The organism is Saccharothrix sp. NRRL B-16314 (assembly GCF_000716595.1).
In the GTDB taxonomy this organism is placed as follows: Bacteria; Actinomycetota; Actinomycetes; order Mycobacteriales; family Pseudonocardiaceae; genus Actinosynnema.
Genome location: NZ_JNXC01000008.1, coordinates 57,672 through 288,357, shown reverse-complemented (window position 1 = coordinate 288,357; position 230,686 = coordinate 57,672). Strand labels below are relative to the sequence as shown.

The 230,686-nt window shown below is 71.4% G+C and carries 202 protein-coding genes (2 of these 202 only partly in view); 105 read left to right on the top strand and 97 right to left on the bottom strand.

What is annotated here, in order from left to right; genetic code table 11:
• Positions 1-7: the beginning of an isocitrate/isopropylmalate family dehydrogenase gene (locus OQ02_RS16265; RefSeq protein ID WP_033439218.1), read on the bottom strand. Its footprint begins 1,088 nt before the window's first position; the window shows 7 of its 1,095 coding nt (coding positions 1-7); the start codon lies at positions 5-7; the stop codon falls past the left edge of the window.
• A complete protein-coding gene (locus OQ02_RS16260; RefSeq protein WP_033439217.1) occupies positions 4-540 on the bottom strand; it encodes an EF-hand domain-containing protein in 537 nt (178 codons plus the stop codon). Before OQ02_RS16260 ends, OQ02_RS16265 begins: the two co-directional genes overlap by 4 nt.
• Positions 541-1,235: 695 nt before the next feature.
• On the opposite strand from OQ02_RS16260, the gene OQ02_RS16255 reads away from it, so the two are divergent.
• Positions 1,236-2,072: a hypothetical protein gene (locus OQ02_RS16255; RefSeq protein WP_033439216.1), complete on the top strand. Its 837-nt coding sequence runs from the start codon at positions 1,236-1,238 to the stop codon at positions 2,070-2,072.
• Positions 2,069-2,377: a transcriptional regulator gene (locus OQ02_RS16250; RefSeq protein ID WP_033439215.1), complete on the top strand. Its 309-nt coding sequence runs from the start codon at positions 2,069-2,071 to the stop codon at positions 2,375-2,377. Before OQ02_RS16255 ends, OQ02_RS16250 begins: the two co-directional genes overlap by 4 nt.
• A 149-nt stretch (positions 2,378-2,526) precedes the next feature.
• On the opposite strand, the gene OQ02_RS16245 is transcribed toward OQ02_RS16250, so the two are convergent.
• Positions 2,527-3,108, bottom strand: coding sequence for a dihydrofolate reductase family protein (locus tag OQ02_RS16245; protein ID WP_033439214.1), 582 nt, complete (start codon positions 3,106-3,108; stop codon positions 2,527-2,529).
• 64 nt (positions 3,109-3,172) lie between these two features.
• Positions 3,173-3,994, bottom strand: coding sequence for a helix-turn-helix domain-containing protein (locus OQ02_RS16240; protein ID WP_033439322.1), 822 nt, complete (start codon positions 3,992-3,994; stop codon positions 3,173-3,175).
• Positions 3,995-4,291: 297 nt separating this feature from the next.
• On the opposite strand from OQ02_RS16240, the gene OQ02_RS16235 reads away from it, so the two are divergent.
• On the top strand, positions 4,292-4,867 hold the full coding sequence (locus tag OQ02_RS16235; protein WP_033439213.1) for a DUF4240 domain-containing protein: 576 nt from the start codon (positions 4,292-4,294) through the stop codon (positions 4,865-4,867).
• Between the two features lie 215 nt (positions 4,868-5,082).
• Here OQ02_RS16235 and OQ02_RS16230 read toward each other — a convergent pair whose 3' ends face one another.
• Positions 5,083-6,312, bottom strand: a complete 1,230-nt coding sequence (locus OQ02_RS16230; RefSeq protein WP_197043357.1) for a helix-turn-helix domain-containing protein — start codon at positions 6,310-6,312, stop codon at positions 5,083-5,085.
• An 86-nt stretch (positions 6,313-6,398) separates the two neighbouring features.
• Positions 6,399-7,160: an MTAP family purine nucleoside phosphorylase gene (locus OQ02_RS16225; protein WP_197043356.1), complete on the bottom strand. Its 762-nt coding sequence runs from the start codon at positions 7,158-7,160 to the stop codon at positions 6,399-6,401.
• A 242-nt stretch (positions 7,161-7,402) separates the two neighbouring features.
• On the opposite strand from OQ02_RS16225, the gene OQ02_RS16220 reads away from it, so the two are divergent.
• A complete protein-coding gene (locus tag OQ02_RS16220; protein WP_156077080.1) occupies positions 7,403-8,197 on the top strand; it encodes a hypothetical protein in 795 nt (264 codons plus the stop codon).
• Positions 8,198-8,407: 210 nt separating this feature from the next.
• On the opposite strand, the gene OQ02_RS16215 is transcribed toward OQ02_RS16220, so the two are convergent.
• On the bottom strand, positions 8,408-8,872 hold the full coding sequence (locus tag OQ02_RS16215) for a hypothetical protein (protein ID WP_156077079.1): 465 nt from the start codon (positions 8,870-8,872) through the stop codon (positions 8,408-8,410).
• A 633-nt stretch (positions 8,873-9,505) separates the two neighbouring features.
• On the opposite strand from OQ02_RS16215, the gene OQ02_RS16210 reads away from it, so the two are divergent.
• On the top strand, positions 9,506-10,039 hold the full coding sequence (locus tag OQ02_RS16210; RefSeq protein WP_033439209.1) for a hypothetical protein: 534 nt from the start codon (positions 9,506-9,508) through the stop codon (positions 10,037-10,039).
• A 28-nt stretch (positions 10,040-10,067) separates the two neighbouring features.
• Here the strand turns inward: OQ02_RS16210 and dctP are convergent, their stop codons facing one another.
• Positions 10,068-11,234, bottom strand: coding sequence for a TRAP transporter substrate-binding protein DctP (gene dctP, locus OQ02_RS16205; protein ID WP_156077078.1), 1,167 nt, complete (start codon positions 11,232-11,234; stop codon positions 10,068-10,070).
• Between the two features lie 652 nt (positions 11,235-11,886).
• Between dctP and OQ02_RS16200 the strand changes: the two genes are divergently transcribed.
• Positions 11,887-12,426: a hypothetical protein gene (locus OQ02_RS16200; protein WP_156077077.1), complete on the top strand. Its 540-nt coding sequence runs from the start codon at positions 11,887-11,889 to the stop codon at positions 12,424-12,426.
• Positions 12,427-12,893: 467 nt separating this feature from the next.
• Here the strand turns inward: OQ02_RS16200 and OQ02_RS16195 are convergent, their stop codons facing one another.
• Positions 12,894-13,652 carry an SAM-dependent methyltransferase gene (locus tag OQ02_RS16195; RefSeq protein ID WP_033439206.1) on the bottom strand — a complete coding sequence of 253 codons (759 nt, stop codon included), beginning with the start codon at positions 13,650-13,652 and terminating at the stop codon, positions 12,894-12,896.
• A 627-nt stretch (positions 13,653-14,279) separates the two neighbouring features.
• On the opposite strand from OQ02_RS16195, the gene OQ02_RS16190 reads away from it, so the two are divergent.
• The 4 genes from OQ02_RS16190 (at position 14,280) to OQ02_RS16175 (ending at position 18,645) form a co-directional block, all read left to right on the top strand.
• A complete protein-coding gene (locus OQ02_RS16190; protein WP_051772379.1) occupies positions 14,280-15,863 on the top strand; it encodes an RICIN domain-containing protein in 1,584 nt (527 codons plus the stop codon).
• Positions 15,864-16,114: 251 nt separating this feature from the next.
• Positions 16,115-16,504: a winged helix-turn-helix transcriptional regulator gene (locus tag OQ02_RS16185; protein ID WP_051772378.1), complete on the top strand. Its 390-nt coding sequence runs from the start codon at positions 16,115-16,117 to the stop codon at positions 16,502-16,504.
• Positions 16,505-16,507: 3 nt separating this feature from the next.
• Positions 16,508-17,407, top strand: coding sequence for an alpha/beta hydrolase (locus OQ02_RS16180; protein WP_051772377.1), 900 nt, complete (start codon positions 16,508-16,510; stop codon positions 17,405-17,407).
• A gap of 56 nt (positions 17,408-17,463) precedes the next feature.
• Entirely contained in the window at positions 17,464-18,645 is a 1,182-nt protein-coding gene (locus OQ02_RS16175; RefSeq protein ID WP_051772376.1) for a BMP family lipoprotein, read from the top strand.
• A 53-nt stretch (positions 18,646-18,698) separates the two neighbouring features.
• Here the strand turns inward: OQ02_RS16175 and OQ02_RS16170 are convergent, their stop codons facing one another.
• Positions 18,699-19,097 (bottom strand): DUF1801 domain-containing protein, encoded by a 399-nt coding sequence (locus OQ02_RS16170; protein ID WP_033439204.1) that lies wholly within the window; start codon positions 19,095-19,097, stop codon positions 18,699-18,701.
• Positions 19,098-19,301: 204 nt separating this feature from the next.
• Positions 19,302-20,156, bottom strand: a complete 855-nt coding sequence (locus OQ02_RS16165) for a formate/nitrite transporter family protein (RefSeq protein WP_033439203.1) — start codon at positions 20,154-20,156, stop codon at positions 19,302-19,304.
• Between the two features lie 189 nt (positions 20,157-20,345).
• Between OQ02_RS16165 and cynS the strand changes: the two genes are divergently transcribed.
• The 3 genes from cynS (at position 20,346) to OQ02_RS16150 (ending at position 22,810) form a co-directional block, all read left to right on the top strand.
• Positions 20,346-20,795 carry a cyanase gene (gene cynS / locus OQ02_RS16160; protein WP_033439202.1) on the top strand — a complete coding sequence of 150 codons (450 nt, stop codon included), beginning with the start codon at positions 20,346-20,348 and terminating at the stop codon, positions 20,793-20,795.
• A gap of 175 nt (positions 20,796-20,970) precedes the next feature.
• Complete coding sequence (locus tag OQ02_RS16155; protein WP_156077075.1) at positions 20,971-21,234, top strand: hypothetical protein; 264 nt, start codon at positions 20,971-20,973, stop codon at positions 21,232-21,234.
• 166 nt (positions 21,235-21,400) lie between these two features.
• Positions 21,401-22,810 carry an FAD-dependent oxidoreductase gene (locus OQ02_RS16150; protein ID WP_051772375.1) on the top strand — a complete coding sequence of 470 codons (1,410 nt, stop codon included), beginning with the start codon at positions 21,401-21,403 and terminating at the stop codon, positions 22,808-22,810.
• A gap of 65 nt (positions 22,811-22,875) precedes the next feature.
• Here OQ02_RS16150 and OQ02_RS16145 read toward each other — a convergent pair whose 3' ends face one another.
• The 8 genes from OQ02_RS16145 to OQ02_RS16110 are packed head-to-tail and all read right to left on the bottom strand — an operon-like array spanning position 22,876 to position 30,346.
• The gene (locus tag OQ02_RS16145) at positions 22,876-23,820 is read right to left on the bottom strand and encodes a PDR/VanB family oxidoreductase (protein WP_033439200.1); all 945 of its coding nucleotides are present in this window, start codon (positions 23,818-23,820) and stop codon (positions 22,876-22,878) included.
• 12 nt (positions 23,821-23,832) lie between these two features.
• Positions 23,833-24,060 carry a hypothetical protein gene (locus OQ02_RS16140; protein ID WP_033439199.1) on the bottom strand — a complete coding sequence of 76 codons (228 nt, stop codon included), beginning with the start codon at positions 24,058-24,060 and terminating at the stop codon, positions 23,833-23,835.
• Entirely contained in the window at positions 24,057-25,109 is a 1,053-nt protein-coding gene (locus OQ02_RS16135; RefSeq protein WP_033439198.1) for an aromatic ring-hydroxylating dioxygenase subunit alpha, read from the bottom strand. The genes OQ02_RS16140 and OQ02_RS16135 overlap by 4 nt, the downstream gene beginning before the upstream one ends.
• Complete coding sequence (locus tag OQ02_RS16130) at positions 25,106-26,458, bottom strand: MFS transporter (protein WP_081915683.1); 1,353 nt, start codon at positions 26,456-26,458, stop codon at positions 25,106-25,108. The genes OQ02_RS16135 and OQ02_RS16130 overlap by 4 nt, the downstream gene beginning before the upstream one ends.
• 50 nt (positions 26,459-26,508) lie before the next feature.
• Positions 26,509-26,967, bottom strand: a complete 459-nt coding sequence (locus OQ02_RS16125) for a MaoC family dehydratase (protein ID WP_033439197.1) — start codon at positions 26,965-26,967, stop codon at positions 26,509-26,511.
• A 32-nt stretch (positions 26,968-26,999) separates the two neighbouring features.
• Positions 27,000-28,526, bottom strand: coding sequence for an acyl-CoA synthetase (locus OQ02_RS16120; RefSeq protein WP_033439196.1), 1,527 nt, complete (start codon positions 28,524-28,526; stop codon positions 27,000-27,002).
• A gap of 10 nt (positions 28,527-28,536) precedes the next feature.
• On the bottom strand, positions 28,537-29,421 hold the full coding sequence (locus OQ02_RS16115) for an amidohydrolase family protein (protein WP_033439195.1): 885 nt from the start codon (positions 29,419-29,421) through the stop codon (positions 28,537-28,539).
• 13 nt (positions 29,422-29,434) lie between these two features.
• A complete protein-coding gene (locus OQ02_RS16110) occupies positions 29,435-30,346 on the bottom strand; it encodes an SDR family NAD(P)-dependent oxidoreductase (RefSeq protein ID WP_033439194.1) in 912 nt (303 codons plus the stop codon).
• 137 nt (positions 30,347-30,483) lie between these two features.
• Here OQ02_RS16110 and OQ02_RS16105 point away from each other — a divergent pair, with 137 nt between their 5' ends.
• Complete coding sequence (locus OQ02_RS16105) at positions 30,484-31,338, top strand: PaaX family transcriptional regulator (RefSeq protein WP_231500057.1); 855 nt, start codon at positions 30,484-30,486, stop codon at positions 31,336-31,338.
• A 241-nt stretch (positions 31,339-31,579) separates the two neighbouring features.
• Here OQ02_RS16105 and OQ02_RS16100 read toward each other — a convergent pair whose 3' ends face one another.
• The 3 genes from OQ02_RS16100 to OQ02_RS16090 form a co-directional block, all read right to left on the bottom strand.
• Positions 31,580-31,870: a DUF4342 domain-containing protein gene (locus tag OQ02_RS16100; RefSeq protein ID WP_033439193.1), complete on the bottom strand. Its 291-nt coding sequence runs from the start codon at positions 31,868-31,870 to the stop codon at positions 31,580-31,582.
• A gap of 124 nt (positions 31,871-31,994) precedes the next feature.
• Positions 31,995-32,852, bottom strand: coding sequence for a fibronectin type III domain-containing protein (locus OQ02_RS16095; protein ID WP_156077074.1), 858 nt, complete (start codon positions 32,850-32,852; stop codon positions 31,995-31,997).
• A 168-nt stretch (positions 32,853-33,020) separates the two neighbouring features.
• Complete coding sequence (locus OQ02_RS16090) at positions 33,021-33,944, bottom strand: GbsR/MarR family transcriptional regulator (protein WP_033439191.1); 924 nt, start codon at positions 33,942-33,944, stop codon at positions 33,021-33,023.
• A 181-nt stretch (positions 33,945-34,125) separates the two neighbouring features.
• On the opposite strand from OQ02_RS16090, the gene OQ02_RS16085 reads away from it, so the two are divergent.
• Positions 34,126-34,386, top strand: a complete 261-nt coding sequence (locus OQ02_RS16085) for a hypothetical protein (protein ID WP_231500056.1) — start codon at positions 34,126-34,128, stop codon at positions 34,384-34,386.
• Positions 34,387-34,403: 17 nt separating this feature from the next.
• On the top strand, positions 34,404-35,759 hold the full coding sequence (locus tag OQ02_RS16080) for a serine hydrolase (RefSeq protein ID WP_231500055.1): 1,356 nt from the start codon (positions 34,404-34,406) through the stop codon (positions 35,757-35,759).
• A gap of 88 nt (positions 35,760-35,847) precedes the next feature.
• Here the strand turns inward: OQ02_RS16080 and OQ02_RS16075 are convergent, their stop codons facing one another.
• Positions 35,848-37,011 (bottom strand): low temperature requirement protein A, encoded by a 1,164-nt coding sequence (locus OQ02_RS16075; protein WP_063747076.1) that lies wholly within the window; start codon positions 37,009-37,011, stop codon positions 35,848-35,850.
• A gap of 485 nt (positions 37,012-37,496) precedes the next feature.
• Here OQ02_RS16075 and OQ02_RS16070 point away from each other — a divergent pair, with 485 nt between their 5' ends.
• The 11 genes from OQ02_RS16070 (at position 37,497) to OQ02_RS16020 (ending at position 46,938) form a co-directional block, all read left to right on the top strand.
• Entirely contained in the window at positions 37,497-37,940 is a 444-nt protein-coding gene (locus tag OQ02_RS16070) for a hypothetical protein (RefSeq protein WP_033439188.1), read from the top strand.
• Positions 37,937-39,151, top strand: coding sequence for an ATP-binding protein (locus OQ02_RS16065; protein ID WP_033439187.1), 1,215 nt, complete (start codon positions 37,937-37,939; stop codon positions 39,149-39,151). The genes OQ02_RS16070 and OQ02_RS16065 overlap by 4 nt, the downstream gene beginning before the upstream one ends.
• Positions 39,148-40,461, top strand: a complete 1,314-nt coding sequence (locus tag OQ02_RS16060; protein ID WP_033439186.1) for a tetratricopeptide repeat protein — start codon at positions 39,148-39,150, stop codon at positions 40,459-40,461. The genes OQ02_RS16065 and OQ02_RS16060 overlap by 4 nt, the downstream gene beginning before the upstream one ends.
• 395 nt (positions 40,462-40,856) lie before the next feature.
• Positions 40,857-42,011, top strand: a complete 1,155-nt coding sequence (locus tag OQ02_RS16055; RefSeq protein WP_033439185.1) for a hypothetical protein — start codon at positions 40,857-40,859, stop codon at positions 42,009-42,011.
• Between the two features lie 38 nt (positions 42,012-42,049).
• The gene (locus OQ02_RS16050; RefSeq protein ID WP_051772373.1) at positions 42,050-42,427 is read left to right on the top strand and encodes a hypothetical protein; all 378 of its coding nucleotides are present in this window, start codon (positions 42,050-42,052) and stop codon (positions 42,425-42,427) included.
• Positions 42,424-43,245: an ESX secretion-associated protein EspG gene (locus OQ02_RS16045; RefSeq protein WP_051772372.1), complete on the top strand. Its 822-nt coding sequence runs from the start codon at positions 42,424-42,426 to the stop codon at positions 43,243-43,245. The genes OQ02_RS16050 and OQ02_RS16045 overlap by 4 nt, the downstream gene beginning before the upstream one ends.
• Entirely contained in the window at positions 43,242-43,670 is a 429-nt protein-coding gene (locus OQ02_RS16040) for a YbaB/EbfC family nucleoid-associated protein (RefSeq protein ID WP_033439184.1), read from the top strand. The genes OQ02_RS16045 and OQ02_RS16040 overlap by 4 nt, the downstream gene beginning before the upstream one ends.
• Positions 43,667-43,972 carry a type VII secretion target gene (locus OQ02_RS16035; protein WP_033439183.1) on the top strand — a complete coding sequence of 102 codons (306 nt, stop codon included), beginning with the start codon at positions 43,667-43,669 and terminating at the stop codon, positions 43,970-43,972. The genes OQ02_RS16040 and OQ02_RS16035 overlap by 4 nt, the downstream gene beginning before the upstream one ends.
• Entirely contained in the window at positions 43,969-45,549 is a 1,581-nt protein-coding gene (locus OQ02_RS40980) for a hypothetical protein (RefSeq protein ID WP_051772371.1), read from the top strand. Before OQ02_RS16035 ends, OQ02_RS40980 begins: the two co-directional genes overlap by 4 nt.
• 28 nt (positions 45,550-45,577) lie before the next feature.
• Positions 45,578-45,922, top strand: a complete 345-nt coding sequence (locus tag OQ02_RS16025) for a hypothetical protein (RefSeq protein ID WP_033439182.1) — start codon at positions 45,578-45,580, stop codon at positions 45,920-45,922.
• 14 nt (positions 45,923-45,936) lie between these two features.
• Entirely contained in the window at positions 45,937-46,938 is a 1,002-nt protein-coding gene (locus OQ02_RS16020) for a hypothetical protein (protein ID WP_156077073.1), read from the top strand.
• On the opposite strand, the gene OQ02_RS16015 is transcribed toward OQ02_RS16020, so the two are convergent.
• Positions 46,922-49,219 (bottom strand): NACHT domain-containing protein, encoded by a 2,298-nt coding sequence (locus OQ02_RS16015; protein WP_051772370.1) that lies wholly within the window; start codon positions 49,217-49,219, stop codon positions 46,922-46,924. The genes OQ02_RS16020 and OQ02_RS16015 overlap by 17 nt on opposite strands.
• Before the next feature lie 213 nt (positions 49,220-49,432).
• On the opposite strand from OQ02_RS16015, the gene OQ02_RS44805 reads away from it, so the two are divergent.
• Positions 49,433-50,230: a hypothetical protein gene (locus OQ02_RS44805; RefSeq protein ID WP_033439180.1), complete on the top strand. Its 798-nt coding sequence runs from the start codon at positions 49,433-49,435 to the stop codon at positions 50,228-50,230.
• 206 nt (positions 50,231-50,436) lie between these two features.
• Here the strand turns inward: OQ02_RS44805 and OQ02_RS16005 are convergent, their stop codons facing one another.
• The 9 genes from OQ02_RS16005 to OQ02_RS15975 form a co-directional block, all read right to left on the bottom strand.
• Positions 50,437-54,174 (bottom strand): S8 family serine peptidase, encoded by a 3,738-nt coding sequence (locus OQ02_RS16005; protein WP_197043355.1) that lies wholly within the window; start codon positions 54,172-54,174, stop codon positions 50,437-50,439.
• A gap of 105 nt (positions 54,175-54,279) precedes the next feature.
• On the bottom strand, positions 54,280-54,471 hold the full coding sequence (locus OQ02_RS43790) for a hypothetical protein (protein WP_156077072.1): 192 nt from the start codon (positions 54,469-54,471) through the stop codon (positions 54,280-54,282).
• 227 nt (positions 54,472-54,698) lie between these two features.
• A complete protein-coding gene (locus OQ02_RS16000) occupies positions 54,699-55,436 on the bottom strand; it encodes a DUF6544 family protein (protein ID WP_033439178.1) in 738 nt (245 codons plus the stop codon).
• Between the two features lie 165 nt (positions 55,437-55,601).
• Positions 55,602-56,204, bottom strand: a complete 603-nt coding sequence (locus tag OQ02_RS15995; protein ID WP_033439177.1) for a DoxX family membrane protein — start codon at positions 56,202-56,204, stop codon at positions 55,602-55,604.
• Positions 56,205-56,234: 30 nt separating this feature from the next.
• Positions 56,235-56,552 (bottom strand): hypothetical protein, encoded by a 318-nt coding sequence (locus tag OQ02_RS15990; protein ID WP_156077071.1) that lies wholly within the window; start codon positions 56,550-56,552, stop codon positions 56,235-56,237.
• Positions 56,553-56,616: 64 nt separating this feature from the next.
• Complete coding sequence (locus tag OQ02_RS42415) at positions 56,617-56,760, bottom strand: DUF4342 domain-containing protein (RefSeq protein WP_081915678.1); 144 nt, start codon at positions 56,758-56,760, stop codon at positions 56,617-56,619.
• 19 nt (positions 56,761-56,779) lie between these two features.
• Positions 56,780-57,049, bottom strand: a complete 270-nt coding sequence (locus OQ02_RS15985) for a DUF1876 domain-containing protein (RefSeq protein WP_033439176.1) — start codon at positions 57,047-57,049, stop codon at positions 56,780-56,782.
• Between the two features lie 75 nt (positions 57,050-57,124).
• A complete protein-coding gene (locus OQ02_RS15980; protein WP_033439175.1) occupies positions 57,125-57,349 on the bottom strand; it encodes an SHOCT domain-containing protein in 225 nt (74 codons plus the stop codon).
• A gap of 199 nt (positions 57,350-57,548) precedes the next feature.
• Positions 57,549-58,544: an Acg family FMN-binding oxidoreductase gene (locus tag OQ02_RS15975; RefSeq protein WP_033439308.1), complete on the bottom strand. Its 996-nt coding sequence runs from the start codon at positions 58,542-58,544 to the stop codon at positions 57,549-57,551.
• 194 nt (positions 58,545-58,738) lie between these two features.
• Between OQ02_RS15975 and OQ02_RS15970 the strand changes: the two genes are divergently transcribed.
• Entirely contained in the window at positions 58,739-59,323 is a 585-nt protein-coding gene (locus tag OQ02_RS15970; protein ID WP_033439174.1) for a CBS domain-containing protein, read from the top strand.
• A 273-nt stretch (positions 59,324-59,596) separates the two neighbouring features.
• Here OQ02_RS15970 and OQ02_RS43785 read toward each other — a convergent pair whose 3' ends face one another.
• The gene (locus tag OQ02_RS43785; protein WP_156077070.1) at positions 59,597-60,733 is read right to left on the bottom strand and encodes a hypothetical protein; all 1,137 of its coding nucleotides are present in this window, start codon (positions 60,731-60,733) and stop codon (positions 59,597-59,599) included.
• A gap of 152 nt (positions 60,734-60,885) precedes the next feature.
• Between OQ02_RS43785 and OQ02_RS15965 the strand changes: the two genes are divergently transcribed.
• Positions 60,886-61,419 (top strand): hypothetical protein, encoded by a 534-nt coding sequence (locus OQ02_RS15965; RefSeq protein ID WP_156077069.1) that lies wholly within the window; start codon positions 60,886-60,888, stop codon positions 61,417-61,419.
• A gap of 148 nt (positions 61,420-61,567) precedes the next feature.
• The gene (locus OQ02_RS15960; protein ID WP_033439172.1) at positions 61,568-61,879 is read left to right on the top strand and encodes a hypothetical protein; all 312 of its coding nucleotides are present in this window, start codon (positions 61,568-61,570) and stop codon (positions 61,877-61,879) included.
• A gap of 475 nt (positions 61,880-62,354) precedes the next feature.
• Here the strand turns inward: OQ02_RS15960 and OQ02_RS15955 are convergent, their stop codons facing one another.
• Positions 62,355-62,846 carry a Gmad2 immunoglobulin-like domain-containing protein gene (locus OQ02_RS15955; RefSeq protein ID WP_033439307.1) on the bottom strand — a complete coding sequence of 164 codons (492 nt, stop codon included), beginning with the start codon at positions 62,844-62,846 and terminating at the stop codon, positions 62,355-62,357.
• Between the two features lie 236 nt (positions 62,847-63,082).
• On the opposite strand from OQ02_RS15955, the gene OQ02_RS15950 reads away from it, so the two are divergent.
• The 4 genes from OQ02_RS15950 to OQ02_RS15940 are packed head-to-tail and all read left to right on the top strand — an operon-like array spanning position 63,083 to position 65,592.
• A complete protein-coding gene (locus OQ02_RS15950; RefSeq protein WP_033439171.1) occupies positions 63,083-63,529 on the top strand; it encodes a hypothetical protein in 447 nt (148 codons plus the stop codon).
• Positions 63,526-63,885, top strand: coding sequence for a DUF4389 domain-containing protein (locus OQ02_RS45765; RefSeq protein WP_231500054.1), 360 nt, complete (start codon positions 63,526-63,528; stop codon positions 63,883-63,885). The genes OQ02_RS15950 and OQ02_RS45765 overlap by 4 nt, the downstream gene beginning before the upstream one ends.
• On the top strand, positions 63,882-64,919 hold the full coding sequence (locus OQ02_RS40115; protein ID WP_231500053.1) for a DUF4389 domain-containing protein: 1,038 nt from the start codon (positions 63,882-63,884) through the stop codon (positions 64,917-64,919). The genes OQ02_RS45765 and OQ02_RS40115 overlap by 4 nt, the downstream gene beginning before the upstream one ends.
• Positions 64,912-65,592 (top strand): CBS domain-containing protein, encoded by a 681-nt coding sequence (locus OQ02_RS15940; protein WP_033439170.1) that lies wholly within the window; start codon positions 64,912-64,914, stop codon positions 65,590-65,592. Before OQ02_RS40115 ends, OQ02_RS15940 begins: the two co-directional genes overlap by 8 nt.
• Positions 65,593-66,055: 463 nt before the next feature.
• Here the strand turns inward: OQ02_RS15940 and OQ02_RS15935 are convergent, their stop codons facing one another.
• The 8 genes from OQ02_RS15935 to OQ02_RS15900 all read right to left on the bottom strand — a co-directional run bounded on the left by OQ02_RS15935 (position 66,056) and on the right by OQ02_RS15900 (position 75,441).
• Complete coding sequence (locus OQ02_RS15935) at positions 66,056-67,201, bottom strand: glycosyltransferase (protein WP_033439169.1); 1,146 nt, start codon at positions 67,199-67,201, stop codon at positions 66,056-66,058.
• 30 nt (positions 67,202-67,231) lie between these two features.
• Positions 67,232-68,422 carry a serine hydrolase domain-containing protein gene (locus tag OQ02_RS15930; protein WP_033439168.1) on the bottom strand — a complete coding sequence of 397 codons (1,191 nt, stop codon included), beginning with the start codon at positions 68,420-68,422 and terminating at the stop codon, positions 67,232-67,234.
• 127 nt (positions 68,423-68,549) lie between these two features.
• The gene (locus OQ02_RS15925) at positions 68,550-70,304 is read right to left on the bottom strand and encodes a condensation domain-containing protein (protein WP_033439167.1); all 1,755 of its coding nucleotides are present in this window, start codon (positions 70,302-70,304) and stop codon (positions 68,550-68,552) included.
• Between the two features lie 5 nt (positions 70,305-70,309).
• Positions 70,310-71,245, bottom strand: coding sequence for a thioesterase domain-containing protein (locus tag OQ02_RS15920; protein ID WP_033439166.1), 936 nt, complete (start codon positions 71,243-71,245; stop codon positions 70,310-70,312).
• Positions 71,242-72,711 carry an AMP-binding protein gene (locus OQ02_RS40975; RefSeq protein ID WP_051772367.1) on the bottom strand — a complete coding sequence of 490 codons (1,470 nt, stop codon included), beginning with the start codon at positions 72,709-72,711 and terminating at the stop codon, positions 71,242-71,244. Before OQ02_RS40975 ends, OQ02_RS15920 begins: the two co-directional genes overlap by 4 nt.
• Positions 72,712-72,713: 2 nt before the next feature.
• Complete coding sequence (locus OQ02_RS15910; protein ID WP_033439165.1) at positions 72,714-73,235, bottom strand: phosphopantetheine-binding protein; 522 nt, start codon at positions 73,233-73,235, stop codon at positions 72,714-72,716.
• Positions 73,229-74,005 (bottom strand): hypothetical protein, encoded by a 777-nt coding sequence (locus OQ02_RS15905; protein ID WP_033439164.1) that lies wholly within the window; start codon positions 74,003-74,005, stop codon positions 73,229-73,231. The genes OQ02_RS15910 and OQ02_RS15905 overlap by 7 nt, the downstream gene beginning before the upstream one ends.
• Positions 73,996-75,441 (bottom strand): AMP-binding protein, encoded by a 1,446-nt coding sequence (locus OQ02_RS15900; protein WP_051772366.1) that lies wholly within the window; start codon positions 75,439-75,441, stop codon positions 73,996-73,998. The genes OQ02_RS15905 and OQ02_RS15900 overlap by 10 nt, the downstream gene beginning before the upstream one ends.
• 128 nt (positions 75,442-75,569) lie before the next feature.
• On the opposite strand from OQ02_RS15900, the gene OQ02_RS43780 reads away from it, so the two are divergent.
• From OQ02_RS43780 to OQ02_RS15885, 3 genes are read left to right on the top strand one after another with little or no spacing between them, the layout of a single operon-like run.
• The gene (locus tag OQ02_RS43780; protein ID WP_033439163.1) at positions 75,570-75,830 is read left to right on the top strand and encodes an acyl carrier protein; all 261 of its coding nucleotides are present in this window, start codon (positions 75,570-75,572) and stop codon (positions 75,828-75,830) included.
• Entirely contained in the window at positions 75,827-77,062 is a 1,236-nt protein-coding gene (locus OQ02_RS15890) for a beta-ketoacyl-[acyl-carrier-protein] synthase family protein (protein WP_033439162.1), read from the top strand. The genes OQ02_RS43780 and OQ02_RS15890 overlap by 4 nt, the downstream gene beginning before the upstream one ends.
• The gene (locus tag OQ02_RS15885; RefSeq protein ID WP_051772402.1) at positions 77,055-78,476 is read left to right on the top strand and encodes a condensation domain-containing protein; all 1,422 of its coding nucleotides are present in this window, start codon (positions 77,055-77,057) and stop codon (positions 78,474-78,476) included. Before OQ02_RS15890 ends, OQ02_RS15885 begins: the two co-directional genes overlap by 8 nt.
• Before the next feature lie 76 nt (positions 78,477-78,552).
• On the opposite strand, the gene OQ02_RS15880 is transcribed toward OQ02_RS15885, so the two are convergent.
• The 3 genes from OQ02_RS15880 to OQ02_RS15870 are packed head-to-tail and all read right to left on the bottom strand — an operon-like array spanning position 78,553 to position 80,507.
• Positions 78,553-79,332 carry a 2-hydroxy-acid oxidase gene (locus OQ02_RS15880; RefSeq protein WP_156077068.1) on the bottom strand — a complete coding sequence of 260 codons (780 nt, stop codon included), beginning with the start codon at positions 79,330-79,332 and terminating at the stop codon, positions 78,553-78,555.
• Positions 79,329-79,610 (bottom strand): phosphopantetheine-binding protein, encoded by a 282-nt coding sequence (locus OQ02_RS15875; protein ID WP_033439161.1) that lies wholly within the window; start codon positions 79,608-79,610, stop codon positions 79,329-79,331. The genes OQ02_RS15880 and OQ02_RS15875 overlap by 4 nt, the downstream gene beginning before the upstream one ends.
• Before the next feature lie 27 nt (positions 79,611-79,637).
• Entirely contained in the window at positions 79,638-80,507 is an 870-nt protein-coding gene (locus OQ02_RS15870; protein ID WP_231500052.1) for a 3-oxoacyl-[acyl-carrier-protein] synthase III C-terminal domain-containing protein, read from the bottom strand.
• A gap of 117 nt (positions 80,508-80,624) precedes the next feature.
• Between OQ02_RS15870 and OQ02_RS15865 the strand changes: the two genes are divergently transcribed.
• From OQ02_RS15865 to OQ02_RS15810, 12 genes are all read left to right on the top strand, one after another.
• Complete coding sequence (locus OQ02_RS15865; RefSeq protein ID WP_033439159.1) at positions 80,625-81,767, top strand: glycosyltransferase; 1,143 nt, start codon at positions 80,625-80,627, stop codon at positions 81,765-81,767.
• Positions 81,764-82,723, top strand: a complete 960-nt coding sequence (locus tag OQ02_RS15860) for an alpha/beta fold hydrolase (protein WP_033439158.1) — start codon at positions 81,764-81,766, stop codon at positions 82,721-82,723. The genes OQ02_RS15865 and OQ02_RS15860 overlap by 4 nt, the downstream gene beginning before the upstream one ends.
• A gap of 213 nt (positions 82,724-82,936) precedes the next feature.
• Entirely contained in the window at positions 82,937-84,583 is a 1,647-nt protein-coding gene (locus OQ02_RS15855; protein ID WP_033439157.1) for a class I adenylate-forming enzyme family protein, read from the top strand.
• Positions 84,584-84,586: 3 nt separating this feature from the next.
• Positions 84,587-86,284, top strand: a complete 1,698-nt coding sequence (locus OQ02_RS15850) for a condensation domain-containing protein (RefSeq protein WP_033439156.1) — start codon at positions 84,587-84,589, stop codon at positions 86,282-86,284.
• Positions 86,281-87,630 (top strand): aminotransferase-like domain-containing protein, encoded by a 1,350-nt coding sequence (locus OQ02_RS15845; RefSeq protein ID WP_331281536.1) that lies wholly within the window; start codon positions 86,281-86,283, stop codon positions 87,628-87,630. Before OQ02_RS15850 ends, OQ02_RS15845 begins: the two co-directional genes overlap by 4 nt.
• Before the next feature lie 107 nt (positions 87,631-87,737).
• A complete protein-coding gene (locus tag OQ02_RS15840) occupies positions 87,738-89,162 on the top strand; it encodes a class I adenylate-forming enzyme family protein (protein WP_051772400.1) in 1,425 nt (474 codons plus the stop codon).
• Entirely contained in the window at positions 89,159-89,413 is a 255-nt protein-coding gene (locus tag OQ02_RS15835) for a hypothetical protein (protein ID WP_033439155.1), read from the top strand. The genes OQ02_RS15840 and OQ02_RS15835 overlap by 4 nt, the downstream gene beginning before the upstream one ends.
• Complete coding sequence (hppD, locus tag OQ02_RS15830; protein ID WP_033439154.1) at positions 89,394-90,482, top strand: 4-hydroxyphenylpyruvate dioxygenase; 1,089 nt, start codon at positions 89,394-89,396, stop codon at positions 90,480-90,482. Before OQ02_RS15835 ends, hppD begins: the two co-directional genes overlap by 20 nt.
• A 15-nt stretch (positions 90,483-90,497) precedes the next feature.
• Positions 90,498-91,397 (top strand): phytanoyl-CoA dioxygenase family protein, encoded by a 900-nt coding sequence (locus OQ02_RS15825; protein WP_033439153.1) that lies wholly within the window; start codon positions 90,498-90,500, stop codon positions 91,395-91,397.
• On the top strand, positions 91,385-92,383 hold the full coding sequence (locus OQ02_RS15820) for a thiamine pyrophosphate-dependent dehydrogenase E1 component subunit alpha (RefSeq protein ID WP_231500051.1): 999 nt from the start codon (positions 91,385-91,387) through the stop codon (positions 92,381-92,383). Before OQ02_RS15825 ends, OQ02_RS15820 begins: the two co-directional genes overlap by 13 nt.
• Positions 92,383-93,351 (top strand): alpha-ketoacid dehydrogenase subunit beta, encoded by a 969-nt coding sequence (locus tag OQ02_RS15815; protein ID WP_033439152.1) that lies wholly within the window; start codon positions 92,383-92,385, stop codon positions 93,349-93,351. The genes OQ02_RS15820 and OQ02_RS15815 overlap by 1 nt, the downstream gene beginning before the upstream one ends.
• A 15-nt stretch (positions 93,352-93,366) precedes the next feature.
• Positions 93,367-94,302 carry an alpha/beta hydrolase gene (locus OQ02_RS15810; RefSeq protein WP_051772364.1) on the top strand — a complete coding sequence of 312 codons (936 nt, stop codon included), beginning with the start codon at positions 93,367-93,369 and terminating at the stop codon, positions 94,300-94,302.
• An 87-nt stretch (positions 94,303-94,389) separates the two neighbouring features.
• Here the strand turns inward: OQ02_RS15810 and OQ02_RS15805 are convergent, their stop codons facing one another.
• From OQ02_RS15805 to OQ02_RS15765, 9 genes are all read right to left on the bottom strand, one after another.
• Positions 94,390-95,496: an alpha-hydroxy acid oxidase gene (locus tag OQ02_RS15805; RefSeq protein ID WP_033439151.1), complete on the bottom strand. Its 1,107-nt coding sequence runs from the start codon at positions 95,494-95,496 to the stop codon at positions 94,390-94,392.
• On the bottom strand, positions 95,489-97,276 hold the full coding sequence (locus OQ02_RS15800) for an ABC transporter ATP-binding protein (RefSeq protein WP_033439150.1): 1,788 nt from the start codon (positions 97,274-97,276) through the stop codon (positions 95,489-95,491). Before OQ02_RS15800 ends, OQ02_RS15805 begins: the two co-directional genes overlap by 8 nt.
• Complete coding sequence (locus tag OQ02_RS15795; protein WP_063747073.1) at positions 97,273-99,246, bottom strand: ABC transporter ATP-binding protein; 1,974 nt, start codon at positions 99,244-99,246, stop codon at positions 97,273-97,275. The genes OQ02_RS15800 and OQ02_RS15795 overlap by 4 nt, the downstream gene beginning before the upstream one ends.
• 505 nt (positions 99,247-99,751) lie before the next feature.
• Positions 99,752-100,213 (bottom strand): hypothetical protein, encoded by a 462-nt coding sequence (locus tag OQ02_RS15790; protein WP_197043354.1) that lies wholly within the window; start codon positions 100,211-100,213, stop codon positions 99,752-99,754.
• A complete protein-coding gene (locus OQ02_RS15785; protein ID WP_051772362.1) occupies positions 100,210-102,678 on the bottom strand; it encodes a multicopper oxidase domain-containing protein in 2,469 nt (822 codons plus the stop codon). The genes OQ02_RS15790 and OQ02_RS15785 overlap by 4 nt, the downstream gene beginning before the upstream one ends.
• Positions 102,675-103,364, bottom strand: a complete 690-nt coding sequence (narI, locus tag OQ02_RS15780; RefSeq protein WP_033439149.1) for a respiratory nitrate reductase subunit gamma — start codon at positions 103,362-103,364, stop codon at positions 102,675-102,677. The genes OQ02_RS15785 and narI (OQ02_RS15780) overlap by 4 nt, the downstream gene beginning before the upstream one ends.
• Positions 103,361-103,990 (bottom strand): nitrate reductase molybdenum cofactor assembly chaperone, encoded by a 630-nt coding sequence (gene narJ, locus OQ02_RS15775; protein WP_081915675.1) that lies wholly within the window; start codon positions 103,988-103,990, stop codon positions 103,361-103,363. Before narJ (OQ02_RS15775) ends, narI (OQ02_RS15780) begins: the two co-directional genes overlap by 4 nt.
• The gene (narH, locus tag OQ02_RS15770; protein ID WP_033439148.1) at positions 103,987-105,534 is read right to left on the bottom strand and encodes a nitrate reductase subunit beta; all 1,548 of its coding nucleotides are present in this window, start codon (positions 105,532-105,534) and stop codon (positions 103,987-103,989) included. Before narH (OQ02_RS15770) ends, narJ (OQ02_RS15775) begins: the two co-directional genes overlap by 4 nt.
• Positions 105,534-109,190, bottom strand: a complete 3,657-nt coding sequence (locus OQ02_RS15765; protein ID WP_051772361.1) for a nitrate reductase subunit alpha — start codon at positions 109,188-109,190, stop codon at positions 105,534-105,536. The genes narH (OQ02_RS15770) and OQ02_RS15765 overlap by 1 nt, the downstream gene beginning before the upstream one ends.
• Positions 109,191-109,480: 290 nt before the next feature.
• Here OQ02_RS15765 and OQ02_RS15760 point away from each other — a divergent pair, with 290 nt between their 5' ends.
• From OQ02_RS15760 to OQ02_RS15740, 5 genes are read left to right on the top strand one after another with little or no spacing between them, the layout of a single operon-like run.
• Positions 109,481-113,143 carry a nitrate reductase subunit alpha gene (locus OQ02_RS15760; RefSeq protein ID WP_033439147.1) on the top strand — a complete coding sequence of 1,221 codons (3,663 nt, stop codon included), beginning with the start codon at positions 109,481-109,483 and terminating at the stop codon, positions 113,141-113,143.
• On the top strand, positions 113,143-114,840 hold the full coding sequence (gene narH, locus OQ02_RS15755) for a nitrate reductase subunit beta (protein ID WP_033439146.1): 1,698 nt from the start codon (positions 113,143-113,145) through the stop codon (positions 114,838-114,840). Before OQ02_RS15760 ends, narH (OQ02_RS15755) begins: the two co-directional genes overlap by 1 nt.
• The gene (gene narJ, locus OQ02_RS15750; RefSeq protein WP_033439145.1) at positions 114,837-115,472 is read left to right on the top strand and encodes a nitrate reductase molybdenum cofactor assembly chaperone; all 636 of its coding nucleotides are present in this window, start codon (positions 114,837-114,839) and stop codon (positions 115,470-115,472) included. The genes narH (OQ02_RS15755) and narJ (OQ02_RS15750) overlap by 4 nt, the downstream gene beginning before the upstream one ends.
• Complete coding sequence (narI, locus tag OQ02_RS15745; RefSeq protein WP_051772360.1) at positions 115,469-116,236, top strand: respiratory nitrate reductase subunit gamma; 768 nt, start codon at positions 115,469-115,471, stop codon at positions 116,234-116,236. Before narJ (OQ02_RS15750) ends, narI (OQ02_RS15745) begins: the two co-directional genes overlap by 4 nt.
• Positions 116,233-116,568 (top strand): hypothetical protein, encoded by a 336-nt coding sequence (locus OQ02_RS15740; protein WP_033439144.1) that lies wholly within the window; start codon positions 116,233-116,235, stop codon positions 116,566-116,568. Before narI (OQ02_RS15745) ends, OQ02_RS15740 begins: the two co-directional genes overlap by 4 nt.
• A 40-nt stretch (positions 116,569-116,608) precedes the next feature.
• Here OQ02_RS15740 and OQ02_RS15735 read toward each other — a convergent pair whose 3' ends face one another.
• From OQ02_RS15735 to OQ02_RS15725, 3 genes are all read right to left on the bottom strand, one after another.
• Positions 116,609-117,112 (bottom strand): hemerythrin domain-containing protein, encoded by a 504-nt coding sequence (locus OQ02_RS15735; RefSeq protein ID WP_033439143.1) that lies wholly within the window; start codon positions 117,110-117,112, stop codon positions 116,609-116,611.
• A 3-nt stretch (positions 117,113-117,115) separates the two neighbouring features.
• Entirely contained in the window at positions 117,116-118,327 is a 1,212-nt protein-coding gene (locus OQ02_RS15730) for an MFS transporter (RefSeq protein WP_033439142.1), read from the bottom strand.
• 113 nt (positions 118,328-118,440) lie between these two features.
• On the bottom strand, positions 118,441-119,430 hold the full coding sequence (locus OQ02_RS15725) for an Acg family FMN-binding oxidoreductase (RefSeq protein WP_033439141.1): 990 nt from the start codon (positions 119,428-119,430) through the stop codon (positions 118,441-118,443).
• A 140-nt stretch (positions 119,431-119,570) separates the two neighbouring features.
• Between OQ02_RS15725 and OQ02_RS15720 the strand changes: the two genes are divergently transcribed.
• Positions 119,571-121,265 carry a GAF domain-containing sensor histidine kinase gene (locus OQ02_RS15720; RefSeq protein WP_033439140.1) on the top strand — a complete coding sequence of 565 codons (1,695 nt, stop codon included), beginning with the start codon at positions 119,571-119,573 and terminating at the stop codon, positions 121,263-121,265.
• Here OQ02_RS15720 and OQ02_RS15715 read toward each other — a convergent pair.
• Positions 121,262-121,912, bottom strand: coding sequence for a response regulator transcription factor (locus OQ02_RS15715; RefSeq protein WP_033439292.1), 651 nt, complete (start codon positions 121,910-121,912; stop codon positions 121,262-121,264). The two genes, OQ02_RS15720 and OQ02_RS15715, sit on opposite strands and share 4 nt — an antisense overlap.
• Positions 121,913-122,020: 108 nt before the next feature.
• Positions 122,021-122,728 (bottom strand): hypothetical protein, encoded by a 708-nt coding sequence (locus tag OQ02_RS15710; RefSeq protein WP_033439139.1) that lies wholly within the window; start codon positions 122,726-122,728, stop codon positions 122,021-122,023.
• 186 nt (positions 122,729-122,914) lie between these two features.
• Here OQ02_RS15710 and OQ02_RS15705 point away from each other — a divergent pair, with 186 nt between their 5' ends.
• The 7 genes from OQ02_RS15705 to OQ02_RS15675 all read left to right on the top strand — a co-directional run bounded on the left by OQ02_RS15705 (position 122,915) and on the right by OQ02_RS15675 (position 130,926).
• Positions 122,915-123,790, top strand: coding sequence for a universal stress protein (locus OQ02_RS15705; protein WP_033439138.1), 876 nt, complete (start codon positions 122,915-122,917; stop codon positions 123,788-123,790).
• Positions 123,791-123,915: 125 nt separating this feature from the next.
• Complete coding sequence (locus tag OQ02_RS15700; protein WP_033439137.1) at positions 123,916-124,401, top strand: universal stress protein; 486 nt, start codon at positions 123,916-123,918, stop codon at positions 124,399-124,401.
• Positions 124,398-127,025: a bifunctional acetate--CoA ligase family protein/GNAT family N-acetyltransferase gene (locus OQ02_RS15695; protein ID WP_051772359.1), complete on the top strand. Its 2,628-nt coding sequence runs from the start codon at positions 124,398-124,400 to the stop codon at positions 127,023-127,025. The genes OQ02_RS15700 and OQ02_RS15695 overlap by 4 nt, the downstream gene beginning before the upstream one ends.
• The gene (locus OQ02_RS15690; protein WP_033439136.1) at positions 127,022-127,336 is read left to right on the top strand and encodes a hypothetical protein; all 315 of its coding nucleotides are present in this window, start codon (positions 127,022-127,024) and stop codon (positions 127,334-127,336) included. Before OQ02_RS15695 ends, OQ02_RS15690 begins: the two co-directional genes overlap by 4 nt.
• Complete coding sequence (locus OQ02_RS15685) at positions 127,333-127,806, top strand: universal stress protein (RefSeq protein ID WP_051772358.1); 474 nt, start codon at positions 127,333-127,335, stop codon at positions 127,804-127,806. The genes OQ02_RS15690 and OQ02_RS15685 overlap by 4 nt, the downstream gene beginning before the upstream one ends.
• 14 nt (positions 127,807-127,820) lie before the next feature.
• Positions 127,821-128,426, top strand: a complete 606-nt coding sequence (locus OQ02_RS15680; protein ID WP_231500050.1) for a CBS domain-containing protein — start codon at positions 127,821-127,823, stop codon at positions 128,424-128,426.
• Complete coding sequence (locus OQ02_RS15675) at positions 128,407-130,926, top strand: HAD-IC family P-type ATPase (protein ID WP_033439134.1); 2,520 nt, start codon at positions 128,407-128,409, stop codon at positions 130,924-130,926. The genes OQ02_RS15680 and OQ02_RS15675 overlap by 20 nt, the downstream gene beginning before the upstream one ends.
• Positions 130,927-131,005: 79 nt before the next feature.
• Here OQ02_RS15675 and OQ02_RS15670 read toward each other — a convergent pair whose 3' ends face one another.
• Positions 131,006-131,302 carry an HPF/RaiA family ribosome-associated protein gene (locus tag OQ02_RS15670; RefSeq protein ID WP_033439133.1) on the bottom strand — a complete coding sequence of 99 codons (297 nt, stop codon included), beginning with the start codon at positions 131,300-131,302 and terminating at the stop codon, positions 131,006-131,008.
• Positions 131,303-131,440: 138 nt separating this feature from the next.
• Between OQ02_RS15670 and OQ02_RS15665 the strand changes: the two genes are divergently transcribed.
• From OQ02_RS15665 to OQ02_RS15655, 3 genes are all read left to right on the top strand, one after another.
• Positions 131,441-133,807, top strand: a complete 2,367-nt coding sequence (locus OQ02_RS15665) for a phosphoketolase family protein (RefSeq protein ID WP_033439132.1) — start codon at positions 131,441-131,443, stop codon at positions 133,805-133,807.
• 92 nt (positions 133,808-133,899) lie between these two features.
• Positions 133,900-134,235, top strand: a complete 336-nt coding sequence (locus OQ02_RS15660; protein WP_033439131.1) for an ArsR/SmtB family transcription factor — start codon at positions 133,900-133,902, stop codon at positions 134,233-134,235.
• Positions 134,232-135,839, top strand: a complete 1,608-nt coding sequence (locus OQ02_RS15655; RefSeq protein WP_033439130.1) for a SulP family inorganic anion transporter — start codon at positions 134,232-134,234, stop codon at positions 135,837-135,839. Before OQ02_RS15660 ends, OQ02_RS15655 begins: the two co-directional genes overlap by 4 nt.
• A 10-nt stretch (positions 135,840-135,849) precedes the next feature.
• Here the strand turns inward: OQ02_RS15655 and OQ02_RS15650 are convergent, their stop codons facing one another.
• Both OQ02_RS15650 and OQ02_RS43775 read right to left on the bottom strand, forming a co-directional pair.
• Positions 135,850-137,037 (bottom strand): globin domain-containing protein, encoded by a 1,188-nt coding sequence (locus tag OQ02_RS15650; RefSeq protein WP_033439129.1) that lies wholly within the window; start codon positions 137,035-137,037, stop codon positions 135,850-135,852.
• Between the two features lie 124 nt (positions 137,038-137,161).
• The gene (locus tag OQ02_RS43775; protein WP_156077067.1) at positions 137,162-137,419 is read right to left on the bottom strand and encodes a hypothetical protein; all 258 of its coding nucleotides are present in this window, start codon (positions 137,417-137,419) and stop codon (positions 137,162-137,164) included.
• A 105-nt stretch (positions 137,420-137,524) separates the two neighbouring features.
• On the opposite strand from OQ02_RS43775, the gene OQ02_RS44795 reads away from it, so the two are divergent.
• Complete coding sequence (locus OQ02_RS44795) at positions 137,525-139,003, top strand: pectate lyase family protein (protein WP_442973630.1); 1,479 nt, start codon at positions 137,525-137,527, stop codon at positions 139,001-139,003.
• 136 nt (positions 139,004-139,139) lie between these two features.
• Here the strand turns inward: OQ02_RS44795 and OQ02_RS15640 are convergent, their stop codons facing one another.
• Entirely contained in the window at positions 139,140-139,454 is a 315-nt protein-coding gene (locus tag OQ02_RS15640) for a DUF1330 domain-containing protein (RefSeq protein WP_033439128.1), read from the bottom strand.
• 71 nt (positions 139,455-139,525) lie between these two features.
• On the opposite strand from OQ02_RS15640, the gene OQ02_RS15635 reads away from it, so the two are divergent.
• From OQ02_RS15635 to OQ02_RS15630, 3 genes are all read left to right on the top strand, one after another.
• Positions 139,526-140,272: a TetR/AcrR family transcriptional regulator gene (locus tag OQ02_RS15635; protein WP_231500049.1), complete on the top strand. Its 747-nt coding sequence runs from the start codon at positions 139,526-139,528 to the stop codon at positions 140,270-140,272.
• A gap of 96 nt (positions 140,273-140,368) precedes the next feature.
• Positions 140,369-140,527: a hypothetical protein gene (locus OQ02_RS43770; protein ID WP_156077066.1), complete on the top strand. Its 159-nt coding sequence runs from the start codon at positions 140,369-140,371 to the stop codon at positions 140,525-140,527.
• Positions 140,524-141,153 carry a class I SAM-dependent methyltransferase gene (locus OQ02_RS15630; protein ID WP_033439127.1) on the top strand — a complete coding sequence of 210 codons (630 nt, stop codon included), beginning with the start codon at positions 140,524-140,526 and terminating at the stop codon, positions 141,151-141,153. Before OQ02_RS43770 ends, OQ02_RS15630 begins: the two co-directional genes overlap by 4 nt.
• Positions 141,154-141,226: 73 nt before the next feature.
• On the opposite strand, the gene OQ02_RS15625 is transcribed toward OQ02_RS15630, so the two are convergent.
• From OQ02_RS15625 to rpmB, 6 genes are all read right to left on the bottom strand, one after another.
• The gene (locus tag OQ02_RS15625; RefSeq protein ID WP_033439126.1) at positions 141,227-141,499 is read right to left on the bottom strand and encodes a hypothetical protein; all 273 of its coding nucleotides are present in this window, start codon (positions 141,497-141,499) and stop codon (positions 141,227-141,229) included.
• A 526-nt stretch (positions 141,500-142,025) separates the two neighbouring features.
• Positions 142,026-143,192, bottom strand: coding sequence for a GTP-binding protein (locus OQ02_RS15620; protein WP_051772396.1), 1,167 nt, complete (start codon positions 143,190-143,192; stop codon positions 142,026-142,028).
• 79 nt (positions 143,193-143,271) lie between these two features.
• Positions 143,272-143,505 carry a 30S ribosomal protein S18 gene (rpsR, locus tag OQ02_RS15615; RefSeq protein WP_033439286.1) on the bottom strand — a complete coding sequence of 78 codons (234 nt, stop codon included), beginning with the start codon at positions 143,503-143,505 and terminating at the stop codon, positions 143,272-143,274.
• Positions 143,506-143,510: 5 nt separating this feature from the next.
• Positions 143,511-143,807: a 30S ribosomal protein S14 gene (rpsN, locus tag OQ02_RS15610; RefSeq protein ID WP_033439125.1), complete on the bottom strand. Its 297-nt coding sequence runs from the start codon at positions 143,805-143,807 to the stop codon at positions 143,511-143,513.
• Positions 143,807-143,974 (bottom strand): 50S ribosomal protein L33, encoded by a 168-nt coding sequence (rpmG, locus tag OQ02_RS15605; protein ID WP_033439124.1) that lies wholly within the window; start codon positions 143,972-143,974, stop codon positions 143,807-143,809. Before rpmG ends, rpsN begins: the two co-directional genes overlap by 1 nt.
• A complete protein-coding gene (gene rpmB, locus OQ02_RS15600; protein ID WP_033439123.1) occupies positions 143,974-144,213 on the bottom strand; it encodes a 50S ribosomal protein L28 in 240 nt (79 codons plus the stop codon). The genes rpmG and rpmB overlap by 1 nt, the downstream gene beginning before the upstream one ends.
• A gap of 47 nt (positions 144,214-144,260) precedes the next feature.
• Between rpmB and mrf the strand changes: the two genes are divergently transcribed.
• Genes mrf through rpmF form a run of 3 tightly spaced genes read left to right on the top strand, consistent with a single transcriptional unit; the run spans position 144,261 to position 145,766 of the window.
• The gene (gene mrf / locus OQ02_RS15595; RefSeq protein ID WP_033439122.1) at positions 144,261-145,355 is read left to right on the top strand and encodes a ribosome hibernation factor-recruiting GTPase MRF; all 1,095 of its coding nucleotides are present in this window, start codon (positions 144,261-144,263) and stop codon (positions 145,353-145,355) included.
• Positions 145,352-145,603 (top strand): type B 50S ribosomal protein L31, encoded by a 252-nt coding sequence (locus OQ02_RS15590; protein WP_033439121.1) that lies wholly within the window; start codon positions 145,352-145,354, stop codon positions 145,601-145,603. Before mrf ends, OQ02_RS15590 begins: the two co-directional genes overlap by 4 nt.
• A 1-nt stretch (position 145,604) precedes the next feature.
• Complete coding sequence (gene rpmF / locus OQ02_RS15585; protein WP_033439120.1) at positions 145,605-145,766, top strand: 50S ribosomal protein L32; 162 nt, start codon at positions 145,605-145,607, stop codon at positions 145,764-145,766.
• A 263-nt stretch (positions 145,767-146,029) separates the two neighbouring features.
• Here rpmF and OQ02_RS15580 read toward each other — a convergent pair whose 3' ends face one another.
• The 3 genes from OQ02_RS15580 to OQ02_RS15570 are packed head-to-tail and all read right to left on the bottom strand — an operon-like array spanning position 146,030 to position 149,630.
• Complete coding sequence (locus OQ02_RS15580) at positions 146,030-146,560, bottom strand: Fur family transcriptional regulator (RefSeq protein WP_051772357.1); 531 nt, start codon at positions 146,558-146,560, stop codon at positions 146,030-146,032.
• Between the two features lie 16 nt (positions 146,561-146,576).
• Positions 146,577-147,611 carry an acetylserotonin O-methyltransferase gene (locus OQ02_RS15575; RefSeq protein WP_231500048.1) on the bottom strand — a complete coding sequence of 345 codons (1,035 nt, stop codon included), beginning with the start codon at positions 147,609-147,611 and terminating at the stop codon, positions 146,577-146,579.
• A 42-nt stretch (positions 147,612-147,653) separates the two neighbouring features.
• Positions 147,654-149,630, bottom strand: coding sequence for a heavy metal translocating P-type ATPase (locus tag OQ02_RS15570; RefSeq protein WP_051772356.1), 1,977 nt, complete (start codon positions 149,628-149,630; stop codon positions 147,654-147,656).
• A gap of 66 nt (positions 149,631-149,696) precedes the next feature.
• Here OQ02_RS15570 and OQ02_RS15565 point away from each other — a divergent pair, with 66 nt between their 5' ends.
• On the top strand, positions 149,697-150,059 hold the full coding sequence (locus tag OQ02_RS15565) for an ArsR/SmtB family transcription factor (RefSeq protein WP_033439118.1): 363 nt from the start codon (positions 149,697-149,699) through the stop codon (positions 150,057-150,059).
• Between the two features lie 36 nt (positions 150,060-150,095).
• Here OQ02_RS15565 and OQ02_RS15560 read toward each other — a convergent pair whose 3' ends face one another.
• Positions 150,096-151,436, bottom strand: coding sequence for an MFS transporter (locus OQ02_RS15560; protein ID WP_033439117.1), 1,341 nt, complete (start codon positions 151,434-151,436; stop codon positions 150,096-150,098).
• A 58-nt stretch (positions 151,437-151,494) separates the two neighbouring features.
• Between OQ02_RS15560 and OQ02_RS15555 the strand changes: the two genes are divergently transcribed.
• On the top strand, positions 151,495-151,851 hold the full coding sequence (locus OQ02_RS15555) for an ArsR/SmtB family transcription factor (protein ID WP_033439116.1): 357 nt from the start codon (positions 151,495-151,497) through the stop codon (positions 151,849-151,851).
• A 61-nt stretch (positions 151,852-151,912) separates the two neighbouring features.
• Here the strand turns inward: OQ02_RS15555 and OQ02_RS15550 are convergent, their stop codons facing one another.
• Both OQ02_RS15550 and OQ02_RS15545 read right to left on the bottom strand, forming a co-directional pair.
• Entirely contained in the window at positions 151,913-152,650 is a 738-nt protein-coding gene (locus OQ02_RS15550) for a class F sortase (RefSeq protein WP_081915670.1), read from the bottom strand.
• Positions 152,651-152,653: 3 nt separating this feature from the next.
• On the bottom strand, positions 152,654-153,055 hold the full coding sequence (locus OQ02_RS15545) for an excalibur calcium-binding domain-containing protein (RefSeq protein ID WP_033439115.1): 402 nt from the start codon (positions 153,053-153,055) through the stop codon (positions 152,654-152,656).
• A 607-nt stretch (positions 153,056-153,662) separates the two neighbouring features.
• On the opposite strand from OQ02_RS15545, the gene OQ02_RS15540 reads away from it, so the two are divergent.
• Complete coding sequence (locus tag OQ02_RS15540) at positions 153,663-153,878, top strand: DUF2945 domain-containing protein (protein WP_033439282.1); 216 nt, start codon at positions 153,663-153,665, stop codon at positions 153,876-153,878.
• Positions 153,875-154,183, top strand: a complete 309-nt coding sequence (locus tag OQ02_RS15535; protein ID WP_033439114.1) for a DUF3140 domain-containing protein — start codon at positions 153,875-153,877, stop codon at positions 154,181-154,183. Before OQ02_RS15540 ends, OQ02_RS15535 begins: the two co-directional genes overlap by 4 nt.
• A 174-nt stretch (positions 154,184-154,357) precedes the next feature.
• Here the strand turns inward: OQ02_RS15535 and OQ02_RS15530 are convergent, their stop codons facing one another.
• Positions 154,358-154,816 carry a MarR family winged helix-turn-helix transcriptional regulator gene (locus OQ02_RS15530; RefSeq protein WP_033439113.1) on the bottom strand — a complete coding sequence of 153 codons (459 nt, stop codon included), beginning with the start codon at positions 154,814-154,816 and terminating at the stop codon, positions 154,358-154,360.
• A 77-nt stretch (positions 154,817-154,893) separates the two neighbouring features.
• Between OQ02_RS15530 and OQ02_RS15525 the strand changes: the two genes are divergently transcribed.
• The 3 genes from OQ02_RS15525 to OQ02_RS15515 all read left to right on the top strand — a co-directional run bounded on the left by OQ02_RS15525 (position 154,894) and on the right by OQ02_RS15515 (position 156,786).
• A complete protein-coding gene (locus tag OQ02_RS15525) occupies positions 154,894-155,298 on the top strand; it encodes a RidA family protein (protein ID WP_033439112.1) in 405 nt (134 codons plus the stop codon).
• A 186-nt stretch (positions 155,299-155,484) separates the two neighbouring features.
• The gene (locus OQ02_RS15520; RefSeq protein WP_033439111.1) at positions 155,485-155,961 is read left to right on the top strand and encodes a hypothetical protein; all 477 of its coding nucleotides are present in this window, start codon (positions 155,485-155,487) and stop codon (positions 155,959-155,961) included.
• 69 nt (positions 155,962-156,030) lie between these two features.
• Positions 156,031-156,786, top strand: a complete 756-nt coding sequence (locus OQ02_RS15515) for an aminoglycoside phosphotransferase family protein (RefSeq protein ID WP_197043352.1) — start codon at positions 156,031-156,033, stop codon at positions 156,784-156,786.
• On the opposite strand, the gene OQ02_RS43765 is transcribed toward OQ02_RS15515, so the two are convergent.
• Positions 156,783-156,920, bottom strand: a complete 138-nt coding sequence (locus OQ02_RS43765) for a hypothetical protein (protein ID WP_156077065.1) — start codon at positions 156,918-156,920, stop codon at positions 156,783-156,785. The two genes, OQ02_RS15515 and OQ02_RS43765, sit on opposite strands and share 4 nt — an antisense overlap.
• 596 nt (positions 156,921-157,516) lie before the next feature.
• A complete protein-coding gene (locus tag OQ02_RS15505; RefSeq protein ID WP_033439108.1) occupies positions 157,517-158,218 on the bottom strand; it encodes a hypothetical protein in 702 nt (233 codons plus the stop codon).
• A gap of 175 nt (positions 158,219-158,393) precedes the next feature.
• Here OQ02_RS15505 and OQ02_RS15500 point away from each other — a divergent pair, with 175 nt between their 5' ends.
• Positions 158,394-158,597, top strand: a complete 204-nt coding sequence (locus tag OQ02_RS15500) for a hypothetical protein (RefSeq protein WP_033439107.1) — start codon at positions 158,394-158,396, stop codon at positions 158,595-158,597.
• Between the two features lie 9 nt (positions 158,598-158,606).
• Here the strand turns inward: OQ02_RS15500 and OQ02_RS15495 are convergent, their stop codons facing one another.
• Complete coding sequence (locus OQ02_RS15495; protein WP_051772354.1) at positions 158,607-161,723, bottom strand: AfsR/SARP family transcriptional regulator; 3,117 nt, start codon at positions 161,721-161,723, stop codon at positions 158,607-158,609.
• A gap of 256 nt (positions 161,724-161,979) precedes the next feature.
• Here OQ02_RS15495 and OQ02_RS15490 point away from each other — a divergent pair, with 256 nt between their 5' ends.
• Positions 161,980-162,588, top strand: coding sequence for a helix-turn-helix transcriptional regulator (locus OQ02_RS15490; RefSeq protein WP_033439106.1), 609 nt, complete (start codon positions 161,980-161,982; stop codon positions 162,586-162,588).
• Positions 162,585-163,187 carry a helix-turn-helix transcriptional regulator gene (locus OQ02_RS15485; protein ID WP_051772353.1) on the top strand — a complete coding sequence of 201 codons (603 nt, stop codon included), beginning with the start codon at positions 162,585-162,587 and terminating at the stop codon, positions 163,185-163,187. Before OQ02_RS15490 ends, OQ02_RS15485 begins: the two co-directional genes overlap by 4 nt.
• Positions 163,188-163,478: 291 nt before the next feature.
• Here OQ02_RS15485 and OQ02_RS15480 read toward each other — a convergent pair whose 3' ends face one another.
• Positions 163,479-163,685, bottom strand: coding sequence for an MbtH family protein (locus OQ02_RS15480; protein WP_033439105.1), 207 nt, complete (start codon positions 163,683-163,685; stop codon positions 163,479-163,481).
• A 200-nt stretch (positions 163,686-163,885) separates the two neighbouring features.
• Here OQ02_RS15480 and OQ02_RS40110 point away from each other — a divergent pair, with 200 nt between their 5' ends.
• The 9 genes from OQ02_RS40110 (at position 163,886) to OQ02_RS15430 (ending at position 177,651) form a co-directional block, all read left to right on the top strand.
• Entirely contained in the window at positions 163,886-167,272 is a 3,387-nt protein-coding gene (locus OQ02_RS40110) for an AMP-binding protein (protein ID WP_037329561.1), read from the top strand.
• A gap of 18 nt (positions 167,273-167,290) precedes the next feature.
• The gene (locus OQ02_RS15465) at positions 167,291-168,460 is read left to right on the top strand and encodes an aminotransferase class III-fold pyridoxal phosphate-dependent enzyme (protein ID WP_033439104.1); all 1,170 of its coding nucleotides are present in this window, start codon (positions 167,291-167,293) and stop codon (positions 168,458-168,460) included.
• 31 nt (positions 168,461-168,491) lie between these two features.
• A complete protein-coding gene (locus tag OQ02_RS15460) occupies positions 168,492-169,418 on the top strand; it encodes an ornithine carbamoyltransferase (RefSeq protein WP_033439103.1) in 927 nt (308 codons plus the stop codon).
• The gene (locus OQ02_RS15455) at positions 169,415-170,632 is read left to right on the top strand and encodes an MFS transporter (protein ID WP_197043351.1); all 1,218 of its coding nucleotides are present in this window, start codon (positions 169,415-169,417) and stop codon (positions 170,630-170,632) included. Before OQ02_RS15460 ends, OQ02_RS15455 begins: the two co-directional genes overlap by 4 nt.
• A gap of 189 nt (positions 170,633-170,821) precedes the next feature.
• On the top strand, positions 170,822-172,783 hold the full coding sequence (locus tag OQ02_RS40105; RefSeq protein ID WP_231500047.1) for a lantibiotic dehydratase: 1,962 nt from the start codon (positions 170,822-170,824) through the stop codon (positions 172,781-172,783).
• The gene (locus OQ02_RS15445; protein ID WP_033439101.1) at positions 172,783-174,276 is read left to right on the top strand and encodes an amino acid adenylation domain-containing protein; all 1,494 of its coding nucleotides are present in this window, start codon (positions 172,783-172,785) and stop codon (positions 174,274-174,276) included. Before OQ02_RS40105 ends, OQ02_RS15445 begins: the two co-directional genes overlap by 1 nt.
• Positions 174,277-174,340: 64 nt before the next feature.
• Positions 174,341-175,297: a threonine ammonia-lyase gene (locus OQ02_RS15440; RefSeq protein ID WP_033439100.1), complete on the top strand. Its 957-nt coding sequence runs from the start codon at positions 174,341-174,343 to the stop codon at positions 175,295-175,297.
• Complete coding sequence (locus tag OQ02_RS15435) at positions 175,294-175,563, top strand: acyl carrier protein (RefSeq protein WP_081915669.1); 270 nt, start codon at positions 175,294-175,296, stop codon at positions 175,561-175,563. Before OQ02_RS15440 ends, OQ02_RS15435 begins: the two co-directional genes overlap by 4 nt.
• A 9-nt stretch (positions 175,564-175,572) precedes the next feature.
• Positions 175,573-177,651 (top strand): lantibiotic dehydratase, encoded by a 2,079-nt coding sequence (locus tag OQ02_RS15430; protein ID WP_033439099.1) that lies wholly within the window; start codon positions 175,573-175,575, stop codon positions 177,649-177,651.
• A gap of 107 nt (positions 177,652-177,758) precedes the next feature.
• Here OQ02_RS15430 and sbnA read toward each other — a convergent pair whose 3' ends face one another.
• Together sbnA and OQ02_RS45760 are read right to left on the bottom strand one after the other, a co-directional pair.
• Complete coding sequence (gene sbnA / locus OQ02_RS15425; protein ID WP_033439098.1) at positions 177,759-178,769, bottom strand: 2,3-diaminopropionate biosynthesis protein SbnA; 1,011 nt, start codon at positions 178,767-178,769, stop codon at positions 177,759-177,761.
• On the bottom strand, positions 178,762-178,941 hold the full coding sequence (locus OQ02_RS45760) for a hypothetical protein (RefSeq protein ID WP_033439097.1): 180 nt from the start codon (positions 178,939-178,941) through the stop codon (positions 178,762-178,764). Before OQ02_RS45760 ends, sbnA begins: the two co-directional genes overlap by 8 nt.
• Positions 178,942-179,092: 151 nt before the next feature.
• On the opposite strand from OQ02_RS45760, the gene OQ02_RS15415 reads away from it, so the two are divergent.
• The 5 genes from OQ02_RS15415 to oraE all read left to right on the top strand — a co-directional run bounded on the left by OQ02_RS15415 (position 179,093) and on the right by oraE (position 197,277).
• Positions 179,093-180,082 carry a TauD/TfdA family dioxygenase gene (locus OQ02_RS15415; RefSeq protein ID WP_051772352.1) on the top strand — a complete coding sequence of 330 codons (990 nt, stop codon included), beginning with the start codon at positions 179,093-179,095 and terminating at the stop codon, positions 180,080-180,082.
• A 90-nt stretch (positions 180,083-180,172) separates the two neighbouring features.
• Positions 180,173-186,574, top strand: a complete 6,402-nt coding sequence (locus tag OQ02_RS15410; protein ID WP_033439096.1) for a non-ribosomal peptide synthetase — start codon at positions 180,173-180,175, stop codon at positions 186,572-186,574.
• Positions 186,571-193,731 (top strand): non-ribosomal peptide synthetase, encoded by a 7,161-nt coding sequence (locus tag OQ02_RS15405; RefSeq protein ID WP_033439095.1) that lies wholly within the window; start codon positions 186,571-186,573, stop codon positions 193,729-193,731. Before OQ02_RS15410 ends, OQ02_RS15405 begins: the two co-directional genes overlap by 4 nt.
• 148 nt (positions 193,732-193,879) lie before the next feature.
• Positions 193,880-194,782 (top strand): hypothetical protein, encoded by a 903-nt coding sequence (locus tag OQ02_RS40970; RefSeq protein ID WP_081915667.1) that lies wholly within the window; start codon positions 193,880-193,882, stop codon positions 194,780-194,782.
• On the top strand, positions 194,779-197,277 hold the full coding sequence (oraE, locus tag OQ02_RS15395; RefSeq protein WP_197043350.1) for a D-ornithine 4,5-aminomutase subunit OraE: 2,499 nt from the start codon (positions 194,779-194,781) through the stop codon (positions 197,275-197,277). The genes OQ02_RS40970 and oraE overlap by 4 nt, the downstream gene beginning before the upstream one ends.
• Before the next feature lie 147 nt (positions 197,278-197,424).
• Here oraE and OQ02_RS15390 read toward each other — a convergent pair whose 3' ends face one another.
• Positions 197,425-198,735, bottom strand: coding sequence for a serine hydrolase domain-containing protein (locus tag OQ02_RS15390; protein ID WP_033439094.1), 1,311 nt, complete (start codon positions 198,733-198,735; stop codon positions 197,425-197,427).
• A gap of 268 nt (positions 198,736-199,003) precedes the next feature.
• On the opposite strand from OQ02_RS15390, the gene OQ02_RS40965 reads away from it, so the two are divergent.
• The 3 genes from OQ02_RS40965 (at position 199,004) to OQ02_RS15375 (ending at position 206,998) form a co-directional block, all read left to right on the top strand.
• Entirely contained in the window at positions 199,004-203,296 is a 4,293-nt protein-coding gene (locus OQ02_RS40965) for an alpha-L-arabinofuranosidase C-terminal domain-containing protein (RefSeq protein WP_051772350.1), read from the top strand.
• A 5-nt stretch (positions 203,297-203,301) separates the two neighbouring features.
• Positions 203,302-206,373: an OmpL47-type beta-barrel domain-containing protein gene (locus OQ02_RS15380; protein ID WP_156077064.1), complete on the top strand. Its 3,072-nt coding sequence runs from the start codon at positions 203,302-203,304 to the stop codon at positions 206,371-206,373.
• Positions 206,374-206,521: 148 nt separating this feature from the next.
• Positions 206,522-206,998: a VOC family protein gene (locus tag OQ02_RS15375; RefSeq protein ID WP_051772348.1), complete on the top strand. Its 477-nt coding sequence runs from the start codon at positions 206,522-206,524 to the stop codon at positions 206,996-206,998.
• 46 nt (positions 206,999-207,044) lie between these two features.
• On the opposite strand, the gene OQ02_RS40960 is transcribed toward OQ02_RS15375, so the two are convergent.
• On the bottom strand, positions 207,045-208,103 hold the full coding sequence (locus OQ02_RS40960) for a hypothetical protein (RefSeq protein ID WP_156077063.1): 1,059 nt from the start codon (positions 208,101-208,103) through the stop codon (positions 207,045-207,047).
• Positions 208,104-208,342: 239 nt separating this feature from the next.
• Between OQ02_RS40960 and OQ02_RS15365 the strand changes: the two genes are divergently transcribed.
• On the top strand, positions 208,343-209,356 hold the full coding sequence (locus tag OQ02_RS15365) for a heme-binding protein (protein WP_033439093.1): 1,014 nt from the start codon (positions 208,343-208,345) through the stop codon (positions 209,354-209,356).
• Between the two features lie 48 nt (positions 209,357-209,404).
• Here OQ02_RS15365 and OQ02_RS15360 read toward each other — a convergent pair whose 3' ends face one another.
• From OQ02_RS15360 to OQ02_RS15320, 9 genes are all read right to left on the bottom strand, one after another.
• Positions 209,405-210,682, bottom strand: a complete 1,278-nt coding sequence (locus OQ02_RS15360) for a ferritin-like domain-containing protein (RefSeq protein WP_081915665.1) — start codon at positions 210,680-210,682, stop codon at positions 209,405-209,407.
• Positions 210,679-211,485, bottom strand: a complete 807-nt coding sequence (locus OQ02_RS40955; RefSeq protein ID WP_051772346.1) for an HvfC/BufC N-terminal domain-containing protein — start codon at positions 211,483-211,485, stop codon at positions 210,679-210,681. The genes OQ02_RS15360 and OQ02_RS40955 overlap by 4 nt, the downstream gene beginning before the upstream one ends.
• Positions 211,475-212,311 carry an MNIO family bufferin maturase gene (bufB, locus tag OQ02_RS15350; RefSeq protein ID WP_051772345.1) on the bottom strand — a complete coding sequence of 279 codons (837 nt, stop codon included), beginning with the start codon at positions 212,309-212,311 and terminating at the stop codon, positions 211,475-211,477. The genes OQ02_RS40955 and bufB overlap by 11 nt, the downstream gene beginning before the upstream one ends.
• Positions 212,311-212,937 (bottom strand): hypothetical protein, encoded by a 627-nt coding sequence (locus OQ02_RS40950; protein WP_156077062.1) that lies wholly within the window; start codon positions 212,935-212,937, stop codon positions 212,311-212,313. Before OQ02_RS40950 ends, bufB begins: the two co-directional genes overlap by 1 nt.
• Positions 212,938-213,548: 611 nt before the next feature.
• On the bottom strand, positions 213,549-214,517 hold the full coding sequence (locus tag OQ02_RS15340; RefSeq protein ID WP_051772343.1) for a hypothetical protein: 969 nt from the start codon (positions 214,515-214,517) through the stop codon (positions 213,549-213,551).
• 29 nt (positions 214,518-214,546) lie between these two features.
• Positions 214,547-216,073 (bottom strand): OmpL47-type beta-barrel domain-containing protein, encoded by a 1,527-nt coding sequence (locus tag OQ02_RS15335; protein ID WP_033439091.1) that lies wholly within the window; start codon positions 216,071-216,073, stop codon positions 214,547-214,549.
• A 24-nt stretch (positions 216,074-216,097) separates the two neighbouring features.
• On the bottom strand, positions 216,098-220,063 hold the full coding sequence (locus tag OQ02_RS15330; protein ID WP_033439090.1) for a ThuA domain-containing protein: 3,966 nt from the start codon (positions 220,061-220,063) through the stop codon (positions 216,098-216,100).
• Positions 220,064-220,096: 33 nt separating this feature from the next.
• Positions 220,097-221,152: a multicopper oxidase domain-containing protein gene (locus OQ02_RS15325; RefSeq protein ID WP_081915664.1), complete on the bottom strand. Its 1,056-nt coding sequence runs from the start codon at positions 221,150-221,152 to the stop codon at positions 220,097-220,099.
• Between the two features lie 493 nt (positions 221,153-221,645).
• Positions 221,646-224,147 (bottom strand): SdrD B-like domain-containing protein, encoded by a 2,502-nt coding sequence (locus tag OQ02_RS15320; protein ID WP_081915663.1) that lies wholly within the window; start codon positions 224,145-224,147, stop codon positions 221,646-221,648.
• A 238-nt stretch (positions 224,148-224,385) separates the two neighbouring features.
• Here OQ02_RS15320 and OQ02_RS15315 point away from each other — a divergent pair, with 238 nt between their 5' ends.
• Positions 224,386-225,051 carry a hypothetical protein gene (locus OQ02_RS15315; protein WP_231500046.1) on the top strand — a complete coding sequence of 222 codons (666 nt, stop codon included), beginning with the start codon at positions 224,386-224,388 and terminating at the stop codon, positions 225,049-225,051.
• Positions 225,052-225,058: 7 nt separating this feature from the next.
• Here OQ02_RS15315 and OQ02_RS15310 read toward each other — a convergent pair whose 3' ends face one another.
• Positions 225,059-226,378: a right-handed parallel beta-helix repeat-containing protein gene (locus OQ02_RS15310; RefSeq protein ID WP_033439089.1), complete on the bottom strand. Its 1,320-nt coding sequence runs from the start codon at positions 226,376-226,378 to the stop codon at positions 225,059-225,061.
• A 63-nt stretch (positions 226,379-226,441) separates the two neighbouring features.
• Here OQ02_RS15310 and OQ02_RS15305 point away from each other — a divergent pair, with 63 nt between their 5' ends.
• The 3 genes from OQ02_RS15305 (at position 226,442) to OQ02_RS15295 (ending at position 229,589) form a co-directional block, all read left to right on the top strand.
• A complete protein-coding gene (locus OQ02_RS15305; protein ID WP_033439088.1) occupies positions 226,442-227,572 on the top strand; it encodes a Dyp-type peroxidase in 1,131 nt (376 codons plus the stop codon).
• Positions 227,573-227,837: 265 nt separating this feature from the next.
• Positions 227,838-228,698, top strand: a complete 861-nt coding sequence (locus OQ02_RS15300) for an alpha/beta fold hydrolase (RefSeq protein ID WP_033439087.1) — start codon at positions 227,838-227,840, stop codon at positions 228,696-228,698.
• Positions 228,699-228,707: 9 nt separating this feature from the next.
• Positions 228,708-229,589 (top strand): AraC family transcriptional regulator, encoded by an 882-nt coding sequence (locus tag OQ02_RS15295; protein WP_231500045.1) that lies wholly within the window; start codon positions 228,708-228,710, stop codon positions 229,587-229,589.
• Positions 229,590-229,650: 61 nt separating this feature from the next.
• Here the strand turns inward: OQ02_RS15295 and OQ02_RS15290 are convergent, their stop codons facing one another.
• On the bottom strand, positions 229,651-230,361 hold the full coding sequence (locus OQ02_RS15290) for an alpha/beta hydrolase (RefSeq protein ID WP_051772342.1): 711 nt from the start codon (positions 230,359-230,361) through the stop codon (positions 229,651-229,653).
• Positions 230,362-230,389: 28 nt separating this feature from the next.
• Positions 230,390-230,686, bottom strand: partial view of an RICIN domain-containing protein gene (locus OQ02_RS15285; protein WP_081915662.1) — the 3' portion only. 234 nt of this gene lie beyond the right edge of the window; only the last 297 of its 531 coding nucleotides appear in the window; its start codon lies beyond the right edge, outside the window; it ends in the stop codon at positions 230,390-230,392.

The window sequence follows — 230,686 nt, the reverse complement described above, 5'->3', positions numbered from 1 at the left end:
CCGTCATCCGGCGCTCGGCACCAGGCGGTCGCCCGGGATGCCCGCCGCGTCCGGTTGGTAGAAGTCTTTGATGCTGATCACCCAGTTCGACACGGAGATCCGGTCGTCCCGGTCGGGCTCCAGGGCGGCGAAGAGCGCGTCGATGTTCTGCTGTTCGAACCCGATGGCGGTCATCAGCGCGGTGAACACCTGCCGCTCGATCAGGCCGTCACCGTCCGGGTCACCCAACCGGGCCAGCGACCGCGCGAACTCGTCGATCGTGGATTCGAACCGTTCGGGTGACAACACGCTGTCCTCGTACTCCTCCCGGTCGACACGGCCGTTGCGGTCGTCGTCCAGGTGCTCGGCGAGGGTCTTCCAGTAGCGGTGGAACGCCGCGGTCATCGCCGCCTTCGCCGCCGCGTCGGACTGCGGCGCGGCCTCGACCACCCGGCGGGCCATGACCTCGAAGTCGTGCGCCTCGATCTCACCGGAGCCGTTGGCGTCGAACAACGTGAAGATGAGGTCGACCCGACTCAGCGCTGCCTGGGGGTGCTCCATGTTTCCTTCTCCCGTCGAAAGTGATGACCGGACATCGGATGGAATCGCGCCGTCGTCCTGTGGCCGTGCCCGGTGACGGTGTTCCATGATGTCGGAGGCTGCACCTGACCGGTCGAACGATTCGCGTGTTCACTGGAAAGTGTGAATTACGAGCCGTCACCTGGAATTGTCCGAGCGCGGCTGTCATCGCCCATTCGGTTGTCAACCAGCGCGCCCACCTCCGGCTACACCGGACGGCACGTCCTCGTCGCGATCTGGAAGGCGTCGCACATGGACAGAAGCACTTCCTGTGCAGTGACATCGACCTCGGCTGACCTCCGGAACGGCAGGTCGAGGATCACGCTTACAGCGTCTGCGGGTCAATCCCGGCACGCACCTGCTGCGGAGGTCAGGGCGCGGTTTGCGTTCTACGGCCGTACCTCGACCATCGGACCTGCCGGCGTCTGCGCGGTGGCGGCCAGGACGAGCCCACCGATGTAGGCGGGATTCCCGTCCCAAGCGCTCTGGGTGTCCAGCAGGCGGAGAACCCGGCTGGCAACGGCAGCGCGCCGTGAACAGCCCCGAAGGGCAGGGCGTCGGGTGGCATCACGAGTCGGGCAGGGCTCACGTGCGCGACCTCCGTGCTAGGCGTGGTTGACAGCATCAGGTTTGCAGTGCAAACCTGATTGAATCAGCGACGAGTTGGGGGTTGTGCAGTGGCGACTGATCCGAGGGATCTGCTCGACGAGCTGTCGGCGTTACGGCGGCGCGCCCGTCGTGACCGGCACGGTTACTGGTTCCCGTTCCTGCTGTTCGGGGTGATCGTCGCGGCGGCGATCCCGTTGTACCTGCCTGCGCGGTGCGAGTTGGGCTGTTCGTGGTCGGCGAACGAGCTGCCGTCGGTGTGGCACTGGTTGCACCCGACGGGGCAGGCGACGAGGACGTCCGGTCTCGGCGACCACCCGTCCCTGTGGAAGGACCTCTACTGGATGGCCGCGCTGACGGTCGGGTTCCTGGCGACGGTGTGGTGGTACCGGTGGCGGGCGAGGAAGGTCGGGGTGGAGACCTCGACGCGGCTCTACGTCCAGGTGACCCTGTTGGTGCTGGCCTTTCCGCTGTTGGGCGTGCCGTTGGTCACCCGGCTGGTCTTCACCACGTTGGGTTGGCCGGTCGCGCTGGCGGTCCTGGTGGTCGGGGTCGTGGTGGTGACGTTGCTCGCGAAGCGGAAGCTCCGGACCGCGGTCGTGATCCTGTCGCTGGTCCTGGTCGCCCACCTGGTGATGGTCTTCCCGTTCGGGTCGCTGCTGGTGGTGGCGGTGGGCGTGCTCGGATTGGCGTGGGTGGAGCGCAGTGCGCTGTGCACGTCGTTCGCCGTGCTGTTCGCCGTCTGGGCGCTGTTCGTGAACGGGTGGTCGACGTGGGTCTACGGTGCGGCCCTGTGGCCGGCGGCGCTGATCGACCTCGGTGATCTGCTGTCGTCGTCGCTGATCCTCGTGCTCGGCGGGGTCGGCGGGCTCGTCGCCCGTCGGGTGCAGGGCAAGATCCCGGCATGACCGAGCACCCCACGTCGGGCCTGGACGATGCTGTCCACCAGCGGCACCGGCTGGGCGTCCTGACGATCGCGGCCGAGGTCAAAAGGGCGGAGTTCGGCTACCTCAAGTCCCTTCTGGGCCTCGCCGCGGGCACCCTGTCCCGGCACGTCACCGTGCTCGAAGAGGCCGGTCTGCTGGCGGTCGAGAAGGGCTACTACGGGAAACGCCCGAAGACGTGGGTGAGCATCACCGCCGCGGGCCGCGAGGCGCTTGCCGCGGAGATGGCGGTGCTGCGGGCACTGCTGGAGCGGCACGACCAGGCGTGACCCGGTGTTGTCCCGGTCGCTCGTGGGTCGCATGTGTAGTAGTGCGAACGCGTTGGCCACACGCAGGTAGGGACGAGCAGGTCCGCGTCCGGTGGTCGCGGACGCCGGGATCGCCGACTTGACCACATCGGACTGTCTTGGAGGATCGGTCAACGGCGTACCTGATAGCGCAGGTGAAGAACCCGATTGGCCCGAATCACCACGTCGGGATCCTCCAACAGGTGTTGCGCGTAAACCGATCCGAAGTAGCGCTTGCCGGACCCGAACACGACGGGTACGACGTCCATGCGCACCTCGTCGATCAGGCCTGCGGCAAGCACCTGGCCACCGACGTCGCCGGCGGCGACCTCGACGATGCGGTCACCCGCGAGCTCCTGCGCCTTGGCCACGGCTGCCTCGACGCCGTCGACGAAGTGGAACGGCGCCTCGGGGTGCCAGCCCTCGGGCCTGTCCCGGTGGGTCACGACGACCACGTGGTCGATCCCGCCGGGAGGCTTCCCGTCCCAGCCGTCCGTCAAGTCGAAGACGTGGCGGCCGACGATTGTCACCCCGACCTGGTCCCAGTACGGCCGGGTGTAGTCGTAGGACGCCTGCGACACCTTCAGCTCGCCGCTCTCGTCCAACGGGACGTCACCGCTGATCAACCAGTCGAACAGTGGTCCGGGCTGGTCGTCCTCGTCCGCGACGAAGCCGTCCACCGACACCGAGCTGTACATGACAACCTTGCCCACTGGCGCTCCTCTGCTTTGGGGGCCCCAAAATTAGCGTCTCGTGAGCTGGCGCGCTTGTAGGAAATCAATCGGTCGGCAGCGGCCAGCCGTCCAGTGTGTGGCCGGGGTGTTCGCGCAGGAACCGGCGCCGGATTTCGATGTACCGGGTCGGTGTGAGGCCGGTGAACGCCCGGAATTCGTGGCCGAAGTGGGCTTGGTCGAAGTAGCCTGCGGCTCCGGCGAGGCCGCCCCAGTCGATCGGTTCGGCGGGGTTGATGGAGAGCACGGTGGTGGCGAAGCGGTAGGTGCGGGCCAGACGCTTCGGTGTGACCCCGATGAGCTTCTTGAACCGCTGTGCCAGATGGGTGCTGCTGACACCGGCTGCCGCGCTCAGGCCGCCGATCGCGACCGCCCCGCTGGTCGCCGCGATGACGCTGCCCGTGTGGCGGACCAGCTCCAGACCGGCGGTCTCGCACAGCCGTCGCGTCAACTCCTCTTCGAGCAGGGTCAGCATTTCGTGCGGTCCGTCCGCCGTGGCCAGCCGGTCTCGCAGCTCGGCAACGGCGGGCCGGCCCCAAACCTGCTCCACCGTCACCGGGCGGTCGCACAGCTCGGCGGCGGGCATCGGCAGGAACGGCGCCAGCCCCCACGGCTTGAAGTGGACACCGACGGACCGGGTCCGGGGTGGGTAGCCGAACTCCAACGCGCGGGTGGGCGTGGTGACCACGCAGCCGTCGGCGTACTCGGCCGTCTCGATGTCGGTGCCGGCGCGGATGCGGAACGGGGCGCCGAGGTTGACGATGAGCAACGCCGCCGGCATCGGCGGGAGTGTCAGCCGGGCGTACGGCGGTGCACCGTCCAGGTAGTAGAGGTCGTCCATCAGCCCGTCCAGCGGCGGTCGCGGCACTCTGGACACGTACTCCACGCCCACAGCATCGCCGACGTCCCGCCGGCATCGCGTGCCGGGATGGCCCAGCCACGCCGCCGGCATCGAGCCGGTGCCGATCCCGGACGAGCACCCGGCCGCGGACATGTGCTGGGGATGCGCGTGCTGCGAAGTCGACCTCGTCCAGCGCGGGGTCGAACGAGGCGCCGATCCGGAGAAAGTGGAAGTCAGGCGGGCCAGCCGTTCCGCTCCATCGGCGCAGCTGTTCGTCGTGCCGTGTGGTCGCGGCGCACTCGACCTGCGCCATACGATGCGCGGGTGAAGATCGACGACTGGTGGGCCGTGGTCGAACGAGCCCGCATCGCGGTAGGTGACCGCGCGGGAGATCGCAACCACGCGGACGATCCGCTGCCCGGCGCGCTGACCGACGAGCTCGCGAAGCTCGGCCCTGACGACATCGTCGACTGGGAGATCACCTTCGTCCAGGTCACGGACTCGGCGTACCGGCACCCGTTGTGGCACGCGGCTTACCTGATCGAGGGCGGCTGCGGTGACGACGGGTTCATGGACTTCCGCGACGGACTCATCCTCCAAGGCCGGGACGTGTTCACCCGCGCGGTAGGGGACCCCGACACGCTCGCCGACGTGCCCGTGGTCCGTGCGATGGCCGGTGAGGAAGGTGACGGCTGGCTCGGCTACCAGACGATCGGCACGTGCGTCGAAGAGGCATACCGACGCGTGTGCGGCGAGACGGACTCGTTCCACGAGGCGGTCGACAAGGCACTCGCGGCCGTGACGCGGCCGGATCAACCGGTGGGACCGAGTTGGGACTCGTCCGACGACGACGCGTTCCGCGAGCACCTGCCCCGGCTGTCCGAGATGTTCCTGTCCTGAACCCCAGCATTGTCATTGGACGTGAGCTGCTCGCCGTGGGCCAATCGACCAGCGGCAACGCCTGCGGTCGGAGCCGTTGGTCGCCGAGAAAGTACCGGGTTCTCACACCGCAGCACGAGCGGTTCGGCGATCTTCGTCGCCTCGCTGAGCGGCAGTACTGACGAAACGGTGAGTGACCCTGCTCTGCCGGCGATGTTCTGTGTGGCACGAGGTGTTCAGGTGAGGCCGGCGAGTGCCGCGAGGCGGTCGAGATCTGTGCGGATGAGGCGGTTGCTGCGGCGGATGAGGTGGTGGACGGTGTGGTGGGCCGTGGGGTCGTAGCGGATGTCTTCGGGGCAGGCGTGTTCGGCTTTGATCAGGGCGAATACGGCGTCCGCGTCGTTGCCGCGCTTGGCCAGCGCGTCGGCGGCGGTCAGGTAGTGGCGGGCGCGGAGGTTCGCGGGGTAGGTGTCCGGTAGGTCGGTGTTCTTGGCGAGTCGGGCGGCTTCGTCGAGCCTGCCCAGGCGGAGGGCCGTGTGGATTCCGGCGGTGGCGAGTCCGGTCGGGCCGAACCAGATGTGGCCGTGCTGCCGATCCGTCACGAGGGCGGTCGCGGCCTCGGCGGCGATGGCCGTCAGCTCGTCACTCCTCGCGATGTCGTGGGTGGCGGCTGCGGCTTCGGCAGCCACTAGGTGCAGGGCTCCCCACAGGGTGAGCGCCGTGGGGGTGGTGAGGGCTGCCAGGCGCTCGGCGAAGGCGATGCAATGGTCCCGGCACTCGGCGAAGTAGCCGATGCGCAGCAGTGCCGAGCCTGTGTGCCAGGCGCAGGTGGCCATAAGCAGCGGGTCGTGTGAGGCGATCGCGATGGTGGTGGCACGGTCGGCGACGAGCCAGGCGAGTGGTGGGTCGTCGACGCTGGTGCACAGGTGGCGCGCCAGGTGGTAGGCCTCGACAAGGAGGGTCCCTTCGGCGTCGTCACCGGGCGGAAGGGCCGCCCGCCGTGCACTGCGGATCACGGCGGGCAGGCGGCGGGTGGTGCTGGTGTAGCGGTCGGGCGCGTCGGACCACGCTCGCCACAAGTCATCCAGGTCGGTGCGGATCTGGTGGTGGGTGTCGATGTCCGATGTCGCGGGCCACGGCGGAACGGGGTGCTCCGTGATCGCGTGGCGCAGCGGTGCGAGTGACAGGTCGGTGGGCCGGCCGGCTGATCGAGTGGTGGGCGCGGGGCGGCCGATCAGGTTCTCGGGGTTGTCGAACTGGAGGATCTCGGCGAGGCGGGCGAGCATCTCGATGCTGTCGAGCCGTCGGTGCCCGCGCTCCACTTGCCGCAGCCACTCCTCGCTGCGTCCCACCAGGCCGGCGAGCACCCGGCGGGACATGCCCCGTTGCCGACGCCGCAGCTCGATCCGTTCACCGAGCTCGAGAGCGGTGTGCCGGGCCGACGTCATGCCTTCAACTTTCGGCATGGCACCGAACTCCACAACGCGTCCGTTCGAGTGTCGATCGAGCTCGAGAATGCCGGTCCGGAGGCGTCTGGAGAGTGCGCCGTCGGCTACCCGGCCGGCCGCTCGATCGGGGTGGACGTGGCGCATCGGCAGGCTTTGGGGGTGTCGGGGGGCGTTCGTGCGAGTACCTTGGCCAGTTCCGCGATGATCGCGCCGAAGCGCGTGGCGTGGGCTTCGCGGGCATCGTGCCACCACTCGGTACGCAGCGACTGGTCGGACAGCCCGGCGCCCAGGTTGACGACCCCGGCGTAGGTGGCGAAGCACAGCCCGGCCTCGCGTGCCATCACGCATTCGGTGACGTTGGTGAAGCCGACCACGTCGCCGCCGAGTCGGGCGAACATCCGCACCTCGGCGCGTGTTTCGAAGCGCGGTCCCGCCGTGCAGACGTAGCAACCGTGCGGGCTCACCGCGACGTCGAGGTGCTGGGCGGACTGGAGCAAGCTCTTGCGCAGTTCCGGACAGTACGGCTCGGCCATGTCGGCGTGGCCGAAATCGTGGCCGGTGAAGTAGGTCGACCGGCGGTCGCGGGTGAAGTCGATGAACTGGTCGAGCACCACCCCTGTCCCGACGGGGAGGGACGGGCGCAAGCTGCCGACCATGGCGGTGGTCACCACCCGGTGCACGCCTGCCCGCACGAGGGCTTCGATGTTGGCGCGGTAATCGAGCGCGTGCGGTGCCACGGGTCGACCGGTGGCGTTGCGGTGCAGGATGATCAGTTCGCTTCCGTGCAGCGTGCCGACCGTGGCGGGCACCGGGCCGCCCGCGGTGTCGATCAGGATCTCGGTCGGATTCGTGAGCAGCGCCGCCATGTCGACGTCCTGGCTGGCCAGGACCGCGAGGTCCACCATCATCGCCCTCCGGTGCGCTGCCGTTCGTGCTGCCGTGAGCTCGACGCCGAGGTGGTCCGCGTACCTCCTTGCCGCTGCCGCGACGAAGTATGACCAGCAGCGCGGGAGGGACCGCCAAGTCGCGTGGGGGACCACACCCGTGCCGGAATGGGCCCCCATCTGGACGAGTGGTGGCGGTGCCTGGAGCGCATACGGTGCGGTCCATGGCGCAGAACTACGATGCGGGGTCGCTGCGTGCCGCGCTCACCTTGCGGGCGAGCCTGCTCGGACCGGCGCGGACGCGGATGCTGACCGAAGTCGAACTCGTCCGCGCCGGCCAGGTGCTCCACGGCCGCCCGGAACGCCTGGCGGTGTACGGGGTCCCGGCGCCGCAGATGATCAGGCGAGGCCTGCGGCTGCTCGGGCGGACCGCTGTCGAGTGCAGCGTGGACGACAGTTGCGCTGCCGTCACCACAGCGCTCTGCGCGTACTTGGCCGACGCGCGGGAGCTGTCGCCCGGGTTCGTCGCCGACCTGTTCTGCGGCTCGGGGAACCTGGGCCGGCACGTGGGCACCGGCTTGGGCCTACCGGTCTTCGCCGCCGAACTCGACCCGGACGTCTACGCCGCCACCCGGCACAACTTCGAGGTCATGGGCATCGACGTGAACCTGCGCCACACCGACTACCGGGACCTGCTCGCCGGCCTGCCGCCGCCCCGGGAGGGGGACGTCCACCTCGTCGAGCCGCCGTGGGGATCGGCTTACACCGAGCGAGGACTGGATCTGACGGTCACCAGCCCGCCGGTGCCGGAGATCCTGGCCGCGATCCGCGCTTCGCGCGCCGGGGTGCCGTGCGTTGTCGTCTCGCAGGTGGCGGTCGTCGGACCGGAGGACGCCGTCACGCTGCCGACGCTGGCGCGGTGCTTCGCGGACGCACGCCACCTCACCGTGATTCGTCCACCCTCCCCGTTCCCGGACGAGGCCACGGTGGAGTTCCACGTCTACGCGTTGCCCGGCTGATCGCGCTTGGAGAAGGCGATCCTGCGTCGACCACGAGTCGACCGCCCTGCGGTACTGCGCCCGCAACGGCACCGACCATCGCGGCCCGCGCCGAGCGGAACGCCACCATCGAGGCCTGCATCCGCTGGCGCAGCGCGCGAGCCCGCCCCAAGACCGTCTCAGCCGCCGACTCACCATCCGCGGCTGGGCCGATCACCCGGTCATGGTCGGTCAACTGTCGCGCTCGATGGCGTAGGCAACCCCGATCTGCTGTCGTTGGGCATGCCACTGCGTCGTCTTGGCCTGGCCGCGCACGGTGGAGTAGGTGCCGGTGCCGCCCGTGATCGCCACGGTCGTGTCGTTGAAAGGCTCGGCGAGCGTCTTGTACGTCCGCAGGCTGGAGAAGTGGAGCTCACCGTCCTTCAGCCGGAACGTGGACGTGCAGTGGGCGATGACCTCCGGCGGCACCGCCGCCGAGACCGACAGCACGCCGCAGTGCGAATCGTGGTAGCCCGCCTTGGTGCTGCCGTCGGCTTCGAACAGTTCCCCGCCGACGACGAACCCGGTGCCGACAGCGGGCGCAGCAGGCGCCGATATGAAACCGCGTATGGCCACAACCGTCATGGTCGGCTCGTTGGTCGTTTCGCCGGTGCGAACCTGGTCGGCGCCCGCGAGACCGCCCACGAGACCGCCCACGACCGCAAGGACCAGGTAAGGATTGATCTGCACTGCAGCACCTCCGGTAGCGTGGCGAGAGCACCTCGTCTTTTGGAACGTAGCCCGGGAATAGCGATCCGGATCGGTCAATTCCACGTTCGACTGACAGGTGAGCGACGACCGTGTGACATCACTTCACCTGGCCGTGCGTGCGCTGATCTCGAATGTGAACAATCATGAGAATCAGTCGGCCGCTGGTCGAACCCGACCCGTCCGGCAGCCGGGGGCCGCCGACTGCTCCCTGGACCAGGAGGTCGGGGAGGCCATCCGGGTCTGCGGTCCGCAGGTTCATCAGCACGCCTTCGTCCGCTGGGTGTCGTGTGGCGGCGTGGAGGTCTTCGAGGACGAGCCTGGCGCCGGCGCGGCGATGAACTCTGCGACCTTGCTGCGGCAGGCCAACCGCTGTCCGCCACCCGCCCCGGCGACCGGGGGAGCGCGCCTCGAACACCTGTCGACGAAATGTGCGGCTTCACCGTTCGGAACACCCACGGAAAGTTGCACGACATTTCACCGTTCCGGCGCAACGACGTGGAGTTACAGTGGCGATCCATTCCCTTTCCGGAATCACGGGGTGTCCCAGTGGGTACGAGTGTGGTCAGGAGTTCGTTATCGGTGCTGCGGCGATCGGTCGCGGGTGTCGTGGTCGCGGTGACGGCGGCGGCCGGGTTGGTGGCCGTCGCGCCCGCGGCTCAGGCTGCGGACGTAGAGCTGCTGTCGTGCGTGGGAACCGGCGCCAACACCTTCGATCCGGGTGTGACCCTGCAGTTGAGGCCCGTCACGATCACCTCTACCGCGAACTACGGCCCGTGCGTGTCCAGTGGGTCGCCGGCGATCACCTCCGGCGGGTACGGCGTCGTCGTGACCGGGCTGCTGTCCTGCCTGGCCGGAAGCGTCTCCATCACCGTGACCATCACCTGGAGCACCGGTGAGACCACCACAGTGGCCGCGAACGGCGTGGTGGTGCTGCGCCCGGCCAACGAGACCGTCGTCGTGTACCAGGGCACGGTGACCGCCGGCAGGTTCTCCGGCGCCGAAGTCGTGATGACCGCGGCCGTGGTCAACACCACCCCGTTGCAGTGCCTCACACCGGAAGGCGTCACCAGTTCCAGCGGCGCCGCCGCCATCGTCATCACGCAAGCGGCTTGACGGTCGGCAACAGTGGCGGCCGTGACGATCAGGCCATCGACTCCAGCCGGGTGACGAGCTCGGGGCTGAAGGTGCCCTGGGCCAGGAGTTCGCGCGTCCGCTTGAAGCGTCCGCTCCACCAGTTGCGCTCCTCGGCCGTGAGGGTGACGACCGTCATCCTGTCCTTGAGACGTGCCAGCGCCGCGGCGTCCTCAGTGCGGATCCGGTTCTTCAGGGCGCTGGCGGCGACCTTGCCGGTGTCCAGCACGATCTGCCGGAGGTCGGCGGGGATGGCGTCGAGCTGCTTCTTCGAGATGACGATGGCCCCGACGCTGGGCCCGAACACGAGGTCGGTGACCCTGTCGAGCTTGGCCGCCCACTGGAACTGCTCGGCGGCGAGCGGCGACTGCAACAGCGCGTTGACCGCGCCGCTGTCAAGTGCCGACAGCACTTCGGCGACGTTGAGCGGGACCGGCGTGACACCGCCGATCGCCTGGAAGAAGTGCTTCACGATGGCGTCGTCGCGCCACTGCCACGGCTTCCGGCCCTTGAAGTCGGCAGGGGCACGCACCGGAAAACCGCGGGAGAAGGCGGAGACCATGCCCACGTCGTACCAGCCGATGACGGTGGTGCCCGCGTCGCGGAGCCCGGCCTCGAACTCGGGCCTCATGGCGTCGCGGGCCGCGTCGAGCTTGGCCCAGGTGGTGAACAGGCCCGGCATCTGCAGGGCGAGGATCGGCTGGTGGAACTTGGCGAGACCGACGCTCGACATCACGGCCCCGCCGAGGCTTCCTTCTCGTATCAGCCCTGCCATGGCGGCCTCGTCGCCGTAGTAGCCGTTGTAGAACGTCTGCAACTCGATCCGCCCGCCCGATTTCTCCTTCACGGCCCTTTCCCAGGTCGAGAGGACCTCGCCCCACGGGCTCGTCTTCGGGTACAGCGTCGCGATCTTCAGCACTTCTGCCGCCCACGCGTGGCCAGGCGTTCCCGCCGCGCCGGCGCCTGCGAGTGCGAGCGCCCCGACCCTCTTGAACCATGTCCTGCGTCCGACGGTTCCAGCGTTCATCGCGACACCGTAACGGCGGATTGAACAGCGTGCAGCGCGGCCGGCCGGCAGTGGACCAGCGACGCAGTCGAGCGGAAATCGCCCTATATCGCCGATCGCGACCAAGGTGGACAAGCCTTCGCGCGAGGTGGCCGTGGTGCCCTGGTCCACCCGAGTTCGCCCTCTCCGTGGTGATGCCCACGGGGTGGCCGTCGCCGTCAGGGGGCACGCGGAAGTCGAAAGTTCTGCGTGTGCTGTGATCCTCAGTCATCGGCGGTCGCTCGACCTACCACTCTTCGGGACACCCAGTCACCACAACGGGGTCTTTCCTCGTCCAGGGCACCGGTCCACAGTGGAGGGAGCTCGCGGTCTTCCGCGGAGAGTCGACCTCCCGATCCGCTTCCCGTTCAGGGGAAGTGGCGACTCGTCGGATAAAACGGTCAAGGAGAGATCATGCCGCCCCGCTCACCCAGCCCTGGCAGGGCCGCCACATCGGCCTCGACCTCGCGGTGCTGCGCGGCCGACCCGGGTGCCAGGCACTCGCGTGTGGACTCGGTCGTCAACCGGAGTCCTGATCACACCTCCGCTTGAAGTACCGGGTCCACCTCCCTGACCGGACTGGCCGAAGACGCCGGCAGGACGGGTGGTGCAACATCCATCGCGGCAACTCCGCCGCCTTCATGCGCCACATCGAGACATTCACGGGCGTCATCGACACTTGAGCGGTTAGAGGCGTCGTTCGAGTTGAAATGCCGGTGATCAGAAATGCCCGTGGCCGGCGCGCCAAATACTGACAGGGAATGTTCGAGAGAAAGAGACTGTGATGAAACGAACACTCTTGTCCATTGTTGTCGTGGGTGCCGCTGTCGTGGCACTTGCCACTGCGGCGACGGCTTCCCATCGCCACGTCAGTGCGAACGACGCCGCGCTCCAGCAGGGCGACGTCGGCATCGAAATCATGCGGACCAACTTCGACGTGGACAGGGATACGTGGCAGAATGCTCCGCTGAGCGTCACGCTGGACCGGTCCGGCACGTTCCTGATCGACGCGAACGTGCTCACGAACATCGCCGGCTATTCTGACATCATCAGCACGATCAGAGCGCGGCTGTGGAGCAGTAGGACAGGAGTCCTGCCGGACAGCGAGCGACTTCTCCAGACACTGGTCAACCGGAGTCCAGACCGCATCCGAAGCATCGGCAACGTGACCGCGCCGATCACTCATCTGGTCACAGTGCAGGACGATACGACGATCGTGCTCCAGGTCCGCAGGTACGACGATGCGGGCGAGCCCACTGAAGCAAGGCTCATCACCGGCGGTAGCAACCACACCGTACTCCGCTATGCGCGCGTAGGGCCCTGAACGCGGTCTACTTGGACGAGATCCGGCTCAGGCCGGGCCAAGGGCGCCACCAATCGAGTTCACAAGTCGACAGCGATCCTCGATGCGGACTAGACGGTCGGCGCGTCTCCTTCAGGTCGTGCAGACCGTCGGACCGTAGCCGGCAAGACGAAGGCAAACCGGTTGGGTGATACGAGCCGCCTGGCCGATGAGCGAACGGCGGATTGCAGGCCATGTCTGCAATCCGCCTTACGGTCGAATTCTCGCAGTGCCGGCCAGTGGTGGCGGAGCATGGCTTGGCCGACGAGGTCGAGACGGCATGTTCGTCGAGCAGTCGCTGCGTCCTGCCTGACTTCTCTCCGGCAGCCAAACGCGTGGGGAATAGTAGTCAAGATTTGTGGATCGGCGTGTCGTGCGACTTGCCCTGACTTCTTGTCGGATCATCGACGAGCCGGCCGCCGTGACATCGGCAGCACCGTGAACGCCGATCAGTCGCACGCGCCGGCGGCGGCGACGTCGTGCAGGACGAAGGTGGCGAACCCGAGCTCGCGCCGCGCGCCGCTCAACCAGGCCTCGCGATGCTCACGTGCCACGGCAAGCGCCTGGTCACGATCCTCCGTCGTCGAGGCCTCCCGTACGGCCCAGTCGACGAGTGACCCGGTCCAACTGAACTGGTAGTCGTCCCACTCGGCCAAAGTGCTTACGTGCCCGTACGACGGCTCGAACCCGTGCTCACGGGTGGCTCGCACGAGGCCGGCGAGGTCGGGATAAGCGTCGGCAGAAACCTCGAGCGCCGCCAGCGCAGAGGCCGACGGGGTGCCCTCCCAGATGCTGTCGCCGATCAGCGCTTGGCCGCCGGGGCGCAGATGCCGCCGGATAGCGACCAGCATGTCCTCCAGCCGGCCGAAGGCGTGGCTCGCACCGACGCACAGCACCACGTCGAAGACCCCGTCGGCCCAGGTGGCGGCATCCGTTTTGATCCAGCGCACACGGTCGCTCAGCCCCCGCTCGCCGGCACGCCCGGCGGCAGAGGCCGGGAGCATGTGGTCGACCCCTACGCCCGTGATCCCGGGGTGGGCAAGCAGCAACTCCTGCAACCACTCGCCCTCTCCGCACCCGAGGTCGACGGCGCGGGCGCCGTCGCTTGGGCGCAGCCAGCCGACCAGTTCGCGTAGCCGCTGGGGCGCCACCGGCGCCGCGATCGGATGGCGCAGGTGGGCAATGTCGAAGATCTCGGAGCGCTCCACTGCGGCAACGCTACAAGGCAGGCCCAACCGAGGCTGAGGCATGCCGGAGCGGGGCACATGATCCGCCGCACTCGGGTGGATCGGCGTGGTCATGCGACGTGCTGATCGCCTCCTGACTTCTCATCGGGTCGCTCGACCAGGACGCCGCGTTCGAAGGTCGCGCCAGCGCGGACGAGGGCGACCAGGTGGGGGGCGTTGACCGCTCGCCCGCGTGCTGGTCGGTCTCGGCCTGGCTTGCGCTGCATTCCTGGATCTGGCCGGACACCGGTCCTTCCGGTGCGCCGTTACGACCTCGTAGCGCCCGTCGACTTGGCTCACGTCGACTCCGGAGGGCCATGCGGCATCTCCGAGGGCTACGGGCGACGTGGTCATGAGGTCGGAGATGTGAGCGATAACAAGGCGCGTCCTTAGCGGCAGCGGTGACCGAGGGCGGGCGGGTTCGCATCCGTGGAGTTCGGCCCCGAAGCCGGTCAAGGGTGAATTAATCGCCGGATCGACCACGGCTGTCACGTGTTCACGCATGTGGAACCACTGGGCGCGACGTTGAGTTGTGCAATCTTCGGATGTTAGCGTGCACAGGCCGCCGACCTCGTTCGTGTTCCGTGCAACGTCGCAGGGAGTGCAGCCATGTTGAGAACCAAAGTCGTGCCCGCCGCAATGGCCTTGCTGCTGGCCGGGGCGGCTGTGGCCGTCACCGCGCCGAGCGCCGTCGCGGCGACAGTCGACACCTCCGCCTACTACGTCCTGGTCAACCGGAACAGCGGCAAGGCCCTGGACGTCTACGACCTCGCCACGAGCGACGGCGCGCGGATCAGCCAGTGGTCCCGCAACGACGGCAACTGGCAGCAGTGGCAGTTCGTCGACTCCGGCAACGGCTACTACCGGCTCAAGTCGCGCCACAGCGGCAAGGTGCTGGACTTCCCGTCCACCAACGACCTCGCCGGCCTCACGCAGTGGACCGACCACAACGGCTACAACCAGCAGTTCCGGCTGGCAGACTCGGACAGCGGCTACGTCCGGCTGGTCAACCGGGCCAGCAACAAGGCAGTCGACGTGCTCAACTTCTCCACCGCGGACGGCGCCGAGCTGGTGCAGTGGCCCGACACGGGCGGCACGAACCAGCAGTGGCAGCTGGTGAAGATGGGGAACAGCGGCGGCAACGGTTGCGGCTCGGGCACGTTCCACGCCGAGGCCTACATCAACAACGGCACGTGGACCGCCCGGCGCGGCGGCACGGTCGTGTACACAGGTTCGGACTTCCGTTCTGCGGCGCAGGCGGCGATCGGCAGTCTGACGGCGAACCGGACGTGGAAGGAGCGGGTCGTCCTGTGGCAGGGCGGCACGGTCGGCGCCGGCGAGCGGATCTCGCTGCCGAGCTACACCACTCTGGACTCGTGCGGGACGATCAACGTCTCCGGCTCGGGTTCGGGCGACTACGCGCCGGTGTACTCGCGCGGCACCACGCAGGTCGACGTCCAGCACCTCTACGTCACGGGCACGCCGATCTACGGCATCTTCATGCGCAACGTCACCAACGTGAACATCGGCCACGTGGACATGAAGCTGTCGCGCGGCCTCGGGGTTCGCATCGACAACCGCGGTGACACCAGCCAGCGCAGCCGCAACATCAACATCGACTACGTCTACGTCTCCGGCGCCTCGTCGCACGCGGTGGAGACCTACGGCGTCGACAACATCACCATCGGCACGGTCGTGGCCCGTTCGGTCGGCGAGTCCGGTCTGCTGCTCAACGAGACCACCAACGCCACCGTCGGCACCGTCGACGCGCAGAACGCCGGGGCCGGCACCGGTTACGCGGCCTTCCGCACGGCCAACCGCAACGGGCGCATCAACGACGCCTACCCCGACAACATCCGGGTCGGCCTGGTCAAGGCCAGTGGCGGCGGGCGTGGCGTGTTCTGCGTGTCGGAGAGCGGTGGTCTGGTCATCGACCGCATCGAGCTGTCCAACACCGGCAACAACGCCATCCTGATCGAGAACTGCTACGGCGTCACGATCGCGAGCCAGGGTGGCTGGGTGTCCGGCGGCGGCGAGATCCGCCTGGCCGCGCGCTCGGACTTCCCGAACAACAACCGGATCTACCTGCAGAACCTGACGGTCACCAACCAGACGATCCGGGAGAGCCCCTGCGCGGGCAACTCGGAGTTCCGCAACATCACGATGGTCAACAGCACCTGGGCGGTCTGCTGACGCGCGACCCGACCGTGCCCCGTAGGGCCAACACCTTGCGGGGCACGACCACGGTTCGGGAGCGGATCGTTCAGGCTCGCCGGGCAGTGGGCGGCTGCCGCGTTCAGTCCACGGTTTGAGATGATCACGGCCGAGGGTGCGTCCCGAACAGGGGCGGCGCACCGGTAGGACTTCTCGGCGCATGGGCACCAAAAAGTGCGTACTGGTCCTCAGGGCCGGTATGGCCTTCAATTGCCTGTGTGGAGGGAGCCATGTCCGAACCGGAGCCCCCGTACTTGTGTCCGGTGGACGTGCCACTGCGACACCTGGGCGGGAAGTGGAAGCTGATCGTCTGCTTCTACCTGCTGCAACGACCGTGTCGTCATGGTGAGCTGACCCGCCTCATCCCGCAGGTGTCCCACAAGATGCTCACCCAGCAGCTGCGAGAGCTGGAGGCCTCGGGTCTCGTGCGGCGAACGGTGTTCGACCAGGTGCCGCCGAAGGTCGAGTACTCCGTCGAAGAGGCGGAACGTGCCGCCCTGGAGCCGCTGGTGGCCGCGATGTGCCGATGGGGACTGGGCTATGTGGACGGACACGGCGGGGAGATCCTCACCACCAGCCTCCCGGACGGCTTCCTCCCTTCACCGCTCAAGCAGGAGTAGACGTTGCAGCACTTGACTTTGCGCACCCCCGACGGCATCGACCTGGCCGCTGTTCTGCGCCCTGGGCGCGGTGCCGGACCACGGCGCGCCGTGGCGTTGACCGGACCCTTCACCGGCGTGAAGGAGCAGGTCGTCGCCACCTACGCCGAAGGACTGAGTGAGCGCGGCATCACGACCTTGACGTTCGACCACCGCAACTTCGGCGCCAGCGGGGGGAGCAACCGCCGGCACGAGGACGCGGGCGGCAAGCTCACCGACCTGCAGACCGCTGTCGGGTTCCTCCATGGTCACCCCGACGTCACCGGGGTCGGCCTGGTCGGGATCTGCCTGGGTGCCGGGTACGCGTTGAAGGCAGCGGCCTTCGACGGCAGGGTCGAGGCGTTGGTGACGGTCGCAGGCGCCTACAACAGCCCTCAGGCCATGCAGGCCGGTTTCGGACGTGAGGCGTACCGCGCAAAGCTCGCCGACCTGCTCGCGGGCGGCACCGAGTTCATGCCGGTGGTGTCCCCGGACGGGCCTGCGGCCATGCCCGGACCGGAGCCCTACGAGTACTACGGCACCAGCCGCGGGGCGGCGCCGACCTGGCGCAACGAAATCACCACCGCCTCGATCCACACGTTGCTGACGCTGGACGCCGCCATCGGCGCCGACTTCGTGTCACCCACGCCGGTCCGGATCATCCACGGAACCCGGGACGGGTACTGCTCACCCGAGGGCGCGAAGGGGATCTTCGACCGGTTGGACGAGCCGTCGGACCTGGTGTGGATCGACACGACCAACCACATCGACCTCTACGACCAGCCTCGCTGCGTCGGACCGGCCATCGAGTCGGCTGCGGAGTGGTTCGACAAGCACTTGAACCCGTTCCCAGCAGGTGAACGCTCATCCGAACGGTCGCGGTGAAGAGGTACGGTCCGTCGCTCAAGCCCTGATACGCCGATCGGGGGAAGGTCTGCTCGATGAGCAGGGAGGGGAGGCGAGCCGTGCGCCGTCCAGTCCACCGCACCGCTGTCGCCGTGATCGCGCTGACCAGTCTCATGGTGGTGAGCGCCTGCGCGAAGGACTCCGGCGGCACCACCGCGTCGACCAGCGTCGCCGGCGGCGCGTGCGAGTTCGCGACACCGCCCAGCCCTCCCGCCACCTCGAACACGAGCGCGGCCAACGGTGACAAGGCCGAAGGCGACAAGGTCGACGGGAGTGCGCTGAAGATCGGTCTGGCCTACGACATCGGTGGTCGTGGTGACGCTTCGTTCAACGACCTGGCCGCCGCCGGGTTCGACCGGGCGATCAAGGACATGGGGGTGAAGGAGGAGAACACCCGCGAGCTCTCCGCCGCACCGAACGAGGACGAGTCGGTGAAGCAGTCCCGCCTGCGCCAACTGGCACGCGAGGGCTTCAACCCGGTCGTCGGCGTCGGCTTCGCGTACACGGAGTCGCTGAAGGTCGTGGCTCCGGAGTTCCCGGACGTCCGGTTCGGCCTGGTGGACTCGGCCGTGGAGGGCGCGGCCAACGTCACGCCACTGGTCTTCGCCGAGCAGGAGGGCGCCTTCCTGGCCGGCGTCGTGGCCGCGTACCAGAGCAAGAAGTGCCACGTGGGCTTCATCGGCGGCGTCGACATCCCGCTGATCCAGAAGTTCGAGGCCGGTTACGTCCAGGGCGCGAAGGCCGCCGCGCCGAAGATCGTGGTCGAGAAGAAGTACATCACGCCGGCCACCGACTTCACGGGCTTCCAGGACCCGGCGAAGGGCCTGGAGACCGCGAAGGGGCTCATCGACAAGGGCGCGGACGTCCTCTACCCGGCCGCGGGCGCGTCCGGCATCGGCGTGTTCTCCGCGGTGAAGCAGGCGGGCGTGCTGGCGATCGGGTGCGACGCCGACCAGTACAACCAGCCGGCGCTCGCGGACACGAGGGACGTCATCGTCGCGTCGAGCCTCAAGCGGGTCGACGTGGCGGTGTACGACTTCTTCAAGGCCGCCGCGAGGAACGACCTGGCCTCGTTGCCGAAGGTCTTCGACCTCAAGGTGGACGGCATCGGCTACGCCACGTCCGGTGGCAGGATCGACGCGAAGCTGCAGGGCATCCTCGAAGGGTTCAAGGCCCAGATCATCGCGGGCGGGATCAAGGTCGCGGACAAGCCGTAGCCCGGCGGATCAGGGTGCGGCGCCCTACGGTTCACGGTGGGGCGCCTCGGTCGTCACCCCTGCGCGGCCTTGATCTTGCGCCAGCCGCCGGCGCGGTTGTTCGCGATGATCTGCTCGAGGTACCGGGTGAGCGCGGGCGCGTTGATCGGCTCGCCCTCGTAGTAGGAGATCGTCCGGCCGGTCTTGTTCTGGTGCCCGGCCGTGACGATGCCCTCCGGGTCGGGGACGATGCCGCCGTCGTAGAGGAAGACGTTCACGTGGTCCTTGGCGGCGAGCAGCGCGCAGACGTTGCCGTTCAGCACGAAGTACGGCTGGACCGTCCGTTTGATCGTCTCGACGACCTCGGTGTCCGCCGCGTGCGCGATGTCGCGCACCTGGTGGCAGATCTCCCGCTGCCAGTCCGGCAGCTTGTCGATGTAGTCGTCGACGCGCGGGTCCTTCTCGTAACTCACGGCGTCCTCCTCTGGAGCCACGGACCGACGATGGCGGCCACGGAGAGCAGTTCGTCCAGTCAGTCTCCGCCACTCCGGGCCACCGCTGCCACCGGAACGCCACGCTCCTGACGACGCCGAGCCGCAAGGGGGTCCACCCGGCACGCGGAACGCCGCACTGAGTGCGAGCAGGATCGCTACCGGGTGCACCCCCTCACCACGTCATCACCCGACGGTCGTCTTGACCGGCACCTCCACGTCCGGGGACACGCCGTTCCTGCGGGACAGGCCCGTCCGCGCGTGGGTCGCGTACAGCGTCAGCCCCACGAACAGGAGACCGCCGACCAGGTTCCCGACCACGGTGGGGATCTCGTTCCAGATGAGGTAGTCGCCGAGCGAGAAGTCGCCGCCGAGCATCAGGCCGGACGGGAACAGGAACATGTTGACGATCGAGTGCTCGAACCCCATGTAGAAGAACACGATGATCGGCATCCACATCGCGATCACCTTGCCGGACACGGACGTCGAGATCATCGCGGCGACGACGCCGGTGGAGACCATCCAGTTGCACAGCACACCGCGGATGAACAGGGTCAGCATCCCGGCCGCGCCGTGCTCCGCGTAGCCGACGGTCCTGCTCTCCCCGATCTCACCGAGCCGCTGCCCGACCTCGTTCGGCTCCACCGAGAACCCGAAGGTGACGATCACCCCGATCATGAGCGCGACGAGGAGCGCGCCCGCGAAGTTCCCGACGAACACCAGCGACCAGTTGCGCAGGACCGTGCGCAGCCGGACACCGGGCCGCTTGTCGATCCACGCGAGCGGGACGAGCGTGAAGACGCCGGTGAGGAGGTCGAAGCCCAGCAGGTACAGGACGCAGAACCCGACCGGGAAGAGCAGTGCCCCGACGAGCGCGTTGCCGGTCTGCACGGTGACCGTGACCGCGAACGCGGCGGAGAGCGCGAGGATCGCACCGGCCATGAACGCCCGGATGACGGTGTCACGCGTCGACATGAACGCCTTGGCCTCGCCGGCGTCGATCATCTTCCGGACGAGGTCCGCCGGCCTGACGTAGGTCATGGGAACGTCGCTCCTTCGGTTGGGCTGGTGATGGAGTCTGAGCACGGGAGGTGTCCTCCCTGTAACGGCTGTGAGAGCACCGAATCACGTCGGCCTCACTCCTGGGACGGATGACTTCGGCGTGATCGGTTACACCGCCGCAACGAACCTGCGGAAGTCTGTGCGCACGCCGCGACCGAGGAGATCGTCATGACCCCGATCATGAGCAAGTCCGACGCGGCCGACCTGGTGGCCGCCGCCAGGGTGCGCAAGGGCCTGACCTGGGCGCAGATCGCGGACGAGCTCGGCGCCCCGGTCGTGTGGGTCACCGCCGCCCTGCTCGGGCAGCACCCGATGACACCGGAACAGGCCGAGACGGTCTGCGGTCTCCTCGACCTGGACGACGCGGTCGCGGAGAGCCTGCGGTCCCTGCCCGTCCGCGGCACGGATCCGGCCGTCATGAACGACCCGACGATCTACCGCTTCGTCGAGGCGCTGTCGGTCTACGGGCCCGCGCTGAAGGAGTTGATCCACGAGGAGTTCGGCGACGGCATCATGAGCGCGATCAACTTCAGGATCGACATCGCGCGCCGCCCGGACCCCGACGGCGACCGGGTGGTGGTCACCTTCGACGGCAAGTTCCTCGACTACCGGTGGTGACTCGGGTGCTCGGTGAGCAAACCTGTCAGGTTCGCCCCGATCGCCCTCGCCGTCGAAGGGGTGGGCCAGTTCTTCGACGGGTGGCTGCGCCTGGACTGCCGCTCACTCGATGCCGGCTGCAACTACGGGGCACGTCCGGCACGCCACAGCGCACCAGGTCGAGTCGCTCATCACGGTGTCCGGGCTGCTGGTGGCGGTGTTCGTGTTGGCCCGCGCTTTCGGGAAAACCGAGCGCCGGCAACACATGCGTGTCCCGACGCTGATCGCTGGTCTCGCCACGGTGGCGGCCATCATCGGGTTGTCGTTCGTGGGAGGCGGTCTCGGGACTCGCGTCGGGCTGACCGTGTGGTTCGCCCGGGTGGCTCTGGTGTCGTACCAGCTGTTCAGGGTCGTTCAGGAAGGCGAGCGCGGCGCGGCGTCGCGGGCACCTGTGGGGTGACCGGAGTCGGCAGCACGGCCCTCCCGTGATCAAGCCGCAGAGGAGCGGTCGGTCTGGTCGGAACGGGCGACCACCCGGCTGGTGAGGCCCTGCGGCAGCGTGGTCCCGCATATGCTCGGCGTGGGGGAGCGGCGGTCGCGTCGTCCCGGGCGTTCGAGGAGGACTCGTGCGGTTGTCGGCGGCGCAGCTCTTCCACGAGATCGGCACGTCCCGGCCGCCTTCGGGGATGCGCGTGGTCATGCGGCGGGCGGTGGTGCTCGGTGGGAGCATCGCGGGTCTGTTGGCGGCACGGGTGCTCAGTGACCACGCCGACGAGGTGATCGTGGTCGAGCGTGACGCGTCGGACGCCGATGGAGGACCGCGCGCCGGCGTGCCACAGGGCAGTCAGGTGCACGCGTTGCTGCCGGCCGGTGCGGTGCAGTTGGAGCGGTGGTTCCCCGGTTTCGCGGACGACGCCATCGCGGGCGGTGCCGTCGTGCCGCGTAAGGACGGGTCGAGCGACCGGTTCTTCATGGACGGGCAGGTGCGGATCGCGCCGCCGGTCGAGCAGGACTGGCCGGTGTTGATCACCACCCGGCCGTACCTGGAGGCCGAGGTGCGTCGGCGGACGCTCGCGGTGGACAACATCCGCTTCGTCACCGGCAGGGCCGACGGTCTGCTGTTCGACGGCGAACGGGTGGTCGGCGTCAAGTACGTCCCGGAGGGCGCGACCGAAGCCGTCACCGCCACCGGCGACTTCGTCGTCGACGCCATGGGCCGGTCCAGCCGACTGGGCGACTGGGTGGAGGCCGCGGGCTGGGAACGCCCGCCGATGCGCCGGATGCCGATCAAGCTCAACTACGCCACCGCGATGTTCGCCTACGACGAGGCGATCAGCGACCTGTGGAGCGTCATCGCGCAGTCCAGCCCGGGAAACGGGCGGCGCGCGCGGATCGGCGGTGTGCTCCGGGTCGAGGGCGACCGCTGGATCATGCTGATCGCGGGCTACGACGACGACCGCCCGAGCCGGGACGCCGCCGACTTCGTCGCCCGGTGCCGCAACGACTTCCCTGCCGTCTTCGGTGACATCGCCGGTCAGGGGCGGATGCTGGGCGACGTGGTCACCTATCACCAGGCCGACAGCAGACGGCGTGACTTCCACCAGGTGTCCCGGTTGCCGGCCGGGCTCGCCGCCGCGGGCGACGCGATCGCGTCGTTCAACCCGGTGTACGGCCAAGGCATGACCTCGGCGGCCCTGCACGCGTCGTGCCTGTCCACCTACCTCCGCTCGGGACCGGACCTGGGCGAACCGGCCAAGGCGTACTTCGACCGGGTGGCGGTCGTCGTCGACGCCGCGTGGCAGGTGTCGACGTTCGCCGACCTGGGACTACCGCACGTGCACGGCCCCTACCCGCGCGGCTACCGGCTGATCAGGTGGGTGAGCGGCCAGGTCTTCAAGGCGTCGATGACCGACGGCGTCACCAACGAACGCCTGACCGGCGTCACCACCATGCTCGCCCACCCGAACCAGTTGGCCCGGCCGGGGACGATCCTGCGCGCGCTGCGGCTCAACCTCCTCGCCGCCGCTCGGCGCTGATCAGGAGCGGGAACCGGCTTCCTCGGCCACTCACCCCGGCGTTCGTGCGCCGAGGCTTGAACAGGTCACAGGTCGAGGACGAGTCGTGGGCCGCGCGACCGTGACACGCAGATCATCATCACGTCGCAGGCGGCCTGCTCCTCGTCGTTGAGCACGGAGTCCCGATGGTCCGGAACCCCCTCCAGCACACCGGTCTCGCACGTGCCGCACGTCCCCTCCTGGCACGAGGACAGCACCGTGATGCCGGCCTCCTCGACCGTGCGCAGGATCGACTTGTCCTCCGCCACGACCAGCGTGCGGCCCGACCGCGCCAAGTGGACCTCGAACGACGTGCGCCCGCCGTCGACAGCCTTGGGCGTGAAGCGTTCGACGTGCGGACGAGCGGGGGAGCGCTGCTCGACGGCGGCGATCAGCGACTCCGGCCCGCAGCAGTAGATCTCGGTGTCCGGCGCCAGGAACGCGTCCAGGTCCAGCAGTCCGGTCTCGTCCTGCGGTCGCACCACCACCCGGTCGCCGTAGCGGTCGCGCAGTTCTCCGGCGAAAGCCATGGACGAGCGCGTCCGTCCTCCGTACAACAATCGCCACGACGCGCCGCGAGCCTCGACAGCCGTGATCATGGGCACGATCGACGTGATGCCAATACCGCCCGCGATGAACAGGTACCGCTCCGCCGGGACCAGCGGAAACTGGTTGCGTGGTCCGCGGATGCGCACCGTGCACCCCTCGGTGAGCGTCGAGTGCACGTGCCGCGACCCTCCACGGCCGGAAGGCTCGTGCAGCACCGCCACCTGGAGCGCCGAGCGGTCCGCCGGGTCGCCGCACAGGGAGTACTGGCGGACGAGGTCCGGCCCCAGCACGAGGTCCACGTGGGCGCCGGGGTCCCAGGCGGGCAGCGGTTCGCCGTGGGGATGGCGCAGAGTCAGCCGCACGACGCCGTCGGCGATGACTTCCTTGCGCTCCAGCAGGACGTCGAGCTCCACCGGGACGAGTGGCTCGGTGGACGCGGTCATCGGGACTCCTGTTCAGTCATGGGCGGCGCCGACCGGCTGCCGGTCTGCCGTCGGCGGCGACACGGCGGCCGGCGGTGCGTGGCCGTCCGGGTGGGCCAGCAGCCAGTCCCACAGGTCCGCCGGGTCTTCCGAGCCGCGCTCGGCTCCGCAGTGGCACACCCCCACCAGCACGTCGGTGCCCGGCTCCCAGTGGATGCGGTAGACCGTGTCGCCGCGCAACATCGCGACACGGTGGCTCATGTCGCGGCCGACTTCGCGGGTTCGCCGGCTTCGGCCACCATGCGCTTGAGGATGCGCCGTGCCGCCAGCCCGCCCGTGTCGATGTTGATCGACAGCTCTTGGCGGTCCGGCGGCTCGGTCTGGATCACGCGCTCGAGGATGTCCAACGCGGTGACGTCCTGGAGCACCACCGCGCGGTTGCTGTCACGCAGGAAGGCCGACACCTCCTGGTTGTCCAGCGCGAAATCCCTGGCCACGGCCCAGAAGTCGTGCGTGCTGTGCTCGGTCTCCGGCGTGATGGCGTAGACGACCTCGACGTGGAAGCCGTGCGGGTCCGAGCCGTCGGCCTCGGGCAGCACACCGACCGGCGCGACCCGGCTGTGCAACAGGTAAAGGCACGGCGGGTGGTACTCGATGTCCTGCCAGCGCGTGATCCGGCCGTCGATCCCGGTGGACTTGGCGTAGAACGGCGGGCACGCGGCGTCGTCCATGTGCCGGCTGACGTAGATGATCCTGTTGTCCTCGTCGACCTCGGTGGTGATCGGCGTGTTCGCCACCTCGGGCGTGCCGATGTACCCGCCGTGCAGGTAGGTCTCGTGCGACAGGTCCATCAGGTTGTCCACCAGCAGTTCGGACCGCGCCGCCAGCGGCTCCATCCCGCACACCGTCGTGTAGGCGGGGTCGGCCAGCCAGGGCGCCCGGGGGATCAGCTCACGGTCCGCCCGGTCGCGCTCGCCGATCCACACCCAGACGAACGAGTCCTGCTCCACCACCGGGTAGGACGGCACGCGCGCGGTGCGCGGGATCCGCTCCTGCCCCGGCACGAACACGCAGCTGCCGGTCTTGTCGTAGGTGAAGCCGTGGTAGCCGCAGACGATCGTGTCGCCTTCCAGCCTGCTCTCCGAGAGCGGGTAGCGCCGGTGCACGCACCGGTCGGCCAGCGCCACCACCTCGCCCTCCTCGCTGCGGTAGAGCACCAGCGGCTCGCCCAGGACCGTCCTGGCGAACAGCTCGCGCCCGATCTCACGGCCGTAGGCCGCCACGTACCAGTGGTTGCGCGCGAACGTCATGGTTTGACGACCTCCTGCGGTGGCATGGTCGGGGGAGTCGGGTCCACGAGGTCGGTCCGGTGGGTCTCCGGCACGAACGCGAACGCGACGAGGCTGACGAGGCAGATCACGGCGAGGTAGAGGGCGGTCGACACCGACGTGCCGGTACTGGCGTACAGCGAAGTGGCGATCAACGGCGCCAGCCCACCGCCGAAGATCGCACTGAGCTGGTACCCGAGCGACGCGCCGCTGTAGCGGACCCGCGTGGGGAACAGCTCGGCGGCGATGGCCGCCTGCGGCCCGTACATCGCGGACAGGATGGTCACCGCCACCACCAGGCCGACCAGCACCGCCGCCGGACTGCGGGTGTCGAGCAGCATGAACAGCGGCAACGACCACAGCGCGGACAGGGCCGCACCGGCGATGAAGACCTTGCGCCGGCCGAGCCGGTCGGACAGGGCGGACAGCGCCGGCGTCGCCACCAACTGCACGACGCTCGCGAGCAGCACGAGCAGCAGCACCGTGCTCCTCGGCATCTGCAACGGGCCGGTGGTGTAGGACAGGACGTAGACGAGGGTGATGTAGCCGATGGTGTTCGCGGCCATGAACGCCAGGCCCGCCAGCACGACGCGCCGCCAGTGGTCGCGCAGGAGCTCCACCACCGGCAGCCGCGAGTCCGTTCGCGCCTCCTTGGCCGCCAGGAACAGCGGCGACTCCTCCAGCCGCAGGCGGATGTACAGGCCGACCGCGATCAGGACCGCGCTGAGCAGGAACGGCACCCGCCAGCCCCACGAGGCGAACTGCGCGGGGGTGAGCACCGAGCTCATCGTGAGGAACACCAGGTTCGACAGGATGATCCCGGCCGGCACACCCATCTGCGGGAAGCTGCCGTAGAAGCCCCGGCGGGCTACCGGCGCGTGTTCCACCGCGACGAGGACGGCGCCACCCCACTCGCCACCCACACCGAGGCCCTGGATGAACCGCAGCGCCACCAACAGGATCGGCGCCCACACCCCGATCTGGGCGTAAGTCGGCAGCAGGCCGATGAGCACCGTCGCCACACCCATGATCAGCAGTGACGTGACCAGCATCGACTTGCGGCCGACCCGGTCGCCGAAGTGCCCCATGACGACGCTGCCGAGCGGCCGGGCCAGGAAACCGACCGCGAAGGTGGACAACGAGGCCAACGACGCGGCGAGGGGTGACAGGGACGGGAAGAACTGGGTGCCGAAGACCAACGCGGCGGCGTTGGCGTAGATGAGGAAGTCGTACCACTCGATCGCGGTGCCGATGAAGCTCGTGCCCGCGATCCTGCCGATGGACTGGGTTCCGCTGGGGTGCTGCTCGGGGTGGGTCGGCGTCATTGCCATGGGTACCTCCGCTGCAAGGGCGGGTGTGCTGGTGGTCCGCGCCGCGGACCTCAGGTGTAGTGGCGGAGCACCGCTTGCGCGACGCACGCGGGCTTGTCGCCGCCGTCGATCTCGATCGTGAAGTCGATCAGCATTTCGACGCCGTCGCCCTTGACGTCGGTGACGTCGGTGACGGCTCCGCGCAGTCGGATCTTCGCGCCGACCCGCACGGGTGAGGGGAACCGGACCTTGTTGAGCCCGTAGTTGACGCTCATGGTCATGCCGTTGATGGTCAGCAGCTTGGTGAACAGCGGGATGATCAGCGACAGCGTGAGGTAGCCGTGCGCGATCGTGCCGCCGAACGGCCCGCCGGCCGCCTTGTCGACGTCGACGTGGATCCACTGGTGGTCGTCGGTGGCGTCGGCGAAGAGGTTCACCCGGTCCTGCGTGATCTCCAGCCACTCGGTGTGGCCGAGATCGGTGGCGGCAAGCGCTTTCAACCCGTCGATGCCGTGTGCGGTGAGCTCCATGCGGTGTGTCTCCTGTGGACCGTGTGGATGGGTCAGCTCGCGCCGTAACGGGCGCGCACGAGTTTCTTCAGCAGCTTCCCGGTGGCGCTCTGCGGCAGTTCGTCCACGAACACCACGGATTTCGGGATCTTGTAGCCGGCAAGCCGGTCGCGCAGGAACGCCAGGAGGTCCTGCTCGCTGGTCGGCTCCGCGCCGGGTGCGACGGTGACGACCGCCCGGCCCACTTCACCCCACCGTGCGTCGGGCACGCCGATCACGGTGCACTCGGCGATCGCGGGGTGCTGGTGCAGGACGCTCTCGACCTCCGCGGGGTAGATGTTCTCGCCACCCGAGATGATCACGTCCTTGAGGCGGTCGACCAGGGCGATGTAGCCGTCGTCGTCCGGTGTGGCGATGTCGCCGGAGTGGAACCACCCGTCGGGTCCGAAGGCGCGATCGGTGTCCGCGGGGCGCTGCCAGTAACCGCGCATCACGGTCGGGCCGCTGATCACGATCTCGCCCTTCTCGCCGGGCGCGACGTCGGTCAGGCCTGGTCCGACCACGCGCACGTCGGTGAAGAAGTGCGGCACACCCGCGGTTCCCGCCTTGGCCTCGCTCATCTCCTTGGTCAGGTAGAGCGCGCCGGGGGAGGTCTCGGTCATGCCGTAGCCCTGGCTGAAGGCCAGCCCGCGCCGCTGGTAGGTGCGGATGGTCGACACCGGCACGGGCGCACCGCCGCAGTTGAGCTGCCGCAGGCTGGACAGGTCCGCCTGCGCCCAACGCGGGCAGGCGGCGATCGCGTTGTACATGGTGGGAACGCCGAACATGTACGTGACGCGGTGGGTTCCGATCTGTTCGAGCACCTCGGCGGCGTCGAAGGCGGACATGAGGACGACCGTGCCGCCCTTGATGAGGGTGGGCAGGCAGGTCATGTTCAGCCCGGCGGTGTGGAACAGCGGCGCGGCGACCAGCGTCACCTCGTCACTGGCCAGGTCGACGTCGACCAGCACGTTGACGGTGTTCCAGGTGAGGTTGCCGTGGGTCAGCATGGCGCCCTTGGGTCGCCCGGTCGTGCCCGAGGTGTACATGATCAGGCAGAGGTCGTCGAGCGTGACCGGTTCGTCGAGGGGAGCGGCCTCGGACGACCCGATCATCGCCTCGTACGAGGTTTCGCCCGCAGCGGCACGGTCGAGCGCGACGATCCGCAGCGGCCCCACGTCGCCGAGGACCGTTCGAACGAGCGGCGCGTGCTCCGGCGCGTACACCAGGACGTCGCTGCCGGAGTCGGTCAGGGCGTGCACCACCTCGGCCGGCGCCAGTCGCGTGTTCAGCGGGACGAACACCGCGCCGAGCGCACCGGCGGCGAACAACGTCTCCAGGAAGGCGGGGTGGTTCGGCCCCAGGTAGGCGACCCGGTCGCCCCGGCGCACACCGGCCCGCCGCAGGCCGTGCGCCAGCCGGAGCACCCGCTCGTGCAGTTCCCGATAGGTCGTCGCGCGGCCTTCGTGGATCACCGCCACCTTCTCCGGCGTCTTGCGGACCCGCCGTGCGGTCCACGAGCCGATGCCCTGGTTGCGCATGACGACCCCTTCAGTCCTTGACCAGGCCCAGCAGGCGGGCGGCGTTGTCCTTGAGGATCTTCGGCCGGACCTCGGGCTTGATGTCCAACGCGGCGAAGTCGGCGAGCCACCGGTCGGGGGTGATGACGGGGTAGTCGGACCCGAACAGCACCTTGTCCTGCAACAAGGAGTTCGCGTAGCGGACGAGCTGCGGCGGGAAGTACTTCGGTGACCAGCCCGACAGGTCGATGTGGACGTGCGGCTTGTGCGTGGCCACGGCGAGCGCTTCGTCCTGCCACGGGAACGACGGGTGGGCCAGGATGATCCGCAGCTCCGGGAAGTCCACCGCGACGTCGTCGACGAGCATCGGGTCGGAGTACTTCAGCCGGATGCCGCCACCGCCCGCCACCCCGGCGCCGATGCCGGTCTGCCCGGTGTGGAACAGCGCGGGCACACCGAGTTCCTCGATCACCTCGTAGAGCGGGTAGGCGAGGCGGTCGTTCGGCGCGAACCCCTGGAGGCTCGGGTGGAACTTGAAGCCGCGGACCCCGTGCTCCTGCACCAGTCGCCGAGCGGCCCGGACACCGGCCCGGCCGCGCCAGGGATCGATGGAGGCGAACGGGATGAGGGTGTCGGCGTGCTCCGCGCACGCCTGGGCGACTTCCTCGTTGCCGATGGGCGGGTGCCCGGTGGCGTGCTCGGCGTCGACGGTGAACACCACGGCCGCCATCCGCCGTTCGCGGTAGTGCGCCGCCATTTCCGGGATCGTGGGTTGGCGGTGCCCGTGCGCCTTGAAGTACTTCTCCGACGCGACGAGCAGGTCGTGCGGCAGCGAGGGATGACCTTGGGCGGAGACCTCGGCGTGGGTGTGGACGTCGATGGCCACCAGCTCGGTGATGTCCGGCGCAGGCGTCATGGCGGGACTCCCCTCACGCGGTCGGTGCTTGGGGCGCGGGGATGCCGTAGGTCTCGGGTCGTCGTCCTACCGACGTTGCCCACGCCGCCGCGATGGCGTCCGCGTCCCACCCGCCGTCGCTGTAGGCCGTGCCGACTTCTTCCGGGTGCGACCACAGGGAGAGCTTGTCGCCGCCGATGCCGATGGCCTGGCCGGTGATTCCCCGGGCCGCGTCGGAGGCCAGGAAGACCAGCAGCCCGGCGGCGTCCTCCGGTGTGCCGAACCCCTCGCCCTTGCGCAGCCACGCCGGGAAGGGTTCGCCCCGCAGTTCCGCCGCTTCGACGAAGGGTGCGAACGCCGGGATGGTCTTGGTCATCGCGGTGGCCGCGACCGGGATGACGGCGTTGACCGCGATGCCCGCCTTGGCGCACTCCATCGCCCAGGTGCGCACCATCCCCACGATGCCCGCCTTGGCCGCGGAGTAGTTGGTCTGGCCGAAGTTGCCGCGTTGTCCCGCCGGTGAGCCGACGACGACGACGCTGCCCCCGTCGCCCTGTTCGCGCATCTGCCGCACGGCGGCCCGGACGCAGGTGAACGTGCCGCGCAGGTGCACGCCGACGACCGTGTCGAAGTCGTCGTCGGTCATCTTCCACAGCACTCGGTCGCGCAGGACGCCCGCGTTGGTCACCAGCAGGTCCACCCGGCCGAACTCCTCGACGGCACGCCCGACCAGGCGGTCGGCCACTTCGCTCGGGCCCACCGCGCCGGCCTCCGCGACCGCGGTGCCGCCCGCTGCCGCGATGTCCTCGACGGCGGCTTTCGCCGCCTGCTCGTCGGCGTCGTTGACCACCACCGAGGCGCCCGCATCCGCCAAGGCGGTGGCGTAGGCGAGTCCGAGCCCCCGTCCGCCACCGGTGACCACCGCGACCTTGCCCGACAGATCCATCGTGGAATCCCTCCCGCCGGTCCGCGCTCGAACCCGACTTCCGTTGAAGTTAGGCTCAGCGGTGTCGGGCGTCAAGATTCTGCCCAACGTCGTTTGGTGGAGGAGGGCTCATGGAGGGTGCGGGTTACGCTCGGCCGGTGATTCCGCATGGCGATCCGCCGACCCAGGACGCACAGGTCAGGCCCCAGTCGCTGATGCTCAGCTTCCTGGGCGTCTACGTGCTCAACCGGGGTGTCGCGGTCTTCTCCGGCAGCATCATCGACGTGTTCGCCCGGGTCGGCGTGTCCGAGGAAGCGCTGCGCTCGACGCTGACCCGCATGGTCAAGCGGGACCTCCTGGCGCGGCACCGCGGTGGCAGGCGGATGTACTTCGGCCTGACCGCGCGCTCGGCGGCCGTCCTCGAAGACGGCGAACACCGGGTCTGGCGCAGCGGCGCCGTCAACGACGACTGGGACGGCACCTGGACGATGGTGGGGTTCTCGCTGCCCGAGTCGTGGCGCAGCCAGCGGCACGACCTGCGCTCACGCCTCGTCTGGGGAGGGTTCGGCCCGCTCCAGAACGGGCTGTGGGTCGCACCCGGCGTCGTGGACGTGCCCACCCTGGCGCACGACCTGGACCTGAGCGAGTACCTGAAGGTGTTCACCGCGCGCACGGCCAAGCCGACCGAAGCCGACCAGATCGTCCACGCGGCGTTCGACGTGCCCGCGATCGCGGAGCGCTACCGCGCGTTCCTGCGCCGCTGGGACCGCGACCACCCGCTGCCCGACGCACCGGACGACCTGGCCAGGCAACTGCTGCTGCACACCGAATGGCTCCAGCTCGTCCGGCAGGATCCCCGGCTGCCCGCTGAGCACCTGCCCCACGACTGGCCCGCGATCCGCGCCGAGCAGGTGTTCCGCACCCTGGCCCACGCCTACCAGCCGCGGGCGTGGTCGATCGCGGAGTCGGTGTTGGACACCATCCCGGTCGAAGGCTCGCCGACCGGCCTCTAGGCGTTGCGACGGTTGGCTTCGCGGTCAGGGCTGGTGGCGTGATGGGGCGGGTGACGTGATGGGGCGGGTGACGTGGTGGGGCGGGTGCCGGGCCGCCGAGCAGAGGGGAACGCGGCACCGGGCGCGGCGCCGTCGCCACCATTGACGACGGCACCAACCCCACTGCACCAACCCGGCGGCATCAACCCCACTGCGCCCCGCCCGCACCTACCTCCCCGCGGAGGTCACCCGCGGCTGCTGGCTACTCCTGCTCGGTGTCGACCGTCGTTGCGGGCTGGTTGCCGGGCTGTTGGCGGTTCTCGATCGAGATTCCGCACTTGCCGGCCAGCGCGACACCGGTACCGATCGCCGTGGCCACCGGAGCGGCCAGCGCCGCGACCAGCCCGAGGGCCACCGGCACCTCCAGCACTACGTCTTCCTTGCGGTCGCGCACCACCACACGGCGGTTGATGCCCTCGCTGACCAGCCCGCGAACGGCGTCGACCACCGCATCGACGGCGGCACGGGGTGACTCGGGCCTGAAGTCGCTCATCGCTCTCCTCGAACTGCTTATGTTCTTGACACCTCCAGCGTGTCTGCGAACGGGCACCGCGCCATCAGGGTTTTCCCTGACCCGCGCCTGATTCACCCCCTGGGGATCAGTGGGGGCGAGCGGGTCAGGCCGGCGGGATGGTGAAGATCAGGCCTTCGCTCATGGTCGAGCGGATGCCCTGCACGTCCGTGGTGACGACCTTCGCCCGGTGCTGCCGGTCGGGGGTCAGCCCGGTCAGCGTGACCTGCTTCTCGGTGACCAAACCGGTGTGCCCTCCGTCCAGGTACACCTCGTAGCCCAGGGTCGGGTTCCACCAGGAATAGGCCTCCCAGGCCAGCGTCACGGACGTCGGGGTCGTCGACACGACCCGCAGCCAGTTCGGGCGCGGTGGCCGCTCGAAGATGGCGTTCTGCGACCACAAGGTTCCCAGCAGGTCGTTCTGCGCCGGGTCGTGCGAGCAGGACGCGGTGACCGTGCCGAGAGGAGTGCCGTCGGCGCGCTCGGGGCGCAGTGTCAGCGCCAGGTCGTCCACGTGCAGGTCGTAGTAGCCGGGGGTGTTCAGGTACTGCACCGGGAAGGCGCCCGCGGCCCGCACCGCGGTCCCCTGGGTGGTCGTCAGCCACGTGGGCGCGACGGTGAACGAGGCCCGGGTGGTCCGCGTCCCGTCCGGGCCGGTGATCCGCGCGTCGAGCGTCGCGGTGCTGTCGCCGTCCAGGCGCACCCCGCCGGGGATCGTCAGGACCGGTCGCAGTTCGCGCAGGTCCAGGTCCACGTCGAGGTAAGCGGGGTCGTGGCTGGCAACGGTGTTCAGGCCCGCGCCTTCGTCCGGCAGGCCGCCGACGACCCACACCGTCACCTGGGCGCTCGGCCCGAGGGAAGTCGTGCAGGTGTAGTCCAGTCGCACCGCAGTCGTCTGCGCCGACGCCGGGCCCGCGGCTCCCGTCAACGCCCCGGCAGCGGCCAGGATCGATACGACGGACAAAGCGGTGACGCGGAATGGATTCCATTTCTTGCGCAACTTGACGTCCTCCCCGTGTTCGCCCGCCCGCGGACAAGTGTTCCGCAAATCGACGCCGGTGCGTGTGGACCATTCAGGTGGGGTGGCGGTTTCGGTGCGACGCAAAGGTTTCGCACGACGATTTGGCGTGACTCACTTCTCCAGTGCTCGGCGTTGCGCCGCGCTGAGGCGGTCCGGTCGTGCGGTGAGGGTGTACGTCTCGGCGTCGATTGCCTGCAGGGTGAGGGGATCGGCGATGGCAGGTCGGTGTCGGATCGCGTCCAGTGCGGTGTCGACGCGGTCCCGGGGCCAGTCGAGCGCTGTGGCCAGCGTGTCCGGGGTGAGCGGTCTGCCGGCGTGCACGAGGGCGGCGAGCACGGTCAGCGCGTCCTGCGTGGCGGCGTCGGTGAGGCTGCTGCCGTTCATCTGCTCGCTGAGCCGGGCGAAGAACCGGCCCATCCTGTCGAGTCGTGCGCCGGCGGTCGTCTCGGCGCCGAAGATCTCGACGCCCCGCTGGGCGGCGGTCGCGACCTCACCGTGCGCCCCGGTGTCGGCCTGCCACGCGCGGAGCCAGACGTCGTCCTCGATGAGGTACCGCTCACGCCGCCCACCGTGATCAGGTCGGCGCGCCACCAACTCCACGGCTTCGAGGTAGCCGATGGACTTGGACACCGATGCCGGGCTGACCTGGAGGCGGCGCACCAGGTCGGCTGCCGTCAGGCCGTCGGGGTCCGCGGTGAGCAGGCAGACGAACACCCGCGCGGTCATCCGGGGCAGCCCGGTCGCGGCCAGCAGCGTCGCGAACTCGTCCACGAAGCCACGTTCCACGGCGCTCGGCTGCCCGTCGGTCGCAGGTTCGGCGGGCCGGGCCGGCTTGCGCCGGCGGGCACGGTGGCCGGCGGACTGCTGCGCGTGGTCGGGGGAGTAGTCGCCGGGTGCGCCGTTGCGCGCCACCTCGCGACTGATCGTGGACGTGGGCCGGCCGAGCCGTCGGCCGATCTCGGCGTACCCGAGCCCGTCGGCCAGCCAGGCCGCGATTAGCCGGCGGTCCTCGTGGATCAGCCTTCCTCCTGGCACCGGTACCTCTCCTCTCTGTGCGTTCAGCAACAGTACAGTGCAACGGCTCGGTCGAGGGAGTTGCGTTCATTCACAATCCTGTTGCAACAATTGTTGTCCTGCCTGCGTCTTGTGTGCTCATCGTGTTTGACAGAGCCTGAAACGCAACGTAGCTTTTTCTCATCTGGAAAGGGAGGATCCGATGATGCACGTGATGGCGGTGTCGACCGTTTCGGACGACGGCGAGTTCTGGAGCGGACTGAAGAAGGCGCACGCCAAGCTCCCCAAGGGCGCCAAGTGGAAGCTGGCGGTCGCGAGCAAGGACGGGGCCAAGGCGGTGAACGTCATCGCCCATGACTCCGTCGACGGTGTCCGGGACTTCTTCGAGGCGCACGCCGGCGCCTACGCCACAACGGAGTACTTCGAAGCGGACGCCGCGAACGCGATCGGTCTTCCGCGATGACGATCGACGTGCCCCGGATGCGAGCCCGTGTTGCCCGACTCCTTGAGGAGTACGGAATTCCGAGCGCGGCGATCGGTGTGCTGCGAGAGGGGGAGCTCACCGAGTTCGCGGTCGGCGTCAAGAACGTGGAAACGGGGGAACCCGCGACGACGGACACCGTCTACCAGTGCGGCTCCATGACCAAGACCTGGACCGCGTTGGCCTTCATGCAGCTCGTCGACGAAGGGAAAGTCGACCTGGACGAGCCGGTGCGGACCTACCTGCCCGGTTTCACGGTGGCCGATCCCGACGCGAGCGCGAAGGTCACCCCTCGTCACCTGCTGAACCACACCAACGGTATCGAGGAAGCCTACGGCGATCCCGGTGAAGACGACGACGTCTACGAGCGCATGGTCGAGAACATGGCCGACGCGCCCATGGTCTTCCCCCTCGGTGACACCCACGGTTACAGCGCGGCGCTGGGTTACGCCGTCCTCGCGCGAATCCTGGAGGTGCACGACGGTAAACGCTGGGACGACGTCATGCGGGACCGCCTCTTCGGGCCCATGGGCCTGACCGCCACGAACAGTCGGCACGACCAGGTCGACGAGACCCGGGCGGCGACCGGGCACCTGATCCGGTCGCTGGACGAGGGCCCCGTAGTCACACCGGTGGATTACCTGCCGCGTGCCTTCGGTCCCGGTGGCAACGTCACCTCGACGGCCCGCGAGGTGCTCGCGATGGCGCACGTCCTGCTCAACGAAGGCGTGGCGCCGAACGGAGAGCGCGTCATCTCGGCCGCGAGCCTCCGGGAGATGATGCTGTCACGGGTGCCCGTACCGGATCCGCACATGTTCGGGCCGGAATGGGCACTCGGCCTCATCGTGTGCGACTGGCACGGTGAGACTGTCTACGCGACCGACGGCAGCACGATCGGCCAGAACGCCCGGCTGCGGGTCCTGCCGGACTCCGCCACCGCCATCGTGGTGCTGACGAACGGCGGACCGCGGGAGAGCTTCTACCGCAAGGTGTTCAACGAGATCCTGACCGACCTCGGCGCGGTCACCATCCCGGACTTGCCCGCGCCGGACCCGACGCCGGCCCTCGACCTGTCCCGGTACGAGGGCGTCTACGAGCGCCCCGGCTCACGGTACGAGGTGTCGGCCGAAGGCGGACAGCTGCACCTGACCCTGGTTCTCGACCCGATGCAGGCGGATTTCCTCGGGAAACCGGACCGCATCGGCTATGAGCTGCTCCCGGTGAGCGGGACGCACTTCCTGATGCCGCCGGCGGATTCGCTGGAGGACACCCAGACGGTCGCGATCTACGACTTCAGGAACGGCACCGCCGGGTACCTCCACGCCAACTGCCGGGTGAACCCGCGATCAGGGTGACCGTACGGACAACCACGCGGACAACGTGAGTGGTCGGTCAACCGTCCACCTTCACGTCGAGCGTGCTGTCCGTTGCCACCAAGTCCAGTCAGGACTTGTCGCTCGCGCAGAACAACGCCACGAGGAATGCGGCGAGGGCGAGTGCCCACACCGGCGGTAGCAGGGTGAGGAGGGCGCCGGACGCGAGGACCACTGCGGTGCTCGCCCACCACAGGCGAGGGATGGTGCCGCCGGTACGGACGATGGTCAGCGCAGACGCGAGCAGGGCGCACGTGAGTCCGCCCGCGAGGGCCCAGCCACCGAGTGGCCCGAGGTGGTCGTCGCTGATGTGCGCCATGGCCTGTTCCAGCCCGAGCGCGGTGAGGATGATGCCGGCGATCAGCGGGAAGTGGAGGTAGGTGAACACCTCGGAGGCCAGGCGGGCGCGATCGTCGCCCTGCCGGGACTCCAGCGCGTGTTCGAGCTGCTCGAACCTGTGGTGGAAGTACTGCCACCACAGCCCGACGGCGATGGTGATGGCCAGGACGCCCCCGGTGATGACGGACCAGCTGAGCGGTGTGCCCGACACACCGACACCCACGGCGACGATGGACTCGCCGAGCGCCAGGATGACGACCAGGCCGTGGCGCTCGGCGAAGTGCGCGGCCGACTGCACGACCCAGCCCCCGGCGCGCGCACCGAGGTAGATGGCGGCGAAGTCGTACCCGACCGCACCGAGCCAGATCCACGTCTGCCACGGCTCCCCGATCGCGGCACCGACGGCCAGGATCGCCACGGTCGGGGCGACGGAGGTCGCGGCAGTGCGGACAACGCGGCCACGCAGTGCCTTGTCGCCACCGGCGGCCGTGAGGTAGACGGCCAGGTGGGCGCACCTGACGACGGCGTAGCAGAACACCAGGGTGGCGGCTGCCGGGATACCGCCGGGTACCTCGTGGAACGCCTCCGGGATGGTCAGGCTCGCGACGAACATCGCGATCATCGCGACCACGAACGCGGCCCGGAGCAGACCGCGGTTGGCCCGCGCCTGGTTGGCCAGCCACGCGTAGGAGGACCACGCCCACCAGAGAAGCGACAGGACGACGAACCCCTGCAGCAGCGATCGTGGCGGGTCGCCGTGGACCATCAGCCAGGTGACCTGGGTGAACGCGAACACGAAGACGAGGTCGAAGAACAGTTCCAGCGTGGTGACCCGGTCGCCCTCGCTACCACTGGTGACGCCGAGACGTGGCCGCCGGGACGGCAATGTGGACACAACTCTCCTCAGGGACGGAGCGGACCGGTGGGGCCGGCCGGCAGAGGTGCGCGACCAACCGCCTCGATCTCCCGCAGTCGCTCGGTGAGGATCTTATGGGACACCTGCGAGATGAGACGGTGGATTACCCAGGTCGACAGGGCGGTCGGGTCGTTGCCGGGCGTGGTCGTTGCCGGGCGTGGTCGTTGCCAGGTGTCGGTCCTGGCCGTGTTGCGCTGCGGCGGCACGTACAGGGCCTTCGACGCCGAGGCTCCCGATGATCGCCTCCGGCGGGCGGGCTGGAACGCACCTCGGGGCGGTTGCCGGCGGGGCCGAGGCAACGGCAGCCGCAGGCGCTCGCACGCGGGTCGAGCCGCTGGACGCGCTGACGGTGACCTGTCCGACCGCCTTTCCGCCACGATCGACCGCATGGTTTTCTCTGGTCTTAACCGGACGGGTCCGCGCGTTCAGGATCGCGGACAGCAGAGCACAGATGAGAGAACCGGATGACGAGAGACAACGACGCCGACGTGGTCGCGGAGCTCGACCGGCTCGACCAAGCGGTCAGGGCAGCGCCCGCAGGTGACACGACGGCGCAGATCGCGCTGTGGCGGCAGGTGACCGGGTTGGAGCACTGGTTCTTCATCGCGCGGGGCTCGGCCGAGCAACCCCGTCCCTTCGCCGTGGCCGCCGAGCAGGGGCCGATGATCTGCCTCTACAGCAGCGCCGCACGGGCGAACGAAGCCGCGCGCACCCTCGGCCTGGCCGACCCGGAGGGTGACGGGGTGTCGTTGTTCAGCGTGCCGATGCCGGCCGCGATCGACTACGTCGCCTCGTTCGACAAGGTCGGCGTCGTCGGTGTGACGCTGGACCACCCGCGGCTCGGTCACTACATCCCGCTGGTGAACCTGGGTCTGCTCAAGGGCTGGCTCGAAGGGGCCGGGCAGTGAACGGCGGCCCGAGCGACGGCTTCGTCGAGGTGATCGCGCTCGAGGTGGCGGCCGACCCCGGCAACCTGGCGCTGCGTGAGGACTTCGTCACGCTGCTGCTGGAGCAGGACCCGGACCGCGCCGCCACCGAACTGGACGCGTTCGAAGCCCTCGGCGGTGCTCCGGCGCGGATCCGTCTGCTGCGCGCCCGGCTGATGGCGGCGCGGTTGCGCTCCTCGAACCCGCCGCCGGTCGAGACCGCGGCACCGGCGGCACGGCCCGGGGGACTGGTTCCGGCCCCGGCCGACGGGGACCACCGGGACGGCGGCACCGCCGCGTCGGCGTCGCTGTGGGACGCCGAGCGCCCGGCGGTGACGCTGGCCGACGTCGCGGGTCTCGCCGACGTCAAGAGGCACCTGGACATCGCGTTCCTGGCTCCGCTGCGCAATCCCGAGGTGGCGGCGGCGTTCGGGCAGAAGCCGGGCGGGTCGTTGCTGATGTACGGCCCACCCGGTTGCGGCAAGACGTTCATCGCCAGGGCAATCGCGGGCGATCTCGGCGCGTCCTTCATCCACGTGACCCTCGCGGACCTGCTCAGCAAGTGGATCGGGGAGAGCGAGAAGGCGCTCCAGAGCGTGTTCCGCCATGCCCGTGCGGCAACGCCGTGCGTGATCTTCTTCGACGAGTTCGACGCGCTCGGCGCTCGGCGGACCTCCGGTGGCGGCGGGTCGCAGTCGATGCGGATGCTCGTCACCCAGCTGCTGGAGGAGCTCGACGGCGTGGCCGGCGGGAACGACGGGGTCTACTTCCTGACCGCGACGAACCGGCCGTGGGACATCGACCCCGCGCTGCGCCGACCGGGTCGGATCGACAAGACGGTGCTGGTGCTGCCACCGGACGCGGTCGCCAGGGCGGCGATCGTCCAGGGCGCGCTGGCGGGCAAGCCCGCCGACGGTGTCGACGTGGCGGCCGTCGCGGCGGCGACCGAGGGGTTCTCCGGTGCCGACCTCGGTCACCTGACGACCACCGTGCTGCAGCAGGCGATGGTCGAGTCGATGAGCAGCGGTGCGCTGGTGCCGGTCACCACCGACGCGCTGCTGGCCGCGGTCGGCGGCGTCATCCCGTCCACGACGTCCTGGTTCGACCAGGTGGCGCCGGTGCTGGAGTACGGCGTCGACGACGGAACGTTCGACCAACTCCGGGCGTACCGGGTCAAGCGAGGCATGCGATGACGGACATTGACGCCGTGGGGCGAACCCTGGACCTGGCCTGGGAGCTCCTCGAAGCACAGCCGGCGCATCCCAAGGTCGCCGAGCTCGCGCTGCAGGTGCTCGCGGCCCAGCCGGAGCGGAGCAGCGCGTCGATGGTGCTCGCCTATCACCGTGAGAGCTGTGGCGACGCCGACGAGGCGCGGCGCCTCTACCTCCAGGTGATCGCTCGCCGCGACAGCCAGTTCATCTGGGCGGCCCGAGCGCTTCGGCGTCTGGCGCTGGCTCACCACGACCACGCCGAGGCGCTGCGGTGGGCGCGCACCGTGCTGGACGAGGACCACGAGGACTGGGACGACTGGATGAAGCTGGGGGCCGCCCAGGCACTCTCCGGGGAGCACGAGGCCGGGTGGCGCCAACTCGACGACGCGGTGGCACGGTGCTCGCGGACGGCGCCGGACAACCTCCCCAAAGCGCTCGGGAAACGCGCGGAGCACCTGCTGGAGAGCTTCGCACCTCCCGAACGGTTCGCTCTCGCGGCCGAGGAGGCCATCCGGGCCAACGCGGCGGACTCCTGGGTCGCCACGTTGCTCGGCTGGGCCTACCTGGCGCAGTACCGGTTCGACGACGCCGAACAACTCGGTCTGCGACTGCTGCGCGAGAACCCGACCGAAGACCTGCTGCAGAGCCTGGTGGAGCTGGCTCGGACGATGCTGCGGATCGTCGAGAAGGCGCACGGCCAGGACATCACCCTGGAGGACATCCGCCGCACAGGGGTGCTCGAGATGTCGTGGCGGCAGATCCGCGACCAGAAGCTCGGCCTCGACCTTGCTTCCGCGCTGACGGCGTTGGACGCCGTGATGCCCGCCGACCTGCGCGCCACCCTGCGACCAGGATCGTCGCGCTCCGAGGAGACCGAGGACGACAAGGTCGGCTCCCTGGTCGCGGAGGACTTGGTGGCCTGGCACGACGGCCAGCCGCCCGGCTCCGGTGCCGCCTGGGGACTGGCCGAGCCGTTCCGCCTGATGTCGAGAGCCGAGATCATCGCCATGGACGCCGAGATCGACGCCGACCCGGCAGCGCACCCGGACTGGCCGGAGAACGAGGTCTGGGAACAGGTGATGACCGACGACGCCGGGGCGTACCTGGTCGCCGTCGCGTTCGGGGAGCTGGTCAGGCGTCGGCCCGGACAACCCGACGAGCACGTCGCCGCGTCGACGGCCGACTGGATCTGGGACCGGGTGGCCGACTTCGGCGGTCCGGACCCGCGACCGGCGCCCCGGAGGACCGAGGACCTCCCGACCGGCCTGCCCGCTGTCCCGGGACGTCGCTGACCGGCGTCATCCCGACGGCGTACGCCGCTCTGGATGCGCCCGAGCGCGCTGCGGCGTACGGGCGATGACCGCCGTCCGGACTGACAAGACCCGGCTGTACGGGGTGCCGCTCGGGCCGGCCCGGGTCGTTCGGTCACCTCTGCTCCGGCGGTTCGACCGCCTTCGCCGACCCCGACGCCCGGGTCGGCTCCGGCTCCGGCGCCAACCCCCGGACCTACCGCCCTTACCACCCCCAGGCCACTCCGAACCCTCGTGTCCGCACCGGTCACCTCGGTGGGTTTGCGCAGGTCAACGGCACCGGACATGGATGGCCGGTCGGTGACCTGGCGATGGCCGTCCCGGTGGCCCCAGCATCGGTCGTGACGAACCACGGACGAGCTGGGGGGAGCGCAAGGATGATCGACGACCCGGTCGCGGCGATGGCCGACGTGGTCTCCGCCGGGGTGGCGGAGATGGCCGACGCCGTCACGGCGGTGCTGGCGCAGATCGACGCCGCCGGGCAGGCCGTCGTCACCGCGTTGAACGCGGCGGTGGCCGGTACCGAGAAGGCGTACGGCGGGGCCGGTGCGGGTGAGGCCGCCTCACCCGCGCCGACGAACTGGGCGGCGTACAGCCACCAGGAGCTGTACCGGATGGTGCAGGAGCAGTCGGACGTCGGCGAGGTCAGCGAGATCGCAGCGGAGTGGGGTCGGCACGCCGAGGCGTTGACCGGTCACACCGACGCGTTGCGGGAGCAACGCGTCGCGCTCACCGCGCACTGGCAGGGTGCGCTCGCCGAGCGGGCAGCCGCGCGGATCGACCAGCTGGCCGAGCTGGTCGGCGCGATCGGCGCGCGGGCCGGGCGGGTCCGGCAGGCCGCGCAGGAGTCGGCGGACGCGCTCGCGCTGGCCCGGAACACGATGCCACCCCCACCGGGGCAGCCCGCGCTCGGCGCGACTAGCGACGGCACCGACACCGGGAGCACGCCGACCGGTACCGCCGGCGGTGCGGCGGAGCCCGGCGTGGTGTTCGCGGTCGGGGCGGTGTTCGTCGGCGGCACGAGCATGTTCGACGCGAACTTCTTCTCCGGCTCGGCCAAGGCGCGGGCGGAGGAGGTGATGCGCGGCTACGAGTCGAGCCTGCACGGCAGCGACGCCTTGATCGCACCGCCCGTGACGGCCGCGGCGGGTGGCACGGACCTGGGTGGTTCGACGAGGACAGCCGGCTTCACGTCGGGCGCAGCCGGTCCGGGTGTGCCGGGAGGCGGTGGTGGTGGCGGTGTGCCGTGGTCGCAGCTGACCTCCGGTGGTGGTGCGCCCGACCACGGTGGCGCGCCCGGTCGCGGCTCGCTGCCACCCGGGGCCGGCGGACCGGCTCTGCGTGCCGCGATCAACCAGCTCCGGGCGTCCGGCCGCGGCCCGGGAGGTGCGGGCGGCGTGGGGTTCTCGCCGTTCCTCGCCCCGATGACCAGGTCGGACGACGACAAGGTGCACAAGCGGCGGCAGCCGGACGTCGTCAAGGGTCTGTTCGACGACGACCGGATCCCCAGCAAGCCGGTCATCGGGGAATGACCGGCCGGGCACCCGCCACACCGACAGGGGGAGACGACATGCCGGACGAGAAACCGGGGCGCGGCTACGTGGTCGCACCCGAAGAACTGAACGCGCTGGTCAAGACATTGGGTGAGATCACGGACGCGATCGCCGAGCTGGTGGCGTCCGCCGAGCGGCTCGGGGAGCGGCCACCGCTGCTGGGCACCTCGCCGTTCGCGCTGGTGCTGGCCGACCGGTTGCGCGCCACCGCGGGCCAGGCCGGGTTGACCGGTGAGCTCGGCACCGCGGAGACCAAGCTGCGGGACTACCACCGGTCGCTGGTGTCGGTGCTGACCGGGTACGTCGACCTCGACCGCACCGTGTCGGACACGCTGGGCGCCACGGCGACCGTGCTCGACACGGCCGTCGACGTGGCGGGAGGGCTGCTCCCGTGACCGCCATCGGCTCCTTGGCCGGCGAGCCCGCGAGCGGCTCCCACACCGTGCACCTCGGGCTCACCGAGCTCGACCTGCTGACCACGCACGCCGGGGTGCGGATGCCGTTCCCGGTGCGGGTGCCCTGCTACGGGCGGACGGGCGACGAGCGCGCCGCCGTGCTGGCCATGGCGGGCGCGACGCTGACCGCGCGCGGCCTCGCCGACGCCGCCGGACCGACCGGCGTGGCGGCCGAGCTGGTGGCCGCGTTGCGCGCCCGGAGCGGCACCGTCTACCTGGTGGCGACCGGACTCGCCGGCGACCCGGTCGGCGTGCTGGCGCTGCGGTCCGGGTCGACGGCGCTGGTGTGCCGACAGCGGTTGACCCGTGATCACACCAACCGCGTCGCGGTCACCCGGCTCGCCTGGGACGCGCTGGCCGACGAGCTCTGCCGGGACGTGCCGGCGTCGCCCGGTGCGCTCGTCGTGCCGATCTCGGTGGACGCCGGGGTCGTGGCCGCCGCGGGCGAGCCGGATGGTGCGACGCGGGACGGGCTGCGCGCGTTGGCCGCGGCGGCGGGCGGTGACCCGGACGAACTGGACCGGCTGGCCGCGCTGCTGCCGAAGGTGACCGGCCGAGGGCAGCTCGGCGCGACCCGCGCCGGTCGGCGCACCGAGGAGCTGTCCTGGTTGGACGGTCCGTCCGGGCGGGTCCGGGTCGACCGCGACGGGAACGGGTGGGTGAGCGTGAACCCGTTGCACCCCAAGGACACCTACCGCTTCATCCACCGGTTGACCGGCAGTGTCGCGGAATCGAGCACAGGAGGGGAACCATCGTGAGCGCAGAGCAGTGGCTGGCCGACTACCAACGGGAGTTGACCGGTGCGGTGGACGGCGCGGTCCGGGCGAACGCCCGGCTGCGGCAGGTCAGCGGGCACGCCATCGCCCCGCGCGGTGAGGTCGAGGCGTGGGTCGGCGTGAGCGGCGCGCTGGAGCGGCTGCGGCTGACCTCGCAGGCCCGCACGCTCGAACCGGACGCGCTGGCCCGGCTGATCGTGGCGACGGCCAAGGCGGCGCAGCGGTCGGCGGCCGGGCGGATCACCGAGATCATGACCGACTTCGTCGGCCCGAGCGCGGCGAGTGACCTGGTGAAGGCGCACCTGCCGGCCGAGGCGGACGACCCGCCCGCCGGAGTCCGCCGCACCCGCCGGTCCGCCGCGGACGAGGACGACTACTTCGAGCACCCGGAGGTACGAGGGGAATGAGCGCCTTCGACGTCGATGTCGAGCAGTTGCGCTGGCACGCCAACACGGTCGCCGGCATCGCCGACCAGCTCGCGGGGGTGTCCGACCGGGCGCCGGACCGCATGGCCGACGGCGCGCTCGGCTCGTTCACGCAGTTCCTCACCGCCGGGTTGTCCGACGCCCTCGGGCAGGCCAACGCGGCGATCGGGGACGTGTCCGCCGCCACGGACGCGATGAGCGTCGCCATCCGCCGTTCCGCGGACTCCTACCAGCACACCGACGAACACTCCGCCGACCACCTCGTCCAGGAGTACGAACGATGAGCACTGACCAGACCACCGGCCAACTGCTGGCCGAACTCGCCACGGTGTCCGACGCGGTCCGCAACGCGGAGTGGTCCACCGGTCGGCTGGCCGGCCTGCCGAAACCGGCCGACCTCGGCCCGCTGATCTCCTCGGCCGACCCGCTGGCGACGCTGAGCAGCGCGGGCGTCGGCATGCTCACCCCGCACGTGTCGTTCCTGGCCAAGCCGCTCGACCAGTTCCGCGGCGACTCGGGCGCGGTGACCGCGCCGGCGCAGGGCATGGCCACCGCCGCCGCAGACCTCCGCGCGCTCGCCGACGCCTTCCGCCAGACCAGCACCACCGAGACCACCGGGTGGACCGGCGAGGCGGCCGACGGGCACCGCGTCACCAGCGCCCAGTTCGCCGAGGGCATCACCGCGACGGCCGAAGCGGCGAAGACGATCGCCGGTGCGATCGTCGACGCGGGCGAGGACGTGGTCAAGGCGCTCACCAGGATCGTCCAGCTGATCGGTGAGGCCGTCGGCAAGATGGTCCCGGTGATGGCGAACGGCATCGCCCAAGCCCCGTTCACGATGGGCACGAGCATCGGGGTGGCGATCGCCGATTGCGTCACCATCGCCACCGCGTGCGGCGCGGAGATCGCCAAGGTCATGGCGGACCTGCTGGCCGACGCCATGAACCTGATGAAGCTGGTCGAGATGGTGCTGACCATCGTACACGCGGTCGCCCAGCTCCTGCAGAAGCTGGCCGAGGGCAGCGGCGCCGAGGCGTCCGCGCCCAAGACCACCCCGGCCGGACCCCTTGAGCCCGGCGAGAAGGCACCCACCGTCCAGACCGGCCCCACAGGCACCGGCACCGGCACTCCGGCGGCCGAGGGCGCCACTGCGTCCGACGCCGGGCAGGCGAAGTCCGGCGTGACCGATCCGACCGGTGTCACTGGCGCGGCCGGCGACACCGGCCAGGCCCGTTCGCTCCCGCCGGGCACCACGACCGCCGTCGGCGCGCCGTTCGCGCCGAGCACGCCGAGCGCGACCCTCGGCACGCCGTCGTCGACCGGCTCGTCGGCCGGCGCCGCGGGTGGGGTCCCGCTCGGTGGCGTGGCGCCGTTCGCCGGCGCCAGGTCGAGCACCGACACGGCGGGCTCCCGGCAGCCGAGTCGGCTGTCCCCGGGCGGGTCCACCTTCGCGGTGCCCAGGGAGACGGCCGACGGCCGGCGGGCGTCGGCCGGCACCGCCACCGCAGGCTCGTCGGCCGGCGGGTCGTTCATGCCGATGGCGACGCCCGCCGCGGCCGGTCGGGGGCAGGGCGCCGACGACACCGACCACCAACGCCGCTACGAGGTCAACGCCGACGGTGACACGTTCGCCGCCGGTGACCGGGGCCTCGTCGACGAGTCCGGCGTCATCGGGGGGCCGTCCGCGCCGCAGGAGGACGAGTGGCCCGACCACGCGACGCCCACCCCGCCGCCGCAGCAGCTCGCACCCGCGCCCGCACCGCAGGGCAGCGAGGCGCGCCCGGTCAAGGTGGTGTGGCGCTTGGGCAAGAACGGCGCGCTGGAGGCGACGCCCGCGCCCGAGCCGCCCAAAGACCGGTGACCCGTCCACGCCAAGGAGGACGAAGCGGATGTCATTCCAGACGAACCTCGAATCGCTCAACAACGTCGCCCGGAAGGATCTCCGGGACCTGTCCTACGTCTACGCCGTGCTGGCGAACGACGCTCGCAACACCAGCCTGGCCCACGGCAACATGGCCGCCGACCCGCCGGTGAGCCCCGATGGCGGTGCGTTCGCGACGAGCTGGGCGGGCCTGCGCGACGAGGTCGTGAAGGTCCTGGACGCGTGCGCGGGCAACGCGGTCAAGATCGGGAAGGCCATGGAGCACGTGGTCGACACCTATGCCGCCACCGACGCGCAGATCGCCGACGCGATGGCACGCCAGACCGAATCGCTGAACCACACCCCGGCCTGACCCAGGAGTCGATGATGGCGTTCCACACCCAGGACGAGCTGCGCAAGCTCGGCAAGGACGTCGCCGACGCGGCACGCGCCGCCGTGCTGCGCGAGCGGGAGTTGACACTGCTCGGCCTCGATGTCGGCAATCCCTTCGACGTCGACCTGACGCCCGACACCGAGTTCTACATGACCTACCCGGACCTGTACGAGAGCTTCGCCACCCCGGACCCGAAGGGCATGCAGCGCGCCCTCGACACGCTCGGCAGCACGTCGTTCGCGCTCACGCACAAATTCCCGACCCTGGAACCGGGAGCGACCGGGGTTCCGGTGCCGGACATCGGTGGTGCTGTCGGAGACTCGGCCGGCAAGGACACGCCGATGCAGATCTCACAGAACGTGAAGGACAAGATCGAGGGCTGGCACGGCCACGCCAAGAACGCCTTCCAGGAGAAGGTCCTCACGAAGTTCGAGGAGAAGGTCGACAACCAGGTCGTGGCGGTGAACCTGCTGGCCGCGTCGCTGTCGATGCACATGCACCTGCGGAAGAAGCTCAACGAGGACGTCTGGAACGCCGGCCAGAAGGCGATCGAGGCGTTCAACAAGGTGGCGAAGGTCAGCGTCGGCGACGCCGTCCAGGTCGTCCTGCTCGTCGGCATCGCCGCGGGCACCGCCTGGACCGTCTGGGGAGGCGTGGCCGCGGGTGGGCTGGCCGCGGTCTCGGCGAAGGACGCCGCATCGGTGGTGACCGGGTTCAACAACCTGCGGATGAGCCCGCAGGTCGCCCGGGTCATCAGCCACGACAGCCCGAACACGGCCGACTCCGACATGAAGGCCGTCCTCGGCGAGGCGGCCAAGTCGTACCACGACCAGGAGAAGGAGATCGTCGCCGCGATCGACCACCTCGGCGCCGGGTTGCGGGATCCGGCCACCAACTCGCTGTTCGTGTTCCCGGCGCCGCCCGAGGTCGACTCGTTGGACGAGCAGGGGAACAACCTGCCCGCGCTCGAAGCCGAGTTCACCCCGGATCGGTAGCCCGCTCCCGTTCGGTCGGGTGCCCGGTGCGCGCGGCGGCGAGGTGGTCTTGCAGGCGGGCGTGGCGGAACTGGTAGTAGGGACCGGACTGGCGCAGCACGCCGCGCCGGCACGCGTCCTCGAAGAACGCCACCGCCGCCCACGGCAGCCGCCCGGTGAGCGGCAGCCAGATGCGTGCGAACACCAGCCACTGACCCCACGGCGTCATGCCGAACAGGTAACCCGCACCGCCCCCGAGCGCGCTGACGAGGCCGGCGGCGAGCACGAGCTGCGGTGCCCAGTCGAGGTCGATCCCGAGCGGACGGGCGGCGTCGAGCCCGTCCAACAGCTCGGCCACGCCCACGACGAACCCCGCGAACACCGGCATGAGCACGAGCACCGGGCCGACCAGCAACGCGCGGTTGGCCCGGATCAGGTCGGCGGGACCGCCGGCCGACGTCAGGTCGACCGGCGCCTCGATCAGCCCGAGGACCCAGAACACCAACGCCACCCCGAGCGCGTAGACGACCCCGAACAGCGCCGCGTCGACCACCCAGGCCATGAGCGAGGAGGCCGAGCGGGACGTCACCACGTCGAGCAGCCGGTGCGCGGTGCCGAGGCACACGCCGAACACGGACCCGCACAGCACACCCAGCCGCAACCGGCTCCTCTTCTCGGCGGTCAGCCGCCGACCACCGCTCCGCACGCTGATCCGCAGGGACAGCGGCGCCGGCACCTCGCGGCCGATCACCAACCCGTAGCTGATCACCATGAGCACGGCACCGAAGAAGCCGATCAGCAGCCCGGAGAGGAACCAGGGGCTCGATCCGATGCGCGTGCCGAAGGCGCTCGCGACACCCTCCACCAGCCAGTCGACCACCGTTGCCGTGACGCCGGCGAACAGCCCGAGCACCAGGGTCCGCGACCGTCGGCGCAACGCCGTGCCGAACTCCCACCAGGCGAGGTCGGTGGTGTGCCGCCTGCTCAGGTGCGCGGCGAGGAAGCGGAGCCAGCGGGCGGCCTGCTCGGCCGACCACCGCTGGTCGAGGCCCACGGCCCGGTCGAGCGGTTCGGGCCGGTACACGGTGGGCACGAAACGGGTCAACAGGTGGTCGGAGATGCTCGCCGCGGTGGGGAACCGCTCGGCGTCCAGCAGTTCGGCCGGGTCCGGGCCGGTCGTGTCGCTGTAGATGACGCGGGCGAGGCCCACCGACAGCGGGGTGGTGAGCGCGGCGGCCAGCGGGTGGTCCGGGTGCTCGGCCAGCGCGCGGAGCACCGGGTCCCAGCGGTTCGCGGTGTCGCCGGCGGTCGTGCCGGCGGTGCGCGGCAAATACCCGGCGAGGTCCGCGACGGTGAGATCGGCCAACTCGACCGCTGCCGCGCCGCGCAGGACGCGGGCCGTCCGCACCGCGTCCCGGTACTGGTCCGGTCGGGAGGTCAGCACGAGCGGCAGGGCGACCTGGTTGAGGGCGGCGAGCGCCGGTTGGTGCAGACCGTCGGCGATCTCGTCGAAGCCGTCGAGGACCGGGAGGATGCGTCCGCTCTCGATCAACCGGGCCGCGAGCGTCGATCCGCTGCGGCTCGGCTTGGCCAGGCCGGGGTAGTGCCGGGTGAGTTGGCCGGCCAGCCACTCGTGGAAGGAAGTCCTGACGGGGTGCCAGGAGCTGATGCCGATGACGACCGGGACCGCCCCGGCCGCGGTCGACGGGTTGAGCAGGTCGAGGACGAGCCGCACCGCGAGCATGCTCTTGCCCGCGCCGGCCTTGCCGAGCACCACCAGCCGCCCTGACGGAACGCGTCGGTAGCAGGACACGACCTGGTCGAGGGTGCCGGCGAGGTCGGTCGGCGCGTCGGGATCGGTCAGCCCCGTGTCGGCCGAGCGCCAGCGCAGCGGCAACGGGCCGGGATCGTGGATCCGCCGCCGGATCTCCTCGTGCTGCCACCGCGCCCGCACCACGTCGGTGAGCTCGTCCGCCGCTTCCATCAGCTCACGTTCGTTCGCCGTGATGTAGCGCCCGGGGTCGGGTTTGGGGGCCGCCGTTCCCCCGGGTTCGTCCGGCGATGCGGTGCGCGGTGATGTGGGTTCACCGACCGTGGCGAGGAGCCTCGCGCGGTCCGCCTGCGCCAGCCCCAGCGCTTCCGCGAGCTCCCGCACGGTGCTCGCCTGGGGGTTGGCGCGCGACTCGGTCTCGAACCGCCGAATGGTGCGCTCCGCAATCCCGGACCGCACGGCCAGTTCGTCCTGGGTCAACCCGGCATCCCGGCGGAACTGACGCAACAACACACCGAACCGGTCCGTCACCTGACTCACGGTAGCGAAGATCGATCACGCTGAAACCGCCGATCTCGGAGCGACGCGACTCTCGCGTCCCCGGCGGTCCGCCTGCCGCGCTGACGACCGGGTCTTTCCCTTGCAGGGCAACGAGCCCGCCCATGCCGCTCGCCAGGCGTCGTACCATCGCGGTACGCACCTCTTCGCTCAACCACCTACTGGTCGTGAGAATGCGGGGCCGTCTTGACGAGTGAGATCGCACGGGCGAGCGACGAGCACAAGCGGCAGAAGGAGTACTGGCACCGGGCCGGTGACGACGCCGGCTACCGCAGCGACACCGAGTTCACGACCCACACCGGCGGCATCATCGACGTCGCCATCCACGGCCCCACCCGTACCGGCGTGGAGGTCCAGCCCTCACACATCACCGTGTCGACGGCGAGTGATCGCACCGCTCGATCGCATCGGGCCGGCTGGTTGTCGCTGTGGTTCACCGCGGCGGAGCGCTTGCCGAAGTGGTTCCACCGGGTGCCTTCGGTGGGCTGCAACCACATCCCGTGGGACAACCTGCCTCCCCGCGGGTCGGCCGTGGCCACCGGTCTGCGCCGTGTCGACATCGCCAAGTGCACCGTGCACAACTTCGACAGGTGCCCGAACAATCGCCGCCACTGCGGTGGCGATCACCCGAAGCTCAAGCCGTGGCACGGCTTGAAGCTGGACCACGTGGCAGCTCTGGTCCCCGCCGGCAGAGCGGTGCCGCTCGTGACCACCGGCCGGACCGTGTACCTGGTCCCACCGGAAGACCTGGGACTCTACGAGTCGCTGACCGGCGACTCCGCCCGCTACACCCCCGGAAGACCGCCGGGTGCCGACCGCGCCTCGTCGGGGCCCACCGAGTGCCACAACGCGTCGCACCTCACCGAGTCGAGCCTGGAGTGCGAGGGATGCGGCGGACGCCTTCTGTGGAGGCGTCCAGGCCGGGTGCTCTGCGAACGCTGCGACCCGATCATGCGCCTGCCGACCAGCCCTTATCCGCTCTGAGCGGCGGCGGTCGGAGGCGGGGGCGGCGAGGTCGAACCATCGGCCGACGGGCAGCACGTGTGCGAGCCGTCCGGCGTGCGTGCGGAACTCGTGCTCCGGGTCGGCGACCTCCTCGTAGCGCATCGGCACCGCGTACGGGGGAGGTGGTGCAGCGGCGGGTTGCCCGGGACGTGCCCGGACAACCCGCCTCGCGCTCGGACCGCCGGTCAGCCGACCCGGTACGCGCGGATCACGGTCTGGTCCACGGTGTTGCCGTCCGTGTCCGCCGCCTTGGCGCGCAACGACGCGAACGCGCCGGCCGGGTTGGTGACGGTGGCCGTCCACCGCGTGCCGTCACGGCTGACCGGAACGGGCGTCCAGGTGACGCCGTCGTCGAAGGAGACCTCCAGCTCCAGCGACGTCGTGTCGGGCGCCTTGTCCTGCCTGTTCACCGTGACCGGGAAGGAGAACCGGCCGCCCGGCGCGACGTTGTGCAGGTCGACGGGGGGTGCGAAGCCCACCGAGAGCAGGGGGAGCGCCCCACCCGGTCCCTGGCGGAACCCGGAGCGGAACGTCCAGCTGCCGCTGACCTTCGTCGACAACGTCCACCACGGCTGGCCCTCGCGGCTGACGTCGGCGGTCAACCGGTAGGTGCCCTCGTCACGGGAGGCGACGAACACACCGCGTCCCGGCTGGTCCTGCGTGCCGACGACGACGCCGTCCCGGTACAGCGCGGTCGAGCCCTTGTCGTAGCCGAACGGCTGCGCCGCCTTGGCGTGCCCGGCGGCGTCGGCGAAGAACGGCACCGTGATGTCCAGCAGGTCGCCGACGCGCCAGGCCCACGGGTGGTTCTCGCCGAACTCGTTGGAGGTCGTGCCGGCGAACCCCGGCGCGGCCACCGCCGCGTTCCACTGCATCCGGTAGGACTTCCCGGCCTCCAGGGCGGCCCGCTCGTAGCCGGTGCCCGCCGCGGCCCACCAGCCGCCCACCCCGATGCGCCACTTGCCCGGCGTGAAGTGCTCGACGCGTTCGGCGTGCGGAACACCGGGCAGACCCCACTGGGTGCTGATCTCGCCGGTCAGCCCTTCCACCGAGGCGGTGGTGATCGGCGGTTCCTGCTCGGTGCCGCCGTGGTAGACCATGTGCACCGCGGCGAGGTCAGCGGTCTTGGCCACCGTGGTCAGGTTCGCGGGCAGCTGTCCCGATGACGGGTAGGCCAGTTCGTAGCGGTAGGCGCTGCTGGACCGGGCGGTGATGCTCGTCGTCACCCCGCCGGCCTTGACCAGGTCGGCGTACCTCCGGCCCGGCTCGGCGTACAGCCGCAGCGTCGGCAGCACGGCCGGGAAGTCCTCGGCCAGCCGGTTAGCCGCCACCGCCTCTTCCAGCACGCCGACCGCCACCGCCTTGCCGCCCGCGTCCTTGACCGCCCGGATGCGCGCGTAGACCTCGTCGTAGCTCAGCTCACCGGGCAGCTCCAGCACCACTAGCTTGTCCTTGGCGTCGACGCCCGCCAAGTCCTCGGGCGTGCCCTGCCCACCGTGGACGGTCGCCAGCCGCTGGCTGCCGCTCGGTGTCGGCGATCCGCGCAGCCAGCCGGCGGGGAGCTCGAACCGCTGCGGTTCCTCGGCGAACACCTCCAGCTCGGGTTCCTCCAGTCGGAGGTTGTCCGCGTAGCCGAACCAGGGCACGAGCCGCCGTTCTGCCGACTGCGCGTACAGCTCGGTGAACCGGGGGTCGGCCATGTAGGCGAAGCCCGTCGGGTACTCGGGGCGGTTGGTGATCGAGAAGCGGAACTGGGAGTTCCACACGCCGCCGCGCGCCGCGGGTTGGTCGGTGGTGTGCGAGACCCGCTTGCCCTTGCGCAGGTCGAAGTTCACCGTCGTGGTGCGCGAGACCGGCACGTCGGGGTCGACGAAGGTGCTCTCCAGGGGCAGCGCGCCCGGCCTGGGCGTGCTCGCGGCGCCGACCACCGCGTACCTGCCCGCGGGCACCCGCAGCGTCTGCCCGGGTGAACCGAACCACGTCTCACCGTTGTCGACGTCGACCACCAGCACGATGGAGTTGTCCCGGGGTCCGGGTGCGGCGCCGTCGCGGTTCTTCACCGACACGGTCAGGTCGTGCCTCTCCGGCTCGTCGTGGACGCCGACCGGGGTGCGCAGCCGGATCGCGCCGTCCGCGGAGGTCGCGGTGAGCACGCCGCCGTACACGCCGGGCTTGCCCGACCGCGGCGTCATCGTCAGCGTGACGTCCGCCTTGCCCCCGGCCGGGATCGTCACCGAGGACGCGGACAGCACGGCCAACCCGGCCGGCGGAGCCTGCCCCTGCGCGTCGGCCAGCGTGACGCCCAACGCCAGGGTGATCGGCGCGGCGGTGGGGTTGGTGTAGGTCACCGCACGCGCTTCCGGCTGGGAAGCGGGCCACTTCAGGTAGGAGTTGACCGTGCCCGGCGCGACCTGGACGTCCTGCGTGGTCGCCCTGGCCAGGTCGACCAGACCGCCGCCGACCGCGTACACGCCCGCTTCCGCCACCGGCGCCGCCGTGCCGACCAGCGCCGCCTTGAGGCGGTCACCGGTCCAGTCGGGGTGCTGCTGGGCCAGGATCGCCGCCGCGCCCGCGGTGTGCGGCGTGGCCATCGACGTGCCCGACAGCTTGGTGTAGTGCTCGCCCACCGGCTCGCCGATCTGCGCGTCGGCGGCCTTGGCCGCGACGATGTCCGAGCCCGGCGCGGCGATCTCCGGCTTGACCGCGGCGTCGGTCAGCCGCGGACCGCGACTGGAGAAGTCCGACAGCGCGCCGGACTTGGTGACGCTGCCGACCGCGAGCGCCGCGTCGGCCGCCGCCGGGCTGGAGACCGACTCGTCACGGCCCGAGTTCCCGGCCGCCACCACGAACAACGTGCCGTACTGGGCGCTCAGGGCGTTGATCGCCTGCGACGCCGGGTCGGTGCCGTCGGTGGGGCCCGAGCCGAGGCTCAGGTTCACCACCTTGGCCCCGGCTTCGGCCGCCGCCCACCTCATGCCGGCGATGACGTCGTCCATCCGGCCCGACCCGGTGTCGTCGAGCACCTTGCCGATGGCCAGCTTGGCGCCCGGCGCGACGCCCTTGTACTTGCCGCCCGACGCCGCGCCGGAGCCCGCGATGGTGGAGGCGACGTGCGTGCCGTGCCCGTTGCCGTCCCGCGTGCTGCCCGTGCCGCTGAAGTCCTGGCTGACCGCGACCTTGTCCGCCAAGTCGGGGTGCGTGCTGTCGTAGCCGGTGTCCAGCACGGCCACCGTGACGTTCTCGCCGGTCAGGCCGTCGGCCCACGCGGCGGGCGCGCCGACCTGCGGGACGCTGACGTCCAGCGACGCCTGGATGCGCGCGTTCAGCCAGATCCGGCGGGGGCCACCCGCCAGTTGGGCCACACCCGGTTGACCGCCGGTGACGGCCGACCAGAACCGGCGGGCGTCGGTCTTGCGCTCCGCGAGGGCCGTCAAGCGCAGGTCGGGTAACTCCCGTTCGACCTCGGCACCTTCCGGCGCGGCGGCTGCGGTCATGTCGGCGTACTCGACCAGCAGCGGCATCGTGTTGCTGTGCGCGTCGTCGTAGCGCTGCCGGACCAGCCCGGAGACGTTGAACAGCTCCTCGTCCAGCGTCCCGGACTGCACCAGCGGCGCCGCCACCTGCGGCACCACGTAGAGGTCGGTCTCGGTGCCGTTGCGCTTGGCGTACTGGATGAACGCGGCGGGCCTGCCGTCCGCCTCGGGCTCGGTGAGCACCGACCAACGGCCCTGCGCGTCGCGCGTCACGAACACGCGGTGGCCGCTGACCAAGGTGACCCATTGCCCGTCGGTCGCCGTCGCACCTCCCTGCGTCGTGCCCTGCGGTAACCGGACCGCCGCCGCGCTGCCCGCTCCCAGTGGCGCTGTCGCCATCGCGGCGGCCAGAGCCGCCACGCCCGCGAGCAGCCGTACTCGTCGTTTCATGCGCAATCCCCCATCAGTGGAAAGGCTTGTGCCCCACTGGTTATGGACGCATGGGAACGACATGGCGTTGCCCGGATCGCGCAGAACGGTGCGGCTCCATGCGAGTCACCTTGCGGCCGAGCCCGACAGCCACCCCACCTCCGCCTTGGTGTCGAACGCGATGACGCCGACGGCACGGTCGACGGGCGCGAGCGCATCGAGCCGCTCGCGTGCGTCGGCGCGCCGACCACAGCAGGTCGACGTCACCGGGCAGCGCATTCGTTGCCCCATGAAGCGCCTGCGGCGCCTGCGCTTCACCGGGGTCGGGGTGGCGATGTCGTTCTACGTCGGGGGTTCCCCGGGCCCTCTGCTGGACGGCGAGTCGACCGCGCTACGGCTTGGGCCCGAACGATCCGCGCCACGAGTCGGAGGTGCCCCACCCGGTCGTGCAGGTCACCAGGTCGTGTCGGGGTGTCCACCGACTTGGATTCGCCGCGCGACCGCGTACACCCTGACCCTCGCCCGTCCCGACCGGTGGGTGCTCGTCAACCAGACGCTGTGGCGTAGGTGATGTCCGCATTCGTGTAGTCGAACTGGGCGTAGGCGAAGGGGCCGTCGGGCAGGTGCCAGACCGCGGTGCCGCGCCGGGGGCGCATGCGGCCCGCGACCAGGCACCAGCCGTCGACCGGGGTGGACCAGCGGGTCCTGCGCGGGCCCTCGGGCAGGACTGCCCAGCGGTCCTCCGTGGTGAACACGCGTGGTGCGCCGCGGTCGTCCACGGTGACCTGCGCGGTGACCGTGTTGCCGTGGTCGGTCAGGGTCAGGCCGAAGGTGTGCTCGTCGATGGCGGTCCACTCGACGGGAAGGCACAGCAGCATCGACGGTGCCAGCAGGACGGCGTCGTTGAGGAACGTGACCAGCTCGCCGAGGTCGAACTCGCGGCCCTGGCCATCGGCGACCGTGAACAGGCCGAGGGCGGTGGCGTGCATCCGACCGTGGCCCTCCTCGTAGAGGTCCCGCGCCCGCACCGGGATGAGGTGCGCGAGCCTGAGTCGCAGGCGGAAGTCCCGGGTCAGGTCGGTGGCGTCGTTGTGCTGCTCGCTGGTGCAGGCGATCCACCGCTGGTTCGGGCGCGTGCGGAAGAACCCGTGCGCGGTGGCGTGGAAGGACACGTCGGCCGGGCGTCCCGGCACACACGTGAACGTCAGGTAGCGCTGTGCCGGCGCGGGCAGGTGTGCGATGTGGTCCGCGGTGATGGGACCGGCGTGAATCGTGCTCGTCATGGGTGGCACCTCCGCCTTCGATCCTGGTCGGGCCGCGGGATGGGTGGCAGAGCCGAAGGGAACCGTGGAGACGGGACTTCCGGCGGCGATCAGGGATGTCTTCATCGCGCCACGCGGACGCGTCGGAGCGGGCGGACCCGTCCGGGCCCGCCCGCTCGGAGGACGTCACCGCAGCCAGGTGTGGTCGCGGACCACCGGCAGGGTCGCCCACCAGCGGCCGAGGCCCCAGGTCGCGCCCGCGCCGGCGAGGGCGATGGCGATCAGCGCCACGGCGTAGACGATGTGGTAGTCGATGACCGGGTTGGTCGACATGCTCGGCTCGCCCGTCGAGGTGAACCGGGCCGGCGGCCACTCGGCGGCCCACATGAGCAGCATCATGAGGCTGCCGGCGATGGCGGCGATGCGCAGGCCGATCCCGGCGATGACGGCGATGCCGATCGCGAGCAGGCCGAGCATGAAGAGCCAGTCGGCCCACCAGGTGCCGGCGATGGCGTGGAAGGTGGACTCGAACGGGCCGACCGCGACCCGGCTGAGGAACCCCTTGGTGGGCGAACCGCCGTTGACCCACGCGTTGGCCGACTTGGTGGCGTAGCCCAAGCCGAACAGCTTGTCGAGGAACGCCCACAGGAACACGAACCCCATCGTGACCCGCAGGACCGCGAGAACGACGGCTCTGGCGTCTGCGCGGACCGCGGTCGTGGCGGTCGCAAGGGCTGTCGCCCCTGTCGTGGCGCCTGCCTTGGCACCGGACTGGCTGAACGTTGTCATGGCTGCTCTCCTCTTGTGCTCGTCTCGAGATCAGCGTCGCGTCGACGGGCGCTGTGCGACGCGGGCGAAGGTCCCTGATCGACGGAGGACTCCGGCAGCGTCCCGGTGGACCGTCGTCACGGGTCGTCGGGGGAACAGCGCGCAGAGCGTGTTGACGACGACGCCGAGGCCCAGGCCGACATTGACCCACACCACCACCTCGACAGCGTCGTCGGTGAGGAACGGGACGGCAGGCCATCCAGGGGACGCGTTGACCAGGATCAGCAGCACCACGTCGACCACCGCGCCGACCAGGTAGCCGACACGTGGTCCCGCCGTGACGGACGGTCGGATCGATGTGCTCGTCATCGTCTCGTCCACGTCGAACGATCAGGGCTTCGGTGGCTCACGACGGCGGCGGCGACGCCTGCCGTCACGGGATCTCCATCACGGTGTGGCCGTCGTCCTTGATGACGAGACGTCGGGCATCGCCCTCGTGGAGCAGGTCCTCGACCTTCTCGGCGAGCGCTTGCCCGCGCCGGCGCGTGGTCTTCCGGGCTTCCGGTTGCTCGGTCATAGCGGATCTTCGTGCCCGGTCACCTGGGCAGGTGCGTCGGCTGGTGGGTGACGGCCTCGATGTCGGCTGTCGCGGCGTCGAGGAGTCGGTGCGCGAGGTCGGACAGCGCCCTCGCGGTGGCGAGCTCGTCGCCGATCTCGGGAATGTCGGTGTCAGCGGGGTTCAGCCTCGCTGTGCCCACACCGACCAGGTGCGTGTCGTCGCGCGTGCGCAGGCGGGCCTTCGCCCTGGTCTTGTCGTCGTGCTCGTCGATGGTGATGTCGACGCGCCACTGCTTGGTCTCTCTCATCGGTCCTCCTCCGGAACGTCGGCCGCGCGATCCGCAGTCGCGACGGATCACCTCGACCGGGAGGTCGGTCTTCGCTCACCGGGTCCGCAAGAGGTCGCGCACCCGCCGGAACTCGTCCGCGTCGATCTGGCCCCTGGCCAGCCGCGCTTCCAGGATGCGCTCGGCGGAACCCTGGTCGTCCGGCGTGCGGCGCATCGCCAGCGCGGCGATCGTGATCGCGGCACCCAGCAGCAACAACAGCCCGATCACAGTCATCATCACGGTGCCGTAGCCGACGCCGAACCCGTTGTACCAGTGCATGACCGCTCCTTTCCTCATCCCCAGTAGCTCATTCGCCCACCACCCGCGATGCAGCCGAAGGTCCTCGATGAGAAGGGCAGAAGACCTGGTCGCAGTCGACCTCGCACAGCGGTGCGGCCCGACGGGCGGTGCGAGCACGCGCCCCCACCACGAAGCGGGCGGAGGACCGTCGCCGCTCGGTGGAAGGGCCGGCGAAGCTTCATGCCGTTTCCCACTGGTCGATGAGCTCGGTGAGAGGCCGGCGGGGCGTGGGCGGCAGCGGGTCGGCGTTGAACGCGGCCCAGCCGACGCGCAGCAGGATCTGCGGGCAGGAGATGCCGTCCAGCACCTCGACTCGCAGCCGGTCCCTGGTCTCGGCGACCTCCAGCGGCTGGCTGAGCGGTGACGTCGCCAGGCCGGCCGCGGTCGCCTCCAGCAGCACGGCGCTCATGGCTTCGCCGGCGCGCAGGACCGACAGCCGGTCGTCCGAGGACGTGGCCAGGAGCAGCAGCGACGCGCCGTCGTCCGCCGACTCGTCGGCCTGCTCGTCGAGGAGCACTCCGCCGGGGAACTCGCGGAGTCGGACGTCGCCGTGCCGGGGTGCGCCGGACGGCGCGTTGGCGGCGGGCACGCCGTCGACGGCCGCGTGGCCGCCGCTCCACCATCGGACCTCGGCCCGGTAGACGGGGTCGGCGTCCTGGACGGCCGCGGCGGCGCGGATCGCGGAGGCGATGTCGAAGAGGTCACGGGTGCCGGTCACCTCGTGGGCGATGGCGCCTTCCTCAACGGCGCGCTCGGCCAGCCGGTCCAGCACCGGCCGGGGCAGCTCCCAGGACGAGAAGCGACGGCGGTCGGTGCGGCGGTGCGGGATCGCGGTGGCCATCGCCACGTCGGCGTCGGTCGGCTCCCGTCGCGCGAACTCCACCGCCGCGAGGTGCTCGGGCTCCGCCGGGTTGGGCAGCCGGTGGACCACCGCGCGCCACCCGAGCGCCGCCAGCGCCACGCGCAGGTGGTGCAGCGCGGCGCCGCAGCTGAGCAGCAGGTCCGCGCCGAGCGGGTCGGTGGCCGGCAACTGGCGGGACGGGTCCGCGTACAGGTGCACGCTGCGGTCGCCGACCCGCCAACGCCACGGTTGGGTGTTGTGCACCGAGGGCGCGCGGCAGGCCAGGGCCACCGCCGCCGTGATCGTCTCTTCGTCCGGCCGGCTGCGGTCCATCCGAGGCACCTCCAGGCTGTGGTTGCTGCGGTTCGCCTTCGACGGTGGCACCGGCGGCAGGTCGTCCGCAGGGTCGGAGGTCCCGACCCGCCAGGGACCGACGTGTCGCGCCGGGGGCTCGGGACCAAAGACACCGACAGGGAGGGGCCATGCGCACTGCCGACAGCCCACGGGGGCGCGGACCGTTGCGGGGTATGAACGCCGCAGATGTGATGACCCGGCCCGTCTACACGGTCGAACCGTCCACCACGATGCGCGCCGCGAGCGCCATCCTGGTCGACCACGGCTTCTCCGCACTTCCCGTCGTGGGACCGGGCGGGCTGCTGGTCGGCATCGTGTCCGCCTCGGACCTGCTGCTCGCCAACCTCGAACACGGAGCCGCGACGACCGTCGGACAGGTGATGACGACGACGGTCACGAGCGCACCGCTCACCGCCACGCCCACCGAGTTGGCGAGCGCGATGCTGGGACAGCGGCTGCGTTGCCTGCCCGTGGCGGACGCCAGGGGTGCGGTGGTCGGCGTGGTGAGCCGCGGTGACCTGTTGCGCATCCTCACTCCCGCCGACGACGTCCTCGCCGCCCGCGTCGACCGGCTCCTCACCGCCTACAGCCGCACCCGCCGCTGGGAGGTCGACGTGAGCGACGGCCGGGTCGTCGTGACCGGTCAGTTCGACGACGAAGCCGAACGCCGCGTGGTCACCGCGCTCGTCCGCACCGTCCCCGGCATCGCCGGCATCGACCTGCGGATGGCCGTCCTGTCGAAGGCCGAGACCGACTGAGCGCGGTGCTGCGCCCGCACTCCGTCCTGGTGAACCTGGACGAGCTCGGACACTGGAGGAGGTCGAGACGTGCACACGCCATCACCACCAGATTCTCGCCGTACGTCATCTCCGCTGAAGAGCACCCCAGGCCAGGGCGGCCTCCTGCCGGCGTGGCTCGTCAGCACCTTGTGGCGCGAACCTGCGGCATGCCTGAGTTGGGGGTCCTGACGAGGCGGGTCGAGCTCACGGGTGAACCGCTTGACGAACCGCTGCAGACACAGGAATTCCCGGTTATCGGTTGACGCCGGCCCACGAGCCACAGTCTTCTTCCAGGTAGGTGGGGGCGCCATTGATCACCTCGCCGATGCAGACGCGGAAGTCCAGTCGCTGAGCGGGGTCCAGCCAGGGCAGATCGACGATCTTGGGCGGAGTGGGGGCGCCGTTCTTGACCTTGCCGGTCTTGCCGCTGCTGTTGGCCCATGGCCCGGCTTCAATACCGCCGGCGCGAACGGTGAGGATGACTGAGCAGCCGTCACCGAGACCATCGGTTACAACTATGCGGCGCTGATCGAGGAACAGTTCGGCGTGTCCCGCGCCGCCGGGGGCGTAGGCAGTCGGGCGTGGGACGGACTGCGCTGGGGGGCTGGCCGATGTGCCGCGATGGCAGGGCACGCCCCCGCCTGGCCTGTCCGACGCCCGGCTGATGGCTCCGTCCGGTTGCTTGGGCGATGGAGCTGCCGTGGAGCTGTCGATCGGGTCGTCTGAAGTGTTCATATCACCGGATCCGATGAGCAGCGCAACACCGGCGCTCATCGCCGCTACGGCCCCGACCGTCACAACGCCCACCCGCCACCGGGAGGGCCCTAATCGTCGTTGAGCGCGACGGATGCCGGAGCGCGCTCCGCCCGGTACCGCTCGCATCCCGGCCGACGTCACCCCGCCCTCTGGTACGAGGGCTGGATCATCCGGTTGGTTTCGTTGCTGCCCGTCCGTGTCTGCATGATCGAACACGATTGCCGGACCGTCGTGGCCGCTGATGCCGCCGGATACAGCGTCGCCGGGTGTGGGCTCCTGGCGTGGGTCAGCCGTTGGTGGTGGGGTTGTTCCTTTCCGGTCTGAACGTGCGGCGCGGGCGCGGGCGAGTGCCTGGCTCCAGTCGTCGTCGAGACGGAGACCGAGAACGCGCAGCACGATGTCGAACTGCTTGTCGAAGCGGGGCAGGCGTGGGCGCGGTTGTTCATCGAGCCAGCCTCGTACGGTGCTTTCGCCGATGTTCTCGTCGTGCAGCTCGGCGGCCAGATCACTGATCAGGGCGGGCCATCGGCCTGGGTTCGGTCGGTCCGGCCGCGTCGCCGCCCAGGCTTCGACCGCCGCGCGGAACCGTGCCGAGAACTCGGCCTCCGGATCGTCGCTTCGCTGGTTCGTCACTCAAGGCATTGTCCTGGTCACGGGACGCGAGGCGCACGCGGTGGCGCGACTCGCGCGCGACTCGCTTCCTACCTGCGGCGATGCCAGGCCACCCTCTCGGTGGGCGCTTCGTTCGGGAGTGCCCACGCTCGACGAGGAGAGGACTCTCGCTGATGCAGATTCGACCGAAACCCCACCCGATGTGGAGGCCGGTGGTCGCGATCCTGGCCGCGCTCGCCATGACCACGGCAGGAGCGAGTGCCCAGGCCGCGGCTGGCGACCGATGCGCATCCACCCCGTTCGCGGTCGCCGAGACGAACTGGGACCACAACGTCATCGGCCACTACACGTACTACATGCGGGTGAACTCCGAGCTCTACCGGTGCGGCGGCTACGTGCGTGCCATCCACACCGTCTACCTCGACGGCCGCCGTCTCACCCCGGGAGCGACCGTGGTGTTCTTCGTCGGAACCCGGCGCAGCGACGGCAAGTGGCACGGACTGCCTCCGCTGCAGATCACCTCGTTCAAGAACATCGTCGGCCAGCGCTACCAGCAGACCCGCGGTGTCGGCGGCGGCCTCACGATCACTCACGTACGGCTCAACCACTTCGCCGCCTCCAGCCAGGCGAACACCACCCCGCCCTCAAGCAGCACCACGCACTACGTGAAGTGGAACGGCCCGGAGGCCGCCCCCCGACGCGGCTGACCATCTCCCGAGCGGTGACCGACGAGACGGGATCCGGTGCCGACCGGACCAGCCGAGTCCCGGCACACCCGGCCTTCGGCCACCGGGCCCACGGCCGACACATCGGGACACCCTCGACGACCCACCCCTACCAGGAAGGAACGTTGTCATGCACAAGACCGCGACCGCACTACTGATGACAATCGCCACCACCGGCATCCTGGCAACAGCGCCGACCGCTCACGCGGCGACCGTCGCCAACTGCCAGTACCAGGTAACCGCCGACAGGATCTCCGTGTGGGAACTGCCGACCAACTCCAGCACCCGGCTGAAGTACAAGTACCGAGGCGACGTGGTCGGTGGCTACTGCGACTGGACTTACTACAACCAGACTGAGAACCGCGAGTACCTGGCAGTCGCAACCGACGCCGCCGCCGACGACATCGGCTGGGTGAACCGCGACCTCGTCCGCAAGCTGTAGCACCGTCACGGCCTCGTCGGTGGATCATCTCGAACCCCCGATCCCCAACAGGCCCTGCACCGGTGTGCTCACAGCATCACTCCACCGCTGGGGCCGGCCCGGAGTCGAATCGGGCCGGCCCCAGCGCCTGCGACCGCCGGCATCAGTCACCTGCGTGGGCTGAAGCAGTAGCGCCGTACGCCAGCCAGCCCGGCGGGTGCAGTTCGTAGTCCCACCGATCTGTGGTCGGTGAGTCGTTCCGTCGATGTCGTAACGCAGTGTGATGCTGCGCCGGTCGGGTGGAAGCCGGGGGATAAGGCGAGGCAGGCGGCCGGGCGCCGTGCTGTTGACCGGGATTGATTCGCGGTTCGACCAGTCGTTCATGGCGGGTCTGTGGGCGGCCACCGTGCCGATGACGAGGAGCGTCGGGTCGCGGTGGCGGTCGGGGGAACGACGCGGTGAGGCGCTCGCGCTGCCGGTCACCGAGCGGCTCGCATCACCCCTGTGGCACCCGGATGATGTCCCCGGGGTGGATCACGTCGGGGTCGGTGATGGTCGCCGGGTTCGCGGCTACGAGGCGTTGGTAGAGGTTGCCCGCGCCGTAGTAGAGGGTCGACAGCGCCCACAGCGTCTCGCCGGGTTGGACGACGTGCTCAAGGTAGACCCGGTAGCCGGGGACGATCTTCGGCCCGAGGACCACGGGCACGATCACCTTGTCCAACTCCTCGCCGTCCTTCGGCGAGACGTGGAAGACCTCCACGAACAGCCGGGGGAGCGTGAAGCTCGCGCCCGACACGTCCACGCTGAGCTGGAACTGGCTGTGCCCGCCGACACCGTCGCCGGCCATGAAGAAGCCGGTCACCTCGTCGTGGCCCTCGTGGACCCGGTAGTTGAAGCCTGCCTCGAACGCCCCACCGGCCGTCCCGCCGATCCGGATGTCGTTGCCCACCAGGTCGTGCGCCTTCGGTTGCTGCACGTCGATCGACATGGCCACGCCTCCCTCCGTCGGTGTCGGCAGCGTATTCGGCGGAACGAGCGATGTCCGCCGCGCACCGGCGCGTCACCCGTATTGGTGACAGCAGGCGGGAGCTGCCGTTGGGCGCTGATGACTCAGGGCCGGAGGTCCCGGTCGACCAGGGACCGTCGTGACGACCAACGACTCTGTGGTCCGGCGCCGGATCGGACGAACCTCAGGGGTGCCGAAGCGGGCGAGGAGGGCGGGACATGGACACGCGGTCAAGCCTTGGAGGACCGGCACACCGGGCCTGCGCCGGGCGCAACTCGCTCGACGACCGGCTCGGAGGTGCCGTCGCGGTCGCCTCGGTCGCGGTGGCGCTGCTCGAACTGCCGATCGTCGCGGTGATCGGGTCGGAGGTGTACGCGACGCGAGCCGCGCGGTCCGAGGAGCAGACGCGCACCTGTTACTCGGGGAAAGCGGCTTTGTCGGTCGACGCGTCCGGCTCGCCGAGCGGCGGCACCGCGATCGTCGCCTCAAAAGTGGTGGAAGGCGCGGTCGTCATGGCGACGGCAGCGGCGATGGGCTCGTGGATCGCGCTCGGCGGCGCGATGGCGCTCGGATACGTGCTGGTCCGCTCGGCGCACACCCGACTGCGGGATCTGTGGAGGACCGAGTGGGCTGCTGTCGAGCCCGGCTGGAGGACGTTGGCATGACCACCTGTCCCGTTCGCGTGCACGGCCGGTTCGACCCGGCGCCCAACCGCTGGCTGTGGCTGGTGAAGTGGCTGCTGGTGGTCCCGCACTGCTTCGTGCTGGCCTTCCTCTGGGTGGCGTTCGGCGCGGTGAGCGTGGTCGCGTTCGCCGCGGTCCTGATCACGGGCCGTTACCCGCGTCCGCTGTTCGACTTCGCGCTCGGTGTGCTGCGTTGGACGTGGCGGGTCGCGTACTACTCGTTCGGCGCGCTGGCGACCGACCGGTATCCGCCGTTCAGCCTGGGGAGGAGCCGGACTACCCGGCGACGCTGGACATCGCCTACCCCGAGCGGCTCTCGCGCGGCCTGGTGCTGGTGAAGTGGCTGTTGGCCGTCCCGCACCTGCTCATCGTGGGGGTCTTCTTCGGTGGTGGCGGCTACCTGGCCTTCCGGGCGGGGGAGTGGGCGTACAGCCCGGCTGGTGGGTTGGTCGGCCTGCTCGTGCTGATCGCCGGTGTGGTGCTGTTGTTCACCGGTCGCTACCCGCGAGGTGTGTTCGACTTCGTGTTGGGCATGGACCGCTGGGCGCTGCGCGTCGCGGCGTACGTGGGCCTGATGACCGACGCCTACCCGCCGTTGCGGTTCGACACCGGCGGCGACGAACCCGGTGTCACCGCGCTCGGCGTGCCACCTTCTCCCGCGCCGCCGGGCGGCACCGTGGGCCGTGTCGTCCCGGCGGTGATCGGCGTCCTGTTGCTGCTCGCCGGAACCGGGCTGTCGGCGGCCGGGGCGCTCGGCCTGTGGGCCGACCAGACCCAGCGCGACGCGACGGGCGCGGTCACCGCGCCTGCGCAGACCGTGCGCAGCACCGGGTACGCGGTGGAGCTCGGCACCGCCGAGATGCACTGGACCGAGGCGGGCTGGGCGGTCGGTGAGGACTGGCTCGGCACGATCGGCCTGCGGGTCGACCCCGACGCGTTCGTCGGCATCGGCCCCAGCGCCGACGTCGCCCGCTACCTGGCCGGTGTCGACCGCGACCGCGTGAGCGGTTTCGGCGATCAGGCCCTGCACCGGCACAGCGCGGGTACCGCCCCCGCCGGGCCGCCGCACGCCCAGCCGTTCTGGGTGGTTTCCGGGTACGGCTCGCTCACCTGGGCCGCGCGGCCCGGCGACTGGACCGCGGTGGTGATGAACGCCGACGGCTCGCGTGCGGTCGACACGACTCTCGTGGCCACCGCGACCCTGCCCGCGCTCGCGCCCGCGGCGTGGACGGCGCTCGGCGGCGGCGTGCTGCTGCTGTTCCTCGGCGGCGGATCGGTGCTGTTCGCCGCGACCCGACCGAGCCGACCGAGCCGACCGACCAGACCGACGGCGCCCGTCCGCACCACGATCGAAGGAGAAACCCATGCGTGAACCTGATGTCGTCTCGCTGATGACCCGCGAGGTGGTGAAGGTCGATGGCGGCACCCCGTTCAAGGAGGTCGTCGCCATCCTGGCCGACGGTGCGTTCAGCGCCGTGCCGGTGGTGGACACCGACGGCCGACCGGTCGGCGTGGTGTCGGAGGCCGACCTGCTGCCCAAGGAGGAGTACCGGGGCGGCACCGAACCCGGACCGTCGGTGTTCGCCCGCCGCGACACCAGGCAGCGCTGGCGACAGGCACACGGCACCACCGCGGCCGACGTCATGACCACCCCGGTCATCACCATCGGGCCGGACGAGCCCGCGAGCGCCGCCGCGCGCAAGCTGGCGGTGGAGGGTGTGCGCCGGTTGTTCGTCGTGGACGCAGACGGCAGGCTTGTCGGCGTCCTGTCCCGCCGCGACCTGCTGAAGGTGTTCCTGCGCGGCGACGAGGAGCTGCGCCGCACCATCATCCGGGACGTCATGCAGCGGACGTTGTGGGTGAAGCCCACGGCGGTCGAGGTCGAAGTGGTCGACGGCGTGGTCACGCTGCGCGGCACGATCGAACGCCGCAGCGAAGCCGACATCGCACGCCGCCTCACCCAGGCCCTGCCCGGCGTGGTCGACGTCCACGACCACCTGTCCTACAGCTGGGACGACACCGACACCAGTCACCGGATCGGGTGACGGCGGTGCCGGACGCGGCGGAGCGCACCACGGGCGGACTTACCTCGACCGAGGCCGCCCGGAGGCTGCGCGAGGACGGTGCCTTCGGCGTGTCGGGACCGGCCGAGGCGTTCGTCGGCGATGGCGGCGTTCACGCTCGGGCTGCTCGTGGGCGGCCGGCACCTCGCCGATCCGGTGTGCAGGGCCGCCTCTGCCGGGTCCATGTGGTGAGTTGAACCGTTCGAGTGGGGTGCACCTGCCCGTAGAGCGGTTCGGCGGGGACGGTGAGAACGGGTGTCCTCGGGGGTTCCGTTCACGAGGTCCTCCCGGTCCGCAGGGGAAACCGTGATCCGGTCCTCGTCGTAGTCGGTCCGGAGTCCGCCGAGTTGTTCGATGTCAACGTCTTCGGTGCACAGGAAGACGTCACCGCGCCGCCCGACGCCGTACCCGTCCGGGCACACTCTGAGGCGGGCACGGCCCTTGTTCAGGCGTAGTCGGGCAGCGTCCGGGCCACGTCGTGCGGCGACGGCATCGCGGCCACCTCGGCGGCCATCGCGCGGGCCGCGTCGCGCACGGCCTCGTCGGTGAGCAGCCGCCGCGCCTTGGTCGTGATCGCCTCGGCGGTCACGTCCGCGGCCAGGAGGTGGTCGCCCAGCCCGGCCTCGGTCACCACCTCGGCGTTGTTGAACTGGTCGGCCGCCTGCGGTAGGACGAGCTGCGGCACGCCCGCGCCCAACGTGCCCAACGTGGTGCCCGCGCCGCCGTGGTGGACCACGAGGTCCGCGTGGGGCAGCAAGTCGGCCTGGGGCACCCACGGCAGCACCACGACGTTGTCCGGCAGTTCGCTCAGCGCCGCCGGATCGACCTTCAGCCCGCCGGACACGAGCACCCTCGCGCCCACCGCCGCCAGGCCGTCGATGGCCGTGCGCAACAGCGCCGCCTCGCTGAACGCCGTGCCCAACGTCAGGTACACCAAGGGTTCCCGGTGCTCCACGACCCACGACGGCAACTCGCCCGGCGCGGCGAACGCCACCGGCCGCAACGGGATCCGGTGCGCCGACGAGGCCAGGAACGCCGGGTTCTGCACCGAAGGCGGGCAGATGTCGAGGTACGGGTGACCCAGCGTCATGGAGTCGGTCCGGGGCACCTCGACGCCCAGCTCCGCGCCGAGGGCGGTGAGGTAGTCGCGCGCGGGCTCGGCGAAGTCGGGCTCCTGCCACATCCGACCGTACGAGTGGCACAGCGCGGGCACGCCCGCGACGTCCGCGGCCAGTCCCGCGCCGGGGTTGCCGAACTCGTGCACGACCAGGTCCGGCTTGCGCTCGGCGAGGATCGGCCCGAGGTCGGTGGCGAAGCTGCGGGGCAGCACCGAGGCGAACGTGAACGCGACCCGCTCGGCGTCGACGTCGCTCGGCGTCCCGGGCCTGGCACCCGCGATGGCGGACTCGTAAGCCTTGCGCGGCGACATGCCGCCCGGGATGTGCTCGATGCCTTGTGAGGCCAGGACATCCGCGAACAGCTTGCCGGTGAAGTAGTGGACGTCGTGGCCGAGCTCCCGCGCGGCGACGGCGAGCGGCAGCAGGGGGAAGGTGTGCCCGTACAAGCCGAGGCTGGAGAAGAGGATTCGCACGGTTCAGAGCCTAGTGTCCGACCGCACGGGTCAGTTGTCGATCGCGTGGTAGGTGGCGGTCCACAAATCGTGCCACATAGGCAACCTCTGGTCGCCGGAGTGCCCGCGCTGCATGAAGAAGACCGCCGTCAGGTCCTCGGCGGGATCGTTGTACCAGGCGGTGCCGTAGAAGCCGGACCACCCGTAGCTGCCGACCGACGGGCCGACCCCGCTGCGGCGGGTCAGGACCGACATCCCGAGACCCCAGCCCATCTCGTTGAAGAACCCCGGCCAGAACCCGGAGGCTGCCTTCTGCGCCGGGGTCAGGTGGTCGCTGGTCAACAGCGTGACCGACGCTCGCGAGAGGACCCGCCGGCCGTGGTGGGAGCCGCCGGCCAGCAGGGCCGAAGCGAAGGCGAAGTAGTCCTGGGCGGTCGAGACGAGTCCGCCGCCACCGGATTCGAACACCGGCGGTCGGCTCCACCGCCCGTCGGGGCCGTCGTCCACGACCGGCTCGCCGGTGGCCGCGTTGTCGCGGTGGTACGCCGTGGCCACGCGGGCGATGTCGTCGCCGCTCACGCTGAAGGCGGTGTCCTTCATGCCGAGCGGATCGCAGAGCCGGTCACGGATGGCGTCCCCGAAGGACACCCCGGTGGCCCTGGCGATGAGCACGCCGGTCACGTTGGAGGCGGTGTCGTACATCCAGCGCTCACCCGGCTGGTGGACGAGCGGAAGTTCGCCCAGCCCGCGCATCCACGCGTCCGGTGACGAGTAGTCGAGTGCGTTGAGCGCGTCGAAGATCGGGACCTTCCCCGGGCCGATCGGCATCATGCCGATGCCGCAGGTGTACGTCAGCAGGTCCCGCAGCGTGATCGGGCGTTGTGCCGCAACGGTTTCGTCCAGCGGACCCCGGGGATCGGCGAGCACGGTCATGTCCGACAGCTCCGGGAGGAGGTCGTCGACCGGGTCGTCGAGGCGCAGGGTGCCGTCGTCGACGAGCGTCATCGCGCACGCGGCGACCAGCGGCTTGGTCATCGAGGCCGTGCGGCAGATCGTGTCGGCCGCCATCGGCGTCCCCGAGCCCGCGCCCTCGAACGCCAGCGTGCCCGTTGCTTCGACGTGCACCTGGCCGTGGCGGGCGAGAACGGCCACCGCGCCGGGCACGAAGCCGGACTCGACCTGGAGCTCCAGCAGCTCCCGCACCCGGGCCAGCCGCTTCGACGAGAAGCCACCGGTGCCCATTCGCCCCCACCTCATCCCATCCGTCCGCACGTCGCCTGTCGCGCGACGACGTGACCTTCCGCGACGACGCCGGGTCGGCGTCCGGTCCCTGACCCCGGCGCCAGTCCCGGGCCAGGGCTTCCAGTGCTCAACGCCCGGTGCCGGTGGTGAGGGGTTCCGGCCACGCGGCGGGGTCCGTCGCGTCGGACGGGGCGGTGGGGCACAGGATGTAGTGGCGTGGGGCGAGGGCGTTGAGGCGGTCGGGCAGCGCGGCCAGGCAACGGGCGTGGGCCTGTTCGGGTGTCCGCACGGCGTCGGTCACGGTCAGGTAGGCGACCAGGTCCCGGCCGTCGACCGAGCCGAAGACGCGGGCCGTCGACGGCGCCAGGGCTTCGCCCAGCAGTTGTTGCACCTCGGCGAGGTCGACCCAGCACGAGTCGACCAGCACCCAGTCGGGCGGGCGGGCGATGGGGTCCAGGCCGGTGACCTCGCGGAGGCGCGAGGCGTCGAGGTCCTGGCCTGCCGCACCGACCAGCACGCGCTCGACGGCCAGCAACAGCGACTCCACCTCGGCTCGGGGCACCAGCCCGGTGTCCGCGCTCCACAGGTCGAGCCGGACCCGACTGTCCACTTCGTCCAGGCCGAACCGCACCGGTGTTCCGTTGTGGGGCACGGGACGCGCTCGCAGTTCCGTCTGCCGCAGCGCGGCGGTGATCTCCTCCGGCCGGTGCTTGACGCCCGCGGTGACCCCGGACCACGACTCGTGCATGAGGCTGTTGAACAACGGGTCGTAGAGGAAGTGCATCCCCCGTTCGTGCTGGATCCGCTCGTCCTCCGAGCCACGCTCGACGCCGTCGTACCGGGCGTGCCTGCTCGCCTCCAGCACCGCGGCCCACGTGTGCTTGACCAGCGCGTCGAAGCTCCGGTCGCCGACCTCAATGGCGACGAGGTTGCCCTGAGCCAGGGAACCGACGAAGTCGACCAGGTGGCGGTCGAAGCGGTTGCTCGACAGCGACGGGAACACCAGCTCGCGGTAGCCGGTGCGCCGCGCGATCACCGCGCACGTCGCGGCGAGCACGACGGAAGACCGGCTGGACCGGGTGCGTGCCGCCACCTGTCGCACCGCCATCGCGGCGGCCGGGGACGACAGCTCCACCGCCAGCGGCTCGCCGGACGGCCTGGCCCCCGGCAGCGCGAGCAGGCAGCGGGGTTGCCGCCGGGCCAGTTCGCGGACGTAGTCGTTCGCCGCGCGGGTCCGCCGTCGCTCGGCAGGCGTCGCCTCCAGCTCGGCCTGGTCCAGCGGCTGGTGGCGGGGTTCGCCCACGTGCCGGCGGTCCGGGTGCGCGAGCATCTCGGCGAACTCGCGCTTGAGCACCTCGATGGAGCCGAAGTCGACGGCCAGGTGCGAGAACCCCGCGACGCAGGCGATGACCGTGCCGTGCTCGTCGGTGGCCACCGCCATCCGCAGCGTGGTGGCGGCCGTGTCGCGCCGTTCCCGCAACCACGAGAGCAGCCTCACGGCCACCGCCGAGCGGTCGCGAGGCCCCCACGTGCCCTCGCCGAGGGAGCACACGTGGAGCGTGAACGTGCCGGTCGCCGCGACCACCTGACGGGGTTCCTCGCCCCGGAGGTAGGTGGTCCGCAGGGATTCGTGCCTGGCCACGAGCACGGCGGCCGTCTCGGCCACGTCGTCCACGGACTTCCCGCCGGGCACGGGCAGCTCGACGCGCAGGAACGCGGCGATGTGGTCGTCGTCGTCCTGCAACCACTGCATGGTGTTGAGCTGGCCGAGGGTGACGGGTCCTTCGGCCGCACGCGATCCGGTGAAGCCGACCTGGATGGCGTCGACGGGCGTGAGCCGCGTGCGCCGCCGGCGCTGACCGGTGTCGGTCGAGGTGCTCATCCCGGTCAGCCGACCAACCCGCGCAGCGCGCCGGCCACGTCCCCGTCCTGCGGCGTGTGCTCGCGCGTCGTCGCCGACGGCCAGTCCGCGAACGCCGGCCGGTCGCCCGAGGGGCTGCGGAAGACGTCGAGCGGACCGGAGTAAGGCCGGGGTTCCCAGGTGCGGACGGCGTCCTCGTTGGCCTGCCACACGCGCGCCGAACGCCGGACGAACTCGGGGGTCGCGTCCGAAGGCACGAGGTCGAGTTCCTTCCACCGGTCCAGGACCGCGACCAGGTCACCGGGCGGCTGGTCGAACCGGGGGCCGACGTCCAGCAGTTCGGCGTCGACCAGGGCCAGCAACCGCACCTCGGCGCCGTCCTCGGTGAGCCGCGCGGCCATCTCGTGGGCGACCGCCGCGCCGGTCGAACAGCCGCCGAGCAGGTAGGGGCCGGTCGGTCGGGCCGCGCGGACGGCCTCGACGTAGGTGTGTGCCATGGCCTGCACCGAGGCGACCGGGTCGACGTCCGAGTAGAGCCCGGCCGCCTGGAGCCCGAACACGGTGGAGTCCTCGCCCAGCGCCTGGGCGAGCCCGGCGTACGGACCGACCTGCCCGTTGGCCGGGTGGACCAGGAACAACGGGGGACTGGTCCCGTCGCCGCGCTGGATCAGGACCAGCGGGTCGGACAACTGTCCGTTGTGGTCGCGCAGCCGGGCGGCGAGGCCTTCAACGGTCGGGTGCTCGGTCATCACGTTCAGGGGCAGCTGGACGCCCAGTTCCTCGAACACGGCGTTGACGACCCGGGCGGCGTCCAGCGAGTTGCCGCCCAGCTCGAAGAAGTTCTCCCGGATGCCGACGGCGAACCCGATGACCTCCTGCCACTGCCGTGCCAGCCACAGCTCCACCGGGTCGCGGGGGTGCCGGTAGCCGGTGTCGAGCACGTCGTCCACGGTCGGGTTCATCGTGTGGGTGCACCGCCCTCGTGATCGGCGGCGAGCCGCCAGCGTTGGATCTTCCCGGCCGCGGAGCGGGGGATTCGGTCGACGAACGTGAACTGCTTCGGGATCTTGTAGCCGGCCAGCCGCCGACCGCAGTGGGCGGCGAGTTCGGCCTTGCGGACGCTCACCTCGGGTCGCAGCACCACCTGCACGCCGACCACCGACCCGAGGGTGTGGTGCGGCACGGCCAGCGCGACGGCGTCGGCCACCGCGGGGTGGGCCAGCAACGCGGACTCGACCTCGTTCGGGTCGACCTTCTCGCCGCCCACGTTGATCGTGCCGTGGTCGCGGGGTTCGAGGTAGAGGTAGCCGTCGCGGTCGAGCCTGCCGCGGTCGCCCACCGTGGCGAACCCGTCCGGGGTGGTGCGGACGACCTGGTCGTTGAGGTAGTCGGAGCGACCGACCCGCTGGGGGGTGCGCATGAAGACGGTGCCGACCTCCCCGGGCGCGACCGGTGCGCCGGTGTCGCCCAGGACGCGGAGCTGGGTCAGGACACCGCGCCCGACCGTTCCAGGCCGGGCCAGCCACTCGTCGCCGCGGGCCAGCGTCACGCCGATGCCCTCGGTCGCGCCGTACAGCTCGAAGACCCGCTCGGGTCCGAGCAGGTCGATCCACCCGCGCTTGGTGTCCGCGTCGCAGGAGGCCGCGGTGTGCAGGAGCGCACGCAGGCTGTCGAAGGCCGCCGGGTCCGCGTCGGCGGTCATCAGGATCTCGCGCATGTGCGTCGGCGTCAGCTGCACCCACTCGATGCGGCGCTGCCGCACCAGGTCGACGGTCCACTGCGCGGCGAAGAACGGCTGCAGCACAACGGTGTTGAGGTCCAGCAGCGCGTCCACGAACGCGGTGAACGGCGCCGCGTGGTACAGCGGGCCGACGATGAGCTGCCGCTGGCCGGCCCGCCACCCGGTCTGCCGGATCACCAGCGACGGCGTCCGCGCGGGGTCGTAGCGCAGCGGCCCCGGTCGCGCCGAGATCTTCGGCACGCCCGTGCTCGCGCCCGTCGCCAGCAGGTAGGCCGCGACGCCGCCCCGGGTCGACGGCGGCGTGGCCGACACGATCGCCGGCCCCGGCCGGTTCCCGGCGTCCACCAGGTGGACGTGTCCGTAGTGGCGGCCGAGCAGTCCGAACAGGACGTCGCGCTCGGCCGAGGGGGTGGCCGGGTTCAGCGGGAAGACGGGCACCTCGGCCGCGAGCGCCGCCGCGATGCCGGTCGCCGCGGCCAGGGTGTTGGCCGCCTCCACGACGACGCACGACGGCACGTCCGGGTCGAGCGCCGCCCTCAGCGCGCCGACCGCGTCCTGCACCGACTCGGCGAGTTCCCCCCACGACAGGGTCTGCTCGGCCAGGTCGGCGTCGAACCCGATCAGGGCCGCCCGACCGGGTTCGGCGCGGGCGATGTCGGCGATCCGCCGGTGCACGGAGAGGGTCATCGCTACCGCAGCATCTCGGCCAGCCGCCGGACGCTGGACGCGGTCATGAACTCGTACACGTCCAGCGGCCGGTCGAACTCCGCTTCGAGGGCCGCGATGATGCCCAGCGCCGACAGCGAGTCGCCACCCAGCTCCAGGAAGTCGTCGGTCGCGCCGACCGGCCGCACGTCCATCAGCGCCGACCAGATCGCCGCCACCCGCCGCTCGACATCGTCGCGCGGGTCCTCGAACAGGGTGCACCGGCCGTCCGCGACGGCCGCCGCCAGCTGCTCGGCGTCCACCGCGCCGTCCACCGCGCCGTCCGCCACCGGGAGCCGGTCGACGACGAGCACGCCGTTGAGCCCGCAGTCCTCGCCGAGCTGTTGCCGCACGTGGTTGCGCAACACCGGCCCGCTCAGGTACTCGGTCAGCTCGACGGCGGCGATCGTGACGTCACGCCCGTCGTGGCGCACGACGGCGACCCCGGCCCGGCTCACACCGGGGTGCGCGGTCAGGACGTCGGCTATCTCGGCCACGTTCAGCACGGGCGCTCTCCTGTCAGCAGTTCGGCGACGAGATCGTGCACTGCGGGATCTCGCAGCAGGTCGGTGTGGTCCACGTCCAGCACGACGTGCCGCGCGCCGTCCACGGGTGGCTCGTGTTCCCTGGAGGACACGAACAACGGCGTCCCGGAGCGCGTGTCGAACCGGCCCTGGGCGGCCAGCAGCATGTACTCCACGTAGGCGGTGAACCCGCCGGTCAGCTGCTCGCGGAAGAACTGGTTGAGCGACAGCCGCGCGGCGACCTCGCCCATCACCGCGTCGTACCGGTCGACCAGGGCGGCGGCGATGCGGGGCAGGTCGTCCGGGTGCGCCTCGACCAGCCCGTCCGCCAGGGCACGCGCGCCGTCCAGCTCCTCGGCGGTCACGTGGTCCCCGGACGTCTCCAGCGTGGACGTGAACTGGTGGGACAGCGAGCCGGCGGTGGTCGCCTCGGCGTCGAAGAGCAGGGTCACCGGGGCCGGTGCGGACTTGGCGACGGCGTCGGCGACGCAGGTGGCCAGCGACGACCCGGCGCAGTACCCCAGCACCGCGCGCACCGGTCGGCCGGTGGCCGCCGCGTCCGCCACCCAGCGGCCGACGCACGCGTCGAGCGGCCCCGAGCGGGGCTGGTCGAGGTGCAGGAAGCAGGCGTCCACCGGCACACCGGCCGCCAGGTCGGCGAACCCGGCCGTGGCCCGGCCACCGGGGAAGTCCAGGCACAGCACGAGGTCCGGTCCGCGGTCGGACAGCTGTCGCCAGTGCGTCAGTTCCACTGCCCGACCTCCTGGGTGTCCACTGCCGTCGTCAACGCCCGGTAGTCGATCTTGCCGCCGGACGTGTGGGGCAGGCGGTCGACGTGGCGGACCGCCACGTGCCGGCTCGGCACCCCCAGCGCCTCGGCCAGTTGCCGCCGCTGCTGCTCGTGCACGGTCGGGTCGCCCGCGCCGAACAGGTACACCACGTCGTCGTCACCGCAGACCACGGCGGACGGGTGGTCGGACCGCTCGACCACGCGCTCCAGGTCGTCCAGGCTCGTGCGGACGCCGAGCACCTTGACGATCCGCTTGGTGCGGCCGGTCAGGTAGAGGTAGCCGTCGCGCAGGTACCCGAGGTCACCCGTGTCCAGCACGTCCACCTCGGGGCCTCGGCGCAGGTCGTCGCGACCGGTCGCGTAGCCGAGCATCACGCCCGGACCGCGGTAGTGCACGGCGCCCTCGCCGGGTGCGGCCCGGTCGTGCGCTTCGCTGGGTGCGATGGTGATGACGCCGCCGGGCACCGCCGAACCGACCGAGCCGAGGCGGTCCGGGAGGTCGGTCGGGTCGAGGCAGGCGATGCGCGAGGTGGCCTCGGTCTGGCCGTACATCGGGAAGAACCGGCCCTGCCGCCGTTCCATCATCCGCACCAACCGCATGGTCAGCTCATCGGGCATCCGCGCGCCGGACTGCGTCATCGTGCGGATCTCCGTGCGCTCCAACAGGTTCAGGTGCGCTGGGCCGAACGCCGCGTAGGTCGTCGGCACGGCGGCGAACGACGTGGCGCCCGCCCTGGTCAGGTGGTCCCACATGGCCAGGGAGAGCGGATTCCGGTCGCTCAGCACGATGCCGGCGCCGGACCGCAGATGACTGTTGAGCACCGATAGTCCATATGCGTGCGTGATGGGAAGAGTCGTCGGTGCGCGTTCCGCGGCGGTGATGTGCAAGACCCGCGCGATGGCTTCGGCGTTGTCGGCCACACCGTCGTAGGAGAGCCGGACCGCTTTGGGGCTCCCCGTCGTTCCGGAAGTCGACAGCAGCAGTGCGGTGTCCGGGAAGATGTCGCACGCCGGTTGCGCCGAACGCCTGCGGAGGACCGGTGAACCTCCCGCCGGTTCGCCCGGCACGTAGCCGAAATCGGTCAAATCCGACCCGCCACCGGGACCCGGTACGACGAATTCCGGTTGGTACGCCGACAGGACCTCAGCCGAAGCGGGCATGAATGCGACCGCGTGGCCGAGCCTCAGCGCAGCCAAATAGGCCAGCACCGTGGGCAGGTCGCGGTCGCCCGCGCACAGCACCAACGCCTTGGTGTCGTGGCGCAGGGATCGCTCGACCTCGCCGACCAGGGCGGCCAGGTCGCCGTAGGACAGCGTCCGACCACCGACGAGGTGGAGGGCGGGGGACCTCGGCGACACCTCTTCGTGCGTCACGAGATCCAGCGTCGCCAAGGGCATGGCGCACATTCTGCGGTCTGTTCGGGAACCGGTCCATAGCCCGTATTCGGTGTTGTGCTTGTGCTTGACGACTTCCACCCCCGTGGTGCAGATTCCGGTTGACCTCCCGGAGAGGGGAAGCGCCGCCCATGAACGCCGAGATCCGCCAGTTCCTTTTCGAGTCGTTGAAGGTCATGAAGTACAGCACCGCCGACATGGACGACGACACGGTGCTGGGCCCGGCCGGCGCAGACCTCGAATCGCTCGCCATGGCCGAGCTCGCGCTCCGGGTGGAGGACCACTTCGGCGTCCGGTTCCTCGAGGACGAGGCCGAGCACTTCGCCGCCATGACGGTCGGGGAGTTCTGCGCCGAGGTGGCTCGGCGCGCGCGGATCGCCACCGCGACGTGAGCGCAAGCGTTGCCGTGACGGGGATCGGTCTGGTCAGCCCGGTCGGCACCGCGGTCGACGAGGTCTTCGCGGCGGTCTGCGCCGGTCGGTCCGGGCTCGTGCGCCCGCCGGAGGACCACCCGCTGCACGGTGTGGTCGACGTGGCCGCGATCGGTCCGTTCATCGACCCGGAAAGCGTTATACCGCCGAAGGAAGCGCGGGTGGTCGACCGCTCGATCGTGATGGCCGTGAGGGCCGCGGGCGACGCGTTGGCCGACGCCGGGATCGAGATCGGCCGGGACGTCGACCCCTACCGCGTCGCGGTCGTGCTCTCCGGGGTCGGTGGACTCGCGACGCTCGCGGACCAGGCGGTCGAGCGTTCCCGGCGCGGTCGCCTGGGCGTCAGCCCGTTCCTGCTGCCCGGCGTGCTGCCCAACATGGCGGCGGCACGGGTCGCCATCAAGTTCGGCATCCGGGGCTACACGTCGTCGTCCGGCACGGCTTGCGCCGCCGGCGGTCAGTCCATCGGTGAAGCGATGCGCATCCTCCGGTCGGGCGAAGCGGACGTGGTGGTCTGCGGGTGCACCGAGGCGCCGCTGTTCCCGACGTTCGCCGACGCCTTCGGCAACGCCCTCGCGCTGGCCCGCGGCTGGTCCGATCCGACCACCGCGAGTCGCCCGTTCGACCGGCGTCGCAACGGTTTCGTGCTCGGTGAGGGCGCCGGTGTGCTGGTGCTGGAGCGGGCCGACTTCGCGCGGGCGCGCGGTGCCGTGGTGCGCGCCGACGTGCTCGGCTGGGGCGCGACGAGCGACGCGCACCACCCGACCACGCCCCGGCCGGACGGTGCCAGCGCGGCGGAGAGCATGCGGATCGCACTTCGGGATGCCGGACTGACCACAGGCGACATCGGCTACCTCAACGCGCACGGCACCGGCACGAAGGCGGGCGACACCGCCGAGGCGACGGCGATCCGGGGTGTGTTCGGCGACGCCATGCCACCGGTCAGCTCGACCAAGGGTGTCACCGGGCACATGCTCGGTGCGTCCGGTGTGGTCGAGGCTTCGATCGCCATCACGGCCATGCGCAAGGGACTTCTCCCACCGACCCACAACCTGGACGACCCCGACCCGGCCTGCGACCTCAACCACGTGCGTGGTGAGGCGGCGGCGGCCCGGGTCGACGCGGTCATGTCCAACTCGTTCGGCTTCGGTGGCCACAACGTGAGCGTGATCTTCGGGAGTGCCGATGGATGACCAGATCGTCCACGACCGGGTCGCCGTGCCGTTCTCCGGTCCGGGCGCGGGGACCGCACCGCTGAGCTGGGGCCAGAAGACGCTGCTCCAGGAGATGCGCAACAGCGACTGGACGTACAACATCAGCGGTGCGCACTACCTGCCGGAGGGCCTGACCGTCTCCGACGTCGCCGACCGCCTGGGCCGGCTCATGAGCAAGCACCCCGCGCTGCGGACCCGGTTCGGCACCGACGACGACGGCAAGCCGTGCCAGGTGGTGCACGCGTCCGGGGAGATCGAGCTGGAGGTCATGACCTTCGCCGACCACCTCGACCGCCAGGACGCCGTCGACCACGGCAACAAGCTGTGGCTCAAGTGGATGGCGATCCCGCTCGAACAGCACACACCGTGGCCGCTGCGCATGGGCGTGATGCAGCACCGGGGCAAAGCGGTGTACATGGTGCTCACGCTCGCCCACATGGTCACCGACGGCGTGGGCGCGTTGCTGCTCATGACCGACCTGGACCTCGGCGAGCTGGCCGGGCGACCGGTGGACCCGGACGCGGTGCGGCTGGCCGACCTCGCGCGGCTGGAGTCGACGCCTCGGATGCAGCGGGTCAGCGAGCGGGCGATGCGCCACTGGGAGAACCACCTCCGGTCGCTGCCGCCGTTGACGTTCGGCGGTCCGGGGGTGCCGGACTACGAGGCGGGGCAGCGGTGCCGCAACGTGCGGTTCCAGTCGCGGGCCGCCTACTTGGCCGTGGTCGAGATCGCCCGGCGGACCCGGACGGACACCGGACGGGTGCTGCTCGCGGTGATCGCCATCGCGATCGCCCGGACCACCGGCGTCAACCCCCTGACCCTGCACCTGGCCGCGGGCAACCGGTACCGACCAGGGCTGGCCGACGTCATCGGCTCGGTGGTCCAGAACGCCGTGCTCACCCTCGACCTCGACGGCACGGTCGACGACGTGATCGCGCAGGCCCGCCGGACCACGACGTCGGCGTTGATGCACGCCTACTACGACCCCGACCAGTTGGAGGAGCTGACCGCGCGCCTGGACGCCGAACGCGGCTACCCGGCCCGGATCACCTGCCGGGTCAACGATCGGCGGTTCAGCACCAGGACCCGGGCCGACGCGGTGGAAAGCGCCCCTGCCGCGACGGAGGACGAGATCCGGGCCACGCTGCCCGAGACGTACCTCAAGTGGAACAAGTTCGTGTACCGGTGGACCGACCAGCTGTTCGTCAACATCGAGGACCACCCGGACACCGTGTACCTCCAGATGGTCACCGACATCGACGCGTTCCCCGCGGAGCAGGTGGAAGCGATGCTGCACGCGGTGGAAGAGGTGGCCATCGAAGCCGCGTTCCACTCGGACGTGCCGACCGGGGCGCGCCCGCGGCCGGCCGTCACCGCCGCCGCGCCGCGGTGACGACCAGGGCTCCGGTCCGTCCGTCCACTGTGGTCGGCGAGTTGTGCCGGTGCCCCACCACGTCCTCGGTCGAGGACTACGAGGCCGCCACCACGGCGAAGCAGAGGTAGCGCAGTTCCGGGTCGTAGTCGCCGACCAGCACTGAGCCTTCTTGCGCTTCGGCCAGGTGCCACCACACCCCGGTGGTGGGCTGCCCGGCCTGCGCCCGCGTGTGGTCCGGCCGGTCCGGCCACACCGCGGCGAGCGAATCGCTCAGCACGACCCGCACGCCGGGGTGACCGGCCGACAGCTCGGCCACCGCGAGCAAAGCCGACCCCGGCACGGCTTCCGGTGCCACGTCGGGGTACTGGCGGACATCGGTCACCCGACTGCCCGTCCCGTCCTCGTACAGCATCGCCACGCCCCGGTGTTCCAACGGCGTCGCGGCCGTCGACTCGTAGGGCAGCGAAGCCTGCTCGACCACGACCAGCAGCGCCCGCCGCACGCCGTAGTCCCGCATGACGCGCAGGCCGGTGAACGGCGACGCGCTGCCCTGGTCGCAGAGGGCGAACGACATCGGCGTGCCGGGGCAGAGGTGGCTGAGGTAGGTCGCGGTTGCCCGGCCCGGCCACACGTCGTGGATGGAGAACGCCAGCACCAACAGGTCGACCGGCTCCGTCGCGGGCACGACCTCCGCCACCAACGCCCCGGCCATCTCGCCGTAGGAGTGACCGGACAGGCCCGCGACGGGTGCGAGGCCGAACGGCCGGGCCAGGTCCGCGAAGTAGTCGGTCACCTGCGCGCGGTGCTCGTCGTCGGCGAGGACGTCGGCGTTCCCGGTGAAAGCCCGGCGCCCGGCGCGGACCAGGCGCATCACCAGGGCCGGCTGTGACCGGCGATGAACGTGGCCAGCTCGCCGACGGTCAGCAACTCGTCCGGGCGCATCCGCTCCACGTCGATCTGGATGCCGAGCTGGTCCTCGACCTCCAGCAGCAGCTCCAACCCCAGCGACGAGCTGACCCCCAGCTCGTCGGCCATGTGCATGTCCTCGGTGATCGGTTCTTCGCGCTCGACCAGCCGCTTGAGGACGGTGGTCATGGCTTGGACCACGCGGTCCCGCAATGCGATGTCGAGCTGGGCGTCGGGTGCGGTCATGTCGGCCTCCTGGCTGAGAACGCGGGATCAGTGCTGGAACACCATCGCGGAGAACGTCGCCCCGGCTCCGGCGCCGACGGTCGCGACGAGGTAGTGGTCGCCCTCGCGGAGCAGGTCGCGCTCCCGGGCGGTGCGGTAGTTGGCGAACGCGTCGGTGCAGAACATGTGTCCGTTGTCGGGCACGTTCGACAGCAGCACGCGCTGCACCGGGAAGCCGATGAGCGAGCACAGCCGTTGCCAGGTCACGACGTTGACGTTGTGCGGCAGGACCAACCGGATGTCGTCCAGGGCGAGCCCCGCGTCGGCGACCGCCCGGTTGATCACCTCGGCCAGCGACGGGCGGTACTGGCGTTGGAACTCGTCCTCGCGATCGCCGAACTCGCCGTCGAACTCGCCGCGTTGCGCGCACACGAAGGACAGCATCCGGTCGCGCTTCCCGTTGGCGCTCACCAGGCAGGCGGACGCGCCCTCGGCGAACAACGACGTGCCCGGCAGCAACCGCGCGTGGCGGGTGAACGCCTTCTCGCCCGTCAGCACCAACGCCAACGCGTCGTCGTCCTGGTCACCGGCCAGCAGCCGGCCGGCCAGCTCGACCGCCAGCAGCCCACTTGCGCAACTTTGTTGCGTGACGGTGAAAGCCAGCGCGTGCGCGAGCCCCAGCTGACGGCAGACGTCGTGCAGAGGGTTGTGCGGGTACGGCACGACGACCGGCATCGCCCGGCCGTGGATGACGTACCGGACCCGGTGCTCCTGCCCGCGCAGCTCGGCGAGCCCTTCGGCGGCGGCGCGCAACAGCTCGGCCGGCGACCGGTCCGGGTCGAACCGGACCTGGTCGAGCCCGTGGAACCGCCGGAACAGCCTGACCTGCATGCCGGTCAGGCCGAGCGGATCGGCCAAGTCCTCGATGGGAACGCGAAAAGCCGGTGTGTACACCGACATCGCGTCGAGAGCGGTCACACTTCGGGATCCCACCACGTCGTTCCGGCAAACGTCAATGTGTGCCACGATGTTGCGGTGTCGCGGTTTCTGCTGGTCGTACTGCCGTTGCAAGGCCACCTCTACCCCATGCTCGCGATCGGGCAGGAACTCGCCCGCGCGGGTCACGAAGTGGTCTGGTGCGGTCCCGAGAACGTGCTGCGCCCGATGGTCGGTCCGGACGCGGTGGTGCACGCCACCGGTACACGTGCGTACCGCCGCTACGACGAGGCGGGCATGGCCGGCGTGCGGGCGATGTGGGACGGGTACCTGATCCCGTTCACCCGCTTCACCCTCGGTCCCGTCGACGAGGCGGTGCTGGAGCACAAGCCGGACGTCGTGGTCACCGAGCAGTACGCGCTGGCCGGGGCGTTGGTGGCGCACCGGCACGGCGTGCCGTGGGCGACGCTGTGCACCGGCACGCTGGAGCTGACCCCGCCGGCCGACCTCGTCGGGTTCGACGACTACCTGGCCGACAAGATGGCGCAGGCGGTGGCGATGGCAGGCCTGTCCGACGCGCCGATCGACCCCCGGTTCTCGCCGCACCTCGTGATCGCCCTGATGACGCCCGGACTCGTGGAAGACGCCGCGCTGCCGGACCGCTGCGTGCTCACCGGCGCGGCACTGGGCACGAGGCCGAACGCACCCGATTTTCCCTGGCACCTCTGGGATCCGGACCGCAGGCACGTGCTGGTCACAGTCGGCACGCTGGTCGGCCACATGATCGGCGACTTCTACGACCGGGCCGCTGCGGTGCTCGCACCCATGGCCGACGACGTGCAGGCGATCTTCGTGACCTCCGGCGTCGCCGCGGAGTCGTTCCCGGACAACGCCATCACCGCGGAGCTGGTGCCGATGCTCGACCTGATGCCGAAGCTGGACGCGGTGGTGTGCCACGCCGGGGGCGCGGTCAACGAAGCGCTCACCTTCGGAGTCCCGATGGTCGTCGCACCGGTCCGGGCCGAGCAGGTGGCCCTGGCGCGACAGGTGGCCCGGTCGGGCGCGGGCATCGAGGTGTCCATCCTCGACGTCACGGTGGCCGAGCTGGACACCGCGGTGCGAGCGGTGCTGGACGAGCCGGACTACCGGCGCAACGCCCGCCGGATCGGCGCGGAGTTCGCCGCCGCCGGTGGAGTCGCGGCGGCGGCGGCCCACCTGGTCGAGTTGGCGTCCGGCACGTGACCACACGCGAGCAGGAGGACGGTCTGGTGGACGGGTCCAGGGTCAAGGCGCTGCCGGGGGCCGAGGAGTTCGCGTGGGCGAGGCAGCGGCGGGCCGACATCCGCCGCGCGGGCGGTGTCCTCGACCTCGTGCTGCCGCTGCGGGAAGGCGGTGCCGGTCCGGCGCTGTTCTGCGCGCCGCCGCTGGTCGGGGCGAGCTGGTGCTACCTCGCGCTGCTGCCGCACCTCGCGCCCGAGCACCCGGTTTACGGCCTGCAGCTGCGCGGGCTGCGCAGGCCGGAACCACTGCCGGTCGACATGGCCGAGCTGGCGCGGGACTTCGCCGACCGGATCAGGATCACCCAGCCACACGGCCCGTACCACCTGTTCGGGTGGTCGATCGGCGGCAACGTGGCGCACGCGATCGCCGAGGAACTGGAGCGGCGCGGCCACGAGGTCGGCCTGCTCGTCATCGGCGACGCGATGCCCGGCCTGCCGAACAGCCTCAGCGTGGCCGACGACAACCTGTGGCTGGTGTGCGACTTCGTGCTGCGCGAGTTCGGCTACCAGCCCGTCGTCGAGCCGGACGACCCCGACCCGGTGCACCGCATGCTGGAAGTGGTCCGCGGTCGGCCCGGCTTGGGGTTGCACGAGTGGCCGGACCACCAGCTGCTCGCCCTGCCGCACGTGATCAGGAACAACCTCGCGGTGGCACAACGCCACCTCCCCGGCCGGGTCCGCTGCCCGGTGCTGTTCCTCTCCGCCGCCGAGGACGAGCGGACCACCGAGGCGAAGGTGGCCTCGTGGGACGACTACGTGGCCGGACCGGTCGACGTGGTGGAAGTGGACTGCCTGCACGAGCACATGCTGCTGCCCGTGCCGGTCGCCCGGATCGGGGCCGCGATCTCCGCCCGTCTCGGTGGTGGAGTCCCGTCCCGCGTCGGTGCGGACCCGAAGTGGTCCCGAATCGATCGCTGACGCATCCGAAAGTCTTATTGCCACAGGGGAATCGCGAACCTAGGCTCTGGGTAGGAGTCCGCGTCCGCCCCTCGCCCGGTTCACGAGACCTGAGGTCGGCGCCGCAGTCGGCGGAACACTCACACCGCCCGAACCCACACTGCCGCCGATGCGGGAACCCGCCCCGGTGGCGACCGTTCTGCGGTCCACCGTTCGTTTGCAACCGGAGGTCTGATGGGCGGGGCGAACCTGCGCACCGCGTTGGCGCAGGACATGCGGGTCGGCGCGGGCAACGTGCTGCCCATGCTGGTGGAGCACGGCGCCGACCTCGACGCACCGCGGATGACCTTCGACGTCGACGTGGACGGCATACCCGCGTGGACCCCGCTGTCCCTGCGCGACCTGTCCGAACGGGTCGCGGCGCGGGCGGACTGGTTCGCCCGCCGGGGGATCGGCCGACGTGACCCCGTCGCGGTGTTCGTCACCTCGGCGGCCGACGTGTTCCTCAACTTCTTCGCGCTCAACCGCCTCGGCGCGATCCCGGCGCTGATGAACGGCAGCATGCCGATCGAGGTCGCCGCGGAGTTCGTCCGCCGGCTGCGCGGTGTCGGCGTGCTGGTCGACGCCGACCACGCGGCGTTGCGGGACCACGAACTCGGCGTGCCCGTCCTGGGTGACGCGTCGGAGACCGGCACCGGCGACCCCGACCAGGCTCCACCGCCCTACCGCCACCACGGCGACGATCCCGTGGCGATCACGCACTCCTCCGGCACCACCCGGATGCCGACGCCGGTCGTCCACTCGCACCACAGCTTGTTCGCCGCCGTGCGCGCGGTTCGGCTCACCGAGGCCAGGCCGTACGGCCAGGTGCGCGAGATGTCCGTGCTGCCCGCCGCGCACGCCGCCGGGATCATCGTGGTGAACCAGGCGTTGTGCAACGGCTACGAGCTGCTGTGCCTGTCCGCGCAGGGCGGGCCGTTCGAGCGCAGCGGCGAGGTGGTGCTGGACGCGATCGAGCGCTGGCGACCCACCGGTGTGTTCGGCTTCGCCATCACCTGGGCCGAGCTGGCGCGGTTCGACCTGTCGAAGCGCGACCTGAGTTCGGTGCGCAACTGGTCCAGCACCGGCGACTGCGCGCACGAGGCGCACATCCGCAAGCTGGTCGCGGTGGGCAGCCACCCGGTGTGGACCCCGGACGGCGTGGCGGACGAGCCGGGCTCGAAGTTCATCGACACGCTCGGCTCGACCGAGATGGGCCACAGCGCGTTCGCCATCAGCCACCGGCCCGGCAGCGACCGCTACGACCGGTGCGTCGGCAAGCCGTACTCGTTCGCCGAGGTGGCGTTGCTGGACGTGACGACGGGCGAGGAGGTGCCGGTCGGCCAGGTCGGGCAGTGCGGGCTCAAGTCGCCGACGATCGCGCCCGGCTACTGGAACGACTCGACCGCCACGTACCGAAGCCGCCTCAACGGCTATTACATGACCGGCGATCTCATGTACCGGGACGAGGAGGGTTACTTCTACCACCTCGACCGGGCCAACGACGCGGTCGACCTCGGCGACGGCAACTGGATCTACACCGCGTTGTCCGAGGAGCGCGTCCTGGCTCGTTGTCCGGACGTGCGCGACTGCACGGTGCTCGCGTCGAAGCAGGACGACGGCACCCCGGTCACCGACGTGCTGCTGGTGCTGCACGACGGGGCCGATCCGGGGCTGGACCGGGGCGACGCGGTGCGGGCCGCGCTCGGCGAGGCGGTGGCTCGCACGGTGCGGCGGGTCGGCGTGGTGCCGGACGGACAGCTGGCCGTGGGGTCGACCGGGAAGGTGCGGAAGTTCGTGATGCGCCAACGGGTCCTGGCGGACGCGCCACACGGGAGGTAGCTCGTGCGGTATCCGCTGTCGTTCGCACAGGCGTGGGCGCTGTCCCTGCCCGCGGCCTTGTCCCACGCGACCTGGCTGGACGGTCCGGTCGATCCCGTTGCGCTGCAACGGGCGATGGACGTCGTGGTCGCACGGAACTCGATTCTCCGGACGAATGTCACCGCCTCCAGGGAGCAGGTCGTCTCGGAGACGGGGCGTGTGGTGGTGGAGCACGTCGTGCTGCCCGGTGACGTGGAGCGGGCCGAGTCGATCGCCGCGGAGTTGGCCGAGCGGCCGTTCGACCTCTCGACCGAGCCGTTGGTGAGGGCCGCGGTGATCGAGGTCGGTGCGGACCGGTGGCTTTTCGTGCTGGTGGCGCACCGGGTCGTGGCCGATGGTCCCGCGCTGGCGATGCTGCTCGCCGAACTGTCCACTGTGTACTGCGACGGTTCATCGACGGTGCCTGGGTCGTGGATGGACTACGGTGATTACGCCGTGTGGCAACGTGAGCGGTTGTGCGGTGAGGAGTTGGCACGTCAGCTGGAGCACTGGCGCGAGGTGTTGCGCGATGCTCCCGGACCGTCGCGGCTCCCGTCCGGACACCGTGCCGCGTCGCTGACCGCGGTGGTCGACCCGGCTGCGGTCCGGCGACTGGCCGCCGTGGCGGAACAGGTCGGCGCCACCCTGTCTACGGCGTTCCTCGCCGGGTACGCGGTGGTGCTGTGCCGGTTCGCGGGCCAGGCCGATGTCGTGATCGGAGCCCCGGTGAGTGGTCGCATCCGGGTGGAGCTGGAGTCGATCGCGGGACCGTTCGCCGACGTGGTTCCGGTCCGGGTGTCCTTGACGGGCGAGCCGACCTTCGCCGACCTGCTCGTCCGGGTGCAGGGCGCTGCGGCACAAGCGTTGTCGCACAACGAGGTTCCGCTCACGGTGCTCGCCGGGGAACTGGGGGTAGACCTCGCCGGCGTGGCGCGGTTCACCTCTCCGGCGCCTGCCGCGCCCGCGCTGGACCTTCCCGGCGTGACCGTGCGGAGCCACGTCGTCCTGACGGGTGCCGCCGAAGCTGATGTCGACCTGCGTGCGGACGAGAGCGGCGCACTGACCTTGGAGCACCGCACCGACCCGAGGTTCGCAGACTGGTTGCTGTCGTCGGTGGTGGCGGTGCTGGAGCACGTGACCGCGGACGGCGCGGTGTCGGAGCTGCCGGTGCCGGTTCCCGAGGGCACGTGGTCCGCCGCGTCCGAACCGTTGCCGGCAGGACCGTTGCCGACCGGGCCGTCACCGAGCGGCGCGGTCCGGTCCGCCGCCGCAGGGCCCGTGGAGACCGGCGTGGACGCGAGTGCGGTGCCGTCGCGGGGTGAGATCGAGCAGGCCATGGCCAAGACCTGGGTCGACCTGCTCCCCGGGCTCGACCAGGTCGGCGTGCACGACAACCTGTTCGGCCTGGGCGGGGGATCGCTCACGGCGGTCCGGTTCGCCTCGCTCGTCGCCGACACCTACGGCGTCACCCTGGCCCTTCCGCGCATCTTCACCTCGCCGACCATCGCCGCGCTCGCGGAGTTCGTGTCGTCGGAGCTGGAATCCGCCCGGGAGGACCGGGTGGCTGAGGCCGATCGGGAGGCCCGGTTGGCGCAGTTGTCCGACGACGAGCTGGACGACCTGCTCAGCGCCGTCATGGCCACCCGTGAACGCCGCCGGACCACCGGTGGTGCGGGGAGGTGACCACGTCGCCGGCCACCTCCGAGGACATCGCCGACCTGGCCACCGGCACGTTGTTCGGCGCGCTGGAAGATCCGGCCCTGAACTCGATGAATTTCCTCAACGAGGTGGCGATCCACTATCCGGACGCGATACCGCTGGCCGCCGGTAGGCCGAGCGAGGAGTTCTTCGACCTGGAGGACGTGCACCGATATCTGCGCATCTTCTCCCGGCACCTCTCCCGGCACCTCACCGAGGAACAGGTGCGGCGCACCGTATTGCAGTACGGTCGGACCAAGGGGATCATCCACGAACTGATCGCGGAAAATCTCCGCCTGGACGAGGACATCACGGTCGACCCGGAATCGGTCGTGGTCACCGCCGGTTGCCAAGAAGCGATGTTCCTCGTGCTGCGCGCGCTGCGGGCCGACGAACGCGACGTGCTGCTCGCGGTGTCGCCGACGTACGTCGGGCTGACCGGCGCGGCGCGGTTGGTCGACCTGCCCGTGCGCCCGGTCCGGACCGGGGAGAACGGGATCGACCTGGAGGACCTGGTCGCGGTGATCCGCCGGGAACGCGCAGCCGGTCGCCGGCCGCGCGCCTGCTACGTCGTGCCCGACTTCGCCAACCCGTCGGGGCTCAGCCTGGACCTGTCGACCAGGCAGCGGCTGCTGGAGGTCGCGGCGGCCGAGGACGTCCTGCTGATCGAGGACAACCCGTACGGGCTGTTCCACGGCGACGCGGACCGGGTGCCGACGCTCAAGGCCTTGGACGCGGACCGCCGCGTCGTCTACCTGGGCTCGTTCGCCAAGTCGGTGCTGCCCGGCGCACGCGTCGGCTACCTGGTCGCCGACCAGCGGGTATCCGGCGCCGACGGCACGATCGGCCTGTTCGCCGACCAGCTGTCGAAGATCAAGAGCATGCTCACGGTGAACACGTCGCCGATCGCGCAGGCCGTCGTCGGCGGCAAGCTGCTGGCGCACGGCTGCCGCCTCGCCGGCGCGACCGACCGCGAGCGGAAGCTCTACGACCGGAACCTGCGGCACCTCGTGACCGGGCTGGCGGACCGCTTCCCACCCGGATCGGACGTCACGTGGACCGCGCCGACCGGCGGGTTCTTCGTCGTGGTCACCGTCCCGTTCGTGGCGGACGACCTGCTCCTGGAACGGTCGGCGCGCGATTTCGGTGTGTTGTGGACACCAATGGGTCATTTCTACGACGACACTTCGGGAATCCGTGCGCTGCGCCTTTCGTGCAGCGTCGTCCCGGTCGAGCAGATCGACCGCGGCCTCGATCGGCTGGCCGCACTGGTGAATGACGTGCGTTCGCTCGGCGAAGATGATGATCCATCGCGGCCGATTGGCCGATAGTGCGTCGGGTGAACCGTGACGTACGATTCTTCACATTCGGACCGTGATTTCCCCGAAACTTCTGCGAAACTTTTCGAAGAGCTGTGCGGGACCAGGCGGGAGACCTGATGACGAAAGGCCTGGCGTCGCCCGGATTCGAACTCGTGACGAGTCCGGAATGGGTGGACGAGATTCTGCTCCGGGGCGCGGACGACGATGTCTGCCTGTATTCGGGCGGACCGGTCGACCGGTCCGCGCTGCGCCGGATGGTCGCCGACCGGCAGGAACGCCTGACGGGGGCGGGACTGCGCGCGGGCGGGTCGCTCGCGCTGCGCCTGCCGCCGTCGGTGGCGTACGTGGCGAACCTGCTCGCCGGGTGGCGCATCGGCGCCCAGGTCAGCCTCCTCGACCACCGCCTGACCGCGTTCGAGGTCGACGCCGCGCTCGGCCGGCTCGCACCGCAGGTGGTGGTCGAACCGGGACGGATCACCAGCTCGCCGCTCAGCGCGTTCGCGGAGGTCGAGGAGACCGTCACGGCCCGTGCCGGCCGTCCCGCGGCGACACCGCACGCGGTGATCCAGTTCAGCTCCGGCTCCACCGGGCCGTCCAAGGTGATCGGCCGCACGGCCGCCGACCTGATCGCCGAGGTCGAGCGGTACACCCGGATCGACGGCGTGCCGCTGCCGGGCGAGCGGATCGTCGTGCTGGCCTCGATGGTGCACGTCCTGGGGCTCGTCGGCGCGCTGCTCTACGGCCTGCACGCGGGCGTGCAGATCAGGCCGCCCGAACGGCTCACCGGCGACAGCGTGCTGGACGCGGTGGCCGCCGAAGCCACCCCGGCGACGGTGCTGGGCGTGCCGTTCCACATCGGCCTGCTCACGTCCGTTGTGGACCCTCCGTCCCTGCCGCAACTCAAGCGCATGACCACCGGTGGCGAAGCGGTGCCCGCCGCGACCGCGACCGCCTTCACCGACAAGTACGGCGTGCCGCTGGGCAACATGTGGGGGATGACCGAGGTCGGCGTGATCGCGACCGACCTGTTCGGCGAGCACCGACCCGCGCTCACCCCAGCGCCGGGCCTCGCGGTGGTGGAGCGCGACGGCGAGCTGCTGGTGAGCCTGCCGCGGTCGCCCTACGTCGGCCTGTCCGATCCGGAGCGGTGGGCGGACGGCTGGCTGCGCACCCGCGACGCGGGCACCGTCGACCCGGACACCGGCCTCGTGACGGTCAAGGGGCGCCTCGACTCGCAGGTGTCGGTCGGCGGCCTGAAGGTCGACCTGACCGAGGTGGAGGCGACGCTGGCCGAACTGCCCGGGGTGATCGCGGCCGTCGTGCTGCACGACGACGTGATCACGGCCTACGCGCAGCTCGACGCCCCGGCCACGGCGGCGACCGTCCAGGCGGGACTGGCCGAACGGCTCGCCGCCTACAAGAGACCACGGCGGGTGCACGTGCTCGACGCGATGCCGCGCACCACGACGGGAAAGCTGGTGCGCGACCGCTCGGTGCTCCGCGAGGTCGCGGGTGCGGCCGGGAACGGAGTGCCGCGGTGAGCCAGGACGACACCCCCGACCGGGACGACGTCCTGGCGATGCTCGCCAGCCTCGACGGCAGACCGGCGGACGACGTCCCCGAGCTGATCGAGTCGATGGAGCTGGCGTGGCTCGTGCACCAGGTGGAACAGCGCTACGGCGTGCGCATGGAACTCGACAGCGGCCAGTACGGCCGCATGACCACCGTCTCGGGAGCCGCTGACGTGCTCCGGGAAGTGATCGGGATGCCTGATGAACACGTCCGGGATTGACCACATCGAGCTGTACGTGGGTGACGCGAGGCAGGCGGCGTTCTACCTCTGCACCGCGTTCGGGTTCAAGGTCTGCGGCCAGGGCGGCCCCGAGACCGGGCTGGAGGACCAGCGCTCGCTGCTGCTGCGGCAGGGCGACATCCAGGTCGTGCTGACCACCGGTCTGGTGCCGGGCCACCCGGCGACCGAGTACGTGCGCCGGCACGGCGACGGCGTGGCGGTCATCGGGATCGGCGTGGACGACGTCGGAGCCGCCTACCGCGGCCTCACCGAGCGCGGCGCCGAATCGGTGTCGCCGCCACGCGAGTACGCGACCGAAGGGCCGGGCGGGCAGGACCAGCGGGTGATCGTGGCCGAGGTGTCCGGCTTCTCCGACGTGACGCACCGGCTGGTCGAGCGGCACGGCTCGCGGCGCGCGTTCCTGCCCGGTGCGATCGAGGTGACCGACCCCGAACCGGACACGGACGACAAGGTGCTGCGCGCGATCGACCACATCGCGATCTGCGTGCCCGCGGGCGGCCTCACCCCGACCGCCCGGTACTACGTGGACGTGTTCGGCTTCACCCAGATCTTCGAGGAGTACGTCGAGGTCGGCGGCCAGGGCATGGACTCCAAGGTGGTGCAGAGCTCGTCCGGGCAGGTCACCTTCACGTTGATCGAGCCCGACCCGCAGCGCCGGCCCGGCCAGATCGACAACTTCCTGACCTGGCACGCGGGCGCGGGCGTGCAGCACGTCGCGTTCGGCACCGACGACATCGTCAAGGCGGTGGGCACGCTCGGCGACAAGGGCGTGCGGTTCCTCGGCACGCCGAGCACCTACTACGACACGCTCGAAGAGCGGGTGGGCCACCTGGACGCGCCGCTGGACGAGCTGCGCGAGCTCGGCGTGCTGGTCGACCGGGACCACTGGGGCCAGTTGCTCCAGATCTTCACCGAGTCGATGCACGTGCGCCGGACGTTGTTCCTGGAGATCATCGAGCGGCGGGGCGCGCTGACCTTCGGCAGCGGGAACATCAAGGCGCTGTACGAGGCGAAGCGGGGCGAACTGTCCGGCACTACTGCCGGCTGAAGGGGAGAGACCACGGTGCACGAGTTCACGCTGACCGAGCAGGAGCGCGCCCTGCTCCCGACCGACGACGAGGTCCGGTTCTACGCCGAGCACGGCTGGTACCTGTCGAAGAAGGTCTTCTCCGACGACGAGGTGGACGAGCTGGCCGCCGCCGTCGACCGGTACTACTCGGGTGAGCGGAGCCGCCGGCTGCCGACCCGACCTCCGCGGTTGGCCTACTGGACGCCCGAGAACGGCGACGTGCAGCGGCACAACGACTACGTGCACTACGAGAGCGACCCGATCGCCAAGGCGCTGCTCAAGCCGCTGCTCGGCGCGGTGGCCGCACGCCTGGCGCAGGCCGACGAGATCCGGGTGTTCCAGTCGACCCTGATCTACAAGCCGCCGATCGCCGCCGAGCCGTCCAACGTCGTGCCCTGGCACTTCGACAAGCACTACTGGCTGTCGTCCTCGTCGGACCGGATGCTCACCGCCTTCATCCCGTTCCACGACTGCGACGAGGAACTGGGCACGATCACCATGGTCGACGGCAGCCACCGCTGGGAGGAGGTCGGCTCGGACGACAGCGCGAACAAGCACTTCGCCGAGCGGGACGCGAACCACCTGGAGGACCTGCTCTCGGTCAACGCCGCGCACAACGGCACCCGGGTGACCAAGATCCCGATGAACATCCCCAAGGGGCACATGAGCTTCCACCACTGCCGCACCTACCACGGCAGCGGACCCAACCACGCGTCCCGGCCGCGTCAGGCGATCTCGCTGCACCTCCAGGACGGCGACAACGCCTATCGCGAGTACCCCCTGTCCGACGGCAGCCTCGCCCTCTACAACCACGACTCCCTCGTGCGCCGCACCCCGGACGGCCGGCCCGACTACGCCGACCCGGAGTTCTGCCCTCCGGTGTGGCGGGCCTGACCGCGGTGCGGCCGGCACCGGACACCGACATCGGCCTGTACCGGACGGTGCGGCTGATCCGCCGGTTCGAGGAGCGGGCGGTCGAGCTCGTCCGCTCCGGCGACATCGTCGGCGGCATCCACCCGTACACCGGCCAGGAAGCCGTCGCGGCCGGGGTGTGCGCGGCGCTGCGCGGGGACGACATGATCACCAGCACCCACCGCGGGCACGGGCACGTGCTCGCGAAGGGCGCCGACCCCGCCAGGGTGCTCGCCGAGCTGACCGGCCGCGCCACCGGGCTCAACCGGGGGCGCGGCGGGTCCATGCACGCCGCGGACTTCGGGTTGGGCATCCTCGGCGCGAACGCGATCGTCGGCGCGAACGGCGCCATCACCGCCGGCGCGGCCTGGGCCGCCATGCAGGAGGGCCGCGACCAGGTCGCGGTGAGCTTCTTCGGTGACGGCGCGGTCAACCAGGGCGTGCTGCTGGAGGCCATGAACCTCGCCGCCCTGTGGCGGCTGCCGGTGCTGTTCGTCTGCGAGAACAACGGTTACGCCACCACCCTGACCGTGGCCGACGCGGTTGCCGGCACGATCACCGGACGGGGCGCGGCGTTCGGGATGCCCTCGGTGGCGGTGGACGGGATGGACCCGCGGACGGTGCTGGGCGTGGCACGTGAGGCGGTGGACCGCGCTCGTGCGGGCGGCGGGCCGTCGTTGGTCGAGTGCCTGACCTACCGGTTCGACGCGCACCACACGTGGGAGCACAAGGCCCGGGTGCGCTACCGCGACGACGAAGAGGTCCACAGTGGACGCCAGAGGGACCCGGTGGTGATCCAGGGTGCGAGGTTGACCGCGGCGGAACGGGAACTGGTCGACGCCGAAGTCGAGTCCACTGTGGACGCGGCGGTCGCGTTCGCGCTGGAGAGCCCGCACCCCGACCCGGTCGGCGCGCTCGACCACCTGTACGCCACCGGGATGCGGGCGCGTCCGGGCGGTGGTGGGTGATGCCGTGGTTGTCCTACCAGAAGGCGCTCAACCGGGCGCTCGGTGACGAGATGGCGCGCGACCCGGCGGTGTTCGTGCTGGGAGAGGACGTCCGCGTCGCGGTCTCGAACGTGACCGCGGGCCTGCTCAAGCGGTTCGGACCGGACCGGGTGCTGGACACGCCGCTGTCGGAGCAGGCGTTCACCGGCTTCGCCACCGGAGCCGCGTTGCTCGGTCGCCGCCCGGTGATCGAGTTCCAGATCCCGGCCCTGCTGTACCTGGCGTTCGAGCAGATCGTCAACCAGGCGCACAAGTTCTCGCTCATGACCGGCGGCCAGGCCCGCGTGCCGGTGACCTACCTTGTGCCCGGCTCCGGGTCGAAGACCGGGTGGGCCGGGCAGCACTCCGACCACCCGTACGCCCTGTTCGCCCACGCGGGGGTGAAGACGGTCGTGCCGGCCACCCCCGAGGACGCCTACGGCCTGCTGGTCACCGCCATCCGGGACGACGACCCGGTGGTGGTGTTCGCGCCGGCGGCGGCGCTCGGGGTGCGGGTGGACGTCGACTTCGACGCGCTGGCCCCGGTGCCGCTCGGCGTCGGCCGGGTGCACCGGCACGGCGAGGACGTCACGGTCGTCGCGGTCGGGCACCTCGTGCACGACGCGCTCGCGGTCGCCGAGGAACTGGCCGGTGAGGTGTCGGTCGAGGTGTTCGACCCGCGCACCGCGTACCCCTTCGACTGGGACGGGCTGGCCGCGTCGGTGGCCCGGACCGGCCGGCTGGTGGTGGTCGACGACTCCAACCGCATGTGCGGCCTCGCGGCCGAGGTCCTCGCCACCGCGGCCGAGCGGTTCGACCTGCTCGCCCCGCCGGTCCGGGTGACCAGGCCGGACGGTGCCGTGGTGCCGTTCGCCCTCGCGTTGGACCACGCCGTGCAGCCCGATCGCATGCAGTTGACGGCCGCGATCCAGAAGGTGTTGAAACACTGACCACGGGAGGTCCGCATGTCACTGGACCCGCAGGTGCGGTCGACGTCCGAGAGCGTCCGGCCGCTGTACACGCTCTCGGTCGAGGAAGCCCGGGAGGCCGACCTCGCGGCGATCCGTGCGGCGGCGGGCCGGGGGGAGCCGGTGCGCCACGTCACCGACCGCCACCTGCCCGGACCGGACGGCGACCTGCCGATCCGGATCTACCGGCCGGTGGACACGGCCGAGCCCATGCCCACGCTGGTCTACTTCTTCGGCGGGGGTTGGGCGCTCGGGAGCATCGAGACGTCCGACGAGATCTGCCGCGCGCTGGCCAACGCGGTGCCGTGCCAGGTGATCACCGTCGAATACCGCCTGGCGCCCGAGCACAAGTTCCCCGCCGCCGTGAACGACTGCCGTGCGGCCGTGTCCTGGATCGCGGCGAACGCCGCCACCCTCGGCGTCGACCCCGGCCGCCTCGCCGTGGCCGGTGACAGCGCCGGCGGCAACCTGGCGGCCGTGACCGCCCTCGGCACCCGGGGCGACCTCGCGCTCGCCGCGCAAGTGCTGGTCTACCCCAACACCGACCACCGCGGCGGAACGGAGTCCATGCGGATCAACGACGACCCCGCCGCGTTCAACCGCCGGTCCGTCGCCTGGTACTGGAGCCACTACCTGGCGAGCCCGGACGACGGCCGCAACCCCCTGGTCTCGCCGCTGCTGGCCGAGGACCTCACCGGGCTGCCGCCGGCACTCGTGATCACGGCCGAGCACGACCCGCTGCGTGACGAGGGGGAGCAGTACGCCGAACGCCTGCGGGAGGCCGGCGTGCCCGTGGTCGCCACGCGCTACGACGGTGTGGCGCACGGCTTCTTCGCCATGTCGGGTGTCGTGGACGCGGCCCGTGACGCCAGGGCCGAGGTAGCCACCTTCCTCCGCCACCACTTCCGTGAGTCCTACGTTCAGAACCCGTGAGTCCTACGTTCACGCCCCCCGAGTTCAACGCTCGCGGCGAACGGTGTTAGGCGCGAGCGTTGAACTCGGGGGTTCCGAACGTAGGACTCACGGGGCTCGAACGTAGGACTCACGGGGCTGGAACGTAGGACTCACGGTGGTGGTCAGGTGGTGGGCTGAGGGAACGTCCGGGCAGCCCGCCAGGCGCAGTGCCGTCTCGAACTCGGCCCGCAGCACGTCCAGCACCGCCGCCACACCCCGCTCACCACCCGCCGCGAGCCCCCACAGCACGGGCCTGCCGACGAGAACCGCCGTGGCACCGAGCGCCAACGCCCGCAAGACGTCCACCCCGCTGCGAACCCCGCTGTCCAGCAGCACCGGGCACCGCCCACCCACCGCGGCGACGACCTCCGGCAGCGCGACCGCACTCGGCACCGCACCGTCCAGCTGTCGCCCACCGTGGTTGGACACGACCACGCCCCGCACCCCGAGGTCGACGGCCCGCGCCGCGTCCCGCGCGTCGAGCACCCCCTTGACCACCAGCGGCAGGCTCGTGTGCGCGCGGATCCACTCCAGGTCACGCCAGCTCAACGACGGGTCGAACACCGCGCTGGTGTGCCGGGCGATCACCGAGTCACCCTCCACCCGGTCGCCCACCTCGCCGTCGGTGTTCACCGGCTTCACCCACGACGGCAGTGCGAATCCGTTGCGCATGTCCCGCAGCCGCCGCCCGAGCACCGGCACGTCGACCGTCAGCACCACCGCGCGGCACCCCGCCTCCTCGGCACGGCGCAGCAGCTTCACCATCACCTCGCGGTCGCGCAGCCAGTACAGCTGGAACCACGTCGTGCCGCCCGCCGCGGCCACGTCCTCGATCGGGTCGGAGCTGAGCGTGCTCACGACGTACGGCACACCGGCCGCCGCCGCGGCAGCCGCGACCGCACGCTCGCCACCGTCGTGGATCAGCCGCTGGTAGGCCATGGGAGCCACGGCCAGCGGCAGCGTCGACGTGACACCGAACAGCTCGCAGCCCGTGTCGCACGCCGAGACGTCCACCAGCGTCCGCGGCACCACCGCGACCCGGTCCAGCGCGGCCCGGTTTGCGGCGAGCGTGACCTCCTCACCGCTGCCGCCGGCGATGTAGTCCCACACGTCCGGCGCCGACCGCTCGGCGGCCAACCGCTCGACGTCGGCCGTCGACCACACGTCACGCATAAGCCGCCGCCTGCATCGAGTACAGCTCGGCGTACAAACCGTTCGCGGCCATGAGCTCGTCGTGCGAACCGTGTTCCTCCACCCGTCCGCCGGCCACCACCACGATGAGGTCGGCCATGCGCACGGTGGAGAACCGGTGCGAGACGAGCAACGTGATGGCACCGGTCCGCCGGCCGACCTCGCGCGCGCCGGCCGCGTACCGCTCGAACAACCGGTGTTCGGCCTGCGCGTCGAGCGCCGAGGTCGGTTCGTCGAGGATGAGCAGCAACGGCTCGCGGCGCATCATGGCCCGGCCCAGCGCGAGCTTCTGCCACTGCCCGCCGGACAGTTCCGCGCCGTCGGCGTAGGTCTTGCCGAGCCGGGTTTCGACACCGTCTTCAAGGCGGTCCAGGACGTCCTCGGCGTGTGCGCGGCGCAGGGCGTCGTGCACGGCGTCGGCCGATTCGATCTCGGACAGTTCGCCGACACCGACGTTCTCGCGGACGAGCAGCTCGAACCGGGAGAAGTCCTGGAACCCGCTGGCGATGCGGGCACGCCACCGGTCCACGGGGAAGCGGGTGAAGTCCGTGCCGTCCAACGAGACCGTGCCGGTGGTGACGGGGTAGAACCGGCACAGCAGCTTGATCAGGGTGGTCTTCCCGGCGCCGTTCTCACCGACGAACGCGACTGTGCTGCCCGCGGGCAGGGTGAGGTCGACGTCGGCGATGACCGGCCGGTCGGTGCCCGGGTAGGTGAAGGACACGCCGCGCAGCTCGATGCCGTCCCGGATGTGCCGGGGCACGTCCCGGTCGGGCGGCGGCGGCGCCTGGCTCGCCACCAGCGCGCGGACCCAGCGCACGTTGGCCATGACCCGACCGGTGCGCTGCATCTCCTGCAACGTGGCCACGGACGACGTCACCTGCTGGTTCACCTGTGACGCCAACGTCAGCACGAGCAGGACGTCGCCCACGCCGCGGCGGCCGGCCACCGCGTCACGCAGCACCAGCAGGGTGCCCAGCACGTAGGCCACGGCGAAGAACAGCTCCCCGCCGGTGCGCAGCAGCACGGCCCGGCGCTCACCGCGCCACAGCTCCGCCGACGCGTCGTCCCAGGCCCGGCGCTGGCGCGAGCGCAGCTCCGACGCCAGCCCGCCGACGCGGAGCTCCTTGGCCGACGCCACGTTCGCCACGAGCCCGAAGAGGTGCTTGGCGTGCCGGGCGGGCAGTGCCGAGCGCTCGCGCGCGCCGTTGACGATCGACTCGGCCCGCCGCCCGAGCAGCACCGGCGGCACGGCCGCGAGCGGCAGCAGCAACAGCAGCGGGTTGAGCCGCGCCAGCAGGACCGCGGTGAGGGAGATCGCCACCAGCAGGCCGAGGCTGTTCAGCAGGCCCTCCATCGAACCCCACCCGGCCCGGTGCAGCTCGTTGCGCAGCACCTGGATCTTGTCGGCGTACTCGGGCCGCTCGTGGTGCTCCAGACCCGCGGAGCCGTTGGTCATCTCGATCAGCTCGCGCTCCAGGCGCGGCACCGCTCGGTCGCCGAGCTCGAAGTAGAAGATGTGGGCGAAGTGCCCGGCGGTCAGCGCGGCGACCACCGCGAACACGACCAGCACCGCCGCCACGGACGCACCCCGGACGTCACCCGCCAGCGCCGAGTCGGCCAACGCGGCCAGGGCGGGCGCGGCCAGCGGCATCGCCGACGCCTGGGCGATCATGAGCACGACGGCGAGCACCAACCGGTACCGGCTCTCCTGCCAGGCGATGAGGAACAACTCCCAGCCACCGCGGACGACCTCGATCACCGGCTGACCCCCTCCACCACAGCGTCGTCGTCCTCGACCTCGGTGTCCTCGACGTCGTCGGCGTCCAGCCCGCGGGCGAATCGCCTCGCCTGCAAGGCGAACAGGCGCGCGTAGTGGCCGCCCGCCGCGATCAGCTCGTCGTGCGAACCCCGCTCCACCACGCGCCCGCCGTCCACCACCACGATGTGGTCGGCCCGCCGCACGCTGGAGAACCGGTGCGAGATGAGCAGCGAGGTCACCCCGCGCGTCAGCTCGACGAACCGGTCGAAGAACGCCACCTCGGCGCGCACGTCCAGAGACGCGGTCGGTTCGTCCAGCACCAGCACCGTCGCACCCGCCTCCAACGCGTAGAGCGCGCGGGCGATGGCGATCCGCTGCCACTGCCCGCCGGACAGGTCCGTCCCGCCCGGGTAGGCGCGCGACAGCGGCGTGTCCAGGCCGTCGGGCAGGGCGAGCAGCGCGTCGGCGATCCCGGCCCGTTCCGCGGCGCGCAGCACCACGGCCCGGTCCACCGGCACGTGCGCCGCGCCCAGCGCGATGTTCTCCGCCGCGGTCAACTCGTAGCGCACGAAGTCCTGGAAGATCACCCCGACCTGGCGGCGCCACCGCACCGGGTCGAACTCCGCGATGTCGACGCCGTCCGCGCGCACCGCACCCGACGTCGGCTCGTACAGCCGCGCGAGCAGCTTCACCAGGGTGGTCTTGCCCGTGCCGTTGACCCCGACCACCGCCGTGCAGCGCCCGGCGGGCAGTTCCAGTTCGATGCCGTCGAGCACGGTGCGGTCCGAACCGGGGTAGTGGAAGCCGACGCGGTCGAAGGTGAGCGACGTGGCGGGCGTGCCCGCGGGCACCTCGACCCGACCGGGCCGCGGCTGTCCTTCGTCCAGCTCGGCGAGCCGCTCGCGCAACTGCTGCAGCGCGGTCAGCGACAGCATCGCGAACTGCGTGCTGGTGTCCGACTCGGCGTAGTGGCCGCCGAGCGACATCGCCATCGCGACCGCCTGCACCCCGAGCGCCAACGCGGTCAGGCTCACCCGACCGGTCGCGGCGAGCTGGGCGGCGTGCACCATCGCGGCGCCGGACAGCAGCAGGCCGATCAACGTCAGCAGCAGGTACGGGGTCAGGTAGACGCGGCGGCGCGCCCGTTCGAAGGTGTTGCGCACGGTCTCCCACACGGCCGCGTAGCGATCCGCGAGCCAGGCGGTGAGGCCGAACATCCGGATCTCCTTCGCCGCCGCGTCGGTCATCGTGAGTTCGTTCAGGTAGCCGATCTCGCGCATCCTGCCGATGAGGCCGCGTCCCACCCGCGAGTACTTGCGCAGCCCGCCGCGCTGGCCGTAGCGGAACGCCGCCACCGCCGCGCCGACCCCGAGCGCCGAGGGCCACCCGATCGTCAGCCCGATGGCCACCACCAGGGCCACCAGGCGGGTGTAGCGGGCGACCAGCGCGACCATGCCGAAGCACGCCTGCCCCGGTGTGCCCCAGTCGCGGTCGAAGGCGCGCACGGCCTCGTTCAGCTCGTCCAGCGTGCGCTGGTCCTCCAGCGGCCCGATGCCGACCGGTTGCAGCATCAACGCCATCGCGTCGTCCCTCAGCGCGCTGTCCACCTGTCGCCGCAACTGCTGGCCCAAGGCGTTGTTCACGGGGGTGAGGATCTGCGTGAGCAGGAACGCGGCAGCGGCGAGCAGGAAGATCGAGGTCAGCCGGTCCCAGGCCGCGCTGCCGACGCCGCCGTCGACCGCGGCGGGCACCTCGCCGATCACCATGCTCGTCGAGACCACGAAGGCCACCGGCAGCAGGCCGAGCACGAGGTTGAGCACGACCAGGAACACGACCAGGCCCACACCGCCGGCGGGCAGCAACTTCGCGATCCGCAGCCGCGGGCGCACCGCCTCGTCCACCCAGTTCGCCCACGTGGCCTGCAATCCGGCCGTCGCGGACCCCACCGCAGGAGGTGTTCCGGTCGTCATGGCGCTCCCGCGAGTCCTTCGGTGGTGCGGTTCGTCGACGAACCGCTCGTCGAATCGGCCGCAGGCGCATTGCCGCAGTTTTCGTGCCGTCGAATGGACGCCAAGGCATCAAAGCACAGGGTGTGAGCGCTCTCAAGAAGGTTATTTCGTGAATCCGCACGATCTTCTCGGGCACTTCGCCGCACGTTGCTCCGGTCGGTCCAGCGCTTGACCCGCGCCGGGGTACCCTCATTCGCCTTGCTGCGCAAATGGCGCACGGGTCTGTGCGAAACGGTCGTCGACGGCGGTGTCGGCGTTGCGGGCATCCGGAGCAACCCGAAAACCGGGAACACGGGTCGTCCGCATCGGGGCAGCCGCCTTTCCGGTGGGACTGAATTCCGGCAGACGGACGATTCCGGATCGCTCTCACTCCGATATGCGGGGCGAGGAACCACGCGGCACGGCGTTCGCGCCCGGGGCGAACACCGTGCCGTGCTCGTACGACAAGCCGCTGGGACCTGTCGCGTCAACCTCGGTGCCCGCCTTCCACCATGCCCGTCGCGAGCAGGACGACGCCCAGCGAGCCGACGAGCGCCGCCGCGGACGCGGTACGCGCCCGCCCGGGTCGGCCCTTCGCCTGAGCGGTCCCGTGCACCGCTGCCGCGGCCATGACGAAGGCGAACAGCAGTAGCTTGACCGCCAGGACTCGGCCGTACCCCGGGCGGGTCAGGGACTCCCACGTGACGCCGTGCCGCACGGCCAGCAGCACGCCGGTGGTGATCTGGCTGGGCAGGAACCCGACCGCGGTGATGAGCGCGAACCGTTTGCCCACCGCTTTGAGCACCTCACCGCGATGCTCCAAGGCGAGCAGCCGGCGCACCGGGGGCAGCACCACGACGCTGACGGTGAGCTGGCCGCCCACCCAGACCACGGCGCCGAGCACGTGCACGAACCGCACGACGGTCCAGAGGTCGAGCACGTCGATCACCCGGCCACGTCGACGTAGCCGTGCGCGCCGTTCTCGGCGTGCCGCATGTCGTGGTCGACGAAGGGGTAGCGCCCGGTTTCCGGGAACGCCAACTCCACGTAGCCGCCCTGGGAGGGTGCGAGGTCCAGCGCTTGGGCGCCGGTCGTGGGCCACCGCGCGCCCTCGCGGTAGACGGTGTCGAACTGGCCGCCGACGACGTGGAAGGCGATGTTGTCGCCAGGCCCCGCGTTGACCAGCCAGATCCTGACCCTCCGGCCGACGGTGGTGGTCAGCGGCGCGTGGTCGTACTGCGCGGCCGCGCCGTTGAACACCCACCCGTCCGGGGTGCCCGCGCGGATCTTGGCCACCTGCGCGTCGCTGCCGGGTTCGCCCAGGTACAGCTGCGAGCCGACGAGCAGGAACTCGTCGTCCACCGGTGGCAGGTCTGGCGGGTCGATCACGACCGCGCCGTACATGCCGTTGGCGATGTGCTGGGACATCGGCATGGTGCCGCAGTGGTACAACCACGCGCCGGGCCGGTGCGCGGTGAACGAGTACACCAGCCGTTCGCCGGGCTCGATGGTGCGCATCGGGCCGTCGGGGGCGAGGGCTCCGGCGTGGAAGTCGATGCTGTGGCCGATCGTGCCGTCGTTGACCAGGGTGACCTCGAACCGGTCACCGACCTTGCCGCGCAGCACCGGACCGGGCGCCGTGCCGCCGAAGGTCCACATGCGCTGCTTCTGCCCCGGAGCGACCTCCACCTCCTGTTCCGCGACGCGCAACTCGATGCGGTGCGTCGTGGCCGCGGGCGCGGGTGCGAGCAGTGCGTCGCGGGCCGCCCAGTCGGGGGAGGGCCGCCCGGCGAGGTCCAGCCCGCCGTCGGTGGCCGTGCTGTCGTCGGTTCCGTGTGCGTGTCCGCCGGTGGTGCGGATGGTGATCGTCATCCCGGCCGCCCGGTGGCCCGCGACCGTGCACCAGCCTTTGACCTCGTCTCGTACGACCCCCACGTCGAGGGTGGCGGTCTCGCCCTGGCGCAGCATCTTGGTCCGGGGTCCGGCGTCCACGCGGAGGTCGTGCCGGACGTCCTCCCGATTGGTCACGCGCAGCACCAGGTGGGTGCCGGGCGCGACCTCGACCACGGCGGGGCGCACGTCCATCCCGTCCAGTTCGACGTCGACGGTGCGGATCTGGGCGGACGTGGTCGGCTCGCTGTGGCCACCGGTGGCCACACCGGCGGCGAGCACCACCACGGCGACGCCGAGGACGAGCCCGCCGAGCTGGTGACCGTCGACCGGCCGCCACTCGCCCCGGAGTGCGACGGGTGCGGCGACCGCGAGCGCCAGGACCACGAACCCGCCGAATGCCACCGCCGCCAACGTCCACCCGACGGTGGGCAGCAGCACGACCAGCGGCACGGCGGCGTTGGCCGCGACCAGCCGCGACCGCCACCACTGGCCCAGCACGGCGGCGATGTCCTTGTGCTCGGACGGGCCGCGACCGAGCACGACCGGCAGCAGCCACGTCAGCGCCCCGACCAGCACCTGTGCGGCGAACCCGACGACCAGCACCGGCAGCACCGGTTCCAGCGCCGCGGCCGGACCCACCACGAGCTGCCGCCCGGCGTCCACCACGACGCCGGCCGCCAACCAGGCCGTGCCGGCGGTCAGCATCGCCGCCGCCGGCCCGCGGGGCAGGCGGCGGCGCAACGCGTCGACCAGCGGCGCCATCGCCAGCCCGACACCCGCCGCGTACACCAGCAGGCCGGCGACGGCTGCGGGCGACCAGCCGACCGCCACGCCGGTGACCGCGACGACGAGCCCGGCTGCCAGCAGCCACAGCGACCGCCGGGCGAGTCGGGCCGTGCGCTCGGACATCCGGGTGCCCAACGTGGTGGGCAGCAGCGTGAACAGCGTGCCGAGCACGGACAACCCCACCCAGCCCAGCAGCGTGACGTGGACGTGCGCCGCCAGCGCGCGTTCATGCCAACCGGCGCCCAGGGCCAAGGCCGCGCCGAACACCGCGCCGATCGCCAGGGCGGCGCCGGCGGCGGCGTAGAAGTCGATCAGGTAGCGGAACCGGGGGACCATCGCGGTCCGCCGCCAGCGCAGCAGGTGCCAGGTGTGCACGGTGGCGATCACCGCCAGACCCGCGCCGCCGACGGCCGTCAGCGCGGTCAGGTCCGTTACGACGCCGACCAGCACGGCGGTCACCAGCACGCTGATCGCGGTGAGGCCGATCGCGAGCTTGCGGTCGGAGGGCCCTTGCACGCGGCACAGGGTGACCACGAAGTGCTCGGACCAGATCACGATCGCCGTGGTGACCGAGCCGAGCAGGAAAGCGTGCAGTGGCAGCCACTCCGGCAACCCCCACCGGTCGGCGCCCGCGGCCAGGGCGACCGCCGCGGCGAGCCAGCCGAGCACGAGGACGTTGCCCCACACGAAGACCGGTGCGCGGCGGCGCCGGGTGAGCGTGATGCCCTCGATCATCGCGGCCTGCCCGGGGTCGCGCGGCGGCGGTAGACGACGTAGGGCCGCCACAGGTACGCGATCGGCGCCGACCAGACGTGCACCAGGCGGGTGAACGGCCAGATCGCGAAGAGCGCGAAGGCGCTGAGGGCGTGGAGCTGGAACACCAGCGGCACGTCGGCCATCAGCACCGGGTCGGGCTGAAGCCGGAACAGGCCGCGGAACCACACCGAGATCGTCTCCCGGTAGTCGTAGCCGGCGCCGATCAGGTTCTCGCCGACGGTGGCCGTCACGCCCAGCGCGATCACGACCGTGAGCACGGCGAACAGCAGCTTGTCGGTGGGGGTGGTGGTGCGCCGGACCCGACCGTTGACGAACCGGCGGGCCAGCAGCAGCCCGAGCCCGACGACGAGCATGACCGCCGCGGCGGTGCCCGCGCCGACCGAGACCGCGTGGTACAGCCCCTCGGAAACCCCGATCACCTCGGTCCAGGACTTCGGCACGAGCAGGCCGAGGGCGTGCCCGGCGATGGCGGCGAACACGCCGAGGTGGAACAGCGGCGAGCCCCAGCGCAGCCAGCGGTGCTCCAACAGCTGCGTGGTGCGGGTGGTCCAGCCGAACTGGTCGACCCGCCACCGCCAGGCGTGGCCGACTGCGAAGACGGTGAGTGCGGCGTAGGGGAGCACCACCCAGAGCAGGGTGTTCACGCTCGGATCTCCGTTCCGGTCAGGTAGTCCGGCGGGGCGAACGGTGCCAGCCCGACTTCTTCGTCGGGTGGGCCGTCGGCGGCCAAGGCCAGCACCGCCGCGCGGTCGGCCTCCGAGAGCTCGCCCATCAGTGTGGTCAGGGCGCCGAGCAGGAGGGCGTACGGAGAGCCCGCGTCGTGCAGTCCGGCGCGAATCAACTCCAGGCCTGTCCGGTGCTGCCGCAGCGGCGCTTCGCCGGCGCCGGGGCCGAGCAGCGCGGCGAACTCGCACACCACCGGCAGGTAGTCGGGCAGTTCGTCCTCGGGCGGGGCGAGCCCGGCCGCCCGGTAGCGCTGCTTGAGCACCAGCATGGCCATCCCGCGGCGACGGGTGTCGCCGTGCAGGTAGTAGGTCAGGTAGAGGCTGGTGCGGCGGCGCAGGTCGAACGTCTCCACGTAGTGCTGCGCCAGTTCGAACGGCGGCTGTTCCCCGTACCAGTCGAGGAAGTCGAGCAGTGCGGCCCGTGTCGCGTCGGCGGGCAGGTTCCGCGCCGTCGCGGTGAACTCGTCGCGCCCCGCCGACAACGCCTCGTCCGGGTACTGCAACAGCAGCGCGATCAGCGCGAGCGCTTCCTGTCGCGCGTTCACCGCCGCGCCTCTTTCGCGTCGGCCACGTGCAGCGGCAGCCGGATGCGGTTGTCGGTGGGCAGCACGTGGAAGTCCTCGCCGCCCATGCCGGGCCCTCCTTCGACGTCCAGGCTGCACCCGGCGCCCTGCGCGGCGAGCGCGGCGGCGTCCTCCCGGTGCGCGGCGGGGATGACGTAGCGCTCGTCGTACTTGGCGATCGCCAGCAGCCGGTACATGGCCTCCATCTGGGCTGCGGACATGCCGGTCGCGGCGAGGAGGTCGTCGGCGACCGTCCCGTCCACCGTCCGGGCGCGCATGTAGCCGCGCATCGACGCGAGCTTCATCAGCACGCCGGCGACGACCTCCGTGTCACCCGCGGTGAACAGGCTCGCCAGGTACTCGATCGGGATGCGCAGGTCGCGGATGGCGTGGAACACGTCGTCCGGGTCGTTGGCGTCGCCTTCCGACGTGGACACCGCGTCGAGCACCGGCGACAGCGGCGGGATGTACCAGACCATCGGCGCGGTCCGGTACTCCGGGTGCAGTGGCAGCGCGATCCGGTATTCGGAGATGAGCTTGTGCACGGGGGAGCGCCGGGCCGCCTCCAGCCAGTCGGCCGGGACGCCGTCCTCCAGCGCCGCAGCCGCCACCGCCGGGTCGTGCGGGTCCAGGAACACCGCGCGCTGGGCTTCCAGCAGATCGGCCGGATCGGGCACGCTCACCGCGGCGGTCACCGCGTCGGCGTCGTAGAGCACGAGGCCGATGTACCGCAGACGCCCCACGCACGTCTCCGCGCACACCGTGGGCTGGCCGGCCTCGATGCGGGGGAAGCAGAACGTGCACTTCTCGGCCTTGCCGGTGACGTGGTTGGCGTACACCTTCTTGTACGGGCACGCCGACACGCACATCCGCCAGCCGCGGCACCGGTCCTGGTCGACGAGGACGATGCCGTCCTCCTCGCGCTTGTACATCGCGCCCGACGGGCACGCCGACACGCATGCCGGGTTGAGGCAGTGCTCGCAGATCCGCGGCAGGTGGAACATGAACGTGCGCTCGTACTCGAACTTGACCTTCTCCGTCATCGCGGCCAGGTTCGGGTCGCCGGGAGCGTGCTCGGCCGCGCCACCGAGGTCGTCCTCCCAGTTAGCGCCCCAGGTGATGGCGGTGTCCTCGCCGGTGAGCGCCGACTTGGGCCGGATCACCGGTGTGTGCTCGCTCGCGGGCGCGTTGAGCAGCGTGTCGTAGTCGTAGGTGATGGGCTCGTAGTAGTCGTCCAGCGACGGCAGGTCCGGGTTGGCGAACAGGCTCAGCAGTCGCCGCACCCGACCTCCGCCGCGCAGCTTGAGCTTGCCGCGCCGGTCGAGCACCCAGCCGCCGCGCCACCGCTCCTGGTCCTCGTACCGCTTGGGGTAGCCGATGCCGGGTTTGGTCTCGACGTTGTTGAACCAGACGTACTCGGTGCCCTCCCGGTTGGTCCAGGTCTGCTTGCAGGTCACCGAACAGGTGTGGCAGCCGATGCACTTGTCGAGGTTCATCACCATTGCCACCTGCGCCATCACGCGCATCAGTACTCCACCTCCTGCGTGCGGCGGCGGATCGTGGTGACCTCGTCGCGCTGGTTGCCAGTGGGCCCGTAGTAGTTGAACGCGTAGGTGAACTGGGCGTACCCGCCGACCAGGTGGGTCGGCTTGAGCAGCAGCCTGGTCAGGGAGTTGTGCACACCGCCGCGCCGGCCGCTCAACTCGGTGCGCGGCACGTTCACGTTGCGGTCCTTGGCGTGGTACATGAACACCGTGCCCTCGGGCATCCGGTGCGAGACCACCGCGCGCGCCGTGACGACGCCGTTGCGGTTGTACGCCTCGACCCAGTCGTTGTCCGCCACGCCGATCTTCGCCGCGTCCACGGTGGACATCCAGATGTCCGGCCCGCCGCGCGACAGCGCCAGCATGTACGCGTTGTCCTGGTACTCGGAGTGGATGGACCACTTCGAGTGCGGGGTCAGGTAGCGCACCGTGACCTCGGCGCGGCCGTCCTCGCCCAGCTCCGGTGAGCCGAAGTGCCTGCCCATGTTCAGCGGCGGCCGGTAGACCGGCAGCTGCTCGCCCAGTTCGATGAGCCAGTCGTGGTCGACGAAGAAGTGCTGCCGCCCGGTGAGCGTGTGCCACGGCTTGGACCGCTCGACGTTGATCACGAACGCCGAGTAGCGCCGTCCGCCGGTCTCGCTGCCCGACCACTCCGGGGAGGTGATCACCGCCTGCGGGCCTTTCTTGGTGTCCTCGAACGAGATCCGCTTGCCCTCGTGCTCCTCGGCGAGGTCGGCGAGCGCGGTCCCCGTGCGCTTCTCCAACGAGCGGAAGCCCTGCACGGCCAGCCGGCCGTTCGTGGTACCGGACAGCGAGAGGATGGCCTCGCACATGTGCTCCGCCGTGTCCAGCGAGGGGCGGTCGTGACCGCGCACGCCGTTCTTGCGGCGAAGGTGCTCGATCTCCTCGTCGGGCCGGTAGGTGACCCCCTTGGTGGTCAGCCCGAGCGAGTCCAGCAGCGGGCCGACCGAGCGCATCTTCTCGCCCGTCGCCGGGTAGTCGCGCTCGATCGCGACCAGCTTCGGCATGGTGCGCCCCGGCGTCGGCTCGCACTCACCGGCCCGCCAGTCGCGCACCCGGCCGCCGGGTTGCGCCAGCTCGTCGGCCGTGTCGTGCGCCAGCGGCACGGCCAGCACGTCCGTGCGCTTGCCCAGGTGCTCCTTCGCCAGCTCGGCGAACCGATCGGCCAGGCCGAGGAACGCGTCGTAGTCCGACCGCGCCTCCCACGGTGGTGGGATGGCCGGGTTGAACGCGTGCACGAACGGGTGCATGTCCGTGGTCGACAGGTCGTGCTTCTCGTACCACGTCGCGGCGGGCAGCACGACGTCGGCGAACAACGCCGTCGACGTCATCCGGAAGTCGATCGTCGTGAGCAGGTCCAGCTTGCCCTCGGGAGCATCGTCGTGCCAGGTCACGTCAACGGGTCGGAGGTCGGCCGGGCTCTCCTCGCTGCGCGCCTCCGCGTCGGTGCCGAGCAGGTGGCGCAGGAAGTACTCGTTGCCCTTGCCCGACGAGCCGAGCAGGTTGGCCCGCCACACGGTGAGCGCGCGGGGGAAGTTGGCCGGGTCGTCCGGGTCTTCGGCCGCGAAGCGCAGCCGGTCGGCTCGCAGTTCCTCGACCACGTGCTCGGCGACCGTCCGGCCCCGCGCCGCCGCCTCGTCGGCGAGGTCGAGCGGGTTGCGGTTGAACGTCGGGTGCGACGGCAACCACCCCAGCCGCGCGGCCTGGGCGTTGCAGTCGGCGAAGGACCTGCCCGCCAGCAGACCTCGGCCGAGCGGGCTGGCCAGCTCGTCGGCGCGGAAGCCCTCGTAGCGCCACTGGTCGGTGGCCAGGTACCAGAACGCGGTACCGGCCATGTGCCTGGTCGGCCGCTGCCAGTCGAAGGCGAACGCCAGGTGCTGCATGCCGGTGACGGGCCTGGCCTTCTCCTGCCCGACGTAGTGCGCCCAGCCGCCGCCGTTGCGGCCCTGGCACCCGGTGAGCAGCACCAGCGACAGGAACGCGCGGTAGATGGTGTCGGAGTGGAACCAGTGGTTCGTGCCCGCGCCCATGGCGATCATCGACCGCCCTTCGGTGCGCTCGGCGTTGCGGGCGAACTCGCGGGCGATGCGGGCGGTGGTCGCCGCCGGCACCGAGGTGATCTCCTCGGCCCAGCCGGGGGTGCACGGTGACGTGGTGTCGTCGTAGGACTCCGGCCACACACCGGGCAAGCCGGGGCGTCCGACCCCGTACTGCGCCATGACCAGGTCGAAAACCGTGGTCACGAGCACGCCGCCGACGGTCGTCGTCGGCACGCCCCGGCGGATCGAGCCACCGCCCTCGGTCTCGCCGACGTCGAAGCGCGGCAGGTCGACCGCCACCCGGTCGCCGTCGCGGTCCAGGAGCGTGAGCACGGGCGCCACGTCACCGAGGTCGAGGTTCCACCGGCCCTCACCGGCATCACCCCAGCGGTGGCCCAGCGACCCGCCGGGCACGACGGGCTCACCGGTCGCCTCGTCGAGCAGCACCGTCTTGAACTCGGCGTTCTCCTCGGTCGAGCCGAGGTCGGCGGCGGTGAGGAACTTCCCGGGCACGTGCGCGCCGTCCCGTTCCTCCAGCCGGACCAGGAACGGCAGGTCGGTGTAGCGCTTGGTGTAGTCGGCGAAGTACGGCGTCTCCCGGTCGACGAAGAACTCGCGCAGGACCACGTGGCCCATCGCCATCGCCAGCGCGCCGTCCGTACCGGGGTGCGGGGCGAGCCAGTCGTCGGCGAACTTCACGTTGTCGGCGTAATCGGGGCTGACCGCGACGACCTTCGTGCCCTTGTACCTGGCCTCGGTGAGGAAGTGTGCGTCCGGGGTGCGGGTCACCGGGATGTTGGAGCCCCACATGACCAGGTAGCTGGAGTTCCACCAGTCCGCCGATTCCGGGACGTCGGTCTGGTCGCCCCACACCTGCGGCGAGGCGATCGGCAGGTCGGCGTACCAGTCGTAGAACGACAACAGCGTGCCGCCGATCAGCGAGTGGTAGCGGGTGCCCGCCGCGAACGAGGCCATCGACATCGCGGGGATGGGGGAGAACCCGACCACGCGGTCGGGGCCGTAGGTCTTCGTGGTGTGCACGTGCGCGGCGGCGACCAGCTCGGTGACCTCGTCCCAGGTAGACCGGACGAAACCGCCTTTGCCCCTCGCCCTCTTGTACACCTTCGACCGCGCCGGGTCGCCGGTGATCTCGGCCCACGCGAGCACGGGATCGCCGAGCCTCGTGCGCGCTTCCCTCCACATCCGCAGCAGCGCGCCCCGCACGTACGGGTAGCGCACTCGCGATGGTGAGTAGGTGTACCAGGAGAACGACGCGCCCCTGGGGCAGCCGCGCGGCTCGTACTCCGGCGAGTCGGGCCCGATCGACGGGTAGTCGGTGGCCTGGTGCTCCCAGGTGATCAAACCGTCCTTGACGAACACCTGCCACGAGCACGACCCGGTGCAGTTCACGCCGTGCGTAGACCGCACCACCTTGTCGTGCGACCAGCGGTCCCGGTAGAACCGCTCCCACTCGCCGCGGTCGATCTGATGCAGAGTCCGTCCGTCCGCCGACACCGAGCCGCGGTTGAAGTAACTCCGACCGCGCTGCACCGACCGGGCCGCCCCACTGGATTCCATGCGTGCGAGTCCACTACGCCGCCCACCCGGGCGGCAGGGACGAAAGTCCCGGGCGGACCGGACGTTGAACCCTGCTCCAGGACGCGCGCGGTGCGGGGTGGACGGCGTGACGGCATCCCGTCGGCGCGCTCACCGACCGCTCCGGCGGCCGGGACGACTCTGCCGAGTGCTGCGAGCCGGCTCCACCCGCATTATGGTCGGCACAGCCCTGTCGATCACCTCGCTCTGCGGATGCCCGAGGAGTTTCGCCTGTGAGCACCGACGCCGACCCTCGAATCCGCGGCACGGGTATGGACACCGGGCTGACCGAGGCGCTGATCCGCACCCGCCGGTTCTTCACCCGGGCCGAGGTGTCGCCTGACCTGCGCACACTGCACCAGATAGGTGGTCGGCAGGCCGACGAGTTCTACCGGGACCGGTGGAGCCACGACAAGGTGGTCCGCTCCACGCACGGGGTGAACTGCACCGGGTCGTGCTCGTGGAAGGTCTACGTCAAGGACGGGATCATCACCTGGGAGTCGCAGCAGACCGACTACCCGTCGGTCGGGCCCGACTCGCCGGAGTACGAGCCGCGCGGCTGCCCGCGCGGAGCGGCGTTCTCCTGGTACACCTACTCGCCGACCCGGGTGCGCTACCCGTACGTGCGCGGTGTGCTGCTGGAGATGTACCGCGAGGCCAAGCAGCGCACCGGTGACCCGGTCCTGGCCTGGGCAGACGTCGTCGAGGACCCTGGACGCGCACGGCGGTACAAGGCGGCACGAGGCAAGGGCGGCCTGGTCCGGGCGACGTGGGACGAGGCGACCGAGATGGTCGCCGCCGCGCACGTGCACACGATCAGGACCTACGGCCCCGACCGGGTTGCCGGGTTCTCGCCGATCCCCGCGATGTCGATGGTCTCGCACGCTTCCGGCGCACGGTTCGTCTCGCTGCTCGGTGGCACGATGCTCTCGTTCTACGACTGGTACGCCGACCTGCCGGTCGCGTCGCCGCAGGTCTTCGGCGACCAGACCGACGTGCCGGAATCGGCGGACTGGTGGGATGCCGGGTACCTGGTCATGTGGGGCTCCAACATCCCGGTGACCCGCACGCCGGACGCGCACTGGATGGCGGAGGCGCGCTACCGGGGGCAGAAGGTGGTCGCGGTCGCGCCCGACTACGCCGACAACGTGAAGTTCGCCGACGAGTGGCTGGCCGCCCGACCCGGCACGGACGGTGCGCTGGCGATGGCGATGGGCCACGTGGTCCTGCGCGAGTTCTTCGTGGACCGGCAGGTGCCCTACTTCACCGATTACGTCAAGCGCTACACCGATCTGCCGTTCCTGGTCCGGCTCGACGAGCACGGGCAGGTCCACCGACCCGGGAAGTTCCTCACCGCCGCCGACCTGCCGGACCACGGCGACCAGGAGAACCCGGCGTTCAAGACCGTCCTGCTCGACTCGGCGACGGGCGAGCCGGTGGTCCCCAACGGCTCCCTGGGCCACCGCTACGGCGAGCAGGGCGCGGGCCGCTGGAACCTGGACCTGGGCGACGTCGACCCGCTGCTGTCGGTCGAAGACGCCGAATCCGTGGTGGTGGAGCTGCCGCGCTTCGACTCACCGGACGGCTCGACGTCCGCGCTGCGCCGCGGGGTGCCGGTGCGACGGGTGGGCGGGCACCTGGTCACGACGGTGTTCGACCTGTTGCTGGCGCAGTACGGGGTGCGCCGCGAGGGCTTGCCGGGCGTGTGGCCCAGCGGCTACGACGACGCCGAGCAGCCGTACACGCCTGCCTGGCAGGAGGCGTTCACGGGGGTTCCGGCGCAGGCGGCGGCGCGGATCGGGCGCGAGTTCGCCGCCAACGCGGAGGACACCCGCGGCCGGTCGATGATCATCATGGGCGCGGGGACCAACCACTGGTTCCACTCCGACACCATCTACCGGGCGTTCCTGACCCTGACCACGCTGACCGGCTGCCAGGGCGTCAACGGCGGCGGGTGGGCGCACTACGTCGGCCAGGAGAAGTGCCGCCCGATCACCGGCTGGTCGCAGTTGGCCTTCGGGCTGGACTGGTCGCGCCCGCCGCGGCAGATGATCCAGACCGCCTACTGGTACCTGCACACCGACCAGTTCCGCTACGACCGGTTCGGCGCCGACACCCTCGCCTCCGCCACGGCCGGCGGGCAGTTGGCGGGCAAGGCGACGGCGGACGTGATCGCCCAGTCCGCGCGCATGGGCTGGATGCCGTCCTACCCGACGTTCGACCGCAACCCGCTGGACCTGGCCGACGAGGCCGAGCGCGCCGGCGTGCCCGCCGCCGACCACGTGGTGTCGGAGCTGAAGGCCGACCGGCTGCGGTTCGCCTGCGAGGACCCCGACTCACCGGAGAACTTCCCCCGCGTGCTCAGCGTCTGGCGGGCCAACCTGCTCGGTTCGTCCGGCAAGGGGAACGAGTACTTCCTCAAGCACCTGCTGGGCACCGACAACTCGCTGCGTGCCGAGGAGTCCCCGCCCGGGGCTCGGCCGAGGGACGTGGTCTGGCACGACGAGGCGCCGGTCGGCAAGCTCGACCTGCTGCTGTCGCTGGACTTCCGCATGACCAGCACCACGATCTTCTCCGACGTGGTGCTGCCGGCCGCCACCTGGTACGAGAAGCACGACCTGAACACCACCGACATGCACCCGTTCGTGCACTCGTTCAACCCCGCGATCGCCCCACCGTGGCAGACCCGCACCGACTGGGCGGCCTTCCAGGCCATCGCCGAGACCTTCAGCCGCCTCGCCGCCGACCACCTCGGCACGCGCAAGGACCTGGTGGCCACCCCGTTGCTGCACGACACCCCCGACGAACTGGCGAACCCGCACGGTGTGGTGCGGGACTGGAAGGCGGGTGAGTGCGAGCCGGTTCCCGGTGTCACCATGCCGAGGATCACGGTGGTGGAGCGCGACTACACCGCCATCGCGGCGAAGATGGGCGCGCTGGGCCCGCTGGTCGACTCGCTCGGCGCGACCACCAAGGGGGTCACCTTCCGGGTCGAGCGGGAGGTGGAGTACCTGCGCCACAAGAACGGCGCGATCCGCGGCGGCCCCGCCGACGGCCGCCCGTCGTTGGTGCGCGACGTGCACGCCTGCGAAGCGATCCTCGCGCTGTCGGGCACCACCAACGGCCACCTGGCCACCCAGGGGTTCCGCACGGTGGAGCAGCGGACCGGTACGCGGCTGGCCGACCTGGCGGCCGAGCACGAGGGCAAGCAGATCACCTTCGCCGACACCCAGTCCGCGCCGGTTCCCGTGATCACCTCACCGGAGTGGTCGGGCTCCGAGACCGGTGGACGGCGCTACTCGCCGTTCACCATCAACGTCGAGCGCCTCAAGCCCTGGCACACCCTCACCGGCCGCCAGCACTTCTTCCTCGACCACGACTGGATGGCGGAGCTGGGGGAGCAGCTCCCGGTGTTCCGCCCCCCGCTGGACATGCACGCGCTGTTCGACGAACCCCGCGTGGGCGAGAGGGGCGAACTGGGCATCACGGTCCGGTACCTCACCCCGCACAGCAAGTGGTCCATCCACTCCGAGTACCAGGACAACCTCTTCATGCTCAGCCTGTCACGCGGCGGGCAGACGATCTGGATGTCCAAGGAGGACGCGGCGAAGGTCGGTGTGGCCGACAACGACTGGATCGAGGCGGTCAACCGCAACGGCGTCGTCGTCGCCCGAGCCGTCGTCTCCCACCGGATGCCCGAGGGCACCGTCTACATGCACCACGCCCAGGACCGGCTCATCGACGTGCCGCGCGCCGAGACCTCCGGCAAGCGCGGCGGCATCCACAACTCGCTGACCCGCCTGCTGGTCAAGCCGTCGCACCTGATCGGCGGCTACGCGCAGCTGTCGTTCGCGTTCAACTACCTCGGACCGACCGGCAACCAGCGCGACGAGGTCACCGTCATCCGCCGTCGCAGCCAGGAGGTGCGGTACTGATGAGGGTCATGGCGCAGATGGCGATGGTGATGAACCTCGACAAGTGCATCGGCTGCCACACCTGCTCGGTGACCTGCAAGCAGGCGTGGACCAACCGCACCGGTGTCGAGTACGTGTGGTTCAACAACGTCGAGACCCGACCCGGCCAGGGCTACCCGCGCACGTATGAAGACCAGGAGCGCTGGCGCGGGGGCTGGGCGCTGAACAAGCGCGGCAGGCTCAAGCTCAAGGGCGGCGGGCGGCTGCGCAAGCTGCTGACCATCTTCAGCAACCCGAAGATGCCCGGCATCCAGGACTACTACGAGCCCTGGACCTACGACTACGACAACCTCACCAGCGCGCCGCTGCAGGAGCACACGCCGGTCGCACCGCCGCGGTCGTTGATCAGCGGTGAGCCCACGAAGATCACCTGGTCGGCCAACTGGGACGACAACCTCGGCGGCGCGCCCGACCACGGTGACAAAGACCCGCTGCTCAAGGGCATCTCCGACAAGGTGAAGTTCGAGTTCGAGCAGACGTTCATGTTCTACCTGCCGCGCATCTGCGAGCACTGCCTCAACCCCTCCTGCGCCGCCTCGTGCCCGTCCGGCGCGATCTACAAGCGCAGTGAGGACGGCATCGTGCTGGTCGACCAGGACCGCTGCCGCGGCTGGCGGATGTGCGTGTCGGGCTGCCCGTACAAGAAGGTCTACTTCAACCACCGCACCGGCAAGGCCGAGAAGTGCACGTTCTGCTTCCCCCGCATCGAGGTGGGCATCCCCACCGTGTGCGCGGAGACCTGCGTGGGCCGGCTGCGCTACATCGGGTTGGTCCTCTACGACGCCGACAAGGTCCTGGAAGCCGCGTCGACACCGGACGAGCACGACCTCTACGACGCGCAGCGCGCGGTCTTCCTCGACCCCGACGACCCCGCGGTGGTCCGCGAGGCCGAGAAGGCGGGCATCCCGCGCGACTGGATCGAGGCCGCCCAGCGCTCCCCGATCCACTCGCTGATCAACACGTTCAAGGTCGCCCTGCCGCTGCACCCGGAATACCGGACGATGCCCATGGTCTGGTACATCCCGCCGTTGTCCCCGGTGGTCGACATCGTCCGCGACACCGGCCACGACGCCGAGGACCACGGCAACCTGTTCGCCGCCATCGACGCACTCCGCATCCCGGCCGAGTACCTCGCGCAGCTGTTCACCGCCGGTGACGTCGAGCCGGTCGACGCCGTCCTGCGCCGCCTGGCCGCGATGCGCTGCTACATGCGCGACATCAACCTCGGACGCGAGCCCCGCGAGGCCGTGGCGGCCGAGGTCGGCATGACCGGTGAGCAAATCTACGACATGTACCGGCTGCTTGCGCTGGCCAAGTACGACGAGCGCTACGTCATCCCGCCCGCCCACGCCGAACAGGCTCACGGCCTGGAGGAACTGGCCACCGAGTGCAGCCTGGACTACGAGGGCGGGCCCGGCATGGGTGGCTCGGGGCCGTTCGGCGAGAACTCCGGCGGCAACTCACCGATCGCCGTGGAGAACTTCCACATGCTGCGCGACCGCCAGACCACCGACACCGTCGCCGCGCCCATGGACAAGCAGAACCGGGTCAACCTCCTCAACTGGGACGGCAAGGGCCGCCCGGCGGGCATGTTCCCGCCGAAACGGCGCCCCGACGAGGGCGGCGACCCCGCCGGCGAGGTGGACCCGGAACCATGACGCTCACCGACGTCGACCGCGCCACCGCATGGCAGGTCCAATCGCTGCTGTTGAGCTACCCCGACGAGCGGCTGGTGGAGCGGTTGCCGCTGCTGCGGGCAGCGACGGGGACGCTGCCGGCGGTGCTCGCCGCACCGCTGGCCGCGTTCCTGGACCACGTCGAGGCCACACCGCTGATCGACCTCGCCGCGGACTACGTGGCGACCTTCGACCACCGCAAGAGGTTCAGCCCCTACCTGACCTACTTCGCCTACGGCGACACCCGCAAGCGCGGCATGGCCCTGTTGCGCTTCAAGCACGCCTACCGCGCCGCCGGACTGGAACTCGACGACGGTGAGCTGCCCGACCACGTGGCCGTGGTGCTGGAGTTCGCCGCCACCGGCGACCCGGTGGTCGGCCTGCGGCTGATGACCGAACACCGGGCCGGGCTGGAACTGATCCGCCTGGGACTGCGCGAGGCCGGCTCGCCGTGGGCGCACGTCCTGGAGTCGGTGTCGGCCACGCTGCCACCGCTGGGCAAGCGGGTCCACGAGGCGGTCGCCCGGCTGGCCGCCGAGGGGCCACCCGAGGAAGAGGTCGGCCTCGCCCCGTTCGCACCTCCCGAGTACATGCCGCAAGGAGGTCCCCGATGACCACGTCGCTCGCCGCCCAGCCCGTGCCGTCGTCACCGGGCACGCTGGACATCATGCTGTGGGTGGTCGTGCCGTACGTGGCCATCGCCGTGTTCGTCGTGGGCCACGTCTGGCGCTACCGCTACGACAAGTTCGGCTGGACCACCCGCTCCTCGCAGCTCTACGAGAACCGGCTGCTGCGCCTGGGCAGCCCGCTGTTCCACTTCGGCATCCTGGTCGTGGTGATCGGCCACATCGGCGGTCTGCTGGTGCTGAAGTCGTGGACCGAGGCTGTCGGGATCAGTGACGACGCCTACCACGTGGTCGCCGTGGCGCTCGGCGTGCTGGCCGGGGTGTGCACCCTGGTCGGCGCGGCCATCCTGGTCTACCGCCGCCGCACCGTCGGCCCGGTGTTCTCCGCCACCACCCGCAACGACAAGGTGATGTACGTCCTCCTGGTCGGCACCATCGTGCTCGGCCTGGGCACCACCGTGCTGGGCAACCTCACCGAGCACCCGCACGACTACCGCGAGACGGTCTCGCCGTGGTTCCGCTCCATCTTCTCCCTGCAGCCGGCACCCGAGCTGATGGCCGCGGCGCCGATCGGCTTCCGGCTCCACGCCCTGGCCGCGTGGGCGCTGTTCGCCTTCTGGCCCTTCAGCCGCCTCGTGCACGTGTTCTCCTTGCCCCTGGGCTACCTCACCCGTCCTTACATCGTCTACCGCAGCCGGGATGCGCAACTGGGCAACCGCGCACCGCGGCGCGGATGGGAGCGCACGCAGTGACCGGACACCCCGACGTCAGCCAGGTCGACGTGCTGGCCGCCGAACTGCTCGACCAGGCTCGCGAGCACCACTCGCGCCGGGCCGCCCGGACCCTGGTCACCGGCACCTCGCTGCGGGCCACGCTCATCGCGCTGGCCGAAGGCGCCGACCTGGCCGAGCACGACGCGCCACCGGCCGCCACGCTGCACGTCCTGACCGGACGGGTGCGACTGCACACCCAGGACCATGAGCAGGTCCTCGGTTCCGGCGACCTCGCGCCCATCCCGCCAACCCGGCACGGCCTGACGGCGCTCGCCGACAGCGCCGTCCTGCTCACCGTCGCACTCCGCTGAACGGCCGGACCGGCCCGCCCCGCTACCAGCACCGCGCGGATCAGGCCGGCCGGCGGGACACCCGGTCCGGTTCGTCCGGGCGATCGCCCGGGTCGGGCGTGACGCGGTCGCGCACCGCTTGGACCGCTTCCCACTCGTCGGTGCCGAGCCTGCTCAGCGCGGCGGGGAACACGCCGTCCTGCTCGGCGAGGATGTGCTCGCGCAGCATGTCCAGCGCGGCCGACAACCGGTCGGGCCACGTCGGGTCGGCGGGGATGCGCTCGCCGGCCTCTCCGAGCACCGCCTCGATCAGGCGGTGCTCGGAAACCAGGTTCGCGACGTGGTCGGGGAACTCGTCGGCCAGCGGCGGGAACAGGGCCTGCTCCTCCACCGCCGTGTGTGGACCGAGGACGAGCGCCATCCGCCGCGCGACGGCAGCCACCCCGGCCACGTCACCTCGATCGCGGGCCGCACGTACGTCGCCGATCATGGTCACCACGTCGTCGTGTTCGCGGGTCAGGCGCTCGATCTCGGTGATCGCCTGGCACCCGCAGTACTGGCACACGGCTCAACGCTCCGTCGCGGCGCGGCGGACGACCGTCGCGGTGAACAGCATCGCCGCCCCGGCGACCACTGCCAGGGCCGCCAACCCCAGGGCGTAGGACGACATCGCGCCGTACAGCGCGCCCATCACCAGCGGCGGCACGAAACCGCCCAGACCGCCCGCGGCACCCACCACGCCGGTGACCGAGCCGACCCGGTTCGCCGGAACCAGGAGCGCGACCAGCGCGAACACCGCGCCGCTGCCCGCGCCCAGTGCGGCGGCCATGCTCAGGAACGCGGTCGTGCCCAGCGGCATGAGCGTCGGCGTGAACGACTGGAGCACCGCCCCCGCGGTCACCACGCCGAGCGACGCGGTCAGGACCCGCACCGGGTCGAACCGGTCGGACAGCCACCCTCCCACCGGCCGCATCACCACCGCGAGCAGCACGAACCCGGCCATGCGGTTGGCCGCGTCGGCCTGCGTCAGGCCGTATGCGGTCTTCAGGTAGGCGGGCAGGTAGACCGAGAACGCCACGTAGCCGCCGAAGGCCACCGCGTAGAGCGCCGAGGCGTGCCAGGTGACCGGCAGGCGCACGGTGTTCCCGAGCCGACGCGTCAGCGACTCGGTGGGGATCACCCGTCCGGGCGCGTCGCGCAGCACCAGAGCGGCGATCACCGCGTACACCAGCAGCACCACGGCGGTGACGATGAACGGAGTCGGGATGCCGGAAGCACTTACCAGCGGGACCGTGGTCAGCGCGCTGATCGCCGTCCCGCCCATGCCGGCGCCGAACACCCCGATCGCCAGGCCGCGCCGGCTCGGCGGGAACCAGGCGTTGACGAACGGCACACCGACCGCGAACGCCGTGCCGCCGACGCCGAGGAAGAAGCCACCGATCAGCAGCGCCGTCAGCGAGGAGTGGCCCAACACGCCGATGAACAGCACCGGGACGATGGTCACCAAGGACACCAGGGGGAACATCACCCTGCCGCCGAACCGGTCCGTCAGCACCCCGACGGGGATGCGCCCGACAGAGCCGACCACCACGGGCACCGCCACCAGCACCGCCTGTTGGAACGCGCTGAGCCCGAGGGAGTCCTTGAACAGCGGCCCGAGCGGGCTGAGCAGCGCCCAAGCCCAGAAGTTCACCGCGAAGCCCAAGGTCGCCAACCCCAGCATCAGGGTGCGGCGGCCGGTCGTGGTGGGGACCTGCTCGACGGAAGTGTCCGTTCCCATCCGGGGTGACCCCTCTGCTGGACGTGCTGTCGTCTTCATCGTCACCTCCGGGTACGTCTGTCGCACTTCAAACCGACTTGTGGGAGCCGGAAGCAGGTCACCGTCGCCGACGCTCACGCGGTCGTGCCGATCGGCTCCAGCAGCAGGTCGCGGACGGCGCGGCGCGGGCTCGGGGGGACCGGTGAGCCGAAACCGATGCGCAGGACGGTCTGCGGTTCGAGCATCCCGCCGAGGGTGCGGCGGAGTTCTTCGCGGACGGGCCGCACCTCGATCGCCTGGGACATGAAGGACGCGGACAGCCCGAGGGCGGTGGCGGCGAGCAGCAGGCGTTGCAGTGCCTGACCGGCCTGCAGTTCGGCGAGGGCCCCGTCGTAGAACGAGCAGAGCACCACGACGAGCGGGTCGGACTCGTAGTCCTTGCCGGGTGGGCGTTCGGCGGCTTGGAAGTCGCGCATCGCCCATTCGTCCTGGGGCGCGGGTCGCACGCCCGCGGACGCGGGTGGGATGCCGTCGCCGGTTCGCGGACCCGTCCAGTCGGTCAGCTCGGCCCGCACGTCCGGTGCGTCCGCCTGGATCCGCTGTGCTTTGGCCACGAGACCTTGCAGGCGGGCGCGTTCGTTGCGGTCGGTCACGACGTGGAGCCACGACCGCTCGCGCTCGGCCGCACGCACCAGCGCGTGCCGGTGTTCGACGGGCACCGGCACGTCGCGGAACGGCTTGCGGTTGGATCGCCGTGCCGGGATCGCCTTGATGAGCTGTCGGGTCTCGTCGTCGAGGTCGCGGTGACCGCCGTGGCGGATCGTGGCCAGCGCTCCGGGTGCTTCGGCACCGGGCATGAGGGTCACCAGCGGTCGGATGCCGCGCCGGCGGAGGGCGAGGCGGAGGTTGAACAGCGCCGCGCCGCAGGACAGCCGCAGCTCCCGGTCCTCCGGGTCGGTGGCCGGCAGCCTGCGGGCCTGGTCGTGGTGCAGCTCGATGCGGTCGGGCGCGAGGCGGAACCGCCACGGTTGGGTGTTGTGCACTGACGGGGCCAGTGTGGCGGCGGTGAGCACGTCGGTCACCTCGTCCACCGCTAGCCCGAGCACCTCGGTCACGTCTGCCATGTCGTCCCTGCTCACTTCGTCCGATCGAACCGACACTTCCACTGTGGGGTTCCGGCGGCTGTCGGCACACGGTCGAAGGTCCCTTCCGGGCAGGGCCGCTGGGCTTGGCGGTGTCGTGGGCAGGATGGAACGCTGTACCCGTGACCGAATCAGCCGGCCCCGAGGTGCCGCACCGCCTGCTGGGCGGGCTGCGGCTGGACGAGTTGCTCGACGAGGTGCGGGAGCGCCTGACCGAGATCGCTTCGACCAGGGACAAGATGCAAGGCCTGCTGGACGCGGTCATCGCGGTCGGCGCCGGGCTGGAGCTGGATTCGACGTTGCAGCGGATCGTGCAGGCCGCGGTGGAACTCGTCGGCGCGCGTTACGGCGCGTTGGGCGTGCTGGGCAGCCAGGAGAACCTGTCGGAGTTCGTCTACGTCGGCATCGACCCGGAGACGCGGTCGCACATGGGGCACCTGCCGCAGGGCAAGGGCCTGCTCGGGCTGCTGATCAAGGACCCGCGGGCGATCCGGCTGCACGACCTGGCCGAGCACCCGGCGTCGGTGGGCTTCCCCGCGAACCACCCGCCGATGCACAGCTTCCTGGGTGTGCCGGTGCGGGTGCGGGACGAGGTGTTCGGCAACCTCTACATGACCGAGAAGATCGACGGCACCGATTTCACGGTGGACGACGAGGTGGTGCTGACCGCGTTGGCGGCGGCGGCGGGTGTTGCGGTGGAGAACGCGCGGCTGTTCGAGCGGTCGCGGATGCGCGAGCGGTGGCTGGAGGCCACCGCGGAGATCAACACCGAGCTGCTGGGCGGTGCGTCGGCCGATGACGCGCTGCGCCTGATCGCGCAGCGGACGCGGGAGCTGTCGGCGGCGTCGATGTCGTTGATCGTGCTGGTCGAAGGCCCGGACGGGCAGCGGCTGCGGATGGCCGCCGGCGCGGGTGAGCGCGTGGAGGGCCTGGTCGGCGGTGTGCTGGCCGGCAACGGGACGGTCGTGGCGGAAGTGCTCGCCTCGGGTGCGCCGACGCTGGTGGAGGAGCTGGGGGGACGGCTCGGCGGGGCGTCGGTGGAGGCGGGGCCGGGTGTCGCGGTGCCGTTGAGGTCCGGTGCGAGTGTGACCGGGGTGCTGCTGGTGGCGCGGGAGAAGGGCGGTGCCCGGTTCGGGGCGGAGCAGGTTCCGCTGTTGGCGTCGTTCGCGGACCAGGCGGCGGTGGCGTTGGAGTTCGCCGAGAACCAGCGGGCGCGGCGGTTGGTGGACGTGCTGGAGGACCGCGACCGGATCGCGCGTGACCTGCACGACCACGTGATCCAGCGGTTGTTCGCCACCGGCATGAGCCTGCAGGGCGCGTTGGGCACGATCCGCGAGCCGCAGGTGCGCGAACGGGTGCGCAAGGCGGTGCACCAGCTGGACGAGACGGTGCTGGAGATCCGCACGTCGATCTTCGACCTCCAGGCGGACGGCGACACGCCGGGGTTGCGGCGGCGCCTGCTGGACCTGGTGTCCGAGCTCACCGAGAACGCGCCGGTGACGCCGACCGTGCGGATGACGGGGACGGTGGACAACTCGGTGCCCGACGACGTCGGCGAGCACGCCGAGGCCGTGGTGCGCGAAGCGGTCACCAACGTCGTGCGGCACGCTCGGGCGCGGGAGCTGGTCGTGACCGTGGAGGCGGGCGACGAGTTGACCATCACGGTCGTGGACGACGGTGTGGGCATGCCGGCTCGGGTCGCCCGCAGCGGTCTGCGCAACCTCGAACAGCGGGCCGCCGCGTTGGGCGGCACGTGCTCGGTGACCGGTGAAGCCGGCGGCGGCACCCGCCTGACGTGGCAGGTCCCGCTGGCTTAGCCCTCCGACGGCGGCGCGGGCTTGCGCAGCCGGGTGGCGAGGACGGCGGCCTGGGTGCGGCGTTCGAGGCCGAGCTTGGCGAGCAGGTGCGAGACGTAGTTCTTGACGGTCTTCTCGGCCAGGAACATCTTCTCGGCGATCTGCCGGTTGGTCAGGCCCTCGCCGATGTGGTCGAGCACCGCGCGTTCCTGCTCGGTGAGCATGCGCACCGGGTCGCCCTGCTCGCGTTCGCGGCGGATGCGGTTGAGCAGCGCGGCCGTCGAGCGGGCGTCGAGCAGCGATCCGCCGTCGGCGACGGTGCGGACGGCGGTCTTCAGGTCGGTGCCGAGGATGCGCTTGAGGACGAACCCGGACGCGCCGGCCATGATGGCGTCGAACAGGGCCTCGTCGTCGGTGAACGAGGTCAGCATCAGGCACTTCAGGTCGGGCATGCGGGAGCGCAGCTCGCGGCACAGCTCGATGCCGTTGCCGTCGGGCAGCCGCACGTCCAGCACGGCGACGTCCGCGCCGCTGTCGGGCACCCTGGTGAGCGCTTCGGCCACCGAACCGGCCTCGCCCACCACTTCCAGGTCGTCGGCGCTGTTCAGCAGTTCGCGCACGCCGACGCGGACCACTTCGTGATCGTCCACCAGGAACACCCGGGCCACCGGTTCCACCTCTCGTTTCTCCGCCTGGCCACACCTTGGCCGACGGAACACGACCGTCACAGGGTCCGAAGACCCTCCCATCACGCGCTCAAGGTCCCTCTCATCCTGTCAGCGCACGGCGTGGACGGCGCGGTCGGCGCCCGCGGACCGCTGGGGCGCGACGGTGACCGGGCGGTGGTGCGACACGAGGACGGGGCACGGGGCGTGGTGGAGCGCCGCGCGGGTGGCCGGACCACGCCCGGCCAGGACGAGCAGGTCGGTGTCGGCGTAGCGGGTGATCGCCTCGTTCGGGTGCATCCTGGCCAGCACCGACGTGTGGTGGGTGCCACGCAGCACGTCGTCGGCGTGGGTGACCGGCCACACGGGGTCGTCGGCGCGCACGGGCAGTGGCGGTGCGGCGTGCAGGACGCGCAGCGCCACGTGCTGCTGCTCGGCGTAGGCGAGGGCACGGGTCACGGCCAGGTCGTCGTCGGACACGTCCCCGGACAGCAGCACGGTGACCCGTCGGTGGGCGCGGTGCAAGGCCTCGGTGGTGCCGCGGATCACGACGACGTCGCACGCCGCGTGCTCGACCAGCGGCAGGACCAGCCTGCTCAGGCCGAACGACGTGCCGTTGGCCCCGCGGTGGCCGACGACGAGGAGCGCGGCCAGGGAGCCCGCCGCCATCAGGTCGTGGACGGGGTCGGCGGTGGGTCGGTGCACTTCCAGCGGGGCTCCGGTCGACGCGGCGTGCTCGGCCGCCCACCGGAGGGCGGCTTCGCCCCAGGGGGAGCCGTCGTCCGCGACGACGACAGGTGCGGGATTCCGGTGCGTCATGGCTCCACGGTGGTCCGCCCGACCGTCGGGGCACAGGGTCGTGGGTGGTGTCCGGCGTGGCCCAAGGGCCCATGCCGGTGAGGACCAAGGACCACTGCACCCGACCCGTCGGCTGCCTAGCGTCGAGATCGGGAGACGTGGGGTCCGACTGCGTTCCCCGTCAGCGGATTCGGAGAGGAACCTGTGATGAGTGCCCCGATCGTGGTCGGTGTGGACGGTTCGGCGTCGGCGTTGACGGCTGTGCAGTGGGCGGCTGAGGAAGCCGCACGGCACCGTGCGCCGCTGAAGCTCGTGCATGCCTTCCTGCTGCCCGTCCGCGGTTACCCGGAGATCGTGTTGACCGGTCACGAGGTGCGGGAGGCGTTCGCGCAGCAGGGACGGCGGTGGGTCGACGAGGCCGCGGCCACCGCCCGCGCGGCCGTTCCCGACGTGGAGGTCGAGACGTCCGTCGTGGTCGACCGGCCCGCCGCCGCGCTGATCGCCGCGTCGCACGGGGCGCGGTCGGTCGTGCTCGGCTCCCGGGGGCTGGGCGGCTTCTCCGGCCTGCTGGTCGGCTCGGTCGCCGTGGCGGTCGCCGCGCACGGCAAGAGCCCCGTGGTCGTCGTGCGCGACGGGATTCGCCGGGACGGTCCGGTCGTGGTGGGCGTGGACGGCTCGCCCACGAGCGAGGAGGCGATCGCCTTCGCGTTCGCCGAGGCGTCGCTGACCGGCGCACCGCTGACGGCGGTGATCGCCTGGACCGACTTCCTGGTCGACAGCGCCTACGACTCCCGCTTCACCGTGGACTGGTCGCAGGTCGAGGACGAGCAGCAGCGCCTGCTGGCCGAACGCCTCGCGGGGTGGCAGGAGAAGTACCCCGATGTCCGCGTCGACCGCGTCGTCGTCCACGACCGGCCCGTCCGGGCACTGCTCGACGCCGCGAAGGACGCCTGGCTGCTCGTCGTGGGCAGCCACGGCCAGGGCGGCTTCGCCGGCATGCTGCTCGGCTCGACCAGCCAGGCGCTGGTCCACCACGCCCCCTGCCCCTTGGCCGTCGTCCGACCCACCACCGCGCAGCAGTGAGCGCTCAGGCCGACGGACCGGCCCGACGCCTCAGGGCCGAAGGTCCTGCCGCCACGAGGGCCGTGGCCACTGACCTGGGGCTTCCGCCGTCGGCAGGCTTGGAGACGAGCACCCGAGGAGGGGTAATGGACGAGACGGTCGTGGTGGGCGTGGACGGCTCACCGGTCAGCCGGACCGCGCTGCGGTGGGCGGTCGAGGAAGCGAAGCTGCGCGGCTGCGCGGTGGAGGCGGTCCTGGCCTGGCACGTGGACTACGCCCTGGTGATCGGGCCGATGTCGGCCACCATCGCCGCCGGGATGGACCGCGACAGGCTGCGTGAAGACCACCGGCGCGTGCTGGACGACATGGTGGCCGAAGCAGGTGGCGACGTCCGGGCCGTGCTGGCGGAGGGCGACGCCCGCGACGTGCTGACCAAGGCGTCGCAGCACGCGGCGCTGCTGGTGGTCGGCAGCCGGGGCGCGGGACCGGTCCGCGAGGTGTTGCTGGGTTCGGTCAGCTCCTACTGCGTGCACCACGCGACGTGCCCCGTGGTCGTCGTGCGCGAGCCCAAGCCCGAGCACGCCGAGCACGCCGAGCCGAAGCCCGTCATCACCCCGGGCCCGCTGCTGTGACCGCCTCGGTGAACGTCGACCGGGCGTTGTTGGCCGACGGCTCCGTGGTGGCGCTGCGCGAGCTGGGGCCGGCCGATGCGGACGCGCTGTCCGCGCTGCACCGCGACCTGCCGGTGGACGACCGCTACCTGCGGTTCTTCAGCTCCGCGCCGAGGCACCTGGACGAGTTCGTCGCCCGGTTGACCTCGCCCGAGGAGCCGCGGCACGTCGTGATCGGCGCGTTCGCCTCCGACGTGCTGGTAGGCGCCGCGAGCTACGTCCCGCTCGACGACGACACCGCAGAGGTGGCGCTGGTGGTCGCGCACGACCGGCAGTCCCACGGCGTCGGCACGTTGTTGCTCGAGCACCTGGTTTCCGCGGCACGCCGGCGGGGCGTGCGGCGGTTCCGCGCCGACGTGCTCACAGCGAATTCGAAGATGCTGCGGGTCTTCGCCGACTTGGGCCTGGTGTCGACGTCCGAGGCGGACAGCGGCGAGGTGCGCGTCGACCTGGGGCTCGACCTCGGCGAGCGCTACCTGGAGGCCGTCGCCGACCGCGAGCAGGCCGCCGACGTGGCCAGCCTGCGCGCGGTCCTCAAGCCGAAGTCGGTCGTGGTGGTCGGGGCGAGCCGCAAGTCGTCCTCCGTGGGCAACGCGGTGCTGGCCAACCTGCTCGGCGGCGACTACGCCGGTGCGCTGTACGCCGTGAACCCCCACGCCCGCCACGTGCTGGGCGTGCCGTGCCACCCGACCGTGACCGACCTGCCCGAGGCGCCGGACCTCGCCGTGGTGTGCGTGCCGGCCGAAGCGGTCGCGCAGGTGGCCGAGGACTGCGGGCGACGCGGGGTGAAAGCGCTGGTCGTGATCACCTCCGGCGTCGAACCCGACCGCCTGCTGGAGGTCGTGCGCCGGCACGGCATGCGGATGGTCGGCCCGAACTGCGTCGGCGTGTCCAGCACCGACCCGGACGTGCGCCTGGACGCCACCTTCACCCGCGACCGGACCGGGCAGGGCGGGATCGGCCTGGTCACGCAGTCCGGTGGGGTGGCGATCGCGGTTGCCGAGCGGCTGCGCAGGCTCGGGCTGGGCACTTCACAGCTGGTCTCGACCGGCGACAAGTTCGACGTGAGCGGAAACGACCTGCTGCTGTGGTGGGAACGCGACGAGCGGACCCGCGCCGTGGCGCTGTACCTGGAGTCGTTCGGCAACCCGCGCAAGTTCTCCCGCCTGGCCCGGCGGGTGGCGCGCCGCAAGCCGGTGCTGGCGATCCGGGCCGCGAGCAGCGAAGCCGGTCAGCGTGCCGCCGCGTCGCACACCGCCTCGACCGCCACCCCGGCCGTGACGCGGGACGCGTTGTTCCGGCAGGCGGGCGTGATCGCGGTCGACGGTGTCGAGGAGATGGTCGACGTGCTGGCCGCGCTGCACGGCACCCCGCTGCCCACCGGGCGTTCCGTGGCTGTGCTGGGCAACGCGGGCGGGCTCGGTGTGCTGGCCGCGGACGCCTGCGCCCACCACGGACTGGTCGTAGCCGACCTGGGCCAGGGCACGGTCGAGGCGCTCGAAGCGCTGCTGCCGGGCACCGCCAGCGCCCACAACCCGGTCGACACCACCGCGGTCGTGGACGAGGCGACGTTCGGCCGCTGCCTTGACCTGCTGGTGGCCGATCCGGCGGTGGACGCGGTCATCGCGGTCACCGTCCCCACCGCGTTGGGCGACCCGGCCGGTGGCATCCACCCCACGGCCAAGCCGGTGCTCGCGGTGAGCCCCGACCAGGACGGGGCCGTGTCGCTGCGCGACGACGCCATCGCCTGCTACACCGAGCCCGCTCGCGCCGCCGCCGTGCTCGCCGCGCTGGCCGAGCGCGCGACCTGGTTGCGCCGCCCGGCGCCGCAGTCGGACGAGTTGTCGGGGATCGACCTGCCGACCGCCCGCGCCGTGGTGGCCGAGCACTTCGCGGCCGAACCCGGAGGCGGGTGGCTGGACCCCGATCAGGTGGTGCGGCTGCTGGGTGCGTTCGGGCTGCCGGTCCTGGGCGGCGTGCTGGTGCGGGACGCCGAGGCGGCGGTGGTGGCACAGCGGTCCTTCGGCGGACCCGTCGCGCTGAAGGCCGTGGCACGGGGACTGCTGCACAAGAGCAAGGGCGGCGGCGTGCTGCTCGACCTGGCGGGCGAGGACGCGGTGACCTACGCCTTCGAGTCGCTGCGCGATCGGTTCGGCGAGCAGTTGCACGGCGTGTTCGTGCAGCCCATGGCCGAGCGGGGACGCGAACTGATCGTGGGCGTGGTGACCGATCCCCAGTTCGGTCCCCTCGTGGTGACCGGTCTGGGTGGCGTGGACACCGACCTGCTCGACGACCGCGCCGCGGCCCTCGCACCGCTGTCGCGGGCGGACGCCGACGACCTGCTGCGCGGCTTCCGCGCCGCGCCGAAGGTGTTCCGCGAGCACGACGAGGCGGCCGTGCGGGACGTGCTGCTGCGGGTCGGCCGGCTGGCCGAACTCGTGCCGGAGCTCGCCGAACTCGACCTCAACCCGCTCGTCCTGACCGGGCCGCGCGCGCTGGCGGTGGACGCCAGGGTCCGCGTCGCGCCGGCCGAGCCGGTCGACCCGTTCCTGCGTCGGCTCCGCGACCCGAGGAGGACGTCATGACCGCCACCACGCCGGTCGAGGTGTCCTGCCGGTCCGGCGAGGCGTACGGGGTGCGGCTGCGCGACCACAACGTCGGCACCGACCAGCCGCGCGGGGGCCGGCGGTCAAGACCTGGCCCCGGGAGTCGAGCTGCCGGTGGCGTCCATGGCCTGGTCCGCGTCGCCGAGGGGCGGCCGGCCGTGCGGGTGGCGGCCTGGACGTCCGAGCGGCACGAGACCGCCCTTCTGGCCGCGGTCCGGCACCGCACCGCGCACAACACGCTCCGGCGAGCGCCGGAGATCGTCATCGAGCTGAACGAGGTGGAGTCGTGAACGCAGGTCCGATCGTGGTCGGTGTCGACGGCAGCCCGGCGGGCGAACGCGCGTTGCGCTGGGCGATGGACGAGGCGGCGCAGCGCAAGTTGCCGCTGCACGTGGTCAACGCCTATCCGTACGAGCCGTTGGCCGACTGGACGATGACGTCCGAGCAGGCCGCGCGGGTCCGCTCGGAGGTGCTGGTCGACGACGCCTTGCGCGTGGCGTCCGTCGGCCGGCTGGAGTTCCCCCGGATCATCCGGCACTGCGTGCGGGGACCGGCGGCGGAGGCGCTGGAGGCGCAGGCACGGGACGCGTCGATGCTGGTGGTGGCCTCCCACAGCGGCAGCCGGCTTCGGCAGGTGTTGCTCGGCAGCACCAGCGCGCACTGCGTTCGGCACGCGACCGTGCCGGTGGTCGTCATCCCGCCGTCTGACGGGCAGCACGCCGGGGCCGCGATCCGTGCTGGACGGGAGGCCGGGCGATGAGGGTGCGTGACCTCATGACACGGGACGTGGTGACCGTGTCGCCCGAGTCGCCGGCTCGTGACGCGGCGGCGCTGCTCGCGGCCAAGGGGTTCACCGCGCTGCCGGTGGTCGACGGAGCCGGCACCCTGGTCGGTGTGGTCACCGAGACCGACGCGCTGCGCGATCGGCTGCCCGTCGACCCCCGGTCGCTCGTGCACGGCCGGCCGTCACGGGCGCGTGCCGTCCCGCGCAGGACGGTCGCCGACGTGATGAACGAGCCGGCGGTCGCTGCGACACCCGGCACGGACGTCGCGGCGTTGGCGCGGCGGATGATTGAGCACGGCGTGCGCAGCGCGTGCGTGGTGGACGGCAAGCGGCTGGTCGGCATCGTCACCCGCCGCGACATGCTGCGCGCGATCAGCCGTGACGACCGGACGCTGGCCACCGAGGTCCGGCACCGCCTGGGCCTCTACGCCGACCCGCACCGCTGGACGGTGTCCGTGGTGGACGGCCACGTGTCGATCGTGGACGCGTTGGACGACGAGTGCGATCGGCACGTCGCCGCGGTGCTGGCGGGCGCCGTGCCCGGCGTGGTCGACGTCCGCTTCCCGGAGACCCGACATGCCGTCGACCACGGTTGACCAAGAGGCCACGACGCACGGCATGCCGGTGCACGAGGTCGTGCTGCTCGCCGAGACCGACGCCGACACCGGGCTGTCCGGTGCCGTCGCAGCCGAACGGCTGACCTCACTCGGCCCGAACACGCTGCCCGAGCGCCGTGGCCCTGGCCGGCTGCGGCGGATGCTCGCGCAGTTCCACAACCCGCTGATCTACGTGCTGCTGGGCGCGGCGGCGCTGACGGCGGCGCTGGGCGAGACCGTGGACGCCTCCGTGGTGCTGGGCGTGGTCCTCGTCAACGCGATCGTCGGCTACTTGCAGGAGGTGCGGGCCGAACGGGCGCTCGACGCCCTGGAGGCGATGGTCCGCACGGAGGCGACCGTGATCCGCGACGGCACCGCCTCCCGCATCACGTCCGGCGAACTGGTGCCCGGAGACCTGGTGGTGCTGGACGAAGGCGATCAGGTGCCAGCCGACCTGCGGCTGGTGCGCACGCGTGAGCTGCGCGTGGACGAGTCCGCGTTGACCGGCGAGTCGCAGGCGTCGGCCAAGGACCCGCTGCCCGTCCCGCACGACACCGGGTTGGCCGACCGCACGAACATGGCCTACTCCGGCACGCTGGTCACCACCGGCGGCGGGCGCGGCGTCGTGGTCGCCACCGGCGCGGACACCGAGATCGGGCGCGTGCACCGGCTGGTGGGCAGCACGACCACCGTCCAGACGCCGCTGACCCGCAAGCTGTCGCGGTTCAGCAAGCTGTTGACCGTCGTCATCCTGGGGTTGGCCGTGGTCAGCGTCGTGATCGGGGTGCTGCGCGGCGAGCCGTTCGCCGAGATGGTGACCGCGGCCGTGGCGCTCGCCGTCGGTGCGATCCCGGAAGGGCTGCCCGCCGCGGTGACGGTGACGCTGGCCATCGGTGTCGCCCGGATGGCGCGGCGCAACGCCGTCATCCGCCGCCTGCCCGCCGTGGAAACCCTCGGCAGCACCACCGTCATCTGCACCGACAAGACCGGCACCCTCACCGCCAACGCCATGACGGTGCGGCGCGTCGTGGCCGGTGACGCCAGGTGGGAGGTCGAAGGCATCGGCTACTCACCGCTGGGCGAGCACCTGCCGCCGCCGGACGCGGTGCGCGAGGTGTTGCTGGCCGGCCTGGCGTGCAACGACGCCCACGTCGTCCTCCAGGACGGCCGCTGGACCGCGGTGGGCGACCCCACCGAAGCCGCCCTCGTCGTGTCCGCCCGCAAGGCCGGGTTGACGGCCGACGACGTGCCCGAGCGCGTGGACGAGCTGCCGTTCACCTCTCAACGCCGTTTCATGGCCACCCGGCACGCCGGTGGCGTGGTCTACCTCAAGGGCGCTGTCGAGCGGATCTTCGAGTTCACCGGCGCCACCGACCACGGTGAGGCCGACCGGCTCGCGCACCAGGGGATGCGCGTGCTCGCGTTCGCCCGGACGCAGGTGCCCGAAGACGCGCCGTTGACCGAAGAGACGTTGCACGGGGCCGTGCTGCTGGGTCTCCAGGCGATGCACGACCCGCCCCGACCGGAGGCGATCGAGGCGGTCCGCGCCTGCCGGGACGCGGGTATCGAAGTCCGGATGATCACCGGCGACCACGTCGGCACCGCCCGCGCGATCGCCGCCCACTTCTCCCTGCCCGACGACGCCGTGCACGCCCGCGTGTCACCCGAGGAGAAGTTGCGGCTGGTCAAGCAGTTCCAGGTCGACGGGCACGTCGTCGCGATGACCGGCGACGGCGTCAACGACGCACCGGCGCTGAGGCGGGCCGACATCGGCGTGGCGATGGGCCGCGGCGGCACCGAGGTCGCCAAGCAGGCCGCCGACATGGTCCTCACCGACGACAACTTCTCGTCCATCCGCGCCGCGGTGGAGGAGGGGCGGGCGGTCTTCGACAACCTGCGCAAGTTCATCATCTGGACGCTGCCGACGAACATGGCCGAGGGCCTGGTCATCCTCACCGCGATCCTGCTCGGCACCGCCCTGCCGATCCTGCCGGTGCAGATCCTGTGGATCAACATGACCACCGCCGTGGCGCTCGGCCTGACGCTGGCCTTCGAACCACGCGAGCCGGGCGTCATGCACCGCCCGCCGCTGCCGCCGTCACTGCCGCTGCTGACCCGCGCCCTGGTGCAGCGCATCCTGCTCGTCTCCGCCGTGCTGCTGGCCGGGTCGTTCGCCGCGTTCCACCTGCACGGCGGCACCCTGGACCAGGCGCGCACGGTGGCGGTGAACGTGTTCGTGGCCGCCCAGGTCGCCTACCTGTTCAACTGCCGGTCGCTGCGGCACCTCCGGCCGCACGTCGGCTTCCGCCGCAACCCGTGGCTGCTGGTCGGCATCGCCGTCACGGTCGTGCTGCAACTGCTGTTCACCTACGCGCCGTTCATGAACACGTTGTTCCACACCGAGCCGATCGGCTGGCGCGACTGGGCGGCCGTGGCGGTGCTGGCCGTGATCGCCTACGGGGTGGTGGAGGTCGAGAAGTGGTGGCGTCGACGGGAATGACAGGGCTGTACCACCGAGGACACGACGAGCCGGTGATCCGGGAGCGAGTACCGGATCACCGGCTGTCCGGTGGCGTGGTTCAGCGACCCATGTGGGCGAGTTGGTGCTGCAACTTGTCGTGCAGCTCGTCCACGGCCTCCTGGTAGGTCTCCGCGCTCGCCTCGGCGTTCACCGGTGTCCCGTTGACGTCCAGCGACGCGTGCGCGACCAACAACCGCGGCCCGTCGGTGCTCAGCCGGACCCTGGCGTAGGCGATGTCGGCGGGGGCGTACTTGGCGACGGCGGCGACCTTGGCGCGGGCGTAGTCGGTGGCCTCTCCGGGCACTCCGGCGGCCATGTCGACCCTGATGGTGACGATCTCGTGCACGTGGCTCATGCCCCCAGCCTCCGCCGTCCGCCGCGCCGTCGACAGTGACCAAGGTCCCGGCCGGCCGGGACTCTCGGAACTGGGGCCGGGTCGAGGGCGGGACCAAGGTGGTGACCAGCAGCCCGACACCTGGTCAGGAGAGCGAGAATGCCGCAACAGCCGGAGGACACCGCGCCGCACTTGTCCTTGGTCGACGCCTACTGGCGGGCCGCGAACTACCTGTCGGCAGGGCAGATCTACCTGCTGGACAACCCGTTGCTCACCGAGCCGCTCGCCCCGGAGCACATCAAGCCCCGTCTGCTCGGCCACTGGGGCACCACGCCCGGCCTGAACTTCCTCTACGCCCACCTGAACCGGGTGATCAACGACCGTTCGGCGAACGTGCTGTTCGTGACCGGTCCGGGTCACGGCGGACCCGCGCTGCTGGCCAACACGTGGCTGGAGGGCTCCTACACCGACGTGCACCCGAACGTGCAGCGTGACGGGGAGGGCATGCGCAAGCTGTTCCGCCAGTTCTCGTTCCCGGGCGGTGTGCCCAGCCACGTCGCGCCCGAGGTGCCGGGGTCCATTCACGAGGGCGGTGAGCTCGGCTACTCGCTGGCGCACGCGTTCGGCGCGGCGTTCGACAACCCGGACCTGGTGGTGGCGTGCGTCGTGGGCGACGGTGAGGCCGAAACGGGTCCGCTGGCCGCGAGCTGGCACGGCAACAAGTTCCTCGACCCGGCGCACGATGGCGCGGTGCTGCCGATCCTGCACCTCAACGGCTACAAGATCGCCAACCCGACCATCCTGGCGCGCATCCCGCAGGAGGAGTTGGACGCGCTGCTGCGCGGCTACGGGTACGCGCCGCACTACGTCGAGGGTGACGACCCGGACGTGCTGCACCCGCGCATGGCCGAGGTCTTCGACGAGGTGTTCGACGAGATCCAGCGCATCCAGGAGGCGGCCCGCGCCGGGGACGGCGAGCGCCCGCGGTGGCCGATGATCGTGCTGCGCACGCCGAAGGGCTGGACCGGTCCGTCCGAAGTGGACGGCGTGCCGGTGGAGGGCACGTGGCGCTCCCACCAGGTCCCGCTCGCCGGTGTGCGCGACAACCCCGCCCACCTCCGACAGCTGGAAGCGTGGCTGCGCTCCTACCGGCCGGAGGAGTTGTTCGACGCCGACGGTCATCCGCGCGCGGAACTGCTGGCCCTCGCGCCGCGCGGTGAGCGGCGCATGGGCGCCATCCCGCACGCCAACGGCGGCCTGCTGCTGCGCGAACTGCGCATGCCCGGAACCACCCCGTACTCCGTGGAGGTGACCAAGCACGGCACCACCACCTCCGAGCCGACCCGCGCGCTGGGCCGGATGCTGCGCGACGTCATGACCCTCAACGCGGAGGAGAAGAACTTCCGCGTCTTCGGCCCGGACGAGACCGCGTCGAACCGGCTGGACGCGGTGTTCGAGGTGACCGCCAAGCAGTGGCTCGCCTCCAAGCTGCCCACCGACGAGCACCTGGAGACCAACGGCCGCGTGGTCGAGGTGCTGTCGGAGCACCTGTGCCAGGGCTTCCTGGAGGGCTACCTGCTGACCGGGCGGCACGGGCTGTTCAACTGCTACGAGGCGTTCACCCACATCGTGGACTCGATGTTCAACCAGCACGCCAAGTGGCTCAAGACGCACCGCGAGATCGACTGGCGGCGCCCGGTGGCGTCGTTGAACTACCTGCTGTCCTCGCACGTGTGGCGGCAGGACCACAACGGGTTCTCCCACCAGGACCCCGGCTTCATCGACCACGTGATGAACAAGAAGGCCGAGGTCGTCCGCGTCTACCTGCCCGCCGACACCAACACGCTGCTCTCGGTCGCGGACCACTGCCTGCGCAGCCGCGACTACGTCAACGTCATCGTCTCCGGCAAGAACTACACGCCGGACTGGCTGTCGCACGAGGAGGCGGCGCTGCACTGCGCGAGGGGAGCGGGCATCTGGGACTGGGCCGGCACGGACGACGGCCTGACCGAGCCGGACGTGGTGATGGCCTGTGCGGGTGACGCGCCGACTCTCGAGGTCATGGCCGCCACGGCGCTGCTGCGCGAGCACCTGCCGGAGCTGAAGGTCCGGGTGGTCAACGTGGTCGACCTGATGCGCCTGCAACCGGACACCGAGCACCCGCACGGCATGCCCGACCGCGAGTTCGACGCCGTGTTCACGCCGGACAAGCCGGTCCTGTTCGCCTACCACGGCTACCCGTGGCTGATCCACCGCCTGACCTACCGGCGCACCAACCACCGCAACATCCACGTGCGCGGCTACAAGGAGGAAGGCACGACCACCACACCGTTCGACATGCTCGTGCTCAACGACATGGACCGCTACCGGCTCGTCATCGACGTGATCGACCGCGTCCCCGGCCTGGGCGTCAAGGCCGCCGGGCTGCGCCAGCGGATGCAGGACCAACGCACCCGCCACCACGCCCACATCCGCGAGCACGGCGAGGACCTGCCCGAGATCCGCGACTGGACCTGGCCCTACTGACGACCTCACGGTCGCCACGGCCGTCGGCTGCGACCGGCTGGAGTGTTGTAGAGTTGAAGAATTCTTCAACTCTACAACTGTCCGGAGACGTCGTGCCCCTTCCGCTGCACCAGGCCAAGGCCGAGTTCTTCCGGATGCTCGGGCACCCGGCGCGCATCAGGGTGCTCGAACTGCTCCAGGACGGCCCCAAGCCGGTGCGCGACCTGCTGGCCGACATCGGCATCGAGGCGTCCAGCCTCTCGGCGCAGCTGGCGGTGCTGCGCCGCTCGGGGATCGTCACGGCGACCCGCGACGGCACGACCGTGGTCTACGCGCTGGCCAGCGACGACGTGGTGGAGCTGCTGCGCGTGGCGCGCAAGGTCCTCACCGGCCTGCTGACCGGGCAGAACGAGCTGCTGGCGATGTTGCGCGAGGAGGAGCGGCCGTGACGGCGTTCCTGCCGGTCAAGGCGGACTGGGCGGGCTCGACGCGCCGCGACCTCGTGGCCGGGGTGACGGTGGCGATCGTGGCACTGCCGCTCGCCCTCGGGTTCGGCGTCGCCTCCGGGCTCGGTGCGGCGTCCGGCCTCGTCACGGCCGTCGTCGCGGGCGCGCTGGCCGCGGTGTTCGGCGGTTCCAGCCTCCAGGTGTCCGGTCCCACCGGTGCGATGACGGTGGTGCTGGTGCCGATCGTCGCGCGCTACGGCGTGGACGGCGTGCTCACCGTCGGACTGCTGGCCGGACTGCTGCTGGTGCTGCTCGCGGTGGCCCGCGCGGGCCGCTACATGCGGTACGTGCCCGTGCCGGTGGTGGAGGGTTTCACGATCGGCATCGCGGCGGTGATCGCGTTGCAGCAGGTGCCCGCGGCACTGGGGGTGCCCGCGCCCGGCGAGGACCACGTGGTGCGGGCCGCGGTCGCGGCTGTGGCGGACTTCGCCGCCGCGCCGCGCTGGGAGGCCGTCGCCCTGGCCTCAGGGGTCGCCCTGGTGATGCTGATCGGCGCGAGGTGGCGTCCCGGCGTGCCGTTCTCGTTGCCGGCGGTGGTCGTGGCGACGGTCGTCGCGCAGTGGGCGGCGCTGCCCGTGGCCACGATCGGGGCGTTGCCGAGAGCGCTGCCCGCGCCGTCGTTGGGGTTCCTGCACTTCGACGCGCTGTGGTCGCTGCTGCCGTCGGCGGTCGCGGTGGCCGCGCTCGCCGCGCTGGAAAGCCTGCTGTCGGCCGCGGTCGCCGACGGGATGAGCGTGAACCAACGGCACGACCCGGACCGCGAGCTGTTCGGCCAGGGCCTGGCCAACCTGGCCGCGCCGCTGTTCGGCGGCGTGCCCGCCACGGCGGCCATCGCGCGCACGGCGGTCAACGTCCGCTCCGGCGCGACCTCCCGGCTCGCCGCCCTCGTCCACGCCGCGGTGCTCCTGCTGATCGTCGTGGTCGCCGCACCGTGGGTGGCGGGCGTCCCGCTCGCGGTCCTCGCGGGCGTGCTGCTGGCCACGGCCGTCCGGATGGTCGAGGTCGGTTCGGTGCGGGCGCTGGCCCGTGCCGGCCTTTCCGACGCCGCGGTGCTCGCGCTGACGGCCGTGGCGACGCTCGCGCTGGACCTCGTCACGGCCGTCATCGTCGGCCTCGTGCTCGCCGGGGTGTTCGCCCTGCGCGCGGTGTCGCGGACGGCACGCCTGGAAGAGGTGCCGCTGGAACCGGGCGACCACCGCGCCGAGGAACTGGCGCTGCTCGCCCAGCACATCGTCGCCTACCGCCTGGACGGCCCGCTGCTGTTCGCCGCCGCGCACCGCTTCCTGCTGGAACTGACCGACATCGCTCACGTTTCGGTGGTGATCCTGCGGATGTCACGGCTGTCCGCTGTGGACGCCACCGGTGTGCAGGTGCTGCGCGATGCCGTGCGGCGCCTGGAACACCGTGGCATCACCGTCCTGGTCTCCGGCGTGCGCGACGAACACCGGCGTGCACTGGACACACTGGACCTGCGGGTGTTCGACCACACGCCCGACGCCATCGACCACGCCCGCTCCCTCCTGCGGGAGCGGGACGTCCTGCCCTGACCTGCGGTAGTCAGCCGAGCGGGCCGTCGATCATGCCCGGCCCGAACACCTCGTAGTGGATACGGTCGGCGGGCACACCGCGGCGCACCAGGCCGTCCCGGACGTGGCGCATGAACGGCAGCGGGCCGCACAGGTGCGCGGTCACGTCCTCGGGCAGCGGGACGGCGTCGACGTCCATCAAGCCGGGCAGCCCGCCGTCCCCGGTTTCGTACCAGGTGAGCACGTCGGCGTCGGTCAGGCCGGCGGCGAGGTGGTCGATCTCGGCGCGCAGGGCGTGCCGGTCGGCGCAGCGCTCGGCGTGCGCGACCACGACCCGCCGGGTGGGGTCGGTGCGGGCGATGTGGTCGAGCATCGCCGCGGTCGGCGTGATGCCGATGCCGCCGCTGACCAGCAGGACCGGGCCGGTGCCGGCGGCGAGGGTGTTCTCGCCGGCGGGTGGGCCGACCAGGAGGATGTCGTCGGCGTGGACGTGGTCGTGCAGGTGGTTGGACACCGCGCCGTCAGGGGAGCCGTCGAGACCGCGCAGGCGACGGACGGTGATGCGCAACGAGCCGCGTGCCGGGCCCTGTGACAGCGAGTACTGGCGGGGTTGGCGGTGTCCGCCGGGCAGGTCGACGGCGACGGAGACGTACTGGCCGGGCGTGAAGTCGGGCACCGGGCCGCCGTCGTCGGGCACGAGGGTGAACGACACCGCGTCCACGGCCTCGTCCTGGCGCTTCGCCACCCGCCAGCGCCGCCAGAGCGTCACGGGCTCGATGCCGCCGCGCTCGTACAGTCGCGCCTCCGCGGCGATCAGCTCGCACGCGAGCAGCCAGTAGACCTCGTCCCAGGCGGCGGCCACCTCGGGGGTGACGGCGTCGCCGAGCACGGTGCCGACGGCGGCCATGAGGTGCCGGCCGACGATCGGGTACTGCTCGGCGCGGATGCCCAGCGACACGTGCTTGTGCGCGATGCGCTCGGCGATCGGGGCGAACGGCGCGGCACCGGGGTCGAGCAGGTGCTCGGCGAAGGTCGCGACGGCGGACGCCAACGCGGCGCGTTGCTGCCCGTTGGCCTGGTTGCCCTGGTTGAACAGGTCGAGCAGCTCGGGGTGGGCGGCGAACAGCGCCGGGTAGAAGACGCCGGTGATCTCGACGGCGTGGTCGCGCACGGCGGGCAGCGTCGCGCGCACCACGTCGGCGGAAGCAGGGCACAGCACGGGACGGCTCCTCGTTGTGGGGGAGGGGTTTCTCGACCACAACACTCGGCGAAGACCGTCTCGGCGGCCAGGGATCATGGGGTCACGTCGGTCGGGACCTTGGACTCTGCCGGTCGTCGCCCCGTTACGGCAAAGAAGGCGACTCGGTGAAGATTTGATTCTTCAGAAGTCTGTGCAGGAGTTGTCCGACTGCATTGCCGGCGGCCGGCATCGCGGGCGTGATGTCGTTGTACGAGGCCACATCACGGCTTCGGAGGTTCATCACCGTGAACTTTCTTGCCAGTTCCGAAATGTTGCGCAATGCTCCCTGGGAGCGTTCCCAGGATGTGGTGACCGCCGCTGATTCCGCCCGGCGGCAGTGGTCGTTGTCGTTGGGGACCAACGTCCAGGAGTGCTGTTCGCAAGGAGGCGACGCATGAGTCTGCGCATCGGTAGAAGGACGAGAAGTCGGGCCGCCGGTATTGCCGCGGCTGTTTCGGTGGCGGCATTGACCGGGGGCTTGGTGGTGGCGGCCGGCACCAATGCCAATGCGGCGGTCGGGTGTCGGGTCGACTACAGCGTGGCCAGTCAGTGGGCCGGCGGGTTCGGTGCCAACGTCACGGTGACCAACCTGGGTGACGCGGTGTCGAGCTGGACGTTGGAGTGGTCGTTCGGGGCCGGTCAGCAGGTGACGCAGCTGTGGGGCGGTGAGTTCTCCCAGTCCGGCAGCGCGGTGACGGTGCGCAACACGTCCTGGAACGGTTCGCTGGGCACGGGCGCGTCGGTCACGCCGGGCTTCAACGGCACGTGGACCGGCTCCAACCCCGCGCCCACCTCCTTCAAGCTCAACGGTGTCGCCTGCACCGGGCAGCCGACCGACACCTCCACCTCGACCTCGACGTCCACATCGACGTCCACGTCCACTTCTACGTCGACGACGACCTCCACCACGACCACCACGACCACCTCGACGTCGAACCCGCCCGCGGGCGTGGCGACCGGCTTCGCGTCCCAGAACGGCGGGACGACCGGCGGTCAGGGCGGGGCGACGGTCCGGGCCACCACCGGAACCCAGATCCACCAGGCCTTGTGCACCCGGGCCACCACCAGCACCCCGATCACCATCCAGGTCGAGGGAACCATCAACCACGGCAACACCGCCAAGGTCTCGGGCAACAGCTGCGAGACGGCCGCCGGGGTGATCGAACTCAAGCGGATCAGCAACGTGACGATCATCGGAGTCGGCAGCGGAGCCGTCTTCGACCAGTTGGGCATCCACATCCGCGAGTCCCGCAACATCATCATCCGCAACGTGACCATCCGGAACGTCAAGAAGTCCGGTTCTCCCACGTCCAACGGCGGTGACGCCATCGGGATGGAGAGCGGTGTCCGCAACGTCTGGGTCGACCACACCACGCTGCTGGCGTCGGGCGGTGAGTCGGAAGGCTACGACGGCCTGTTCGACATGAAGGACAACACCCAGTACGTGACCCTGTCCTACAGCACGCTGCGCAACTCCGGTCGCGGCGGGCTGGTCGGGTCCAGCGAGAGCGACCTCTCGAACGGGTTCATCACGTACCACCACAACCTGTACGAGAACATCGACTCTCGCGCGCCTCTGCTGCGAGGCGGCGTGGGCCACATGTACAACAACCACTACGTGAGCCTCAACGAGTCCGGCATCAACTCCCGTGCCGGCGCCAAGGCCAAGGTGGACAACAACTACTTCAAGAACTCCCGTGACGTCCTCGGCACCTTCTACACCGACCAGGTCGGCTACTGGCACGTCAGCGGCAACATCTTCGACAACGTGACGTGGTCCGCCCCCGGCAGTGAGAGCAGGCCCGCCGGCCCGGACGTCAAGTCCACCACCACGGTCAGCGTTCCCTACAGCTTCACGCTCGACCAGACCACCTGCGTGCCGAACATCGTGAGCCGCACGGCAGGCGCGAACACGGGCCTGGCGGAGTCGAACGGCGCCTGCTAGCAGGGCTTCGCCAACCGCGATTCCGTGCCACAGCAGCATTGAGCGCTACAGCAGCGTGCTTCAAGGACGGCGGCTACCGGCCAATCCGGCCCGGTAGCCGCCGTTGCTTTGCGCAGGCCCGGGTCGGCCCGGTAGTTCAGGCAGGGAGGGTGAAGCCCTCGGGTGGGGAGCCCTCGACGAACAGCATCTGCACCCGGACCTTGCCCTCCCGCATCTCCCGGGCGCGGCGGTACTCGGGGGAGTCGTACCACTGCCGGATCCGATCCATGTCGGGGAACTCGATGACCAGGATCTTCGGCGCGTCCCACGTGCCTTCCACGGGTTCGGGCGTGGGGCCTGCGACCAGGTAACGGCCGCCGTGGCCGAGGATCGACTGCTGGGCCACGGGCGCGTAGGCCCAGCCCGCCTCCTCGTCGAGCACCTCGACGTTGACGATGACGTATGCCGACATGCGATCCCGTTCTGGACACGGTGTGTACTAATGACACGCCTGAGACTACTGAAGCGCTGTACCCTGTCAAGGTGGGAAAGATCGACAACGCGTCGGGTGTCGAGGCGCCGAGCCGTCGGGACCGGCTGCGGGCGGAGACCACCCGGGAGATCACGGCGATCGCGCTGAGGCAGATGGCCGAGGCCGGACCCGGGGCGATCTCGTTGCGCGGCATCGCCCGTGAGATGGGGATGACCGCGCGCGCCATCTACAGCTACTTCCCCACCAGGGACGACTTGATCACGGCCCTGATCGGCGGGATCGGGGCGTCGCTGGCCGAGGCGTTGCAGACCGCCACCCGCGCCGTGCCCGACACCGACCCCGGCGGCAGGCTGGTGGCGTGGGGCCAGGGCCTGCGGGACTGGGCGCTGGCTCACCCGGAGGGCTTCCGGCTCTTCTACGGGCACCCCGTTCCCGGCTACCGGCCACCCGATGACGGGCCGGTGGACCGAACCGCCCGCCGGGTGTGCCGCCAGCTGACCCAGCTGGTGGCCGAGGTGTGGCTCAGCGGGCGCAACGGCGAGGTCGAGGCCGGTTCCTGGTCGGACCTGCACCCGGACTACGTCGCGAAGATCCAGGAAGACCTCCCCGACGTGCCGCCCGCCGCTGCGGCGCTCGCGCTGCGCGTGTGGGGTCGGATGCACGGCTTGGTGGCCCTGGAGATCGAGGGTCACATCCATCCCGTCGCACTCAACCCCGCCGCACTGCACCACGCCGAGATGCTCGACCTGGTCAGGTCACTGGGCGTTGCCCCGATCGTCCCCGACACTCCCGCCTGACCTCGACGTTGCACCCGTCCCGGCTTGTTGCTGTTTCGGCAACGAACTTTGCTGGAACAGCGGAGTCGAGGGACATTGTGGTCGGAGGTGGTCGGAATGGCATCCGAACCGAGCACGGAGACCGGTCCCGGCATCGACGCTGTCGACAGCGTCGATCTCGGACCGTTCGCACACGAGCACGAGGCCGAGCTGAGCCGGCGGGTCCTGGGCGATCGTGCTCACGGGCTCGACGCCGTCGTCGCGGCGGCGTCATGACCACGGAGGAGTTCGACCGGGACTCCTGGGAGCGGCGCTGGGCGCAGGCCCTGCGTGACCACGCCGACGTGGTGGCGACGCGCCCGCCGAATCCGCACCTGCTCACCGTGGCCGGCGACCTGCGGCCCGGCCTGGCGCTCGACGCGGGGTGCGGGCACGGGGCCGAAACGCTCTGGCTCGCCGCGCACGGGTGGCGGGTCACGGCGGTCGACTTCGCCACGACCGCGCTGGACCACGGCCGGTCGAGTGCCGAGACCATCGGGACGGACGTCGCCGAGCGCGTCGACTGGGTGCAGGGCGACCTCGCGACCTGGACCCCGCCTCCGGGCCGCTACGACCTCGTCACCTGCCTGTACGTCCACATGGCCGGCGCGGTGGAGCAGACGGTGCGGCGACTGGCGGCCGGGGTCGCGCCCGGCGGCGCCCTGCTCCTCGTCGGTCACCGCCCGATCGACCCGACCACCGGCAACGCGACAGCCGCGGCCGGACAGGTGCAGGTTTCCGTCGACACCGCGGTCGCGGCCCTCGACCCGAGCGACTGGGAGATCGTCGTCGCCGAGGACCGCCCCAGGGCTGCGGCCGGGTCCGGCGTCGACGCGGTGGTACACGCGCGACGGCGCCCGTAACCCACGGCTTCCGGCCGACGGGTCCGCTGGACGATGCCGGCGTGCGGGCCGGCATCGTCTCGGTGTCGCGGGATCAGGGTGCGGGCACCGCCTTGCACGCCTCGACCCGGGCCTCGAGGAAGAACTGGGCAGGCTTGGGCACCATCGACCACGGCGGTCCGTCCGCACGGTGGCCGAGGACGCGGAGGTGGTCGATCGCCTCGGCGTAGCGCTTGTCCGCCATCAACGCGAGGATCGTCCAGCCCCGGTCGCCGCGCAGCCACCTGGTGTCCGCACCCACGCTCGCCGGCCACAGCAGCAGCACGTCCAGCGCGTCCAGCGCCATCTGCGAGCGGAGGTCACCCACGGCATCGGGTCGTCGGGAGAGGCCGTGGCCGCCGCGCGGGCGACGTGCCGGGCCGCCATCCGGGCATCGGCCGCGCAAACCGGCCCATGCGCCGCGCGGCAGCCCTGACCACCGCGACAGCGGCGCTGGCGTTCGGCACGTTCGTCAGCTCGTCCGCCCAGGCCGCCGCCCCATCGGTACCTGTGGCCCGCTCCGCAACGTCGGGAATCCCGGCCCTGGTCGATCCCGCGGTCGATCCGGGGAGGCACGTGCCCGGACCGCATCCTCCCGAATCGGACGGAGGCCGCGTGCCGCTGGACGTTCTCGGTGATCAACAAAACCGGGTGGTGCGAGGACCACGCGACGATGGTCGAGCCGGAGGACTACCGATGGAGCGAGGGCGAGTCGACATCCAGGCACCGGGACTGAACTGGACGGGCGACGCGGTCCGTCAGTCGGTGCGGTCGAGACGCCTTGGGCTTGCTCGATGTCCACCTCGAGCCGACCGGTCCGTGGCACTCCTGATCACCGGCGGCGCGCACCGTGTTCAGCGCTCTAGCAGGCTCCTCGGGATCGGAACGAGGTGTTCGTGGTCGTGGGCTTCCAGGTCGTCCCACGGCGGCAGCGGGTCGTCCATCCGCCGCCACGCGGTCGGGCCGGCGGCCAGTTCGGCGTCGGTGAGCAGCACGGGGTCGAGGCGGCGGCGCGGTTCGTCGGGATCGAGGTCGATGCCGATGAAGACCAGTTCCTGGCGTGCGGTGTGGCCGTCGAGCAGTTCGCCCGGCTCGATGGTCAGGTTCGGCCCGGCCTGGGACCACACGGCCAGGGTGTGCGGGCGGCTGGCGATGTGGCAGAAACCCTTGCTGCGCACGACACCGTGCCAGTCCTCCAGCGCGGCGGCCAGCCGGGCGGGGTGGAACGGGCGGTCGGCGCGGTAGGTGACCGAGCGGATGCCGTACTCCTCGGTCTCGGGGGTGTGCGAGCCCGCCAGCTCCTGGGCCCAGCCCGGTGACGTGGCGGCGGTGACCGGGTCGTAGCGGCCGGTGTCGAGCACTTCGGCCAGGTCCACCACGCCGCGGTGGGCGTGGACGAGGCGGGCGTTCGGGTTGAGCTTGCGCAGGATGCCCTCGACCGCGGTGAGCTGTTCCGGTGCGGCGAGGTCGGTCTTGTTCAGCACCAGCACGTCGGCGAACTCGACCTGGTCCACCAGCAGGTCGGAGATGCCCCGCTCGTCGTCCTCCGCGGCGGCGAGGTCGCGCTGGTCGAGCCGGTCGCCGCGCTCGAGTTCGGCGAGGAAACCGGAAGCGTCGACCACGGTGACCATCGTGTCCAGTCGCGCGTGGTCGGACAGGCTGGTGCCGTCCTCGAACGTCCACTCGAACGTCGCGGCCACCGGCATCGGCTCGGAGATGCCGGTCGACTCGATCAGGATCGTGTCGAACCGGCCTTCGCGGGCCAGTGCGCCCACGCTTTCCAGCAGGTCCTCGCGCAACGTGCAGCAGATGCACCCGTTGGTCAGCTCCACCAGCCGTTCGCCGCCGCGCCCGGAGACCAGGGCGGCGTCGATGTTGACCTCGCTCATGTCGTTGACCACCACCGCCACCCGGCGTCCTTCCCGGTTCGCGAGGACGTGGTTGAGCAGGGTGGTCTTGCCCGCGCCGAGGAAGCCGGACAGGACGGTGACGGGAACGCGGCGCTCGGGCGCGGCAGGCATCGGCATGATCATCATTCTGTAGTGGGCGGATGCGGAACGCTGGTGGAGGCGGGCCGCCGGGTGGCGGCGGCCCGCCTGGTCAGCGTCCTTGGCTGGGGTAGGGGAGGAGTGCCATCTCGCGCGCGTTCTTGATGGCGGTGGCGACCTGGCGTTGTTCCTGGGGCGTCAGGCCGGTGACGCGGCGGGAGCGGATCTTGCCGCGGTCGGAGATGAACTTCCGCAGCAGCGCCGCGTCCTTCCAGTCCACTGTGGTGATGCCCTCCTTGCGCAGCAGGTTCACGCGGCGCTTCGGGGCGCGTTCGGCTCTGGGCACCGGCCTCACCAGCTCGACTTGTTGACGCCGGGCAGTTCGCCGCGGTGCGCCATCTCGCGCAGCCGGATGCGGGACAGGCCGAACGCCCGGTTGAACGCCCTCGGCCGGCCGTCCACGGCATCGCGGTTGCGCAACCTCGTGGGGCTGGCGTCACGGGGCAGCTTCTGCAACGCCCGCATGGCCTCGTCACGGCGCTCCGGGTCGAGGCGGATGACCTCCTTCAACTCCGCGCGTCGCTCGGCGTACCGGGCGACGACTTCCCGTCGCTGCCGGTCCTTGGCGATCTTGGACTTCTTGGCCATCAGCGCTCCTCCTTGAAGTCGACGTGGCGGCGCACGACGGGGTCGAACTTGCGCAGCACGAGCCGGTCGGGGTCGTTGCGGCGGTTCTTGCGGGTGACGTAGGTGTAGCCGGTGCCCGCGGTGGAGCGGAGCTTGATGATCGGCCGGACGTCGGTGGACTTGGCCATCAGACCTTCACCCCCTGGCGGCGCAGGTCTGCGACCACCGACTCGATGCCGCGCCGGTCGACGGTCTTGATGCCCTTGGTCGAGAGGTTCAGCACGACGTGCCGGTTCTCCGAGGGCAGCCAGTACCTGCGGCGTTGCGTGTTGGGCAGCCACCGGCGCGAGGTGCGCCGGTGCGAGTGCGAGACCTGTTTGCCGAAGCCCGGCTTGCGCCCGGTGACCTGGCAGTGCCGTGACGACACGTGACCTCCCTTTTAAAACGACAATCGTTTCCGTTAGGCTAACCCACATGGGAACCGAGGTCCTACTGGTGGCCGGTCTGGCGCAGCACGACGTCGCCGAGGAGGTGTGGCGCGCGTCGCCGGGATCGGTGCTGGTCCGCCACGACCTGCGCGACCTCGCCCAGGGCGTGGTGCGCCGCTGGGTCGACGGTCGGCTGACCGTGCTGGAACTGGCGCACGGCTGCGTCTCGTGCACGCTGCGCCTCGACCTGCTGCCGCTGTTGGAACGGCTGGGCGGTCGGGTGGTCGTGCACCTGGACCCGGCGCTGGAGCCGGAAGCCGTCTGCTTCGCGTTGCGCGAGGTCGACGTGCGGGTGGAGGCGGTGATCACCGTGGTCGACCGCGCGACCTGGCTCGCCGACGCGACCGGTGAGGACACGATGGACGACCGCGGCCTGGGCGCGGCCGAAGGCGACGAGCGGACCGTGGCGCAGGTGGTCGTGGGGCAGGCCGAGTTCGCCGACGCGATCGTGCTGACCGGTACCGGTGACGACCCCGCGCTGGACGCGGTGCTGGACCGGCTGTCCCCGCTCGCGCCGCGCCGCCGCCGGGACGCGTTGGACGTGCCCGAACTGCTGGCCGCCATCCCCGGGAGCGCCCGCCGTGGCCGGTTCGACGACGGCTTCGGCGCCCTGCTCCACGGACAGCCGCCACTGCGACCGGCCCACGGCGCGGCCGTCGTCCACTTCACCGAACGACGCCCGTTCCACCCCATGCGGCTGCACCAGGCCATCGACGTCCTGCTCGACGGCGTCGTGCGCACCCGCGGCCGGGTGTGGGTGGCCAGCCAGCCGGATGTCGCGCTGTGGCTGGAGTCCGCGGGCGGCGGCCTCAACGTCGGCAACCTCGGCCCGTGGCTCGCGGCCGTCGACGACTGGTCCGAGGTGCCCGCCGAACGCCGGGCCGCCGCATCGGCCATGTGGGACCCCTACTACGGAGACCGGTCGCAGGAACTGGTGGTCATCACCAGGGCGGCTGCGCCGGACGAGATCACGGCGGCACTGCGCGAGGCGCTGGTGACCGACGAGGAGTTGGCGCTGATCGACGAACTGGAGTTCGTCGACCCGTTCGCCGAGTGGCACGACGAGATGGAGGAGTTGTGAAGCAGGGCATCCACCCCGACTACCACCCGGTGGTCTTCCAGGACCAGGCGACCGGGAAGGCGTTCCTGACCCGGTCCACCGCGAACTCGACCCGCACGATCGACTGGGAGGACGGCAACACCTACCCGCTGATCACGGTCGACATCACCGCGGACTCCCACCCGTTCTGGACCGGCAACCAGCGGGTCATGGACACCGCGGGCCGGGTCGAGAAGTTCAACCGCCGCTACGGGAAGAGGGCTCGCTGACATGGCCGTGCCCAAGCGCAAGACCTCGCGCAGCAACACCCGTCACCGCCGTTCCCAGTGGAAGGCGGAAGTGCCCGACCTGGTGCCGGTGACCACGCTCGACGGCCGCAAGCTGGCCGTGCCCCGGCGGCTCGTGGCCGCCTACCGGCGCGGGTTGCTGTAACCGTTGCACGCGCGAGCTCACGTCGATCGACCACACCACCGGTAGATCCGGTTGTGGGACAAGGCGTTCGAACCTGCCGTGCGGGTGGTGTGCGGCCGAAGCGGACACTCGGCCGCACACCACCTGCCCGTGGTCGTCAGCAGCTGGAGCAGCACCCGCAGCCCGGAGCGGTGCAACCGCCGCAGCAGCTGCAACCGCCCGCGCTCGGCTGCGGCGAGGGCGTGGATTCGGTGGTCATGTCTGCCTCCCGTGGCGGAAACGGTTCAGTGCATCGCTGACACCGTGCGCTGCTCCGCGACGGCAGGTGAAGCCCCGTCACCCGGACGCTCGGACCGACCACCCGGACAGCCCAGCGGCTCCGGCGGCAGGGCGTCCGGCTCGCCCAGGCACCGGGGGCACAGGCCGTTCAGACCGGCGGACACCTGGACGGTCGAGAACCCGTGGGTCGCCGCGATCCTCGTGGCCCAGTCGACCACGGTCGAGGCGTCCACGCGCACACCCCGGCCACACCGCACGCACGTGAGGTTGTGGTTGTGGTCGGGATCGCGCTTCAGGTGGTACAGGTGCCGTCCCGTCCGGTCCTGGGTGATGCCCATGACGTCCGCCCGCACCAGCGACGCGAGGTGCCGGTAGGTCGTCGTCAAGCCGACCCGCTCGCCACCCGACCGCAGCCGGTCGTGGACCACGAGCGCCGTCGTGGGGCCCGGCAGTTCGCGCAGCACGCGCAGGACCGCCTGGAGCTGCGGCGTCATCCTCAACCCGTCGAAGCCGCCGACGGTGCCCTGAACGTCCATCCCGCTGTCCACGCGTTCAGCGGGGGACCGCTTCGAGGAGGCAGAAGCCGGAGGGCGGTAGCGGCGTCACGTCGGTGAGGGTGAACCCGCTGCCGGTCAACAGGGCCTCGAACTCGGCGCGCGTGCGTTCCCGGCCGCCGAGGTTGACCATCATGTTGAGGTCGCTGAGGTACATCACGGGCGGGGCGGTGCCGTCGACGGTGTCGGGCAGGACCGGTTCGACCACGAGCAGGCGCCCCTCGTCGGGCAGCGCGCGGCGGCAGTGACCGAGGATCGTCGTGGCGCGCTCGTCGTCCCAGTCGTGCAGGACGCTCTTGATCAGCACCGCCTCGGCGCCCGCCGGGACGTCGGTGAAGAAGTCGCCGACCGCGATCGTGCAACGCTCGGTGACGCCCGCGTCGTCGAACACGGCACCGGCGCCGGCGGAGCCTTCGGCGCTGTCGAACAGCACGCCGCGCAACCCGGTGTGCCGGCGGACGACCGCCGCGAGCAGCGTGCCGTCACCACCGCCGACGTCCATGACGGACCCGAACCGCCCGAAGTCGTAGGCGTCGGGCAGCAGTCCGGAGACGACGTGCGTGCCCTGGCTCATGGCCGTGTTGAACGCCGCGGACAGGTCCGGTTCCGAGGCGAGGTGGTCGAAGAACGTGGTCCCGAAGACCTCGTCGAACCCGGTGCGGCCGGTGCGGACGCCGTCGTCCAGGCGGTGCCAGGCCCGCAGCATGACCGGGTCGGTGAACACCCGGGCGAAGGCGTGCAGCGATCCGGGGACGTCCGACCGCAGCAAGGAGCCGAGCGGGGTCGCGCTGAACGCGCCTTCGGTCTCGGACAACAAGCCCAACGCCGTCGCCGCGCGGAGCAACCGGAGAGTGGTCCGGGTCGGCGTCCCGCACGCGGCGGCCACCTCGTCGGCGGAACGGCTCTCCTGGCCGAGGGCTTCCGGAACGCCGAGCTTCACGCACGCCGCTACGACCTGTGCGGCCATGGACCCGAAGACCAGGTCCACCATCGCCCGGCGTGCGTCGGCGGTCGTGTTCGGTGATGTCGTCACGGAAGCCCCCAGCGTCCAATGGAAATGATTGTCAAACCCACCTTAGCGCTGACCGTGGCGGAAGGACACCGTCCGACCCCGAAGCCATGCGGCGCTGCGGAGCAGCCGCAGCCCGTTGAGCCCGACGATGACCGTCGAGCCCTCGTGGCCCGCGACGCCCAAGGGGAGCGGCAGGGTGCCGACCAGGTCCCAGGTCACGAGGACCGCGATGAAGGTCCCGGCGATGGCGAGGTTGGCGATGACGACGCGGCGCGCACGCCGGGCGAGGGCCAGCACGGCGGGCAGGGTCGCCAGCTCGTCGCGGGTGATGACCGCGTCCGCGGTGTCCAGTGCGAGGTCGGAACCGGCGCGGCCCATGGCCACCCCGACGTGGGCGGTGGCCAGTGCGGGCGCGTCGTTGACGCCGTCGCCGACCAGGATCACCTTGGCGCCCTGGGCTTCCAGCTCGCGCACCGCCGCGACCTTGTCCTCGGGCAGCAGCCCGGCGCGGACGTCGGTGATGCCGACCTCGGCGGCGAGCCGTTCGGCGGCGCGCGGGTTGTCGCCGGTGAGCAGGACCGGTGGTGCGCCGGTCAGGGCGGTGAGCCGGGCGACGGTGTCCGCGGCGTCGGCGCGGAGCCGGTCGGCGAGCCCCAGCACGCCGGCCGGGCGGCCGTCGACGCGGACGACGACCGCGGTGTGGCCGGTGTTCTCCAGTTCGGCCACCGTGTCGCGGACTGCGTCGTCGTCACCGGTGAGGAGTGCGGTGGGGCTGCCCACCTCGACCAGTCGCCCGTCGATCCGCGCGGTGACGCCGCGCCCCGGTGCGGAGGTGAACTCCGCGGCCGGCCGGAGGTCGAGTCCGGTGGACCGCGCGGCGTCGACCACGGCGCGGGCGAGCGGGTGTTCCGAGGGGTGCTCCGCCGCGGCGGCCAGGGTCAGCAGCCCGTTCTCGTCGAAGGGGCTGTCGGGCAGGACGCGGACCGCCGCGAGCCGGGGCGCGCCCTCGGTGAGGGTGCCGGTCTTGTCGAAGGCCACTCGCGTGGCGCTGCCGAGCCGTTCGAGCACCACGGCGGACTTGATCAGCACGCCGTGGCGGCCGGCGTTGGCGATCGAAGACAGCAGCGGTGGCATGGTGGCCAGCACCACCGCGCACGGCGACGCGACGATCATGAACGTCATCGCGCGCAGCAGCGTGGGTTGGAGCTCGGCGCCGAACAGCAGCGGCACCACGAACAGCGCCAGGGTGGCGGCGACCATGCCGATGGAGTAGCGCTGCTCGACCTTCTCGATGAACAGGTGGGCGCGCGACTTGGTCGCGCTCGCCTCGGCGACCATCGCGACGATCCGGGCGATCACCGTGCCCGTGGCCGGCCGGGTGATCCGCACCCTCAGCGCGCCGGTGCCGTTGACCGTGCCGGCGAACACCTCGTCACCGACACCCTTGTCCACCGGAAGGGGCTCGCCGGTGATGGTGGCCTGGTCGACCTCGCTCGCACCCGCGACGACCACGCCGTCACCGCCGACGCGTTCACCGGGGCGCACCAGGACGATGTCGCCGACGTCCAGGTGGGCGGCGTCGACCACTTCCTCGCCGGTCGCGGTGATCCGGGTGGCCCGCTCCGGTGCGAGGTCGAGCAGGTCGCGCACGGAGTCCTCCGTGCGCTTGGTGGCGACCGCCTCCAACGCGCCCGAGGTCGCGAAGATGACGATCAGCAGCGCGCCGTCGAGGACCTGCCCGAGCGCCGCCGCGCCGATCGCGGCCACGACCATGAGCAGGTCGACGTCGAGGGTCTTCTCGCGCAGGGCCCGCAGGCCGGACAGCCCCGGTTCCCACCCGCCCGACGCGTAGCAGGCCAGGTACAGCCCCCACCACAGCCAGTCGGGGCCGCTGCTCAGCTGGGCCGCAAGCCCCAGGAGGAACAGGGCGGTCGCCACCGCCGCCCACCGCACCTCCGGCAGCGACCACACCCCGGACCGCCGGCGCACGCCGAACCGCGTCCGCTCCGCCGGAGCCGCTACATCGAGTTCCGTTGTCACACTGCTAGCATATATACGCATTCACGCAGATACGCAAACAGTCGAACGGGTGGGTATCCTGGCGGCATGCACACGTCGCTGTCCGACTTCGACATGCCCAACGAGGAGCAGGTGCACCTGGCCGCCGAGTCGTTCCGGCTGTTGGCGGACCCGACCCGGATCAAGGTGCTGTGGGCGTTGCTCCAGGGCGAGTCGTCGGTGGCGTGCCTGGCCGAACTCGCCGGCGCGGCACCCACCGCGGTCAGCCAGCACCTCGCCAAGCTGCGGCTCGCCGGCCTGGTCAAGGGTCGTCGGGAAGGCACGTTCGTCTACTACTCCGCGGCCAACGACCACGTCCTCGGGCTGCTCAAGCAGGCCCTGTTCCACGCCGACCACATCGACCGCCACTCCGTGGAAGATCCTGCGGGAGACTCCGCGGTCGCCCGCTGAGCGGGTTCCCCGACCGCCGGCGAAGCGGCGCGTGAGTCACGCGGGCCAGCGGGTGTGCAGGTCGTCGATGCGGAAGCTGTGCGCGTGCCTGGGCCGTCCGTCGACCAGGACCGCGCCGTCGAGGTGGTGGTGGGCCGTGTCGAGCCCGTCGTGCTCGTGTTCGATCACCTCGGGATCGCCGGCGGGCCACAGGCGGATCGCGACGACGGCGGCGGCAGTGGCCACGACACCGAGGGTCGACAGGGCGGCCGTCATCGAGGTGGTCGAGGCCAGCCACCCCGCCAGCGGGTAGCAGAGCAGCCAGCAGGCGTGGGAGAGCGCGAAGTCGGCGGCGAAGACGGCCGGGAGGTCGGGGCGGTGCGCCGAGCGCCGCAGGAGGCGTCCGCCGGGGGTGAGCACGAGGGAGCCGGCGGCGCCGATCGCGGCCCACAGCACCAGCAGCACGGGCCAGCGCAGGTCGTCGAGGAACGCGGTGGTCAGGGCGGCGGCGAACAGCAGCGCGGCCAGCGCTACCGAGGCGCGCAGCATGACCGGGCGGTCGGGGTGGCGGTCCAGGACGCGGGGCAGGGCCAACGCGGCGACCAGGGAACCGAGGCCGTAGGCGGCGAGGGCGAGGGCGACCGCCGTTTCGCCCCGGCCGAGCAGGTCGCGGACGTAGGCCACGGTGTTGACCAGGACCATCGACCCGGCGGCGGCGACGGCCAGGTGCGCGGCGAGCAGGCCCCGCAACCGGGGCGTGCCCAGGTACACGCGGATGCCGCGCGTCGTCGCGGCCAGGGTGCGTCCCGACGGCGGGGTGGCGTTGCGCTCGGCCGGCAGCGCTGCGGCGAGCACCAGCAACGCCGAGGCGGCGAACCCGAGCGAGGTGCCGAGGAACAGCAGGTCGTAGCCGACGACCAGCAGCACCACGGCGGCGAGCAGCGGGCTGAGCAGGCTCTCCAGGTCGTAGGCCAGGCGGGACAGGCTCAGCGCGCGGGTGTAGTCGCGTTCGTCGGTGAGGATGTCGGGGATGGTCGCCTGGAACGTCGGCGTGAACGCCGCGGACGCGGCTTGCAGCAGGAAGATCAGCAGGTAGACCTGCCAGACCTCGTGCACCCACGGCAGGGTCACCGCGACCGAGGCGCGCACGAGGTCGAGCGCCACCAGCAAGGGCTTGCGGGGGAACCGGGCGGCCAGCGCGCCGGCGAGGGGACCGATGCCGACGTAGGCGACCATCTTGATGGCGAACGCCGTGCCGAGCACCGCGCCCGCGTCCGGTCCGGCCAGGTCGTAGGCGAGCAGACCGAGGGCGACGGTGGCCAGCCCGGTGCCGGTGAGGGCGAGGACCTGTGCGGTGAACAGCCGTCGGTACGGGCGGTTGGACAGCACGGCGAGCATCGCGTGCGCACCCCCATCCACTGGTGCGTTGCCTTGGGTGCTGACACCATACGTGCTCATGTACGCACGCGACGACGTTGCAACAACGCATGACTGGCAACAGCTACCTGACGGCAGTCACGTCGACGCGGCGGTGGACGGCTTCCGGATGCTGGCCGACCCGACCCGGCTGCGGATGATGTGGCTGCTGTGCGGGTCGGAGTACGACGTGACGACGTTGGCCGAGGCGGTCGGGATCGCGCGGCCTGCGGTGTCACAGCACCTGGCGAAGCTGAAGCTGGCCGGCCTGGTGGCCGTGCGCCGCGACGGCCGTCGCGCGGTCTACCGAGTGCGCGGCGGCCATGTGCGGCGGTTGTTGGGCGAGGCGATCGAAGCCGCCGACCACCGCGTGACCGGCCGACCGGACCACGACTGACACCGGAACCTGTGGCCGGCCATGTGATGCGGCCCTGGCACCCGAACCGGAGCCTCGCGGTCTACCGCCCGGAGGCCTCGTCGCGGTGCCGGCTCCCGGTCATCTCCGCGTAGACCACGATGTTGTCCAGGTAGCTGCCCGCCGCACGGTCGAACTGCCCGCCGCAGGTGACGAGCCGCAGCTCGGGGCGCTCGACGTGGCCGTACACCGCCTGCGTGGGGAAGCGGTCCTTCGGGTGCTGCTCGACCCGCCGGACCGTGAACGACGCGACCGAGCCGTCGGCCCGTTCCACGGTCACCTGGTCGTCGGGCTGCAACTTGCGCAGGTCGTAGAACACGCCCTTCCGGTTCTGCCAGTCGACGTGCGCGGCGAGCAGGGCGGGCCCGTTCTCACCGGGAGTCGGGGAGTTCCGGTACCAGCCCACGGTTTCGGCGTCAGGCGGGACTTCGATGGTGCGGTCGGCGCGCAGCCCGAGATCGGTGATGCCGACGGCGTCGACGCCGATCGCGGGGATGGTCAGCCGCGTCGGGCGGGCTGCGTCGAGCACCACCGTCTGCGGTGCGTCTGGCGGTGCGTCCTGCGGTGGGCCTTGTGGTGCGTCTTGTGGGGTGTCGGGCGCGGGCGCAGTGCCGGCCGGTTCGTGCGTCGAGGTGTCGACGGTCGGGTGGGACGCGTGGACCGGGTCGGCCTGGTCGACGTCGTCGGTGCCCGTCAGAACCGCCAAGCCGATGGCCGCTGCCAGCCCCGCCAGCCGAACTCTCGTGCTCCGGCGGGGTCGGCGGCCCGAGCGGGTGCGCATGCGCTAGTTGCTCCTCCGTGCGCGCCGGGTAGCGACAAAAGCGGAGGCTGCGCCGATCCCGGCCAGCCCGAGGAGGACTGGAAGGGTGCGCGAGTCGTCAGAGGTCAAGTCGTCGACCGTGGAGCCGTCACCCGTGTCGATCGCCCCGACGGGCGGTGCGGGAGCCTGGGTCCGGCGGGAAGTCGGGATGAGGCTGGGCGCCGGACGTTCTTCGCAAGCGATGCCGTCGTTGTCGGCGTCGAGCCGGTGGTAGTTGACCGAGGCGGCATCGAAGAACCGCTGTGCTTCGGCTTGGCTGCTGAAGTCCGGGCAGTCGCGATCGTCCTGCGCGTTCGCGAACCCGGCGACGGGCAGCGCGGCACTGGCCGCGAGCACGGCGGCGCCGACGAATCTGGAAAGCAGCATGGTGCACGTTCCTCTCAGTCGGGATGGTCTTGGTCGTGGAACATCTGCGTCGGGCAGCCGGAAGATCCCGGTGACACGGTCGGTCGGATGGCCGCATGGCCTGATACCCGCGGTTCGATCCCTGCCGTAGCGCCGAGCCCTTGTCCGGCGACGCGGGGGCGTTCCAGGTAACCGTTGTCCGGCAACGGGAACGTGCGGCGCTCGCCGTCTCAGGGGTCGATCAGCCCGCCTGTCCGGGGACTCCTGTCGGGTTGAGACCCGGGCCGTCACGAACAGGACGGCCGACGACGCGGCGGCGGTGGACCCTGCGCATCCGGAGACCTCCTCGCGCATCGACAGCCGACCTCGAAGACGCTAATGCCGTCCCCCGCCCGGTCGGAGGCGTCGACGGGTGGGTTCACCCGATCCATCAGCTCCATGGCCCTATCAGGGACATTGCGCCGCGGTGTGGTCGCCGTGAGTGCACGGCCGGCGCCGCACCGCGGATGGCATCGGGCGAGTGGAACGCGGGAGGTCGCCATCCCTCCGGGTGTAACCAGCGCGTCGGACGCCTGGCCGACGGGTGACCGTCGTGCGGGGCACGGTGGGACGACACAGGATGGTCGGCATGGGTGAGGAGAAGTTCGACAAGGGTGACGAAGTGACCTGGTCCAGTCACGGGCAGACGGTGCACGGTGAGGTGGTCGAGGAGATCACCGAGGACACCGAAGCCGCGGGCAGGACGGTGCGGGCGTCGGAGGAGGAGCCGCAGTACCGGGTGCGCAGTGACAAGAGTGGCAAGGACGCGGTGCACAAGCCGACTGCGCTGGAGGACGACTCGTGAGCGGCGAGTTCGAGGACGCCGTGAACATGACGGCGGCGGAGTTGGAGCGGTGGCTGAAGACCGAAGAGTCCCAGTCGGTCGGCCAGTCCGATGGTGGGGAGTCGGTGGGGCACGAGTCCGGTAGGCGGATCGTGGAACTGCTGCGGAAGAAGGAGGACGAGGTGACCGACGACGACCGCGAGCACATGCGCAAGGTCGTCGGCTACGTCCACCGGCACCTCGCGCAGCGCCCGGACGGGGACGTGGAGCACACGAGGTGGCGCTACTCGCTGATGAACTGGGGACACGATCCCTTGAAGGACTGACGCCACCGCCACACCACGCCGCACGACTCCGGTTCTGCCGACCATCCGGCACCAGCCCCAGGTGACGATCGTCAAGCTCGCCGGTCTGGCTCGCGGCGGAGGGGAAGCCCGTCACGGCGACGGACCTGGCGTTCGCGGCGATCGGGACAGTGGAGCGGCCGGGTGGTGTCGTGGTCAGGGCGGTGGGATCGCCACGCTCAGCTTCGCGGCGATGCGGACCAGCGCGCGCAAGTCGGTGGCCGTCAACGGGTCCAGCACCAGTTCGCGGACCGTGCGCAGGTGCGTGGGTGCGGCGGCGACGACCACCTCGTAGCCCTCGTCGGTCAGGGTCGCGAGCGTGCACCGGCCGTCGTCGGGATCGGGTGAGCGGGTGATCCAGCCGCGTTGCTCGAAGCGCTTGACCACGTTGGACAGGCGGGACAGGGAACCGTTGGCCAGGTGGGCCAGCTCGCTCATCCGGATGCTCCGGGCCGGTGCCTCCGACACGTGGCTGAGCACCAGGTAGTCGAACAGGGACAGGCCCGCGGCCTGTTGCAGCGGCGCTTCGAGTCGGCAGGGCAGTAGCAGCATCAACGAGACCAGGCCGGTCCAGGCCTGCTTCTCGTCGGCGGTCAGCCCGCCCGTTCCCTTCATCGCGGCACCCTCCCCAGCGGAAATTACTCCAAGCTTGAAGTCATGATAGCGTCGATCACGGAGTGAAGGGGGCAACCATGGCCGAGATCGAGTTCTTCGCGACGCCGGGGTACGGCGAGAAGCAGCTGCGGGACATGCACTACAGCCAGGCGGTGCGCATCGGTGACCGGGTCGAGATTTCCGGGCAGGGCGGCTGGGACGACGAGTTCGAGTTCCCCGAGGCGCTGGAGGACGAGATCGTCCGGGCGTTCGACAACGTCGAGCGGACGCTGCGAACCGCCGGGGCGACGTGGGCCGACGTCGTGCACGTGAACTCGTATCACGTGCTCGAGAACGGCTTCGAGGAGCACAACCGGGTGATGGTCGAGCAGTTCCGCCTGCGCATGGGCGACCGCGCGCCCATCTGGACCGAGAGCGGGGTCACCGCTCTCGGCAACCCGAAGATGCGCATCGAGATCCGCGTGACCGCGATCAGCCAGTAGGACGATGTCGGCATCCGTCGGCGGCAACGTCGTGACGTCGACGGATGCCGGAGCCGTGCGTGGCGTCGTACGTGGCCGCGTTCGCCGACTGAGCGGCGGACCACCCTCCGCGGCGAGCGCTGCTGCTGCGAGGGCGCCGCTGCTGCGAGGGCGCCGGCCGAGGTCGGTGCCGCCATAATCCTTTCCGTGGGTGGAACAGCGCTGATCGTCTTGACCCCGTACAGTGCCGAGCGCGTCGAACCGGTCGTGGTGGCGGGGATGGCGGCCGAAGGCATGGAGCGGGATGCGGCCGACCCGTTGTCTTGGTACTCCGCGGCCGGTCTTCCTTACAGCTACTCCCTCGACCCGCCGGACCACGAGACCGAACCGGCGGAACTGGAGATCATCGAGCGGGTGGCCGGCAGGGCGTTGAGCTGTGCCGTCGGGCTGCACATCTTCGTCAGCGACCTCGCGGGTCGACCTGTGCTGGGCCGGATGGCGCAGCGCGTCGCGGAGCGGGCCGAAGGCTGGGTGTTGGTCGAGTTCCGTGCGCGGCCTTCCGAGGACGTGCTGGGGTACTTGGAGAATGCGGGTCGCTGCATCCGCGTCGACGACTACGTGTACCTCGACGCCCCGGCGATGGCAGCGTGGTACGCACACCCGGACTTCCACGTGCTCAAGTAGGAGCGGAGGTGATCCGCAGTCCGGCACGCACGACAAATTCCGGCGACATCACGGGTCATCCCCGCCAGGATGGCCGGTGTGGAAGAGGTTGCGGTCGTCGTCGCCCACAGGCAGCGTGCGACGCTGCGCGTCGGCGACGTGTTCCTGAAGGTCGACGGCGATCCGGCGCACGCCGACGTCGAGGTGCGGGCGATGGCCATGGTGCCGGTACCGACCCCGGCGGTCCTCTGGCGCGAACCGCCCGTGCTCGCGATCGCCGCCGTGCCCGGCAAGGCGCTCGGCCTCCTCGGCGAACCGTCGACCGCGTCGCCGGCGGCGTGGGCTGCGACGGGTGCCGCCATCCGGCGGCTGCACGATGCGCCGCTGCCACCGTGGCCGGGCACCAGGCTCGACGACGTGGCGGCGGACCTCGACAGCGAGTGCGCGTGGCTGCTCGCCAACGCCGTGCTGCCCGCCGAGGTGATCCGGCGCAACCGGGAGATCGCCGAGGCCGCGCTCCGGCCGTGGAAACCGGTGTTCATCCACGGCGACTTGCAGATCACCCACGTGTTCGTCGACGGCGACGAGGTCACCGGCGTCATCGACTGGTCCGAGGCCGCCCCCGGCGACGCCATGTTCGACCTCGCCACCCTGACGCTCGGGCACGAGGAACGCCTGGACTACCTGCTCGCCGGCTACGGTCCCGGCGCGGACCGGGACGTGATCCGCGCCTGGTGGTCACTGCGCAGCCTGGTGGCGGCGCGCTGGCTGATCGAGCACGGCTTCGACCCGGACGCGCCGGGGTGCGAGTTCGACGTGCTCAGGTCCCGGATGCGGGAACCCTAGTTCGCCAACCGCTCGGCCACCGCGGGGAGCAGGTCCAGCACGATCCCCACGGACTCGTCCTGGTGCGGGATGCCACCGATCACCGCGATCGACACCAGGTCGCCGCCGGACAGCACCGCCCAGCAGGCGGACATCGCGTCGTTGGCCTCGCATAGCCGTAGGCCGCGTCCGCCCCCGGCTGCGGCGGCACGCCGAACGGGGTGACGGTGACCGGTTGGTCCGAGCCCGAGTACTCGGGGTCGACGTACTGCTCGCAGGACTCGGCGTGCGCCCGGACCTTCGCCACGACGTCCGCCCCGCCGTGCTCCTTGAACCACACGACTCCGGGGTGGAAGCCGAAGTCCGGCCCTTCCCAGTCCCTGCCGTGGTGGACGTAGTAGCCGAACTCGTCGTCATCACCCGGGCCGGCCGTCCTGCACGCCGTGGGCATGCCCCACCTGGTCCACGGCCCTTCTTCGGAAACTTCCTCGGCACCCGGATCGGCCAGGGCGTCGGCGGGGAGGGTGGCGGCTTTGACGCGCCGGGGTGCCAGCTCGCCGGGCGAGGCGGTTGTGGTGGTGACGGTAGTCGTCGTGGTCGTCGTGGTGGTGTTGGACGGCGGTATTGGTGTCGGTGCCGTGGTGCACGCGGACCGCCTCAGCGGGCCGAGAATTTCCGGTGCGGCGTGGGACGGGGCGCGAAATCGCCTGGATGCCACCGGGTCGGAGGGACGCGGTGGCTCGCCGGGGACTCAGGTGTGGGCGACGTGACTGGCCGCGGTGAGCAGTGCCGTGGCGACTGCGGTGTCCAGGTTCCGGGCGTCGTGGTCCGGTGCGTGCGGGACGAGGCAGAAGGTGTCCGACGCCGCTTCCTCCTGCAACGTGAACGGGTACGCGTCCACGGCGGCCTCGACCAGGACGGCGCCGGTGGCGATCTTCTCGGCGTCGAGGGGCGCGTCACCCGCCGCCACGACGAGGTTCGCGCCGAAGGCCGCGGCGGACGCGCTGCGCACGAAGACCAGTTCGACGCCCGCCAAGTCGAGGTGATCCGCCAGGAACGGCGGTGGCGCTCCGCCGGGAAGGGTCGTCACCGCGAGGTCGGTGATGCCGGGGATCGCCTGGCACAGGACGCGCACGTGCCACCAGACCTCGGGCACCGGGCCGATCACGCCCGCGGTGACCACCCCCTGCCCCAGCCGGTCCAGCGCCGCCACCGCCGCGCAGCCCGCCGCCCGGATGGCACGCACCGCGGGCGCGGGCAACGACGCGCGACCGCCGGTGCCGGGGTCCTGGACGATGAGCACGGCCTCCCCGTCGTCGGGGTCGAACTCGTCCCGTTCCACCTCCTGGCAGGGCAGGGCCGCGAGGGAAGAACGCAGCACGGCCGGGACGTCGACCTGGCCCGTGAGGACCCAGAGGTCGTCCTCGGTGAGCTTCCGGAGCCCCGTGGGCATGGCGTTCCCCTCTCGCGCGTCAACGTCGGAAGCGTTGCGCGGACCGCCATCGGAACGCTATCGGCGCGCTAAACGCCGACCGAAACCGGATCGATGCCAGGTGTTGGGCGCCGCCGCGTCGACTGAGGTCAGCCCGGCGAACCCGCCGCGGCGAACCGGCCGGAGGGAAGTTCCCATGTCGAACACCATCGCCCCCATCAGCAAGGTCGCCGTCCTCGCCGCCGCCCTCTACGCCGCGCTGGTCCTCGCCGTTGCGGGCACCTCGGACGAGGACGCGCACTGGGGTGCGCCGGCCGTGGGTGTCTCCGACGCACACTGGGGCGCCACCCCGGCGGACGCTCACTGGGGTGCCACCCCGGCGGACGCTCACTGGGGCTGACCGGCCGACCTAGGACGGGCTGAGGTTGGCGCTCATGAGAGCCGCTCGCAGGTGTTCGGTCTGGGTGGTCCACCGACGTGCTTCCTCGGAGTCGACGTCGGCGAGCAGGGCGTGGGCGCTGTCGAGGCAGTCGCTCGCCGCGGTCTCCTCACCCGCGCTCAAGTGCACCTCCGCCAGCAGGACGAGGCTCTTCGCCTGCCACACCGACAACCCCAGCTCGTGGAAGCGGTCCGCGGCCAGCCGCAGGTGCTCCGCTCCTGCCGCGTCGTTGCCCCGGGCCACCGTGACCTCACCGAGGCTGAACAGGGCCTGTCCCTCGACCCACCGGTCGCCGACCTCGTCCGCCAGTGACAGCGCGTGGGTCAGCGTGGTGTGCGCCGCGTCGAGCCTGCCCTCCCGGTGGCGGACCTTGCCGAGGGCGTACAGCGCGTAGGTCTCACCGACCTGGTCGCCCAGGTCGCGCACGACCCGCAACGTGCGGTGCAGTGCGTGGCGTGCGGCGGCGATGTCGTCCAACCCGAGGTGCAGCTCGGCCAGCCGGTACGTCACCTGTGCCTCGACCCGCAAGCACCCGGCCGTCCGGCAGATGGCCACCGCTTCGTCCAGCATCGACCGCGCGGCCGTCGTGTCGCCGTCGTCGATGCGCAGCTTGGCGAGGCTGGCGAGGACGTGCGCCTCGCCGACGCGGTCCCCAACCAGGCGCATGTGCTCCAGCGCCTCGGTGTACCGGGTGAGGGCGTTCCCCGTCTCACCGCGGAGCCTGCTGATGAACGCCGCGTTGCGCAGCACCAGACCACGCCCGTGGACGTCACCGCACTCGCTGAACCCGGCCAGGGCGGCGTCGAAGTGCTCCTCGGCGTCGGACAGCCGCTTCTGCGCCATCGCCAGCGCGCCGAGCGCGTAGCGCGCCGCGGCCTGCCCGCGCGGGTCGCCCACCGTGACCGCCGCGGCGAGGGTGGCCGTCTCCACCCAGTCGTCGCCGTAGCCGCGGGTCTCGAACAGGGTGACCGAGGTCAGCGTCAGGTCCCAGCAGGCGTCGGCCAGCCCGGCCGCGGCGGCCTGCCGGATGGCGGGCACCAGCCCGCGGCGTTCCCGTTCCCACCACGCCAGCGGGTCTCCGACCGGCTCGGGCAGGTCCGCGTCCGGGGGGAACCAGCGCGGGGCGTCGCTGTGCAGCACCGTGTAGTCGCCGCCGTACTCGCGGCGGTGGGCCGCGTCGGAGAGGGCGAGCCAGCCGCCCAGGTAGCGCTCGACGGCCGCCGCCCGTGCCTCGGGCGTCTCCTCTTCGGTTAATCGTTCCTGGTCGAACACCCGCACCAGGCCGTGGAAGCGGTAGCGGTGTGACTGCTCGCCCGGGACCACCCGCACTTCGAGCACGTGGGCGTCCACCAGCGTTTCCAGCAGGTCCTCGGCCTCGCGGAGACTGGTGTCCAGCAGCGCGGCGGGCGCCCAGCCGGGGAAGTCGACGGCGTCCACCAGCGCGCACAGCCGGAACAGCCGCCGCGCGCGTTCGGGCAGGCCGCGGTAGGTCAACGCGATGGTCGAGCGCAGCTCCAGACCTTTGTGGACGAACTCGTCGAGCCGACGGCTCTCGTCGTCCAGCCGGCGGGCCAGGTCTTCGACCCGCCAGTGCGGGCGGGACGCCAGCCGGGCGCCCGCGATCCGCAGCGCCAGCGGCAGCCCCGCGCACAGTTCGACCAGGCGGTCGGCCGCCTCCGGCTCGGCGGCGATCCGCTCGGGCCCGATGATCCGGCTGAGCAGGGCCATCGACTGCGCCGGGTCCAGCGTGTCCACGTCGACGCAGTACGCGCCGGGCAGCCCGGTCAGCCGCGTGCGACTGGTGGTGATGACGGCGCAGCGCGGGTTGCCCGGCAGCAGCGGCAGCGCCTGCTCCTCGTCCGCGACGTCGTCGAGCACGATCAGCAACCGGCGGTCGGCCAGCTTGCTCCGGTACAGCTCGGCGCGTTCCTGGAGGTCTTCGGGCACCGACGTGCCGGGCACGCCCAGCGCGCGCAGGAAGCGCGCGAGCTGTCGGGACGCGCCGTCGTCCACGCCGTTGGCGCGCATGTCGGCGTAGAGCTGCCCGTCGGGAAACTCCTTCACCAGTTCGTGCGCCGCCCGGATCGCCATGCTCGACTTGCCGACGCCGCCCGGTCCGCTGACGGAGACGATCGGCACGGCGTAGGGGTCGCGGTGGCCGAGCAGCACGTCGTGCACCTCGGCGAGCTGGCTCGTCCGGCCGGTGAAGTCGGCCATGCTGGGCGGGAGTTGACGAGGCACCGCGATGTCGTCGCCCGGGTTCGGCGAGGCGGACCCGGACGTCGATCCCGCCGCGGACCCCGTGGTGGGCTCCGCGCCGGCCGGGGCGGTCTCGCGCGGCAGGTTCAGCGACGGTGAGCGGGTGAGGATCGCCTGCTCCATCCCGGCGAGCTCGGGGCCGGGGTCGACGCCGATCTCCTCGGCCAGCACCGCGCGAGCCCGTCTGCCTGCTTCGAGGGCGTCCGCCTGTCTGCCGCAGCGGTACAGGGCGAGCATGAGGAACGCGTGCAGTCGTTCCTGCAACGGCTGCTCGCCGACCAGGGCCCGCAGCTCACCGATCAACTCCTGGTGCCTGCCCAGGGCGAGGTCCAGCCGCAGGCGCTCCTCCAACACCGCCGCCTTGCGCTCGTGCAGCCGGGTGGCCTCGCGCCGCGCCGCCGCGCCGGGGATGCCCGCCAGCGCCTTGCCCCGCCACAGCGCCAGCGCCGCGCGGAGTTCGGCGACGGCCTCGGCGGGCCGGTTGGAGGCCGCGTGCTCGTAGCCGGCGGCCACCCGCGCGTGGAAGACATCGATGTCGAGCTCGTCCGGCGCCACCGCGAGCACGTAGCCCGGGGCCTGGGTGCGGATCGCGGCGGAACCGGCGCCGGCGAACACCTTGCGCAGCGCCGAGATGCAGATCTGGATCTGACCGCGCGCCGTGGAGGGCGGGTCGTCGTCCCAGACCGCGTCCAGCAGGTGCTCGACGGGGGTGACGCGGTTGGCGTTGAGCGCCAGCAGCGTCAGCACGAGGCGTTGGCGGGGGCCGCCGAGGTCGATCACCTGCCCGTCGACGACCAGCTCAGGCGGACCGAGCAAGCGCAATTCCATGCGAGCCTCCACGGTTCGGTCCGCCGAGGCTAACAGCCGGAAGTGCCTCGATTGAAGCGCTGGAACGGGCGTCCTCCCATTCGTCGGAATCCCGAACCAACTGTGCGTAACCGCAGGCCCGGGGCGGTGGTGCGACGGTGTAGGTCGAAGGCCTATCCGTCCGCTAAACGTCACCGACAGCGGTGTGAAAGCACATCCCTAGCCGGGCGGGCGATTGTGCTGGAGGACTCAGGCCCGAGGTGAAGGAGAGGGAAACATGGGTGATCCCGTGTGCGTCGCGGTCGTCGCCACCGACCCGATGCTGGAGGCCGGTGCGACGAGCGCTCTGCGCGGATGCCCGGAGCTGGCGGTGGTGTCGGCCGACGAACCGGCGGTGGTGATCGTGGTGCTGGTCGACGTCGTCGGCGCCGACGAGCTGGCCGCCGTGCGGGCGACCAGGTTCGCACCGCACCGGCCGGAGGTGGTGATCGTGGCCACCGAGGTCGACCTGGCCGCGGCGCAGCAGGCCATCGCCGCCGGCGCGCGAGGTCTGCTGCGCCGCCGGGAAGCCACGCCGACCAGGTTGGCTCGCACGGTGCTCGCCGCCGCGGGCGGCGACTGCACGGTCCCGCCGGACATGCTCAACCGGATGCTGGAGAACGACCCGCGACCCGCCGCCGCCGACTTGTCGACGACCGGGCTCAGCGACCGGGAGCGTGCCGTGCTGAGTCTGGTCGCCGAAGGGCACGAGACCAGCGAGATCGCGCGCACGCTGTCCTACTCCACCCGCACGGTGACCACCGTCGTCTACGACATCACCCGGCGGTTCCGACTGCGCAACCGGGCGCACGCCGTGGCCTACGCTTTACGGGCGGGTCTGCTGTGACCGCCGTGCTGTCCGCTCCGCCGACCGTCGCGCCGGTGCGCGTGGTGGCGGCCGACGAGCGGATGCGGACCCTGCTGTCGGCGGCCCTGCGACTGGCGGGCATCCCGCTGGCGTCGACCGCGGGTGGTGCGGCGCTCCCCGCCGTGGTCGCGTCGGCCGCCGAGACGGTGGAGGAGGCCGTCGCCGCGTGCGCGCCGGACGTGCCCGCGGTCGTGGTGGCGGACCGGTTCAGCCAGATCGGGGTGCGGCGGGCGATGCGGCTGGGGACGAAGGCGTTGCTGCGCTTCACGGACCTCGACCCGGCACGGCTGCTCGCGGCGGTCGACGCGGCCCGTTCCGGAGATGGCCGGGTGCCGCACGAGGTGCTGGCGCGGCTGTTGGCGGGCGACCAGTCCGAACCGGGCCGGACTCCGCTGACCAGGCGGCAGACCAGCGTGCTGGCGTTGATGGCGGACGGGCACGGCAACGCCGACATCGCCAGGCTGCTGGGCTGTTCGGAGCACACGGTGAAGAACACGATCTACGAGTTGATGGGCAGGCTCCAGGCCCGCAACCGGTCACACGCCGTGGCGCGGGCGATCCTCACCGGGCTGATCTGACCGCCGGCCTCGGCCGGACGCGTCGGGCCGGATCGTGCAGGGTCGGGTCGTGCCAGGCCGGGTCGCGTCGGGCCGGATGGTGCCGGGCCGGATGGTGCCGGGTCGGGTCGGATTGCGTCGTGCCGGATGGTGCCGGGCCGGGCCGGATCGCATCAGGTCGGAGCGCGTCGGGTCGGGCCGGGTCGGGTCGCGTCGGGTCGTGTCGGGCGGGTGATCGGTGATCGCACCTGCCGCCATGCAGCGCTGTGCGGGTGGTCCGGTTTCCGGACCACCCGCACGGCAATACCCACGTCAGACGCCGGCGGTCTCGTCCATCCGCTTGCGGAGACTGAGGGGCCGCATGTCAGTCCACACCGCACCGATGTGGTCGAGGCACTCCTGCTTCGTGCCCCCGGTGCCCTCGGCGTGCCAGCCGAGGGGCAACTCGCGGTCCGCCCGCCAGATCGAGTACTGCTCCTCGTCGTTGCGGACTACTCGGTAGGTTCCCTCGTCGCTCATTGATCCGGTCCTCCTGAACTGGTGGGGCGAACGCGTCCAAGAGTGCGGCCGAATCCGCCGCCGGCACAGGGACAAAAGCGCAGAAGCTCCCGCGGCCAAGCCCTGCCGCTCCTTCCCTGGTGACCTGCCGGCCCGACGGGCAGCGTTGCGGACAGCCGGGTGGTCCCTCCCGGAGTGTCGGAACTGGATGGAGGTGTCCGGTGGGCTCCAGCGGCGAGATGTCCTTTGCCCAGCGTCGGTTGTGGTTTCTCGACCAGCTCCACCCCGGATCGGCCGACTACCTGCTGCCCATGGCGCTGCGGTTGCGCGGCGCGGTGGACGCGGGTGCGCTGGACGGTGCGCTGCGGGCGGTGGCCGAGCGGCACGAGGTGCTGAGCACCCGTTACCCGGCGGTGGACGGCGACCCTCGTGCGACCACCGCGACCGTCGTGCTCGACCGGGTCGACCTCACCGGGCACGGTCCGTCCGATGTGGACGCTTGGCTGCGGGCGGAGGTCCGGCGCCCGGTCGACGTGACCGCCGAAGCGCCGCTGCGCGCCTGCCTGGCCACGCTCGGCCCGGACGAGCACCTGCTCGTCGTGGTGGTCCACCACATCGCGTTCGACTTCGGGTCCTGGCCGATCTTCACCCGCGAGCTGGCCGCCTGCTACGGCGAGCGCACCGGGCACGGTCCCGCCGCCCTGCCGCCGTTGCCGTGCTCCTACGCCGACCACGCGCGGGGTCAGGCCGAGCGGCTGGCGGGGGAGCGCCTGCGGCGCGGGTTGGCGCACTGGACGACCAGGCTCGCCGACCTGCCGCCGTTGCGGCTGCCCGCCGACCGGCCGCGGCCGGCGCAGTGGTCGGGTGCGGCCGGTCTCAGCCGGTTCACCGTGGCCGCGGACCTGCTCGCGGAGGTCGACGCGTTCGCCAAGCGGAACCGGGCCACCCGGTTCATGGTGCTGCTGGCGGCTTTCCAGGCGTTGCTGGCCCGCTACAGCGGCCAGACCGACTTCGCCGTCGGAGCGCCGGTGACCGGTCGTGACCGGGTGGCGGCCGAAGCGCTGATCGGGCTGTTCGTCAACACGGTCGCGCTGCGGGCCGACCTGTCGGGCGAGCCGACGTTCACCGATGTGGTCACCCGCCTGCGCGCCGGTGTTCTCGCTGACCTGCGGTACGCCGAGGTGCCGTTCGACCAGGTGGTCACCGAGCTGGCGCCGACCCGTGACCTGTCCCGGAACCCGCTGTACCAGGTGACGTTCTCCCTGCTCGCCGCGGGCGCGCCCCGGACGGTGCTGCCTGGGCTGGACGTGGCGATGCTGCCCGCACTGCCCAGCGGCCTGCCCGTCGACCTCGTACTCGACCTGATCCCCGTCGAGGACGGCGCGCTCATGGGGCGGGTGCAGTACGCCGAGGCCCTGTTCGACCCGGAGACCGTCGACCAGCTCGGTGTCGACTACGCCGCGTTGCTGCGCGCGTTGCTGGCCGAGCCGGGCGTTCCGATCGCCGAACACACCCGCGTGATCGAGCCGTTGCCCGGCAAGGAGCGCGCCCGCCTGCTCGCCATCGGCAACGACACCACCGCTCCCGAGCCGGACGGCACGGTGGTGGACCTGATCGCCGAGCAGACACGCCGCACCCCCGACGCGCCGGCCGTCCGTTCGCACGACGGCACGCTGACTTACGCGGAACTCGAAGCGCGGGTCGACCGGCTGGCGTGCCGCCTGCGCGGACTCGGCATCGGCCGGGGCTCGGTGGTCGGCATCCACCTCGACCGAGGTGTCCTGCTGCCGGTGGCGTTCCTCGCTGTGCTCAAGGCGAACGCGGCTTATGTGCCGCTCGACCCGGACTACCCGGCCCGTCGCCTCGAGTTCATGCTGGCCGACGCGGGGGCGACGGCGCTGATCACCGAGCGCGCCTTGGCGGGCACGATCGCCGCCGAAGCATCCCGCACGGTCCTGCTCGACGCCGATGCCGACACCGATGCCGATGCCGGCGCCGACTCCCGGACCAGCACCAGCACCAGCACCGATGTCGACACCGACACCGACTCCCGGACCGCCACCAGCACCGGCACCGGCCACAGGACTGCCGCTGACCCCGGCACCGGCACCGGCCACCGGACTGCCGCTGACACCGGCACCGATCACCTGACTGCCGTCGCCGCCGCCGATCGTCGGACCGGTGCCGGCACTGGCGGCGATCTGGTTGCGGCAGGGTTGTCCGTGCCGACGCCGGATGACCTGGCCTACATCATCTACACCTCCGGCTCGACCGGTCTGCCGAAGGGCGTGATGGTCGACCACCGCGGCCTGACCGGGTTCGTGGCGGCCATGGCGGAACGCCCCGGGATGGAGCCCGGAGCCGCCGTGATCGGCCTGACCACCGTGTCGTTCGACCCGTCGGTGTTGGAGCTGTACCTGCCGCTGGTCGTCGGGGCGCACGTGGTGATCGCGTCGGCCGAGCAGGCCCGTGACCCCCAGCGCCTGGCGGACCTCATCGCCGAGACCACCCCCCGCGTCCTGCAGGCCACGCCCGTCACCCTGCGGATGCTGCTGGACTCCGGCTGGTCCGCGCCCGCCGGGCTCACCGTCCTCGCCGGCGGCGAGAAGCTGCAACCGGAGCTGGTGCGGCGGCTGTCGGCGCACGGTGCGCAGGTGTGGGACCTCTACGGCCCCACCGAGACGACGGTCTGGGCCACCACCGCGCGCATGGACGCCGAAGGTCACGTCCTGGACTGGGCCGCGAAGGCCAACTCGACGGTCTACCTGCTCGACGCCGACCTGGACCCGGTGCCCGAGAACGAGACCGGCGAGATCTACCTCGGTGGTGTCGGGGTCGCGCCCGGGTACCGCAACCGCCCCGACGTCACCGCCGCGCACTTCCTGCCGGACCCGTTCGCGTCGGTCCCCGGCGCCAGGATGTACCGCACGGGCGACCTGGGCAGGCGTGGTGCCGGCGGGTCGGTGGCGATCCTCGGCCGGGCCGACCACCAGGTGAAGATCCGCGGGCACCGGATGGAGCCGGGGGAGATCGAGGCCGCCCTGCTGGAGCACCCGCGGGTGCGCGCGGCGGTCGTCCACCCGGTTCCCGCAGGCGCGGGCGAGCTCCAGTTGGTCGCCTACCTCGTGGTCGACGGCGAACCGCCCGCCGCGGACGAGCTGCGCCCGTTCCTGCTGCGCACCCTGCCCGACTACATGGCGCCGGCGGCCTACGTGGTGCTCGACGCGCTCCCGCTCACCGCCAACGGCAAGGTCGACCGGGCGGCCCTCCCGCTGCCCGACGCCCCGGCCTCCCGCGCCGGACGCGCCGCGCCGAGGACCCCCGAGGAACAGGCGGTCGCGGACGTGTGGCGCGAGGCGCTCGGCACCGACGCGTTCGGGGTGCACGACAACTTCTTCGACGTCGGCGGCCACTCGCTGCTCGCGACCCGCGTCGCGGTGCGCCTGCGTGCCGCGATCGGTGTCGACGTCGCGGTCCGCGCGCTGTTCGACCACGGCACGGTGGCCGCGCTCGCCGCGGCGCTCCCGCGCTACCCCCGCCTGTCCGACCCGACCGCGGCGCTGGTGCCGCGGGCGCGGCGTCGGTCGGTCCCGGCCAAGACGTACTGACTGCCGAAGGAGCCACCCATGACCCTCGCAGCCGACCCGATCGCGCCACCCACCCCCGGCGCGTCCACCACCCACGTCACCCCCGGCCCGCGGTTCCCGAGCACCGCCACCCGCCCCGCGATCCCGGTCGTCTTCCACCGGGCGGTGGGCGCCGACCTGTTCGCCGAGGACGGCCGCCGCTACCTCGACTTCTCCAGCGGCGCGGGCAGCCTCGCCTACGGCCACAACAACCCGGCCGTCAAGCGGAGCGTCCAGCAGTACCTAACGGACGGCGGCATCACGTACGGCCCCGACCTGTCCACCGCCGCCGAGCGCGAGTTCCGGCACGCCTTCACCGAGGCCGTGCTGAGCCCTCGCGACCTCGACTACGACGTGCGGTTCTGCGGCAGCGGTGACGCGGTGGACGCCGCCCGCGCGCTCGCCGCGGAAGCCACCGGCAGGCGCGGGGTGATTACCTTCACCGGCGAGGACGCGCCAGGGCGGTTCGACCCGGTCGGCCTCGTCGAACGCCGCCTGAGCGACTCGGGGCCGGACTCGTGGCGGCCCGCCGCCGTGATCGTCGAACCGGTGGACCTCGCGGGCGGTGTCCGCGTCGTCCCGGGCGAGAGGCTGCGCGAGCTGCGTGAGCTGACCGAGCGCCACGGCATGCTGCTGATCGCCGACGAGCGCCGGTCCGGCTGCGGGCGCACCGGCCGGTTCTTCGCCTTCGAGCACGCCGGGATCGTGCCGGACGTCGTCGCCACCGCGCAGTCCTGGGGCGCCGGCCCGCCGCTGCCGATGACGCTGGTCCGCCGCGGTCTGGACGTGGGGGAGTCCGCGAGGCACCACGGCGACCAGCTCGCCCTCGTCGCCGCCACCGCGGTGTGCGAGCTGTGGCGGAGCGCGAAGTTCCGCACCGACCTCATCGTCGCCGAACGCAGGCTCGCCCGGTTCCGCGCGGAGCTCGCCGGCACGCACCCGGACGTGGTCGCCCGCGGGCTGGGCGCGGTGCTGGGACTCGACTTCGCCGCGGCGGGCGGTCCGGGGCGGGCCGCCCGGGTGCACCGGCGCGCGTTCGAGGACGGCCTGCTGGTCGAGCTGTGCGGGCGCGACGACGCGTCGATCGCGCTGCTGCCCCCGGTCAACATCGACATCGTCCGGCTCGACCGCGGCCTCGACGTGCTGCGCGCCGCCCTCGCGGCGGCGTGACCCGCTCCGAACCGACCTGAAGGAGGCGGCGATGGGCCGCAGGCACCTGATCTCCCTCGATGACCTCGACGACGACGACCTGCGCTGGATCGTCGCCCGCGGCGCGGACTACGCCGCCGGTTCGCTCGACCACGTCCGCCCGCTGCACGAGGCGGTCGTCGGCGTGCTGTTCCGCAAGACCTCCACCCGCACCCGGACCGCGTTCTCGGCGGGCGCGCTGCGACTGGGCGGCCGGCTGATCACCTACGGTCCGGGCGACCTCCAGGAGAACACCGGCGAGACCGCCGCCGACACCGGGCAGGTGCTGTCCGGGATGCTCGACGTCCTGGTCGCCCGCACCGTCGGCGAGGAGGCCGAACTGCGCGCCTACGCCGAGCAGGACCGGATGGCCGTCGTCAACGCGATGAGCGCGGGGGAGCACCCCACCCAGGCGCTGACCGACCTGACCACGCTCACCCGCCGTTTCGGCGTGGTCGACGGCCTGCGGGTGCTCTACGTCGGTGAGGGCAACAACACCGCGTCGGCGCTGGCGCTGGGCCTGTCCCGCTTCGCCGGCACCGAGCTGCACCTGCGGACCCCGTTCGACTACGGGCTCGCCCCCGACTACCTCCACCGCGCCACCATCCACGCCAAGGCGGCGGGCTCGCGGGTCGACCAGCGCCACGACCTGCTCGACCTGCCGGAGGTGGACGTCGTCTACACCACCCGCTGGCAGACCACCGGTTCGGTCAAGCACACCTCCGACTGGCGCACCGCGTTCGCGCCCTTCCAGGTGAACAGCGCGCTCATGGACCGCTTCCCCGGCGCCCTGTTCCTGCACGACCTGCCCGCGCACCGCGGCGAGGAGGTCACCGCCGAGGTGCTGGACGGTCCGGCGAGCGCGGCGTTCGAGCAGGCGGAGAACAAGTACCACTCGGCCCGCGCGGTGCTGGAGTGGTGCACGGGTGGCGTCCGGTGACCGGGCTGCGCGCGCTGCTGACCGCGGGCGGGGTGTCGGCGTTCGGCACCCAGATGACGATGCTCGCGCTGCCCTGGCTGGTGTTGGAGACCAGCGGCTCGGCCACCCGGACCGGCCTGGTGTTCGCCGTTCAGGTGCTGCCGATGGCGTTGCTCGGTTTCCTCGGTGGCGAGGTGATCCAGCGCTTCGGCGCGCACCGGACGATGCTCGTCGGTGACGCGGCGCGGGTGCCGCTGATCGCCGCCGTCCCCGTGCTGCACGGCCTGGACCTGCTGAACTTCCCGCTGCTGCTAAGCATCGTCGCGGTGCTGGGCGCGTTCGGCGTGCCGTACTACGCCGCCCAGCGGGTGCTCGCCACCGACCTGATCGGCTCCGACGAGCGCTCGCTGTCCCGCGCCAACAGCGTGCTGGAGGGTGCCACGAACACCGCTGCCCTCGCCGGTCCCGCCGTGGCGGGCACGCTGATCATGGTGTTCGGCGCGGCGAACGTGCTCCTGCTGGACGCGGCCACGTTCGCGATCTCGGCCCTGCTGCTGCTCTTCGTGCCGCGCACACCCGCCCGGTCGGGCGAGAAGGCCGGGCCGCCCGGGCTGCTGGCCGGGCTGCGGCACATCGGCGCGGACCCGTTCCTGCGGCGCAGCGTGGCGTCCACGGTGGCCTACGGGTTCCTGCTGCGGGTGCTGGCCATCGCCCTGCCGCTGCTGGCGTTCGACCGCTTCGACGGCGACGCCCGGCTCGGCGGACTGCTGGTGTCGGCGTCCGGGGCGGGCGCCCTCGGCGGGGCGCTGATCGCCATCGCCCTGTCGACCAGGGTCGCGCCGCGGACGCTGATGGTGGTGTCCATGACGGTGCTGGCCGCACCGCTGTGGCTGCTGGTGCCGGACGTGCCGGTGCCCGTGCTGATGGCCGCGGTCGCGTTGTCCTCGGCCGCGATCCCGGTGTCCAACGCGCCCTACTTCGCCATCCTGTCCGCCAGGGTTCCCGCTGAGTACCGGCCCAAGGTGCTCCAGTCGGTGATCACGATGAGCGGCATCGCCGGGCCTCTCGGCTTCCTCGCCGCGGGTGTGCTCACCGACGGCCTGGGTATCACCGCGACGCTGACCGTCGTCGCCGCCCTGGCCACCCTCGCCACCGCGAACATCGCGCTGGCCCTGCGCTACCTGGACCACCCGGTCGACCGGGCCGCCGAGCCCGTCGCCGCTCGCGCTGACTGATCCCCGCCCGCCTTCGGAAGGTGCCCGACATGACCGACAACGTGCGTCTGCCCACCGGTGAGTGGCGGCTGTGGGAGCAGTTCGCCCTGCGCGGCCCGGGTTTCCCCGCCGACGGGGTCCTGCGGCTGGTGCCGTCCGGCCTGGCCCTGTCCGCCGACAAGTTCGGTGACGACGACCAGCTCTCCGGCGGTGAGTGGGACGAGTTCGCCGTTGGTGGCGCATTACTGGCAGCGGTTCTGCGTGAAGAACGACACGATCGGGTTCTTCGGTCCGGTGGGGTGGGGTCGGTGGGACCTGTCCACCGAAGGCCTCGCCATCGACCCCGGCACCGGTTTCCTCGCCTCGTCGCAGGTGTACTTCGCCAGCTGGGCCATCGACGCCCTGGCGAAGGTCCTCGACGCCGACCCCGCGGTCCACGCCTGGGTACCGCCCCGGCGGGTCTCGTTCGCCCGCTTCGAGGGTGACCGGGTCGCGGTGCCGGGCAGGCCCGCCCAGGACATCTCCGCGCCCGCCCGTGCCGTGCTCGAACTGTGCGACGGGACCCGGACGGTGGCCGCCATCGCCGAAGCCACCGGGACGAACGTCGACGAGGTCACCGAGACCGTGCGGTGGCTCGTAGGGAAGCGCTGGGTGCACTGGCGGCTGGAAGTGCCGTCGAGCACCCACCCCGACCGGGAGCTGCGGGCGATCCTGGACCGCGTCGGCGACACCGCTGCCCGCGAGGCCTCGCTGGCCAAGCTGGCAGTGCTGGAACGCGGCCGGGACGCGGTCGCCGCCGCGGGCCAGGACGTCGACGCGCTCACCGCGGCGTTGGCGGCGCTGGAGGCCGACTTCGCCGTGCTGACCGACACCGGCGCCCAGCGCGCCAAGGGCGAGCGGACCGCGCCGTGCCGCGCGCTGGTGTACTCCGACTGCACCCGCTCGGCGACCGCGACCCTCGGACGCGCGGTGCTGGCCGAGCTGACCCCGCTGGAGCTGTGCCTCACCGCGGCCCGCTGGATGACCAACCGCTTCGGCGCGGCCATCGCCGCGCACGTCCGGGCCGCGTACGACAAGGTGCTGGCGGCGCGCGGCGAGGTGGACCTCGCCTCGCTGTGGTTCGAGTGCCTGCCGACGCCGCACGCGTCCTCCATGGCCGACATCGACGCGATCCAGGCCGAGTTGCGGGCCAAGTGGGCGCGAATCCTGGACGTCCCCGCCGACGCGAGCCGCGTGCGGCTGTCGTCGACCGACATCGCCGCCGGGGTGCGCGCCGAGTTCGACGAGCCGGGCGCCGGCTGGTCCCTGTCCCGCTACTTCAGCCCTGACCTGCTGGTGCTCGCCGAGGACACCGCCGCGGTGGCGCGCGGTGAGTTCGAGCTGGTGCTGGGCGAGATGCACAGCGCGCTCAACACGATGGGCGCCTCGCTGTTCGTCCACCAGCACCCCGACCGGGACAAGCTGGTCGCCGAGACGGCCGCGGACTTCCCCACGCCGAGGCTGCTGCCCATGCTGCCCAAGGAACTGCCGCTGAAGTGGTCGACGCGCAGCAGGCCGTCGCTGGACCGGCCGGAGGACTACTACGTCGCGATGGTCGACCACACCGCCGACCCGCACCGGCCCAGGACCGTGCTCAGCGGGGACGTGGCGGTGCGGGAGCAGGACGGGCAGCTGCTCGCGGTGCTGCCGGACGGCGCCGAGTTCGACGTGCTCGACGCCTACGCCAACGCGATGACCCACCGGGTGATGGACCGGTTCACCCTGCGCCCGGACGGCTACCACTCGCCGCGGATCACCATCGACCGGGTGGTCGTGGCCCGTGAGACCTGGCGGGTGCGGGCCGATTCGCTCGCCTTCGCCGAGGAGAAGTCCGAGGCCCGCCGGTTCGTCGGCGCACGCCGCTGGCAGCGTTCGCTGGACCTGCCCCGGTTCGTGTTCGTGGTGTCCCCGGCTGAGCCGCGTCCGTTCTACGTCGACTTCGACAACCCCATCTACCTGACGATCCTCGCCAAGGCCGTGCGCAGGCTCGCGAAGAAGGACCCCGACGCCAGGCTGACGGTGACCGAGATGCTGCCGACGCCCGAGCAGGCCTGGCTGACCGACGACGAGGGCAACGCCTACACCAGCGAGCTGCGGTTCGTGGCCGTCGACCAGAGGGCGGTGGAGCGGTGATGCGCACCTTCGTCGACGACATCGCGGACCACGCCACCCGCGACCCGGACTCGATCGCACTGTCCACAGAGGACGGCGAGGTGACCTACCGGGAACTGGCGGACAGGATCGACGCGCTGGCCGGCGCGCTCGTCGCCCGGGGCGCGAGGCCGGAGACCGTGTGCGCGGTGGCCGTGGAGCGCGGCGCGGACGCGGTGGTCGCGGTCGCGGCGGTGGTGCGGGCGGGAGCGGCGTTCCTGACGGTCGACGTGGGGCAGCCGCCGGCCCGGTCCGCCGCGCTCGTCCGCAGTGGGCGGGCCGGGCTCCTGGTGACGTCGGCGGACCTGGTCGGGGCGATGGCCGATCTGCCGGTGCCCGGTCCGCCGGTGCTGGTGGACGACACGGCGCGGGTGCCGCACTTCCCCGCGCCCCGCCCGGACGCGCTCGCCTACGTCAGCCACACGTCCGGCTCGACGGGGGAGCCGAGCCCGGTGCTCGTCGAACACCGGGGCCTCGACTCCTACCTGCGGTTCGTCGTGCGCGACTACGGCCTTGGCCGTGACACCGTGGCGCTCCAGACCGCGCCGATGGGCTACGACGCGTCCATCCGGGACACCTTCGCACCGCTCCTGGCGGGCGGCCGGCTGGTCGTGCTGCCCCGCTCGGCACTGCTGCGGCCCGCCGAGTTCGGCGACGCCGTCACCCGGTTCGGGGTGGACACCCTGCTGAGCACCACGCCGTCGTTCCTGTCGTTCCTCGCCGGGCAGCCGGACGCGGAACGCCTGCTGGGCGGGCTGCGACTCGTGGTGTCCAGCGGTGAGTCGCTGCGGCCGTTCCTCACGGCGGGAGGGCGCGGGCTGATCCGGGGCGCGCTGGTCAACCAGTACGGCCCCACCGAGTGCACGATGACGTCCACGCGCTACGTCGTTCCCGCCGGGCCGGTGCCGGACGCGGACGTCGTCGGCACGCCGATCGACGGCGTGGTGGTGCGGCTGCTCGACGCGGACCTGTCGCCGGTGCCTCCCGGCGAGGTCGGCGAGGTGTGCATCGGCGGTGTGGGCGTCGCCCGCGGCTACAGCGGGGAGCCCGCGCGCACCGCCGACCGGTTCGTGCCCGACCCGCAGGGTCCGCCGGGCGCGCGGCTGTACCGGACCGGCGACCTCGCCCGGCTGGGGGCCGCCGGCCTGGACCTGGTCGGGCGGGCCGACCGCCAGGTCAAGATCCGCGGTTACCGGGTGGACCCGGCGGAGGTCGAAGGTGCGCTGCTGGGGCATCCCGGCGTGCTGGGCGCGGTGGTCACCGCCGAGCACGACGACCGCGGCCGGGTGTACCTGGTCGCGCACGTGGTGGGCGAGCTCGGGGGCACGTCGGACAGCGCGCTGCGCGCCCACCTGGCCACCTCGCTGCCACCGCACCTGCTGCCGCGTCGGATCGTCCGGCTGGCCGCGCTGCCCACCACCCGCGGCGGCAAAGCCGACCGCCGCGCCCTCGCCACCCAAGGCGGTGCCTTGTGATCACCCACGTCCCACGCGCTTCCTGCCCCGCGTTCCGCGCCTTCGATCCGGCTGGAGGTGGCTCATGACCGCCTCGGTCGTCCGGCTGGGCCCCGCCGACGTGTGGACCGCGGCCGAGCGGATCGCCGGGCACGTCCGGCGCACCCCGCTGCTGGCCCGACCGTCCCTGCCCGGCCTGCTGCTCAAGGCCGAGCACCGGCAGCGCGGCGGGTCGTTCAAGCTGCGCGGCGCGGCCAACGCCGTGCTCGCCGTGTCCGCGCCCGCCATCGTCACCGGGTCGTCGGGCAACCACGGCATCGCGCTGGCCACCCTGGCCGCACCGCTCGGCGTGCCCGTCACCGTCGTGCTCGCCGAAGGCGCGAACCCGGCGAAGTCGGCCCTGATCCACGCCCTCGGCGGTCGCACGCTCATCACGGCGGGCGGTGTCGCCGAGCGGGACCGTCGGGCCAGGGAGCTGGCGGAGGAGACCGGCGCGGTGTTCGTGCCGTCCTCCGACGACGAACTGGTGGTCGCGGGCCAGGGCACGGTCGGCGTGGAGATCCTGGCCGACGCGCCCGACGTCGAGACCGTCTTCGTCCCCACCGGCGGCGGCGGGCTGCTCGCCGGGATCTGCCTGGCCGCGCGCGACCACCCCGTGCGGGTGATCGGGGTCGAGCCCGAGGGCGCGGCCCGCTATGCCCGCTCCCTCGCCGAGGGTCGACCCGTCCGGCTGCCGCCCAGCGACACCGTGGCCGACGGACTGCGCGGCCAGCAGCCGGGACTGGTGACCTACCCCATCATCCGGGACCGGGTCGACGACCTGGTCACCGTCACCGACGAGGAAGTCCTCGCCGCCGCGGTCCGGCTGAGCCGCGCCGGCGTCCAGTCCGAACCGAGCGGCGCCGTCGCACTGGCCGGGGCGCTGCGCCACGGCCGGCGCACGCACGCCGTCGCCGTCGTCTCCGGCGGCAACACCACCGCGGCACTCACCGCGGCGGCCCTCACCGCCGCCGTCCGACCACACCAGGAGGAAATCGCATGACCACCACCGAGACGACCGCCCCCGAGATGACCACCGCCGGGACCACGGACCTGCTCGTCGGCATCTACCGGGAGACCCTGGGCGACGCGAACCTCGACGCGAACAGCGACTTCTACGAGGCGGGCGGCGACTCGCTCACCGCGTTCCAGATCACCGCCCGGTTGCAGGACGCCCTGGGCGTCGACGTGCCGGTGGCGCTGGTGTTCGCCTACCCGTCGCCCGCCGACTTGGCCGAAGTCGTCGACACCGACTTCGCACAGGGTTAGGGGAGCGGCGTGGACGAGGCAGTGGGGTTGGGCGGGCGCTGGCGGCTCTGGGACCAGTTCGCGCTGCGCGGCGCCGGGTTCCCGGCGGGCGGCGTGCTGCGGCTGGCCCCCGACGGGCTGGCGGAAGCGGCGGACAAGGTCGAAGCGGCACCCGGTCCGGACTGGACGGCGTTGGTGGCGCATTACTGGCAGCGGTTCTGCGTGAAGAACGACACGATCGGGTTCTTCGGTCCGGTGGGGTGGGGTCGGTGGGACCTGTCCACCGAAGGACTCGCCATCGACCCGGGCCGGGGGATGCTGGCCGGTTCCGAGGTGTACTTCGCCAGCTGGGCGATCGACACCCTGGCCGCCACCATCGCCGACGACCCGGCCGCCAAGCAGTGGGTGGCGCCCCGGCGCGTGCCGTTCGTCCGCCGTGACGGCGACGCGGTGATCGTGCCGGGACGCCCGCCGCAGCCGGTGACCGCCGACCAGGCCGCCGTGCTCGACCTCTGCGACGGGCTGCGGTCGGCGCGGGACGTGCAGGCCGGGCTGCCGGGGATCGACGTGCCGGCCGTCCTCGCGGACCTCGTGCGCCGCCGTTGGGCGGTGTGGCGGTTGGAGATCCCGGCCGACGCACGCCCCGAACGCGGCCTGCGCGCCTGGCTGGACCGCGTCGGCGACCCGGACCTGCGGCAACGCGGCCTGGTCGCGCTCGACACGCTCGAACGCGGCCGGGACGTCGTGCGCGCGGCCACCGGCGCGGACGAGCTCGTCGCGGCCATGGCCGACCTGGAGTCGACCTTCGTCGCCCTGACCGGCACGGCCGGCGTCCGGGAGAAGTCGGCGGGCACCGCGCCCTGTCGGGCACTGGTCTACGCCGACTGCCGCCGGGCCGCCACGGCCCGGACCGGCGGCCGGGTGCTCGACGCGCTCGCGCCGCTGGAACCACTGCTCGCCAGTGCCGGGTGGCTGACGTCCCGGCTCGCCGAAGCGGTCATGGCCAAGGCCCGGACCGTGTACGACGGGCTGGCGGCGCGCGGACCGGTCAACCTCGCCGAGTTCTGGTTCGCCTGCATGCCGATCCTGCACGGCGACGCCGTCCGCGAGACCGAGGAGCTGCGGCGGGAGTTCCAGCGGCGCTGGCAGGCGATCCTGGAACCCGGACCCGACACCGACCGGGTCCACCGCACCCTGGCCGAGGTGGCGTCCGGCGTGTCCGTCCACTTCGGACACGCGGGCGGCGGGTGGACGGCGGCCCGGTACATGAGCCCCGACATCATGATCGCCGCGGCGAGCGCCGAAGCCGTCGACCGGGGCGACTTCCAACTGGCGCTGGGCGAACTGCACCTGGCGAGCAACACGATCGGCGCGTCGCTGTTCGTCAACCAGCACCCCGCGCCGGGGGAGCTGGCGGACCTGACGACCCGCGACCACCCCGGCGCACGGCTGATGCCGTTGCTGCCCAAGGAGCACCGCTCGCGGTTGTCCGCGCGCATCCGGCACTGCCTGGTCCGCCCGGAGGACTACTACCTGGCGCTGCTGGACTCCACCGCCGATCCGGCCCGACCGCGCACGATCCGCAGCGCGGACGTCACCGTGGTCGACGACGGCGGGTCGCTGGCGGTCGTCCTCCCCGACGGCGTCCGCTTCCCCGCGGTCGAGGTGTTCGCGCACGTGCTCACCACGCTGGCGATGGACCTGTTCCAGGTGCTGCCCGACGCCGACCACACGCCGCGGGTCACCGTGGACCGGATGGTCGTCGCCCGGGAGACCTGGCGGACGGCGGCGGCCGACGCGGGCTTCGCCGCGGAGAAGGACGAGGCCAGGCGGTTCGTGCTGGCCCGGAGGTGGCGGGACGGGCTGCGGATGCCCCGGTTCGTGTTCGTCGTCTCGCCGACCGAGCCCCGCCCGTTCTACGTCGACTTCGACAGCCCCGTCTACGTCACCATCCTGGCCAAGGCGATCCGGCGACTGGCCCGCAAGGACCCGGAGGGGGCGTTGACGATCACCGAGATGCTGCCGACGCCGGAGCAGACGTGGCTGACCGACGACGGAGGGGAGACCTACACGGCCGAGTTGCGCTTCGTCGCGGTGGACGAGTCCTGACCAGGGGCGCACGGCGAAAGGCAGGCGAGCCGAGGCCCGCCTGCCTTTCGCCGTGCTGGTGTTCGATCAGCCGAAGAACTCCGGAAGTTCGTCGTCGGACCTGAGGATCACCACGCCGCCACCTCCACGACGGGCTCCTCCCACAGGTGGGCCACGTCGCCGAAGTGCTCGGCGACCCAGTCGTCGTCGTAGATCGTGTCGAGGTAGCGCTCACCGCGGTCGGCGAGGATGAGCACGCAGGCCGCGCCCGCCGGGATGCGCTCGCGCATCGCGGCCAGCGCGGCCACCACGGCCCCGGACGAGCCGCCCGCCAGGATCGCCTCGCGCGCGGCCAGCTTGCGGCAGCCCACGACGCACTCCAGGTCGTCCACGATGGACACCGCGTCGGCCAACCCGTCGCGGTGCAGGGCGGGGCGCGTGGCGGCGCCGTGGCCGGGGAACAGCCGGGTGCCCGTCGGCGGCGCGAAGATGGCGCTCCCCGCCGCGTCCACCGCGACGACGGTCGTCGGCAGCCGGTGGTCGCGCACGAACTCCGCGCACCCGCGCAGCGTGCCGCACGAGCTCGTCGCGCAGAACAGGTAGTCGACCCCACCCGGCACGGACTCGGCGATCTCGCGCATGGTGGTCCGGTGCGCCTGCGGGTTGGCGGGGTTGGCGTACTGGTTGGGCCAGTACGCGTTCTCCATCAGCGCCAGCAGTTCGCGCACCCGGCGTTTGCGCACCGGTAGGTACTCGCCGGTGGCGGGGTCGGTCTCGGTGACCACCTCGACCTCCGCGCCCAGGGCGCGCATGATGGCGATGTTCTGCCGGTTCGTGCGCGGGTCCACCACGCACCGGAACCGCACCCCCAGGTACGCGCACGCCTGCGCCAGGCCGATGCCGAGGTTGCCGGAGCTGGACTCCACCACGACCGAACGGCCGGGCACGACGTCGCCGTCGCGCACCGCGGCGCCCAGCATCTCCAGCGCGGAGCGGTCCTTGATGCTCCCGCCGGGGTTGTGCGCCTCCAACTTCGCGTAGACCCGGAACGGCGCGGTGGGGTCCAACCGGGACAGCTCGACGAGAGGTGTGCCGCCCACGGTGTCCAGCACGCCGGCCGCGACCGGACCGCTAGGCACGGGCGGCCACCGGGGCGTCGCCCCGGACCTTCTCGAACACACCCGGCGCCGGCCCGGTCCGCCGGTTCTCCCCGTCGGCCGGCACGCGCGGCCCGAGGTCACCGGCCCGCGCGTCGGCCACGGGGGCGTGGCTGGGAGAGTCGACGTAGTGCAGGTCCGCCTGGGCAGACATCCGCACCTCCTTTGGTCGATCCGGCGGTGGAGGCCCAGCGTGCCCGCGCGGACGTCCGCCGGCGCAGAGAAGAAGGCGCAGCAACGGCGGCAGCGCAGGTGTGCCGGTTGTTCCCTCGTGGCGGGCCGGTCCCCCCGGTCACGCTGACGCCATGACCGCGACCACATCCGCAGCAACGGGCCCGACCCGCACCGGTGAGGGCACGACCCTGCCGTCGGTGCTCACCGCCGACGAGCCCGGAATCCCGGTGACCGACTACCTCTCCCACGCCCGCCCGGTGGTGCGGCAACGACTGCGCGAGCACGGCGCGGTCCTGCTGCGCGGCTTCGACGTCGGCGGTGTCGACGGCTTCGACGGGGTCGTGCGCGCCGTGTCGGGCGCACCGCTGACCTACGCGGAGCGCTCGTCGCCGCGCAGCACCATCAAGGGGCAGATCTACACGTCGACGGACTACCCGCCGGCCGAGGAGATCTTCCTGCACAACGAGAACTCCTACCAGTCGGCCTGGCCGCTGACCTTGTTCTTCCACTGCATGCTCCCCTCGCAGACGCTGGGCGCGACGCCGCTGGCCGACGTGCGCGAGGTGTGCAGGCTGATCGACCCGGCGGTCGTCGCGGACTTCGAGCGCCGCGGGTGGATGGTGGTGCGGAACTTCACCCCCGGTTTCGGCGTGCCGTGGCAGGAGGCGTTCAACACCACCGACCGCGCCGAGGTCACCGCCTACTGCGAGCGGGCCGGGGTCGAGGCCGAGTGGGTGGGCCGTGACGGCCTGCGCACGCGGGCCCGCCGTGCCGCCGTGCACGTCCACCCGGTCACCGGCGAGCGGGTCTGGTTCAACCACCTCACGTTCTGGCACGTGACCACGCTGGCCGCCGAGGTCTGCGAAGGGCTGCGGGAGGTGTTCGACGACATCGACCTGCCCACGAACACCTACTACGGCGACGGCGAAGCGATCCCGGACGACGTGGTGGCGCACCTGCGCGACTGCTACCGGACCGCGCGCACCCGCTTCGACTGGCAGTTCGACGACGTGCTGGTCGTGGACAACATGCTCGCCGCACACGGGCGCGAGCCGTTCACCGGGCCGCGCCGCATCGCCGTGGCGATGGCCGAGCCGTCGACCGGCGAACAGACCCCGTAGAGCGCAGGTCCGGGACGCGGCCCCGTCGGCACGTGGTCCCCAGCGCTGCCCGCACACCCCCAGATCCCCGTCGCGCCCGGGAGGCAATCGATGGACACCAGCCACGGCCACTACCCCTTGTCGTTCGAGCAGGAGCAGATGTGGTTCCTCGACCAGCTGCGGTCCGGTGCCGAGGAGTACCTGCTGCACTGGGCTTTCCGCCTGCGCGGACCGCTGGACGCGGACGCGCTGCGGGCCGCGCTCGGGGAGATCACCGCCCGGCACGAGGTGCTGCGCACCCGCTACGAGTCGGTCGACGGCCGGCCGGTCCAGGTGATCGGCGAACCCGCGCCGGTCGACCTCGCCGTCGTGGACCTCACCGGGTGTGACGCCGGGGAAGCCGAACGGCGGGCGCGCGAGATCGCGGAGGCCGAGGCGCGCACCCCGATCGACCTGGGCGTCACGCCGTGGCGGCTCACGCTCGTGCGGCTCGCCCCGGACGACGCGGTCCTGGTGGTCGTCGTGCACCACATCGCCTTCGACAACACCTCGCTGGGTGTCTTGGCCCATGAGCTTCGGGTGCTCTACGCCGCCGCGGTTGCCGGCGAGCCCGCGCCGCTGGAGCCGCTGCCGCTGCAGTTCGCCGACTTCGCGGAGTGGCAGCGCGAGCGCTGGGACGTGCCGGGGGAGGCGCTGACCCGCCGGCTTGACTACTGGCGGGAACGGCTGACGGGCCTGCCACCGCTCGACCTGCCCGCCGACCGGCCGCGTCCGGCGCGCTGGGACCCGACCGGCGGCACCGCGCACTTCGTCGTGCCCGCACCGCTGGCGGCGCGGCTGGTCGGCATCGGGCGCGCGGCCGGCGCGACGCCGTTCATGGTCTACCTGGCCGCCTTCAACCTCCTGCTGGGCCGCTACTCGGGCAGTGGCGACTTCGGTGTCGGTGTGTCGATGGGCGGACGCGACCAGGCCGAGCTGGAGCAGCTGATCGGGCCGCTGCTGACCACGGTGGTGCTGCGCGCCGACCTGTCCGGCGACCCGACGTTCGCCGAACTGCTCGCCCGCACCCGGGAGACGACGCTGGACGCGTTCGAGCACCGGGACGTGCCGTTCCAACGCCTGGCCGCCGAACTCGCCACCGGGCGCGACCTGTCCCGCAACCCCCTGTTCCAGGTCTCGTTCGTGGTGCACAACGCCCAGGGCGAGCCGCTGAGCCTGCCGGGCGTGCGGGTCGAGCAGGTGACCGGCGCCGCGATGGCCGCGCCGTTCGACCTGTCGCTGCACATGGCGGAGAACGCCGACGGCTCGTGGAACGGCCGGCTGCTGTACCCGACCTCGCTGTTCGACCACGGCCGCGTCGAGCGGATGGGCGTGAACTACCTGGCGCTGCTCGGGCACCTCGCGGCCGAGCCGGACGCGCCGCTGAGCCGGGCGGAGGTCCTGTCCGACGTCGAGCGGCAGCGGCTGCTCGACTGGGCGCGGGGAACCGCCATGACGCCGGACCCGCAGCTGCCCGAGCTGTTCCGCGCGCAGGCGAACCAGACGCCGGACGCGGTCGCCGTGGTGTCCGGCGACTCATCGGTGACCTACGCGGAACTCCTGGACGCGGCGGACCGGCTGGCCGGGTTCCTGCGCGCCAGGGGTGTCGTCGCCGAAACACCGGTCGGCGTGGCCCTGCACCGGGGAACCGACCTGGTGGTGGCGCTGCTCGGCACGCTCATGGCGGGCGGCGTCTACGTGCCCCTCCCGCCCGACCTGCCCTCCGAGCGGCTGGAGTACGTCCTCGCCGACTCCGGTGTCGAGGTGGTGCTCTGCCAGGGTGCGCTGCGCGGGTGGCTGCCACCGGGCACGTCCGCCGTCGCGGTCGACGAGCAGTGGGACGACATCGCCCGCTGCGCGCCGGCGGGCCCGGTGGACGTCGACCCGGCGAACGCGGCCTACGTCATCTACACCTCCGGTTCCACCGGCCGCCCCAAGGGCGTCGTCGTCCCGCACGGCGGCATCCGCAACCGCGTGCTGTGGTCGGTCCGGGAGCACCGGCTGGCTCCCGGCGACCGCGTGCTGCAGAAGACCACCATCGGGTTCGACGCCTCGGTGTGGGAGTTCCTGGCCCCGCTGGTGTGCGGCGCCACGGTGGTCATGGCGCCCGAGGGCGCCCACCGCGACCCGGCCGTGATGGTCCGCGCCGTCGCGGAGCACAAGGTCACCGTGCTCCAGCTCGTCCCGTCGGTGCTCCGGCTGGTCGTGGAGGAACCGCGACTGGCCGACTGCGCCTCGCTGCGCGTGGTGTGCTCGGCGGGCGAACCGCTGCCGGCCGAGCTGGCCGAGCGCCTGCTCGGCGTGGTCGACGTCGAGCTGTACAACACGTACGGGCCGACCGAGTGCTCGATCGACGCCACCGCATGGCCGGTGCGCGGCACGGCGCCGGACGGGGTCGTCCCGATCGGCGCCCCGCTGCCGGACGTCGAGGTGTACGTCGTGGACGCCGACGACCGGCTCGTCCCGGTCGGGGTGCCCGGTGAGCTGTGCGTCGGCGGCGCGGGGCTCGCCCGCGGCTACGCGGGTCGCGGCGACCTCACCGCCGAGCGGTTCACCCCGCACCCCTACGCCGCGGAGCCCGGCGGCCGGTGGTACCGCACCGGTGACCTGGCCCGGTGGCGCGACGACGGGTCGCTGGAGTTCGTCGGCCGCCTGGACGCGCAGGTCAAGGTGCGCGGTGTCCGCGCCGAGCCGGGCGAGGTGGAGGCCGTCCTCCGCACGCACCCGTCGGTCGCCGCGGCCGTCGTCACGAGCACCCGCGCGGACACCGGTGACGTCGAGCTCGTCGGGTACGTCGTCTTCGAGGCCGGTGTGACCGCACCGCTCGACCAGCTCTCCGAACACCTCGCCGCCCACCTGCCCGCCGCGCTGGTCCCGTCCGCGATCGTCGTCCTGGACGCGCTGCCCCTGCTGCCGAACGGCAAGGTCGACCGGTCGGCCCTGCCCGATCCGCGGGAACGGGAGCAGGACCGCGGCAGCGCCGAGCACGTCGCGCCGCGCACCGACACCGAACGGGCCGTCGCGGAGATCATGGGCGGGTTGGTCGGCGTCGAGCGGTTGGGCGTGGACGACGACTTCTTCGCCGTGGGTGGGCACTCGCTGCTCGCGATCCGGCTGATGCACCGGCTGCGCCGCCGGTTCGACGTGGAGCTGACCGTGGACTCGGTGCTCGACGGGCGGACCGTGGCCAAGATCGCCGCCCTGGTCGAGTCCGGCGTCACCGGCGAGCCCGCGATCGTGCCCGTGCCCCGCGTCGGGGCGCTGCCCACCTCGTTCGGCCAGCAGCGGCTCTGGTTCCTGGACCAGCTCGAACCGGGCAGCTCCGAGTACCTCATCCCGCTGGCGTTCCGGCTCGAAGGCCCGTTGGACCCGGCCGCGCTGCACCGCGCCGTGGCACGGGTCGCCGCCCGGCACGAGGTGCTGCGCACCCGCTACACCGGCGAGGGCGGGACACCGCGTCAGATCGTGGACCCGCCGAGCCCGGTCGCGTTCGAGCTGGTCGACCTCGCGGGCGAGGCCGACGCCGACCGGCGCGCCACGGCGATCGTCGAGGCGGCGAACGCCCGGCCGTTCGACCTGGCCCGTGAGCACCCGCTGCGGCTCACCGTCGTGCGCACCGCGCCGGAGCGGCACCTGGTCGCGATCACGTTGCACCACATCGTGTTCGACGCCTGGTCGATGGGCATCTTCCTGCGTGAGCTGAACGCCGCCTGCGCCGAGGACGACCCCACTCCGCCGCCGGTGGTGCAGTACGCCGACTACGCGGCCTGGCAGCGCGACCAGCAGTCCGGGCCGGCCGCCGACCAGCAGCTCGCCTACTGGCGCGACAAGCTCGCCGGCCTCAGCCCGGTCGAGCTGATCACCGACCGGCCCCGGCCCGCGGAACGGGACCCGCACGGCGACAACGTCGTCGTCGAGGTGCCCGACGCCGTCGCCGCGACCCTGCGCGAGCTCGGCGGCCGGACCGGCTCCACCCTGTTCACGGTCCTGCTGGCGGCCTTCGACGTGCTGCTCGGCCGCTACACGGGTCGCACCGACATCGCCGTGGGCACACCGGTCGCGGGCCGCACCCGCCAGGAGACCGAAGACCTCATCGGCTTCTTCGTCAACAACCTGGTGCTGCGCACCGACCTGGGCGGCGACCCGTCGTTCACGGAGCTGGTCGAACGGGTGCGGGGCACCGCGCTGGACGCGTTCGCCAACCAGGACGTGCCGTTCGAGCACCTGGTGGACGCCCTGCGCCCCGGCCGCGACCCGTCGCGCAACCCGCTGGTCCAGGTGATGTTCGAGGTGCAGCACATGTCCGGGCTGCTGCCGCCCACCCTCGCCGGGTGCGCGGCGACCGGGCTGCACAGCGGGGCGCCGGTGTCGAAGTTCGACCTGACGCTGACCGTGAAGGACCTGGCGGACGGGCGGCTGCGCTGCTGGTTCGAGTACGCCACCGCGTTGTTCGACCGCGAGACGATCGAGCGGATCGCCGGCCACTACGTGCGGCTGCTGGAGAGCATCGCGCGGGACCCGCGGGCCCGGATCGGCGAGCTGGACCTGCTCTCCGACGCGGAGCACCGGGCGATCCTGACCGAGTGGCCCGACCCGGACGCCCACCGGCTGGACGAGCTCGACCCGCCCGCCGAACGGCACCTGTCCGTGGCCGAGCTGTTCGAGCGCCGGGCCGCGGGCAGCCCGGACGCCATCGCCGTCGTCTTCGGCGAGCAGGAGATCACCTTCGCCGACCTCAACGCCCGCGCCAACCGGCTCGCGCACCACCTGCGCGCGACGGGCGTCGGCCCGGAGACCGTCGTGGGCTCCTGCCTGGAACGCGGTGTCGAGCCGGTGCTGGTGCTGCTCGCCACGCTCAAGGCGGGCGGCGTGTACGTGCCGCTCGACCCCGGGCACCCGGCCGACCGGCTGGACTTCATGCTCGCCGACGCCGGCGCGCACACCGTCATCACCACGGGCAAGTTCGCCGACCGGCTGAGCCGGGCCGACCGCCGGGTGCTGGTCCTCGACGGCGACGACTGGGCCTCCGGCGTGCCGTCGACCGACCCCGACACCGTCACCCTGCCGGACAACCTCGCCTACATCATCTACACCTCGGGGTCGACCGGCCGCCCCAAGGGCGTGATGATCTCCCACCGCGCCTACGCCCACCACTGCCGGGTGATCTCCGACTACTACGGCATCGGACCGGGCGAGCGGGTCATCCTGCTCTCGGCCCTCACGTTCGACCTGGCGATGGACCAGATGGCCGTCACCCTGGCCGCGGGCGGCACGCTCGTGGTCAGCGACCCGGTCTTCTGGACGCCCGGCGAGCTGCCCGCGAAGCTCGCCCAGCACCGCATCTCGGTCATGGAGATCACCGCGGCGTACTACCGCGAGATGCTCGAGTCCGATGTGGACCTGCTGACGGACATGAAGCTGATGAACGTCGGCGCCGAGGTGGTCACCAACTCCGACGCCCAGCGCTGGGCCGCGACCGGGCTGCCCGGCCGGTTCCTGTGCAACTACGGGCCGACCGAGGCGACCGTCACCTGCATGCTCAACCCGGTCAGCGGCGACCTCGCCGGTGAGCGCGGCACCGCCTCGCTGCACATCGGCCGCCCGATCGCGGGCACCCGCGTGCACGTGCTCGACGCCCAGCTCCGGCCGCTGCCGGTCGGCGCGCCGGGGGAGCTGTGCATCGGCGGCGTCCGCCTGGCCCGCGGCTACCTCGACCGGCCGGAGCTGACCGCCACCCAGTTCGTGCCCGACCCGTTCGGCGACGAACCCGGCGCCCGGCTGTACCGCACCGGAGACCTCGTCCGCTACCGACCGGACGGCAACGTGGAGTTCCTCGGCCGCCTCGACCACCAGGTCAAGATCCGCGGGTTGCGCATCGAGCTGCCCGAGATCGAAGCCGCGCTGGCCAAGCACCCGGACGTGCCCGCCGCGGCCGTGCTGGCCAAGGAGGTGACACCGGGTGACAAGCGGCTCGTCGCGTACCTGGAGTGGGGCCCGGACACCGAACCCGACATCGGGGCGCTGCGCGAGCACCTGCGCGGGATGCTCCCCGAGTACATGGTCCCCGCGGCCTGGATCGTCCTGCCCGCGCTGCCGCTGACGACCAGCAAGAAGGTCGACCGCGCGGCGCTGCCCGACCCGACGCCGGACCAGCTGGGCGGCACCCGCGAGCACGTGCCGCCCCGTGACGCGGTCGAGGAGGTCGTCGCCGAGGTCTGGGCCGACGTCCTCGGCGTGGAGCGGATCGGCGCGCACGACGACTTCTTCGAGCTCGGCGGCCACTCGCTGATGGCCACCCGGGTGCTGGCGCGGCTGCGCGACGCCCTCGCGGTCGAGCTGCCGCTGCGCTCGCTGTTCGAGTCGACGACCGTGGCGGACCTCGCCGCCGTGGTGACCGCGCTGATCGACGCGGAGATCGACGGGATGACCGACAACCAGATGGCCGAGCTGCTCTCCCGAGAAGGTGTGCGATGACCGAAACCCTCGACCGGACCGCCCTCCGCGCCGAGCTGGTGCGGCGCAGGCTGCGCGGCAACGCCGTGACCGCGACCGAGACCCGGATCAACCCGACCCGGCGCGACGTCCCCCTGGCCCTGTCGTCCGCTCAACGCCGCCTGTGGATCCTGGAGCAGCTGCGCACGGGCGGCACCGAGTACCTGATCTCCACGGTGCTGCGCCTGCACGGACCCCTCGACACCGCCGCGCTGCGCGTCGCGCTGGACGGGCTGGTCGCCCGGCACGAGGTGCTGCGCACCCGTTACACCGTCGTCGACGGCGAGCCGACGCAGGTGGTGGACGACCCCGGACCGGTCGCACTGTCCGAAGTGGACCTCAGCGCGCTGGGGGTCGAGGCGGCCGAGGCGCGGTTGGAAGCCTGGACGACGCACGACCGCGAGCCCGTCGACCTGGCCCGCGGACCGGTGCTGGCCGCCACGCTGGCCCGGTTGGCCGACGACGAGCACGTGCTGCTGCTGACCGTGCACCACATCGCCTTCGACGAGTGGTCGGAACAGCTGCTGTGGCGCGAGTTGGACCGGCACTACACCGCCGCGGTCGCGGGCGAGCCGGTCGACCTGGCCCCGCTGCCCGTGCAGTACGCGGACTTCGCCGCGTGGCAGCGCACCGCCACTTCCGGCGCGGCGCTGGAGCGCCAACTCGGCTACTGGCGCGGGAAGCTGGCGGGCGCGACGCCGCTGGAACTGCCCGCCGACCGGCCCCGTCCGCCCGTGCGCGACGTCGCGGGCGACCAGGTCCCGTTCGTGGTGCCGGCCCGTGACGCGCGGGTGGTCACCCGGCTCGCCCGCGAGTACGGCGCGACACCGTTCATGGCACTGCTCGCCGCCTACACCGTGCTGCTGGCCCGCAGCAGCGGCCGGGCCGACGTCACGGTCGGCACCCCGGTCGCGAACCGGGACCGGCCCGAGGTGCAGGACCTGATCGGGATGTTCCTCAACACGCTGGTCCTGCGGGTGGACCTGTCCGGCGACCCGTCGTTCCGCGAAGTCCTCAAGCGGGTCAAGGAGACGGCGCTGGAGGCGTACGCCCACCAGGACATGCCGTTCGAGCGGCTGCTGGAGGAGCTGGACGTCGAGCGCGACCCCGCCAGGACCCCGTTGTTCTCCACCATGTTCCTGTGGGAGGAGGCCGGGGCCGGTCAGCGGCGCCTCGGCGGGCTGCGCACGTCACCGCTGTCGGTGGGGGAGAACACGGCCAAGTTCGACCTGACCGTCGCGGTCGCCGAGCGGGCCGACGGCGCGCTGGCCGGCGCGGTCAACTACGCCACCGCGCTGTTCGACCGCGGCACCGCCGAACGGCTGGCGCAGCGGTTCGTCACCCTGATCGCGGGCATCGCCGGGTCACCGGACACCCCGATCGGCGAACTGCCGGTGCTCCCGCCCGCCGAGCGGCGGCAACTGCTCCAGGAGTGGACCGACACGGCCGCGGCGTACCCGACCGGGACGCTCGCCTCCCTCTTCGAGCAGCAGGTGGCGCGCACGCCCGACGCGCTCGCCCTCTCCTTCGAAGGCGAGCGCGCCACCTACGCCGAGCTGAACGCGCGCGCCAACCGACTCGCCCACCACCTCATCGGCGCGGGCGTCGGACCCGAGTCGATCGTCGGCGTACGCCGTGAACGCGGCGCCGGGCTCGTCGTCGCCCTGTTGGCGGTGCTCAAGGCGGGCGGGGCCTACCTGCCGCTCGATCCCGACTACCCGGCCGACCGCCTCGACTACATGACCGCCGACGCGGGCGCGGCCATCGTGCTCACGGACACCGATCCGCCCCTGCCCGACGACCTGCCCGACCACGACCCCGCCGTCGTCGTGCACCCGGACCACCCGGCGTACGTCATCTACACCTCCGGCTCCACGGGCCGGCCCAAGGGCGTCGTCGTCGCCCACCGCGCCATCGTCAACCGGCTGCACTGGATGCAGGACGCGTACCGGCTGGACGCGACCGACCGGGTGCTGCAGAAGACGCCGCACAGCTTCGACGTGTCGGTGTGGGAGTTCTTCTGGCCGTTGCTGACCGGCGCGGCCCTGGTCGTCGCCCGCCCCGGCGGCCACCGCGACCCGCGCTACCTCGCGGACCTGATCACCGCCGAGCGGATCACCACGCTGCACTTCGTGCCGTCCATGCTCCGGGCGTTCCTCACCGAGCCGTTCACCGCGCTGCCGTCGGTCCGCCGCGTGATCTGCAGCGGCGAGGCATTACCCGCGGATCTGGTCGACGCGGCGCGCGAGCGGATCGGCGGTGAGCTGCACAACCTCTACGGCCCCACCGAGGCCGCGGTGGACGTCACCGCGGCGCGTTGCGAACCCGGTGCGCCGGTGACGATCGGCAGGCCGATCGCGAACACCCGCACGTACGTCGTGGACGAGGCGCTGCGGCCGGTGCCCGTGGGCGTGCCCGGTGAGCTGCTGCTGGGCGGCGTGCAACTGGCCCGCGGCTACCTCGGCCGGCCCGGACTGACCGCGGAGCGGTTCGTCCCCGACCCCTTCGACCCGGCGGGCGGTCAGCGGCTCTACCGCACCGGCGACCTCGTCCGGTACCTGCCGGACGGCAGCATCGACTACCTCGGCCGGCTCGACCACCAGGTCAAGATCCGCGGCCACCGGGTGGAACTGGGCGAAATCGAGGCGGTGCTGCGCGAGCACCCGGACGTGGCCGCAGCCGCCGCCGCGGTGCACGAGGGCACGCTGGTGGGCTACGTCGTCCAGCGGCCGGACGCCGACCTCGACGTTTCCGCTGTCGGCTCGTTCCTGGGCGGCAGGCTGCCCGCGGTCATGGTCCCGGGCGCCTGGGTGGTCCTGGACGCGCTGCCGCTCACCGCGAGCGGCAAGACCGACCGCTCCGCCCTGCCGGCGCCCGACCGGACCCGTGCCGCGGGCGAGTACACCGCGCCCCGCACCGACACCGAGCGCGCTGTCGTGGACGCGCTGGCCGCCGCTCTCGGCGTGACGCGGATCGGCGTGCACGACCGGTTCTTCGACCTCGGCGGCGACTCGATCCGCGCCATCCGCGCCATCGGCTCACTGCGGGCCGACGGGCTGGACCTGTCGGTCCAGGACGTCTTCACCCACCAGACCGCGGCCGAACTCGCCACGCTGGCGGGCCACTCGGCCACCGCGGCGCGCGACGTGCTCGTCGAGCCGTTCGAGCTGATCAGCCCCGCCGACCGCGAACGCCTCCCGGCCGGCCTCGCCGACGCCTACCCGCTGGGCCAGGTGCAGGCGGGCATGGTCTACGAAATGCTGGCCGGCGGCGAACACACGGCGTACCAGAACGTCACGAGCTTCCACATCGCCGACGACGGCCCGTTCTCGCTTGCCGCGCTGCGCGAAGCGGGACGGCTGCTGGTCGAGCGGCACGACGTGCTGCGGACGACCTTCGACGTGACCACCTTCAGCGAGCCGATGCAGCTCGTCCAGCGCACCGCGGACGCCGACATCGGGTTCGACGACCTGCGCGGACTCCCCGAGGACGAGCAGAAGGCGGTCATCGCGGACTACCGCGCCACCATGGGTTCCACGCCGCTGGACGTGCGCCGCGCACCGCAGCTCCGGTGGCACGTGCACCGCACCGGCGAGCGGGCGTGGGTGCTCACCCACACCGAGTGCCACGCCATCCTCGACGGCTGGAGCCACCACTCGCTGATCGCCGAGCTGCGCACTACATACCGGGCGGTGCGCGACGGCGAGGTCGACTCCCTGCCCGACGCGCCCGGCGCCCGCTACGCCGACTTCGTGGCGTTGGAGAAGCGTTCGCTGGCCTCCCCGGCGGACCGGGAGTACTGGAGGGATCGCGTCCAGGGCCACGACCGGCTCGCGCTGCCCGCCGACACCGCCCCCGCCGGCTACGGCGCGGTCGAGGAGCTGCGGGTGCGCTGGCGGCACCTGGAGCCCGCGCTGCGCGAGCTCGTCGCGGACACCCGGACCTCCCTCAAGACCGTGCTGCACACCGCGCACCTGGCGATGCTGGGCGCCATCACCGGCCAGCGCCGCTTCTACAGCGGGCTGGTGTGCAACGGCCGCGCCGAACTGCCGCGCGGCGACGAGGTGGTCGGGATGCACCTCAACACGCTGCCGTTCGCGGTGGACCTGCGCGCCCCGAGCTGGCGGGACCTGCTGCGGGAGGTGTTCGCCGAGGAGCTGGGGCTGTGGCCGCACCGGCGCTACCCGCTGTCGGCCATCCAGCGCGAGTGGGGCCGCGACACGTCGCTGATCACCGCGATCTTCTCCTACCTCGACTTCCACGTGCTCGACGAGCAGCAGGACGTCTTCGGCGACATCACCGACGACAGCCCCAACGAGTTCACCCTGACCGTGGTCACCTTCCCCGGCGAGCTGCGCCTGGAGGCGCGGGCCGGCTGGGCCACCCGGGAGCGGCTGGAGGCGATGGGCGCGACCTTCCTGCACGCGCTGGAGGCGATGATCGCCGACGGTGGCGCCAACCCCGTCGACCTGGGTTCGACCCCGGTGGACCGGCACACCGCGGAGCTGCGTCCGGACTCCGCGCTGCCGGAGGCGTGCATCACCGACCTGGTCGCCGAGCAGGTGGCGTCGCGGCCGGACGCCGTGGCGGTGGAGTGCGGCGAGTCGAGCCTCACCTACCGGGAGCTGGACGCCCGCGCCAACCAGCTGGCGTGGTTGCTGCGCGAGCACGGCGTCGGCCCCGACACCCCGGTCGCGGTCTGCCTCGACCACGGCCTCGACGTGGTCACCACCCTCCTCGGCGTGCTGAAGGCGGGCGGGTGCTACCTGCCGCTGGAGCCGAAGCACCCGGACCGCCGCATCGCCCTCACCCTCGACGACGCGGACGTCGGGGTGGTGCTGACCCGACCGGGCCTCGCCCACCGCTTCCAGGGCCGACCCGGTGCCACCGTGCTGGAAGTGGACCCGACCTGGTCCCTGGTGGCGGATCGGCCGACCACCGCGCCCGACGTGCCGCTGTCGCCCGACAACCTCGCCTACATCAACTTCACCTCAGGGTCTACCGGGACGCCCAAGGGGGTGCTGACGACGCACCGAGGGGTGGTGCGGCTGGTGAGCGACCCGAACTACACCCGGCTCGACGCCGACCAGGTGCTGCTCCTGTACGGCACGCTCGCGTTCGACGCGGCCACCCTGGAGCTGTGGGGCGCGCTGTGCACCGGCGCACGGGTCGCGGTCTGCGCGTCACCGGAGCCCACGGCGGCCGAACTCGAACAGGTGCTGGTCGACCACGGGGTGACCGTGCTGTGGATGACCTCCGGGCTGTTCAACACCCTGGTCGACGTGCGGCCGGAGGCCCTGTCCGGCCTGCGGCACCTGCTGGTCGGCGGTGAGGCGCTGTCGCCGCCGCACGTGCGCAAGGCGCTCGAACTCGGCGTCCCGGTCGGCAACGGCTACGGCCCGACGGAAGCGACCGTCTTCACCAGCGTGCACCGCCGGATCTCGCCGGTGGAGACCGCGGGCCCCATCCCGATCGGTCTGCCCGTCCAGCACACGGACGTGGTGGTCGTCGACCACGACCTGAACCCCGCCCCCTTCGGCGTGCCGGGCGAGCTGCTGGTCGGCGGCGCCGGTCTGGCCCGCGGCTACCAGGGCCGTCCCGACCTGACGGCGGAGCGCTTCGTGCCCGACCCGACCGGCCGCCGGCCGGGGGCGAGGCTGTACCGCACGGGTGACATCGTCCGCCAGGACCCCGACCACACCCTGCACTACGTCGGCCGGCTCGACCACCAGGTCAAGGTCCGCGGCTTCCGGGTGGAGCTGGGGGAGGTGGAGGCGGCGATCCGGGAGCTGCCCGGTGTCCGCGACGCCGCCGCGTCCGCCCACCGCGGCACGGACGGCGTCACCCACCTCGTCGGGCACGTGGTCCTCGACGACGACGCACCGGACGACGCACCTGACGACGTCACGTCGCTCGGCGACCTCCTGCGCGCACGGGTGCCGGACTTCCTGGTGCCGAGCCTGTGGACGCGGTTGGCGGCGCTACCGCTCAACCGCAGCGGCAAGGTGGACCGGGCGGCGCTGCCGTCGCCCACGTCGACGGCGACCACCCCGAACCGGGTGTTCAAGGCGCCCCGCACGCAGGCGGAGCGGACGGTGGCCCAGCTGTGGGCCGAGGTGTTCGACCTGCCGAGGGTGGCCCGGGACGACGACTTCTTCGCCCTGGGCGGGCACTCCCTGCTGATCCTGCGGATCATCGCGATGCTCCAGGAGCGGCACGGGATCGAGGTGACCGTGCGGTCGTTCCTCGAACACCGCACCGTCGAAGCCCTCGCCCAGGCGATCGACACCGGCGACCTGCCGACCAAGGCGCTGCTCTGGCTGAACCGCAAGGGCGGTCAGGTGCCGCTGGTCTGCATCCACCCCGGTGGCGGCAGCGCCCACTGGTACGAGCGGTTGACCGCGAAGCTGGACCCGGACCTGCCCGTCATCGCGTTCGAGTGGCCGGGACGGCTGCGCGACCGGGGTGGTGTGCCCACCACCGAGGAGATGGCCGCCCGCTACATCGCGGAACTGCGGGAAGCGCTGCCGAACGGCCCCTACCGGATCTTCAGCTGGTGCGGCGGCAGCGGCGTGGCGAGCGAGGTGGCGCACCAGCTGCTCGCCGCGGGCGAGGACGTCACGTTCATGCTGCTCGACCCGGCGCAGGACGCCTGGGACAAGTCCCACCTGTGGGACGAGTTCCGGCTGATCCAGGAGTGCGTCGCCAACCTGGAGGCGCTGGCCGCCGCACCGTCCGAAGAGGACACCTCGGCGCTGCGGGAGAAGACCCTCGCGCTGCTCGACCACCTGGTGGACGACGTCGTGGGCGATGTCGGCATCACCCTCCCCGAGCACGGCCCCGGCATGTGGCTGCCGGCCGCCCGGATGTGGGACGAGGTCATGGAGATGGTGCTGGGCTACCGGCACCGCCGCTACCCCGCTCGGCTGCACCTGATCGTCGGCGACGAGCTAGCCGAGGGCGAGCACGAGGCCGTCGACGCCGAGCAGAGCTACGCCCAGTACCTGGCGCGCTGGGAGGAGCTGGCCGACGACCTCGTGGTGCACCGCACGACCGGTGACCACTTCTCGGTCATCAAGGAGCACGTGGCCCAACTCGCCGGGATCGTCACCGACGTGATCAACGGCGACCGGGGCTGACCGACGGCACCCACCCACCGACACCGGTCCCGCTGCCCGGCGGACCGGTGTCGGGCGGTCCCGTGCGGCCTCATGGCGGACCACCTCGTCCCGGTGACCCCGACGACCGTCCGCCGCCGCACCCCACCCACCCGAACGAGGAGACGACATGACAGTGATCGAGTCACCGCCGCACACCCCGCTCGCGGTCGAGACGGCCGTCGAGGCGGCGGCCGAGGTCGGCCTGACCGGCGTCGAGCACGCCGCGGTGCTGCAGGGCAACGGCAACGTGATCGCCGTGATCGAGCTGGCGGGCCAGGACCAGCACCCCCGGGAGGTCCTGACCTCGGCGGCGGTCGCCGTCGCCACCGCCGTGCGCTCGGTGCGCGTGGACGGGGTGCTGTTCTTCTACCCCCGGCACCCGGACGGGCTGCGGATGGTGTTCCACGACCGCGACGGCACGTGGGAGGCCATGTGCGGCAACGGTTTGCGCTGCCTCGCCCGGTACGCCGCCGACCGCGGCCTGATCGCCGGCAGCGGTGTCGTCGTGACCGACGACGGCGAGAAGGTCGTCCGCGTGGACGGCGAGGACGTCGAGGTGGTCCTCGGCGCGCAGCGCCAGGTGCGCCGACTCGCGCCCGACCGCTGGTTCGCCTACAACGGCGTCGCACACCTGGTCGTCTTCGTCGGTTCCGACGAGCTGGGCCGCATCGACGTGCCGGCCGAGGGCGCCAGGCTCCGCTACGACGCGGCGCTGTGCACCGAGCTGGGCCACCCCCACGGGGTGCACGTGAACTTCGCCGCCGTCGAACCCGGCGGCCTGGCGGTGCGCACCTACGAGGTCGGCGTCGAGGACGAGACGTCGTGCTGCGGCACGGGTGTGACCGCCAGCGCCGCGCTCGCCGCGCTCTCGGGGCGCGTCCGGCTCCCCGTCGCGGTGCGCACCCCCGGCGGTCTGCTCCGGGTCTCCCGCCAGGGCCAGGACCTGACCCTGGCCGGCCCCACCGGTTACCTCGCGGGCCACCCCCGCGCCCTGGACCTGATCGAAGCGAACCTGGAGGCGAGGGTATGACCACCCAGCGAGCGGAAGAGCGACTGGCGGAACTCGCCACCCTGCCCCTGACCGGTCTGCGCGACCGGTTTTGGGAGCTGACCCACGAGCTGGTCGGACCCCTCGTCCGGCTGGCCGAGGAGCACACCACCCCGTCGATCGAACGCTCCGTCCTGCTCCGCATGGGGCTGGACTCCGTGCAGGCCGGGGAACTGGTGGACCTGGCGGTCCGCGAGGGCTGGCTCGGTGACGGCGTCGGCAAGGTGCTGCGCGACCACGCGGACAAGAACGGCATCTCCCTGTCCGCCGCGCTCGCCGAGCTGATGAACCGCGCCGAGCCCGCCGCGCCCCCGCCGCCCGAGGCCCTCACCCCGATCACCCTGCGTCCCGAGGAGCCGCTGCCCGTCGACGAGATCCTGCGCGGCCTCGACGCCTACCGGCCCCGGCGGCGGGGGTGGACCTGGCGCGTGCCCGCGACCGGCGACCAGGAGCCGTTCCGGTACCGGCAGACCAGCGCCCCGATCGCGGGCGCGCCGCTCCAGGCGGCGGAGTACTTCGGCGGCGCCGACCCGCAGCCGGACTGCGTCATCACCGCCGAGATCGCTTCCGGCCGCTTCGAGGACGACCTGCGGCGGATGAGGATGGCGGCCTGGCACGGCGCCGACCACATCATGGTCATCCGCACGCTCGGCCAGAGCCACATGGACGGGCTGGTCGAGGGCACCCCGGAAGGTGTCGGCGGGGTGCCGATCACCCGCAAGCAGCTCCGCGCGACCCGCCGCGCCCTCGACCTGATCGAGGACGAGGTGGGGCGCCCGGTCACCCTGCACTCGTACGTCAGCGGGCTGGCGGGCAGCGAGATGGCCGTCGTCTTCGTGGAGGAGGGCGTCGGCGGCGCGCACCAGGACTGCCAGTACAACATCCTGTACCGCAACGTGAACCCGGTGCGGTCCGTGGTGGACGCGTTCGAGGCCAAGCGGGTGCTCGCGCTGGGCGGCATCCTCCAGGTCGACGGCGCGCACAACGCGAACTCCACGGCGCTGCAAGCGTGGAACGTCCGGCCCGAACTGCTCGTGCAGCACGCGCTCAACTGCGCCATGTCCGAGCTGGCCGGCATGGCCCGCGACCGGATCGCGCTGTCCACCGTGCCCCCGACCGCGCCGCCCGCGCCGAAGCTCGCCATCGACCTGCCCTACGCGGTGGCGGTGCGCTACCTGTTCGACGGCTTCCGGTTCCGCGCGCAGCAGAACACCCGCTACAGCACGACGAACCTGCACGAGGCCACCGTCCTGCACGTGCTCGACACCCTGGTGTCCCGCCTCACCAGCGCCGACATCCAGAGCACCATCGCGCCCGACGAGGCCCGCCACGTCCCGTGGCACTTCTCGTCGGTGCAGGCCGTGGCCGCCACCAAGCAGACCCTGCTCGGCCTGGACGGGCTGTCCGACCTGGTCCGCGTGGACGAGGACGCGGTCTCCCCGCACGTGCGGGACCTCGTCTCCCGCGCCGTGCTGATGCTGGAGGACATGATCAGCGCGGGCGGCTACTTCGACTCCCTGGCCGCGGGCTTCTTCGTCGACAACGGGCTCTACCCCGAGCGGGACGGCGACGGCATCCGCCGCGCGGTGGACGGCGGTGTCGGCGCGAACACGGTGGTGCGGCGGTCGATGACCTACGCGGCACCGGTGTGCGGCCACTTCGGCAAGGGCGCCGAGCCCTGCGCCGGGTGCACGCTGTGCGACGACTCGATGGTCGGCTACATCGACGAACTCGACGAACTCGACAACGTCGAACGCCGCCGCCAGGCCGTCCGCGCCACCGAGCGGGTGCGCCCGGAAGCCGAGCACCACGACGACGGCCTGGTCACCGTCTCGCTGTTCCTGCCGCTGTCGGAGGCCCGTGGCGACGTGGCCGTGCTGCGCATGGCCGAGCGGATGAACCTCGCCGACGCGCGGGTGGTGGACAAGGTCGTGCTCCACCCGGCGGAGGGCGTGCAGTACGAGGTCGTCGGCCGCGTGACCGAGGGCATCGACGTCACCGACATCCCGGAGGCCGACACGAGCACGGCGCAGATCAGCGCGCAGGACGTCCGCGCCGGTCTCGTCCCGCGCCGGCTGCACGTCGTCGGCGCGACCCTCGGCAACGACGAGCACTCCATCGGCCTCCAGGAGGTCACCAACATCAAGCACCAGGGCCTGGAGTGGTTCGGCGTCACGTGCCTCAACATCGGCTGCTCGGTGTCGGTGGACCGGCTCCTCGACGAGGCGGTCGCCCGGAACGCCCGTGCCGTCCTGGCGAGCCTGATCGTCTCGCACCGGGGGGTGCACGAGCAGGCGATGCGGGCACTGCACGAGACCGCCGTGGAGAAGGGCGTGCGCGACCGGCTGCTGATCATCGCGGGAGGCCCGCAGGTCACCCCGGAACTCGCCCGCTCCTGCGGTCTGGACGCGGGTTTCGGCCGGGGGACGAAGGGCCTCGACGTGGCGCGGTTCCTCCTCGCGGAACTGGACCGCTGACCCGTCCGCAGGGCCGGCCACCCGTGCCGCGGCCCCGACGACCGGAGCCCGAGCCGGGATCACGGACCAGACCACGTCCGTGATCCCGGCTCGGGCGGTCGCACCGCGGAACGACCAGCCGGCGAGCCGCGTCGTCGTCGGTGACCGTCAGGCGATCCGGTAGGCGGCGGCGCCGTTGTGCAGGAAGCGGGCGCGGCCCTGCTCGTCGGAGCCGATCAGGGACAGGACCTGGTGGCCGTGGGACTTCGGTTCGGCGGTGATGACCGAGTCGGCGCCGTGGCGGACGACCTCGACGCGGTCCTCGGACCCGCCGAGGAACGACTCGGCGATGGCGTTGCGCGGGCGGTAGGTGAGGAACGCGCGGCCGTTCTCGCTGGTGAGGGTGATGCCGTACAGGGTGGAGCGGTAAGTGCCGCACATGCGGTCCGCGTCGATCCCGGTCGGGTTCGAGGGCGGCACGGGCAGTGGTGCCGTCTCGACGCCGGCGAGGTCCCCGAGTGCCGCGCCGAAGACGTCGTAGGCCAGTGGCTCGCCCTCCGCGCTGTTGGTCAGCACGGCCACCGCCACACCTGCCGACGGGACGACGCGGAGGAACGCCTTCTGCCCCTTGGCGACACCGGTGTGTCCGACGACGCCGTCCTGGTAGAGCATCCAGCCGAGTCCCCAGCCGATGACGCCGCCGCCGAAGTCCGGGACGGAGTCGACCTGGGGTTCGCGCAGCGCCGCCAGCGCGGGGTCGGTGAGGTGCAGGCGGACGAACTCCAGCAGGTCGCGGGCGCTGATCGCGAGGTGCGAGCCGCTGGGCGCGGAGTAGTAGGAAACCGCCCACGCCTGCACCGGAACGACCTCTCCACCGGTCCGGGTGTGGCCGACCGCGGCGCGGTGCAGGATCGCCTCATAGGGGTCGGTGGCGGCGGTGCGCAGGCCCAGCGGTGTCACCAGGCGTTCGCGGAGCACGTCGTGGAAGGGCTTGTCGCGCAACACCTCCACCAGCCTGCCGAGCACCACGTACCCGCTGTTGGAGTACGAGAAGACGGTGCCGGGCGGGAGGAGGTGGTCCGCCTCGGCGAGGGTGGCGACGAACTTCCCGATCGCGTCGTCGTTGCGACCGGTGTCGGTGAAGTGGTTGCCGTCGACGCCGCCGGTGTGGGTGAGCAGGTGGCGGGCGGTCAGGGACTCGGTGGCGTCCGGGTCGCGCAGCCGGAAGCCGGGCAGGTAATCGCGGACGGGGCGGTCGAGGTCGAGCACGCCGTCGTCGACCAGTTGCCGGACCAGCGTGGCCGTCCAGACCTTGGTGATCGATCCGATCTTGAACACCGAGTCGGTGGTGGCCTCGACCCGCGTGCGCAGGCTCAGCACGCCCGCGGCCTCGTCCCGGATCCCACCGTCGGCCAGCACGGCGACCTGCGCGCCCGGTACGTCGTGCTTCGCCACGAGTTCGCCCAGATCCCACCCCATCCCGCCAGGCTAGTGCCGGGCGCGGTCACCCGGCCGCCGGCTACCGTCGCCACCTCATGTGTGAGCGTTCACTACAGCCTGCACCCAGTCCAGCGCGGTGTCCACCCCTTCGAAACCATCCCTTGACGGTCGGAACTGTTAACGCTCACAATCCCCCGTGGTAAACGCTGGCATTTCCTACGGCGGTGGAACTCAGAGTGGAGCACCCCTCATGACGACGGCGCAGCGGTCGGTTGGAAGACCGGGCAGACGGTGGATCAGCGCCTTGATGGCCGCGGCTCTGCCGGTCACCCTCGGGGTCGCGCTGTCCGCGGCGACCGCCCCCAGCGCGGGGGCGGTCGAAGGCGAGACGTGGACGGACGACTTCGCCTCGACGACGCTCCGGCCGGAGTGGGAGGTCGTCAACGAGGACGCGGGCGGCTGGTCCCTCCTCGACGGATCGCTGCGGGTCACCGGCCAGACCGGTGACACCTACCAGGCGGTCAACACGGCGCGGAACGTGTTCATGGTCGACGTTCCGGCGGGCGACTTCACCGCCGAGGTGACCGTGCGGGCCCAGGTCGCCAAGACCTACCAGGGCGCCGGGTTGATCGCCTGGCAGGACATGGACAACTACGTCCGCTCGGGCCTGACCTTCGTCGGCACCCTGGCGGCGTCCGGCATCGCGATCGAGAACGACGTCGAGACCGGCGCCGTGTTCCGCGCCGAGCGGTACGTCGACCGGCCGGGCTCGACCGGCGAGACGCTGCAGCTCCAGCGGGTCGGCGACACCATCACCACCCGGTACGAGGACGCCTCCGGCGTGTGGGTGGACGCCTCGGCGGTCACCGTCGGGTTCCAGACAACCCAGGTCGGCCTCTACGCCTTCGGTGCGCTCGACGGCACGACGCTCGACGCCGCGTTCGACGACTTCCGGGTCACCGCGGCCGAAGGCCGGGACATCCAGCCCGGCGGCACGTTCTCGATCAAGGGCGCCGCGTCCGGCCACCTGGTCGAGACCGAGGCCGGACTGGCCCTCTCACCCGAGCCGCCGCTGTCCACCCTGGCCTTCACCGCCTCCGCCCAGCCCGACGGCGCGGTCCACCTGCGCACCGCCGAGGGCGACCGCCCGGTCGTCGTCGCGGACGGCCACCTCGCGCTCGGCCAGACCGGCGCCGCGGCCTCACCCGTGCGGCTGACCGACGCCGCCGGCGGCGAGCTCTTCCTCCGCGACGCCGAGGGCACCGCCTACGCGGGCGGCACGAACCCGCTGGTGTTCGGCGACAAGGCCTCCGCCGTCCGCTTCAAGCTGGCCCAGGTCAGCACGTCCGACGCCGAGCTGGCCATCGACGGCGACGCCGCCGCCGCGCAGATCAGCGACACGATGTTCGGCATCTTCTACGAGGACATCAACTACGCGGCCGACGGCGGCCTCTACGCCGAGCTGGTGCGCAACCGGTCGTTCGAGTTCAACACCTCGGACAACGCGGGCTTCACCGGCATGACCGCCTGGGAGGTCGTCAACGGCGGCGGCACGGCGCCGCAAGCGCTCGTCGTCAACGACGACACCCGGCTCAACGCTTTGAACCGCAACCACTTCCGGCTGGTCGCCGACGGTCCCGGTGACGGGCTGCGCAACATCGGCTACAACCGCGGCTTCGCGGTCAAGGCGGGCGCGGCGTACGACGCCTCGGTGTGGGCGCGGACGACGACCGCCCAGGCCTTGGCGGTCCGGCTGGTCAGCGCCGACGGCTCCGTCACCTACGCCGAGGGTTCCGTCGCCGTCGACGGCTCGGACACCTGGAAGCAGTACCCGGTGACGCTCACCGCCACCGCAACGACCGACGCCGCACGCCTCGTCGTGACGGCGGGCGCGGCCTCGGTGGTCGGCCTCGACATGATCTCGCTCATGCCGCAGGACCGCTGGGTCGGCCAGGTGAACGGCAAGTCGGTCCTGCGCAAGGACCTGGCCGAGAAGATCGCCGCGATGAAGCCGACGTTCCTGCGCTTCCCCGGCGGCTGCGTCACCAACGTCGGCACGTTCCGCACCTACGAGGAGAGCGGCTACACCGACCGTCGCCGCACCTACCAGTGGAAGGAGACCATCGGCGCGGTCGAGGAGCGGCCGACCAACTGGAACTTCTGGGGCTACAACCAGACCTACGGCATCGGCTACCTCGAGTACTTCAAGTTCGCCGAGGACCTGGGCGCCGAGCCGCTGCCCGTGGTGTCGGTCGGCGCGAACGGCTGCGGCAGCACGATCCCCGAGATGAAGGACCCGGCGATGATCGCCCGCTGGGTGGACGACACCGTCGACCTCATCGAGTTCGCCAACGGCGACGTCACCACCGAGTGGGGCGCCAAGCGGGCCGCGCTCGGCCACCCGGAGCCGTTCGGGCTGGAGATGATCGGCCTGGGCAACGAGGAGAACACCACGACCTTCGAGGCGAACTTCCCGGCCTTCCGGGACGCCATCAAGGCGCGCTACCCGGAGATCACCATCATCTCCAACTCCGGCCCGGACGACGCCGGCGCGCGGTTCGACACCCTGTGGGACTACAACCGCCGGCAGAACGTCGACATGGTCGACGAGCACTACTACAACGACCCCGACTGGTTCCTGCTGAACAACCACCGCTACGACACCTACGACCGCAACGGCCCGAAGGTGTTCCTGGGCGAGTACGCCTCGCGCGGCAACACGTTCCGCAACGCCCTGGTCGAAGCGTCGTACATGACGGGCTTGCAGCGGAACGCCGACGTGGTCCGGTTGGCGTCCTACGCGCCGCTGCTGTCCAACGAGTCGCACGTGCAGTGGAACCCGGACGCCATCTGGTTCGACAACGACGAGTCCTGGAACACCCCCAACTGGGAGGTGCAGAAGATGTTCGGCGACAACGTCGGTGACGAGGTCGTGCCGAGCACCTTCACCGGCTCGGTCAACCAGTCGGTCGTCGACGGCGGCATCTTCCTGTCCACCTGGAACACCGCCGCCGCCTACGACAACGTCCGGGTGACGTCCAACGCCGACGGCGAGACGCTGTTCTCGGACGACTTCGCCAACGGCGACCAGTGGAACCCGACCGCCGGCAGCTGGGCCGTCTCCGACGGGCAGTACGTGCAGTCGTCCGCGACGACCACGGACGCGCGCAGCATCATCGACGACGCGTACGCGAAGAACTGGACGAACTACACGCTGGAACTCGACGCCAAGAAGACCTCCGGCGCGGAGGGCTTCCTCATCGGGTTCGGCGCCAAGGACACCAACGACTTCTACTGGTGGAACCTCGGCGGCTGGAACAACACCCGGTCGGTGCTCCAGAAGGCCTCCGGCGGCAGCGCGGTCGAGGTGAAGTCCGTCGAGGGCCACAGCGTGGCCACCGGCACGACCTACCGCGTGAAGGTCGTCGTCGCGGGCAACACCATCTCGCTGTACCTCAACGGCGAGCTCCAGATGACCTACGAGTCCGGCGCGGACGAGAAGCTGTTCCAGGTCGTCACGCGGGACAAGGCGAGCGGCGACGTGGTGGCCAAGGTCGTCAACACCTCGACCGAGACCGTCCGCACGCGCGTCACCGTCTCGGACGCGGGCGTGCTGCCCGACGGCGAGGTCACCCAGATGACCGGCGCGCCCGGCGACACCAACACCAAGGCCGACCCGACCAGGGTGGTGCCGACGACCCGGCAGATCAGCGGGCTGTCGAACGACTTCGGCTACGACTTCCCCGCGCACTCGATCACGTTCCTGCGGATGCGCACGACGGACGGCGTCGCCCCGGTCGTCGACGACGTGACGTTGCAGGGCACGACGGTCGACGGCTGGTACGGCAACCCGGTCACCGTGTCGGCGACCGCCACCGACGACCGTCGGCTCGACCGGATCGAGTTCCGCGTCGACGGCGGCGCGTGGCTGCCGGAGGCCGACGCCTCCGTGCAGGTCAGCGGCGACGGCCGGCACACCGTGGAGGTCCGTGCGGTGGACGCCTCGGGCAACGTCGGTGTGGTCCGTCCGGTGACGTTCAGCATCGACAGCGCGGCGCCGGTCTCCAACGCCACGGTGGACGGCGCCGCGCGTTCGGTGGCGGTCCGCGCCGCGGACTCCGGAGTCGGGGTCGACCGGATCGAGACCAAGGTCGGCACGGCCGACTGGCAGCGCTACACGGCGCCGGTCGTGGTCGGCGACGCCGAGACCGCGGTGCAGTTCCGCGCGGTCGACCGGCTGGGCAACGTCGAGGCGCCCGGGACCGTCGTGGTGCCGGCGAAGCAGGCGCAGCTGAAGTCGACCACGACGACGGTGACGCCGTCGAAGCCGAGGGTCGAGCAGGGCACCTCCCTCCCGCTGACCGTGAAGGTCGGCAGCACATCCGGCGGCACGACGCCGACCGGCGAGATTCGAATCCTGGAGTCGTCCGTGCCCCTGGCATCAGCGACCTTGACCAACGGAACCGCCACGGTGTCGCTCGACACCAGCGGCCTGAGCGTCGGTGACCACACCCTCGTCGTGCGCTACGCCGGCGACGGCGGGCACAGCGCCTCGCAGACCAGCGTGGTCGTGCGGATCACCAAGCCGAGGAGAGGGTGATCGGGATGAAGATCACCATGCGGAAGCGGGCCACCCTCGCCCTGCTGGGCGCGGCGCTCGTGGCGGGCGGGCTCAGCGCCGTGCCGGCCCACGCGACCGAACCGGTCGACCCCGGCCTGGTGGCCTGGTACAAGCTGGACGAGACGGCGGGCACCACGGCCGCCGACTCGTCGGGCAACGGCAACGACGGCGCGGTGCACGGCACGGCGGCCTGGCGTTCCGGTGACGGCTTCGGCTTCACCGGCGGCGCGGCCAGTGCGGGCAACGCGGTCAAGCTGCCGGACGACCTGCTCAGCGGGCTGGACGAGGTGAGCGTCGACTTCGACGTGTCGGTCGCCGCGGACCTGCGCGGTCTCTGGTTCATGTTCACCCTGGGCAACCAGCAGACCTGGCCGGACGGCAACGGCTACCTGTTCGTGACCGGCTCGGACACGAACGCCAAGCTGCGCGGCGCGATGGCCGAGAGCGGTTTTCACACCGAGCAGAGCGCGACGGCCCAGTCCGCGCTGCCGACCGGCGTGTGGAAGCACGTGACCTACACCGTCAAGGGCGGCAGCACGACCGCGCCCGGCGCGGCGAGGCTCTACGTCGACGGCGCCCTCGTCGCCGAGAACACGAACATCACCTCGACGCCCGGTGCGATCGGCGAGCCGAACGGCACGTCGACGCACAACTGGCTGGGTCGCTCGGCCTACGCCGCGGACAACTCGTTCAAGGGCTCCTTGCGCGACTTCCGCGTCTACGACCGGGCGCTGACCGACGCCGAGGTGACCGGGAGGGTGGCGGTGAAGGCACAAGCGGCGGTGGACGCCGTCACGCTGACCGACGCCGGCGGCGTCCGGGGGAACCTCACCCTGCCCCGGACCGGCGCGTACGGTGCGACGCTGGCGTGGCGGTCCAGCGACGAGAGCGTCGTGACCGGCACCGGCGAGGTCACCCGGCCCGCGCAGGGCGGCGAGCCGGTGACGGTGGACCTGACCGTCACCGCCACGCTGGGCGGCGGCACGGCGACCCGCACGATCCCGGTCACCGTGCTCCCGATGCCCGCTCCGGCGGCACACGAGGCGTACTTCTTCCCGTACTTCGTCGGTGAGAGCACCGACGACGGCGAGAAGATCTACTTCGCCGCGTCGAAGGGCAACGACCCGCTGTCGTGGGACGAGCTGAACAACGGTCGTCCGGTGCTCACCTCGACGATGGGGGAGCAGGGCCTGCGCGACCCGTTCCTCATCCGGTCGCACGAGGGTGACAAGTTCTACCTGCTCGCGACCGACCTGAAGATCTTCGGCGGGAACAACTTCAGCGAGGCGCAGGAGTCCGGCAGCAAGCACCTGATGGTGTGGGAGTCCACCGACCTGGTGCACTGGTCGGAGCAGCGGATGATCAAGGTGTCGTCGGACTTCGCGGGCAACACCTGGGCGCCGGAGGCGTTCTACGACGAGGCGTCGGGCAACTACGTCGTCTACTGGGCGTCGAACCTGTACCCGACGACCGACGTGGCCTCCCGCGACTTCCGGACCTCCTACAACCGGATGGTGTACGCGACCACGCGCGACTTCCGCACGTTCAGCGAGGCGAAGCCGTGGGTGGACGTCAAGCGGGGCACCGGTCTCGGCATGATCGACGCGACCGTGGTGCGCGACGGCGACACCTTCTACCGGTTCATCAAGGACGAGGCGTCCATGACGGTCAGGCAGGAGAAGTCGGCCGACCTGATGGCGCCGGTCACGGGGACGCTGCCGACCACGTCGTCCTCGCCGTGGTCCCTGGTCCGCGAGCGCATCGGCGTCGGCCAGCCCAACCCGTGGGGCGGGACGTTCACCGGCGGTGAGGGCCCGACGGTGTTCCGCGACAACGCGGTGCCCGGCCGGTGGCACATGATGATCGACCAGCCGAGCTACCACGGTGGCCAGGGGTACCTGGCGTTCCGGACCGACGACATCGCCTCGGGTGTCTGGACGTCCGTCCCGGACTCGGCGCTGCCGCGCAGCCCGCGGCACGGCACGGTCATCCCGATCAGCCAGGCCGAGCTGGACGCGCTGCGCGCGGCGATGCAGCCGAACCTGCTGGCCGAGTCGGTCGCGTCGGTGTCGGTGCGCACCCGTGAGGGTGTCGCTCCGGCGCTTCCGCCCACGGTGGACGTGACCTACGCGGACGGCTCGACCCGGGCGACCGCGGTCGACTGGGCCGACGTCGACCCGGCGCAGTACGGGTCGTGGGGCTCGTTCCAGGTAGAGGGCACCTTCGTGGGCCAGGCGGTCCGCGCGTCGGTGACGGTGATCGTGACCGACAGCCTGGACCCGACGGTGTCGTTGAGCACGACGCCCGCTTCACCGACCGGCGACTGGTTCACGGTTCCGGTCGAGGTGAAGGCCACGGCCACCGACGAGAGCGGCGTGCAGTCCACCGAGATCGCGGTGGACGGCGGCTGGCGGACCACCGACGTGGTGACGCTGACCGACGGCCGGCACACCGTGCAGGCGCGGGCGACGGACATCACCGGGAACGTGTCGAACCCGGTGACCAGGGAGGTCGACGTCGACACGCAGGCGCCGGTCAGCCGTGCCTCGTGGGACAGCGCGGCGCGGTCCGTGTCCATCGCGGCTGCGGACGACACGTCCGGCGTCGCGCGGGTCGAGTACCAGGTGGGCGACGCGGCCTGGGCGACGTACACCTCGCCGTTGACCTTCGGCGATGTCGCCACGACGGTGCGGTACCGGGCCGTCGACCACGCCGGCCTGGTCGAGGAGGGCAACACGATCTCCGTGCCGCGCGAGACCCTGGACCCGAGCACCACGGCCGCGACCCTCAGCCGGGACGCGGTCAAGCAGGGCCGCGACGTCTCCGCGCTGGTCGAGGTGGGGGGTGGCTCGTTCACCCCGACGGGTGCCGTCCGGATTTTGTCCGGCGGTGACCTGGAGGTGGGTCGCGCGACCCTGGTGGACGGACGTGCGACCGTCGCCATCGACACCGCCACGCTCGGCACCGGCCGCTGGCCGTTGACCGTGGTCTACGACGGCGACGCCAACCACGCCCAGTCGACGACGACGGTGGTCCTGAAGGTCAACAAGCACTAGCGCCCGTCGAAGCGGTCGTCCTGACTCCTCGTCGGGACGACCGCTTCTGCTTGTCCGATCCGGCACCCGCCGGGCAGACCACCCGGAGTCACGACCACACTTGTCCGACGAAAGTGCCCACCTTGTCGGAACGAGCGAGGAGTTCGAGATGGACGACACCGACCAGCGGGAGCCCCGCTCCGGGCGCGGGACGGTCCTGCGGATGGACAACGTCGCCATCGTCGTGGACGACCTCGCGGCAGCCGTCGCGTTCTTCACCGAACTCGGACTGGAGCTGGAAGGAGAGGCGACGGTCGAGGGCAGCGCCGTGGATCGCCTCGTCGGGCTCGAAGAGGTCCGCTCCGACATCGCGATGATGCGCACCCCGGACGGCCACGGACGGATCGAGCTGACCAGGTACCGGACGCCGTCGAGCCGGGAAGGCGACCCGCGCGCTCCCGCGAACACGCTGGGCCTGCATCGCGTCATGTTCGCCGTGGAGGACATCGAAGACGTCCTCGACCGACTGCGGCCACACGGAGCCGAACTGCTCGGCGAACTGGTGCAGTACGAGAACAGCTACCGGCTCTGCTACCTCCGCGGCCCCGCGGGCATCCTCGTCGCGCTGGCCGAGCAGGTCGGGTGACGGGTCGAACGGGCCGGCCCGGGAGCCTGGCGCACGACCCGTCGGGTCAGGCCAGGGGAGCGGAGACCGGTGCCACGGAGGCCGGGGCCACCGAGGCCAGCCACCGGGCGGCTTCGTCGGCGGGCAGCACGCGGTCGAGGGTCAGGGCGGGCCGCATCAGCGGGTAGCCGCGGCCGGTGTTCCAGGCCCGCGGGTAGGGAGGCGGGTCGAGGACGACGACCCGGCGTCCGTCCACGGCGGGGATGTCGGCGGGAACGCCCTCGTTCCAGATCCACTCGCCGTGCGCGTCGACCAGGTTGAACTGCCCGTGGATGGTGTTCGCCGGCTGCGGATCACCGTCGGTGGCCGCCGCGATCCACGCGGGGTGCGGGGGAGTGCCCGGCAGCAGCCCGTGCGCCGGGTCGCCGATCAGGGTCGCTGCCAGCAGCGTGTGCAGCTGGAAGTTGTCGCCGACGCCCCCGAGGGTCAGCTCGTAGCCGGCGCCGGTTTCGCGGTGCAGCACCACCAGCGGTTCGTCGTCCAGCACCCGCAGCAGGCCTTGCAGCCAGAAGGCCGCGCCGAAGTCCTCCGCGCCGGCGCCGGCGACCGCGATGAGCCGGTCGCGGTGCGGCAGTTGCGAGCGCACCGCCGGGCGTTGCAGCGGCAGCAGCAGGCCGCTGCTCCACGGGTCGGCGCTGAACCACGCTTCGGCCAGGCCGTGCTCGGCGGCGGGCAGCCGTCCGAGGACCGCGGGGATGCTGTCCGGGTCGGCGGGGTCGGGCAGCTCGCCGTCGCCGAGTTCGTGCCACCGGGTGACGAATCGGGCGGCCCGCTCCAGTGCGTCGGCGACGCGCAACGCCAACGGGGCGAGCGCGGGTGTCGGGTCACCGCCCCGGTAGACCAGTTCACCGGTCAACCGGGCGACGTCACCGCCGTTGCCCAGCGAGATCCCGGCGAGCGCGGAGCCCAGCACGGCGACGGCGGCGGACAGCTCCGCTTCGTCGGCGAGGTCCGCGCGCTGCGCGAGGGCTTCGAACGCGGTGCCGTAGGCGTGGTCGTCGCGCCTGGTCAACGCATCGAGCACCTCGGCGCACAGGTCTGGCAGGGCCTTGCCGTCCATTCGCACGCCAAGATCGTAGGGGCTGGGGCAGTCGCACCCCGCGACGGGCTCGGACCTATCGTGTGACGGCAGTGCCACGACGGGTGAGACCCGCCGGGTGCCCTTGAACCGCGTTGTCACACGGCCGACGATGCCCCTGGGGCCGACTGCCATCCGCTGCCCGTGAGACGAGCCGGCCACGGCAACGACACCGCCCTCGTGCCCCGGCGTTACCGTCACATTCGCGGACAGCACTGGAGCGCGCAATGCCCCGTGAGGCGCTAGTCACCGAACTGACTTCGTTCCAGCAGCAGCTGATGGGCACGTGGACGAATCAGAACCTGCCCGGCACGGACAAGGGCGACATCACGAACCCGTACTCGTACAACGTGATGCCCCTGCCGCAGCAGTCACCCCAGAAAGACGTGTCCCTGGGCTACATCCTCAAGAACTTCACCTACTACGAGACGATCGTGTTCAGAGGCCAGAAGTCACTGGAGGACAAGGACGAGGTGCTCCTGCCGGTCGCGGCGCCGAACCGGGGCAGCACGTTCCAGCAGACGCCGTTCGTGGTGTTCTACGACCAGCAGATCCGCTTCGCCGAAGGCCCCGGCCGGGTCAAGCTCGACCAGCCCGGTCAGGTCGTGCACGAGGAGAACGGGGCCTGGCTGTACCTGAAGACGGAGAAGCAGCAGATCGGCCCCTACCCCTACCCGATCGGGAACCCCCTCCTCGAACCGGGCGACCCCGACCCGCAGCCCTCGACCCAAACGCTCTGCAAGCAGATCTCCGTGCCGCACGGGGTCTCGGTCGTGGCCTTGGGCTTCTTCGCGGCGGGCAGCGGTGAGCCGACGATCCCCGCTGCACTGTCAGTCCTGCCGATGCCCGAAGGCCTCGACACCCTGCCGTACCCGTACGGGCTGGAACTCACGGACGACGACAACTACCAGAACCCGCAGCCCCTGCTGACGCTGGACATCACGTTGCCGATCAAGGCCGCCATCGCGGATCTGCGCAACGCAGGCAACCCCGTCACCGACTTCATCTACTGCCAGGTCGACGACACGAACGGCGGCGCCGTGGTGGACATCCCCTTCGAGCAGCAGCGGGCGGCCACCAAGGGGTACAGCGCGGTGTACTGGCTCATGTCGATCGACGGCGGGGCCAACTACGACATCCTCGCCTACACGCAGCGGATCCTGATCGACATCGAGATCAACTCGACGCACTACACCTTCCCGCACCCGACGTCGAACGTCGTGACCAGGGTGAAGGCCTGACGCCACCGTCCACACCCCCCACCAGGAGGGTGTGGACGGGCAAACTCCCTAGTGGTGGGGTGCGTGGAGCTCGGGCATCTGCTTGCTGATCAGCCAGAGCACGCTGTTGTCGCCACCGAGCGCCGGGTAGTGCGGCAGCACCCGCTCGCACATCTCCTTCAGGTGCTCGGTCATCGGCCGACCCTCGGGGAACCGGTAGTGCTCGAACGTCGGCGCGGCGTTCATCCCGGCGTGGACGCCCTCGGTGATCGGTGTGCGGACCAACTCCTTGATCACCCCGAACAGCAGGCCCTGCATCGCCGCGATGAACGTGCGCTCCAGCCCGTACCGCGGGCTGTACGCGCCCGGCCGCACGTCCTGCCCGCTGGTGTTGTAGAGCTCGTCCAGCATGGCGAGCACGTAGGTGTAGGCGGCGCTCGCCAGTTTTCCCAGGTCGCGGATCGGACCCTCGGGGTAGTCCGCCACGCGCGGGTTCTCCGGCACCGGGTAGACGTCCCCGATCAGCTCCCAACCGTCGGCGATGCGCTTGAACTTCACGTAGTGCGGCGCCTCGACCAGTCCCGGCTGCTGCTTCGCCACCGGGTCCTCCGGGTAGACCGGCACCTCCTGGTGGTCCGGATCGGTGCCCTCGCCCTGCTCCACGATCACATTGATCGCGCTGAGCGCGGTGTGCAGGTCGTGCACGACGACCGGCGCACCACCGCCACCCTCGTTCCAGTAGGTGTTGATGTACTGGAGGTCCAGCCGGTTGTGGGCGAACAACTCCCTCTCCCGGTCCGGGTCCACCCGGGTCGGCTTCCCCGGGTCGACACCGCACAGCCGCTGGAAGCCGTCGAAGATCGCCTTGTAGAACTGGCCGATCGTCTGGTACTCGCCCGCTTCCGGCGGCGCGTCCACCTTCGCCGGGAGCTCCAGCGGCATGAACACGTCCTGCACCAGGTCCGTGGTCAGCGGGGCCAGCTTCAGCTCCAGCTCCGGCACCCGGAACAACATCGGCTCGGGGTACGCGGGCACGAACTTCGCGTGGTCGAACTTGATCTGGTCGCCGTACCCGATGGCCACGATCAGGTTGCGCACGAGGGACAGGTGCAGCATCTCCTCCACCACGATGCTCTTGATCAACCGGAACGCGCCGGGCCCGGACGACCACTGCGACACGTTCTGCGTCTTGATCGAGTACGCGGCGTACAGGTACAGCGGAATGGTCGACAGCTCCAACTTGGCCGCGTCGTAGAGGTGCGAGAACAGCGACTCGACGGTGTCGATCGGTCGGTTCGCCCTGGGGATCGAATACGCTGCGGGCACAGCGGGTCGTGTGGCGGTCATCGGTGCGGCGTCCTTCCGTTGATTCCGACGATCAGTCGTTCGGCCAGCCACGTGCGCACGCACACGGCCGTTTCGTGCGGGGCCAGCCCGGCGTCGACACCGGCCCGACCCAGGGGCGTGCCGGCCCGCAGTGCCGCCAGCAGCCGGAAGCGCGGTTCGTCCAGTTCGGTCACCGTCACCACGAAGTCGGTGCGCGACAACACCAACCGGACCTCTCCCGGCGGCGGCAGCGGCGGGTCGTGGCGGGCGCGCACCGCGACGGCGAAGGTGTGCACCGGGAAACCCGCTCGCACCAGCCGCAAGCACTCCACAGTGGACACTGACGTGCCGGCCCAATCCTCGTCCTGCGGCTCCGGCGCGGCCGGCGGCGGTCCGCGGAACTCCGCGCCGGCCGCGGCGTGCGCCTCGGTGAACGCCCGCTCGAACCGGACGACGTCGAACAGCAGGTCGATCCACGGCTCCCGCTCTCCTTCCGTCACATCCGGACGGGTGGCGGCCAGGTGTTCGGCGAAGCCGGCGCCGAGGGCTTCCAACGTGTAGCTGCGCGAGGGGCGGGCGCACAGGTAGTCCCGGGCGAACCCGTCGAACAGGTCGGCGCCGAGCAGGTGCCGGGCCACCGGGTAGTGCGCGCCCAGGCAGCCGAGCAACCGGGTGAGGTAGCCGTGCTGGTAGATCGCCAGCCGTCGGGCCGCGGGCAGCCGGGCCGTCCCCACCAGGACGTCCGCCACGTCACCGGTGCCCTCCGGGTCCAGGATCGCGCCCTGCAACCACGCCTGGAGCCCGCGCAACCGCTCAGCCGGCACCGGCGGTCCGCTCCCGCGCCTTGTCGAGCTCGGCGGCCAGCACCGGGAACGGCGGGATGCGGTCGTCCCACTCGAGCAGGACCGACATCGCGGGCAGCCGGTCGGTGGTGAACGCGTACAGGTCCCACACCGGGTCGGCCACCGGCTGGTCGTGCGTGTCGATCAGGTGCGTGCCGCAGTCGGTGTGCCCGGCCAGGTGCAGGTGCACGATCCGGTCGACGGGCAGCGCGCGGATGTAGTCGTAGGGGTCGAACTCGTGGTTGACCGCCGACACGTACACGTTGTTCACGTCCAGCAGCAACCCGCAGCCGGACTCCTCGGCCAACCGCGCCAGGAACTCCGACTCCGGCACGGTCGACTCGGCGAAACCCAGGTAGGTGCTGGGATTCTCCAGGACCAGCGGCCGTTCCAGCACGTCCTGCGCCACGCGCACCCGGCGCACCACGTGGCGCAGCGACTCCTCGGTGAGCGGCAGCGGCAGCAGGTCGTGCGTGTTCACCCCGAGCACCCCGGTCCAGCACAGGTGGTCCGACACCCACGCGGCGCCGACACCGTCGGCCAGCCGGCCCACCCGTTCCAGGTAGTCCAGGTCGAGCGGGTCGGTGCTCCCGATCGACAGCGAGACACCGTGCAGCGCGACCGGGAACCGCTCGGCGACCTCGTCGAGCAGGTACCGGGCGTAGCCGCCGTTGTCCAGGACGTTCTCGGTGATGACCTCGAACCAGTCGACCCGGGACGGCTCGCGCAGCACCTGGTCGGCGTGCCTGGCGCGTAGGCCGACGCCGAAGCCCAGGTCCGGCAGGCCGAGCCGGTCAGGTCCGGGCATCAGGCACGGCCGACGTAACGCGGCAGCACGTGGGGTTTCCGGGGCGTCTTCGGCTTCGCGGTCATGTCCGCGAACAGCTTCGCGCGGTCCGACTCGTACTCCGGCACGAGGTCGTTGCGGCAACCCTCGCCGGGCGCCGGTCCGAACGCCACGCCGGCGTCCCACAAGCGGGCCTCGAACCGCTTGCGCGCCAGCTTCCACACGCTGGTCCCCTTGAACGGCCCGGCCGACGCCACCCGGCACTCGTTGATGGGACTCGCGCAACTGCCGTTGTACCTGCACGACTGGTCACCCGGCTTGGTCTGCTCGAACTCGCTGCCGGTGTAACCGCACCCGCCCTGTCCCCGGCAGTCGTTTTCGCCGTGGCAGACGTGCAACGCGGTGGCGCAGCTGCCCGTGCCGGGAAGCACCGCGACGCGGAGCGCGTCGTGGTACATGCAGGCGTTCAGCCCCATGCACACGTGCAGTTCGAGCACTTCCCGGTTCAGGTTCGTGGGCCGGCGAATGCCACCTGCCTCGTGGCTGCCCTGGCGCTTCTCGCTGCCGGCAGGACCGCCGGTGAGGAAGAGCGCCGCCTGCTTCTCGGTCAACCCACCGTTACCCCGATCGTTCGTGCTGCCCGCCATCGTGACCACCTTCCACCGCGCAGCGGCGGTCGAGTCCCGCACAGAACCGGTCAAACCCTCTCTACACCTCGGGTATGCCGGAAGTCGCAACAGTCACGGCGGCCACCCCCGTTCGTGGCCGAACGTCATCAACCCGAGGCGGTCCCACGTCACGTTCAGTGAGGACATGCTGGGGTCAGGGCCGCTCTCACTTGAGGCTGAGCGCCCCGAACTGATGTCGGACGCGACCAGGTGCACGGTGCTGCGCGCACGGTCCACAGTGGCGTGCCGAGCGCGCCGCGACCGCCACGCGCACCGTGAGCCGACAGGTCAGCCGGATCGCCCATCCGCTCGACGGTGTCCACGGCGGTGTCGGCGAACTTCACGGCGTGCCCGTCGTGCCGCGTGGCCGACGCGGATGACGCCGTGCGTGGAGCCCGCCGCGATGCCGGGGAGCGGGCGCGGCGGGCTCCACAGGGACGTGTCGGACGCGTGCCCGGCGCGGACCACGGCCTCGACCGTCGTGGGACCGTGGTCGGACAGCCGGCCGTCTCCGTTCGGCTGCCGACCACCCCTCATCCTCGCGGTGACAACCCCTTGCTGCTGTGCCGTGCGGTAACGCGGCCGGAACTTCAGAGCTGTGCCGCGCCCTTCGCCGCCGTGGACGCGCCGGCCTGGGCACGGCGTTCGCGGGCACGTTCCTCGGCGGTGCCACGAGCGCCGTCGGCCGTGGCGGACGGCGACGGCGCGGTGTGGTCGCCGACGATCCCGCCCCGGATGCTGTTGTTGGCCGCCACCTCGGCCACCGGGTTGTTCGCGGTCAGGCGCAGGGCGCCGTTGACGATGTTGTCGTCCAGCGTCGTGCGGCCCGCCGTCGTGTTCGAGATGGCGACGTCCCTGGCGAAGTAGCCACCGGAGGCGCAGCTGTCGAGACCGCCGTTCGGGCCGAGCTGCACGCCGCCGAGGTTGCCGGCGAACGTGGCCCGGCCGCCGACCGCGGAGCCGCAGACGACGCTGCCGGTGGCGTTGTTCAGCACCGACAGCGTCCCGTCCACGAACGTGTCGTGCAGATCGGTGAAGTACGCCGCGTTGGTGCTGACGTTGCCGGTGATCTCGCTGCCCGTCACGCTGACCTCACCGACGCCCGCGGTGACGTCGCCGTCGACCTTCGAGCCCTGCTCGGCGAACAGGAAGCCCTCGATCGTGGCCGAGCCCTTCGGCTCGACGACCACTCCGCCGGCGTCGGTGTTGTTCAGGAACAACCCGAAACCGCCGGCCGCCAGGGTGATGCGGCCGTCGACCCTGGTGTCGGTCGAGTCGAAGTAGCCGTCGGCCGCGACCTGCACCGCGCCGTTGACCGTGCCGCCGTCGATCACGAGGTTGGCGCCGGCGGCCACGCGGACGTTGCCGGTGACGGTGGTTCCTTGCAGCGAGCACGACTCACCCGGCGGCACGTACAGGTCGCTGGGCACCGTGACGGCCCCGCCGCTGCCGACGCAGTACATCACCAGGTCCGCGTGGGCGTTCTGGGCGGTGCACATCACCGACGCGGTGACGATGGCGCTCACGGTCGCGAGCGCGGATGCGGTCCGGCTACCCATCTCGATTCTCCCTGCTGCTGTGTGGGGAACTACTCGCCGATGTCGGATCGCGAGGCAGCGCGCACGATGGCGCTCTGCTCCCTGGAGGTGAGCACGCCCCTGGCCACCAGGTCGGAGGTGACCAGGTCGACGTGCCGGACGAACGCGCCGTGGTCGGCGTACCGGCCGTCCTGGTCGACGAGGTCGCTGACGGTGCAGCCGTTGCCGGTGTCGGTGTTCGGGACGCCGGTGTCGTCCTGTCCGATGATCACGGTCGCGCGGGTGTCGGAGTCGGGGCAGGCGTCCCCGCCCGGCTCGACCACGGTGAGGGTGACCGATTTCTCCGCGGCCGTGTTGCCGGCCTTGTCGGTGGCCCGGTACCTCACCGCGTGCGTGCCCGCGGTGCCGACCACGACCGCCGACGAGTAGGCGGTCCACCCACCGCCGTCCACTGCGTACTCGACCCGGTCCACGCCGGACTCCGGGTCCGTCGCGGTGATCGTCACCGTCGCGCTGTCGACGTAGTCGCCGTCGGGGTTCGTCGCACCGGACACCACCGCGGAGGTCGACGGTGGCGTGGTGTCGCCGGGCGGTGCGACGACGGTGAAGGCGACCATGCCCTCGGGCGAGACGTTCCCCGCGTTGTCGGTCGCCCGGTAGTGGACCATGTGCGAACCGGGCGCGGTGACCTCGAACGGTGCGGTGTAAGCGGTCCACGGTCCGGAGTGCAGCTGGTACTCACGGCTGCGGACCCCGGATTCCGGGTCCGTCGCGGTGACGGTGACGGTGGCCTTGCCGACGTAACGGCCTTCGGCGTCCTTCGTCCCGGCGACGTCGGCGGACACCTCGGGCGGCGTCGAGTCGGAAGGCGGCTGCACCACCCGGAACGACACCGATCCGATCTCGGAGGTGTTGCCCGCCCGGTCGGTCGCGCGGTACTGCACGGAGTGGTCGCCGATCGCGGTGACCCGGACGGGTTGGGTGTGCGGCACGAAACCGGTGTCGTCCACCTCGTGCTCGACCAGTGCCACCCCGGAGCCCGCGTCCGAGGCGGTCACGGTGACCGTGGCCTCCCCGACGAAGTCGCCGGCGGAGTTCTTCCGACCGGTGACCTCCGCCGTCACGGTCGGCGCGGTGGTGTCCTCGTCCCCGGCGGTCACGGTGAACTCGCCGGCCATCGTGCCGTGGCCGGGGATCGTGCACAGGTACCGGTACTTGCCGGGCGTGAGCGTGACCGTCGCCTCGTGCCTGCCGTTCTGCGCGTCGAACGGGTTGGCGAGGATGTTCAGCGCCACGTCCTGGTTGTAGCCGGGGGTGGCGGTGTCGAAGGTGAGGGTGTGCGGCATCCCCGTCGTGTTGCCGGTCGCCTCGCTGTTCTCGAAGACGATCTTCGTCACGCCCGCCGCCGCGGTCGTCGGCGCGGACTTGTAGCGGGTGATGTCGTTGTCAGCCGTCCAGGTCAGCACCTGTTCCTGGGCGTGGACGGGAGCGGCGGGCAGGGCGGAAGCCGGTATGACGGCGGTCAGGGACACCCACATCAAGGCGGCGGCCACCGCGGCGGTCGGACGTCGGAACATGCTGCACCTTCCCTGAGCGCTCGGCTACCGGGACCGCACTCGGATGTTGCGGAAGTCGATCACATCGTTGGCGCCGTGGTTCTGCAGGCCGAGGAAGCCCGCGGCGAACTGGCGCAGGTCCGTCGGCGGATCGCCCGCCCGGGACGACTGCTTGCCGGGTGCGTTGTCGAACTCGTTGATCACCACACCGTCGCGGATGATCGTGTAGTGCTGTCTGACGACACGGATCTCGTAGTCGTTCCAGACGCCCTTGGCGGGCGTGCCGGACGGCGGCGGTCCGATCGGGTCGAAGTTGTAGATCGACCCGGTCTTCTGCGGTTCACCGGTCGCGCCGTCGTAGATCTGGACCTCGTGCCCGCAGTAGATCGCCACCCACGCGGGTGACGTCCGCGCCGAGCCGACCGTCCCGCAGCTGCCCGGCGGACGTTGCTCCACCGGGGTGCGCGGGTCCGGGAACCTGGTGAACACGCCGCTGTTGGCGTGCGTGCCCTCGGGTGACATGTCGCGGAACTGCAACTTCACCGAGAAGTCGCCGAACTGCTTGCGGGCGTACCACAGCATGCCGAGCCCGCCGGAGGAGCGCAGCGAACCGTCCGGCTGGATCGAGAACGATCCCGACGGTGCTTGCACCCACCCGCGCAACGACTCGGCCGTGCCGTCGAAGACGGGCTCGTACCCGGTGTTGTCCGCCGTGCCGATGTCCGAGCCGGCGGCCGTGCGGGCCAGCGCGGTGTTCTCCCGGCTGGTGATCACGCCGTCGCGCTGGAGCTGGTCGGCGACCGCGGTGACGTGCCGGACGAAGGCGCCGTGGTCGGTCCACGGGCTTTCGTCGTCGATCAGGTCGTTGATCGTGCAGCCGGCGCCGACGTCCTCGTTGGCCACGCCCGAGTCCGATTCGCCCAGCCACACCGTGGCCCGGTCGTCGGGGACCGCGCAGCCGACCTCCACGGCGACCGGCACGACCTGCGTCTCGCCGTCGGCGTAGGTCACGGTGAGCTTGGCCTGGTAGTCGCCGACCCGGGCGTAGGTGTGCCGGGGGTCGGCCTCGGTGGAGGAGCTGCCGTCGCCGAACTCCCAGCGGTGCGACACCCCGCCGGACCGCGAGCCGGTGAAGGCGACGGTCAGCGGCTTGTCCTGCACCGCGACGGAGGTCGCGGCCGGCGCCGGTGTCTTGGCACCGCCCCGGTAGGTGATCCGGACCAGCTTCTGGTTCGCGTGCAGGCTGAAGAACCCGCCGCCGTAGTCGAGCAGGTAGAGCGCGCCGTCCCGGCCGAACTTCGCGTCCATCCAGCTCTGCACCCGGTCGTTGCCGAGGCCGCCGGGGATGATCGCGCGCAGGGTCTCGGCGAAGGGCGGGGGAGCGGCGGTCGGCACGCCGGCCGGGTCGACGGTCACCGCGACCCGGTTGGCCGAGTTGGACTGGTCGCCGATGAACCACTTGTCGTCCCAGTACTCCGGCCACGCGACACCGCTGCCGGTGTCGACCAGCTCCCGGTGGTAGGTCGGGCCGGTCATGATCGCCTGGCCGCCGCCACGCAGGTACGGCTGCGTGTAGGTGGCGTCGGCGGGGTTGTAGGTCGGGATGCCGCTGCCGTCCGGGCGGGCCGGGAAGACCGGACCGCCGCCGCCCGGCGCGTACCAGATCATGTTGTTCTTGACCGGCGGCAGGTCGACCAACCCGGTGTTGCGCGGTGAGTGGTTCTTCGGCGCGTCGCAGTCGTACCACCCGGTGAGCACGGTCGCGTCGGTGGTGCTCCGGTCGCGGTACGGCTGCTTGTTGCCCATGCAGTAGGGCCACCCGTGGTTGCCCGCCTCGGTGATGATGGTCGCGGTCTCGTACTTGGCCGGACCCAGTTCAGGGCTGGGCACGTTCGCGTCCGGACCGACCCACGCCGCGGTCAGCCACTGGGTGACGGGGTCGACCTGGAGGCGCGAGATGTTGCGCACGCCCATCACGTAGATCTCCGGTCGGGTCTTCTCGACGCCGGGCGCGAAGAGGTTGCCCGGCGGGATCGTGTACGTGCCGTCCGGCTCGGGGTGGATGCGGAGGATCTTGCCGTTGAGGTCGTTGGTGTTGCCGGCCGTGCGACGGGCGTCCTGGAAGGACAGCCCCTGCCACTCCGCGGTCCAGTTGTTGCCGGAGTAGCCCTGCGACCCCAGGGAGGAGTTGCTGTCACCGGAACCCACGTACAGGTTGCCCTTGGCGTCGAACGCCATGCCGCCGCCCGCGTGGCAGCAGCTGTGCTGCTGGACCTCCCACTGGAGCAGGTCCTTGCGGGTGGCGAGGTCGATCGTCTGGGACGTGTGGTCGTAGGTCAGCCGGGAGACGGTCCGCTTGCCGGTCCGCTTCTCCCGGTCGACGGTGTCGTGCGGCATCCAGTAGACGTAGAGCCGGCCGTTCGCGGCGAACCCGGGGTCGGGCACGATGCCGAGCAGGCCCTCCTCGTTCTTGACCAGCTCGGTGCCGCTGCCCCGGTTGCCCATCACCGGCAGCGTCGCCAGCAGCTTCACCTGCTTGGTGGCGGGCTCGAACTGGTGGATCGTGCCGCAGCCCAGGCCCACCTCGGGGTCGGCCCAGTCGACGACCGGGCCGGTCGGGCAGGCGGCCTTGCCGACGTAGAGCACGGTGCCGTCCGGGGTGACGGTCAGGCCGTGCGGCTCGCCGATCTGGTCGAGCCGACCGGTCTGGTTGGCCGCGGTCAACCGCTCGATCCGGTAGTTCGCCGCGATGGTGGCCTGGCAGTCGCCGCGCACCAGGCCGGTCGTCCACTGGAGAGCGCCGGTCAGGTGGCGGCGGAAGGCGTCCTCGCCGTAACCGTCCTCGGTGTGGCCCATGCCGGTGTAGAAGGATCGCCCGCCTTCGTAGTCGCGGCACCAGGACACCGGGTGGAACGGGCCGTTCGCGCCGGGACCGGGGTCGTAGTGCCGCTCCTCGACCTGCGCGACCGCGTGCACGGTGCCGACGGGGCTGGGCGTCCAGTTGTACCAGCGGTCCGACCGGGTGATGTTCAGCGGCAGGCCCTCGTTGGCCGGGTGCTGCCGGTCGACGAGGTTCACCACGGACCGGTGCACGTCCGGGTCCGGCACGGGCGTGGGGTCACCGGAGAACAGGCGCAGGTCGGCCAGCTGGGTGATCGGCTCGCCCGAGTTGGCCGTGACGCTCAGGCGGTAGTGCTGGAACGACCGCGGTTCGGCGATGGTGAACGTCCGGCTCTGGTAGCGCTCCTGGAACGCCTGGCCGGTCTGGCGGTCGAGGTCGGTCCAGGTCGTGCCGTCGGCGGAACCCTGGAGCGTCCAGTCCTTCGGGTCACGGCCCGGCGCGTCGTTGGCCGAGGTGAGCGCGTAGCGGTTCACCGCGACGGCCGCGGGCAGTCGGTAGGCCGCCCACGGCGTCTGGCTCCGGACCAGCCACTTGGTCTCCGGTTTGCCGTCGGCCAGCATCTCCTTGGTCTCGTTCGGCGGGTTCTCGCCGCTCGCCGTCACCGCGTTCACCGTCTCGGGAGTGGCGTTGGTGCCCACGGGCCGGGTGCCGATGAGGCCGGTGAACCAGGCGGACTCGGGCTGCGCCTTCGCGGCGTCGGCCACGCCGAGGAAGCCACCGCCGGCCTTCATGTAGTCGCGCAGCACCGCTTCCTGGTCACGGCTGAACGTCACGCCCGCCGCGGACAGGAACACCACACCGCGGTACCCGGCGAGGTTGTCCGCGGTGAAGGCGGCGGGGTCGGACGACTCGTCGACGGTGATGCCGTTGGCCGCCCCGATGTCGCGGAACGCCTGCGTGGCGCGGGCGACCGGGTCCTGCTGCTCGTCGGCCGGGCCGTGGAAGACCAGCACCGACGTCGGCGCGGCAGCGGTGGTGGTCGGCGGCGACGGCACCGCCGGGGAAGCGGTCGCGTAGCCGGGTGATCCGCCGATCAGCACCACCGCGGCGGTCACCGCCGACAACGCCCTTCTCCCGCGTCGTCCGCCTGAAGAGATCCCTGGCCTCATCCCTCACTCCTTCGTCGTGGCCTGGCCACGAGGTCATCGCGATGGCGAGTGCTGGTGCTGCCCGTGCCCCCGGGCAGGTCCTCGTCCGGCTGCCGCGCCGTGGTCGTGCCCGCGGAACCGGTCGATCGCCTCCTGCGCGCCGGGCGGCATGGTGCCGTCGGCGTTGCGCACGAGGAAGATCCCGGACATCCCGGTCTCCGAGTGGCTCTGCACGTGGCAGTGGTACATCCACGCGCCCGGGCCGACGCCCTCGCCCGCCATCACCTGGAACCCGAACGAGCTGCCGGGGTTGAGGTCCTTGTTGTCGATCACCTGGCTGGGGTCGGACAGGCCTTCGAGCATCCCCGTGCGGTTGTCGGCCCACCGGTGCGCGTGCAGGTGGAAGGTGTGGAACTGGTTGCCGTGCCCGATCGCGACCCACTCCACCCGCTGGCCGAGGTTCGCCTCGAACATCGGCGTGTCCGGCGCGACCCGGTTGTTGATCGTCATCTCGTTGAACACGACGGTGAACTGCTTGTCCGGCAGGATGTCGCCCCGGCGGCGCACGACCAGCGCGCCGTACAGCCCCCGGGCGATGCCCAGGGAGCCGTGGTCGGTGCCCATGGCGTGGTCGTGGTAGTGCCAGTAGCCCGCGTTGCCCGGCATCAGCCGCCTCCCCGCCGTGGCCACCATCTCCCGTGAGCGCCAGGTGTACGTGCGCGTCTCGCCGGGGTTGTTGAAGGAGGCGTTGAGCGGGCTGCCGTCGGACTCGACGCCGTAATCGACGCCGTGCGGGTGGATGGACATCCGCCGGTCGGTGTTGTTGACCAGGGTGACTTCCAGCGTGTCGCCCTCGTAGATCTCCAGGACCGGACCGGGGATCGTGGCCTGGCCGGGTGCGAGTCCGTACCCGTACTGGTTGTCGGGCAGGGCTTCCGCGTACAGGGTGACCTTCTTGACCACACCCGTCTGCGCACTGGCGGCGTGCCGGGAGGACGCCGGTCCCAGCGCCAGGGCGGCGGGCACGGCCAGTCCTGCCGTGCCGGTCGCCAGCACGGTGCGACGGGACACGAGCCTGGTGAACCAGCCGGGTCGGTCGTGCTCGTCCATCGTTCTCCATCCGGTCGACGGAATGCGTGCGAAAACGGCGTCGGAGTGGGTGAGGGTACGACGGGGAGCGGGAACAGGCGGCTCGCGGAATGAACGGCCCGCGTATTCCCGGCGCGTCGAACAAGCCGTCCGCCGCGTGGTCGCGCGGACGACGTCGAAGGTCGTGGTGGTCCAGTCAGCGGTTCGGCGAGATGGCAGTCTTTCGCGTCAACCATCTGCAACTTATGCATGGTTTCAACAAAAGTGAAGGGCCAAGTGGCCTAACGGACCGGACAGTCCGTGTCAGGTCTTGCGAGCACGCGCCGGGTTACCGGAAGGATTCCGATGGGGACGCGCGCGCATAGCGGAAAAGCCGGCGAGGCCGCAACGGCTGATAGGGGTGGGAATTCCGGGATCGCGACCCAGTGGAATTCCAATGCAACGCCGACAGGGCGGGCGGTCGACGTGACCGCCCGCCCTGTCGGCATTGGCTCAGGTGTCCGAGACCGGACTTTCAGTCCTGCTGGGCGCGGCGTTTCCGGCTGGCGAACGCCAGTGCCCCACCCGCTCCGAGGACCAGCACACCGAGCAGCGCCACCCACGGCAGACCGCCGGAGACACCGGTCTGCGCGAGCGAACCCGGGTCCTTGGCGGCCGGCGCCGTCGTGGTCGGAGCCGGTGTCGTCGGCTCCGTGGTCGTCGTCGGCGGTGGCGTCGTCGTGGTCGGCTGCGGCTGGGGGATGTGGACGCCGGCGTCGATGGTGTGATCGACCTCCCCGGCGTTGGCCGGTGCCGTGACCGGCGCGAAACCGCTGCACAGCGGCCCTGTGGTCGGTGGGACCACGTTGGAGTCGTGCACCCGGTCCTCACCGACGACCGGCAGCGTGAACCGCAGGTCGGCGGCGGGCGGCTGGCTCGGCACCTTGCCGGTGTTCGCGGTGCAGACGTTGAACTGCACGGTGTACTCCGCGCCCGGCGTCAACTCGTAGGCCGCGCCGACACCGCCGAAGTAGTACTCGCCCGCCGCGTCGGTCTTGGTCGTGGCGACCTGCTTGCCGGAGGCGTCCAGCAGGTTGATCGTCGCGCCCGGCAGCCGCACGTCCGCCGGGTCCTGGACGCCGTTGCGGTCGCCGTCGAACCACACCAGGTTGCCGATCTGGATCGGCGCGTTCGCCGCCTGGTACGCGATGGCGCCCAGCCCGCCCGCCTTGCCGAACCCGTTCTGGTTCTGGCCGACGAACTCGTAGGCGTTGGCGGTCGGGTTGTGGCCGGGGCCCTCACCGGTCGTCGTGTGGTAGTAGCCGGTGCCGCCGGCGGCGACGTTGACGGTCGGGTCCATCTGCGTGCTGACGGCCCACGGCTGCTGCGGGATGTAGGCGACCGCACCCTGCGCCGCTTCCTGGTGCGCCGCGCGTCCGGCCGGGCCCTGCTGGGAGAAGTAGTCGCCCGGGAAGTACTCGACCACGGCGTCCTCCTGGACGCCGTCGTCCAGCCCGGTCGTGTGGTCGGCGCAGTTCCCGGTGCCCTCCCAGGAGTAGCCGCCGCCGGGGTTGGCGCAGGCCATGGCGATGTCGCCGCCGGAGAAGCCGTTCTGGGTGGCGTTGTTGCCCGGACGCGGGTCCAGCGCGCCCCAGCCCACCACGTCCATGAACCGGTCGCGGAACCCGAGGATCATGGACCCGTCGCGCGCGAAGGCCAGGCTGGCCAGGTGCGGCTGCGGGTCGATCATCGCGCCGCCGCCGGTCAGGTCGTGCTCGTCCCACCGCGACAGGTCGGTGTCCCAGGGGTTCCAGTGGTTGCCCTGGCCGTCGGGGCCGACCCGGCCGGCGATGATCACGCCGCGCTCGAAGCCGAGCGGCTGGGTCAGCACCGCGGTGAACTGCGTGCCGTCGTAGGCGTAGACCACGGCCCGCAGGTCCGCTCGGTCCTGCGTGCTCTCCGCGCTGCACACACCGCCGACGTAGAGGGTGCTGTCGTGCGCGGTGACGGCGAACGGCCGCCAGTCGGTGGACGCGGCGCAGCCGGGGTCCGGGATCGGCACCGTGGCCGAGGGAGCCGCGGCCACCGACCCGGTGGCGTCGAAGCTGACGAGGGTCCGGGTCAGCAGGTTCACCGCGTGCAGCGTGGAGCCGTCCTCCGACAGGGCCAGACCGCCGATGCCCTCCTTGCCTGGCGCGTCGGTGAACCCGGCGTCCTTGATGAGGTAGTCGGTGTCGTGCGGCGTCACCGTGGCGCCCGCGACCTTCGCGAACAGGGCCGGCGCGCCGCCGCCGTCGACCGGCACGGTGTAGATCGCGTCACCGCCCTCCGGCCCGTACAGCGTGTGCCGCCGGGCGAACGCGCTCTGGAACAGCCGACGCCGGTCCTTGTCGTAGGCCAGGCCGAACGTCGTGCCGACCTGCGCCTGGGTGGCGAGCACGGTCGGGCACGCGACGTCCTGCGGGCACGTGCCGCGGGTGTCCACCCCGAACGCCACCAGCGCCCGGGTGTCCGTCCCGTTGCCGCCGTTCTGGACGGGCACGAAGTACCGGGCGTCCGGCAGCGCGTAGTGGACCGGGTTCCAGACGCCGGTGATCACCGAGTCGTCCTTGCCGTCCGACACGTCCACGAACGTGGTGAAGCTGTCGAAGTGGTTGGTCGCCGTGGACGCCGGTGCCGCCCGCAGGTAGTCGCTGTACGGCTCCGGGACGGTGACGTCGACGCGGTAGTGACCGCCGGTCAGGGCGGTCGACGGCGGCACCACGACCTTGCCGGTGGCGTCAGTGACGCCGGCGACGTGGTGGCCTTCCCGGTCGGAGACGTCGACGTTCATGCCCTGCTGCGGCACGTCCATCGTCGTGTTGATGACGCCGGTGCCGAAGAAGTCGCGCAACACCTGGACGGTCAGCGTGCCGTCCGTCGCCGACGCCGCGGCCGTGCCGGCTGTTCCCCCGGTGATCGCGCTGGTCACCAGCAACAGACCCGTCAGCCCTACCCGCGCCGACCGACCCGTGCGCGTCCGGGTTGTCCGGATCATCGCTGTTCCCCCTGCGGAAGTAGTCGTAATCCGGTATAGACAACCAGAATTGCGAGTACACGTGTGCCATACGATTGGGTGAATCAAGGTGTGAAACGCATTGCTGTTAGCATCCCGGCGCGTGCCTAACGTGCGAGTCCGGCGACCCTTCCCGCAGCGTCGGCGGTCACAGCGACGATGGATCATAAGCGTAGTGGGCGTTGTGGTGGCCGCAGTAATCGGGGTTACCACGTTCGTCGTGCTGGATTCCCCTTCCGGGACAGCCGATCCGCGCGCGCTGACCTCGGACGAGGTGAACCGGCTGGCGATCACGCGATTCCGCAACTACGAGGCGGGTGGCCGCGCGGTGACGATCACCGTGCCCACCACCGCCGGAGGCCTGGTCGTCACCGGGTCCGTGGATTACCGAGCGGGACTCGGTTATGGGGTGGTGCGCGGCTCCGGGCGCGACACGTCCAGTGACGGGCTGATCCAGTGGACCACTACCACCGTGTTCGTCCACCCGATGGGGGATGCGCCGGTGGAAGCGCCGGCATCGCCGCCGGCGTCGGAGTGGCACCGACGTCCGCTGCAGAAGTCCGGCAGCTCGTTGGACAGCGCGCTGCTCATCGCGCTGAGCCTCGGCAGCGACCGGCCGGACAACGCCGAACTCCTGCCCCAGAACGGTGCTTCGTGGGTCGGCCAGGACGAGGTGAGGGGCCACCGGGTGGACGTCATGTCCGGTCCGGCCGCGCGCGGGAAGCCCGGCACCACGGGGAACGTGCGCTACTGGATCGACTCGGACGGCACCATGCACCGCGTCGAGGCCGATGTGGACTCCGAGCCGCAGCCGGTGGTCATCGACCTCGGCGCCGGGGAGTACGTCCCGGTCCAGCCGGCGCCGGGCGTCACCCCGGCGGGTTAGGCGCCGTTCAGGCTGTCCGCATCAGTGCGGCTTCGGCGAGCAGCGCTGTCGAGGGCAGCGGGATCTTCTCGACGTCCGGCAGGGTCGGAACGGCTGGGACCTCGGTGGTGGCGGTGGGGGACTGCGGCTGCACGGGAGGCGCGGCCACGTCGGTGAACGGGATGCCGCGCGGTGGCTTCGGTCGCGCCCACGTGCCGGACGGTGACTGGTCGGCGGCCGGGCAGGCCGCGGTCGTCACGAGCCGGTCGGGCGCGGTCGTCGTGAGGACGTTGTCGCGCAGGCAGTTCCCGCGTCCCCTGGTGGCGGTGGGGAACACCCAGCCGACGTCGACGCCGTTGGCCGCGAACGCGTTGCCGGCGACCTGGTTGCCGTTCGGCGGGATGTCGGCGGTCGCGGTGATCACCAGGCCCGCGTCGGCGTTGCCCTCGACCCGGTTGCGGACGACCTGGTTGTCACTGCCGCCGTCGATGCCGATCCCGATGCCCCACCCGCCGTCGGCCTGCTCGGGGGTCGACGCCTGCTGGTTGGCCGCGACCAGGTTGCCGGCGACGACCGAGCCCTGCTGCGGCAACAGCTTCTCCTGGTGGTCGGAGCTGGTGGTGAGCCCCACCCGGTTGCCGACGAGGCGGTTGCCGACCACGTACACGTCACCGCTGGCGTTGGTGCCCTCGTAACCGACGGCGTTCAGCTCGGCGATGTTGTCCCGCACCACGATCCGGCACGGCTTGCACTGGCCGACGTAGATGCCGGAGTCCGCCGAACCCGACGCGTACGAGTGCTCGATCACGCCGTCCTGCGCGGAGAACGCGTAGATGCCGTACAGGCCGTTGCGGGTCGCGGTGACGTGGGAGACCAGGAACGACTTCAGGAAGGTGACCGGCTCGTCGCCGGTGTCGTAGCCGCCGCTGCCCGGGGTGCCGGCGGCGGCCCTGGCCGAACCGGTGACCAGGACGCCGTTGTGCGTGTTGTTCTTCACGGTCAGGTTCTCCACCGCCACACCGGGAGCGGTGACGACGACGCCGTTGGGCTGCCGCAGCTGCCCGTCGATGACGACCGCGTCCCGCGACTCGCCGCGGAGGGTCACGCGGGCCGTGTCGACCTTGACCGACTCGTGGTAGACGCCCGGCGCGACCAGCACGAGGTCGCCGGACTGGGCGAGGGACACCGCGGCGGAGATCGTCGGCGCGTCGGCGGGCACCCGGATCGTCACGTTCGCGCCCGCCGGTCGACTGCCACCGGCCTCGGCCGAACCGTCGTCGCCGACACCGCAACCGGCCAGTGCGAGCGCCGGCACCGCCGCGATCACGGCCAGACCGAAACGAAGCATGGGCCCAGTCTGGCACGACCGCCGGATGCACCGCGGCGGGGCGGATCTGGCACCCTCCACAGCGTGCGCCGAGCCGAGAACCACCCGTCACGCCGCGCTTTCCTCGGCACCGCCGTGCTGGCCGGCTTGGCCGCCGGGTGTGAACCGGGTACCGGTCAGCCGGACTCGCGCGACGTCCCGCCGGTGCCGCCGACGGGTCCTCACCAGGCGGGCATCACCACCCCGGGCGAGGCCCAGCGCAACCTGCTGGTCGTGGTGGCGGACGTGGAGGAGGGTGTCGCGGTCGGCCCGCTGCTGGCCGAACTCGGCGAGGTCGTCCGCGCGCTCACGGCGGGGACCGACGTGCGACTGCTGGGCTCGTCGCCGGGTGATCTCACGGTGACGATCGGGCTCGGCCCCCGGTTGGTGCGCGTGGCAGGCGCTTCGCTGCCCGGCACGGCGGACCTGCCGCAGTTCTCCCGCGAACAGGTCGACCCGCGGGCACGTGGCGGTGACCTGATGGTGCAGGTCTGCGCCGGTGACCCGGTCGTGCTGTCGATCGCCGCCGCCGCGTTGCTGGACCAGGCCGGTGACCGGGTGCGCGAACGCTGGCGCCAGTCGGGGCATCGCGGTTCCACCGTTCCAGTGAACGAAGGCCTTGCCGCGCCACGGAACGTGTTCGGCTTCGTCGACGGCATCGTGGGCCCGCACACGGCCTCCCAACAGCGTCGAGACCTGTGGCTGGCCGGTCCGGCTCCGGTCGCCGGCGGCACCATCGCCGTGCTGCGGCGCATGGAACTTGACCTGCCGAAGTTCGCGGCGTTGTCCGTGGCCGACCAGGAGGCGGTCTTCGGTCGCGGCAGGGACACCGGCGCACCGCTGTCCGGTGGTCACATCGCCACCGACCCGGACCTGGGCGCCAAGACACCGGACGGGCGCTACCTCATCCCGGTCGGCTCCCACGTCCGCCGGGCGCACTCCGCGGCGGTGGGCGTCGGCCTCATGCTGCGCCGCTCGTACAGCATCGCCGACCCCTCACCGGGCCTGCTGTTCATCAGCTTCCAGAACGACCTCCGCACGTTCACCAACACCCTCACCCGGATGGACACCGACGACGCCCTGCTGCCGTTCACCACGACCACCGCCACCGCAACGTTCCTCGTGCTGCCAGGCTTCGACCAACAGCGCCCACTCGGCAGCACCCTGTTCCGCTGACTTCGAGCATGCTCAGCTTTATAGCTTCAGTGCTGACAGAATCCAGCGCCGATTGGCAGAGGGCGTGGTGAGTGTCGTCTACACGCACTTCTTCGTGGAATCGCAGGGGTTGTGCGACGCCTCCGCGGTTCGTCCTGCGCGACGATGACGGCGTCCCCGGAGTCCTGCGCGCCCTCACCGAGGGGCGGGGTTTCCGGCCGCGGTGATCACTGCGTGACGACATTCGTCCAAGACGGGTGGTCGGCGGCCGTGCAGCATCCCTCGCATGAGCGAGAACGGTGTTGAGCATCCACAGGAAGTGCAAGCGATGCGGGGGATGCACGTGGTGCGCGACGGTGCGCGGGAGGCGCCGCCGTTGTTGCTCATCCACGGATCGGGCGCCTCGGGTGCCTCGTGGAGCCCGGTGGTCGCGGCACTCGCCGGCCACCACCACGTCATCCGGGTCGACCTCCCGGGCTGCGGCCAGTCACCACCTCCACCGTCCTACGACGTGCCCGCGCAGGCGAGCCGGGTGGCGGCGGTGCTGGACGACCTCGGTCTGCGTGACGTCGCCGTCGTCGGGCACTCCAGCGGCGGCTACGTCGCCACCGCCCTCGCCGAGCAGCGCCCCGACCTGGTGGGGTCGGTCGCGTTGATCAGCAGCGGTCCGCACCTCGGTGCGCTGCTGCCCCAGCCGTTGATCCTCCGCGTCCTGCTCGGTCCGCCGTTCGGCCGGCTGATCTGGTCGAGGCGTTCGGATTCGGTGATCCGCAGGGGAATCCAGGCGACGGCCGCTCGCCCTGTGGAGGTCCCCGGCGACGCGGTCGCCGATTTCAGGCGCACCTCGTACGACGCGTTCAGGGCGTTGTCGCGCTGCAACGCCGCCTACCTCGCCGAGCGCAGCGTGCCCGATCGCCTTGCCGCTCTCGCGGTCCCGGTGCTGGTGGTGTTCGGTGCGGCCGATCCTCGCTGGGACCCGTCGTCGGCGCACGAGTACGAGGTGGTGCCGGGCGTGCGGATCGAGTTGTTGTCCGGTGTGGGGCACCTCCCGGTGTTCGAGGTGCCCGAGACGACCGGTGGACTGCTGTCGGGCTGGACTTCGCGGCAGCGGGCCGTCGGCACTCCGCACCGGACTCGCGATGCCTAGACTGGTCGTGTGCTGGTGACCGGGGCACCGCCGGACTGGACGACGGTGGACGTCGTGGTCCCGCGTCGGTCGCATCGGCTGCCGGGGATCAGCATGGCCGGGTTCCGCCGGCGTGTCCCCACTCCCGTGGGCATCGACATGGTCGCGCACCCGGCCGTCACCGTGCTGATCGACCTGAGCGAGGGCGAAGGCGTGGTGTGCGACAGCCGCGGTCGGTACGAGCGCGGCAGCGTGGTCATCGGGTTGGTGCCGGGCGATCTGCGGGCCGGTGGCCGCGTGGGTGAGTGCCTCCAGATCCGGCTGGACCCGGACGTGGCGGCGGCGGTGCTCGACGCCGCACCCGATCTCAGCGGGACGATGGCGTCCCTGGCGGACGTCTGGGGTCGCGGTGCCGGGCGGGTCGAGGACAGGTTGCGCGCCGCCGCGTCGTGGGAGGAGCGGTTCACGATCGCGGCGGAGGTCGTCGGCGAGCGGTTGTGCGCCCGTGCGCGGGTCGAGCCGGAGGTCGTCCACACGTGGCGGCGGATGCGCGCCAGTCGGGGGCGGGTTCACGTCGAAGGTCTGGCGGGCGAGGTCGGTTGGGACCGCAAGCGGTTGTGGTCCCGTTTCCGGGCGCAGTTGGGGATCGGTCCCAAGCGCGCTGCCCGGCTGGTGCGGTTCGATCACGCCGGCCGTCTCCTCGCGGCTGGTCACGCCGCCGCCGGTGTGGCGGTGGAGAGCGGTTATGTCGACCAGTCGCACCTGCACCGCGAGGTGAAGGCGTTCACCGGGCTCACGCCTTCGGGTGTGGCGGTCGCGCCGTGGCTGGCGATCGACGACGTCGCGTGGCCGGCGTCTTCGCCGACTCGTGGCCTTGCAACGGCGGGCCGGCACATCGTCGGGCGTCGTTGAGCTCCGGCACGGTCGAGGTCTCCCCGCTGCGAGGGGGAGACCTCGACCGCCGGGTGCGCGATCAGAAGTTCTTCTTGGCCACCGTCCAAGGCGCCTTGGAGGCCAGTCCGGACGGGTCGAGGATGTAGGTGCGGGCGGTCTGGTTGCCGTTGAGGACCATGTCGAGGAAGTGGACGAACGTGGTCACGCCGTCGGTCATCTGGTAGCCGGTGATGAAGCCGCCGTGCCCGGCCTGGGGGTGTTCGGCCAGGACGGTGGGAACGGTGGTCAGGTTGTAGTTGGCCCGGGTGTTCTCGTAGGCGATGTCGGAGGGGCCGCCGTCCATGTACAGCACGGGTGCGTGGAGCTTGCTCAACTCGGAGCGCGAGTAGCCGAAGGAGCCGTCGGCGAAGAGGCCGCTGTTCAGCGAGACGGTGGCGTCGACCCGGCGGTCCTGGGCGGCGATGAGGGCTTCCAGGCCGCCGCACGAGTGGCCTGCGGTGGTCACCCTGGTCAGGTCGAGCCGCTGGGACAGCGCTGCGCCGGAGCGGTTCTGCTCGCGTTCGGCCCAGGTGATCGCGTCGGTCAGCAGCGAGGGGATGGGGCTGCCGCTGGGCAGGCCGTTGGCGGACCCGTTGACCGAGCCGATGTCCACCACGACGAAGCCCTTCGACGCGACGGCGGTCAGCAGCTGGGTGACCTCGCTGTTGTTGGTGTGCGCGCAGGCGCCGTTGCCGAAGGCCACCACGGGCAGGGGGCGGCCGAGGGCCTGGGGGTCGGACGGGCGGAACACGGTGAAGCGGTTGTCGGCGTACGCGCCTTCACGGGTACTGGACGATGTTGCCGCCGTCGTTGGTGGCCGCGCCCTGGACTTCGACCGCCTTGTTGCTGTTGCGGTTGATCAGGCGGACGTGGCCGTTGTCGGAATCGGCGAGGCGGAACTGCTGGTTGGTGGTGTTGTTGTCGGCCCATTGGACGATCGGGCCGCCGTCGGCGGTGGAGTAGTTGTGGACGTCGAGCACCTTGCCCGAAAGCCGGGACTTCACGCGGTAGTAGCCGTTGCCCGAATCCACGAACTGCCACTGCTGGTTCGTGCCGTTGGTGCGGGTCCACTGGGT

Excerpts from the sequence above, each read along its gene's own strand:
- OQ02_RS15435 (WP_081915669.1), top strand. The coding sequence starts at position 175,294 with ATGACCACCACCGAGACGACCGCCCCCGAGATGACCACCGCCGGGACC.
- OQ02_RS16000 (WP_033439178.1), bottom strand. The coding sequence starts at position 55,436 with ATGACGAGCACGATTCACGCCGGTCCCATCACCGCGGACCACATCGCA.
- OQ02_RS15725 (WP_033439141.1), bottom strand. The coding sequence starts at position 119,430 with ATGGCAGACGTGACCGAGGTGCTCGGGCTAGCGGTGGACGAGGTGACC.
- OQ02_RS16050 (WP_051772373.1), top strand. The coding sequence starts at position 42,050 with ATGCCGGACGAGAAACCGGGGCGCGGCTACGTGGTCGCACCCGAAGAA.
- OQ02_RS15340 (WP_051772343.1), bottom strand. The coding sequence starts at position 214,517 with ATGGGTAGCCGGACCGCATCCGCGCTCGCGACCGTGAGCGCCATCGTC.
- OQ02_RS15330 (WP_033439090.1), bottom strand. The coding sequence starts at position 220,063 with ATGAGGCCAGGGATCTCTTCAGGCGGACGACGCGGGAGAAGGGCGTTG.
- narH (WP_033439146.1), top strand. The coding sequence starts at position 113,143 with ATGAGGGTCATGGCGCAGATGGCGATGGTGATGAACCTCGACAAGTGC.
- OQ02_RS43770 (WP_156077066.1), top strand. The coding sequence starts at position 140,369 with ATGGCATCCGAACCGAGCACGGAGACCGGTCCCGGCATCGACGCTGTC.
- OQ02_RS16005 (WP_197043355.1), bottom strand. The coding sequence starts at position 54,174 with ATGAAACGACGAGTACGGCTGCTCGCGGGCGTGGCGGCTCTGGCCGCC.
- OQ02_RS15965 (WP_156077069.1), top strand. The coding sequence starts at position 60,886 with ATGCAGATTCGACCGAAACCCCACCCGATGTGGAGGCCGGTGGTCGCG.
- OQ02_RS16185 (WP_051772378.1), top strand. The coding sequence starts at position 16,115 with ATGTCCGAACCGGAGCCCCCGTACTTGTGTCCGGTGGACGTGCCACTG.
- OQ02_RS15375 (WP_051772348.1), top strand. The coding sequence starts at position 206,522 with ATGGACGACACCGACCAGCGGGAGCCCCGCTCCGGGCGCGGGACGGTC.
- narH (WP_033439148.1), bottom strand. The coding sequence starts at position 105,534 with ATGCGCGTGATGGCGCAGGTGGCAATGGTGATGAACCTCGACAAGTGC.
- OQ02_RS15920 (WP_033439166.1), bottom strand. The coding sequence starts at position 71,245 with ATGAACCCGACCGTGGACGACGTGCTCGACACCGGCTACCGGCACCCC.
- OQ02_RS15955 (WP_033439307.1), bottom strand. The coding sequence starts at position 62,846 with ATGTCGATCGACGTGCAGCAACCGAAGGCGCACGACCTGGTGGGCAAC.
- OQ02_RS16035 (WP_033439183.1), top strand. The coding sequence starts at position 43,667 with ATGAGCGCCTTCGACGTCGATGTCGAGCAGTTGCGCTGGCACGCCAAC.
- OQ02_RS15960 (WP_033439172.1), top strand. The coding sequence starts at position 61,568 with ATGCACAAGACCGCGACCGCACTACTGATGACAATCGCCACCACCGGC.
- OQ02_RS16220 (WP_156077080.1), top strand. The coding sequence starts at position 7,403 with ATGGCGCAGAACTACGATGCGGGGTCGCTGCGTGCCGCGCTCACCTTG.
- hppD (WP_033439154.1), top strand. The coding sequence starts at position 89,394 with ATGAACACGTCCGGGATTGACCACATCGAGCTGTACGTGGGTGACGCG.
- OQ02_RS15415 (WP_051772352.1), top strand. The coding sequence starts at position 179,093 with ATGACCGCGACCACATCCGCAGCAACGGGCCCGACCCGCACCGGTGAG.
- OQ02_RS16120 (WP_033439196.1), bottom strand. The coding sequence starts at position 28,526 with ATGCGCAACCAGGGCATCGGCTCGTGGACCGCACGGCGGGTCCGCAAG.
- OQ02_RS16130 (WP_081915683.1), bottom strand. The coding sequence starts at position 26,458 with ATGGCAATGACGCCGACCCACCCCGAGCAGCACCCCAGCGGAACCCAG.
- OQ02_RS15380 (WP_156077064.1), top strand. The coding sequence starts at position 203,302 with ATGAAGATCACCATGCGGAAGCGGGCCACCCTCGCCCTGCTGGGCGCG.
- OQ02_RS15565 (WP_033439118.1), top strand. The coding sequence starts at position 149,697 with ATGCACACGTCGCTGTCCGACTTCGACATGCCCAACGAGGAGCAGGTG.
- OQ02_RS45760 (WP_033439097.1), bottom strand. The coding sequence starts at position 178,941 with ATGTCTGCCCAGGCGGACCTGCACTACGTCGACTCTCCCAGCCACGCC.
- OQ02_RS15465 (WP_033439104.1), top strand. The coding sequence starts at position 167,291 with ATGACCCTCGCAGCCGACCCGATCGCGCCACCCACCCCCGGCGCGTCC.
- OQ02_RS15900 (WP_051772366.1), bottom strand. The coding sequence starts at position 75,441 with ATGCCCTTGGCGACGCTGGATCTCGTGACGCACGAAGAGGTGTCGCCG.
- OQ02_RS15390 (WP_033439094.1), bottom strand. The coding sequence starts at position 198,735 with ATGGGGTGGGATCTGGGCGAACTCGTGGCGAAGCACGACGTACCGGGC.
- OQ02_RS15995 (WP_033439177.1), bottom strand. The coding sequence starts at position 56,204 with ATGACAACGTTCAGCCAGTCCGGTGCCAAGGCAGGCGCCACGACAGGG.
- OQ02_RS15875 (WP_033439161.1), bottom strand. The coding sequence starts at position 79,610 with ATGACCGCACCCGACGCCCAGCTCGACATCGCATTGCGGGACCGCGTG.
- oraE (WP_197043350.1), top strand. The coding sequence starts at position 194,779 with ATGACCACCCAGCGAGCGGAAGAGCGACTGGCGGAACTCGCCACCCTG.
- OQ02_RS16085 (WP_231500056.1), top strand. The coding sequence starts at position 34,126 with ATGATGCACGTGATGGCGGTGTCGACCGTTTCGGACGACGGCGAGTTC.
- OQ02_RS15300 (WP_033439087.1), top strand. The coding sequence starts at position 227,838 with ATGAGCGAGAACGGTGTTGAGCATCCACAGGAAGTGCAAGCGATGCGG.
- narJ (WP_033439145.1), top strand. The coding sequence starts at position 114,837 with ATGACGCTCACCGACGTCGACCGCGCCACCGCATGGCAGGTCCAATCG.
- OQ02_RS15680 (WP_231500050.1), top strand. The coding sequence starts at position 127,821 with ATGACACGGGACGTGGTGACCGTGTCGCCCGAGTCGCCGGCTCGTGAC.
- OQ02_RS43780 (WP_033439163.1), top strand. The coding sequence starts at position 75,570 with ATGAACGCCGAGATCCGCCAGTTCCTTTTCGAGTCGTTGAAGGTCATG.
- OQ02_RS16110 (WP_033439194.1), bottom strand. The coding sequence starts at position 30,346 with ATGGATCTGTCGGGCAAGGTCGCGGTGGTCACCGGTGGCGGACGGGGG.
- OQ02_RS15930 (WP_033439168.1), bottom strand. The coding sequence starts at position 68,422 with ATGGGCACCGGTGGCTTCTCGTCGAAGCGGCTGGCCCGGGTGCGGGAG.
- OQ02_RS15530 (WP_033439113.1), bottom strand. The coding sequence starts at position 154,816 with ATGAAGGGAACGGGCGGGCTGACCGCCGACGAGAAGCAGGCCTGGACC.
- OQ02_RS15665 (WP_033439132.1), top strand. The coding sequence starts at position 131,441 with ATGCCGCAACAGCCGGAGGACACCGCGCCGCACTTGTCCTTGGTCGAC.
- OQ02_RS15365 (WP_033439093.1), top strand. The coding sequence starts at position 208,343 with ATGCCCCGTGAGGCGCTAGTCACCGAACTGACTTCGTTCCAGCAGCAG.
- OQ02_RS16140 (WP_033439199.1), bottom strand. The coding sequence starts at position 24,060 with ATGAGCCACCGTGTCGCGATGTTGCGCGGCGACACGGTCTACCGCATC.
- OQ02_RS16145 (WP_033439200.1), bottom strand. The coding sequence starts at position 23,820 with ATGACCGCGTCCACCGAGCCACTCGTCCCGGTGGAGCTCGACGTCCTG.
- OQ02_RS16080 (WP_231500055.1), top strand. The coding sequence starts at position 34,404 with ATGCGAGCCCGTGTTGCCCGACTCCTTGAGGAGTACGGAATTCCGAGC.
- OQ02_RS15690 (WP_033439136.1), top strand. The coding sequence starts at position 127,022 with ATGACCGCCACCACGCCGGTCGAGGTGTCCTGCCGGTCCGGCGAGGCG.
- mrf (WP_033439122.1), top strand. The coding sequence starts at position 144,261 with ATGGGAACCGAGGTCCTACTGGTGGCCGGTCTGGCGCAGCACGACGTC.
- OQ02_RS15810 (WP_051772364.1), top strand. The coding sequence starts at position 93,367 with ATGTCACTGGACCCGCAGGTGCGGTCGACGTCCGAGAGCGTCCGGCCG.
- OQ02_RS15705 (WP_033439138.1), top strand. The coding sequence starts at position 122,915 with ATGAGTGCCCCGATCGTGGTCGGTGTGGACGGTTCGGCGTCGGCGTTG.
- OQ02_RS15805 (WP_033439151.1), bottom strand. The coding sequence starts at position 95,496 with ATGCGTGACGTGTGGTCGACGGCCGACGTCGAGCGGTTGGCCGCCGAG.
- rpsN (WP_033439125.1), bottom strand. The coding sequence starts at position 143,807 with ATGGCCAAGAAGTCCAAGATCGCCAAGGACCGGCAGCGACGGGAAGTC.
- OQ02_RS15950 (WP_033439171.1), top strand. The coding sequence starts at position 63,083 with ATGGACACGCGGTCAAGCCTTGGAGGACCGGCACACCGGGCCTGCGCC.
- OQ02_RS15490 (WP_033439106.1), top strand. The coding sequence starts at position 161,980 with ATGGGTGATCCCGTGTGCGTCGCGGTCGTCGCCACCGACCCGATGCTG.
- OQ02_RS15925 (WP_033439167.1), bottom strand. The coding sequence starts at position 70,304 with ATGAGCACCTCGACCGACACCGGTCAGCGCCGGCGGCGCACGCGGCTC.
- OQ02_RS40975 (WP_051772367.1), bottom strand. The coding sequence starts at position 72,711 with ATGACCCTCTCCGTGCACCGGCGGATCGCCGACATCGCCCGCGCCGAA.
- OQ02_RS15410 (WP_033439096.1), top strand. The coding sequence starts at position 180,173 with ATGGACACCAGCCACGGCCACTACCCCTTGTCGTTCGAGCAGGAGCAG.
- OQ02_RS15580 (WP_051772357.1), bottom strand. The coding sequence starts at position 146,560 with ATGGACGTTCAGGGCACCGTCGGCGGCTTCGACGGGTTGAGGATGACG.
- OQ02_RS15560 (WP_033439117.1), bottom strand. The coding sequence starts at position 151,436 with ATGCTCGCCGTGCTGTCCAACCGCCCGTACCGACGGCTGTTCACCGCA.
- OQ02_RS16165 (WP_033439203.1), bottom strand. The coding sequence starts at position 20,156 with ATGACCTACGTCAGGCCGGCGGACCTCGTCCGGAAGATGATCGACGCC.
- OQ02_RS15440 (WP_033439100.1), top strand. The coding sequence starts at position 174,341 with ATGACCGCCTCGGTCGTCCGGCTGGGCCCCGCCGACGTGTGGACCGCG.
- OQ02_RS40970 (WP_081915667.1), top strand. The coding sequence starts at position 193,880 with ATGACAGTGATCGAGTCACCGCCGCACACCCCGCTCGCGGTCGAGACG.
- OQ02_RS43765 (WP_156077065.1), bottom strand. The coding sequence starts at position 156,920 with ATGTCCGCCTGCTGGGCGGTGCTGTCCGGCGGCGACCTGGTGTCGATC.
- OQ02_RS15540 (WP_033439282.1), top strand. The coding sequence starts at position 153,663 with ATGGGTGAGGAGAAGTTCGACAAGGGTGACGAAGTGACCTGGTCCAGT.
- OQ02_RS16070 (WP_033439188.1), top strand. The coding sequence starts at position 37,497 with ATGACGAGAGACAACGACGCCGACGTGGTCGCGGAGCTCGACCGGCTC.
- OQ02_RS16025 (WP_033439182.1), top strand. The coding sequence starts at position 45,578 with ATGTCATTCCAGACGAACCTCGAATCGCTCAACAACGTCGCCCGGAAG.
- OQ02_RS15855 (WP_033439157.1), top strand. The coding sequence starts at position 82,937 with ATGGGCGGGGCGAACCTGCGCACCGCGTTGGCGCAGGACATGCGGGTC.
- OQ02_RS16020 (WP_156077073.1), top strand. The coding sequence starts at position 45,937 with ATGGCGTTCCACACCCAGGACGAGCTGCGCAAGCTCGGCAAGGACGTC.
- OQ02_RS42415 (WP_081915678.1), bottom strand. The coding sequence starts at position 56,760 with ATGACCGAGCAACCGGAAGCCCGGAAGACCACGCGCCGGCGCGGGCAA.
- OQ02_RS40980 (WP_051772371.1), top strand. The coding sequence starts at position 43,969 with ATGAGCACTGACCAGACCACCGGCCAACTGCTGGCCGAACTCGCCACG.
- OQ02_RS15730 (WP_033439142.1), bottom strand. The coding sequence starts at position 118,327 with ATGGGAACGGACACTTCCGTCGAGCAGGTCCCCACCACGACCGGCCGC.
- OQ02_RS40950 (WP_156077062.1), bottom strand. The coding sequence starts at position 212,937 with ATGGCGGGCAGCACGAACGATCGGGGTAACGGTGGGTTGACCGAGAAG.
- cynS (WP_033439202.1), top strand. The coding sequence starts at position 20,346 with ATGACCCCGATCATGAGCAAGTCCGACGCGGCCGACCTGGTGGCCGCC.
- OQ02_RS15335 (WP_033439091.1), bottom strand. The coding sequence starts at position 216,073 with ATGTTCCGACGTCCGACCGCCGCGGTGGCCGCCGCCTTGATGTGGGTG.
- OQ02_RS16115 (WP_033439195.1), bottom strand. The coding sequence starts at position 29,421 with ATGACGCCTGCGCCGGACATCACCGAGCTGGTGGCCATCGACGTCCAC.
- OQ02_RS15445 (WP_033439101.1), top strand. The coding sequence starts at position 172,783 with ATGCGCACCTTCGTCGACGACATCGCGGACCACGCCACCCGCGACCCG.
- OQ02_RS16175 (WP_051772376.1), top strand. The coding sequence starts at position 17,464 with ATGAGCAGGGAGGGGAGGCGAGCCGTGCGCCGTCCAGTCCACCGCACC.
- OQ02_RS16055 (WP_033439185.1), top strand. The coding sequence starts at position 40,857 with ATGATCGACGACCCGGTCGCGGCGATGGCCGACGTGGTCTCCGCCGGG.
- OQ02_RS16225 (WP_197043356.1), bottom strand. The coding sequence starts at position 7,160 with ATGGCGGCGCTGCTCACGAATCCGACCGAGATCCTGATCGACACCGCG.
- OQ02_RS15700 (WP_033439137.1), top strand. The coding sequence starts at position 123,916 with ATGGACGAGACGGTCGTGGTGGGCGTGGACGGCTCACCGGTCAGCCGG.
- OQ02_RS15985 (WP_033439176.1), bottom strand. The coding sequence starts at position 57,049 with ATGAGAGAGACCAAGCAGTGGCGCGTCGACATCACCATCGACGAGCAC.
- OQ02_RS15640 (WP_033439128.1), bottom strand. The coding sequence starts at position 139,454 with ATGTCGGCATACGTCATCGTCAACGTCGAGGTGCTCGACGAGGAGGCG.
- OQ02_RS16135 (WP_033439198.1), bottom strand. The coding sequence starts at position 25,109 with ATGACGTTCGCGCGCAACCACTGGTACGTGGCGGCCTACGGCCGTGAG.
- OQ02_RS45765 (WP_231500054.1), top strand. The coding sequence starts at position 63,526 with ATGACCACCTGTCCCGTTCGCGTGCACGGCCGGTTCGACCCGGCGCCC.
- OQ02_RS15505 (WP_033439108.1), bottom strand. The coding sequence starts at position 158,218 with ATGCCCACGGGGCTCCGGAAGCTCACCGAGGACGACCTCTGGGTCCTC.
- OQ02_RS16260 (WP_033439217.1), bottom strand. The coding sequence starts at position 540 with ATGGAGCACCCCCAGGCAGCGCTGAGTCGGGTCGACCTCATCTTCACG.
- OQ02_RS15785 (WP_051772362.1), bottom strand. The coding sequence starts at position 102,678 with ATGATCGAGGGCATCACGCTCACCCGGCGCCGCCGCGCACCGGTCTTC.
- OQ02_RS16200 (WP_156077077.1), top strand. The coding sequence starts at position 11,887 with ATGAAACGAACACTCTTGTCCATTGTTGTCGTGGGTGCCGCTGTCGTG.
- OQ02_RS15670 (WP_033439133.1), bottom strand. The coding sequence starts at position 131,302 with ATGAGCCACGTGCACGAGATCGTCACCATCAGGGTCGACATGGCCGCC.
- OQ02_RS16250 (WP_033439215.1), top strand. The coding sequence starts at position 2,069 with ATGACCGAGCACCCCACGTCGGGCCTGGACGATGCTGTCCACCAGCGG.
- OQ02_RS15550 (WP_081915670.1), bottom strand. The coding sequence starts at position 152,650 with ATGCGCACCCGCTCGGGCCGCCGACCCCGCCGGAGCACGAGAGTTCGG.
- OQ02_RS15710 (WP_033439139.1), bottom strand. The coding sequence starts at position 122,728 with ATGACGCACCGGAATCCCGCACCTGTCGTCGTCGCGGACGACGGCTCC.
- OQ02_RS15630 (WP_033439127.1), top strand. The coding sequence starts at position 140,524 with ATGACCACGGAGGAGTTCGACCGGGACTCCTGGGAGCGGCGCTGGGCG.
- OQ02_RS15405 (WP_033439095.1), top strand. The coding sequence starts at position 186,571 with ATGACCGAAACCCTCGACCGGACCGCCCTCCGCGCCGAGCTGGTGCGG.
- narI (WP_051772360.1), top strand. The coding sequence starts at position 115,469 with ATGACCACGTCGCTCGCCGCCCAGCCCGTGCCGTCGTCACCGGGCACG.
- OQ02_RS15885 (WP_051772402.1), top strand. The coding sequence starts at position 77,055 with ATGGATGACCAGATCGTCCACGACCGGGTCGCCGTGCCGTTCTCCGGT.
- OQ02_RS16100 (WP_033439193.1), bottom strand. The coding sequence starts at position 31,870 with ATGAGCGACTTCAGGCCCGAGTCACCCCGTGCCGCCGTCGATGCGGTG.
- OQ02_RS15525 (WP_033439112.1), top strand. The coding sequence starts at position 154,894 with ATGGCCGAGATCGAGTTCTTCGCGACGCCGGGGTACGGCGAGAAGCAG.
- OQ02_RS15815 (WP_033439152.1), top strand. The coding sequence starts at position 92,383 with ATGCCGTGGTTGTCCTACCAGAAGGCGCTCAACCGGGCGCTCGGTGAC.
- rpmF (WP_033439120.1), top strand. The coding sequence starts at position 145,605 with ATGGCCGTGCCCAAGCGCAAGACCTCGCGCAGCAACACCCGTCACCGC.
- OQ02_RS15990 (WP_156077071.1), bottom strand. The coding sequence starts at position 56,552 with ATGACGAGCACATCGATCCGACCGTCCGTCACGGCGGGACCACGTGTC.
- OQ02_RS15310 (WP_033439089.1), bottom strand. The coding sequence starts at position 226,378 with ATGCTTCGTTTCGGTCTGGCCGTGATCGCGGCGGTGCCGGCGCTCGCA.
- OQ02_RS40965 (WP_051772350.1), top strand. The coding sequence starts at position 199,004 with ATGGCCGCGGCTCTGCCGGTCACCCTCGGGGTCGCGCTGTCCGCGGCG.
- OQ02_RS15515 (WP_197043352.1), top strand. The coding sequence starts at position 156,031 with ATGGCCGGTGTGGAAGAGGTTGCGGTCGTCGTCGCCCACAGGCAGCGT.
- OQ02_RS15675 (WP_033439134.1), top strand. The coding sequence starts at position 128,407 with ATGCCGTCGACCACGGTTGACCAAGAGGCCACGACGCACGGCATGCCG.
- OQ02_RS16230 (WP_197043357.1), bottom strand. The coding sequence starts at position 6,312 with ATGCCGAAAGTTGAAGGCATGACGTCGGCCCGGCACACCGCTCTCGAG.
- OQ02_RS16060 (WP_033439186.1), top strand. The coding sequence starts at position 39,148 with ATGACGGACATTGACGCCGTGGGGCGAACCCTGGACCTGGCCTGGGAG.
- OQ02_RS15760 (WP_033439147.1), top strand. The coding sequence starts at position 109,481 with ATGGACACCGGGCTGACCGAGGCGCTGATCCGCACCCGCCGGTTCTTC.
- OQ02_RS15620 (WP_051772396.1), bottom strand. The coding sequence starts at position 143,192 with ATGCCTGCCGCGCCCGAGCGCCGCGTTCCCGTCACCGTCCTGTCCGGC.
- rpmG (WP_033439124.1), bottom strand. The coding sequence starts at position 143,974 with ATGGCCAAGTCCACCGACGTCCGGCCGATCATCAAGCTCCGCTCCACC.
- OQ02_RS15765 (WP_051772361.1), bottom strand. The coding sequence starts at position 109,190 with ATGGAATCCAGTGGGGCGGCCCGGTCGGTGCAGCGCGGTCGGAGTTAC.
- OQ02_RS15320 (WP_081915663.1), bottom strand. The coding sequence starts at position 224,147 with ATGATCCGGACAACCCGGACGCGCACGGGTCGGTCGGCGCGGGTAGGG.
- OQ02_RS15840 (WP_051772400.1), top strand. The coding sequence starts at position 87,738 with ATGACGAAAGGCCTGGCGTCGCCCGGATTCGAACTCGTGACGAGTCCG.
- OQ02_RS15545 (WP_033439115.1), bottom strand. The coding sequence starts at position 153,055 with ATGCTGCTTTCCAGATTCGTCGGCGCCGCCGTGCTCGCGGCCAGTGCC.
- OQ02_RS15940 (WP_033439170.1), top strand. The coding sequence starts at position 64,912 with ATGCGTGAACCTGATGTCGTCTCGCTGATGACCCGCGAGGTGGTGAAG.
- OQ02_RS16125 (WP_033439197.1), bottom strand. The coding sequence starts at position 26,967 with ATGGAGCTCACCGCACACGGCATCGACGGGTTGAAAGCGCTTGCCGCC.
- OQ02_RS15975 (WP_033439308.1), bottom strand. The coding sequence starts at position 58,544 with ATGGACCGCAGCCGGCCGGACGAAGAGACGATCACGGCGGCGGTGGCC.
- OQ02_RS15795 (WP_063747073.1), bottom strand. The coding sequence starts at position 99,246 with ATGACGACCGGAACACCTCCTGCGGTGGGGTCCGCGACGGCCGGATTG.
- OQ02_RS16190 (WP_051772379.1), top strand. The coding sequence starts at position 14,280 with ATGTTGAGAACCAAAGTCGTGCCCGCCGCAATGGCCTTGCTGCTGGCC.
- OQ02_RS15325 (WP_081915664.1), bottom strand. The coding sequence starts at position 221,152 with ATGGACGAGCACGACCGACCCGGCTGGTTCACCAGGCTCGTGTCCCGT.
- bufB (WP_051772345.1), bottom strand. The coding sequence starts at position 212,311 with ATGCCCGGACCTGACCGGCTCGGCCTGCCGGACCTGGGCTTCGGCGTC.
- OQ02_RS15500 (WP_033439107.1), top strand. The coding sequence starts at position 158,394 with ATGTCGAACACCATCGCCCCCATCAGCAAGGTCGCCGTCCTCGCCGCC.
- OQ02_RS15480 (WP_033439105.1), bottom strand. The coding sequence starts at position 163,685 with ATGAGCGACGAGGGAACCTACCGAGTAGTCCGCAACGACGAGGAGCAG.
- OQ02_RS15460 (WP_033439103.1), top strand. The coding sequence starts at position 168,492 with ATGGGCCGCAGGCACCTGATCTCCCTCGATGACCTCGACGACGACGAC.
- OQ02_RS15555 (WP_033439116.1), top strand. The coding sequence starts at position 151,495 with ATGTACGCACGCGACGACGTTGCAACAACGCATGACTGGCAACAGCTA.
- OQ02_RS15980 (WP_033439175.1), bottom strand. The coding sequence starts at position 57,349 with ATGCACTGGTACAACGGGTTCGGCGTCGGCTACGGCACCGTGATGATG.
- OQ02_RS15495 (WP_051772354.1), bottom strand. The coding sequence starts at position 161,723 with ATGGAATTGCGCTTGCTCGGTCCGCCTGAGCTGGTCGTCGACGGGCAG.
- OQ02_RS15360 (WP_081915665.1), bottom strand. The coding sequence starts at position 210,682 with ATGACCGCCACACGACCCGCTGTGCCCGCAGCGTATTCGATCCCCAGG.
- OQ02_RS15970 (WP_033439174.1), top strand. The coding sequence starts at position 58,739 with ATGAACGCCGCAGATGTGATGACCCGGCCCGTCTACACGGTCGAACCG.